The following is a 225198-nucleotide window of genomic DNA, read 5'->3' on the forward strand; positions in this document are numbered from 1 at the left end:
CTTCATCAACGAGATCGCCAACCTCTGCGAGCTGGTCGGCGCCGATGTCCAGGTGGTCGCGAAGGCGATGGGGCTGGACCAGCGGATCGGGTCCAAGTTCCTCCACGCGGGCCCGGGCTTCGGCGGCTCCTGTTTCCCAAAAGACACCGCCGCGCTCATCCAGATGGGCGAGCAGGTCGGCTACGAGCTGGAGATTCCGCGGGCGGTCGCCCGGGTCAACGAGCGGCAGCGGCAGCGGATGGTGGACAAGATCCGCGAGGCGGTCGGCGGGCTGGCCGGCAAGACGATCGGCCTGCTCGGGCTCTCGTTCAAGCCGAACACGAATGACCTACGGGAGGCACCGGCGCTCGCCATCGCCGAGCGGCTGCTCAAGGAGGGGGCCCGCCTCCAGGCCTACGACCCCGCCGCGCTCGATGAAGCCGCGAACACGCTCTCCGGCCTGGTCCCCTGCGCGGACGCCTACGACGCAGCCCAGGACGCGGACGCACTCGTGCTCGTGACCGAGTGGAACCAGTTCCGGAACCTGGACCTGGATCGGATCCGGGCGGCGCTCCGGCAGCCGATCTTCGTGGACCTACGCAACGTCTACGAGCCGGAGGCGATGGCGGCGCGGGGCTTCCGATACGTAGCGGTGGGGCGCCCGACGAAGAAGAAGTGATGCGTGAAGGGTGACAGGGACCAAGGCCGGACGAAGAACCGTGCCGCGTGAGGCGGGACCGGTGACGGGCCCCGGGTCCCCTGTCGCGCGTCCCCTGTCACGTGTCACGTCTTCGGCTTGTACCCCATCCGGTCCAACACCTTGAGGATCTTCGTCTTCAGGCGGTCGTCGGCTTCGCCGAGTGCGACAGCCAGCGGCTCGACGGCGGGCTTGCCGATCTTACGGATGATCTCGGTCGCCGCCTGCCGCAGCTCGTCCTCTTCCGAATTGAGCAGCGGGACCAGCGCCGGCACGGAGACGGCGCCGAGCTTGATCAGCGAGTCGTAGGCCCGTTGCCGCACGTCCCCCACCTCGTCCATCAGCGCCTCGACCAGCGGCCCGACCGCCCGCGGATCCTTGAGCTCGCCCAACTGCTCGGCCGCGTACTTCCGGTTGAGCCAGTGAGTATCCTTCAGATCCAACAGCATCGCGTCCGCCTTCGCAACGTTCGGGTCCTTGGACCGGATCTTCAGTTGCTTGGCGACCCGCTTGCCGCCCTCCTCGACGACCCGGATCGTGGCCCCATCCCCCGGCTTGACCTTCTGGAGGTCCTCCAGGGCCTCCTCGGCGACCTCCAGCAGCACGGTCTTCCCGTCGTAGGCCAGCAGCTCCACCTCGAGCTGCTTGGCTTGGAGATTGACCGCGACGACCTTTTCAGTGACCAGATTGAATCCGTCTTTTTTGACCCCGCCCTTCGGGGCAATCTGGACCAGTTTGATGGGAGCCTCGTCCGCCATGCGACGTCCTCGTTAAGAACTAGGGAAAAAATCCGGAGAAGCGACACCTACGATGTCGGGTCGCGCTTCCAGCCCAGGCTCGCCAGCGCGCCTTCGGCCGTCTCCTGGACCATCTCGTTTTCGTCCTCGAGCAAGGGGACGAGCGCCGCGACGGCCCGCTTGTCGCCGAGCCGCGCGAGCGACTCCGCCGCGTTCCGCCGCACGAGCCAGTCCTCGTCCTGTAGGGCTCCGACCAGCGCGTCGAACCCGCGCGGGTCGCCGATCTTGCCCAGCGCCTCCGCCGCGTGCCGGCGCACCATCCAGTTGTTGCCGAGCAGTCCCTCGATCAGCGCCTCGACCGCGCGCACGTCCCCGATCTTCTTGAGCACGCGCGCCGCGTCCTCCCGCAGCGTGCTGTCGTTCAGCGCCTCGATCAGCCCGGGCACCGCCCGGGAGTCGCCGATCCGCTCCAGCGCCCACACGGCGGCCGAGCGCACCGCGCCGTCCCGGTCCTTCAGGGCCTGAATCAAGGGCTCCACGCCGCGGGGATCCTTGAGCTTGCCCAGAGCGGTCGCGGCCTGTTCCCGCACGGCCCAGTCGTCGTCCGCCAGCGCGTCAATCAGCGGCTCGACCGCGACCGGCCCCATCTGCACGAGCGCGCCGGCGGCCGCTTCGCGGATGACCATGTCTTCATCCGCGAGCAGCTCGATGAGCTTCGGCAGCGCGTCGAGGCCCATCTGGCTGAGGCTGGCCGCGGCGTGATCGCGCAACGCTTCGTTCTCGTCCCGCAGGGCTGAGAGCAACTGGTCAATCCGATCCCCGTGCTCCCGCTGGGCCTGATCCATTTCACTCATTCCCGTCGTCCTGTGCTACCTGCCCCGCTTGCTGCGCGGCTTCCTCCGCCTGCATCGCCAGGGCCTTGAGCTTGTCCACGATGACCCCCGCGTTGTAGGCCACGAGGCCGTCACGGTCCGTCTTCAGCTTCTCGAACAGCGCCAAATGCGGCGCGAGGACCTCGACCTGCTTCACCTTCGCCAGGGCCTCCATCGCGTAGACCCGCAAGGGCCGGATCGGAATCGCGTCCAGATACAGTTGGATCGGCCGGGCGTCACCGATCAAGCCGAGCGACTTGAGCGCGATCTCTTTCACCCCGGTGTCCTTGTCTTTCTTGAGCCGCTCCATCAGCGGCTCGACCGCCCGGAGATCCCCGATCTTCCCGAGCAGATCCGCTGCCGCCTCCCGGACGACCCAGTCGTCGTCCTCCAGGAATTCGATCAGGATCTCCACGCTGGGGCGCCCGATCGCGAGCAGGTCAATGACCGTCGCCATCCGGGCCTCCTCCCGCTGACCGGAGTCCTCCACGTTCCGCAGCGCGTCGAAGGCCTCCTCGATCCGCTGCCGGATCGCCCCCAGCTTCTTGAGCGTGCGGGCCGCGCCCTCGCGGAGCACCGGGTCCCCCATCGCGTCCACCAGCGCGTCGACGGACCGGGGATCCAGGAGATGTTCCAGAAGCTCCGCCGCCAGCAGGCGAGCCCCCACGTCGGGATGCTTGAGCATCGCGCACAGGGGCCCGATGGCGTTCGGCATGACGCCGAGGAGCCCGGTCACGAGCTGGCGTTGCTCCGCCGTCGCCTCCCAGAGCATCTGCGTCAGGGCCTGGGCCGCGGAGTCGTCGAGGATCCCGGCCATCTGTTCGAGCGCGGCCGCCGCGGCCTTCCGGACCGCCGGCTCCTCGTCCTTCAGGAGGCCGACCAGCGCCACCCCGGCGCGCGGATCCTTGATCCGCGCGAGCATGCCGGCGATCTCGACCTTCAGCGCCGGGCTGCCACGGTCCAGCGCCTGGATCAACCCCGCCACGGCCTTGGGTCCGCCGGCTAGACAGGCCGCCGTGGCGCGCATCCGGCGCCAGTCCTCCTCGTGGACCAGCTCCGCGATCAGGGTTTCCAACGATTCCTTCGGCATAACGAAACCTTGGCGAGAGGCACGAGGCTCGCGGCTAGAAGTAATCCCCTCTCGCCTCGCCCCTTGCCGCGCGTGTCTGATTCAGATTCGATGCGGCCTCCATCCCAGGCGCGCCAGCGCCTCTTTCACATGGTAGAGGATGTTCTGGTCCTGCTCGGTCCGCAGCACCTCCACGAGCGCCGGCACCGCCCGCGCGCCGAACGCCGTCAAAGCCGTCGCCGCCTCCGCCCGCACGTAGGTGTTCTTGAGCGCCGCGACTAGCGTGGGAATGGCTGCCTCGTCGCCGATCTGCGCCAGCGCCTTCACCGCCGCCTCCATGGCGAGCATCTCCTGGTCCCACCGGTCGCCGCACCCGTCAATCGGCCGGCTGTCCGGCGGCCGGCTCGCCCCGGCGACGACGGCCAGGAGCGCGGGCACCGCCCGGCGGTCGCCGATCTTGCCCAGAGCCTCCACCGCCGGGGCCCGAAGCCCCGGGTCGCGCATGACCAGGAGCAGAAACTCAACCGCCCGCACGTCGCCGATCTCGCCGAGGGAGCGAACGCTGTCTTCGCGCACTGCCGGATCCCGGTCGTTGAAGAGGACCCGGAGGAGCGGCTCGACCGCCTCCGGGGACTTGAGCTTGCCGAGGGCCTCCACCGCATGGAGCCGGACCAACCATTCCCCGTGCGTCAAGGCCGCAAGCAGCGGCGCGACGGCGGGCGGCCCGATCCGGACGAGCGCCTGGGCGGCCTCCACCCGCACGGCCTTCACCTTGTCGTTCAGCAAGGGCAGGAGCCGCGGCACCGCTCGGGGCTCGCCGATCCGCCCCAAGGCTTGCGCCGTGTGCATCCGCACGATCCAATCGGCGCTACCCAGCGCGATCATCAGGCGATCCGAGACCCGCGCATCCCCGATCCGGGCCAGGATGCAAGCAGCCGACTCTTGGACCGTCAGGTCCGGATCGTCCAGGCAGGCCCCGACCGCCGTCACGGCGGGCTCGCCGATCTCGGTCAGCGCCGTGATCGCTGCCTCGCGCACCGCCCGGTCGGGATCCTTGAGCATGGCCAGCAGCGGGACCACCGCCCGGCGATCGCGGGAGGCACCCAGCGCGAGCGCGGCTTCCTCGCGGATACCCCAGTCCTCGTCCTTGAGGGCGGCAATGTTCTCCAGGACCGGGTCGCCCATGCGGCGTCGCTCGCGTCGTTGGTACCCCTGCGCGGGTCGGCTGGCCGGAAATTCAGGTTACCTGATGAAGCGGCACGGACGCGACCCCCGGCGCGCTCGTCGCCGTCCCGAACCGCGCTGAGAGAAAGGGCAAAGGTACCCTAGCACACACATTTTCCAAGGGTCAACAGGATTCCCGGCGGTCGCGGGGCTGGCGGCGCCCCGCCCGGGAGCGGCGCCCTCGCGGTTGACTAGGACTGGGTCCTAGTGTTAAGTATGAAACCGTCCGTCTCAGCACGCATACGTCCTTTCCCACCCGACGCTCATCACGCTGGAGGAGGTGCCCATGAACCGCATACTCAGGTCGGATAAGGCCGTCAGGAGCAGACTCGTCTTCGCGCTTGCCCTGGTGAGCGCGGTCAGCCCGTGGTTCGACACGCTGGCCGCGGCGCCCGTGGCGGCCTATGAAGTCTGGGCCCTGGATCAGTCGGACACGGCCAAGGAGAGCGGGGGCTTCCTGCACATCTACGACGGTGCCCAACTCGCCGCGAACCCCGCGGCAGCCAAGCCGGCGACAACGATTGACCTCGCCGGCGACGTCAACAAGCTCTGTCAGGACACGACGAAGAAGGCGGTCCGGCGCCCGCACATGATCTTCTTTACGAAGGACCAGTCCCACGCCATCATCTCGTTCCTCAGCGGACAGGTCCTGTTCCTGGATGCGGCGACCCGGAAGCCCGAGGCTTGCCTCTCGCTGGGCAAAAACGTCCACGCGGCATGGCCCACCCCGGACCAGAAGATCGTCATCGCCGCGAACATGGCCGACAAGACGTTCGTCAGGATCTGGACCGATTACGCGGCGCACACATTCCGTTTCGATCCGGAGAAGGACGTGCTCAAGCTGGGGCTGCTGGAGAGCGGCGAGCGGCCGGACACGGCGCCGGTGTGCCCGATCACAGAGTCGTCTAGCAAGTACGCGTTCGTAACCCTCCGGGGCGGCGGGTTATTCGTGGTGGACGTGACCGAGACCCCGATGAAGGTCGTGGCAACGGCCACCAACGTGGACGTGCACCCGGCGGGGTGCGGCGGCGTTCAGGTGGGCGACACGATGTATATCAACTCAGGCGGCGGCTGGCCGGCGGACAAGTTCCCGGCTGCAGCCTCCCTGTCCTACGACGTGTACGCGATCAGCCTTGCGACCCTCCCCAAGTCGGTCGAGGCGCGGCTGATCACCTCGCGCGACACCAAGTTTGCCGACTCGCACGGGATGGCGGCCGTGGGCCGGTACGTCTGGAGCGCGGACCGGGCCGGCAACAATATCGAGATCATTGACAGCCTCACGAACCTGAGCATCGGCGGGATCGAGCTGGCCGGCCCGCTCAGCGACGACCCGGCACCCGACCTGATGGACGTGGCGCCTGACCAGAGCTACGTGTTCGTCACGCTGCGAGGCCCAACCCCGCTGACCGGAAACGACAAGAAGGTGGACAATGCCAAGGGTTCGACGCCCGGCGTCGGGGTCATCCGGGTCGAGCACAGCGGCAAGGGCGGCACGTTCGTGGGGGTCGCGCGGCTCAGCAACCAGAAAGACGGGAAGGAAACGGCCGATCCGCACGGGATCGCAGTGCGGAAGTAACAGCCGCCGCGCAAGAGAGGGACGTCCCCGTGCAGGCGGGGACGCCGGGGCCTTATGTCCCGGGGCGGTCCCCAGCGGGCCCAAACCGCCCTGTCTCGCCGAGCGGTTTGTCCACCCGGAGGCTGTCGGCCCGCGAAGCCTCCAGCTCCTGCTCCTCCTCCGGGGGCGGCTCCCAGCCGAGCTTCTTGAGCGTGTCGTAGGTGATCTTCTTCAGCGACTCGATCGCGTTCAGCCGGCTGGTCGCGAACGAGAGCACGCGCTCCCCCTCGCCTCCCACTTCCGAGGCCTTCGGGTCGTGCAGGAAGGCGACCAGGGGCTCGATCGCGCTGTCGCCGATCAGGACCAGCGACGCGGCGGCCTGCTCGCGCAGGTTCACGTCCTTCAGGAGCATAATGAGATCCGGGATCACGCGCGGGTCGCGGAAATGGCCGAGCGCGGTCGCCGCCGCCTCCTTGATGAAGGCCTCCTCGCTCACGATGCAGCCCGGCGTCGGCGTGCCCTCCTGGCGGATCCCCTTGCCGCGCAGCGCGTCCAGCACCGCCGGCAGCGCCCGGGCGTCCCCGATCATGCCGAGCGACGCGATCGCGTGCCGCTTGACGGCCCCGTCCTTCATCGCCTCGATCAGCGCATCCACCGCCCGTGGGTCGCCGATCATCCCGAGCGCGATCGCCGCGTCCTCCCGCACAGCCCGATCGGGATCCTTGAGCGCGCCGATCAGCGCGTCCACGACCTTCGGCGCCTTCGCCCAGGCCCGCCCGATCTGGTAGTCGGTCGTCATGCCGCCGAGCGCACGCGCCCCGTGGCAGCGCACGACGAAGTCCTTGTCCTTCAGGCATTCGATCAGCGCGTCCACAGACGGCTCGCCGATGGCCACCAGCGCGGTCCCCGCCGTCTCGCGCACGATCTTCGACGAATCGCGGAACAGCTTCACCAAGGCCGGGACGGCCCTGGCATCGCCGATCTTCCCGAGCGCCTCTGCGGCCGCGGCCTTCACCGCTCCGTCCCGGTCCCGGCAGGCGACGATCAGTGCCTCCACCGCCCGCGCGTCCTTGATCTCCCCGCAGGCCTTGGCCGCGTGTTCGCGCACCCGCCAGCGCTCGTCCTTCAGACAGACGAGGAGCCGGTCGAGCCCCGCCGAGCCCAACCCGGCTGCTGCGGCGACGGCCGCGTTCCGGACCTCCATGATCGGGTCGTTGAACAGCTTCACGAGCGCGTCCACCGCCTTGGGGCCGCCGATCCGCCCCAAGCCCGTTGCGACATGGCAGCGGACCGACCAGAACTCGTCTTCGGTCGCGCGCAGGAGCGACTCCAGGGTCGCCGGATCAGCGAGGTCGGCCAGGGCCTTAGCGGCCTCCTCGCGGGTCGCATCGTCCACGTCTTCCAACGCTTCGAGCAACTCGTCCACCGCGTCCGCCATCGGTCACCTCTGGGGTTGGCCCCCGTTCGATGGGGGAGCGAGATTCTCCCGCCAATACTCGCGCTCGCCGCTGTAGGGCTGGGTCCGGCTGCAGCGGACCTTGAGCGTCCGCGTGCCGCGGCCCTCGACGCACTGGTCGAGGGAAGGAGCGAAGTCCAAGACCCCGTCCAGCGTGACCGTGAACGGGAAATCGAACGTGAACGTGCCGAAGCGGTAGGTCCCGGGCTTGAGCTTCACCGCCACGACCTGCGTGGTCCGGTAGGCCTCGGTGCTGGCGGGATCCAAGCTCCAGATCAACGGCGTAATCCCTGGCACATGCCACCAGGTGGGTGGCTCGAGCGCGGTGGCGTCCACTGTGATCTCGTACTGTTTGGTGTAGGGGGACTCGGGCGCGGCGGCGCCAGCGCCGCCCGCAAATCCCGTCAGGATCGCAACGGCCAGCGCCGCCGCGGCGACGCGGCTGATCCCGTCGCCCCCCGCCAGGCCGCGAGGATGTGGAGTCCGGCTACCGCGCACGTCCGTCATGGGCCGAGTCGTATTCCGGAAATTCGGGCGGGGTCGTCACCCGCCGCATGGGTCCGGTGAAAATCTCCTCCACGGATCGGCTCTCCCATTCCGTGTGGGTCTCCAAGCCGAGGGTGCGCATGACCGTCGCGCCGATGTCAATGATCGAGACCGGCTGCCGAATGGTATACCCGGCCTTGATCCCAGCGCCCCACGCGATGAGGGGCAGCCGCGGCGGCTCACCCGTCCCTGCCGACCCGCCAGCCTGGCCCGCACCGTTCGCGCCCGCCGACGCGGAACCCGGCACGCTGAGCGCCGTCGCAAACACGTTCGTCCGTTTCAACAGTCCCAAGTCCTTGTACAGATCGAGGATGGACTGGACCGCCCGGTCCACCGTCCGGAGGGCCTCCCGGTAGGCGGGCGACGTCCAGCCATTCGCCTGCCCGACCCAGGCGGCCTCCGGCAGATGGACCACGAGGAGATGGGGCAACTCCTGGATCGCATGCCCGTACCCCTGCTTGCTCGCCGCCTTGCGGAAGTACTCGCGGATGTACTTCAGCACCGTGCCCGTGTTGCATTCAGGCTTGAGCGAGCCGCACATCTGGTAATCGGTGTAGGGCTCCGGCTTGGCGAGCTGGTAGAGCGACTCGTCCATGTAGAAGATCGCGCTGTCCTTCCCACCGCTCAGGTCCAGATAGTCGAACATCGTCGGCGGGCGCGGATACCCCCGAATGAACTCGAACGTGTTCCACGTGACCCCGTGCTTCTCGACCGGCAGGCCGGTGATGATCGAGGCCATGGTAGGAAGCCGCAAGGGCGGGGTCACGCCGGCGGCGGACCAGGTCACCGAGCCTTCCTTGGCCAGGCGGTTCAGGACCGGCATGGCGCCGCTTTTCAGGGCCTCCTCCCCGACCCCTTCGAAGACGAGGAGGATGACGTACTCCACCGGCTCAGCGGCAGGCTGGGCCTTGGCTGGCGGCGCCGACTTCGGGGACGCGGCCAACCCCGCCCCGGGCAATCCCAGGGCTAGCAGACCGACCGCCAGCGCCAGCACGTCGCGTCCGTGATGCTTTCCGGTACCACCCTTGATCCACATGCTGGCCCTCTCGACTCTTCGCTGGTGGATTCCGCAGATCCCGGCTCAGCACGCCGGAGCTCACGAGCAGCGGTGGTACCTTAGCACGCACCTTTCGGCGAAGGCAAGGCGCCTCTGAAGCCACGGGAACGGGGTGGGCGGCGACCGCCCGAGGCACCCGCGACGCTGCGGGGAGGGCCAGCGGCCTGTCGTTGCACTCGGTGGCCGATTTCGGGTATGAAGGTCGCGCGCCCCCCGCTAGGCGAGAGGCATCCATGCCGTCCGGCAACAATTTTCAGCACGCCCCTTACTCCCGCGCGGACCCGGGCGACCGGGTCTGGTACCGGGAGTTCACGCCTGGCGCCTCGCCGGACTCCGTCGCCTGGCAAGACGCAATGGCGCGCCACGGGCTCGCGCTCGCGCAGGCGGGGGTCCGCACGGTGCTCTTGATGCACGGCACCTTCCTCGGCACGGACCTCTTCGGGGTCCAGCGGCTGGATGAGGCCGGCGGGCTCAAGCGCGGCTACTCCCGTGGCATTCCCGGCGTGGACGCGCTGCTCGCCCTCATGCGGGACGGGACCAACGGCCTGCCGGCTTTCAAGGACGGCCGCAAGCCGCCGCTGCACGACGACGAGGAGACCCGGGCCCAGCTCGACCTTCAGGCCGGCGACGCCGCCAATTTCCCCAAGCGGGCCCTGGACCTGTTGTCGGCTGGCCTCAACCGCGACCTGCGCGGCGCCCCGCCGATCGCCTGCGTGCGCCACCTCTGGTCCTGCGCGCACCACCACCTCGGGCGCGCCCAGGCGGCGATCCAGGTGCTCGCCCGGCTCAGGGCGCTGGCCGCCGAGCACCGGCTCGGCCCAGGCGACCGCGTCCTGGTCCTCGCCCACGGGCACGCGGGCCAGGTGCTCGCGCTCGTCTCCAACCTGCTCGCCCCGGAGGCGGCGCTCGGGCGCGACCATCTCCTTCGCACGCTGAACGCCTACTATGCCGAGATCGGCGCGGAGCCGACGCTGACGGAGCAACTGGAAGCCGTGACCCGCGCCCTGTCCTCCGGCGATCCCCTCGGCGGTGTGGCACTGGACGTGGTGACGTTCGGCACGCCGGTGCGGTACGGGTGGGAGCCCGACACGCTCGGGCGGCTCCTCCACGTCGTGAACCATCGGCCTCTGCGGCTCGACGGCAAGCGCTGGCTCGCGAAAGTGGACCTCCCGCAGATCACGATGGAGATGCCGCTGGTGCTGGGGGGCGACTACCTGCAGCAGCTCGCCGTCGCGGGATCAGATGCCGTGCCGGCGACCCCGCCGGCGCAGGCGGCGAACAAGGCGCTCTGGGAGCTCCTAGAGCCCTACGACGGCTTCGAACGCTGGCTGGAATGTGTGCGGCGGTGCGTCCGCTGTCCCCAGGACGGGCTCTGCCTGCTCGTGGACTACAAGGATACGGTCCTGCCCCCGGCTGGGAAAGCCACGGACGTCGTCTACGGGCACGCCGCCTACACCCGCCTGAACGCCCTGCTCTTCAACATCACGGAGATTGTGCACGCGCTCTACCCGGTCGGCTCGCCGGCCTGAGACCCTATCGGTGTAACGTGCGGGTAATAATGTAGTAGAACCTATCTCAAAATCGGTGTCCGGGCAGGATCGCGTATGCCGTGAGGGGCCTCGGCCATGAACGAAGTGCCGTTTTCCTGGGAAAATGGCCCTTGGAGATCTGAGCTGGCCCCACCGCCTTTCATTGAAACGCGGGTTTTTCGATTTTGAGATAGGTTCTAGCCTGCTTTATTCGTGACTGATGGCCCAGGTCACCCGATCGCAGAGTTCTGCGGGCCATCGGCGCCGATTCCGAGTGCGTGGAGGTCTCTGGACGTGTAACGTGAGGGCTGCACGGGGTCTCCGTCTGGTTGCAGCCCATCAGACCAGTCGTGTCAGGCCGGATCTGCAGACACCGCTCCTGCAAGAGCAGGTGGAGACCGTGTGCGACCCAGCCCCGGACCCTCGGTTACCCAGGCGAGGCGCCCACGGCCAGGGCCAGTTGGCGCCAGGTCAGGCGCCATGGCGCAGGACGAGGCAGGTGCAGGACGAGCCGACGGACCGATCCTTCCACCCAAACGGCCAGCTTGAGTAACCGGTCGCGGAGGGTGGACACCTGCGCCGTGGCGCAGACGGTCCCCTGGGCGCGCCGCCGCAATGCTTGGAGCAGCACGTACGCCGCGGCGGTGAGCAGCACCCGAAATTGGTTGGCCCAGAACCGCGAACAACTCGTGCGGTCCAACGCCAGCCCGTGATGCAGCTCCTTGAGCCGGTTCTCCATGTCGCCGCGCTGACAATAGCGCGCATAGACCGCCGCCGGGTCGTCGGGGAGCTTCGGGACCACAAACCGCGGGTTGCATGTCGGATCCCGTCCCGGCAGCCGCACGACCTCGGCCTTCATGATCACCCGCCAGGGATGGGACCACGACGCAGCGGCATACTGGGTCTCCCCATAGCGGTGTTCGGTCCGGCCGCTGGCCTTCGAGCCCGCCCAGGCTTCGGCCAACAGTTTGCCGGCCCGCCGGTCCAGCCGGGCATTGCCGGCGAGGCCCACCACGTATTCGACCCGCTCCGCCTCCAGGAAGGCCAGCCAGTCGTTCCCGGCGAAGCCGCCGTCCACGCGGACGCGCAGGGCCGCCGTCGGGAACGCGCGGCGCAGGCGGCGGAGCAGCCCGCGCACCAACCCGACCGCGCCCCGCTTCGCCGGGCTGTTCCCCGGGCGCAGCACGATGGCCACCAGATACTGCTCGGCTTCGTCATTGAAGGTCAGCGTGGCTACCAGCGGCAGATAGCACCAGGTGTCATAGTGGCCCTTGAAGAAGGTGAATTCCTGCTGACCGTGCGTCGGGTCGTCCGTGGGATCCAGATCGATCGTGATGCGCTGCGCGCGCCCCTTGAGCCGGCGGCGGTGCTGGGCGATCACGGTGGCGGCCATGGTCCGTCCCATGCGCGCCAAGGCCCACGGGCCGACGGCATTCTCAAAGCGGGACAGGGTCGGCTGCGAGGCCAAGGCGGCCCCGGTGAGTGGGTCTCGGCCCACGGCCAGCTTGTGCAACGGATCGTTCGCTAGCCGCGCGGCATCGTTCCCATCCTCGTACCCACAGGCCAGGCCGAAGATCCGTTGTCGCAGCAGATCCCGCACCGTGTGCCGAATCTTGTCGGGATCCCGGCGGTCGACCAGACACCCGGCGAGCTGATCGGTCAACTGGAGCTGGTCATCCAGCGCCTTCAGCAACACCGCCCCGCCATCGGTGCTGGCCTGCGCCTGATCAAAGCGCGCCACCACCGGCTGCAGTTTGTCGTAGAATTCAAAGGTCACTTGCGGTATACAGTCTGTCGCCATCGAGTTCCCTCCCAACTGTCTGTAGAAGTGCCTGAGCACCGCTCCTATAGCACAGTTTCGAGCCTCGATGACTTTTTTATGGCGCCAGTCGTGAATTTTCCGGGCTAGTAAAATGTGTAGCAACGGTGACAACATGGCGCTGAACATCAGGAACGTGGAAACCGAGAAGCTGGCGGCGGCGCTGGCGTCCCTAACCGGCGAAACAAAGACCGAGGCTGTGACGAAGGCGCTCAAAGAGCGCCTGGAAAAACTGAAGCGCCGTCGGGGCCGCAATAGACTGGCCGACGAGTTGGATGAGATCGCAAAGCATTGCGCCTCCCTGCCCGTGCGCGACCTGCGCAGCGATGACGAGATCATCGGATATGACGAGAAAGGGCTGCCTGCGTGATCGTGATTGATACATCGGCTGTGTTGGCAGTGTTGCGGGATGAGCCGGAACGCCGGATCTTCACGGAAGCCATTGAGCATGCGGAGCGATGCTGCATATCGGCAGTCAGTTTTGTGGAGGCGTCGCTGGTGATCGAAGCGCGCAGCGGCTAAGAAGGACTGAGGTGATTGTTCGCCACGACGCCGCTGGCAAGCGTTTCCACAAAGGGGGTGATGCCGGTAATTTGCCCCGGATTCCGGATCCGTTGTCGCGCGTAGGTAATCGTGAACTGCACGTGCTGCGACACCCACCAAGTCACATCCATTCCCCCCTCGACCTTCTTTTCATGTACGGGGAATCCACGGCCGCGCTCCGACAGTTCGAAATTGAGGCCGACCCGCACCGTCTCCGTAAGGGAGCGGGTCGCGCGTACAAACAGGTCGGTCGCATCCGTGCCCATCCAGTGCCCAAGCGGATAGCCCCGAAACCGCATCCCGCTCACATAGGTGCCATTGTTGTACCAAATATTGGCCAACTCGGGATGCCGGCGCCGCTCAATATCGGTGTCCGCATACTCGACCCGGAAATCGAGCGTATCGCCCCGGAAGACCTGCGGGATATAGGCCCCGACCAAAAAGGCCCCGCGGCTGGGCAGGGGAAACTGCGACCATTTATCCTCCGAGCCCAGCTCCCCATAGAACTGGAACCCAGCCGGAAACGGAACCACGTAGTCCACGTGCGGAATTCGCGCTCGGAAATCAATCAGGCTTTCTTCATTCACATCTTGATCGCCGGGCTGATTCGGGGGATTGGTATAGGCGTCAATGACCGTACGGGGAAACGACTGATTCCGGCCCCGGCCATCAAACTGGGTCAACCGGGTGAGGCCCACTTCCAGCCAGTCAACCGGCAGGTAGCTGATCCGGAGGCCGAAGACTTTCGCACGGGGGAAATCTCGATTCCGCTCCAACTGGGTCAGAAACGTATGGATCCTCCACTCACCGAGTGACTTGAAGACCCAGGGCAGCTTGAAGGGCTCGTCGCTGCCGACCTGGACCATATCCAGCGGGAAGGCATGATCCGACAGCAACAGGGTGCCCCGATACCCCGGCCCCCACCAATTCGACCCGCGCCCCACCTGGACTGCGATGTTGAAGAGCGTGAGCTTGGCATTGAGTTCCTGGAAGTACACGTTCTTGTCGTTGGCGGTCGCGCCGATGCCGAGCGCACGGACATTGCTGATGTACTTGGGGTCCATGCTGACCGCGAGCAGCTCGCCCAGCTCGACCCACCCCCGCAGATCCGATTGCACCTGCTCGCCGTTCGCATAATACTGGCCCATCCGGTTTTCCCGAAGCCGGACCGTCTGCCCGCCACCGACGAAAAACGCGTCCCCCTCGATCTGCACCCGGGCCCCCACCCGGACGACTCCGTTGCGGGCGGAGGTAATCCCGCACCTTTCGTTGCACCTCCACTGGAGTGTCGCTCGGAGAAAGCACCTCGACGGCCAGATCCGGCGTCCCCTGCAGGAACGTCTCCGGCAGTTTCCCCTCCGGCAATCGCTGAGAGGAAAGAAACGCCACGTCCGGAGCTCGTACCCGTTCCGGGTCATGAGGGAGCGCCAACACGAATCCCACGGCGCCGACCAGCACTTCACCGCCACCATACCGTTCCACATGCTCGGCCAGCTTGCGATACAACCGCCCTGTCATCTTGCCGTGGATGCCTCCAGCCGGCGCCATCTCGATCACTGCTCCGTCCACGAGTTCGCGCCGGACATCGCCGTCGCCCATCCGCCAGAGGGCTCGAGCGGTCAGCCGTGTCTTCGTCGCCATCGGCGAGGTCCTCCCTCTGCCAGCCAGCCGTCATGACGACCCCGGAGAACCGGTGGCGCCAACCTGGATGCCCTCCCCCCATCGCGCAAGGCCGAGCACCGTGGCCCCGGCAGGTCGGGAACCGGACCGCGTTTTCTTCCTCCCGTAGGAGCCAGGCCTTAGCCCAGCACAGCCTCTACTGAGAGAACGAGATCGGGGAACGCCTGCGGAGCCAGACGGTGGCCGCGCCGCACGATTCGGCACTCCTGATAGCCTTGCGGGGCGGGACAGCACGAGACCTCGATCGTGTCAGCCGCCAAGTCCACCAGCCAGACCTCGGGCACCCCAGAGCGGGCATACAGCGGGAGCTTGACCTCGCGATCCGAGTCGGCAGAAGTCTCGGCCACCTCCACCACAAGGAGGACCTCCTCGGGGCTAGGGTAGGATTGGGCGTAGAAATCCGGCCGAGGTCCCAACAACGTGAGGTCCGGTTGGGGCTCGGAATGCTCCCCAAGCCGGATGGGGTTCTGGATACTTACGACAGCCCGATCTCCAACCACTTGAGAAAACAACCGATTCAGGCGGTTGACGACCCCGGCGTGCCGACTCCCAATGGGAGCCATCGCGACAAGCTCCCCTTCCAGAAGCTCCACCCGGTCATCCTCGCCCAAAATGCCCGCCTCGGCCATCTTGTGGTACTCGGCCACGGTGAACAACCGCTTCAGCACCTGCCCGGCCATCGCAGTCCTCCTCAGCTATGCTCCCGCTCACGCTACCATAGGAAACCCAGCGGGGCAAGCCTCAGCCTCGGAGCAGACGCGACGACTCGTCGGGGGGAACCGGTGCCCAATGCGTCCACGGCAGCTTCAACCTAAATCCTGCGCCGAGATTGGCATCGGACACGTTTTAGGCCGCAGCTACTGCGTGTGTGTGGCATCTTGACGTGACGGAATGAATGCTACCTCATAGGTAGGGTTCATTCCGATGCCAAAAGGGCCCCGAAGACTGGCAATCGCCTTTGGCTATGCCCACCAGGGGCCCCAGGGAGGTCGCCTGGAAATACGCTCTGCAGAAGATCGAGAGAATCAAGGCCTGAGTACACTTTTCACGCCGGATTTAGGTTCAAATCACCGTTCCGTCCCCCGCACCACGCGCACGCAACCGACGCAACCGAAGGTTCGAGGCAAATAGGCAACCGGCGGACCACCGGCATCAGCACATGCGAGAACACCGCATACATCCCGGCGCCTGAGGTTCTCCCCTTGACACGCAAGGAGGAGGGGGGTTATACGTTTCCCAAATAGTGTTCAACTGTTACCGGAGAGGTTGAACCCATGATGACCGTCAAAACTCTGTCCAAAGGCCAGATCGTCATCCCGGCTCAGTTACGCCGGAAGTACCACATCACGAGGGGCTCGAACCTGCAGATCTTGGAATACGGGGGAATGATTCACATTATTCCTCCGGTCGTTGATCCGATCAAGGCCGCGGCCGGCTGTCTGCCGCGGAAGCCTTCGCTCGCCAAGAAGCTGCTGAAAGAACGGGGCAGGGACTTTGCGTGACCGCACGCCTGATTTTCGACAGCCATGCCCTGCTTCAATTCTTTCAGGCAGAGGCCGGCGCCGAAGCCGTCGAGCGATGGCTCCGAACGGCCCACCGCAAGCGCTGGGCCACCTATCTCTGCGCGATCAACCTCGGCGAGATCATCTATACGACCAAACGACGGTTTGGCGATCAGCGAAAGCTGGAGGTGCTGGGGCACATTCATCGGCTGAATCTGACCATTCTGCCCGTCCCCAACGACCTCATCTGTCAGGCCGCCGAGTTCAAAGCAGAGTTCAGTATCTCGTACGCGGACTGCTTCGTCTTGGCCTGCGCGGTTGAACAATCGGCGGCCATCGTCACGGGAGATCCGGACTTTCAAAAGGTGGCCCATCTGGCCAAAATCCACTGGGTCTAACCCGGTGGTCCCGCACCCGCGTCCATATTGCTACTGAACCTCCCCACGGCTAAAGCCGGGGGGTTCTGGCGCGTGCGCCGGATGTCTGTTCGGCTCTCACCATCGTCGCGGCGGCAACGAGGCTACAGCATCCGAACTCTCCACCCAGCACCGGTTGGCGCCTTCGAGAACGAGCCGCTCTGTCTCCGGCACGGAGGCCGAAGCTGGCGGGCACCGGCCCGCCGTTCGCGGCTTGCACCACCCTGGACACCGCGTTCTCCAGCAGCGGTTCCGCAGCGCACCAGCCCGTGCGAGCTGATTCGGTGTCCAGCACCCAGGTCCCTCCATCCTTGCGGACGTGCAGGCCCAGATAGGCACTATACAGATCCCGTTGCGCACGCACGCCGCACGCGCACTGGTGCCAGCGTTGCGACAACGGTTTCTTCACGACAGCCCCGCAGTGACAGCGTTGCGAGCGCTTCGTGGTCCGGGTCGGGAACTCGATCACCGCGCCGCCAGCCCTTGCAGCCTTGCGGCGCAGACGATCCATGAACATCCCCGGGGCCCGGTCGCGGACGCTCGTGCCGAACTTCCGCTGAAAGGCCTTGTACGACAGTTTTTCCGCCAGAACGGTGCGACCCATGGCGATGATGCGGTGGGCGAGCCGTCCGTGCTCGGCCTTGCGGCAGGCCGCAAGGCGCCGGTGCAAATCCGCGAGCCGGACCCGCAGGCGTAGGTAGCCTTTGGTGAAGACCCAGTGCAGCCGCTCGCCTGGCTTGGGTGTTTTGCTAGTCCCGTCGGCGTGGTAATTGTCCGGATTGGACCGGCGCCGGGAGCGGTCCAGGGCCCGCTGGATTCGCCGAATGGCCTGGTGGAGCGCCGGCACGGAGCCGCACAATGGTTCCAGCACGGCCTCCGTCTCGCCCACCGCCGCGATGGTCGACGGCCCAATATCGATGCTGCATGTCCCCGCACGCACCGGGTGGTTGTCTTTCCACTTTGGCGCGCCGGCCAACACCAACTGCACGGCCCACCGCGTCGTGCCCCGAAGGACGCGCCGCACGATGCGGCAGTACTTCACAGGATGTTGCAGGGCCATGCTCTGCACACCATGCGTGTCCTTCCGATCGAACATGACCGCCAGATGCACCCCGCCCCATTCAACGTGGTCGCCCCGCCACCGGATCGCAGTCGCGTTGGACTTGCCGTCCATCGAGTCCAGCGCTTTCCACTTCGGCTTGAAGCGCGGACGCCCGCCCGTGCGAAACTGGTCGCGCTGAACCGCCTTCCATGCACGTGTCCCGATTTTCTGGGTGGTGTGCGCATCCAGATGCTCACCAATCCAGCAGGCGTTCTTGCACTGGGTGACGTAGGACTGGATGTCGGACTCGGTCAAGCCCACCGCTTTGGTGAGGCGTGAGAACTCGGCTGCACGGGCGTTGCGCTCGGCAGGCGTTGCGCACGGCATGGTCCGCGCGGCGTGCCACGCCTGGGCTTGCTTGAGCCGGTCGAGACGCCGCAGCGCCTCGCCCAGGGCGGCGTTATACAACTGGCGCCCCGCCTCGAAGCGCACGGAGAGCACGCGGTGTTCATGAGGCCCCACCTTCAACGGTAATTCCAGCACGAAGAATGGTCCGGCGTTCCTACCCAGGCTTCTGCTGCTCAATGTCCTGTTTGACCATCTCCAGCGGAGCGCCGCCCACGGTCGAGACGACATAGCTGTTGGTCCAAAGACTCGGCAATCGGGTACGCCACCAGCGAAATTCCTGGCGCAGCAAGCAAGAAGACCTCCCCTTGATCAACTTGACCAGGTGATGGATGCCAAACTGCGGGTCCACCTCGACCAGCAGCTGCACATGGTCGGGCATCACCTCCACCTCCACCTCCAGCACCTCGCTCCCCGTCTCAGCACACACCTGCTGTATAACCCTGAATCCTGCGTGAAAAGTGATGGTTTCACGGCGTGAGTCTCTCAATCTTCTGCAGGGCATACCGCCATGCTGCTTCTCGGGGACCACTCGCAGGCAAGGTCAAGCTTGGCCGGTTGCCCGCTTTGCGCGACTGGGCTGGCATAAGTAGGATCTTGTGGCGCAGTGTCTGGAGGGTGGCGTGCGGTGGTGTCCCCCTTTCCGTGGAAATTTAAAAGGCGTATCCTCCCGGCACTACCACAACCGGCCCTGGGGAAGGCCGAAACCACAGGAGGAAGACGCCGCTGAGCACGCAGGCTCCTCCAGTTCGGAGCACAGGAGAAGCCCGTTTTGGACCGGACCGGTTGACGGAGGCGTTGCGAGCACGGATCCGGGAGGTGATCGTCACGCTGGTGGAGGGCGAGCTGACGGAGACCCGGGCGGCCCTGCCGTCTCCACGCACGGAGGGGCGGCGCGGGGATCGGCACGGGAGCGAGCCGCGGACCATCACGACGGGGTTGGGCGCGGCCACGGTCGAGCGGCCGCGGGGGCGTCGGCGGCAAGACGGCCGGTGGGGCGAAGGGCAGCGTCCCCGGCTGCCGCGGGATGAGCGCCGGGCGCGGGCCGTGGACGCGGCGGGGCTGGGGGCCTCTCGGACCGGCGCGACCCAGCGACGGATCACAGGCGCGCTGGCCCCGTTGCGGCGCGGGGCGCCGCTGTCGAAGCGCGCCATCTCCCGGCTGGTGGGTCGGGTGAAGAGCCTGTGTGAGCAATGGCGCCAGCGACCGCTGGCGGAGGAGCGGTGCGTCGCTCTGGATCTGGACGCCGTGGCGCGGCGCGTGCGCCTGGCGCAGCAGGGCGTGACCGCGTCGGTGTGGGTCGCGCTGGGCGTCCGGGCCGATGGGCAGCAGGGGGGCCTCGACCTGGAGCGGCTCACGAGCGAAGCGACCCCCGCCTGGCAAGGCCTCCTGGAAGGGCTCGCTGCCCGGGGCTGCGCCAGCCGCGGCGGTGTGTGATCGACGGGCACCCCGGCTGGCGCGCGGCGGGGGAGGCGACCTGGCCCGGCGTGGCCGGGCCGCGCGGTCCGGTTCACACGCTGCCGGGTACCCGCCTGGCGGGTGTGGAACGGCCTGCCCCCACGCAGGCCGTCGAGGAGCTCCGCACGGACTCTCACGCGATCGTCTCCGCCGAGAGTCTCCACGCCGCCCGGCACGCGTACCGGGCGTTGCTCAGCACATGGCGCGCGCGAGCGCCCAAGGTGGCCGCAAGCCTCGAGGAAGCCGGCGAGGACCTGCTGACCTGTTCCCGCTTCCCGAGGAGTCAGTGGACGTCGCGGCGGACCACCCACGCGATGGAGCGGTTCCATGGGGAGGTCCGTCGGCGGGTGAAGACGCAAGGGGCGTTGCCCACCGCGCAGGCGGCGGAACTCTTGCTGTTTGGGTTGATCCTGAGCGGGCAGATTCGGAGGCGCCGGATCGATGGCTGGCGCGACCTGGTGCCAGACGCGGCCGAGGAGGCTCCACGAGCCGCCTGAGCGCCGAGGCCAGGGGATGGACCGAGAGGAGATCGTTGATCCTAGGGCAAATGTGTGAGCCATTGTTCAAGCCAGATGCCGGGAGAAGCCAATTTCTACGGAAATCGGGACACAACCGCGCCGCTCACCCCATGGATGAATCCAGGGGCTTGCGCGGCGCAGTTGGTCAGACTCAACGGACCCAATCGACTCAATTGACCCTCCCGCCGCAACGACGCCCCCGCAGTGCCTGACGCAACGATGCCGCACGCGATCTTCCGAAGGTCTCTCATCTCGGAAACGCTTCCCGCACTCCCCCATCGACCGGGATCACCTCTCCAGTGGTCTTTGACGATCGATCGGATGCAAGGAACAGGGCTGCTTCCGCGACGTCCTGAGCAAGGACCCTGACCTTGAGCCAATTTCTGCCGGCACAAAAGTCCTCGAGCTGTTGGACCGGCACGCCATACACCTTCGCCCGGGCCTTCCTGATTTCCTTCGACCAGAGACCGGAACCGTCAAAAACGGCGTCGGGATTGACCATGTTGACCCTCACTCCGATCGCCCCTCCCTCGATCGCGAGAACGCGAGCAAGCTGGGCCTGGGCCGCCTTCGAAGCCGAGCAGGCGCCGAAGCCACCACCCGGAGCCAGGACGCCATTCATCCCCGCCTTCCTGTGAGGGCCCGGACGGGAGCTTGACGGCATTAAGATAGTCATATAAAATGACCAACCAAGAATCAAGGAGAAAGGAGACCGGTTGTGCCGACCTTCAATGTTGCCCAAGCCAAAGCCCGCTTGTCCGAGTTGATCCAGAAGGCCATGCTGGGGGAAGAGGTCATCATCGCCAAGGACCATAAGCCCGTGCTCAAGCTTGTCCCCCTGGAACCCCGGCCCCGACGGCGGCCTGGATCCGCCAAAGGCCAGATCGTGGTCGCGCCCGACTTCGACAAGACGCCGGAGGATTTTCGGGAGTACAGTTGATGCGGTTGCTCCTGGATACCCACGTCTTTCTGTGGTGGGTCGAAGATGCTCCGGAGCTATCCGCCAAGGCGCGGAAGGGGCTCGCGGACCCCGCGCATGAGATCTTCCTGAGCCTGGCGAGCTGCTGGGAGATGGCGATCAAGCTGAGCCTCGGCAAACTCAAGGTGGCTCAGCCGTTGGAACGATTTATTCCGGAGCAACTGGCGGCCAATGGGTTTCGGCAACTCAACATCGAGTTCCGGCATGTTGTACGGGTCGCTCAACTGCCCTTTCACCATCGAGACCCGTTTGACCGCCTACTCGTGGCGCAGGCGCTGGAAGAGGGGGTGACCGTGGTGTCCGCCGATCCCGTGTTCAGAATGTACGGGGTGCGACGCCTCTGGTGAGTTGCAAGTCCCCTCTGAATACCCTGCTTCGCACTCCTCGTCCGACGCAGCGCCGCGATAGACGCTCCCCAAGCGCCGTCATCCCCGGTCCTGCCGCCGTCATCCCCGCGCAAGCGGGGAACCAGGCTCTCCAACAGCCCTGGATTCCCACTTCCGCCCGCCTGCCGAAGCCCTGCGGCGGGCAGGTGGGAATGACGTACGTGTGGCAACCCACGCAATAGAGACGCTATTGTCGTCCTATCCCCGCGTGCAAGTCGGTACCAGCTCGCCGAGCAGATCTAACGCGGCTTTAGCGTCACCCTTGGATGCCAGCGCTTCCAACTCTTCGACCTTCTTCGCCAGAAAGGCCGGATCCGGCAGCCACGTGGATCGCACTCGCAGGATGTTCTCGACTCCGGATGGCTCGACGGCTTCGTCCTTTCCGACCAACTCTTCGTACAGTTTCTCGCCGGCCAGACGCCCGTGAAGACAATCGGGATCTCTTCCTCCGGCACAAAGCCGGACAGTCGGATCAGATTCCGAGCCATATCCAACACCTGGTGATGATTTATTACCAGGAGCGCAAAATACTTGACACCTTTCACTCAGCCGCATAGCGGACCGCAGGGTGGTGGAAGAAGGATGGCCCCACGGCCGGCAGTCGCTGGGTGCGGCGAAGATCCCCACGGACATTGGCCACCAGGTCGTCCGCGTCCTGGGGGGGCCGACGGCCCAGGGCGTTGGTGTTCACGTCCTGGTTCAAATCCTCGTCGGGGTTCAGTGCCGGGCTGGAGGGCGGCAGGAAGAAGAGGCGCAGCCGGTCGCAGGGGCGCTGGAGCCCCTGTTGGGTGACCGTCGCGATAGGCACGGGATGCCTATCCACGATCAGAAAGACGGGATGCTTCACGTGCCGGAGTCAGCGACGGCCGCATGGCAGGCAGATCCGCGCCGGGAACCGCTGCGGAAACCCCATGCAGGACAGCCGCCCACGAGTGGTGAGAGCGGAGAGCCTGTGGCCGCGAACTCGCCGGCCGGGGCCACGGCTCACCGGGGGCTGGCCGCGCTGGCCCCACCTGGGCCCCGCCTGATGATCCGAGCGCAAGCCCATCTCGTCGCCCCACGAGAGCGGGGCCCCCGCGCGCTTGGCTGCTGCCCGCATCCGAGGGGACTCGACGGCCAGCCAGCGCCGCACCGCCTTGGGATCCCGCTCAGAGGCCTGCCGCAGCGGCTGCTGCGGGGGGAAGCCCCAGGCCCGCAGGGAGCGCCCCACGGTCCAGACCGACCCCCGCACTCCGGAGCGGCGCGCCATCAGGTCGCCCACCGCTTCGCGGGTCCACCAGGAGCACGGCAAGGGCCACGGCTCCGGGCAGCAGTGGGGCACGGGGCGCACGAGCTGGGCCGCTGGCCAGCCCTTGAGTCGGCCACCACGCGGCCGGCCCCGGGGCCGCGCCTTCAAGGGATGCCGCCCCCCACGGGCCTGGCGCTTCACCCAGGTGGACCGAGCTTGCCGACTGATGCCGAAGAGCCGACAGACCTCGGCCGTGGCGCGCCCTTGCTGCTTGACGGCGGCGACCGCTTGCTCGCGCAAGACTTCTTGGGCTTCGGGCGACAGGTGCCGCGCATCGCGGACTCGTGCACGCATGCGCAATGGATCACCATCGCCGGTCATAAGTCAAGTATTTCATGCTCTGATTAATCCTGAATCCGGCGTGAAAAGTGCTCGTTCAGAGTTTAAGGCGTTCGATCCGGTGAAGGGCATGCTTCCAGGCGACCTCCCTGGCACCGCTGGCCGGTAACGCCAAACGGGGACGATGGCCAGTTCGGAGAAGCTGAGCCGGCATGAAAAGGATTTGGTTGCGCAATGTCTGCAGCGTGACGTGGCGGAACTCGTCCGGCAGACAGAGTCGGCGAAACCAATTGACGAGATTGTAGGCGAGCAAGAGCACGTGAAAATAGGTCTCGTTGGCAGAGAAGTGACGGCCGGGGATTTTCCCCAGCGCGTAGTCGCCCTTCAGCTGGCGGATGATCAGCTCGATGCCTGCCCGGTCGTTGTAAAAGCGCCAGAGGTTGAGTGGCTGCAACGGGAGATTCGTGACGAGGACCTGGTCGTGGGACTCGCCAAGCTTGAAGAGCGTCAACTGGGCGGTCGGCTCTTCGGGCTGAGGGCGACGGATCACGACGAACCGATAGGGATGGGGCCAGCGGGTCGGCGGGGAGCGAAACTCGGCCACCTCGACGCCTCGACTGGGACTGACGTACCGCAGGCCCGGCAGTTTGCGCTTGATCGGGGCAGTCAGGCGAGCCACGATCACAAACCGCGCCCTCTGTCCTTCCAGCCACTCGATCAGCTTGTGGTCGTAAAACCCTTTGTCCGCGCGGACAATCGTCAGCCGGACCCCGGCCGGGATCTTCGCGAAGCACGCCGCGAGGAGGGCGAGCGTCCCGCTGGCGGTATGCGCATCCCCTGGTCGCAACTCGCCGTGCCAGAAGTCCTTGGTCTGCCCCTCGAAGCAGAGCAAGGGGTGATACGACGGCCGGCCCCGCTTGACCGGGTTGTAGCCGATCCGGGCCTGCTCCTGCTTGCCAGAGCGCACCAGCACGGTGGAATCGATGTCGAAGATCAACCGCGACGGGGACTGCGGTGTGACGGCCATTTGCCGCAAGAAACGGTCGTGCAGTCGGCGCAACCTCGGCAGGGCGACCGGGGCGACCCGGAGCAGGAACCGGCGCAGCGTCGTAGGATTCGGGTAGGCGGGCAAGCCGGTGAGAGACTGGAAGACGCCGTTGTGCTGCAGCAGCTGCGTGGTCTCGATGCGTCCCAACCCGAGGATCATGGGGTACAGAGCCGCCAGAAACATTTCGCCGACACTGTACCGATTGTTGCGCTGGACGAACCGAGTCCCCAACGTCAGCCATCGCTTGAGCCTCAGGCGACTGAAGAAGCGATGGAGGAGGTAGGCGCCACCGAAGTGCGTGAGCGAGCGCGCACCGAAGGCAATCGACAGCTTCCGAGGGCCGCGGGGCATTGTTCCCACATGGACCTCCCAGGGAGCTTTCGGAACAAGACCCCCGCAAGGGTCTCCCCCGCTGTTCGAGTGGGTCGCGTGAAATCATAGAGCATCAAGTGACGCCGGATTCAGGTTAATATCATTTACAGCAAAAATGCTGCCATGGAGGAGGACAAGATGGTTCGGACCCAGGTCCAGTTGACCGAGGCTCAGATGCGAACATTGAAGCGCCTGGCCGCCGACGGGGGGTCTCCGTGGCGGAGCTGATTCGCCAGAGCGTCGAGCTTTTCGCCCGGAGCCGAGGGGCCGTGGACGACCAGACCCAGCGCCAGCGGGCACTCTCCGTCGTGGGCCGGTTTCACTCGGGCCGACAAGACCTCGCCACCGAGTACGATCGCTACCTGAGCGAGGCCTATCAGCCGTGAGCGTCTTCCTGGATACCTCGGCCCTACTCGCGGTTCTGGACGGTGACGACCAGTTCCATCCCAGAGCCCGTGCCGTGCGGATCGACCTGGTCGAACGCGCCGAAGACCTCGTCTGCACCAACTACGTCCTGGTGGAAACGTTCGCCCTCGCCCAACACCGTTTGGGCCTGGACGCGGTCAGGAGCCTGGTGGATGATGTCCTGCCCCTGGTGCGGGTGCACTGGATCGGCGTGGCCGACCATCGGGCAGCCGTGGCAGCCCTCCTCACCGCCGGCCGGCGGCAGCTGAGCCTCGTCGAATGCATCCGCTTCATCGTCATGGGCCAGCTCGACCTCGAGACGGCCTTCGCCTTCCTCGCATGTGGGTGCCGAGCCCGAAATCACCGCCCGGCTCCCGCTGCCGAGGCTCGCTCCGCCTCCCGGGCCGCCCTCACCTGTGCGGCGATCCAGGGATACGTACGGGCGATCCCTTCGCGGAGGCTCACCTTCGCCCTCCAGCCCAGCGACTCGATCCTTGCCTTGATGAAGTTCCGGGCCTGCACGCCGACCGGCCCCAGAACGTACTTCACCTCGAGCCTTTTGGCCGACACCTCGATCACCGTCCGCACCAGATCGGCCACCGTCACCCGCTCGTCGCGGCCCAGGTTCACCAGGCCCTCCAGGTCGGAGGGCATCAAGGTGTAGATCCCCTCCACCAGGTCGTCCACGTAAGTGAACACCCAGATCGCCGGCCCATCGCCCCAGACCTTGATGGTGCCGCCATCCTCGGCCTCGGCCGCCTTGCGGCAGATGGCCGCTGGCGCCTTCTCCCGCCCGCCGGACCAGGTCCCCTCCGGGCCGTAGCAGTTCTCGAAGCGGGCGATGCGCCCCTTCATCCCGGAGCGCCGGCCATAGGCCATGGCCACCCGCTCGGCGTCGAGCTTCTCCCAGCCGTACTTGTTGTCCGGGTCGGCCGGAATCGCGTCGGCCTCGGTCAGGAGGTGGGTGAGAGTAGGAGTCGTCCTGGGCAGTGATGCCGGTGATGAGTGCCCGTCTTGTGCTTGATATACCTGAGACCATGTTCTATCTTACTAAGTAAGATTCAATTCGCTCCACCAGGAGGTGACGGCATGCGAGCCACCAAGACGTGGACCATCTCCCTTCCCCCTAACCTCGTCCGAGCGGCTGAGCGGATGGCCAAGGAAGAACATCGGACCAAGAGTGAACTGGTTCGGGAGGCCCTGCGCCTGTACCTCGATGAACAACGGTGGCGGAAGCTCCAGCGGAAGATCGCCTTGCACGCTCAGGCCCTCGGGATTCGGACGGAGGACGATGTGGACCGCCTCGTCCATGAGGTCCGAAAATAGGGCCTCATGCGCATAGTCCTCGATACGAACGTCTTGATCTCCGCCCTTGCCTTTCCAGGGAGCAAGCCGGATCAACTCCTTTCCCGCATCCGGCGAGGCGAAATGGATCTTTTCATGAGCCTGTTGCACAAACCCCTTGACACCTAGGCAATTCTATGTATACTCTCTTCCCTCGTCATGACCGAAGGGAGGGTGCCATGGGCTATAACTTTCTGCCATGTGATCGTGAGCAACTGTTTCTGATGCCGCCGGCGTTGCAGGATTGGCTGCCGGAGGGCGATCTGGCCTGGTTCATCCTGGATGCGGTGGCCCAGATGGATCTGAGGAAGATCGAGCGGGCGTACCGAGCCGATGGCTGGGGCCAAGCGGCCTACGAGCCGGCCATGATGGTGGCGCTGCTGCTGTATGCCTACTGTCTGGGCGAGCGCTCCAGCCGCCGGATCGAACGGCTGTGCGAGCGGGATGTGGCCTTTCGGGTGCTCGCGGCCAATCAGCGGCCCGATCACACCACGATCGCCCGATTCCGGCAGACCCATGAGGCCGCGTTGGCCGCCCTGTTTACGCAGGTGCTGACGCTGTGTGCGGCGGCGGGGTTGGTGAAGGTCGGGGTGGTGGCCCTGGATGGCACGAAGATCAAGGCCGACGCGGCGCTGGCAGCGAATCGGACCGCCGAGACGATTGCGGCGGAGGTGACGCGGATGCTGACCGAGGCTCAGGCCACCGATGCCGCCGAGGATCGGCTGTACGGACCGGAGCAGCGGGGCGACGAACTGCCGGAGGCGTTGCGGGATCGGCGGAGCCGACTGGCCCGGTTGCAGGCGTGCCAGGCACGGTTGACGCAAGCGGCGGCCGAGGCGACCGCCCAGCAGCAGGCCAAGCTTGAGGCCCGCCAGGCCGAGGAAGCCGCCACCGGGCAGAAGAAGCGGGGCCGCAAGCCGAAGGCGGCCGAAGCGGCAGCGGATGCCACGGCCAAGGCGAACGTGACGGACCCAGAGAGCCGCATCATGAAGACACCGGCCGGGTACGTGCAAGGCTACAATGCCCAAGCGGTCGTGACGGAGGCCCAGATCATCGTCGCGGCCGCCGTCACGCAGGAGGCGAACGATATCCGCCAACTGCATCCGATGCTGACCGAGGCGCAGGAAAATCTGCAGGCCATCGAGCACCCGCAGCCCCTCGGGACCGCCCTGGCGGATGCCGGCTATTGCAGCGAGGCCAACCTGACGGAGGCCGATCCCGCCGGACCTGAGTTGCTGATCGCGCCGAACCAAGATTGGAAACAGCGCCAGGCGCTGCGGGAGCAGCCACCGCCACGCGGCCGCTGTCCGAAGGGGCTGACAGCCCGCGACCGCATGGAGCGCACACTGCTGACGAAGCGCGGACGCCGTCTGTACACGAAGCGCGGCCAGACGGTGGAGCCGGTATTCGGCCAGATCAAGAGCACCCGTGGCTGTGATCGCTTCATGCGCCGGGGCCGCCAAGCCTGTGACGGCGAATGGAAACTGCTCTGCGCGACGCATAATTTGTTGAAGCTCTGGCGGAGCGGGAAGGCGGCCTGGACCGGTCGGCGCAGAGGCAGCGAGCCGCGACGGCTTGGCCGGGGAAGTGGAAAGAAGACGAGGGGATGACCCTTTCGACGGCCACGCTCCCTCGCGGGCTCGGCAGCGAGTGGCCCAGATGGGAGCACAATACAATTTCTGGTGACCAAAGGGTTCAATCATGGGTTTGAGCAACAGGCTCTCATCTCCCCTTTTATCCTGTCCGAGCTGGACCGGGTTCTGCGGCAGAAGTTCCACTTCAGCAAAAAGGAGGCCGACGCTCGCGTCAGGGCCATTCGCACCATGGCCCATCTGGTTGAGCCCGCCGAGCGGATCACCGTGATCGCCGCCAAGGACGACGACAACCGCATCCTCGAATGCGCCCTCGCCGCTCACGCCGAGTTCCTGGTCACCGGAGACAAAGCCCATCTGGTCCCGCTCGGATCTCACGGCACGACCCGAATAGTCACGCCGGCTCAACTCCTTGATCTTCTCGAGGCCCCTTCGTCCTGACCCCGTTGCGTCCATCGCGTCTATCGCGTCTGTTGCGTCATTGCGTTCATTGTGCGGCGATCCACCGATAGGTCCGGGAGCTCAAGACATTTCGGAACTCGGATGTCGGATTGGAGAATAGGGACGCGCAGGTCAATAGACCTCATCATGGGTGCCCATGGTCAACTACAGAATCTCTTCCTCGCCTGACTCTGGATTCTGGACAAAGTCGAAGAGGATACGGTTATCGTAGTCCACCGTGCAAGCCCATGTCCCGGCCAGTTCACCCTTCAATTTATGGCTGCGCAACGTAGGGTGGAAGGGGTCCTCGGCAAGCTGCTGTAGTGTGCGCTCAACCCTCGTCCGCAGATCGGGCTGGCGGTGGACAGCTCGTTTGAAGGCCCGCACGAACGCCGCGCTCCAGATGAGGGACCTCACTCCGCCAGCTCCGCCATCAGATCGGCCACCGTGCCTCGCCGCATCTCGCCTCGTCGGTAGGCCTCACGGGCCTCAGCGATATCTGCAGCCAGTTCAGTACGCCGGTGCTGGATCAAACGCTGACGGATAATCTGCATCAACAACGCCTGATCATCGGGCGGCAGGGCCTCCACCATTTCAATGACCTCCTGGAAGCGCGGCACTCTCGTCGTTTTGCTCATCTCGCTTTCACCTCCTCATCGCGTCTATCGCGTCATTGCGTCTATCGCGTCGGTTGCGTCGATAGCGTCGGTTGCGTCGTAGAGAGGTGCTTGATGAGATTGGAGAGCATCCGGGATGTGTGGTTGATTCCATTCGAACCCGCTCTGAACTCGGACTCGGACTCGGAGAACCCGACAAGTCGCCTCGCTGCAGAACTTGCGGGCCCGTGCCGGTCCCTACACCGTGCCTATAGGAGCCGAACGAACTCCTCCACCTCGTGCTGCGCGTCGCGGATCAACTTCCGTAAAAGACCAGGCTTCAAACTGCGATGGGCAGCTACCGTGAGAGGCTTGCGTCCTGGGTCGTGAGGGTGACGCAACCGCACGTGGCTTCCACGCTGCCGGACGACTTCGTAGCCCAGGCGCTGAAAGGCCCGAATCGTGTCCTGGCCCGAGACGACGGGAAGCTTCGCGCTCACCCAGTCACAACCACGCTGCCGATCAACACTCCGGTCGGGTCGGGGATCTCTTCTCCCTGCGCCCGCGTATCCTCAAGGCATAGCTCGATCGCCTCGCGGATATTCTTCAGCGCCTCCTCGACGGTCTCTCCCTGCGTGTAGCACCCAGGCAGGGACGGGCACGTCACCACATAGCCGCCCGTCTCGTCGGGCTCCAAGATCACCTTGAAGTCGTAGACTTTCATCCCTCACACCTCCGGGTGGCCCCTATTGCGTCGGTTGCGTCGTTGCGACGGGGAGGTGGCCGTCGAAAGCGGCCACGTACGAAGCGGCCCTCTCCTTTCCAGTCGCCCTCTGGTACACCCAAAACGTGTCCTGCTCGAGCCTCCCGCGGAGCCGGCCCCCTTCCAGCCACCTCTCCTCGTCCACCGTGTAGACAAGAACGTCCGCGGGGACCGGCAGGGCCGTCGCATCCCAGGAGATCGACCTCCTCGAACGGCTTCTGGCTGCGCCCGACGATGACCAGCAGATCGAGGTCGCTCCCTGCACCAGCCTCCCCTCTCGCGTACGAGCCGCAATAACCGATTCGGACACCTCAGGCTTGCTCCGGGAAATCGCAGCAGCCCACTCGCGTACGCTGCGCTCGACCTCTCCAGGCGAGCGCCCGCCGAGAACGGGCGAACTCAACGATCTCACGGGCATAGCGAATCGCCTCCTTGCTCTCTAGCTCTCCGTAGTGCTCGTACGGGAGCCTCCGGGTGACTGTTGGGAAATCGCGGAGGAACGGAGGAAGAGTCGAGGACCCGAGCTTTCTCCACCATCTGGCGCGGCGGCTTCGCCGAAGCGGGAAGCTCGACCAGGAGGTTCGCCACCACATGACCCCACGCTTCTTGACCCAGATGGAGACGGCGGGCCTTGACGGCCTTCTCGGCTGCTTGTTGCGCCGCGAAGCACGTCCCCCGGCTCCAGCTCCATGGTGACGAGGATGGTGGGAGTCGGGGCCAAACCGAAGGACGCGGGGTCCTCCCCTTCGAGATGGAGCGCGACGGCTTCCTGCAGGTTCGCCAACGTGTCATCCACCGTCTTCCCCTGGGTCATGACGGCCAGTTCGACACACTCCGCCACGTAATGGCGCTCACCGCGCCGGAGCACCGCTTTGACGGTTCGCTGAAGGGTCATCTCGTTCCGGTATGCTTCCCTCGAGGTGCTCTGCCACAGGCAGCGCCCTGTGGAGGATGGCCGGGAAGAGCCTGTCTGTCTTCTCGGCCTGGAGCCCGCCGCTTCGGTGTCCCCAGTCTACCACACCGCACTGTCCTTCACGAGACCCGAGCGCCGCCGCCCATCCGCTTTTTCAGTCCTTGGCGTTACCCAGGCAATCCTGCTGGCGCAGTTCCCAGCATGAGGCGTCGGCGACAGCGGGCCCCACCAGGGCCTGTACCCGTGGTAGATGAACGCCTCCCGACCGTCCAGGAACCCGCCCTGCAGCAGGGAGCGATAGGCCCCAAACGCAACCGGGCGCACCAGCAGTCTGAGTTGCTCAGAGCGGTGGTCGCAAAGCCAGCGCGACGTCGAATCTGCGCGACGGTCTACATCGCTTGGTCTCTAGCTCTCCGAAGACGGGACCCACCCCCGCGCCCCGTCTCCGTGCTCGCGTTCCAGCCTAGAGTCCGCTCACCGCACGTCGGCGCCTCACAGCGGCCCCTTGACGGCCGACGAGACGGGCCGTATGATTTGTATTATAGTAATACAGTAGGAATTCAAAGGCCAGGGTGAATGCGCTATGGGGACCACTGTCAAAGTCCGCGACAAATACCAGGTCACGATTCCGGAAGAGGTTCGCGCCAAGATCCCCTTGACCATCGGAGAGCGGGTGGAGGTTGAAGCCGAGGGCGGGAAGATCGTGATCCGCCCGATGCTCGAGATTCCAAGAGACCAGGCATGGTTCTGGGCCACGGACTGGCAGGAGCAGATTGCCCGATCCCGAAAGGACCTCGAGAGGGGGAAGGTCAAGGTCTTCAAATCCGTGAAAGAGGCCCGGAAACACTTTGGCGATTGACCTCGTCATCCCTGCATCCGTGCTGCGAACCCTGAACGACCTCCCCAAGGAAGTTCGGTTGAAATTCTGGGAGCCGTTGGAACGGCTCGCTGCCAATCCCTCCCATCCCAGCCTGCGCAACGAGAAGCTGAGGGGCTCGGAGCAGTGGGCCTTCAGCGTGACCATGAACTACCGAGCAACCTACTTCCGAGACAAGACCCGCATCGTCATTACGGCCATAGGAACCCACCAAGATGTCTTGGGCACGTAGTGTGCCTCTCTCCCCGTTGCCTTTCGGTACCCCGGATCTCCAAAGTCTCGCTCTAGCCGCACCCTTGGAGGTACCCGCATCCTTGCGGGCCACCATGTACGCCCTGCGCTTGCGAGGGAAACCCACGCCCTTTCTCCAGCATGCCACCGCCCGCGCTTGGGCAGCGTCCTCTCACCCGGCCACCAGAGAAAGGCGAAGTACCGGTGCAATGCCTCGAAGTCCAGCTCGCCGAACTCCGGCAAGAGCGGTAGGAGTACGTTGCCTCTTCCTCGCCGACCCTGTGCCCCACGATCCGCCGCACCCCTCGACCGCCCGCTCTCGGAAGCCAGCCATCGGCTCCGGTGTCCGTCTGCGACCGGAAGCGGTGGCCGTAGGGGAGCTCCGGCACCCGCTATCGCCGGGAGACCCGGTAGGGCCAGATTCTCCGCCCGGCCCGCCCCGGTGGACCTGCGCCTCCGTCATCCGGCGGACCGCCGCGATGGCTTCGGGACTTGCGGGCCCGTTCGCTTTCACGGCGTCTGTTGCGTCGTCGCATCTATTGCGGGCAGTGGGCGGCGTGGGGGGATCGGGTCAGAGGAGGACCACGTTGCGCTTAGGCCCGGGCACCCCGCGCATGGCGCCCCGGGTGTCGAAGACCAGCGGGGCGTGGCGGACGATGGCGTCGTAGTCGAAGGCCGAGTGCGCCGTGAGGATCAGCGCGCAGGCACAGCCGCGGAGGCGCTCCTCCGTGACCGGGACGGCGTCATAGAGGTGCCCCTCCACCTCGAAGGTCGGGGTGTAGGGGTCCGCGTAGGTCAGCCGCGCGCCCTCCCGTTGCAGCAGCACCATGACCTTGGCCGCCGGGGTCTCCCGCGGATCGGCCACATCGGCCTTGTAGGTGACGCCCAGGACGAAGATGTCGGCCCCGTTCAGGCAGTGCCCTCGCCGGTTCAGCAGCCGCTGGAGCTTGGCGACCACGTAATACGGCATGCTCTCGTTGATCTCGCCGGCCAACTCGATGAAGCGCGTGTGGAGGTCGTATTCCTTGGACTTCCAAGCTAGGTAGTAGGGATCCAGCGGGATGCAGTGGCCGCCGACGCCCGGCCCCGGATAGAAGGGCATGAACCCAAAGTGCTTCGTCGCGGCCGCGTCAATGACTTCATAGACGTTGAGCCCCATGCGGTCGCACAGCAGGGCCAGCTCGTTGACCAGCGCGATGTTCACGGACCGGAAGACGTTCTCGAAGACCTTGGTCAGCTCCGCCACCCGCGGGGAAGAGACGGGGAAGATCTTCACGACGGAGTGCTCGTAGAACGTCTGAGCGTGCAGGAGGCAGGCCGGCGTCACGCCACCCACGAGCTTGAAGGTGTTGTGGGTCTTGAAGGCGCGGTTGCCGGGATCCACCCGCTCCGGCGAGAACGCCACGTAGAGGTCCTGCCCAACCTTGAGCCCGCTTTCCGTCAGCCGTGGCACCAGCACCTCCTCCGTGGTGCCCGGGTAGGTCGTGCTTTCCAGGACGACCAGCATCTGCGGGTGCAGGCAGGTGGCCAGCTCCGTGGCGACCTTGACGATGGCGCTGATATCCGGCTCCTTGTTCCGGGTCAGCGGGGTCGGCACGCAGATCAGGACGACGTCGCAATCCCGAAGCGCCCGGAAGTCCCCCGTGGCCGAGAGCCGCCCCGCCTCGACGGCCTGCCGCAGCTCGGCGGCGTCCACATCCGAGATGTAGTTCTCGCCGCGGTTCACCCGCGCCACCTTCAAAACACTCTAATTTGGACAAGAGTGATTTTGCGACGCAGTGGTTCGAGACGAGGTCTTGTCAATAGGTGTGTAAATGGAATCAGGCGGCGACCTCCTGTTGGGTCACGCTGGTTGATGCCTTCACGCCATCGACAAACTGGACGCCGGCGTAGACCAGGGGCAGCAGCTCCGGCGCATTCAGGCGCCGGAAGTGACCCTCGGCCACTTGGAGCCGTGTCCAGATCAACGCCGTGGCGGACTCGACGCGCTTGTAGCGCTTCCCGGCTGTCGTCCGCAGCCGCACGGCGGCGAACGGGGACTCGACCCCGTGGGTCGTCCGGAGATGCTGCCACTGCGCTCTCGGGAACTGAGAGCACGTGACGAGCCGTGCCCAGTCCGCCGGTCACCGCTCGACGGCCTTCGGGGCCAGCCCCTGGTACCGGCGGCTGAACCGGTCCCGGAGGCGCTCGCACTCGGCCTGCGTCTCGGCGTACGGCATCGCCGTCAGCAAGGCCTTCGCCTCCGCCTGGAGCTTCTTGGGCATGGCGTCCAGCACGTTGAGAATCTTATGGTTCCAGCACCGCTGCTCGGCGGCCGTCGGTTGCTGCTCGGCCAAGGCGGCCCAGATCCTGAGGTGCCCATCGGCCACCGGGCCACGCCAGGGCTTCAGCCCCCGTGCCCGCACACCCGCCAGGCGGGTCCCCGGCAGCACGGCCCCCCACGACTCCTGGGACTCGCGTTGGCCGCTCTCCACCGCGAGGACGACCTTGCGGCCATCAGTCAGCGCGCCGATCAGGACCAGCAGCGCCGCCTGGCTGTCTTCCAGACCGGCTTTCCCGGACAGCCCGTCCGCCCAGACGGTCCACGACCTCCAGGTCATCCAAGCGGCGCTGCTTCCAGGCGTCGTCCTCCTGCTGCCATTGGACCTTGAGCCGCTGGAGGGAAGCCGCCGATAGCGGCGCCCCCTCGCCCAGCAGCCCCCGCAAGGCCAGCTCGAAGTCCCCGTGCGCGAGGCCATGCCGGGACCAGCGGGGCAGGAGCTCGCCCCCCTCCTTCGTCCGCCGCTTGAACAGCGGCAGAATCCGACTGACGAAGCGCTCGGCCCGCCCGCGCACCCGCGGCCGCCGCACCGTGATCGTCCCGCACGTGAGCGCCAGCTTCCGCAGCTGGCCATCCCCATGGCGGGACCCCTCTGGGGCATCGACGGCCGCCCGGCGCTCCGATTTCTTCCGCCCCACCCGCGCAGTGCCTGCCTCCTCCAACAGCGCCTGCAACCACCGCTGGATGTGGCCCCGCGCCCATTCCTCCAGATGGTCCCACCACGCCTGGCTTGACGCAGACTCGGTTCCTGTGTTCTGCTCCTGCATGGCGGTGCCTCCTTTCATGGCCGGACTCGCTCCGGCTGGGTTTCGTCACCCGAAAGGTTGCCACCGCCTGTTTCCTATTTCCACACCTTTTGATCATACCTCGTTCGAGACCCTCGCCTGAGCGATCGCGTCTGGGCGCCTAGTCCAAACTCGACCTTGCCTTCAGTCAGACCGGGGGTTCGGCGGAGCGGCCGAGTTGACAGCCGGCGAAGTCCCGTTTAGACTGGTCTACGACTGGCCTAAACTACGGTGACAACGATAATGAAGACACACACTGTCGGGGCATACGAGGCGAAGACCCGCCTGGCACAACTGCTCGACCGCGTGGCGAAGGGGGAGCGCATCACGATCACGCGCCACGGCGCCCCTCGGGCGGTGCTGGCGCCCGCCGGTGGCGCATCCAAGCGAGCCACCGCCGAGGTCCTCCAGGAACTGCGGCAGTTCCGCCAGAAACACAGACTGGGTCGGGTTGCTCTGCACCAGTTGATCGAGGAGGGGCGCAGATATTGAGCCCCCACGGCGAGGCCGAAGCCGGATTCGTTCTCGACGCCTCGGTCACCGTCGCGTGGTGCTTCGAAGACCAGGGGGCCGGGTACGCCGACCGGATCCTGCAACGGCTAAGCGGCCAGCCGGCTCTCGTCCCGGCCATCTGGCCTCTCGAGGTCACGAACGCCCTCCTGGTGAGCGAGCGCAAACGGCGGCTCCGGCCTGCTGACTCGGCACGGTTTCTCACACTCCTTGGGAGGCTCCCCATCATCATCGAGGGAACCGAGCCGTCTCTGCACGACATGGGGAGCATCCTCTCCCTCGCTCGGGAGCAGGCACTTTCGGCCTACGATGCCGCCTATCTCCACCTTGCTGCGACCTACGGCCTACCCTTGGCGACGCTGGACCAGACGCTGAAACGGGCGGCGAGTGCCTGTGGGGTCTCGTTGGCGTAACCTCCCCGCGGTCTGCCGGTGCGCCCATTGCGTCTATCACGCTCGTCGCGGCCATCGCGTCGGTGCGTCTATTGCGTCGATGGCGTCGTTGCGTCTGTAAGGTTCGACCACATGGGGAGTGCACAGCTCACCTTACCTCCCTGGCAGGCGACGAATCTGATGCCGGTCCGGCTCGACCACGTAGAACGACCGTTTCAACTCTTCCTCTTCGTGTTCCTCCAACAAGCGTTCCAGCTCTCGATGGACTTCCTCACTCGTCCCGGGGCTACCCCGCAGTACGATGACGCCGGGCGTTTTGGGGGGCTTTAGAAAGACGGCTCTTCAGGCTTTCGTGTGGGTTGGATAGAGATCCAATCCTCCACAATGGAAGTAGATCGCGGTCTTGAAGTGCTCGACGTTGCGGAAGCCGCGGGCGGTCTTCTTGACCCACTGGATCGTGGCCTTGACCGCTTCCAGCCCCGCGTTGGTGAGCCGATGCCTCAGATACGTCAACACATTCGGAAGATGGCGCCGGATCAGGTGGGCGACGGCGGCCATTGGGCGCAGCCGACTGTGCGTGGCGCGCCAGAACCAGCGGGCAAAGAAGTTCTGCGCGGCACCGGGGGAGGCATCGTCCCAGAACGGGCGGAAGCGCTCCTTGAGGGTCCAGGCCCGGGCCACCGTCCGCTCACTGCGCTGCAGCGTCCGGAAGGTGGCCTGCTGCTCGGCGGTCATGTCCTTGGGGCGCATGAGCCAGAGGTACTTGGTGCCGGTCAGGCGCGCATCCCCGTCCTGCTTGAGCGTCCGATGCTCGACCCGGCGCACGCGGTCCACGGCGTCATGGAGGTGCTTGGCGATATGGAACTTGTCGAAGACGCTCGTCGTCTCGGCCTCGGGGAGATGGGCGTGGGTGGACTGGACGTAGGGCTCCCACCTGTCCATCGCGATGGCCTCAATCCCCGCGCGCTGCTCGGGCGTCAGCGTCGCCCAGAAGCCATCGAGGCTCTCTTGCTTCCGGTCCTCCGCCAGATCGAGCACGCGGCTGCGGTCCAGATCGGCCACCACCGTCAGGTCGCGATGCCCCTTCGCGATGGCCTTCTCCTCGACACCGAGGTGCGCGACGACGTCCCGGGTGCGACGGCTGAGCCCCCGCGCGACGGCCCGCTCCTTGATCCCCCAGGCCTCATCCCAGGTGATGCGCAGCAGCCCGGCCGCACCTGTGACCGAGCACTCGCGGAGCAGGTCGATGGCCAGGCGTTCGAACCAGGCGGTGAATTGGCTCCCCGGCTCGGCCCAGGGCACCGCGATCTGCTTGACCCCATGGGTCGGACCGCTCACGCGGGGCAGGTCCGCCTGGATCCATGTGGTGAACTGGCAAGGACTCCAGATGCCGCCACCGCCGGCGCTTGCGATCAGAGCCTGGGACCGGCGCCTGGCACTCAGGACAGGGATACGGCCCCGGTCCGGCCTCCACGGTGACGGTCACCGGCTGTCCCTTCACGTCCAGTTCCACGTTGGCCACGGTCCACGGGGCCTGCAGCCCCAGCACAGCTTCAGAGCGTTCAACGTCGCGCATCGCTCGGGTCCTCCTTTCGAGGAACCGAGCATAGCGCAAGAGGGATCCGTGACCCACACAATTTCCTGAAGAGCCAGAAAGACCTTCACGGCGCTCTCACATGGATCTCTTCTGACCACACCATCTCAGCCGCGTGCCAAGCGCAGGCTTTGACATCTTTGATCTCCAGATCGGGATAGTATTTGTGCGCGATCTCCTCGAAAGGAACCCCTTCCTGGATCAAGCCGAGCACCTCCTCCACGGGAATACGGGTGCCAGCCACACAAGGCTTCCCGAAATGCACCTTCGGATCGATGTAAAACTCAGGACTTGACCTTTCGGACAGTGGCCGACGTGGTCCAATCACGGCTCACGCACCGATCAGCCAGTCCACGCCGCGCACTCCCACGTCAGGCCGGCGATTCGGGTGCATGCCGGCCTTCCTTCAGACTCGGAATCATTGACCACGTAGCTTCAACCTTGACCGCCACTGACTGAGGAGTCAAATACTAGCTTGCTCAGATCCTCGGGCTGTCTCGCAGCGGCTCCTAGGCCGCTCGGCAAGAGTGCCCGGTGCCGACGGCTGTGCCGAATCCCTCCGATGAGGCGCTCCTGGCGCGGATCCGCCCGATCAGCCAGGCTCATCCCTTCTGGGGCTATCGGCGGGTGTGGGCCTGGCTGCGGGATCGGGAGCGCCTCCCGGTCAAGACGAAGCGGGGCTCCCGGCTGATGCGGGAGGCCGGCTTGACGGTCAAGCGGGCACGCCACGCGGCGACGCGGACGCCCAGGGCGAAGCCGACGGCCACTCGTCCCCGGCAGGACTGGGGGATCGACAGGACGACGTGCCCGATCCCCACCCTGGGCTGGGTGTACCTGGTCATCGTGCTGGACTGGGACCCCAAGAAGATCGTCGGCTGGGACCTGGCTCTCCGCAGCCGCCGGCAAGAGTGGGAGGCCGCGCTGGCCCAGGCGGTCCAGGCCGCATGCCCGAACGGGGTCCGGGGAGCCGGCTTGAAGCTGGTCTCCGACAACGGGAGCCAGCCCACCGCGACTGACTTCATGGCCGCCATGAGCGTCTTGGGGATCGAGCCGGTCTTCACCAGCGACGACAACCCCAAGGGCCATGCCGAGACGGAGCGCCTGATGCGCACGATCAAGGAAGAGTTGCTCTGGCTGCAGGCGTGCACGAGCCTGGAGCAGGCGCGCGAGGCGATCCGCCATTGGATCACGGTGGAGGACCACGAGCGCGACGTGCCCTCGGCGCTCGGCTACAAGAGCCCGCTGGAATTCGAGGCGATGCTCCGCAGCCAGGAGGCGGCCCAAGCCGCTGCGTAGGATGACTCACTCTCAGCACCATCAAAAGTGTCTTGACAAACGGGGGGCATTACACAGCCGCGCGTCGGCTGCGGAAGCGTCTATAAAAACGGGCTCTTCAGGATCTTCTGTAGGTCCAGAACTGAGAATGTCCCTCGCCCCTGCTTTGCGGGGGACAGGGCTGGGGTGAGGGGGAAATTGGCAGCGCTTGGACGGGTTGGCATAGCAGTCTACCTGCTTGAAAGCACGATGGTCATGCCTATCTTCCGCACCAACCCCTGGTCATTCACTTTCACCCTCTCCATCACCCCTTGCATCTCGAAGAGCAACGGGTAACCGGGCAGAGAAAAAGGAACCACGCCATGGCTTGCCGGTGGAGTTGTGTCATGCTAATATCATCATGTCACATATTTGCAAAGGTGACACATGAAATCATTCAGAACGCATCTGAGTCAAGGCGGCAGAGTCGTCATCCCCGCCGATTACCGCGAGGCACTCGGCCTGAAACCGGGAGATGACGTCATGCTCTTTCTTGAAGAGAACGAAGTCCGGCTGATCACGCCTCACCAGGCCGTCAAACGGGCCCAATCCCTCGTACGCCAGTATGTGCCGCCAGGTCGCACGCTGACAGAAGAACTGCTCAAGGATCGCCGCCAAGAAGTCCGGCTCGGCACGCGCAAACGCACGACGATGTCAGGACGGTCGTGAACGAAACGGTTCTCGATGCCACGGCCGTCCTGGCCCTTCTCAATGACGAACTGGGAGCAGACCTCGTCGCCTCCCTGCTCCAAACGGCCGTCATCAGTACAGTCAACCTCGCTGAAGTCGTGAGCAAACTCGCGGAAGCGGGAATGCCGGAGCCGACCATTCGGACCGTGATCAGCGAGTTAGGGCTTAAGACGGTTCCGTTCGATGAGACTCTGGCATTCCGCGCGGGTCTCCTGCGTCCCTCGACGAGCGAGTACGGTCTCTCGTTGGGGGACCGCGCCTGTCTCGCGTTAGGGCAACACCTCCGGAAGCCCGTGCTCACTGCCGATCGGATGTGGAGGAGCTTAAAGCTTGACGTGGTCGTGCGTCTGATTCGGTAAGGAAACGCCGCTCGGCTTCCTGCCATGGGTCGAGCGAAGGTACAGAGCCCCTCACGCGACCCCATGGCCTTTTATCCCTTCGGTAAAAGCATGCCCAGGGCCCGTGGGGCCGCCGAGACGATACGGCGCGCCTCATCCGGCGTGTGCTCACTGGTCGGCAGCAAACCTTCCTCGCCCGAATCCCGACTGCGAGACACGCGATCGACCAGATCGACGTCTTCCTCCTCCAAGACATCCGGCAATCCAGAGTGCTTCCCATCAGCGGTCAGTTTTCTGAGCGTGTGCGTCCGCTCCAATTCCCACCCTCGTTGCAACAAGGATCCTTCCAAGGCCTTTTCAACAGCCTGCTGCGCATGGAAGCACGCCCCGCGAATGTTGGACCAGACCACCTAGCTGGTAGGAGGAGCCGCCCTCAAAATGGACAGACTGACGGCTCCGTCCCCCGAACGAACGTAGCGTGCGGCTTTCCCGCACTACGCTCTCCCGACCGGGTGCCGGCCCGAGGCCGGACCCCACGAGTGCGGATGAAGTCCCGACGCAAGGCGTACAGCCGCGTGAGCCCCAGATGAGCCCAGAAGACCTGGTCCGGATAGCGCCGCCAAAGTTGATTGCGCCACCGCGTCGCCAGGAACGCACGCAGCCGCCGCGTGATCCAGCGATCCAGCCGGTCAAAGACCCCGGCCACTTGGGCGCGCTTAACGTATTCTCCCCAGCCTCGGACGTACCGATCCAGCCGGGGCACCAACGGGCGCAGGGCCACCCCTGCCGTCCGCCGCGTCACGCGGCGGATCTCGGCCCGGAAGCGGCGGACCCCCTTCGGGGCGAGGGACACGTTGAGATGTCCCTTCCGCTGGATCAGCCGATAGCCCAGGAAGTCGACTCCCTGGTGAAGCGTGACCAGCTTGGTCGTCCTCGGATTGAGCCGCAGCCCCAGGGTTGCCAGGACCGCCGTGGTGCGGTGGAGGGCCTGCCGCGCGGCCCGTGCTTTCCGACTACACAGTCGGAGCTCCTCCGCCTCGCGCACGAACCGGACCCCCTCCGCGTCCCACACCCGGTCCAGCTTGGCCAGGTAGCTGTTGGCCAACCGCGGGCTGATCACGCCGCCTGGCGGCGTCCCGGCCCGGGGCCGTCCCAGCCGGTCGCCGTCCTGGATCAGGGTCTCCAGGAACAGGCGCACCAGCCGCAGGACGCTCCCCTCGGCCACCCGGTCCGCACCGCGTCGATCAACGGCTCGTGCGGAATCTCATCGAAGCACGGCTCGATGTCCACATCCACGCAGGAGATGCAGCCGTCCCGCACGTGCCCGTACAGATCGCGCCGCGCCGGGACCGGACCCCGTCCCGGCCGACACCCCCTGGCTGTGAGGCGAGCACTCCACCTCGACGATCGGCTCCAGCACCTGGCGCACCGCCTGCTGCCCCACCCGATCCCGGACGGCCGGGATCCCCAGGGGCCGATGCCGCCCGTCCGGCTTCGGGATCCACACCCGGCGCACCGGCCGCGGGCGATCGGTCTTCGCTCGCAGCTCGGTGCTGCGCGTCGCCAGGTTGGCCTCCAGGTTTTCTCCGACGGCCTCCACCGTGACGCCATCGACGCCGGGCTCGCCCCGATTGGCGCGGACGGTCGCACCCGCCGCCCGCACCCGCCGCGGGGCCAGCCGTTGGCCCATGAGACTATGGGGCTTCCTCCGCGGTCCTCGTGGCGAGCGTCCCCTCGGCCCATGGCTCTGTCCTTCCCGCTCTGGGACCGGCGGCTTTCCCACAGGAACCTCCCTCGCCTCCAGAACGGTACTCCCTGCCATGGCTCGCGGTCGCTCCCGTTCGGGGACTCCCCTTCGCTCGGGGCCGTTCTCACGACACGTCCTCCCGACTCTGGGAGCCCTGACTGCTCGTAGTGCATCGGCCCGACACTTCGGCGGCGCCTTCTAGCGAGCCTTGCCCCTCCGGCTCTTCGGCCCCGCGGGCCTGCACACCATCGGAGACACCACGAGCCCTCCCCAGGTCAGACGCTCCTCTGTCCCTCCGTGCTGTCCGCACACCCCGTGTCTCGGACCGCGCTCCGCCGGTCTTTCCTTCGCTGTCAGGCTGCCCGCTCGGCTCCGCGCGGTCATGGCCGACCGGTTCGCCCTGGCTCTCGCCTCGGCGACGGCCCGGAGGGTCGCCGCAGGCCCTTCGGATTCCCCCTCGCGGGGGCCCCCCTGCCCTCCGCCCCTCGAGGAGGGACGGCCGCCGGGGCCTGGCCCGGCCTCTTGTCTACGCATCCCCCCTGCGAGGGTGCGGCGGGACTTTCACCCGCAAGAGAAGCGCCCTGCTGGGCGCACAACCCTGATCCGAAAATAATCGCTGATGCCTGCACCAGCTCCAGCGGGTCCTGTCATGGCGATCACCCCCGTCGTCCTCGCTCCACCCGTCCCCCCCGTGGGGGGCGCTCCACAATCGGCGCACAGCCGCTCTTTTGTGCGCTGGGTCGGCGCGAGTCTCTGTGCGGTTCGCCCCTTCCGCTGCGGGCGACGGGAGACCCGCTCGCCACGCCACCCGCTCTGTCTTACGCAGTTCCGCGTGCCAAATATTTTCGGATCAGGGTTAACTTCAGACTCACGGCCGTGGCGTCCACACGGGCGCGGGCATCGGCAGGCCTCTGTCATGTCCCCTCACTACGGATGCGCTTCGCGCCAGTTGCGGCCGACGCCCACGTCCACCTTGAGCGGCACGGAGAGGCCGAGGCGGACGCCCGTCCCGACCATCTCGGTCCGGACGAGCTGCGTGGCCCGCTCCAGCTCGCCCTCCGGGGTCTCGAAGATCAGCTCGTCGTGGACCTGGAGGATCATCCGGGTGCCGGGCAGCTCAGCCTTGAGCCGGCGGTGCACGGCGATCATCGCGACCTTGATCAGGTCCGCCGCCGAGCCCTGGATCGGACTGTTCACCGCCATGCGCTCGCCGACGCTCCGCTGGGTCGGGTCGGAGCTGGCCAGCTCCGGGATCGGGCGCCGCCGGCCGAGGATCGTCGTCACGTAGCCCCGCTGGCGGGCCTCCTCGATCGTCCGGTCGAGGAACGCCTTCACGCCGGCGTAGCGCTCGAAATAGGTGTCAATGTACTGCTTGGCCTCCTGCTGGGAGATGCCCAGGTTCACGGAGAGGCCATAGGGGCTGATGCCGTAGAGGATGCCGAAGACCACGGTCTTCGCTGCGCGCCGCATCTCCCGCGTGATCTGCGCCGGCGGCCGGTTGAAGATCTCCACCGCGGTGGCCATGTGGATGTCCTCGCCCCGCTCGAACACCTGCAGGAGCTTCTCGTCCCGCGACAGGTGCGCGAGGATGCGCGGCTCGATCTGGCTGTAGTCCGCCGCGAGGAGCAAGTGCCCGGGCTCCGCGACGAAGGCCTCGCGGATCCGGAGCCCGTAGTCGCCCTTGACCGGGATGTTCTGGAGATTGGGCTCGGTCGAGGAGAGCCGCCCGGTCGCCGCCACGGTCTGATTGAGCGAGGTGTGCAGCCGGCCGGTCTCGGGGTTGACCAGGGCGGGGAGCGCGTCCACATACGTGGACTTGAGCTTGCTCAGCGTCCGGTAGCCGAGGATCTGGGCCGGCAGCTCGTGCTGGGTCGCAAGCTGCGTCAGGGTCTCTTCGTCCGTCGAGTAGCCCGTCTTCGTCTTCCGAATCGGCTTGAGCTTCAGCTTGTCGAAGAGCACCGTCGCGAGCTGCTTGGGGGAATTGATGTTGAACTCCCCGCCGGCGAGCCGGGCGATCCCCTCCATCATCCGGTCCAGCTCCCGCTCCAGCTCCTTGCTGAGCGCCGCGAGCGCCGCGACGTCCAGCTTGAACCCGTTCTGTTCGATCTCGGCCAGGACAGGGACGAGCGGCAGCTCGACCTCGTCAAAGAGCCGGAGGCTCCCCTGGTCCTGCAGCCTCGCCCTGAGCTCGGGGACCAGGCGGAGCGTGAGGGCGGCGGCTTCGGCCGCCTGCTCCGGCACGACCTGGTCGGCGTCCGGAAACAACTGCGGCGCGGCCGAGCGGGACGCCGCGCCGGCCCGGGCCCCGAGCCGATAGCCCAGGACATCCAGCCCGACCGCCTCCAGCGAGGGGCTCCGCCGGTTGGGGTTGAGCAGGTAGGCGGCGATCATCGTGTCGAACCAGGGCGGGCGCAGCTCGATCGACGCCCGGCGCAGCGCCAGCAGGGTGGGCTTGAGGTCATGCACCGCCTTGATCGGCCGCCCGTCCTGCAGGAGGGCCCTGATCGGCTCGAGCCGCGCCGGCGCGCCCTTTCCGTCGGACAGAGCCGCAAACGCCGCGGCGCCGCTCGGCAGGCTGACCGCGAGCGCCTGCGCCACCGGAAAGCCGGCGTGGTGCCCGGGTCCGCCGGCCAGGACGCAGGCGAGCCCGATGGCCTCGCCCGCCATCGCCTCCTCGGCGAACCGCTGCGCGGCTCGCCGGTCCTGCAGGGTCTCGACCTGCCCGCCCAGGCCCTCCGCAGGACTGGCGGCAGGGTGTACCAGCTTGAGCAGCGAGGAGAACTCCAGCTCTCGCAGGAGCGCGACGAGGGGTTCGGACGGCGGCGGGGAGACACGGAAGCGCTCCGGCTTGAACTCCACCGGACAGTCCACGCGGATCGTCGCGAGCTGCCGGCTCAGGCGCGCCTGCTCCGCCTGCTCCGCGAGCAGTGCACGGGTCCTGGGCGGCGTGACTTCCGCGAGCCGCCGGAGCAGCTCCTCGAGCGTCCCGAACTCCGCGATGAGCTTGACTGCGGTCTTCTCCCCGATCCCCTTCACGCCCGGAATGTTGTCCGTGGCGTCGCCCATCAGCCCCATGATCTCGACCACCCGCGCCGGCTCGACGCCAAACCGCTCGCGGCACTCGGCCTCCCCGAACCACCGATCCTTGACCGGATCGTAGAGGCGCACGGCCGGCGTGATGAGCTGGAACATGTCCTTGTCTCCGGTGACGATGGCGACCTCGAACCCTGCGGCTTCCGCCTTGCGAGCGAGCGTCCCGATGAGGTCGTCCGCCTCATAGCCGGTCGCCCGGACCACCGGCAGCCCCATCGCCTCGACGACCCGGTGGATGTAAGGGATCTGCGCGGCCATCCCTTCGGGCATCTCGGGGCGGTTCGCCTTGTAGGCCTTAAACTCGTCGTGCCGCTGGGTCGGCCCCTTCTCGTCGAAGACCACCGCGAGATACTCCGGCTGGTGCTCTCGCAGGATCTTGAGCAGCATCGTCGTGAAGCCGTACACGGCGTTCGTCTGAACGCCTTGGGAGTTCGAGAGGGCGGGCAGCGCGAAGTAGGCTCGGTAGATGTACGCGCTCCCGTCAATGAGGTATAACGTCGCCATCGCAGCCAACTCGGGCGAGCGGCGAAGGAGGCATCTGCGCGGGGCCGCTCGCCTCGCGCCCCGTGCCCCTCGCCCCCTCACGGATCGGGCTTGACCGTCATCGGCGGCCGGCCGAACTTGGCGCGCAGGGCGTTGATCGCCTTGAGCACGGTCGGCTGGCCGACGAGCTTGCGCTCCAGGGCGCGCTTGCCCGGAAAGTCCAGCAAGGACAGCCCGATCAGGATCGTCAGCACGCCCTGGCCGGGCAGAAACAGCATGGCGAGGCCCGCCAGCAGGAACACGAGGCCGACCACGTTCTTGATGGTCAGCCCCACGAGCCGCAGGACCGGGTGGTGGTTTTCCAGCCAGACGCGCGGGTGCCGCTCGTCGAAATAGTGGGGCGGCAACCGGACGAGGATGAACGGAATCGCGATCAGCGTGCCCACAAAGCCGACCACCGACAGGAGGAACAAGGCCAGCAGGACTTCCTGCGACAGCACGAGGTCAATCACGCCGGCATCCTAGCACCGGGGGTCGGACGGTGACAAGGCGCCGGGCGACCGTCGGTTTACGAGGCCGCGCGGCATCGCTATAATCCGGCCCTGTGAAGCCGCTGGTCCTTACGGGAACGGACCTCACGCTCGCGGGATTCTACGAGGTGGCCCTCGATGGCCGGCCCGTGCGGCTCGATCCCCGGGCGAAGCGGCGCATGGCCCGCGCCCACGCCGTGATCCAGCGGGCCGCCGCCGGGCCCGATCCGGTGTACGGGGTGAACACGGGGTTCGGCAAGCTGGCGGACCAGCGCATCGCCCCGGCCGAGATCGCGGAGCTGCAGCTCAACCTCGTGCGGAGCCACGCCGCCGGGGTCGGCGCGCCGCTCGGGCGCGCGGAGACCCGGGGCATCCTGCTGCTCCGCGCCAACGTGCTGGCGCGCGGCCACAGCGGGGTCCGTCCGGTCGTCGTCGAGACCCTGCTTGCGCTGCTCAACGCCGACGTCCTGCCCGTGATCCCCTCGCGCGGCTCCGTGGGTGCGAGCGGGGATCTGGCGCCGCTCGCGCACCTCGCGCTGGTCCTGGTCGGCGAAGGCGAGGCGCTCGTCGGCGGGCGGCGGTACGCCGGACGCGACGCCCTTGCGCAGATCGGGCTCAAACCCCTAGACTTGCAGGCCAAGGAGGGGCTCTCGCTCGTCAACGGCACCCAGGCCATGCTCGCGCTGGGGCTGTTGGCCCTGCGCCGCTGCGCGCGGCTGGCCGATGTGGCCGATGTGGCCGGTGCCCTGTCGCTGGAGGCGCTCAAGGGGACGCCGGTGGCCTTCGATCCGCGTATCCACCGGCTGCGGCCCTACCCGGGCCACGCGACGGTCGCCGCCCACCTGCGGGCGCTGGTCGCGGGCAGCGAGATCCGCGCGTCGCACCTGCACTGTCCGCGGGTCCAGGACGCCTACAGCCTGCGGTGCATGCCCCAGGTCCACGGGGCCGTCCGTGACGCGCTCGCGCACGTCCGCCAGACGCTGCTCGTCGAGCTGAACAGCGTGACGGACAACCCGCTGGTCTTCCCCGAGAGCGGCGAGGTCCTGTCCGGGGGCAACTTCCACGGGCAGCCGCTGGGCCTCGTCCTCGACTATCTGGCGATCGCCATGACCGAGCTGGCCAGCATCTCCGAGCGGCGGATCGAGCGCCTGACCAACCCCGAGTACGGGGACCTGCCGCCGTTCCTGAGCCCGCACCCGGGCCTGCACTCGGGCTTCATGCTGGCCCAGGTGACCGCGGCGGCGCTCGCCTCCGAAAACAAGGTCCTGTCCCATCCCGCCTCCGTGGACTCGATCCCGACCTCCGGCAACCAGGAGGACCATGTCAGCATGGGGATGGGCGCCGCGCTCAAGCTCGGCCAGATCCTCGACAACGTCGAGTCCATCCTGGCAATCGAGCTGCTCTGCGCCGCGCAGGGCGTGGAGTTTCACCGCCCCCTCCAGCCGGGGGCCGGGAGTCGGCGGGCGATCCGTGCGATCCGCCGGGTGGTCCCACGGCTGGAGCGGGACCGTGCCCTGGCGCCGGACATCGAACGGGTCCGGAGCCTGATCGCGAGCGACACCTTCAGCGAGATCCTCGCAACGTCCCGCTCACCTGCACCGAGGAGCCTGTTATGAGCCGGTTGCCGACCCTGCACCGTCGTCCGCCGTTGAGCCTGCTGACCGCAGCTCTCCTCCTGCTCCTGGCCTGGCCGCGCCCGGGCGTGGCCGCCGAGCCCCTCCCCCCTCCCGAGCCCCCCGCCGGCCGCGGGGACGGCGATCTTCAGATCGAGGTCACCAAGAAGGGGTTGGGAAAGGAGGTCGTGATCAAGCAGGGGGCCAAGGAATGGTTCATGATGATCGAGGTCACCGCGGAGAACACCGTGATCGTCCGGCAGGAGCTTGACAACGGGACCTACCTGGTGGACGAGAGCGAGACGCACGACCGCGCGATGTCGGCCGGCGAGGTGGACGCCGCGATCGAGGCCTTCATCAACGGCGTCAAAAGCCGGGTGACCAAGCGCAAATGAGCGGGCCAGGCCGTTCCATCCGGGCGCCGCGCGGGCCGGCCCTGCACTGCAAGGGCTGGGCGCAGGAGGCCGCGCTGCGCATGCTCATGAACAACCTCGACGACGAGGTCGCCGAGAACCCGCGCGAGCTGATCGTGTACGGCGGCGCGGGCAAGGCCGCGCGCAGTTGGACCGCCTACGAGGCCCTCGTCCGTGAGCTGCGCGCGCTGGAGCACGACCAGACGCTGCTGGTCCAGTCCGGAAAGCCCGTGGGCGTGCTGCGCACGCACGATTTCGCCCCGCGGGTGCTCATCGCGAACTCGAACCTGGTGGGCCATTGGGCGACCTGGGACGAGTTCCGCCGGCTGGAGGCGTTGGGCCTGATCATGTACGGGCAGATGACCGCGGGCTCCTGGATGTACATCGGGACGCAGGGTATCGTGCAGGGCACGTATGAGACCTTCGCCGCCGCCGCCCGGCGTCACTTCGGCGGCGATCTCGCGGGCCGGTTCGTGCTGACCGGCGGGATGGGCGGCATGGGTGGCGCCCAGCCCCTGGCCGCCGCGATGAACGGCGCGGCGATCCTGTGTGTGGAGGTGGACCCGGCGCGGATCGAGCGGCGGCTCAAGACCCGCTACTGCGACCGGATGACGGCCTCGCTTGATGAGGCGCTCACGTGGATCGAAGAAGCCAGGGCCGCGCGCCAGGCGCTTTCGGTCGGGCTGGTTGGCAATTGTGCCGAGGTGCTCCCGGCACTCGTTCGCCGGGGCGTGGTCCCCGATCTCGTGACCGACCAGACCGCCGCCCACGATCCGCTGAACGGCTATATCCCCGCGGGCCTCTCGCTCGCGGACGCCGCGGCCCTCCGCCGGCGGAACCCCGCGGAGTACATCGAGCGCGCGCTCGACGCGATCGCGACCCACGTGCGGGCCATGCTGGACTTCCAGCGCGCGGGCGCGGTGGTCTTCGACTACGGGAACAACATCCGGACCATGGCCGCCCAGCGCGGCGTGGCGGACGCCTACGCCTTTCCGGGCTTCGTCCCCGCCTACATCCGGCCGCTGTTCTGCGAGGGCAAGGGCCCCTTCCGCTGGGTGGCGCTCTCCGGCGAGCCGGGCGACATCGCCGCTACGGACGAGGCGGCCTGCGCCCTGTTTCCCGAGAACGACTCGCTGCAGCGCTGGATCCGGCTCGCGCGCGAGCGGGTGGCGTTCCAGGGCCTCCCGGCGCGGATCTGCTGGCTGGGCTACGGCGAGCGGGCGGCGATGGGGCTCCGGCTGAACGACCTGGTGCGGACCGGCCGCGTGCAGGCTCCGATCGTCATCGGCCGGGACCACCTGGACGCCGGGTCGGTCGCGTCGCCCTACCGGGAGACGGAAGCCATGCGGGATGGGAGCGACGCGATCGCCGACTGGCCGATCCTCAACGCGTTGCTCAACACGGCCTCGGGCGCGAGTTGGGTGTCGTTCCACCACGGCGGGGGCGTGGGAATCGGCTACGCGCTGCACGCCGGCCAGGCCGTCGTCGCCGACGGCACGCCGGAGGCGGCCGCCAAGCTGGAGCGCGTGCTCACGAACGATCCCGCGCTCGGCATCCTCCGCCACGCCGACGCCGGCTACGACGAGGCGATCGCGGCCGCCGCCCGCCATCGCCTCCCGCTGCCCATGCCCCCCAGCGGTAGCGCTTGTCACCTTCCGGATCGGGCGCTATAATCCGCTCACCGCCGCCCCCGACTTTTCCCCATCACCCATGGACCGGAGCGGCCGTGAGCCACCACCCGCGCTTTATCATCTACGCGCACAACGCCACCTACGACAAGCTCCACCAGGTGGCCACGATCGGCCTGACCGCCGCCGCCATGGGCAAGGAGGTCACAGTCGTGCTCCTCTTCTGGACCATCAAGAAACTCGCCGAAGGCCGGCTTGATGAGTACGATTTCCCGGCTGAATACAGCGGGCAGGCTCAGGAGGTCGCCCGGCTCCTCCGGGAAAAGCAGGTGCCGACGATCTCCGAGATGTTTCAGCAAGCCAGACAGGTGGGGCAGTTCCGGCTCGTCGCCTGCAGCGCGGGGCTCGAATACATGGGCGTGGACCCCGAGGTCGTGGCCAAGCACGTGGACGAGGTGATGGGGCTGCCCGCGATCCTCGCCCTCGCCTCCACGGCCGAGACGACCCTGTTCATCTAGCGGTAAAATCTCTACAGGAAGCTGTCCGACTGGGCGCGTGCCAACGGCATCTCCTACAAAACGGCCTGGCTCTGGTGGAAGCCTGGCCATCTGCCTGTTCCGGCGCGTCAGTTGCCGTCGGGCACGATTCTGAACGACGTGCCGGAGCGGAAGGGGACGGGCGCCGTTCTGAACGCCCGGGGGGCATCCGCCGACCAGAAGGCTGACCTGGACCGGCAGGTGGCGCGGCTCGCCGCGTTTGCTGCGGAGAAGAGGATCACGGTCGCCACGGTCGTCGCCGAGATGGGAAGCGGGCTGAACGGTCCTGCAGGGGCCTGCTCTCGGTGCTGCATGCGCCCGGGTACGGGGCCGTCATCGTCGAGCACCGGGACTGGTGGCGCAGTTCGGGTCGGAGTACATCGAAGCTGCGCTTGCCGTCTCCGGGAGGCGGCTTGTTGTGAGGAAGCCGGACGAGGTGAAGGACGATCTCGTACAGGACATGCTCGACGTGCTGACGCGCGCGGCGCCCGGCTCTCCGGCCGCCGCGCCGCCGGGCGGCGGCCGAGAAGGCGATCGAGGCGGCGGTGATTGCCTTGCGGACGAAGCATCCCGCCGGGGGTGGCCGCAAGCTCGCCCGACGGCGGGTGCCCCTGGGCTCTCAGGCCGGGCCGGCTCCCCGCACGGTGACGGCGATCCTGCATCGCCCCCGGCTCATCGAGCCGGCCGAGTCTTCCCAGCATACGGCCTACGTGCGCTTTGAGCAGGCGGTCCCGAATGATCGGTGGCAGATGGACTTCAGGGGGGCCCACGGCCCACGGGGCACTGTCATCCGCTGACCATCCTGGACGATCATTCCCGGTTCAACCTCCTGCTGCACGTCTGTGCCAACGCACAGGGGGCCAGCGAGCCGCTACCGGCCACGCGAACGAACGTTCCCGGAGCGGCTGCCCCCCATCGCATACGGTCCCGAGGAGACCGTGCGCCGGATCCAGGCCGCGGGAGAACTCTCGTATCATGGCCGCACGTTCAGGCTCAGCAAGGCGCTGCGCGGCTCTCCTGTTGCGCTGAGCCCCCTCACGCCCGACGGACGCTTTGCGGTGTTCTTCTGCCATCACCAGGTCGCTGAAGTTGACCTCCGCCATCCAATTGGATGAATGCAATGTGTTACCCATGTTCCCGAACGCCCATTACCCTTGACTCCGGTCCACACATGAAGCAAGGGCGAGGACTCAGGTGACGGAGGAAGCGAAACGGCAAGCGCGACGGTTCGGCATGCGTGAACGAGGCGTCGCTGGCGGGGACCGTGCGCTCAGGCCCAGAGGACGTCACGGCGGACCCACGAACAAACGGGAGGGCCGCCAGGGCCAGAAACGACTGCTCGATCAAACCGAGCAAAGACACGGGCGTTAGCCCAGGACGGCATCCACAGAGCACGCGAGATCCGGGAGGGCCTGCGGCGCAAGCTGGTCGCCGCGCCTGAGGGTACGGCATTCTTGATAGCCGTGGGGGGCAGGCGTTCGGTAGATTTCCACCTGTTCCGTCGAAAGGTCCACCAGCCAGACCTCTACTACCCCAGAGCGCGCATAGAGAGGGAGTTTGACCTCGCGGTCTATGTCAGCCGAGGTCTCAGCGACTTCGATGAGGAGCAGCACATCCGCCGGGCAGGGATGAGCCTCTGCATAGAAATCAGGCCGAGGCTTGAGCAAGGCCAGGTCCGGCTGGAGCTCCGAGTGCTCCCCCAGGCGAATCGGGTTTTGGACACGGACGATAGCGCGATCGCCAACCCGGCGATCAAACCACCGCATCAACCGATCAACGCAGGACGCATGCCGACTCCCAATCGGGCTCATCTCTACGATCTCCCCGTCAAGGAGCTCCACCCGATCGTCTTCGCTCAAAATGCCTGCCTGGGCCATCCGGTAATATTCCTCGACCGTGAACAGCCGTCTGGACAACTGAACCGCCATCGCCGCCCTCCTCTACCGTCTGCCCGCAAGGCTATCATTCGGGGCATGGGTGAGGCAAGCAACGGCCGCTCCAGCCTGCGTCACACACCGATCCACCGACGCAATCGCCGCTGCACGCCATGACCGGCTTCCCTGCAGATACCGCACCACACGCCGTTCCTAAAACCATGGAAAACCATTCCACAGCACGTCACCCGAACGGCGCTGATGACGATTCGCGTGCAGGAATTCCACCTGCACTCGCCGGTAGGATCGCTGCCGGCGCCTTGCCGGACCGTCCGGCAGGTGACCGACAGGATCGAGCCATGCCCGACCAGCGAGGCGCTGCCAGCGCCGCTTCCTTCCTGGCGACCTGCCGCCAGAACGACCAGACGTGCTTGTCCCGATTCCTCACGGGTAGGGAGAAGGCGACCTGGTCGCTCATGCGGCGGTTTGGCCGCTCGGAATACTTCAGAGCCCGCCGCGCGAGGCACAACGCTGCGGCCTGGTGAGTCGAAAGCCCATAACGGCGGGCGAATTTGTGCCGACCGATGACCGAGGTGTAGGCGGGATTGACCTCCAGCACCTCCAGACCCGCATCATGAGCACGGGCCTTGAGGATGGCGAGGATGCGGGCGTAGGACAGCGCCGAGAGCATCCGGCGATAGCGGACACCGTTGCCCTCGAGCTGCGCCTTCTTCCGGGCGAACGCCAGCCGCTCGAAGGCCAGGGGCTTGTGTGTTCCCCGGGCGAATGCCATCACCTGCTTGACGGCTTCGCCGATGCGCGCTTGGGCCTGTTCTCGGCTGCACCCGTACGTGACCAGCGGGATCTTCGCCGTGGCGCACGGATTCCCATGCCGGTCGGTTTCGGTTACAGCCAGATGGTCGTTGTTGAGGTCAAGCCCGATCACACCGAGCCGCCGATCGCTTTGGAGCCTGACGGGCAGGACTCCGGTGGAGATGAATACACGCCAGCCTTTGGCATCACGAACAAAGCGGTAGCTGATCGCCTGTTGCCGGGCGAGCGCCGCCACCACATGCTCAGTCCCATACGGCAGCGTCGCCTCAACGCGCAGGAATTTCTCTCCCCCGTTGGCCGCGATGACAGCGTCCGGCAGACGCAGCCGGAAGGCAAAACGGCCATGGCCCAGGTATTCCGCCACACACCCCTGGCACCCGGCGGTCTCGTCCTTCGATCCCAGGACGAAGAACTGGCTCGCACGGGCACGTCGCCACGCGGTGCGCCATTCATCCAGAGACGCGTAGCCATGCTCCTTCAGATGGAACTGGGCCCGGAACAGCGGCCGGCTGCCAAAACAGATCCGGACCCGGTCATGGGCGTGATCGTCCTCCAGGCGAGCCAAGCGGTGCCGGAGGATGGCCAGGCGGCGCTTCTTCTGATGGATCCGTTTGGCCAGGCACGCGCGCTGCGTAGCATCGGTCTCTTCGCGGTGGCGTCTGTCCAGCGCAGCCAGCCGCTTTTCGGCCGTGTTGATGCGTGTCCGGGCTTCCTGGATCAGTCCCTTGCGGCGTTCCTTGATCGAGGACACCATGCCCTTCAGCGTATGGCAGATCGCATTGAACTGCCGGGCGGTCAGGCCAAAACGCTGGAGATAGGCGGGCTTCAAGGACTCCGGGCTCTCGCCCCGTGCCATAGCGGCAAACAGCGTGCGCTGCACGTGGCCATACAGTTCGGCATAGGCCCCGAGCAGGCTGTCCGCCTTCGGCGGGATGACCAGGCGGGTTTGATACGTGCGTTGAGCTGCCACCTATCCGCCCTCCCTGCAGGCCGCGATCAGGTTCTTGGCCCGATTCTTGGCCGAGCGGCGTCCATACAGACGGGCGCAGAACGAAGTCAGCACCGCGATCATGTCCTGCACCAGGTCGTCCTGAAGCTCAGACTCGTCTACCACCAACACGCGTGCCCCGCGGGCAGTCAGGGCCGCTTCCACGTACTCCGCTCCAAAGCGCATCAACCGGTCCCGGTGTTCCACAATGATGGTTTTGACCCTGGGATCGGCCAGAAGGTGCATCAGCTTCTTTCGATGGCCGTTCAGACCGGAGCCGATTTCAGTGACCGTCCGGCTTACCGACAGCCCTCGGGCATTCGCGTATTCCAGGCAACGGGCCACTTGTCCATCCAGATGGGGGCGCTGATCACTGCTGGAAACACGGGCATCGATCACGGCGATGCCGTTATCTTCTGATGCCTCCTGAACGATGATCGTCCCACTCGGCAACTGTCTGGCGGGGATAGGCAGCTTGCCGAGCCGAAACCAGTTCCAGACCGTGCGGTAGCTGACGCCTTGTTTCTTCGCCCAATCGCTTAATTTCATGCTTCATAGAGCAGCATGTATTTCTATAGTATTCTAGACAACACGAGAACTGTTGCAACCCCTTCCCTAGCTAGTAGGAGGAGCCTCGGTCAAAACGGGCAGAGCGACAGCTCCGTCCCCCAAACGAACGTAGCGTGCGGCTTTCCCGCACACGGCTCTCGGACGAGTGTCACACCGAAGCAGGCACAGGCGGCCCATCCGCGCAGCACGCGGTTCGGCTCGGCGCACACGTCCTCCCAAGGTCCCTGATGGTCCGGACGGAGGATGTCCCGGATGCGTCGCTTGACCCGCTGCACCGCCTTCTTCGCCAGGGCTGCCCCCAGGTACCAGTGGCCGTCTTTCCGATAGGACATCGGGCCAACGGTGTATCCCAGGAACGTGAACGCCTCGCGCCGTCCCTCACAGAAGCGCGTCTTCTGCTCATTCAGCGTCAGCCCCATCGGCTGGAACCACCGCCAGGTCTGCGCCAGGATCTCGGCCGCGCCACGCCGACACAGCACGGCGACCTCATCAGCGTCGTTGATCAGCCACGCCCCATAGCGCCGGTCCAGGCCGGCCTCTCGGAAGGCCTGCAGGTAGCGGTTCATGGACAGGTTGGCCAGCAGCGGCGAGAGCACGCCGCCTTGCGCCACCCCCTTCTGGCCGTCTTTGGAGCACTGGGGTGTCCCGACGACTCCCCAGAGAGGACTTGCACCTGTCAGACACACAGCGCCTTTTCACGGCGCACTGAATACTGTCCGCTAGCGCGATCTCGTGACCCCCACTCGGTCGCAGTATCGGGCGATCTGACACCGGCTGCAGTAGGGCGAGACTGGCTGACAGAGATGTTGGCCGAACGGGACCAGCAGGTCGTTGAAGGTGATCCAGTACCGACGCGGGAGCTTGCGCCGAAGGGCCTCCTCGGTCTGCTCCGGCGTCTTGGTCCGGACATAGCCCCACCGGTTCGTGATCCGGTGCACATGCGTATCCACGCAGATGCCGGGCTTCCCATAGCCGACAGTCACGACGAGATTGGCGGTCTTCCGCCCCACGCCCTTGAGCGTGAGCAGCTCTTCGATCGTGTCCGGGACCCGGCCCCCAGAGGCCGTGAGCAGGCGGCGGCACAGCTCCCGGATCTGCCGGGCCTTCGTCCGGTAAAAGCCGACCGGATAGATGGCCCGCTCCAGGCGGCGCAGTGGAAGCGTGACCATGGCAGCGGGATCCGCCGCGAGGGCGAACAGGCGGCGGCTGGCCTCGGCGGTCGTCTGGTCCTTGGTGCGGAGGCTCAACAGACAGGCGATCAGGATGCGGAAGGGGTCGCGCGACTCTTTGGCCACGACGCCGACCACCGGCTCCTGCCACTGGCACACATCCCGGCGGACGAGGCGGAGGACGGCATGGATGTCCTGGTCGCGCATAGGCGCTCGTCCACGGACAGAAGCGGTGCACCGGGGGCCAGGAGAGCAGGAACGACGGCGGGGGCGATTAGTCCATCTTGTGCTTGGCCAGCCACTTCTGCCGGCGACGCTGGGCCTCGCGCTGCTTGGCCTTCCGCCTCACGCTCGGCTTCTCGTAGAAGCGCCGCCGCTTGAGTTCGCGAAAGAGCCCCTCACCGGCGAGCTTCTTCTTGGCGACCTTGAGGGCCTTTTCGACGTTGTTATTGAAGACCTTAATTTCCATCGTTTCCAGCGCTTTCCTCGTGACTCCGCTTCGATGTGCGCCGTCAAGTAGCGCTGGAGTCTAGCACAGCCCCGTGAGTTTCACAAGCCTCTCCTGGAGCTGCCTCAGTCGGGCCGAAAAGTCTCTTTCAAGTTCTTGATCTTTAATGGATTTTAGGTTCACCTCGGCATTCGCGATCCCCCCCTGAATCGCCGCGATGGCCAGGAAGTGTCCGACCTTCAGATCCGACGCGACGGATGGCTTCACCTTCGGAGCCAGGCCTTGCAGGAGGGTCGCCACCTCGTGGGCCAAGCTGGCTGTCTCCAAGGGCACCTCCGTCGCCACCCGGAGGCTGGTGGCAATCGCATCCGGCCGGCGCGGGTCCGTTTTGGGCAGGCGAGAGGCCTGGACGACCGCGTCGTAGGCCGCGGCGTCCTCCGCAACCAGACGTTGGAGTCGGTCCCGCAGGGAGACGAGCTGTTGTTCCGCACGGGCGAGCGCGTGCCGATCCGCTTCGGAGTCCGGCGCGGACGCCGGGGGCCCGATCCGGCAGGCCATGGCGCCGAGCGCCGCGGCCAGGAGCCGGCCAAGGCGGCGGCACTGCCGCCCCCGGCGTCGGCGTCCCGGCCGACAGCGCCGCGAGGAACGGGCTCAAGGACGAGCCGAGGTCCAGGGGCGGCAGGCCGGGTCGGGACCCGGTCTCCGCGGCTTCCGCCCGCGCCTGGCGGGCGAGCGCCTGCTCCAGCCGCACCTCCAGCACCTGTGACGGATCGAACCCCTCCAGCCTAAGCGCCTGCTCAGCGACCCGGATCAGCGCCCGCTGCGGCACGAGCCCGATGATCTCGCTTCCGGCGATCCGTAGGCCGCGCCGCTCGGCCTCCCGGGTGACGGCTTCAAAGGCCACGTGGATCGGCGTGACCTCGTAGTCGGTCAGGTTCATAGAGACCTGGACCTGGCGGCGGCTCGCCAGCTCCACCCCGATCGCTTTGACGGCGGGGAGTCCGCCGCTCGAAAACCGGACCGTCTTCGCAATCGCATTGGCCACTGCGAGATCGGTCGTTGCCAGGTTCACGTTGTAGGCGATCAGCGGCGGACGCGCCCCGACGACGGTGGCCCCGGCAGTCGGGTGGAGCAGGCGCGGGCCGAAATCGGGCGCCCAGGCCGGCTCCTCGGCGAGGCGGCGGGCTAGCCCCTCCAGCCCGCCTTTCCGGATCACCTCGAGCCCAACCCGCTCGGGATGGGTCGCCGCCCGCTCGTAGAGAAACACCGGAATGCCCAGCTCCCGGCCGATGCGCTCCCCGACCCTTCTGGCCAGTGCGACGCAGTCGTCCATCGTCACCCCGCGGATCGGGACGAACGGCACGACGTCCGTGGCGCCGACGCGCGGATGGCCGCCCTGATGGCGCCGCAAGTCAATCCGCTCGGCGGCGACCCGGGTCGCCCGGAAGGCGGCCTCGGCCACCGCCTCGGGAGGCCCCGCAAAGGTCAGCACGGCGCGGTGATGGTCGGCATCCATCTCCTCGTCCAGCAGCACGACGCCCGCGACGCCGCGAACCGTCTCCACGAGGGCGCTGACCGTCTCCCGATTCCGCCCTTCACTGAAGTTGGGGACGCACTCGACGAGCCGTTCCATGCTGGGGGATCCGTCAGCGGCGCCGTCACCAAGGCTCGGCTGTCTGCCAGCCTGGTCTGGCGTAGACGAGCCGGCCCCGCTTGAGCACCGCCGCGCACAGGTTCATGCCGAAATAGTAGGGAATCTCCCGGTAATCCCGGACATCCATCACGATCAGGTCCGCCTGCTTCCCCGGCTCGATCGAGCCGAGACGTGCCCCCCGACCCAGCGCCCAGGCTCCGTTGATCGTCGCCGCCGTGATCGCCTCCTCCGGGCTCATCCGCATCTGGGCGCAGGCGAGGGCCAGCACCATCTGCATGTTGAGCGTCGGGGAGCTGCCGGGATTGAAGTTCGTGGCCAGCGCGACCGGGACGCCCTCCGCGATCAGCCGGCGGGCCGGCGGAAAGGGCCCTGCTCCCAGATGGAAGGTTGCGCCGGGCAGGAGCGTCGCCACGGTCCCGGTGCCGCGCAGCCGGCGGATGTCCGAGGCCGCGAGGTGCTCGAGATGGTCCACGGAGCGTGCGCCCAATCCGGCCGCCATGACGGCAGCCCCGGAGGGAGCCAGCTGCTCGGCGTGCAGCTTGAGCGGCAGCCCGGCAGCGGCCGCCGCCTTCAGGATTGCCCGGCTCTCATCGAGCGAGAAGTAGCCGCGGTCGCAAAACACGTCGCAGAACTCGGCGAGCCGCGTCCGGGCGACGAGCGGGATCAGGTGGCGGCACCACTGCTCGAGATAGCCGGCACGTCGTCGCTTGGCGCGCGCCGGGACATCATGGGCGAGCAGCGTGGGGACCACCTCGGCAGGCGTCCGGGCGGCGGCCGCGCGGATGGCGCGCAGCAGCTTCAGCTCCTGGGCCAGCTCCAGGCCGTACCCGCTCTTGACCTCGACGGTCGTCGTCCCATGCTCAAGAAAACGATCGAGGACCGCGGCGAGCCGCGCAGCCAGCCTCCGCTCGCTCACGCCGCGGATGCGCCGGGCGCTCGCCTGGATCCCGCCGCCCGCCTGGGCGAGCTCCTCGTACGTGGCCCCGCCGAGGCGCGCGACATACTCGGCCACGCGAGATCCCCAGAACAGCGCGTGCGTGTGGGAATCCACGAAGCCGGGGAGCACCACCCGCCCCTTCACGTCCAGCACGCGGGCCCGCCGCGCCCCCGAGACCCGACGCACGTCCCGTTCGCGCCCGACCGCCTGGATCCGACCGTTTCGGAGCCACACCGCCCCGCGCGCCAGCAGCCCCACGTCGCCCATCCCCCGGCCCGTGCGGGGAGCCGCGGCCCCCCGCATCGACAGGATCTGGCCGCAATTGACCAGCAGCAACGATCCGGTGGCCACGAGGCGGTTTCCCTGTTGGATCACCCGGGCGAGGGAGAGCCCTGCCCCCCGTGGCGGGCCGAAGCGGCCAGCCCGCGCAGCCACAGCTCGAAGTTCAGCAGCACCCAAAGCTGGGGGCCATAGTCTCGGACCCGTTCCTGATGGGCGCGAAACAGCCGCTCGACGACCTCGCGGCGGAGGTACGGGACATAGCGCGGCGTGCCGCTTAACAAGATCTCATGAACCGGCTCCTTCAGCTCGTTCCGGAACCATGCCCCGAGGGGCACCCCGAACCCCATCTTGCCGCGACGCCGAATCTCCTCCGGCAGAAGATCGGCGAAGGCCTTCTTCAGAAGATATTTGAGCTGGTGCCCCCGGAGCTTGTAGGAGCCGGGCAGCGTCGCGACGTACTCGATCAGCGCGGTGTCCAGGAACGGCGACCGGGCCTCCAACCCGTGAGCCATGCTCATCCGATCCATCTTCACGAGGAGATCGTCCGGAAGATAGGTCTTGAAGTTCAGGTAGAGCAGCCGGTTGACCAGGTCCGCGCCCTGGGCACGCGCCAGGTGCTCATCGAAGCTGCGGCGGACATCGTCCCGCGGCCGACCCAGCAGGAGCTGATCGAGCAGGTCGCGGCTGAACAGGGAACACCAGCCGAGATACCGTTCGGGGAGCGGATCGCGGGCGCGGCACAGCAGCCGGTGGGCGCGTCCCAGGAAGCGACCGGCCTTCCAGCGCGGCGGCAAGGCATCTAGGCAGACTCGGGCCGCCGCCACGACCGGCCGCGGCAGGCGTTCGGTCAGGACCGCAGCGAGAAACCGCTCGTAGCCCGCGAACAGCTCGTCCCCACCGTCCCCGTTCAGCGCGACGGTCACATGTTCGCGCGTCAGCTTGCTGAGCAGATAGGTCGGGATGGCCGACGCGTCCCCATAGGGCTGGTCGTAATGCCAGAGCAGCCGCTCGACGAGGTCGAAGGCCTTGGGCTCGACGATGAACTCGGTGTGGTCCGTCTTAAAGCGCCGGGCGACGAGCCGGGCATAGGCGGTCTCGTCAAACCGCTTGTCCCCGGTGAAGCCGATACTGAAGGTCTTCACCGGACGCCCCATCAGCCGGCTCATGAGGCCGACGACGATCGAGGAGTCCACCCCGCCGCTCAAGAAGGCGCCCAGCGGCACGTCGCTGATCAGCCGACGGGCGACCGCCGCTTCGAGCAGACGGCGCACCTCCGCCACGGCTTCCTCCTCCGGCACCACCCGTGCCGCGCCCGCCGCAGGAACCGGCAGGTCCCAATACGGGACCGGCGCGCCGACGCCGGCCCGCGAGACGATCAGAAAGGAAGCGGGCGGCACCTGCCGGATGTGGCGGTAGATCGTCGCGGGCCAGGGGACGTAGCCGAACGTGAAATAGAGCGGGATCGCCTCCGGATCAACGGTGCGATCCACGCCAGGGCAGGCGAAGATTGCCTTCAGCTCGGACGCAAAGATGCAGCGGGCTCCGTCCGTGTAATAGAACAGCGGCTTCTTCCCCGCCCGGTCTCGCGCCAGCAGCAGCCGTTCTCGCGCCTCATCCCAGAGGCCGATCGCGAACATGCCGTCGAGCCGACCGACGAACTCGTCGCCGAACTCCTCGTACGCATGGACGATGACCTCAGAGTCGGTCTTCGAGCGGAACCGATGCCCGAGCGCCTCGAGCTCCGCGCGGAGGGACTGGAAATTGTAGATTTCGCCGTTGAACACGGCCCAGACGCGGCCGTCCTCGTTGGAGAGCGGCTGCCGCGCGGCCGGCGACAGGTCGAGGATGCTGAGCCGCGTATGGCCGAGGAACGCCGCCGTCCCGCCCCTGCGGGTCCGGTAGCTCCCACGATCGTCAGGGCCCCGATGGAGCAGGGTCCCGAGCATGCGCGCTTCGACGTCGGGCGTCGTCTCTTGCCCATCGAAGCTGATCACACCGCAAAGACCGCACATCGGACCGGTTCTCCGTGAAGACAGGTGCCGCGGGGCGCAGGGTAAGCGTAGCAGATTGCGGAAGCCGAGCAAAGGGAAGAAGATAGGCGCGGCCGGTCAAGCGACCGACCCGGCCGGGCGGCGAGCCGGCCCGGATCAGGAGGGATCGGAGTACTCCAACGAGCGGCTCGATCTGTCCTGCGAGCGATGCGTCGGCGTCAGGGCGCAAGCGGCGCAGCCCCTGATCGTACACTGCCAGCCTGTCCCCCCGGACGCCTGCGGTGGAACCGGATTGTCGGTCGGGCCATAGCGGTGCGCCCAGTTCCGGTAGAGGTGCAGCGCCTCGTCGGGCGAGGCCGCGTAGGCGAACCAGAAATACCGATAGCCCGACCGGCCCCGGTGGCGGGCGATCGCGTCCCCCACATCGTCCAGGCTGGCCCCGACCAGATCGGCGGTCGTGCCATTCCTGGACAGGATGAAGGCGCCCGCGCAGCGCTTCGTCACGAAGAGGTGCAGGTATCTCAGGTTGAAGGGTCCAGACATGCTCACCTCCCGGTCAGAATCCCCGTCGAACGGGTGTGCCTGGACAGCGTCCTACCGGTCTGGGTCCGCAACGGTCACCTGCACGATTCGGATCCTCGACAGGGAGGCCAGCAGCATGACGGGATTGGCGATCTCGATGCCAACCGGCACATAGAGCAGCGCGCGTCTGGCTTGGGCGCGGGCCATCAGCCGCCTCACCGCGCTGACATCCGAGAGGGACAGGACGGGCTGGTTCCGGGTCACGGCCACGACCCGCTCCAAGGGGGTTTGGACCAGCAGGCCATCGGGCTGGCCGGTTTCCCGGTTCACCAAGGGCTCGACGCGAATCTCGTCGGCTCCAGCGATGGCTCGAGCGGCAAGATCGGCGGCAACCTCATCCAAGACCAGCGCGCTGCTCGTCATCGCTTCCCTCCCTTGCTTGAGTGACGGGGTCGTTGGCGATCGCGGAGAAGGGCTTGAGCGGCGACGGCCGTAGATCGGGCGGCTGACGGCGTCGGGCGGACCGGGACATCAGACATCGCACCTCCTTGCAGGTCAGGGAGAGGTCGCTCCGTCTGAAGATGCCGCCCTTTTACCAGGGTGCATCCCGGGAGTCAAGCAAAAACACCATATGTGGGATAGCATCATGAGACCGATCAGCTATCTTGTGGATTGCCTGAGACTTTCCTGTTGACCCTGGGGAGGGAAACGTGTGGATAAAAAAGCCGGGGACGCGATCTACGTCCCCGGCTTTTTCTTCGGCGAGACTCGAAGCTATTTGGTTTTCTTGACGAAGGCCTTGTAGATCCGCTTGCTGTCCTGGGTTTCCTCTTCGAGGCCGACCATCTCATGGCCGGTCGTCTGGCACCAGGCCGGCATATCCTTCTTGATCCCTTCGTCGTCCGAAATGACCTCCAGCACCTGACCCGTGGTCAATTCTTTGATCTTCTTGCTCGTCATGATGATCGGCATCGGGCAAAAATACCCGAGCGTGTCGAGCTTCACATCGGCTTGGATCATGGAGTTCCCTAGCTCGTTGCAAGCAGCGAGTCGCAAACAGCCGGAACGAAGATTTCGTGTTCGGCGCCCTGCGACTCGCTATTCACGGGTTGCTAAATAAAGAGATTGACGCTACCCTGCTTGGCCTCGGCCAGGTAGGTCGTCACGCCTGCCAACTGGTCCACGCCGTCAACCAGCGTGTCCTTCGTGATCCCCATGAGCCCCATGGTCGTCGTGCAGGCGATGAACCGGACGCCCAGCTCCTGCGCCGTCTGCATCAGCTCCGGGATGCCCGGCATCCTGTGCTGGCGCATGACCTTCTTCATCATGCTGGTCCCCAGCCCGCCGAAGTGGAACCGGGAGAGCGGCAGGGTCTCCGCACCGCCCCGGTTCAGAAAGCCGAACAGCCGGCGCAACCAGTCCTTGGCGCCGCTGGCGGTGCCTTTCTTCCGGATCACGTTCAGCCCCCAGAACGTGAAGAACATGGTCACCTGCATGCCCATCGCGGCCGCTCCGGTGGCGATAATGAAGGCGGCCATCACCCGATCCATGTCCCCGCTAAGGACCACAATCGTGACCCTGTCGGGCTTCGATTCCCGTAGCTCAGCCAGGGTGGCGGCAGGCTCGAGTTGGGTCGTCGTACTCATGGCCACACCTCAACATATCTCACGCCGGGATGCATCCGCACCCCAGCCCCCTCAGCAGACCCTCAGGTAGTCACTATAGTCAGCCTCCCTTCGTGCTGTCAAGGCAAGTCGGGAGACGGGGACTCGTGACCCGCGGCCCGCATTCGTTCGATGGCACGCGCAGCAAGCTGCGCGACGGGGCGAGCCGACGACTTGACCGAGATCCACATCTGACTAGCATAGTCACACCCGCTTGCCCAAGGAGGACGCGATGAAGAGCGCCGCGGTTTCCAGGCTCAAGGCCTCGCTGAGCGAATACCTCGCGAAAGTGAAGGTGGGCGAGGAAGTGATCGTGACGGAGCGCGGGAAGCCCATCGCCAAGATCGTCCCAATTCGATATGACGAAAGGCAGTTCCCGCCACATCTGCTTGAGCTTGCCCGTGCGGGGCTCGTCCGTCTGGGGGCAGGGAAACTCCCTCCCGGATTCTGGAAGCTCCCGCGGCCGAAGGACCCTGAAGGCAAGGTGTTGCAAGCCCTGCTCGAGGAGAGAGCGGAAGACCGATGAGGAGGAGCAGGCCTTGCGCATCCTCTCGCTCCTCACTGACCAATGGACGGAGATCGAGCCGAGCCGTGAACTGCGAGAGATCGCCTTTCGGATTCTTCGGCTCCATCCGTTGTGGGCTGCACATTCCATGCAACTGGTGGCCGCGTTGGTCTGGGCCGACGGCCGGCCGGCAGGGCATGAACTCGTTTGTCTGGACCAGCGGCTCCGCGATGCGGCGGCCCGCGAGGGGTTCCGGCTCCTGCCGACCCTCTAGCCTCAGCCTTCGAGCTTGCTGTCCCCCAGGAGCCCCATCGCCCGCCGGATCTGCTCGCGCGAGCCCAGCAGGACGATCACGTCGCCCGGCTGCAGGCGCTCCTTCTCGGTCGGGTTGGATTCCGTCACCCCGCCGCGCGTGAGCGCGATCACGGAGGCGCCCGTCCGGGGGCGGATCGAGAGCTGTCCCAGACTCTTGCCCGCGGCCGGCGAGTCCGCTTCGATCCGGCAGGTATCCACCTCGACATCGGTCAGGGTGCCGCCGCGCAGGTGGTGGGCCAGCTCCGGCATTGCGCTACGGCGGAGCAGCGCGTAGCCCTCGCGCCGGATCTGCTCGGCCTTCTGGTGGATGAACTCCGCCGGCAGCCGGTAGGAACGCAGGACGAGCGCGAAGATCTCGATGGAGGTCTCGAACTCCTCGGGCACCACCTCGTCCGCGCCCAACTGATGCAGCTCCTCGATCTCCTTGAGGTAGCGCGTGCGGACAACCACGTGCAGCGTAGGGTTCATGCTCTTGGCGACCTTGACGGCGCGCCGGGTGGAAAACGGGTCGGAAATGGCCAGGACGAGCACGCGGGCATCCTCGACCCGCATGTGGCGGAGGACGTGGGGGTTGGTGGCGTCGCCGTAATAGATCGGGACGCCCGTCTGCCCCTCGCGCCGGACGGTCTCGCCATTCAACTCCAGGACCACGAAGGGAATCTCGGTTTCCAGCAGCACCCTCGCCAGGTTTCGTCCGTTGAGGCCGTACCCCACCACGATCACGTGGTCCTTGATGCGGAGGCGGTGCCAGCCGAGCTGTGCCATGTGCGCGGTCGTCCGGTCCGGGAACCAGCGGCGCAGCCGCTGGATCGCTTCGGTGCGCCGGGCAATCCTCGGCGCCCCCTGCATGAGCAGGGGCGTCACCACCATCGTCAGCACCGACACCACGAGGAACACCTGATAGGACTCCCCGGCCAGCAGCCCGACGGCCTGGCCCTCCTGCGCCAGGATAAAGGCGAACTCGCCGACCTGCGCCAATGCAATGCCCGCCAGCACCGCCGACCGCGGCGGATAGCCGGCGAGGAGGACCGGACCGGCCGCGGTGAGGAACTTCCCCACGAGCACCGCCGCGACCAGCCCGATCACGAGCAGCGGGTGGGCCGCCACGACGCGCACGTCCATCAGCATCCCGACCGAGACGAAGAACAGGCTGTTGAAGCTGTCCCGGAAGGGCAGCACCTCGGCCATCGCCTGGTGGCTGTACTCGGACTCCGAGATGATCAGGCCGGCGATGAACGCGCCCAGTGCGAGCGAGAGCCCGGCCTGGGACGTCAGCCAGGCGATGCCGAGACAGAGGACAATCACCGTGAGGAGGAACAGCTCACGGCTGCGGCTCCGGACGATCTGCTGGAGGATCCTGGGTACCAGCCCTCGGGCGGCCACCACGATCCCGGCCACCACGAAGGCGGACTTGAGCAAGGGCAGGACCAGCGCAGCCAGGGACTCGGCGCCGGCCCGCGCCAGCACGGGCGTCATCAGCATAATCGGCACGACGGCCAGGTCCTGCACGATCAGGATCCCGATCGTCGCCCGGCCGTGTAAGGCGTCGCTCTCCCCCCGCTCGGCCAGGGCCTTGAGCACGATCGCGGTGCTGCTCAAGGACAGGAGGCATCCCCAGAAAAGGGCCTCGCGGACCGCGAAGCCCGCCAGCCAGCCAATCCCCGCGACCAGCAGCAAGGCCCCCACCACCTGAAGCGGCGCAGCGACCAGGAGCAGCCGGCGCGACGCGGCCAGATGCGAGAGCGAGAACTCCACGCCGATCGTGAACAGGAGGAGGACGACCCCGATCTCGGCCATCCGGTGAACTTCCTGGAGGTCGGAGACCAGGTTGAGCCCGTGCGGACCGATCAGCGCGCCCGCCGCCAGAAACCCGGCGATCGAAGGCAGCCGGACCTTCTGGAACAGGAAGACGACGGTGATCGAGACCGCGAAGATCACCAGCAGGTCGGTCAGGAGGTCCCGTTCGGGCATCGGTCGTGCCAGCCCCCGCTCCAGGTGCCGTTCTCCTCCAGTCACCCGGCAGGATACAGGAGGTGCAGGCCCCCGGCAAGACGCCTCGCGCTTGCCCGCACCACTGTGGCGTGGTACCGTGCGCCCGGCACCTGGTGCGGATGACCATGTTGCGGGCCATCATTTTCGACTTTAACGGCGTGATCGCGGACGACGAGACCCCGCATTTCCTCGCCTTCCAGCAGGCGCTGGCCGAAGAAGGGCTCGCCCTCACGCAGGAGGCCTACTACGGGACCTACCTGGGCATGGATGAGCGCAACTGCACGATCGCGCTCCTCGCAGCCGCTACGGGCCGGAGCGACGGCGCGCGAGTGCACCGCATCCTGAACCGGAAGGCCGCGCTGTTCAGGGAGGCGACGGCGAGGTGGAAGCCGCCGCTGTTTCCGGGCGTCGTGGAGTTCGTAAAGCAGGCGGGGAATCGCTACCGGCTGGCGATTGCGTCGGGCGGGAGGAGGGAGCAGATCGAGGCGGCGCTCGAGGGCACGCCGATCGAGAAGGACTTTGCCGTCATCGTCTCGGCGGAGGATACGGTCATCGGCAAGCCGGACCCGGCCATCTATCAGCTCACGCTCAAGCGGCTGAACGACGCGCTGCCGCCCCCCGAGCCGGCGATCCACGCAGCGGAGTGCGTCGTGCTCGAGGATGCGCTGGCGGGCGTCGAGGCGGCCCGAGCCGCCGGGATGCGGGTCGTCGCGCTGGCCACCACCTATCCAGCCGACCGGCTCGGGCGGGCCGACCTCATGCTCCCGGGGCTGGATGGAGCGGTGCTCGAACGGATCGAAGGGCTGTTCCCCTAAAGCCGACTCGCTCCGTTGGTTAGGCGAGCCGGCCGTCAGAATTCCATTGTCAGCATCGTCCAGAGGAAGCTGTTGTTGGCCCCCACGGCGGACGCGAACGTCTGGGTATAGGGGGTTGCCGCCAGCAGCGGAGCAGGCATGCGATCAGGCGGGAGTGCGGGATCCCGCACAGGGGAACGCGGCTGCGGCCGCACTCAGAAGACGGCCCGGCCCCCTCACAAGCTCGGCCTCATCGAGTCAATGACCCGGACGAGGATGTCATCGATGCCGAGAGTCGGGGCGTATCCGATCAGGCGGCGAATCTTCTCGAGCGAGGGCACGCGTCGGGGCATGTCTTCAAAACCCGCTTCATAAGCCTGCTCATAGGGAATCATCACGATCTCCGACTGGCTGTGGGCAAGCGCCTTGACTCGTCGGGCCAGGTCGTAAATCGTAATCTCCTCGTCGCTGCCGATGTTAAAGACTTCGCCGACTGCGCCAGGATGCGCGGACAAGGCGATCAGCGCCTCCACGACATCGCCGACGTAACAAAAACACCGGGCCTGCTGTCCATCGCCGTACACCGTGATCGGCTCGTGCCGGAGGGCCTGGTGCACAAACGAGGGCACCACCATGCCGTATTGGCCCGTCTGCCGGGGTCCAACGGTATTGAACAGCCTGGCCACAATCGTGGGAACTCGTTTCTCCTTCCAGTACGCCAAGGCGAGAAATTCATCGATGGCCTTCGAGCAGGCGTAACTCCACCGCCCGCGCGTCGTGGCGCCCAGCACGAGATCATCATCCTCGGAGAAGGGAACTTTGCTAGCTTTGCCATACACTTCGCTCGTGGACGCGAGCACAACCTTCTTCTTCTTTTTGTTGGCCAGATCCAAGACAACTTCGGTGCCTTTGACATTTGTTTCGATGGTGCGCACGGGGCTCTCGACAATCAGGCGCACGCCCACCGCGGCGGCGAGATGGAACACCACGTCGGCTACATCCACCAGCTCCGACATGATGGCCCGATTCATGACCGTCTCGAGGACATAGGAGAACTTGCCGTTTGTGCGCAGATGCCGGATATTCTCGATCCTGCCGGTGGACAGATCGTCGATGACACACACCTCGTGTCCCCTGGCCAACAGGGCCTCGGCTAGATGTGAGCCGATGAATCCGGCACCACCCGTGATCAGCACCTTCATGCCCCACCCTCTGCGACCTCAACAGGGCCGCCGGGCACTGATCCCCCTGCGGATGAAGCTACTTTCTCTCGATCTGGGGGGTCGCAGCTCCGCTGGGCTCAACAAGCGGAGGGATCGACGTCTCCGGTTGACACGGAACACGGGTCGCCAGTCGGTGCAACCGAGCGATCGGGATGATGTCTGTATACTTGAGGGCGCGGGTGCTGTTCGTTTCGACTTCCACGTAGTAGGAGGCCTCCTTGACTGCCAAGACTTTCCCCTGCGTGTCGGTGTGGTTGGCTGTGGTGAACCGAAAGCACTCCCCTACCTGAAAGGTCGGCCGGGCGTCGAAGCGCGTCATGCCGACCTCATACGTGGTGCACCCAGGCAACGTCAGCAGAAGACCTGCCCAGGCGGGCATCCAGAACATGCGCACTGTCTTGATCATTTCACGCACCAGGCAGTGCAGATGACGCACACCAAGACGGCTCTCCACCAACCGTGTTCCCCACTTACCGGCCGATGACCGCGATGGCCGCCGCGCCCAACATCAGGCTGCCAAGGACGCTAGCCACCGCGGTCCAGAACTGCACCGGGCGCGCTTTCGGCTCGATGTCTTCAGGGACGACGATCGTGTCCCCCGGCCCCACGTCCCTGAGGTTGACATAGGCCGCATCCGTCGAGCCGTTCGCGCGCAGAATATACACTCCTGACTTCTCGGCGTAGCGGGTCATCCCGCCAGCTTGCTCGATGTACTCCTTCACCGCCAGCCCTTCCTGATGCACCACGCTGACGGGATTGCGCACAGCCCCAACGACCGTCACGGTCTGGGGGCGAGGCGGCACCATGATCGCGTCCCCTTCTTCTAGGACGAGATCCTCGGCGCTTCCCTCCAGTTGCGTCAGCGACTCCATCTTGACGACAACCCGGCCGGGTTGAAGGCGGGCGATAAGTTGATCCAAGGCTTGCATCTGCATCTGAAGCGCCGCCTGCTCGGGACTCATCCCCCCGGCCATGGCGCCCTGCGGATTGACGTTCCCGGCTGCCAAGGCCGCGGCTTCGGCGACTAACCGTTGCTTCTGCAACGAGACAAATTTCTCCACTTCGGCCTGCTGCGACCGCTTGACCGACTCTCGCACTAGGATCAACCCTTGAGGGAAGGCCCGGGCAGTGAAGCCCCCGGCCCGCTTGAGGACCGAGGAGAGTCGCTCCCCGTTTGCAACGGCATAGGTCCCGGGCCGCTTGACCTCGCCGGCGACGGTGACGGACCGGGCAGGCCGGGCTTGCGTCGCGACCGTGACATGGTCCAGGCGCTGCAAGGGCAGATTCTCGCCCTCCACGCCTTCGAACAATCGCTTCGGGCTGAACCGGATCACCGTCGTCTCGTAGGTCATCGGGTCGGTCCGAGCCAGCTCGGCCTGATCCAGATAGGAATCCACGAGCATCTGCTCCGGTGTCAGAAGGTCCCGGAGCCGCATGCCCGGTTTGAATTCATACGGGCCGGGGTTTCTCACCGCCCCGTCGAGCGTGACGGCGTTTTCAATCTGGGTCGGGACCGAGCCGAGACGGACAAAATCGCCGTCTTGGATCACCACATCGGCCTCGCGCCCGGCCTCGTGGGCGCGGGAACCAGCCTTGGCCGGGTCGCTGGCGTCGAGCAACCCGCCCAACTCGACATCCAGAATGACTCGCTTTTGCCCGGCCTGGACGCGGAAGACCTGGCATCGCTGGCGATCGGCCGTGGGAGTGAGACCGCCAGCCAAGTCAATCAGCCCCGTCAGCGTCGTGGCACCGCGCAGTTCGTAGATGGCGGGACGCTTGACCGGTCCCCCGATCGCCACAACCGGCCCGATCGGTGGCACGAGCACCGTATCCCCCGATTGAAGCCGAATATCGTGCGTGCGATCTCCATACAAGAAAAACCGATAGAAGTCCAGTGTGGCGATGGGTTTCCCCTCTCGGACCACTTGGATTGACCGAAGCGACCCGGATTTGGCAGGCCCACACGCCGCGTACAAGGCGTGTGAGGCCGTGGCCAATGAACTCACCTCATAGGCCCCGGGACGCACCACTTCGCCTACGACGTAAACCTTGATGGTTCGGAGCCGCGCCATAGAGACGTGCAGCTCGAAGCGCTTGAGCAGGGTGGCCAGCCGAGCCTGGATCACGCGGGTCGCCTGGGAAAAGGTGCTGCCGGCCACCGGAATAGCACCGACATGCGGAATGAACACGGTCCCATCCCGCTCCACCGGCGTGATGTAGCTCCGGTTGAAGGAAGCATCCGGCACATTCCACACGTGGATCGCCAATGTGTCATCGGGCCCAATCACATAGTCAGGCCCAACCGGCGTATCCATGGTTGGGGGAAGACCAGAAAAGGGAACCTCAAAAAAGCTGTACCCGAACTGCTTGAGCTGTCCCGTCACACCCTGGAGGATAAAGAAGCGCGCGAACGCCTCCTCGATGGACAGCGGACCGACCGCTTCCGGCCGGCTCGGGCTGCCACCCCCTGTTGGGGGCTGGGACTGCGTGGTCGGCCCCAAGAGTCCGCCAGGCAATGGCAGGGCGGCGCCCCCTTGTTGCCCTGTTGCTCCCTGCCTGGGCGACGCCGCGGTCTGGCCGGTAGAGGGGCCGCCCCCTTGCTGCTGCTGAAGCAAGGGAGTTCCTCCGGATCCCGCTTGGCCTGTTCCCCCTGGCGGGGGCAACTGGGGCGAGGGAGGCAAGGGCGTGAGCGGCGCTACTGCGGGAGCTGGGCAGGGAGCGTTCGCAGGGATAATGGGCTGGAGGGCCGTGGGATTGGTGATGAGCGGCTGGCCCTGGCCGAAACCAGCCGCCGATCCCCCCACTGGGGGCAAGATAGAAGCCCCGCCTGACGTCTGGGCTAAAAGCGACGGTGGCGCGACCAGGGCGAGCGAGAGCGCCCAGATGAGTCCCTTCTTGAAGACGAGCCTAGAGAGGGGAACCGTGCGTGCGTGCGTGCGTGCGTGCAAATAAGCGACCATGTCTGAGGATCCTTTCGAACGTGGGTGCGCATGAAAGCGTGCCGGGCTTGCTCCGTCAGGTGTCTTATACCTGCATCATGTGGAAAACGAAAGGGCGCAGGCCGTCGCGGGCGGCGACCGACAAGGACGTGCAACAGGGCCGGTCTCGACTGGGAATTGGTGAGGAGCGCGTGCAGGAGAGGAAGAGGGGAGGCCGGGGCTTGGGAACGGCGCGGGAGCCTCTTCGCCAAAGAGGCATCAGGAAGCCGTCGGGACAGCCGCGCCGCGCTGGCGGATGCGAGCAAGATAGTCGAGAAAAAAAGCCAAGAAGATTCCCACGAACAAGGCCAGCACCCCTGCGATCGTCACATTCAGCCGAATGCTGGGCTTGCTCTTCTTCTCAGCAGGCACAGCCGGATCGAGCACCTGGACCGTGGGCGTGTCGCGGGCCTCTTGCAGCTTCGCCTGCTCAAGCTGCGAGGTCAGCAAGGTGTAGAGGGTCTCCTGGACCTTCAGCTCGCGCATGGCCCGCGCATAGTCCAAGGCCAGCGCCGGGACAGTAATCATGGCCGGGTGCAAGCGATCTCCCGGGAGCATCCCTTTGCCCCCTTTCCCAGATTCCAGCAGATGGAGTTGCTTGCGCAGCTCGTCAATGCTGGACCGGACCCGCGCGAGTTCCGGATTGTCCGGCGACAGATAGGTGCTCAGCACTTGAAGCTGGACCTCCTGGGCCATGATCTGTCCCTGGATCGTCGCGGCGGCCTCGATCATCGCCTTTGACTGCGCCTCGACCGCCACCGCCTTATTTTTCGTCTGAAACTCCTTTAACTCCTCCTCTTCCCTCAGCAGGTTGGCCTGTGTCTCGGCCAGGCGCCGCTCGATGAACTTTCGGTGTTGACTGGCCTTGCTCACGTTCAACGTCTGGTTCAACCGATCAAGGTTCGTCACATAGAAGTTGGCGATGTCCGCCGCCCGCTGGGGGTTCGTGTCCTCGACGGTAATTTTGATGACCTTTTCTTTGGTCAGCGTGATCTTGGTATTGCTCTCCAGTTGCTTGCGGGCGTCCTCCATTGTCTTGGCCTTATAGAGCGTTCGGAGATTAAACTGCTCGATCACCGCATCGGCCATGATGCGGGACTTCAGCATGGCAACGAAGATGTCCGTGGGCGTGGCTGGAGCGCCTGGCAGTGAAATCCCCAAGCTCTGTGCCGCTCCGCCAGCTCCGGATGCAGCCAGCAAGGCTCCAAGCCCACCGCTTTCTTTCGAGTCCAAGGACGGCAGCAGCGTGGCGGTGGATTCATACACCTTGGGCATCAGCAAGCTGACGACGAGCGCCGTGACGGTCGAGGCCACAAACAGGCCTCCGATCAGCCACCGGCGCTTCCAGATCACGCGCCAGTAATCAAGGAGATTCACCTCTTCCTCCGGCAGAACCAGCGGTGGAAGGGTGGAATGGGCTGGGGTTGGCTGATTCATCCGATGCGTCAACCCCCTGAAAGAGTTGAGGACAGGCCTCCGGTCGCGTTCACCCGTCCATCGTTACCGACCGATGACCGCGATCGCGGCGGCCCCCAGCATGAGGCTGCCGAGCGAACTGGCGACGGCCTGCCACAGAGCCACGGTTGGAGTCTTGGCTTCGACCTTTTGGGGGACCACGATCGTGTCGCCGGGCTGGATGTCCTTGACGCGCACGTAGGCTCCCTCGGTCGCCCCATTCGCGTGCATGATAAAGATCTCCCGTTGATTCGCCCCCTCCGTGACGCCGCCAGCCTGCCGGAGGTAATCATCAAGAGTGAGGCCCACTCGATGCACCACATTCGTGGGATTCTTGACGGACCCGATCACGCTTACCGTCTGGGGCGGCGTGGGGATCATGATCTTGTCCCGCGCTTCCAATCGGATATCGTCCTCGGTGCCTTCGAGGCTTTCAATGGAATCCAGACGAACGACGACCCGCCCCAACTCGACCCTCGACAACGCGGCTTCAAGCTGTTGGAGGCGGAGGGCAAAGATCTGCTGCTCGGCAATGGGGCCGTAGGACTGCAGCGCGGCCCCCCCGGCCAAGCCCGCCGTGCCGGCGGCCACGCTGGCCGACTGGGCCGCCAATCGCTCCCGTTCGGCCTGAATGAACCGCTCCATTTCCGCCTGCTGCTTCTTCTTGACCGACTCGCGGATCACGACAATCCCCGGTGGGTACGCATTCGCCGTGAAGCCCCCAGCTCGCTTGAGCAAAGAGCTGAGCCGCTCGCCCACCTCGATCGTATAGTACCCGGGACGTTTCACCTCGCCTTCGATGGACACCAGGTTCGGGGGCCGCACCTGACTGGCCACCACAACTTGATCAAGACGCTGAAGAGCGTGGTTGTCCTGCTGGCTGCCGGCAAAGAGGGCCTTGGGACTAAACGGAATGATCCTAGCCTGATAGGTCACCGGGTCGGTCCTGATAATTTCCGCCCGTTCCAGGTAGGCCTCAGCCGTGACCTGGTCGGGGGTCAGCATATCGCCAACCCGCAGACCCGGATGGAACTCATAGGGACCAGGGCTCTTGACCGCGCCGACCAGACTCACCACGTTGGCCACTCGGGTTGGCAACGTGTTGATGCGCACATAGTCACCATCCTGGATCGGAGGGTCCCCCGTCACGGGATCCGGCCGGTGGTTCCCCTTGTCCTGGTTCGCTAACACAGCTCCCAGGTCCACGTCCATCATAAACCGGCCGCGGCCGGGCTCCACGCGAAAAATGTGGCACCGGGATCGATCGGCCGCCGAGGTGAGACCTCCGGCCAGAGCGAGGAGGTCAGATAAGCGGGTACCCGGCTTTAGCTCGTAAATGGCTGACCGCTTGACCGCCCCACTGATCGCGGCCACTGGCCCAATGGGCGGGACCATCACGACATCGCCCGCTTGCAACCGGCGATCATGGCTCCGATCCCCGGCGAGCAAGAATTCATAGAAGTCCAGCTCAGCCAAGACTTTTCCGTCTCGGATGACCTTGACTTGACGCAGGGACCCCGTTTTCGCAGGCCCGCAGGCTGCATAGACCGCATTGGATACGGTGGCCAGGGCGCTGATCTCATAGGCCCCGGGACGGATGACCTCACCGACCACATAGACCTTGATCGTCCGAAGCCGCGCCATCGCTACATGTACCTCAAAGCGTTTGAGCAACCCGCGGAGCCGGGTTTCAATGGCACGCTCGGCCTGGGAAAACGTCAAGCCCCCGACTGGAATCGCCCCCACCTGGGGGATCACCACCATCCCATCCCGTTCGACTGGAACAATATAGCTCCGATTAAAGTTCGGGTCGGGCACGTTCCAGATATGGACAGCCAGGGAATCCTGCGGGCCGATCACATAATCCGGCCCAACCGGCACATCCAGCACTGGCGCGAACCCGGCCGCTTGGACTTCGAAGAACTCGTACCCAAACTGTTTGAGGCGACTCCTCGCACTCTGCAGCACAGAAAACTGCGCGAACGCTTCTTCAATGCTGAACCCCTTGTCGAAAAGCCGCTCTTCTTTCTCTTTCTCTTTCTCGCGAGTGAGCCCCGGCCCTGAGGCCTGGCCCTGAGACAGCCCTTGAGGCGCAAGGGGGTGCTGGCCGCCAGTGAGCATCTCCTCCTGTCTCATCTCCCGGCGTTGCTGCTCCCGCTCACGCCGTTCTTTGTCTTCGCGTTCCTTCTCGATCTTTTCCTGCCGTTCTTCCTTCTCCTGCCGCATCCGCTGCTCCACGGAGGAGGGCAGCAACGTCGAGGTCTCGACCGGCCACAAGTCGTTGATCGAGGTTAGCACCGGTTCCGGCACCCGGCTCGGCGCCTGGGGCGAGGGACAGGGCACCTGGGGCGGCACCAGGGGCTGCAAGGCAGTCGGGCTCGTCATGATCGGCTGACCGGGTACTGGAGCCGCTGCGGCTGGCGGCCCCGCGCCCATCTGAGGAAAGGGAGTTGTCGGTCCCCCCTGCGTTTGCGCCAAGAGCGAGGGAGGAGCCGTCATCAAGAGAACCAGCGACCAGACGAGCCCCTGCCCCCCAGCACACCGAGCCCATATGAATAGCCCCCTCATCCTCATCGAAGCTCTTTTACGCCTGCTCGGTGCAAACGTCAACCAACTTGTCCAGCCCTGCCCCCTCTCGCGCATGTTCTATGCCACGCCTAAAACTCGATGGCGAGATTCGTCCACAAGAGGTGATTGTTCGCCACGACGCCGCTGGCAAACGTTTCCACAAAGGGGGTGATGCCGGTAATTTGCCCCGGATTCCGGATCCGTTGTCGCGCGTAGGTAATCGTGAACTGCACGTGCTGCGACACCCACCAAGTCACATCCATTCCCCCCTCGACCTTCTTTTCATGTACGGGGAATCCACGGCCGCGCTCCGACAGTTCGAAATTGAGGCCGACCCGCACCGTCTCCGTAAGGGAGCGGGTCGCGCGTACAAACAGGTCGGTCGCATCCGTGCCCATCCAGTGCCCAAGCGGATAGCCCCGAAACCGCATCCCGCTCACATAGGTGCCATTGTTGTACCAAATATTGGCCAACTCGGGATGCCGGCGCCGCTCAATATCGGTGTCCGCATACTCGACCCGGAAATCGAGCGTATCGCCCCGGAAGACCTGCGGGATATAGGCCCCGACCAAAAAGGCCCCGCGGCTGGGCAGGGGAAACTGCGACCATTTATCCTCCGAGCCCAGCTCCCCATAGAACTGGAACCCAGCCGGAAACGGAACCACGTAGTCCACGTGCGGAATTCGCGCTCGGAAATCAATCAGGCTTTCTTCATTCACATCTTGATCGCCGGGCTGATTCGGGGGATTGGTATAGGCGTCAATGACCGTACGGGGAAACGACTGATTCCGGCCCCGGCCATCAAACTGGGTCAACCGGGTGAGGCCCACTTCCAGCCAGTCAACCGGCAGGTAGCTGATCCGGAGGCCGAAGACTTTCGCACGGGGGAAATCTCGATTCCGCTCCAACTGGGTCAGAAACGTATGGATCCTCCACTCACCGAGTGACTTGAAGACCCAGGGCAGCTTGAAGGGCTCGTCGCTGCCGACCTGGACCATATCCAGCGGGAAGGCATGATCCGACAGCAACAGGGTGCCCCGATACCCCGGCCCCCACCAATTCGACCCGCGCCCCACCTGGACTGCGATGTTGAAGAGCGTGAGCTTGGCATTGAGTTCCTGGAAGTACACGTTCTTGTCGTTGGCGGTCGCGCCGATGCCGAGCGCACGGACATTGCTGATGTACTTGGGGTCCATGCTGACCGCGAGCAGCTCGCCCAGCTCGACCCACCCCCGCAGATCCGATTGCACCTGCTCGCCGTTCGCATAATACTGGCCCATCCGGTTTTCCCGAAGCCGGACCGTCTGCCCGCCACCGACGAAAAACGCGTCCCCCTCGATCTGCACCCGGGCCCCCACCCGGACGACTCCGTTGCGGGCGGCGGTCGAGGGGGCCGGCACTGCACCGAGGCTGACCAATTCAGGCCGGAACTCCTGCAGCAGGCGATCGAGCAACGGCTCGGCCTGCGCCTCCGTCCCATCCGCGGCCACGTCGCCGGCCCGAATCCGCTCGAGCGCGCGCGCGACGTACTTGGCCGCCAATTTCCGGCTGTACGGCTTGGCCACCACCATCGCGCGATCAATGATGCCCATCGCCGTGAGCCGCTCGATCGCCTCGTAGGCCCAATGGTGCAACGGCAAATTCACCGAGGCCAGCGCGGCTGGTCCGGCGACTAGAACGAACCACACAACGACGATTGCGAGAAGGCCTGCGGACGGTCGCTCCACTATCACCCCCTTTCGCGACAGGCATGGAGGCGGTGAGGGACAGCGCGGCGGCAGGAGTCTCGGCGCGGAGGCGCGGCGGTGGCGAGGGAGTCCACGAGCGGGCAGTGCACCGCGGGACGGGTATCCTCAGCCATCGCACCGGCCGCTCCCCCGGTCCGCTCGAACCGTACGGTCGCAGCGCAAGCCCCATGGCCTTCCAGTCCGCTTCCACCGCCTGCTGCCCCAGGCTGCCTAAGCCGACCAGTCTCCCGGCTACCGCGCCCGTGGACTGCGCCGCGTCCCCGAATGCCGAGCGCGGGCGAGCCCAACGCTCATGGGGACTCTCAGAGCCTGACGGCCGGACCCTTACTGGAAGATCTCCCTGAGCGGGATCACGAGGCCCGGCAGCACCTGCTCCCCCTCCAGCGCATCCTGCTCCCGGAGCAGCCGGGCCGACCCATCGGCGCGGTAGACGGTCACGGTTTGGGCCTCGGGCGCCAAGACCCAGACCAACTGCGCGCCGGCTTCGAGGTAATCCCGCACCTTTCGTTGCACCTCCACTGGATTGTCGCTCGGAGAGAGCACCTCAACGGCCAGATCCGGCGCCCCTTGCAGGAACGTCTCCGGCAGTTTCCCCTCCGGCAATCGCTGAGAGGAAAGAAACGCCACGTCCGGAGCTCATACCCGTTCCGGGTCATGAGGGAGCGCCAACACGAATCCCACGGCGCCGACCAGCACTTCACCGCCACCATACCGTTCCACATGCTCGGCCAGCTTGCGATACAACCGCCCTGTCATCTTGCCGTGGATGCCTCCAGCCGGCGCCATCTCGATCACTGCTCCGTCCACGAGTTCGCGCCGGACATCGCCTTCGCCCATCCGCCAGAGGGCTCGAGCGGTCAGCCGTGTCTTCGTCGCCATCGGCGAGGTCCTCCCTCTGCCAGCCAGCCGTCATGACGACCCCGGAGAACCGGTGGCGCCAACCTGGATGCCCTCCCACCCATCGCCCACGGCCGAGCACCGTGGCCCCGGCAGGTCGGGAACCGGACCGCGTTTTCTTCCTCCCGTAGGAGCCAGGCATTAGCCCAGCACAGCCTCTACCGAGAGAACGAGATCGGGGAACGCCTGCGGAGCCAGACGGTGGCTGCGCCGCACGATTCGGCACTCCTGATAGCCTTGCGGGGCGGGACAGCACGAGACCTCGATCGTGTCAGCCGCCAAGTCCACCAGCCAGACCTCGGGAACCCCAGAGCGGGCATACAGCGGGAGCTTGACCTCGCGATCCGAGTCGGCAGAGGTCTCGGCCACCTCCACCACGAGGAGGACATCCTCGGGGCTAGGGTAGGATTGGGCGTAGAAATCCGGCCGAGGTCTCAACAACGTGAGGTCCGGTTGGGGCTCGGAATGCTCCCCAAGCCGGATGGGGTTCTGGACACTTACGACAGCCCGATCTCCAACCACTTGAGAAAACAACCGATTCAGGCGGTTGACGACCCCGGCGTGCCGACTCCCAATGGGAGCCATCGCGACAATCTCCCCTTCCAGAAGCTCCACCCGGTCATCCTCGCCCAAAATGCCCGCCTCGGTCATCTTGTGGTACTCGGCCACGGTGAACAACCGCTTCAGCACCTGCCCGGCCATCGCAGTCCTCCTCAACTATGCTCCCGCTCACGCTACCATAGGAAACCCAGCGTGGCAAGCATCAGTTGCCGAATGTGTATAAACCAGTATTGGCTTCTCAGCCAGTGGCGGTCAAGGTTGAAGCCACATGGTCATCATTCCGAGTCTGAAGAGATGCCGGAATGCACCCGAATCGCCGCTCTGAAGTGGGATTGCGCTGCTTGGACTGGCCACAGGGGCGTGAAGAGGTCTTGTCAAGAGGTGTGTAAATGGAATCAGGCGGCGACCTCCTGTTGGGTCACTCTGGTTGATGCCTTCACGCCATCGACAAACTGGACGCCCGCGTAGACCAGGGGCAGCAGCTCCGGGGCATTCAGGCGCCGGAAGTGGCCCTCCGCCACCTGGAGCACCTTCCAGATCAGCGCCGTGGCGGAGTCGATCCGCTTGTAGCGCTTGCCCGCCGTGGTCCGCAGCCGCACGGCGGCGAACGGGGACTCGATCATGTTCGTGGTCCGCAAGTGGCGCCAATGCTCACGAGGAAACCGATAGAACGTGACCAGGCGCTCCCAGTCAGCGTGTAAGCGCTCGACGGCCTTCGGGGCTAGCCCTCGATACCGGCGGCTGAACTGGTCCCGGAGGCGCTCGCACTCGGCCTGCGTCTCGGCATACGGCATCGCCTTCAGCAAGGCCTTCGCTTCAGCCTGGTGCGTCTTCGGCATGGCGTCCAGCACGTTGAGAATCTTATGGTTCCAGCACCGCTGCTCGGCGGCCGTCGGCTGCTGCTCGGCCAACGCCGCCCAGATCCCGAGGTGGCCATCGGCCACCGTGCAGCGCCAAGGCTTCAGCCCCCGCGCCCCCAGATCCCGCAGCACCGCCCCCCAGGACTCCTTGGATTCGCGTTGGCCGCTCTCCACCGCCAGGACGACCTTGCGGCCATCTGTGAGTGCCCCCACCAGCACGAGCAGCGCCGCCTTGCTGTCCTCGAGGCCGGCCTTCACGTATAGCCCGTCCGCCCAGACATACACGACTTCCAGGTCGTCGAGGCGCCGCCGTTTCCAGGCCTCGTACTCCTGCTGCCACTGGGCCTTCAGCCGTTGGAGGGAGGCCGCTGACAGCGGCGCCCCCTCACCCAGCAGGCCTCGCAGGGCCAGCTCGAAGTCCCCGTGCGCGAGGCCATGCAAGTACAAGCGGGGCAGGAGCTCGCCCACCTCCTTCGTCCGCCGCTGGAACAGCGGCAGGATCCGACTGACGAAGCGCTCGGCCAGCCCGCGCACCCGCGGCCGCCGCACCGTGATCGTCCCGCAGCTCAAGGCCAGCCGCCGGGGCTTGCCATACCCATTGCGGTACCCCTCTGGAGCATCGACGGCGGCCCGGCGCTCCGATTTCTTCCGCCCCAACCGCGCGGTGACTTCCTCCTCCAACAGCGCCTGCAACCACTGCTGGATGTGGCCCCGCGCCCATTCCTCCAGATGGTCCCACCACTCCTGGCTTGACGACGACGTGGCTCCTGTGTTCTGCTCCTGCATGGCGGTGCCTCCTTTCATGTCATGGCCGGACTCGCTCCGGCCGGGTTGCATGACCCGAAAGGTTGCCACCGCCTTGTTCCTATTTCCACACCTTTTGATCATACCTCGGGCGTGAACCGTGATCAGACCAAGTCGGCCACTGTCCGAAAGGTCCAGTCCTGAGTTTTACACGGGGCCGCCCGGTGGCGGAGCCGGATCCTTCAGACCAGGCGCTGCTGGCGTGCATCCGGGCGATCACCAGCGCCCATCCCTTCTGGGGCGTCCCGGCGCGTGTGGGGCTGGTGCGGGATCGGGAGGGGCTCCCGGTCAATACGAAGCAGGTCTACCGGCTGCTGCGGGAGGCCGGCTTGACCGTGAAGCGGGCGCGTCATTGCGGCGACACGGGCCCCGCGGGCGAAGCCGAGGGCCACGCGCCCCCGGCAGGACTGGGGGGATCGACAGGACGACGTGCCCGATTCCCGCCCTGGGCTGGGCGTCCTTGGTCATCGTGCTGGGCTGGGACACCAAGAAAATCGTCGGTTGGGACCTGGCCCTCCGCCGCCGGCAGGAGTGGGAGGCGGCGCTGGCCCAGGCGGTCCAGGCCGAATTCCCGAACGGGGTCCGGGGGGCTAGGGCTGACGCGGGGCTCCGACAACGGGAGCCAGCCCACCGCCAGCGGGTTCATGGCGGCCATGAGCGTGTTGGGGATCGAGCCGGGCTTTACCAGCTATGACAATCCCGAGGGCAACGCCGAGACGGAGCGGCTGAGGCGCACGATCAAGGAGGAGTTGCTCTGGCTGCGGGCGTTCACGAGCCTGGAGCAAGCGCGCGAGGCGATCCGCCACTGGATCACGGTGGAGGACCACGAGCGCGACGTCCACTCGGCGTTGGGCTACCAGAGCCCGCTCGAATTCGAGGCGGCCCTCCGCAGGCAGGAGGCGGCACAGGCCGCTGCGTAAGATGACTCACTCTCAGCACCATCAAAAGTGTCTTGACAAACGGGGGGCATTACGGGAGCGAGGCATGACGCGCACGCGCCACCAGTCCCTTGCCTCCCAGGCGCATCACCTGACCGCCAAATGACCGACCAGACCGCATCACCGGCTTCCCTGCCGAAACAGCACAACCCGAATCGTCCGGAGCAAGATATGGAGATCCAGGAGCGCGGACATGTTCTTTAAATAAAAAAGATCGTATTGGAGCTTTTCCAGTGCGTCTTCTTCGGACGCCCCATAAGAGTAATTGACCTGCGCCCAACCAGTGATCCCCGGTTTTATAGTATGACGGAAAGAATAGTAGGGAATCTTCTTTTTCAGCTCTTTCACAAATTCCGGTCGCTCCGGTCTCGGGCCGATGAAACTCATCTCGCCTTTGAGTACGTTCCACATTTGTGGAATTTCATCGAGGCGCAGAAGCCGAATCACGCGCCCGACCCTGGTGACACGATCATCCCCCGGCCTTGCCCAGACCGCCCCCGTACCATCTTCTGCGCCATGGCGCATGGATCGAAATTTCAACAGCCAGAACTCCCGCTCGTTTTGACCAACCCGTTTCTGCCTGTACAGCACAGGGAGACCCGATTCAGCAACAATTGTCAGGGCAGTGAGGAGGGAAACCGGAAGGGACAGGACGAGGCCCGAGAGGGCCAGCCCGATATCCAAAACCCTCTTGAGCCTGGCGGCATATACGGTCTTTCTGACACCGCGAAGAGAATTCTGGACAAACCAGGAGTCTCGCACATGGTTGACGGGGAGCTTTCCGGTCAGTTCCTCATACAAAGTCGGCATATCTGAAAGCTCGATCCCGTTCATCTTGCAATCGAGCAGACTCCTGAAGAGCCTCTCGGGCTTCTCGCCGGTTATGGCAAGAACCAGGAGGCCGGCGCGATATCGCTCGGCGATGGCTTGGAGGTCGGAGGTGGTGCCAAGGATGGGAGCCACCCCTCTGCCGGCCCTTCGTTTGGTCAGATCATCGTCCACAAAGCCAACGACCTCGAAGTCCCCAAGTGAACCCAGAACAGAGGCGATCGTGTTTCCGGCCCAGCCCGCCCCTACAATGACGACCCGCACCGGCTTCTTAAATCGAGCGAACGCCCGCTCGAATCCCCAGCGCCAAATATAGGCGGCTGGGATCAGGTAAATGGACAGGAGAACAAGGCGGAGAAACCCGAGATCCGTCACCGGGATCACCACCGAGAGCATGAAGCAGGCGGGCGTCGCACCGGCCACCGCGGCAATGAGACGGGCGCCGACCTTGTTTTTCGGACAGGGAGCCGAAAGCGGAATATAGAGATTGGCCAGGTAAAAGAAAAAGAGATAAACCAAGGCAATCACACCGTGGCCGAGATAGGAAAAGACCCCACTTGGAGAAGGCGGACCTGGGGTGCGCGTCACAATCAACCCCAGGACAACCAAAACACCATCCCCAACGCTCAGAATGAGCTTCTTTTTAGGAACATGTCTAAGAAATCCCCACATTAATGGACCCCATAACTAGGCACCGCCGAGACAGGGACAAAGGAGGTGGGGGAAGGCTACCGCACGGACTCCCACTTCATTTGGTGAGCCAGCAATTTGGGGTGAGACACGATTAGGTGCCAGATGACCGCCTGAAAAGCTTCCGTATGGGGGGTGACAGTGGCGGGATTGACTGTTGGAACGATAACGCAGGCATCGGCCACCTTGGCAGTATAGCCTCCGTCGCGGCCAACGATCCCGAACACTTTCGCACCGACCTGACGGGCGTATTTGATGGCCTCGACTAAATTCGTACTCACTCGCTTCTCGGCGTTTCCTCCTCCAACCGACAGGACGATTATCGCATCGTTGGCGCCAAGCCGACTGCCCCTCAGCCAGTTCGCGTAGGCGGTCTCCCAACCATCATCGTTGATCCGAGCCGTGAGCTCGGAGACGTTGTCCGTGGGGGCATACGCCTCGATCCCCGCGATTTTTCGAAAATCGTTCACCGCATGGGAGGCGTTGCCAGCACTCCCCCCCACCCCGAGAATGAACAGCCGCCCTCCTCGCTCGCGAAGGGATACCAGTCCGTCGATCACGGCGGCAATAGTCTCCACCGAGAGCATGGCGGCGATATCCCGGACTTCTCCAAGGTAACTACTGACGTAAGACACCGTGGGGTTTGGCATTAGAAAGTTCTCCCAGGATTAGGTCAATGGCCTCCATCAAGGTCTCGGCGACATTGTGCGCTTCCACCCCTGCGTTATACGGACGCCTCAGCAAGATGGTCCTGCATCCGGCAAGCTGGCCCGCTTGGATGTCTCTCCAGGAATCGCCGATGAGATACGACCCGGCCAAATCAATGCCCTCGCTCTCAGCGATGGCGAACAGCATCCCGGGCTTGGGTTTTCTACAAACACAGCCATCCATATCGTCATGCGGGCAGACCACGATACGCTCGACCGGCAAATGGTCCAGGATTGTCCTGTTGATCGCTTCGAGAGCGGAAGGGGCGAGAAGGCCTCGGGCAACATCGGGCTGGTTACTGACCACGAAGGTTCGAAGTTTGGCCCGAGAAAGTCGGTGAAGCGCTTCAACGATGCCTGGGCAAAACCGAAACTCCACAGGGGATCTCGGCGAAGCTGGTTTTCCGTTTCGGAACACGACTTCGTTGATCACCCCGTCTCGATCGAGGAACACCGCGCGCGTGCTTTTCCCGGAGAGTCCCAAGGTTAGACCGTTTGAAGCCCCACCGCCGTTCCGGATCGCGCCGAGCGGTAGAGGGCATCGATCATGGTCATGGCGGCGATCCCATCAGCAGGTGTTCCCAGATAGGGCGATCCTTCGGTCACTGCCCCAACAAACTCTTCCCATTCCCGTTGCCAGGAGATATCCGGGCCCTCGAAGAGTTCTTCTTGGACCGATGGGATTCCACCGGAGGGATTCCGAATCACCGTGGTCAATCGCTCCGGGCCGTAGCTTCCCCCCAACCCCTCGATGCTCAGCGATCCTTGCTCCCCAAATAGTTCGAGCGAGAAGAGGTTTTTCCACTGGGTCCAACTCGTGTGCAAGCTAGCGACAACCCCGCTCGCATACCGAAACAGGCCGAAAGCATTGTCCTCCAGCGGCTGAATCGGCCACACAGCCGTTTGCAGAATGGCAAAGGCCTCCGCTGGTAATCCGGCAAACCAGTGCAGGAGATCCGCGATGTGGACACCCTGATCCGTCAGCTCGCCGCCGCCAGCTAGTTCCGGATCGCCACGCCATTCCTTCTCGTAACCGGGGCGCCCCCCATGACCGTATCTCGCACGGATATTAATCATCCGGCCGATCGTACCGCCCGAGCACAGCTCGTGGGCTCGTTTGATGGCGGGATGGTACCGATGATTGAAGCCGACCTTCAGGATACGCTGCGCCTTCCGGGAAGCCTCGGCGAGCTGTCGGGCCTCGGCGAGGTTTTTCCCCGGGGGTTTCTCGACCAACACGTGTTTCCCGGCGGACAAGGCCGCGATGGCGATCTCGGCCGAGTACCCGTTCGGGGTTGACACGACCACAAGGTCCACGTGCTGGTCCTCTACTGCGGCCTTCCAGTGCTCGACCGTCTGGCAAGAGAAGGAGGCAGCCATCTGCTGCCGCCGCTCGGCATTCACCTCGGCTACAACAGCCAGTTGGGTGAGCGGATGCCGGGCGACTTCCCTGGCCCGCCGGGATCCGATGAGCCCACATCCGATGACAGCCACCCTGAGCTTTGACATGATCTATTGCCAGTCCATCCCTCGGTCCCTAGGAACGACTCGCCTCAGCGTGAAGATGTCCGTCTTTTGGAGCTCGTCAAGGTGTTGCGGCCACGCCTCCCAGCCATCGTAGGGCGCGGCGACGAACTTCCCGGTGATCCCTTTTGCTGCATCTGACACGAGAAATGCCGCCGCCCTGGCTCCAACAGAAGCTGGAACTCCACCAGACTCGATCTGGCGCTTTGTATTTTCTAGGAAAGCCCTCCCCGCCCGCTCACCAGCCGCCAACGTCTGCTGATGGAGCCTGGTTATGACAAACCCTGGTGCGACGCAATTGATTTCAACATTCAAAGCCCGCATCTCTTGAGCAACCGTCTCGGTCAGCCGAACAACTGCCACCTTACTACATGCGTAAGCGGTGTAGTTCGGAAAAGGAGAGGCGGCCCCCCCTCCCGAAAACAACACAATCCTCCCTCCCCCACGGGCCTTGAGAATCTGGCAGGCCAGCTTCGTTACCAGGAATGTACCAAACAGGTTAACTCGTATGGCATCGGCCCATTCGCCTGGATCAACGTCCGTCACGGCCCCGATAGGCCCATAAATACCTGCGCAGTGAATGACCCCATCGAGGCCGCCTAAGCGTACGATGGTGGCCTGAAACACAGCATCCATTTGTTCCTGTTGGGTTACATCACCAACTTCAGCCTCGGCACCACGAAACCCCTTTCTCCTGAATCCTTCCAGCGCCTCAATCAGGGGTTCCTTGGTCCTGGCACAAATTAATACTTTTGCGCCAGCCTCCAGGCACGCCTCAGCACAGGCCAGGCCGATGCCCATGCTGCCGCCGGTCACCACAATGCGCTTCCCGGACAGATCCACCTTGCTTTGCATTCCCTCCTCCATCCTTCCCCATTGCTCATCCACGCCCGATCGTGAGCACTGTGAACCCCAATTGCTCCAGATCGGTCCGCCGGGCGTGTAGCATATTCTTGGTATCGAACAGGATCGGGCGAGCCATCTCGGTTTTGATCCGGCCGTAGTCCAGCTCCAGAAAGTCAGGCCACTCCGTCAGCAGGACGCCCAGCTCGGCTCCCTTCAGCACCTCATACGGCGAATCACAGACAGTAAGGCCCGCCGGCAATCGCGCTTCGCTCCAGTCGGCCTTAGGATCGAACGCCCGAACGACCACCCCGTGTCCGAGCAGATCCTCTGCAACCTCCAGCGGGAGGCTCCGTCGCAACGTGCTGGTCCCCGGCTTGTAGGTCATGCCAAGCAGCCCAATCCTTTTTCCTCTCACGGATCCAAGGGCCCGTTCACAGCGTAAACGCACCACCTGCACACGCGATTTGTTGTACCGCCAAATCTCCCCGAAGACCGGCGCGGCCCCGTTGGCCAGGTTCCGGTTCACGCACTCAAGGACCTGCAGGTCACGGCCGAGGGTCCCCCCGGAGAATCCGATTCCCGGAGTCAGATAAGCGTGCTGGCCGATTCGAGGGTCGTGCCGCAGCGCTTCAGCAACCTGAGAAAAATCGGCCCCAGTCGCCTCGCACAGATCGGCCCACTGGTTGCTGAGAGTAATGGATGCTGCCAGAAAAGAATTGATGGCATGCTTGACCATTTCGGCGCTCGGCAGGTTCATCCGAAGACATGCGGCCCCCATGGGCCGAAATAATTTTTCGACTTCGTCACCGGCATTCTTATCATCGGTACCAATCACGACATGCCCAGGGCGTGTATAGCAGGAGATCGCTTTGCCAAGTCTGAGATTTTCCGGCGAATAGACCAACTCGATTGAATCCTGAAACCCTTTGAGGCGGGACCGGAGCTGTCTGGCAGTTCCGACCGGCAACTGGGCGCTAACAACGACGATCGTGCCCGGATCCAGAACCGGGCCCATAAGGTCGGTCATCACTTGGAGGACCGAAATATCTGATGAGTCGTCATCACGGACAGGAGTGTCATAGGCCAAGAACACGAACCGACACCCTCTGAGTGTCTCGACCGAGGTTGAAATCGAGAGGGCGCCCGATGCCAACCCTGAACGGATCGCTTCTTCCAAGCCAGGCTCGTAGACCGGCGGCTGCCCCTGGGTGAGGGCGAAAATCACCTGCTCGTCAAGATCGACACCACGAACCTGATGACCGAGCTTTGCCCAACAGGCAGCAATCGTGCACCCCAAATGCCAGAGCCCGACGACTCCGATGCTGGGTTGGGACAGATGATTCAGAGCCATGCCTATCTCCCTTCAAAGGGAGTGACTCTTGGATGAAAAGCTATGGCTTTTGTGCTGCCGATGTTCGCCACCACCTTGCTGCCTTCGTGCTCCACCATGTAGTGGAGTCTGGGCATTCCCTGGGACTGCATGAACTGTTCCAGTCGCGTGTGACTCTTTGGACAGTACAGCATCAGGAATCCGCCGCCGCCGGCCCCGATGATCTTTCCACCGAGAACTCCGTAGTTCCCCTTGACCTCCTCGTACAGGCGATCCACCACGGACAGGCTGATCTTCGAAGACATGCGTTTCTTGAATTGCCAGTGCTCATCGAGCATGTGCCCCCAGGCGTCGAAATCCTCGCGCTCGATCGCCTCTAGAATCCGATAGCCGAGATCCTTGATCCGATGGAGGCTTTCGGCCACCCGTTGGTGGTTGGGCTGGGCGGACGATTTCATCGCATCGTTTTGATCGGCCAACACCTCCAAGGTATTGCGAAGGTGTCCGGTGTAATAAATATGGGTATTGGCTACGAGCGCGGCGACCGAGCTGCTGCCCAGTTCAACGGAGCGGACTTTCACCCTGCCATCCGTCCCAATTTCCAGCACCGTGAGCCCCCCATAGACGGCCATGTACTGGTCCTGCTTCCCGATCCCTTTTTTCAGGATGTTCAGCTCGATATGACAGGCCTCCTCCGCCAGGGTCTGGAGCGGAACATAATCCCGGCGATAGTGATGCAACGCGGTCAGCAGGCCGACGAGATAGCAGCTCGACGACCCGACTCCGGTCCCGGCCGGCAGATCGGCCATAGAAGAGATCTCGAACTTGTCTTCGATCCCGTGGAACCGGAGGGCTTCGCGAGCCAGCTCGTGGCGCAACTGACTGACGTGATCCACCGTCTCGCTCTGGGAATAGTGCAGGCGGATCTTGCGGTCGACCGTCGGCGGGTTCGTCATGACGTACATGTACTTGTCGATCCCCATCGCAAAGATGAAGCCGCCATACTTTTCGTAGTACGAGGGTAGATCAGTGCCTCCGCCGCCTAGCGTTACCCTAAAAGGGGTTCTGGTCACGATCATACGAGCGTCACCTCCCCGGACTCGATCAGCTCGATCGCCCGTTGATAGCTTTCCGGCGTGTCCACTCCGAGACAGTATCCTGCAATGAGATAACCCCGAAGAGCGCGCCCCTGGGCGAGCAGGAAGGGAAACAGATTCCGTCCGAAGTCGTACACCTGGCCATGAGGAATTTCGTTAACGACCTCCGGCTCCACCAGATACACCCCCGCACTCACCAACGTCGAATCGTGGTCCCCGCCGCCCTCACAGAACTCCAGAATGCGATCGTCCGGCGACAGCCTGACCCGCCCGCCGGCGATACCGGTATGGGGATGGCGGGTCCGGTCGAAGAGCGCGACCGAGACGCAGGCCTTGCCGGCGCGATGGAAGCGAAGAAATTCCTGAAGGTCAAACCACAGGAGATTATCCCCATAGACCACGAGAAACGTCCGCTCCCACTCGCAGGCGAGGTGCCGGACGGCTCCGGCTGTGCCGAGGATCTCCGGCTCGAAGCTGTAACGAACAGCAAGGCCGAAGCGAGTTCCGTCGCCGATCGCGGAGCGGATGTCATCTGGACGGTAGTGCAGGTTGATCCAGACGTGTCGGATGCCCTGACGGGCCAACCATCGGAGGTTTCGTCCCAAGATGGGTTCCCCGCGGAAGGGGAGAAGGGGCTTGGGAAGGCCGCCAGCGACCGGGGCGATGCGGGAGCTCTTCCCGGCAGCCAGCACCAGGGCCTTTAGGTCCCGCACGGAAGCCCTCTCTTCCGGTAATACTCGACAAAGCTGCGGAGCCCCTGATCCAAGCTGATTTTGGGCCGCCAGCCCAGGGCCCTGGCTGCCGAGATATCCGCCAAGGTTTCCTGCGCCTCCCCAGGGAGATCCGGCCTATAGATGGGAGCCAGGGTCGTCCCCATGATCGCGGCCACGCGCTCGTAGATGTCCTTTACCGAGTAATTCTCTCCGCTCCCGAGGTTGAACACGCGCCCGTCCGTCCGCGGGTCCGTGAGGCACATGAGATGAAAGTCGTTCACGTCATCCACATGGATGAAGTCCCGGCGCTTCTCGCCCGTCCCGTAGATCACCGGCCGCTCGCCCCGTAGCAGCTTCAAGATGAAGGCACTCATGACCGGCGGGATAGTCCGCCGATAATCCTGCCTCGGTCCATAGACACAGAAGTATCGGAGCGCGGTTATCCGCAGACCATGAAACCGTTGATAGGCCTGGGCGAAGGCCATGCTCGCCAGCTTGCTAACCGCATAGAAGCTTTGCGGATGGACGTCCTGCTCCGGCGTCGGGAGACGCGTCGCTCCCTCGTAAAGGGCCGAGGACTCGGCATAGATCACTTTTTTCGCCCCAACACGTCGGGCCGCGTCGAACACATTGACGGTCCCCGTCACGTTGATGGAGGCCGTCTCCACGGGATCCTGCTGGCAATCGCTGATACAGTTTTTCGCGGCCAAATGGAACACGACGTCCCCTGGCTGAAGCACCTCATGCAGCTTCGGGGACCGGATGTCCAACTCGTGAAATCGGACTCCCTCCGGGACTTGCTCCCGCACGCCCCAGCTCAGGTTATCCAGGCCGACGACCGTGTAGCCCTCAGCCAGAAGACGCTCTGCCAGGTTGCTTCCGATGAAGCCGGCGACACCAGTGATGACGATCCGCGGTTTCACAGCCGGTACCCTGCGCTCTGCGCATCCCGGTAGAACATTTGGACGGTCTCCAGCGAATACTCCTCCAGGTCCTTGCCGAACGTCTTCATCGCAGCCAAGAGATCCGGGGTCATCGTGATGATGTGGCAGCCGCACTCCTCCGCCTGAATGACGTTCAGCGCCTCTCGCGGGCTGGCCCACAGGATCTCGCATTTCGGCAAGGGCTTGGCGAGTTCCACCGCCTTCTTCACGATCGGCATCGGGTCCACGCCGGCGTTCGCGATGCGGCCGGCGAAAATGGAAATGATCGAAGCCGCCTCTCGCGAAAGACTGTCGAGGACCTGCTTCACCTGGGGAACGGTAAACACGGCCGTCACATTCACTTGCACGCCTGCCGCGGAGAGGCTCCTCACCACCGGCGCGGTCGACACCCCCGCCGTAGTCGTCACCGGGATCTTCACGTACACGTTCGGACCCCAGGACGCGATCTTTCTGGCCTGCCGTTCCATCTCAGGCAGCTCGTCCGCGAAAACCTCGAAGGAGATAGGAAGGTCGGGAATCCGTGCCAGGACTTCTTTGGCAAAGGCCTCGTAGTCGGTGATGCCGGCCTTCTTCATCAAGGTGGGATTCGTCGTAAACCCTTGGACCAGGCTACCATTGCCATACCAGGCCAACATGTCGGCGAGATTGGCCCCATCGGCGAAGATTTTGATTTTCATCGACGACCTCCAGAACGAAGAAAGCTGTGGAATCCAAGAGCGAAGCTCAATGCTTCCAGTACGTGCCGGGCCGTTCGGGAAGGAGGAGACGTTTCCAGAAGCCGAGGGCCCAGGCAACATGCATGCAGGGGAAAGCGAGAAGAAGCCGGGGAAAGAGCGCGAGGGCGCGCCGCTGCCGCGCCAACTTCAGCGACACCGCCCCGTCAAGGAGCACGTACAAGCCCAGCACGCCGCCGAAGAGCTTCAGGATCCGAGCATCGGCCAGCGCCAGAACCGGCAGGAGTCCCAGCACCGCAAGAAACAACGGCGGGACCACCTGGCGCCAGGAGAACAGCCGTTTGTGCTTGAGGAGCGTGCCGGCGCGCGCGCCGCCGTACCGGAAATACTGTTTCCATAAATCGCAGAACGTCTCCCGCGGGGAATAGTAGGCGACGATCTCCTTGTCGAGATAGACCTTGCCGCCCGCCCGCCTGATCCGATAATTGATATCGGAATCCTCGCTGATGACCGGCGCCTCCTCGTCGAACAACCCGACCTTGTCGAATACCTCCCGCCGAAAGCAGCCGAGGTACACCGTGTCCACGAATCCGCTCTTGCGTCCCAGTCGGAACGCGGCATTGCCGACCCCGAAGGGATGCGCCAACGCCAGGCCGATCGCCTCTTGGGTAGGCGTGCTCGCGAGCGGCTTCTGGAGACCTCCGACATTATCCGCTCCTGTCTCCAAAAGCGTGCGGACGCATCGGGACACGTAATCCTTCCCGATCACTGTGCGGGCATCGACCCGGATGATCACGTCACCCTTGGCCGCCCGGATCGCCGCGTTCAACCCCTGCGCCCGCCCCAGGCCAGGGTTCGGGACCACAGACAGCGGAACGCCATTCCCTTTGAAGTTCTCGGCAATCTCCCTCGTGCGATCGGTGCTCATGCCGTCCGCGACGACGATCTCGTACCGATCGCGGGGGTAGTCCTGATCGAGGAGCTGGCCCAGACAGCGGCCCATATGGGTCTCCTCGTTCCTGGCGGCTACGATGATTGACACGTATGGGAGAGGCACGCAGGAAAGAATTCTCTTCGCTGCCCTGATCGCGATGCCCCTTCAGGAGAAAAGATTGAAAAGGAAGCTACCTTCGGACCACGGGGCGGCCTTGCCGCAATTGGTTCATCTTCCACAGCATGGGCCACAGGGACCGCGGCAGGCTTGCGAGCAGACCGCCGACGACATATCCAGCCGCCTTGGAGGGAAACACGGCCAGAAAAGTATGGAGAAATTCACGCCGGCGCCCAGTCAACAGATGGGCAATCGCCAGCTTGCATTTCAAACTCCGGATCGTGCGCTCGGCCGAATAGACGCGACCGTCCACGGAGATCGGGTGGGGAAAGAGCCGCTCGAACATTGCGATCGCGTTGGCTTTGAGCGTCGCCTGGATGTCCATGGTCGTGTTGCTGTCTGGCCTGATTTCCACGACAACCAGGTCTTCGTCTAGATACCCGAACTGATAGCCGGCAAGGGCGATGCGGAGCCAGAGATCCCAATCCTCGGGGTAATAGCGGGTCTCGTTGAATCCGCCCACCTTGTCCAGTACCTCGCGCCGGACCATGACCGTGTTCGGGTTAATGAACGACGTCTTTAATAATTCGGATAGGAGATTGCCACTCCGGCCGCCTCTCGGCTTCCTGAACACCCGCTCAGGCTCGCCGGTATAAAAATGGAGCGCATTGCAATAGCAGACCACATAGTCCGGGTGTGCCTCCAGGAACCCCACTTGTTTCTCGATCTTGCCTGGCAGGTACTGATCGTCGGCATCCAGGAACGTGATGTACTGTCCGCGGGCCTGGGCCAACCCACGGTTGCGGGCCGCTCCTTGGCCCGCGTTTCTCTGGTAGCAATACCTGATGCGAGGATCGTCAAAACCTTTGACCAACTCTGCCGTGCAATCGGTCGACCCATCGTCTACTACAATGACTTCCATGTGAGAATAAGACTGCGCCAGGGCACTCCCAAGTGCGCGCTGAATGAACCGCTCGGCGTTGAAAGCAGGCACGATAATTGAAACGAGGTGCCCAGTGTCCATGCTTTTCATCTATCGCCTAGCTTGAACGTACGCAATATCCGCGAAGGGTCTCATCTCCAGACATTTCAGTCGCATCATGCGATATGTCAGGCGCCCGATCACTGGAACCCGTTTGCACACCGCCTGGTCATAATCGTAAAAGCCGACCTCCACTTCCCGGAACCCAGCTTGCGCAAAGGCCTTTCGGAGGAAACGGGGACTATATGATTCCTCATACCCGTACCGCATGTATCTACCGTTGAGGACTTTCCCGTGCACAGCCCAGACAATGGCTCCAAGCACCGGAAGATGAGGGACGGTGCCAAACCGGATCGAAGCAGTGACTAGCGTTGTCAGAGAAAGGTACGGTACAGTTTGAAAGGTTCTGCCACCCTCTTTGGCCACTCGTGACAATTCGACAAGAGACTCCTCGATTCTGCGCGAATGCTCCAACACGCCGATACCCGCTGACACATCGAAAATTCCGGGTCGGAACGGCAGCTGGTTCATGGAGGCGCACACAAAGTAACCTTTTCTTCCGTTTCGCTCAAACGACACTTTGGCCTTGAGAAGAATATCCAAATCCAGGTCCACACTCACCACGTTGAGCCCGAGCCTGCTCACTTCATAGCAGAGGTACGATGGTCCTCCGCCCACCTCAAGGAACCACTGCCCTGATTCAACCGGCAGCAGATGGTTGTAAATGAACGGCAAGTTCACCCGCCGATAGGCCTCAAGCTCCGCCTCCCAGTTCCAGGCCTTCCAGTGCCGACCCCACTTGTCCTTGCTGACCTGAACATCCTCCCGCTCCAACAGCGCGCGCGTCACGAGGATGGGGACCCCCGCCTTGACCGCATACTTAGCCCCACACCCCTTGCACGCCAAGACCTCCCGTCCGCCGGTCAAGGTGTCCCTACACACCGGGCAGCAAAGGATGTGCAGGAACTCCTCATCCAACATGTCGCTCCTGAATTCCCAGAAGGCTCAACACTTGGCGAACCCGATGGGTAGACAGATGTTCCTGCAACGCTCTTCTGGTCCCTTTTGCCTGAATCTGTCGCCTTTCGTCATCATGCGCGAGGTAGTATTCGATCTTGTCGTGCCATTCTCTGGCATCAAGCGATGCCAGCACGATTTCGTCGTCCGCGAAGTATTTCCGAATCGCGGGAACATCATCACAAATCTGAAAACCCCCGCATGCGGGGATCTTAAACGTACGCTGGTTGACAATATAGTGGGGCTGAGACCCGTCAGGTTCTCTTTCGTGGAAGTTGAGGCAAATCTTCGCAGACGAATAGAGGACGTTCTCCTCTTCAGGAGGCACCGTGATGCGACGCCGATCAACGAGGCGAGCAACTCCAGTGAACCCAGCATGGCGCGACGCCTTACTGATGGCGCGGAGGACCTGGTCACGGGCGGTCCAGCCTGGTCCGAACAGACCGATTCTGTATCTCGCTTTGAGCGGCCGAAGAACGTTCTCCGCGAACCACCGCTTGTGTTTGAGGTTCGCTCCGAGATACACAAGATCATATTGGTATTTCGCCGTAGGTTTGGCCGGGAAGTGCAACGCTGGATTGGCGGCATTGGCTATCACGTGGTACTTCTTGCCGGTTTCCGCTTCAAACTGAGCCATCTGTTCAGACTCTCTTTCCCCGAAATACACATCAGCGATGTCATCATGTTTGAGGATATCCGCCAGGCGACGATCTACAGACGGCACCAATGGCCAGTGGACCCACAGCAGGACTTTGGTTCCCGCCTTACGGAGACGGTGGAGCGCTGGAACCCAGGATTCAGAATCCAAGAGATTAATAGCCGTAAACAAGAGCGTGGGCGTCTGCGCCGCCCTTGTTTCCGCAAGTTCTCCGAGAGATGACACCACGACGAATTCATGGCCGAGCCTCTGGAAGCCTTCACGCCAGGCATCACAGATCCATCGATCTGCGCCGACGCCTCCTGGATGCGGTATGTGGTAAGCAACTCTCATCAACAGTCCCTGACTCGACACGTTCTACACGAGACACATCGCCAAGATTATCCAAAACCTTAAGGAATAGATCGGGAATCCTCCAAAAGCCGTAAAGACTAGATTTGCCACCAGAGCCGTAGCAGCACCCACAAGATAAGGCCCAGCATTACCACCGACCCTGGAATTATCTTTTATACGACGGCTTACACGGTTCATCGCGGTCAGGACAAAGACGAACATCACAGCTGCCAGAAGGAAGCCTCCATGGATAAGGGTATCCATAAATGAGTCAGGGGGAAGCTGCTCACCTCCTACATTAACCGCGTACCTCTCAAAATAGTTCACTCCCATCCCTAGAGGATTGGCCAATGCCAGATGTTGATAGTAACTATATGTAACTAATCGGATATTAATCTCAGGGTCCGTCAGTCTATCAAATCCATTCCTTATCAGTTCGCCTATTTCCATCTCGCCTGGGACCACGCCACTCACCCTTATAACGGCTATTTCCGTGAAGTTAAGCAACCCTGCCTCCCAACTGACGAAGGCCAATAGGACAGCGAGCGCAAGACTTCGTGCACCTATTCTAAATGCCCCTGCATATCCCGCAGACATGGAGCGCGCAACAAGCATTGGTCCAACGAACATAGATGCTATCAGGGCCAACAGGCCAATACGACTTGCTGTCCATAATTCTAAACCAACTATGCTCGTTGCGACGATCATAAGAACCCATTGGCGTTTAGAAGCCTTGGCAATATCAGTCAACCAGAGTGCGTATGCAAAACCGAATGCTTCGGCGAGAGGAAATGCCATAGAGCCGACTCCATAGCTGACTCCCTGGAATCTTCCTAATCTTATATCGGGCTCATTAAGAAGCAGAAGCTGAAGTCGCTCAGGAAGCGCCAAGGCCACGATATACACCACGTATGGAATCGACATGCCCAAGGCTATACTGCGATAAAACTTCCGATCCTCTCTTAACCAGATTAGAAGAACCAAGAAAACCCAGACGTTGAGAAGAAGCTTTAGGAGTAGCCTTATTCCACCTGAATTGAATTCCAGCCCGTATGCAAAACTCCCCCAGGCTGTCCCGAGAAGTACGGCAAACACTACAGCTGCTGCCATCAACACAATGTGGCCGCTGAGTTTTTTCCAGCTTGTCGATGATGCTAGGTGCAGCGTTCCTGCCAGTACAGCGAGGCTGAACACGTACTCGGTCGGCTTGGCGACTCCGATGTCGATCCTGATAAGGAAAAAAACGGTGCCGCCGATGAAAAGGAGCTTACTTAGTCGCTTTAGGTCCTGGCTTTTGTGCATGAGTGAGGATGTTTTATTACGCCCACTACATCCATCCGACGTTTAGGGAGAGCAAAGATCTATACTGATATTATGAAAGCGCCGCGTCCGAATGTGGTAAGACATTCCGATGACACCAATGGATCGCGATTCCGTTGGAGAAAGGAGACGCGGCGTTATGGAGTACATTGCGTTTGACTCCCATAAGCATGACACCCAGGTCTTGGTGGAAGATGGCGAGGGGCGATGGCAGCGCGAGGTGCGCCTGGCTCATGAACGCGGGGCGATTCAGCAGTTCTTAGCCTCATGGACTCCCGGTTCTCCCGTCGCCGTGGAGACGGTCGGGAACTGGTACTGGATCGTCGACGAGATCGAGGCGGCGGGGCTGGTGCCTCGGCTCGTGCATGCGCGGAAAGCCAAGGTCATGATGGGGAGCCTCAACAAGACGGACAAGCTGGATGCCCGTGGGCTCAATCGCCTCCAACGCACGGGTACCTTGCCGGTGGTGTGGATTCCGGGAGCCACGCTCCGGGACCAGCGCGATCTCGCCCGCACGCGGATGGTGCTGGTGCAGCAGCGCAGCCGGTTGAAGACCCGCATCCACGCGACGTTGGCCAAGTATGCCCTGACCGTGTCGTCGGTGAGCGATCTGTTTGGTCGGCAAGGGCGGGCCGTGCTGGCCACCCGCCTCGCGGCGTTGCCGCCTCAGACGGCCTACACGACCGAACGGCTGCTGGGCGCGCTCGATGCGCTCGATGACCAGATTCAGCGGCTTGAGCAGCGGCTCCGCGAGGTCTTCAACCCAGAGCCCTCGATCACCTTGCTCCAAACCATTCCTGGCGTCGGCTTTCTCCTGGCCGTGGTGATCGCGTCTGAGGTCGGGGACATCCACCGCTTTCCTGGCCCTCAGCAACTGGCGGCCTATGCCGGCACGACCCCTCGGGTCTACGCCAGTGGAGGGAAAACGCGCTATGGGCCGTTGCGACCTGATGTGAATCGGTACCTGCGCTGGGCCTTTGTGGAGGCGGCCAATGCCACCTGCCGGGTGCGGAAGGGGCACGCACACCGGCATGTGAGTCGGCTGTATGAGCGGCTTGTCCGCCACAAGGGGCATGCCAAGGCGATCGGTGCGGTCGCCCGGCATCTCGCTGAAGCGACCTACTGGGTGCTGACGAAGCAGATCCCGTACCGTGATCCGGCTGCGCCGGGTGTGACGGCGACGGTTTCGCCAATGGAAGCGTAAGCGCGAGAGTGGGAGCTGAGCGCATCGACGCTCGATATACTGATTGCGACACGCTTCTAGAACAACCTCATGCTGCCTTGACAGCGAAGAGATGAATCGGGCGAAACCGGATCCGAGGGGATGGTGACGGATCAGCGTGGCTTGACACGGCGCTTTCAGAGATGCTCCCCTTGGAGAGTGGACACTTTGGAGAGTGAGTGTTGGAGGCTCATCCCTTCTGGGGCTATCGGCGGGTGTGGGCCTGGCTGCGGTATCGGGAGAGCCTCCCGGTCAATAAGAAGCGGGGCTCCCGGCTGATGCGGGAGGCCGGCTTGACGGTCAAGCGGGCACGCCACGCGGCGACGCGGACGCCCAAGGCCAAGCCCCAGGCCACTCGGCCCCGGCAGTATTGGGGCATCGACATGACGAAGTTCCTGATCCCGGCGCTGGGTTGGGCGTACCTGGTCGTGGTCCTGGACTGGTACACCAAGAAGATCGTCGGCTGGGACCTGGCTCTCCGCAGCCGCCGGCAGGAGTGGGAGGCCGCGCTGGCCCAGGCGGTCCAAGCCGAATTCCCGAACGGGGTCCGGGGAGCCGGGCTGAAGCTGGTCTCCGACAACGGGAGCCAGCCCACCGTGACTGGCTTCATGGCCGCCATGAGCCTGTTGGGAATCGAGCAGGTCTTCACCAGCTACGACAACCCCAAGGGCAATGCCGAGACAGAACGCCTGATGTGGACGATCAAAGAAGAGTTGCTCTGGCTGCAGGAGTTCACGAGCCTGGAGCAGGCGCGCGAGGCGATCCGGCATTGGATCACGGTGGAGTACAACGAGCGCTACGTGCATTCGGCTCTGGGCTATCGGAGCCCGCTGGAGTTCGAAGCCATGCTCGGCGTGCAGGAGGCGGCACAAGCCGCTGCGTAGGATGACCCACTCTCAGCACCATCAAAACTGTCTTGACAAACGGGGGGCATTACAGATCGTAGGACGATAGCCGGCCAGGGCAAGGCCGTGCCTGGCCGGGAACGATTGGACTCGCCATAGGCTTGCCAAGGCCGTTGGGATAGCAGCCTCCTGCAGTCCAACACAAGCACGCCTTGTTGGCGCAACGTATGATGCGTTCATGTCTAGGCGTCCCTAGTGACTTCCTCTCCACACTTCAGCTGAGCCAATGCGAAAATGGTTCGCCCCCTACCAACTGCATACATTAATGCAGAAATCGGGAATGCCACGGGCCTACACAGCAGTTTAAGTGCCTTTCGCAAAACCTCCTTATGCGGGTCCACCCTGGCTTTCACAGGACCGGCGGCGGTTAAAGCCGTAGACGGAATACTTTTGATGATCCCAAATTTCATAAGCGCATTTATCACTTCGAGGGAAAGGGAAACCTCGATCTTCTTAATCATCAGGACATCGAAATGATGCTTCGACAAGAATGCCGAGAGCGTTTTAGTGTTCCAATAAGCAGTATGATAAGGTGCCACATTAACTTGAAACTCCCATGGCCCAAACAGCTTTGAATCTGGTACGCTCAAAGCTATGAAGCCATTTGCGTCAAGTAAGGCTCTTACAACAGACATGAACCGGTCTGGATTTTCCATGTGCTCGAGAACTTCGAAGAACGTCACCATTGTGAAACGCCTTTGCCTATTAGCCATAGTTGCGAAGTCGTATATTGATAAGGGAAACAGATTCTGGAGATTCCACAGACGCTTGGCCTTCGCTATAGCCCTTCTATTAAAATCAATACCCCATACCTCAAAGCCGCTATCCCTCAGTTTCGCCAGGAACGAGCCGTCACCACAACCAATATCCAATACTGTTCCCGCCTTTATAGGCATATGCTTTATTAACGTCTGGTGGCGAGCACCAAGTTTACTTGGCTTAGGACAGGCATCCGAGAAAACTAGGTAGGTATCCTCAAAATACTCTCTTGGCGACTGGTCGAAGGGATACCAGAACTGAAATGAGCAGTTGGGACACTCGTAAAGATCCCATTTTATGTGATGCCGAAGACGCGAAAAGTCTTGCCCCAAATGCCCCGCGTGTTCGCAGACAACACAATTGACCTTCACCTCCATGATTCGTCCTCCTTAGTGATTGCGCGTCACCCGGTCAACCAACGGTTTGGATTTGCGATGGTACGTTACACTCCTGGGCTGGCCGGCTAGAGGTATGATCAAAAGGTGTGGAAATAGGAACAAGGCGGTGGCAACCTTTCGGGTCATGCAACCCGGCCGGAGCGAGTCCGGCCATGACATGAAAGGAGGCACCGCCATGCAGGAGCAGAACACAGGAGCCACGTCGTCGTCAAGCCAGGAGTGGTGGGACCATCTGGAGGAATGGGCGCGGGGCCACATCCAGCAGTGGTTGCAGGCGCTGTTGGAGGAGGAAGTCACCGCGCGGTTGGGGCGGAAGAAATCGGAGCGCCGGGCCGCCGTCGATGCTCCAGAGGGGTACCGCAATGGGTATGGCAAGCCCCGGCGGCTGGCCTTGAGCTGCGGGACGATCACGGTGCGGCGGCCGCGGGTGCGCGGGCTGGCCGAGCGCTTCGTCAGTCGGATCCTGCCGCTGTTCCAGCGGCGGACGAAGGAGGTGGGCGAGCTCCTGCCCCGCTTGTACTTGCATGGCCTCGCGCACGGGGACTTCGAGCTGGCCCTGCGAGGCCTGCTGGGTGAGGGGGCGCCGCTGTCAGCGGCCTCCCTCCAACGGCTGAAGGCCCAGTGGCAGCAGGAGTACGAGGCCTGGAAACGGCGGCGCCTCGACGACCTGGAAGTCGTGTATGTCTGGGCGGACGGGCTATACGTGAAGGCCGGCCTCGAGGACAGCAAGGCGGCGCTGCTCGTGCTGGTGGGGGCACTCACAGATGGCCGCAAGGTCGTCCTGGCGGTGGAGAGCGGCCAACGCGAATCCAAGGAGTCCTGGGGGGCGGTGCTGCGGGATCTGGGGGCGCGGGGGCTGAAGCCTTGGCGCTGCACGGTGGCCGATGGCCACCTCGGGATCTGGGCGGCGTTGGCCGAGCAGCAGCCGACGGCCGCCGAGCAGCGGTGCTGGAACCATAAGATTCTCAACGTGCTGGACGCCATGCCGAAGACGCACCAGGCTGAAGCGAAGGCCTTGCTGAAGGCGATGCCGTATGCCGAGACGCAGGCCGAGTGCGAGCGCCTCCGGGACCAGTTCAGCCGCCGGTATCGAGGGCTAGCCCCGAAGGCCGTCGAGCGCTTACACGCTGACTGGGAGCGCCTGGTCACGTTCTATCGGTTTCCTCGTGAGCATTGGCGCCACTTGCGGACCACGAACATGATCGAGTCCCCGTTCGCCGCCGTGCGGCTGCGGACCACGGCGGGCAAGCGCTACAAGCGGATCGACTCCGCCACGGCGCTGATCTGGAAGGTGCTCCAGGTGGCGGAGGGCCACTTCCGGCGCCTGAATGCCCCGGAGCTGCTGCCCCTGGTCTACGCGGGCGTCCAGTTTGTCGATGGCGTGAAGGCATCAACCAGAGTGACCCAACAGGAGGTCGCCGCCTGATTCCATTTACACACCTCTTGACAAGACCTCGCCGGCTACCTGGAGGGCCCAAACACTGCTTTGAGCACACAAGGATCCTTGCTGAACCAACAGTCTCCGTAGACGCCCATGAAGGTGAAACCAGCCTCGTGCAGCAGGCTGAACGCATCGATGTAATCACGCGAATGCGGTCCCTTTCGAAGAGGCGAGATTTCGACGTAGACGTTATCGATGATCTGCAATGTCTCCCTGGCGCCTTCGAGCACTTCCTTCTCAACGCCTTCGACGTCGATCTTCATGAAATCGACATGGCCGATACCCCGGTTTCGCAGGACATCATCCAGCCGTTGAACCTGTATGCTTTCGATGCCAACCACGGTCTTACCTTGCCGCTCGAGGTACGGTTGGATGGGGAGAATGGAGCTGGCATCCGTATACGAGTAGACCGACATCCTCAGTGTCGTGTTGGCATTCCAAAGGCCGACATCGAATAGTTCGACCCTGTCCTTCCACTGCGCGACGCGTCGGTGAAAGCGTGCATGCTTGGATCGCTGCGGCTCGAAGCAGAGGACCCTGGCCGACGGGAATGACTTCAGGAATGTGATGGTCTTGTCTCCGTCGGCCGAGCCGACGTCGAGAATCACCTCGACAGGTTTCCCCCCCCCGTGCCTCGCGCAACCGATCTATGACGTAATAGATGTCCGTGACCCCGCAGAGCACGTGCTTGATGGGTCGCAGACGGTCCTTCAAGGATCTCACGGAATCGAACCGATACAAGAACTCGAGGATTCGTGGGAGTAGAGACACGACTGACGCTCCTTTGGCCAGCCCAGCGAGCAAGGGCGATGCCGGGCAGCTAGAAAAAGCGCTTATAGGCCCGGTGCATCGCCTGATAGATGTTCGGCCCCAGCCAAGACATGGCATATTGCGCGTAGGCGACCACGTTGACGGGATTCTCACGGATCGCCTGGATGATGGCCCTTCGACCTTCTTGCAGGAAACCCAATCGACACTGCTTTCCACCCATCTTCTGGAGGTAGAAACTTCGTAGCCGCGCGTCCATGGTGGATTGGTACCTGTTAAACACGATGGCCTCTGCTTTCAAGGCTTCGCCGACCCGATCCCCAAGACGGGGTCCCCGATGACTCCTGATGCGCACGACGTTCTCTTCTGTAAAGTCCATGCTGTGCCGTTCCGCCAGGCGCAGGTACAGCTCCCAGTCTTCCGAGGTGCACAGTTCGTCGTTATAGCCGCCAAGGGCGCGGAGCGCCGACACTCTCATCAACGGGTTCGAAGCGGACCCCGTGAAGGCATCGCGTTGCCGCAGCAGGTCGAGCAGAATGCGGCCTCTCAGGACCGGACGGTGGACCGCGAACTCGCGGCCTTCGCTGTCGATCCTGACGAAACCGCCATACACCAGCGCCAGGTCAGAGGGACCAGTCCGAAACACTTCAAGTTGCCGCTCCAGCTTGGCGGGCAGCCATTCATCGTCGTCATCGAGAAATCCGATGTACTCGCCCCGGGCTTCCCGCACTCCGAGGTTCCGTTGCTGCCCGATCGTGAGAGGCGGATGGCGAATGTACCGAATCCGGGAGTCGGCGAACGAGCTGACGAGTTCCTCGGTCCCATCTGTGGAGGAGTTGTCCAGAATGAGCAACTCGAAATCACGAAAAGTCTGGGCTAGGACGCTGCTGATGGCTGGTCCCAGAAACCGCTTGCGGTTAAACGTGGTAATGATCGCTGAAACGACCGGCCGGTCAGACTTTGGCACGGTTCGCGTCCACCATCAGCTTGAGCCCCTGGTCGAGGGAATAGCGGGGCTCCCAGCCCAGTTCTTTCCGGATCTTGGCACTGTCCAGGCAATAGCGGACCTGCTCGCCCGGCCGGTCCGGGTGATAGACGGGCTTGGCTTCGACGCCCAACAGGTCGGCGATCTTCCGGTAGAGGGTGTTCAGCGTCGTTTCGACCCCTGTTCCTATATTAAACACGGGGTTAGGATGATCGTGCGGGACGGTCAGCGCGAGCAGGTTCGCCAGAACCACGTCCTCGATGAACACGTAGTCCCTCGTCTTGTTGCCATCCCCCCACATCTCTGCTTGGTCCCCGTTCGAAAGTTTCCGGATGTAGTCCGCCATGGCGCCGGTGACCTGTCGCGGGCCATAAATGGCGGCATAGCGGAGGATCGTGTAGGGGATCCGGTAGGCCTTGTAATAGAACCGCAGATACTGTTCCAGCGCGTGCTTCGAGACGACGTACGGCGACACAGGGTCGACCGGGCATTCTTCCGTGGCCGGCAGGTGCGGCGTATTGCCGTAGAGAAAGCCGGATGAAGCGAGGACGATCCGCTGTACGCCGATCTCTTTCGCCTTCTGCAGCATGCGCAGCGTCCCTGCGATAATATCAAGGTCACGGAGCGGATTCTCGACCGATTTGGGAACGAGGACATAGAAGGCGAAGTGATAGATGATCTCCGGCCTTTCCCTTTCCATCACCCCCTCGATCTCTTCATCCGCCAGGTTCAGTTTGTAGAAGGTCGCCTGCGGATTGAGGTTCTGCTCGCGTCCGGTCGAGAGATCGTCCACGATCACGACTCTGGCACCCCGCTCCACCAGGGCATCTACGGTATGTGAACCGATAAATCCGGCTCCTCCGGTCACTAAGACCCTTTTTCCCCTTAGGCTGACATTGGCATTCGTGCTCATCTGGGCTCTCCCTTGCTACGATCTTCTCCGAGTCCTATGCCTCTTGAACGACCGACGGGCGGCGTCGAGCTCCGAGAGCCTGCTTGACCTTCGCTGAGCCCGCGAAGCACCCCAGAAAGATGATAATCCCCAGTGGAACCGCAAGCCATACGCCGGGGCTTAGGGTGCGCAGAATGCTGTAGGTTGCCACCCCCGCGACTAACGCGACCGCCACCGATCCGAGTAAGGCCTGCGTGACCGGCTGGATCGGAGTGTACCTGGCTGCGTCTCTGAACAATTGCACCAGGATGATCAGGTGAGTGACCACCGTGGCCCATGCTGCTCCGTAGAGGCTGAATCGCGGGATGAGCACGATGTTTAGGAGCACGTTGACCACCGCACCCAGGGCCAGGCACCAGAACAGGCGCATCTGCCGGTTGAACATGATCAGCGCCTGGTAGGCCGGCGTGTAGAGATACATGAGCACGGCCGTCAAGATCAGAATTCGGAGGGCCAGTGCAGCCGGCTGATAGTCCTTGCCAAAGGCCAGTTCTACGATCCCGTCCGCCGACGCCAAGATCACGCAGGCGAACATTGCTCCGAGCCCGATCATCGCCGTCGCCCACGTGTCCCACCGCCGACGGAACCCGTCATCGACGTTGTGTGACATCGCGGTGAAGGCCGGGAACGTCACTAGCATCAGCAGGCTCATCGGGACCAGTGCGATCCCGTTGAGCTTGCTCGCGGCGTTGTACCAGCCGGTCTCCGTGATGTGCCCCCAGTAGCCCAGCATGACCGAGTCAATGTTCATGTACACGGCGCCCATGCCCCCAGCGAGTGCCAGAGGGAATCCCACGCGGAGCAGCCGCTTCCAGACCTCCCAGCGGATCTCGAAGCGCAGTTCCCTAAGCCGACGACGAGTCGGAATAGCGACGGCGACGAGGGTCAAAACCGTCGCGCCCAGATAGGCCCAACTCAGATGGACTACCGTCCCCTGTATCCACACGAGCGCAGCGACCATGACCAGGAGGAACACAGCTTGTGCAACTCTGACGAGGCATTCGTACTCCATTTTCTGGCGCGCGCGGATGAGCGCGTAGCCGAGATTCAGCAGCTCTCCGAGGAAGAGGGATGCCCCGAGGATGACCATCATGGATCGGATGGTCGTGTCGCTGGTCATCCAGAGCGAGCCGATCGTGATGCCGACCATGCCGACCAGCCCAAGCGCGAGACGCATCAGGAGAATGTCTGGCAGCATTTGCTCGTTCTTTCGATCGACTGAAAACTCTCTGGTTGCGGCCAGAACGAGGCCGGAATCGAAGACGATGCCGAACATAGCGGCGAACGAGAAGGCGAAGGCAAACTTCCCGTATTCCGTCGGCCCGAAGTAGCGGACCACCAGGAAGATCAGAGCTAGCTTCAGGAGTCGGACGACGCTTTCCGCGACACTCGTCCAGACCGTGTTCTTGACGACAATCTGCTTCCAACCGTGATTGCCCAGCAGAAAGGCCTTCAGCCTGACCCAGCCTGTCATCGGCTCCTGCGTCCTGTCGTAACTTCTTCGAACAGCCTGGTGAACCGCTCCGCCATCGTTTCCCAGGAGTTGGCCTTCGCCAGCGCCGAGGCCCGTTCGCCCATTTCCTTTGTTTCCGATTCCGGGATCTCGAGGAACTGCCGCATCCGATCGGCTAGGGCGCCTGGATCATCGGGCGGACAAACTAAACCAAGCTCATGCTCCTTCACCAACCTTCCGAGTTCTGCCACCTGACTAGCGATCACGGGTCGCCCGTACACACAGGCACCCTTCATCAACGGCCCGCTGCCCCCCGTATAGCACCCCGAGTAAGGGAACAACACGGCATCGCTCGCAAAAAAATAGAGCGGTACCTCCTCGTCTTTCACGTATCCGAGCCTGAGCATGACTTTCCCATCGAGTCCTGTCTGCTCCACCATTGCCGTGACCGCCGTTTCGGCATATTCCATCGGATGCCCGGCGATCACCAGCCTGAACTCCTGCTCCCTCAGTCGCCCGGCGGCCTCCACGAGCGTTTCGATGCCCTTGTCCTTCCTCAACATTCCGAAGAACAGGAAGATCGGGCCCTCATATTCGAGACTGAGCTTCTTCCGTGCCTCCCTCTTGCCGACGACTTGCTGCGGCTCACCGCCTCCATCCGGGATCACGGAAATAGGGAACCCTTCGTGGAGCTTGAGCTGTGTCCTCAGCTTGTCTTTGTGCCATTCGCCCAGGGTCGAGATCGCACGGATCTCCTTCCCCAGCGTTGTTCTGAACACCTCGCGCTGCAACACTTTGTAGCATTTCTTGGCAAATGAACCCGGATAGTCTCGAAAGGACCAGTTGGCCGCGCTGACCTCCATGACGACTGGTGGAAGGTACGCACGGTAACGTTTGAGTAGGAGGGAGGCAGTCAGGAACTCGACGTCGGTGAGGTACACCACGTCATACCGCGCCGAGCGGCAGCGAGTAAGAGCCGCCGAGCTGATCCGGTAGCTATTGCGGAAATAGCCCCACCAGTAATACGGGGGACATGTCGTGATGGCCTGATCACAGGCCTCGAAGGCCAGTGTTCCTCCACCCACTTCCACGATCCCGAACGCCGGGGGCTCGCTGAGATACCGTTCAGGATAGGCTTTATTGGTGCAGAGTACGACTGCGTGTCCCATCTTGGCCAGGGCCTGGCAGAGCTTGATTGTGAAAATGCCGTAGTGTCCCATCTTGTCGCAGGTTGGCTGAACCACCAAGATCCGCACGGTCGCTTCTTACGAGACGCCGGCTGCACGGCGCGAATCGTGGCAGAACAGTATTTGCCCCTCGATATCCTCGGTGAGGGGACCGGTCAGGTGTGGCCGTTCGTCTCCATCAAGAATGCTATAGGCTTGCGAATACCCCATGGCTCGCATGGTGTCATACAGATCTCTGACCCTGTACCCGAAGCGTGCGCAATACGCAGACACTTCGAGCACACAGGGCGGCTTCCATTCCTTGAGCATTCCTTGGGCACCCCGCATGACGAGCAGTTCTGCCCCTTCCGTATCCACCTTGACCAGACCGATTCTCCTCGTCCCCATCCTGGCCAGCATCGAATCCAACGTCGTCGTGAGTGCTGTCTTCTCCGCTTCTCCGCTTCTCCGCTTCTCCGCTTCTCCGCTTCTCCGCTTCTCCGCTTCTCCGCTTCTCCGCGTCGCCACGCCCCCCAAGGCGTCCCATGTAGGTACTTGTGGTCTGTCGGTAAAACGGCCGGACCAGCGTGACCCTGTCACCCTCTGAGTCGGATACTGCGTAAGGCAATGGGACAACGTTCCTCAGGCCGTTTCGCCCGATCGTTCGGAGCAACTGCTCGTACGCCGTCCTGTTGGGTTCGCACGCCACCACGACTCCTGCGGCTCCCACTGCTCTCGCCGCAAGACAACTGAAATACCCCCAATTTGCTCCGACATCAACATACGCATCCCCAGGCTTAAGCAACTTGCCTATGAGCGCCGCTGTCATCGAGTCGAACGCCGGTTTCTTGACCATTGAGAACTGCGCCGGGTCTCGCAGATCGAGTTCCATCTCTGCGCGCCACGTGTCACCGGCGACCACCAGCTTGGTCCTGCTGTATTTGGTGGGAAGAAGGCGGAGGAGGATCCGTGCCAGTATCCAATTTCCCTTTACGCGGGGAAGACATTGAACGATGCACCTGCCCACGGACGATTGGTGTTCTGCCCACACACTGACAGGGGCTATTGCCAGGTACCAACTGTTCACCCTGTAGCTCACCCAACACTCTGGTGTTTTGCGCGCGCCACGACCAGGGTATGCCAGCCCATCGCCCGTTCGAACGCCCGGAACAGCGGCCGCGGCATCCACCGGAAATACCAGACCCATTCATATTCGTAGTTGACGTACTTGTCGATCACGTAGGGAAAGATATGGTCCTTTCTCATCTCGAGAATCTCGAAGTCGGCCAGCAGGCGCCGCGCGTCCTCGAACGAGTAATAAAAGGTCACCGGACAGCCCGTCTGGGCCTCCGAATAGGTCCTGACCAGCTCACTCGCCTTCCAGAATTGGCCCTTCCCATACGTCATGAGGATCCACAAAACCTTCCAGGACCATTTCGAATAAAGCATCAGACGAATTTCCGTTTGTGGATGGCAGTAGTGCTTGATTTGCTGGATGACCCGTTCAGGGTGAGGCGTGTGATGGATCACCCCAAAGGAGTAGATCAGATCATAGGCTGCTAGTGGCACGAACGAGGTCAGCTCTTCGGCGTTTCCCTGGTAGAATTGTGCCTTCAGCCCATACACGCGGAACCGCTGCCGGCACACCTCCAAGCTCTCCTCTGAAAGCTCTACAACCGTGAGGTTGGCGCCGGCGCGCGCAAAATTGATCGAGTCCGTTCCAATCCCGCATCCAATCTCGAGGACCTTCTTGCCTTTCCACCGCTCGAACTGGGCGAAACCGGGGATATGCGGCTCGACGAAATATTTCCTGGCCTCGACCTCGTCGAAATACTCTCTGGTCCCGACCGGCTTCGGCGAGTGCCGAATGTTGCACGGCCTGCGGTTCCAAAACGCCCGGACCTTCTCGATAGTGGCCATCAGCAATAGCTCCCCATCGCCACGTACCGGACCCTTTCGGAGAATCTCGACGGATCCAGCACTCGCCAGCAGTCAATGACCGTGAGCGTGTTCTGTTCGATCCACCCCTCATCGACCTTTTTAAACTCCTCCCACGGCGTCACAATTACGCAGACGTTGGCCTTGGCTACACAATCTCTGGCGGTGGAGCCATAGGCGACCCTCTCTCGCAGCACCGCGCGCCCTTCCTCCATCGCCATGGGGTCATAGACGATCACCTTGATGTCCTTCTTCAGCAGTTCTTGGATGAGCCGGAGCGCCGGCGATTCCTCGATCACCGGCGTGTTGGGCTTATAGGCCAGCCCCAACACTCCGACCGTGTCCCCTTCCTTGAGGAATTTCAGCACCCGCCTCACGAGTCCATCCATCTGGAGGTCATTCACCGTGTCGGTCGCCTTGGCGAGGATGGCCTGGCCGCCGTATTTCTCAGCAAAGGCGGCGAAGGCCCGATTATCCCGAGGAAAGCACGGCCCGCCGAAGCTGAGCCCGCCCTTCAGGTAATGCGGAGACACGCGCTTGTCGGCACCCAGGGCGGCGGTGATCGCATCCACATCGGCCCCTGGGATCCGTTCACAGAGGCTTGCCAACGTGTTGGCAAAGCTGATTTTCATCGTCACGTACGAATTCAAGCTGATTTTCGTGATCTCGGCACTAATGATGGACATCCTCGCCATATAAGGCCTGTTCTCACAGGTACGGCGGTAGATCTCTTCAACGATATCACCGGCACGTCGGTCGCTTTCTCCGATCAACACCAGGTCTGGATTGAGCGAGTCGTTGATGACATTACCTAGGGCGATGAATTCGGGGTTGTAGCAGACGCCGAAATCCCGGTTAACCCGGCGACCAGACACCGACTCGATCAGAGGTATGAGCTGGCCCTCGGTGGTGCCTGGTGAGACCGTTGAGGTAACGACGAAGAGATGATAGGGCTTTCGTTGCTCACCGAAGGCTCGGGCCAGATGCCTCAGGGCTTCGCGCAACCGTTCGTCCGAAAAATGGCCGTCTTCCTGGCTCGGGGTCGGCACGATGAGGAAGCTCACGTCTGAGGCGCGGACGGCCTCGGCGTAATCCTGGGTCGCGCGCAGCCTGGCATGCGACGCCGTGATCAACTCCTGCAGGCGCGGCTCCTGAACCGGGGCCCGCCCTGTATTGATGGCATCCACGACCCGGGGGTTGATGTCCACGCCGATCGTCTGGACCCCCCGATACGCGAAGCAGGCTGCAGCACAGGCACCCAATTTCCCCAACCCGATGACCGAAATTCTCATACCGCCACTCCTCCTTGTTCGCAGGGATTAGAACGTATGCTTGCAAGCAATAGGCATCCGCCACCCCGTCCCGAACGCTCGGTCGGTGACTTTGATACCTGGTGCCGCCTGCTTGCGCTTGAATTCTGCCTTTCTGACCAGGTCGGCCACCTGTCTCACAGTGCCTGGGTCGAACCCTGCTGCGACGATGGCCTCGCCAGTCTGGTGCTGCTCGACCATCCGCGCCAATATCTCGTCCAATATCTCGTAGGGTGGGAGGCTGTCCTGGTCCGTCTGGTCGGGTCTGAGCTCGGCTGAAGGAGGCTTGGTGAGGCTGGATTCCGGGATGATCGGTCCTTTGATCCGGTTTAACCATCGCGCGATGCGATAGACCATCGTCTTAGGCACATCTGCGAGGACCGCCAGGCCGCCCGACATGTCGCCATAGATCGTGCAATAGCCGACCGCCAGCTCGGACTTATTGCCGGTTGTGAGCAACAAGGCTCTCCATTCATTCGACAGGGCCATTAAGAGGTTGCCGCGGATCCGGGATTGAATATTCTCTTCGGTCGTACCTTCCCTATGGTTTTGAACCGCAGGAGCCAAGGCTTGCGCATAGGCCTCCATGAGGGTGTGAATGGGAATCGTGATGGTCCGAATCCCAAGATTTTTCGCAAGCACCTGCGCGTCCTCAATGCTGCTGCAGCTCGAATAGGGCGAGGGCATGAGGACGCCGGTCACGTTTTCCGAGGAGAACACCTCTGCCGCAACTGCAGCGGTCAGCGCCGAATCGATCCCACCGGAAAGACCGAGGATCGCTTTCGTGAAGCCACACTTGTACGCATAATCCCGCGTGCCGCACACTAGCGCTGCCCAGATTTCGGCTTCTGGCGGTGGGACGGGGTCCTGGATTGGGCTGGGGAGACGCTCGAGGTCTACGAACACCGTGTCTTCTTCGAAGGCTTTCCCCCTTGCAACCACGCCACCTGATCGATTTATGACGAGGCTTCGGCCATCGAACACGATGTCATCGTTCCCGCCGACCTGGTTCGCATAGAGGATCGGGATTCGGTACCTCTTCGACACATTGCCAAACAGGCGCTCCCGTGTGGCTTGCTTCCCAACGGTAAATGGAGAGGCCGAGAGATTGACTAAGGCGTCACACCCCAGACGGACCAACTGTTCGACGGGATTGAGGCGGTAACGTCTGACCCCGGCCTCCTCCCCGTCATTCCAAAGGTCCTCGCAGATGGTGATCCCGAGGCGATGGTCGTTGATGGCAAGGACCTGTTCTCCCGACCCCGGTTCGAAGTACCGATCTTCGTCGAAGACGTCGTAGGTCGGGAGCAATGTCTTTCTGAATCGCCCTTGCACTTTGCCCCCTTGGAGGAACGCGGCCGAATTAAACAGGGGCCTGCCGAGACCGGACTCATTCCTCTCCGGACTTCCAACGAGGAGTGCACAGGTTGACGAGAGGGCCTCGGCTATGCGTCGAAGTTCCGTTTCACACCGGTTGATGAGGCCCTCGCTGTACAGCAGGTCGCGTGGAGGATATCCGGTGAGAGCCAACTCGGAGGTGACACAGAGAGATGCCCCCCGCGACGCCGCCTCCTGTGCCGCGCGAACGATTTTGTCCGCGTTGCCTTCAACGTCACCGACGGTGAGGTTGAGTTGAAGGAGTGCGAGCTTCACAAGTGACCGGCGTTTAGCTCAGGCTGTTGGCAGCAGTCTTCCGGTTTTGATAAGTTGCTCCCGGATCCAGAAATACGTGAGCTCTAACCCTTTTTCCAATGAAATCTGTGGTTCCCATTTCAGGACTTCTCGCAGTTTTGTGTTATCGCTGTTCCGGCCGCGCACCCCCTGGGGTTTGGAGAGATCATACTTCTTTCTGATTCTCTTTCCCGCAATATTGGCGACAATATCCACCAGTTCGTTAATGCTGATGAGCCGATCCTGTCCGAGATTAAGCGGGTGCCGATAGTCGGATTGCATGAGCCGATAGATGCCTTCTACACAATCATCGATGTAGCAATAGGACCGAGTCTGCTGGCCGTCTCCCCAGACCTCGATCTCGTCTTCCTTCTTTGCCAGGGCGACTTTTCGGCAGATTGCTGCCGGCGATTTTTCCCGTCCCCCGTCGTAGGTACCGAGCGGGCCGAAGATGTTGTGGAAGCGGACCACGCGGGTTTCGAGCCCGTAGTCCTCGTAATAGTGCCGGCATTGCCGCTCCGAAAAGAGCTTCTCCCAGCCATAGCCGTCTTCAGGATCGGCGGGGTACGCGTCCTCTTCCTTGAGGGGAGTCACGTCGGGGGTGTTCTGCTTGTAGCCTGGGTAGATGCAGGCGGAGGAGGTATACAGATACCGCTTGACTCCGTTCAACCTCGCGGCCTCCAGCATGTGAATGTTGATCAGCACATTGTCATGCATGATTTCGGCCTTGTGGGATTCGATGAATCCGATCCCGCCCATATTAGCTGCCAGATTGTAGACGTGATCCATGCCTCGAGTAGCCTGCAAGCAGTTGGGCCACCGACGGAGGTCGAGCAGCTCAAATTCGTCGGCCGGGGTGTCCTCATATTCTGGGGTTTTGATGTCCACACCTCGGACCCAGTACCCTTGCCTTTTGAGGTATTTCACTAGATGATGGCCAATGAACCCGCCCGCGCCCGTCACAAGGACTCGTGTTTTGTTCATCTCCGTCACCTCGTCTCTTTTGAACGATTCACTGCTTCAGCATCTCCCGTAGATATCCTCGAACCGGACGATGTCGTCCTCTCCGAGATACTCGCCGTATTGGGTGGTGTCCCCCTTTCCGTGGAAATTTAAAAGGCGTATCCTCCCGGCACTACCACAACCGGCCCTGGAGAGGGCCGAAACCACAGGAGGAATACGCCTCTGAGCACGCAGGCTCCTCCAGTTCGGAGCACAAGGGAAGCCCGTTTTGGACCGGACCGGTTGACGGAGGCGTTGCGAGCACGGATCCGGGAGGTGATCGTCACGCGGGTGGAGGGCGAGCTGACAGAGACCCTGGCGGCCCTGCCGTCTCCACGCACGGAGGGGCGGCGCGGGGATCGGCACGGGAGCGAGCCGCGGACCATCACGACGGGGTTGGGTGCGGCCCCGGTCGAGCTGCCGCGGGGGCGTCTGCGGCAAGACGGCCGGTGGGTCGAATGGCAGCGTCCCCGGCTGCCGCGGGATGAGCGCCGGGCGCGGGCCGTGGACGCGGCGGGGCTGGGGGCCTCTCGGACGGGCGCGACCCAGCGACGGATCAAAGGCGCGCTGGCCCCGTTGCTGCGCGGGGCACCGCTGTCGAAGCGCGCCCTCTCCCGGCTGGTGGGTCGGATGAAGAGCCTGGTTGAGCCATGGCGCCAGCGACCGCTGACGGCAGCGCGGTGCGTCGCTCTGGATCTGGACGCCGTGGCGCGGCGCGTGCGCCTGGCGCAGCAGGTCGTGACCGCTTCGGTGTTGGTCGCGCTGGGCGTCCGGGCCGATGGGCAGCAGGGGGGCCTTGACCTGGAGCGGCTCACGAGCGAAGCGACCCCCGCCTGGCAAGGCCTCCTGGAAGGGCTCGCTGCCCGGGGGCTGCGCCGGCCGCGGCGGTGTGTGATCGACGGGCACCCCGGCTTGCGCGCGGCGGTGGAGGCGACCTGGCCCGGCGTGGCCGGGCCGCGCGGTCCGGTTCACAAGCTGCGCAATCTGGAACGGCATGCCCCGACGCAGGCCGTCGAGGAGATCCGCACGGACTCTCACGCGATCGTCTCCGCCGAGACCCTCCACGCCGCCCGGCACGCGTCCCGGGCGTTGCTCAGCCAATGGCGCGCGCGAGCGCCCAAGGTGGCCGCAAGCCTCGAGGAAGCCGGCGAGGACCTGCTGACCTGTTCCCGCTTCCCGAGGAGTCAGGGGACGTCGCGGCGGACCACCCACGCGATGGAGCGGTTCCATGGGGAGTTCCGCCGGCGGGTGAAGCCGCAAGGGGCGTGGCCCACCGCGCAGGCGGCGGCGCGGCGGCTGTTTGGGTTGATCCTGAGCGGGCAGATTCGGATGCGCCGGATCGATGGCTGGCGCGACCTGGCAGCGGTGGAGGAGGCTCCGCAGGCCGCCTGAGCGCCGAGGCCAGGGGATGGACCGAGAGGAGATCGTTGATCCTGGGGCAAATGCGGAGGTCATTGCTCAAGCCAGATGCCGGGAGAAGCCAATTTCCACGGAAATCGGGACACGACCTCCAATCACGGCTCACGCACCTGTCAGCCAGTCCACGCCGCGCACTCCCACGTCAGGCCGGCGATTCGGGTGCATGCCGGCCTCCCTTCAGACTCGGAATCATTGACCACGTAGCTTCAACCTTGACCGCCACTGACTGAGGAGTCAAATACTAGCTTGCTCATTTCATTCCAATGTCGGACAGGCTCCTAGCGTGGAGGAACAGGCGAGCCTCGGGCAGATGGGGATCCTTGTAAATATGGTCAATCCGTTTGGTGTTGAAGGTGCTGGCCCGCCGGATCAGGCCATGCACCTCGTACCCTTTGGCCAGGAGCAGCTCGGCCAGGTAGGAGCCGTCCTGGCCGGTGATGCCGGTGATCAAAGCACGTCTATTGCGGGCAGCGTCCATTGCCTCATTGCCTCGTTGCGTCTATCGCGTCTGTTGCGTCGTCGCGTCATTGCGGGCGGCGGGCAGCGTGGAGGGATCGGGTCAGAGGAGGACCACGTTGCGCTTGGGCCCGGGCACCCTGCGCGTGGCGCCCCGGGTGTCAAAGACCAGCGGGGCGTGGCGGACGATGGCGTCGTAGTCGAAGGCCGAGTGCGCCGTGAGGATCAACGCGCAGGCACAGCCGCGCAGGCGCTCCTCCGTGACCGGGACGGCGTCATAGAGGTGCCCCTCCACCTCGAAGGTCGGGGTGTAGGGGTCCGCGTAGGTCAGCCGCGCGCCCTCCCGTTGCAGCAGCGCCATGACCTTGGCCGCCGGGGTCTCCCGCGGATCGGCCACATCGGCCTTGTAGGTGACGCCCAGGACGAAGATGTCGGCCCCGTTCAGGCAGTGCCCTCGCCGGTTCAGCAGCCGCTGGAGCTTGGCGACCACGTAATACGGCATGCTCTCGTTGATCTCGCCGGCCAACTCGATGAAGCGCGTGTGGAGGTCGTATTCCTTAGACTTCCAGGCTAGGTAGTAGGGATCCAGCGGGATGCAGTGGCCGCCGACGCCCGGCCCCGGATAGAAGGGCATGAACCCAAAGTGCTTCGTCGCGGCCGCGTCAATGACTTCATAGACGTTGAGCCCCATGCGGTCGCACAGCAGGGCCAGCTCATTGACCAGCGCGATGTTCACGGACCGGAAGACGTTCTCGAAGACCTTGGTCATCTCCGCCACCCGCGGGGAGGAAACGGGGAAGATCTTCACGATGGAGTGCTCGTAGAACGTCTGAGCGTGCAGGAGGCAGGCCGGCGTCACGCCACCCACCAGCTTGAAGGTGTTGTGGGTCTTGAAGGCGCGGTTGCCGGGATCCACCCGCTCCGGCGAGAACGCCACGTAGAGGTCCTGCCCAACCTTGAGCCCGCTTTCCGTTAGCCGTGGCACCAGCACCTCCTCCGTGGTGCCCGGGTAGGTCGTGCTTTCCAGGACGACCAGCATCTGCGGGTGCAGGCATGTGACCAGCTCCGTGGCGACCTTGACGATGGCGCTGATATCCGGCTCCTTGTTCCGGGTCAGCGGGGTCGGCACGCAGATCAGGACGACGTCGCAATCCCGAAGCGCCCGAAAGTCCCCCGTGGCCGAGAGCCGCCCCGCCTCGACGGCCTGCCGCAGCTCGGCGGCGTCTACATCCGAGATGTAGTTCTCGCCGCGGTTCACCCGCGCCACCTTCTCGGGCACCTCGTCGAGCCCGATCACCTGGAAGCCGGTCTTGGCCTGCAACACCGCGAGCGGGAGGCCCACGTAGCCGAGGCCGACAACCCCCACCACGGCGGAACGGGCTTTGATTTTGCCTAGAAGGGACATAGGCCTTCGTGAGACCTGTGAGCCGGGCCCGCGCGCACACAACGGAGCTTCGCGCTGATCCCGGGGGTGCCTCGCGCGCCGTCAGTCACGGAGACCGCTCACGAGAGGCGATGAGTCGTGTCAGGCTTTGATGTAACTGCTCCAGCAACGGCACGTATTCACTCAATCCCGCAAACACCTTCTGAGCCGTCGTTTCGTCATACGTGTGGCTCGTGAGGTTCCGATCCTCGATCATCGTAATCCAGCGCGGGTCGTCCGCAATCAGCCCGAAGGTGAACGCCTCCCGCAAGCAACCCCTTGGAGACCGGCACTGGATGCCTTCTTCGCGTAGGCACCGCTGGACCGCCTTCCAGGCCAGCTCGAATGTGAATTCGAATCGTTTGCTCGCGGCATCACGGGTCAGCTCGCTCGGTGGCTCTGCTAGGGCTTCCTTCAGCTTTCCTAGCGCTCGGCCAAAGGCGTGAAGGCCCTCCGCGGCTTCCATCACGTCAACAATTCCGCATGCCTCTGAACGGACTCACGGAAAGAAGGCTCGACCCGGTTCAGGTCGACAATCTCGATCTTTCGCAGAGTTGGTAGCCGCTCAATTTCTTCCCTGATTCGCGCGATCACCAGATCGTCCAGCGGCGCCGGCCCTAGAACGCCGACGTCGATATCGGAGGTGACGTCTGAAGAGCCTGTCGCCCAAGACCCGAAGAGGAGGAGGCGATAGGAAGGATCCTCCAGGTGCTTGCGCACCACCTGGACCACCCGGCCAAGCAAGGGGCGGATCTGCTCTTCCCTTATGCGTTCGAGTTCCACCCGCTGATCCATGGTCTGGCAAGGCCCTTGCGTCGATTGAGTCAGCCCCGTCTATTGGGTTCAATCGGGCTGCTTGGTCAGCCAGCGTACGATGGTGTCGATGAACAATTCCAGCGTCGCAAGCCGAGCCGGCAGGGTGTCGTACAGCCGCTCGTGATCAATGGCCCAGTAGACATGGACGAGGAGAGTGCGCAGTCGGGCCAGCTCCATGAGTACCTGCGACAGCTCGTGTGGGAGCACCCCGGCGGCGCCGAGCACCCGGAAGACATCGGCGTAATCCTGGGGCGCGCGGAAGCCCAGCCGCGCGATCAGGTGATTGCCCACATTGATGCACTCCTCGGCCGCCGTCTGCAGGCGGCGCTCCACAATGGCCTGGAGATCCGACGAGGCCAGATAGTGCTCCTTGGTAGCCGACGCTTTCTGCCGAAGCACCCGAACGTCGTCGCTGATGAGGCGAAGCAGTTCCGTCACACGCTGCGTATCGACTTGTTTCGGGGGAGTCATCCGCATGCCTCGCAGGAAGTCCTCGTTCCCCGTCCACCGCAGCCAGGCGATGTCCGGAGCCACCTGAAAGCACGCCTCCGCCACCGGGCCCAGCGCCGCCGGATTCCGACAGACCAGCAGCCGTCCTTCGTGGAGCACGTTCCAGACGACCAGGGCCGGCGCGGTCCGCAGGTTGATCAAGGTGAGTTCGTCGGTGTGCAGGGCGTTGGTGAGGCATCCGTAGAACCGGGCATCCACACGCTCCACCTCCTCGTCGGTGAGTGCCGGGGCCGGGAGGTAGGCCACATCCACGTCGCTCACAGGTGTGGCTTCGCCCCGCGCCATCGATCCGAAGAGCCAGACGGCCGCTAGCCCTTCCAGGGCATCGAGACAGGCCGGGAGCTCATTCAGGCGATCCTGAATGTCGCCCGGAACAAGTTCGAACTTACTGGCCATCATCCCCGCGCAGCGAGGTCAAGGTCCGAGAGAGATTAGATCTCGGCCTTGAGATACCGACCGATCGCGCTCAGATACGCGTCAAAATCCGCGAGATGCACAGATTACGCGGTAGACCTCACGGTCCTCCACGTTCCAGTACAGATGGACCAACAAGTTTCGAAACCGCGCCACCCGACTCATCGCTTCGACTCGAGCTCCATTGCGAGCTGGCCTCATACCAACGCAGTGCATCGGCCGCCAGGGCCTCCGGCGAGATGCACACCGCCAGATCAAGATCACGAAACGGGTCGCCACCGATGAATGAGCCGTGCAGGCAGGCAAAGCTCACTTCGGGATGTGGGCCGAGCAGGTCCGCCAGGCGGCTTTCTAGCAACGCTCTGTCCTGAGAGCCCAGCCGTTGTGGAACTCGCCGTCCCATCCCTCTCCCGCGCCCTCACCCCTCGGAAACGGAAGAGGGTGACGGGCTTGCCGTTAGACGTGGTAGAAAGCCCGGTACCATTCCACGAATCGCGCAATGCCCGTTTCGATCGGGATCGCCGGTGCGAAGCCGACGTCCTGGATGAGATCGTCGACGTCGGCGCAGGTCGCCGGCACGTCGCCCGGCTGGAGCGGCAGGAAGTGCTTCTCCGCGGTGCGTCCCAGCGCCTGCTCGAGCACTTCGATGAACTGGAGCAGGTCCACCGGCTGATGGTTACCGATGTTATACAGACGATAGGGGGCTGCGCTGCGGCCCGGATCGGGGTGCTCGCCTGACCAGGTCGGATCGGGTTTTGGGGGCTTGTCGAGCACCCGCACGACCCCTTCGACGACATCGTCAATGTACGTGAAGTCGCGCTGCATCTTCCCGTGGTTGAACACCTCGATGGGCTTGCCCTCCAGAATCGCCCGCGTGAACAGGAACACCGCCATGTCAGGCCGCCCCCAGGGACCGTAGACCGTAAAGAACCGGAGTCCGGTGGACGGGATCCCGTACAGGTGCGCATAGGTGTGGGCCATCAACTCGTTGGCTTTCTTGGTCGCGGCGTAGAGCGACACGGGATGGTCCACGTTGTCATGCACGGAGAACGGCAGCTTCGTGTTCCCGCCATAGACGGAGCTGGAAGATGCGAAGACGAGATGCCGCACCCCGGCCCGACGGCAGCCTTCCAGCACATGGAGAAACCCGACCACGTTGCTGTCCACGTAGACATGGGGATTCACCAGCGAATATCGCACCCCCGCCTGGGCCGCCATATGAACCACGCGCGAGATGGGATGCTCGGCAAAGAGTCGCTCCATCCCGCTCCGGTCCGCCAGATCGAGCTTGACGAACTGGAACCGGCTGTCCGGTGTGAGCCGGGCCAACCGGGCTTCCTTGAGCGTGACATCGTAGTAATCGTTGAGGTTGTCCACCCCGAGGACGCATTCGCCGCGATCGAGCAGCCGCCGGGCGACGTGGGAGCCGATAAACCCGGCCACGCCGGTCACCAGGACTGGAGCGCTCATCGTGGCCATGGCAGTGGAACGCAGCCTCCGCGCCCGCGTCAGACCGGCACCACATCAGACGCGTCGATCTCAACGGCGGCGGCCTGCCGGATCAGATGCACCGAGATCACCAGCCGGTAGGGCTTCGACTTCCGCAGCAGGATGCCCCGGACGCCCTCCAGCGGCCCGCGGACGACCTCGACGACCATGCCCTCGCGGAGATAGGGATGGGGGTCATACCGCAGGGGGCCCTGCATGAGCACCTTGACCGCGTTGATCTCTTCGTCCGGAATCGGCGCAGGCCCCTGCGTGCTGCCGACGATCTGCACGACACCCGGGACCTTGAGCACCGTCAGTCTATTTTCCAAGGGAAAGTGGGCAAAGCAATAACCCGAAAACAGGGGGGCCTCGATTTTCTTCTTCCGGTCCTTCCACTGACTCAGCCGGATCACGGTCGGGAGGAGCTGCTCGATCCCCAGCGCCACGAGTCGGTCCCGCACCTGCTTTTCGTGTCGCGACCGGGTCCGCAGTGCATACCAGCGGGGGGCAGGGATGGCGTCGGGCAAAGCTCCGCCCTCTCACTTACAGCGACGGTACGGAAACCCCCCGCAGCACCCGCCTGAAAGGCGTCACGGCATTGCGCCCGGACCCCAAAAGGCGTCCTGACGCCTGCGGGGGTTATGGGGTCAAGAGACCGCGCTTGCAGAACCTGGGCAAGAGGGCCCCACGGGGCTGGTTCACCGATCCCAAGGTAGACGCCAACCCAGGGGCAGCACCCGAGAGCAATGCTGTCTCTCCAGCAAGCACACGATTCCACCAAAGAAGAAGAACACCGCCGAAGTAGGGCTCGGATAATTTCGCGACTTCCGCCAGAACTCGACAACGCTGAGCACCTGAATTGGGAAGGGACTCAGCCAACAAAAGAAGAGCTCTTCAGGCTTTTGTGTGGGTTGGATAGAGATCCAATCCTCCACAATGGAAGTAGATCGCGGTCTTGAAGTGCTCGACGTTGCGGAAGCCGCGAGCGGTTTTCTTGACCCATTGGATCGTCGCGTTAACGGCTTCCAACCCCGCGTTGGTGATGCCATGCTGCAGATAGGTGAGCACGTTGGGGAGGTGGCGCCGGATCAGGTGGGCCACCGCCGCGATCGGCCGGAGCCGGCTGTGAGTGGCGCGCCAGAACCAGCGCGCAAAGCACTGCTGGGCGGCACCACAGTAGGTATAGTCCCAGAACTGCCGGAAGCGCTCCTTGAGGGTCCAGGCCCGTGCCACCTTGAGGTCGCTGCGCTGCAAGAGGCGGAACGTGGCCCGCTGCTCGGCCGTCATGTCCTTGGGACGCATGAGCCAGAGGTACTTGGTCCCTGTCAGTCGGTCATCGCCCCTTAGCTTCAGGGCCCGATGCTCTGTGCGGCGGACCCGGTCCACAGCCTCGTGGAGATGTTTGGCCACATGGAACTTGTCGAAGACGAGTGTGGCCTCGGCCCCATCCAGGTGAGCCCGGGTCGACTGGATGGAGGGCTCCCACATATCCATCGCGATGGCCGCAATCCCTTCCCGTTGCTCCGGGGTCAGCGTGCCCCAGAACCCATCCAAGCTCTCCTGCCTGCGGTCCTCAGCCAGGTAGAGGACGCGGCTGCGTTCCAGATCCGCCACCACCGTGAGGTACCGATGCCCCTTGGCAATGGCCTTCTCGTCGACGCCCAGGTGCGCGACGACGTCCCGGGTGCGACGGCGGAGCCCCCGCGCGACGGCTCGTTCCTTGATGCCCCAGGCCTCATCCCAGGTGATCCGCAGCAGCCCGGCCGCCCCTTTCACCGAACACTCCTGGAGCAGCTCAATGGCCAGGCGCTCGAACCAGGCGGTGAACTGACTGCCGGGCTCCGCCCAGGGCACCGCGATCTGCCTGACTCCATGGGTCGGACCGCTCACGCGGGGGAGGTCCGCCTGAATCCACGTCGTGAACTGGCAGGGACTCCAGATGCCGCCACCGGCGACGCCTCCGATCGTAGCCCGGGACCGGCTCCCGACACTCCGGGCCGGGAGAGGGACCCGGCCCCGCCTCCACGGTGACGGTCACCGGCTGCCCCTTCACATCCAGTTCCACGTTGGCCACGGTCCACGGGGCCTGCAGCCCCAGCACGGCTTGAGAGCGTTCGAAGTCACGCATCGCTCGGGTCCTCCTTTCGAGGAGCCGAGCATAGCGCAAGAGGGTTCAGTTACCCACACAATTTCCTGAAGAGCCAAAAGAAGTGGCGCGAAGAAGCTCAGCCACAAATCAAGCAGCACCTCCTGGATACCGGAATAGGAACTGAGAGAGGCGGCATCCATCAACGTCAACATTGCCAGGTAAATCTCAGGGCAACTACGGCTTTCTACCGCAGCCGGTGGGAGAAGGGACGGGGAAGGGGAACGCGCTTGTTAAGATCGGATAATAATTGCACTTGAACCGGACTCCCTGCCAGCCAGCCATCGGCGCAAGACCATGACAACGCGACACGTTGGATAAACTCACCAAGCGTTCAATCGGAAGGCTCCTCCCTCACCTCCTTCCCCAGCCCCGCTTTCGGGTAGCCGTTGTGCCATAGTTCAAGAAAACTGTCAAGACCTTTTTCCAAGACTTGGCTGGCCATGGGCAGCCGTCCCAGGGCAAGTTAGCCACAGCCACAGGCACTCTGTTTCGACGGATCTGGTGACCCTCTAACCCAAGGCCGCGACACAGCCGCTCATGCGTAAGAAAAACCCATAGTGAAGGTCTTGTGAGGGCCCTTCAGGCCAGCCTCACCGCTGGAGGAAGGGCGGCTCACCATGGTCGGCTCGGTAAAGCTGTATCGGATCAAGGGGGTGGGCGGCCGACAGGACCTCGGTCCCGCCATCCGGCCTTGCCCGGTACAGGTCCAGCGCCCGGCTATAGTGATAGCCGCAGCCCTTGGGCGCGAGCAGCTCGCCGAGCGCGGCGGGCGGCTCCCAGTTGGCCGTCAAGAGCGCGGTCCTGGCCGGATTCCGCCGGCTGAACATGAAGGAGAGGTGGTCGGGGTACCAGTCCGCCCCGCCGGTCGCGTAGGACACGAAGAGGCGGGCGCGCGCCGCGGCAGCAAGCTGAGCCAGATAGCCGTTCGTCAAATAGCCGTTCTCGCCGACGTCCAGCCACTTCCCTGGATGGGACAGGCAGGCGTGGGCGGCATAAGTCCGGACCTCGAGCAACTGCTGTTGCGACGCAAAGACGGTCGCGATGGGCCCGTAACGACGCACAAGGTCGTCAATCACCCCCTCCTTGACCGCGGATCGCCCGGCATTCGTCGGCCCGCTGTCCACATGCGCCAGCGTGTTCCGCCCCCGGTCGCTGATCAAATAGCAGTTCCGCGGCATCTCGAGATCGCAGGGGTCCTCGCCGTAGAAGGGCACCGCGACGACCGCCCCGCCCTCGAAGGGCCAGGCTTCGCCGTGGGCCAACTCGGCCACCTGCGTGAATCCCAGCTCGCGGAGCAGCGACAGGTAATCGTAGAACAGCGCCTTCCGGTTCCGCCGGCTCGGCACGATGATCGGCACGTCCTTCGGGAGATGAAACAGGGTCCGCGGATCGACATGGTCGTCGTGGTCATGGGTCAGGAACACGGCGGCCGGCCGCGGCAGCAACGAGGTCCACAACGAGGGCAGGGGCGATTCCGCAAACCAGGGGATCAGCCAGGGATCGAACAGCAGAAAGCGGTCCTGCTGCCGGTAGAGCAGCGCCGCGTGGCCGAGATGGACCACGTCCTGATCGCGCGTCGCCGCCAGCCACTGCGCCCGGATGGAGGAGGTGGCGGTCACCGTCAGGCAGCCGTGCGTGAACAGCAGCTCCAGGAGCCGGGTCAGGTGCCGCTCCAGGTCGCGGCCGGAGGCGGTGGCGACGGTGCGCAGCTCCGAGACCCTGTGCGTGCCGTCCAGGAACCCGACGAAGCGCCCGACGGCCGGGGCGATCGCCCGATCGAACGCAAAGGGGATGATCTGCCTCGTGACCGCGTCGAAGACCCGGAGGCCCGTGTAGGTGATCGTCGCCGACTTCGTCGGGTCGAGGGGATAGTCCCACTGGAACGAGCCATCCGGGCGACGCCCGCAGCGGATGTGGGCACTCAGATGGGGCCGAGACTGGACCAGCTCCGCATAGGCATCCTCGAGCCGCGTCCGCGTGGCGGGGTCGTCGAGCCGGGCGCGCCGGGAGAACACGTCGCTGATGGCCGTCTCCACGCAACTCAGCAGCAACTGGTGGGCCTGGTGCAGGCTTGTGACCACCTCGGGCGCCACGCCGCCCAGAAACGGGAAGGGCCCGGGCACCTCGCCGCTCTCGAGCTGGATCCACGTCCACGGCGCCAGACCGACGTACTGATCGCTGCGCAGGCTTGTCCAGACTTGGCTCATTCCGGGCTCACGACAAGGGCGCCCAGCTCCTTCGCCGAGGGGCGGCCGGCTGCAGCCAGATAGGCATCCACGACGTGTTCAGCGAAGGCCAGTGAACTGGTGAAGGCTGGGGAGACCGCATTGAGTATGTGCAGGGTCTCCTGATCGCGCAGCACCAGGAAGTCCATTACCAGCTCCTTTTTCGACCAGTCCACGAGCTGCGGTCTGATCCCGACCTTCCCGCAGGGCTGGAGATCCTCCGGACTCAACCCGTTCACGAGGGCCCGCGCGTCCCGGAAGAAATACCGGGCGAGGTACTTCCGCGGCTCGGTCAGCGCCACCGCCCTGAATTTCGGGTTCGCGACGAACAGCCGGGCATCGTCGAACAGGATCCGCAGCGACTCGCCGCCGAGCTTGTCCAGGAGGCTGTAGTTCTCCCGTCCGAAGGCCGGGATGGCAGTGGGGCCGACGTAGACATGTCCATCAATATGGCGGGTGAAATGCACCCCAAGGAAGGGATTCCGCAGGTCAGGCACCGGGTAGATATTGCCCCGCACCAGCGGAGCCTTCGCCGGTGCTAATCGCCGATACGTTCCCTTGAACGGAATGAGCCGGTACTGGCGGGCGAGCCCGAATCGGTGCGCGATCGTATCGCTGTACGCGCCGGCGGCGTTAATGAAGCCCCGGAACCGGATCGGCCCACGAGTGGTTTGCGCGGTTCCGGACCCCTGAAGCCCCACAAAACCCGTTCCCGTTAGCAGCCGGACTCTGCCCGTGTCGAGAAGATCGCGTGCGAGACTTCGCAGAATCGCCCGCGGATCCACGATGGCCGTCTCGGCCGAGTACAGCGCGAGGCGATGCGTTCGGGCAAACGGCTCCACGGCATCGAGGCGGCGCTCGTCGATCAGCTCCACCGTCGCGCCGTTGCCCAACGCCGTGTCGTACAGCGTCTGCAAGGCCGGCAGCTCCCCTTCATGCCTGGCAACGACGACCTTCCCGGTCTCGTGCAGCGGCAGCCCCTTGGCCCGGCAATAGGCTTTCATCAGCCGGTTGCCGCGCAGACAGAGCCTGGCTTTCAAACTCCCGGCCGGATAGTAGATGCCGGCGTGCAGCACCCCGCTGTTCCTGCCCGACGCATGCAGCCCGATGTCCTCTTCCTTCTCCAGGATGAGGATGTTCTCAGCTCCGCGCGAGACCAGCTCCCTGGCCAGCGTCAGTCCGATAATGCCGCCGCCGCAGATGAGAATGTCGCCGTCCATGATGCATTCCAGCCCCCGGGTTCTGCCCGGGTGACGTTCCCGGCGAACCTGCCCCGCTCAGCCCTCAGCCCTCGCGACTCAGCCCTGGGACATGGAGGACCTGCACCCGGTTCCCGTCGGGATCGGCCAGGTAGCAGGAATAACTTCCATCCCGGTGGTGTCTCGGGGCGTGGACGACCCGGATGCCCTGCCGCGCCGCCTGCTCGTAGAGCTGATCCACGATCGCCTCGGTTTCCACCAGGAAGCCCAGATGATCCAGGAACTGCCCGCGCTGGCCGGGATAGTCGGCCCGCTCCCCGGCCGGGATCTGATGCAGCGCGAGGTTGTCACTGCCCGAGCTCAGATACAGATTCTCCGCGTCCGGCTGCCACACCACCTGCAGGCCGAACAATCCCTCGTAGAACTCCCGGGACTTGGTCAGATCCGTGACCCGCAGGGCCACATGCCGCAGGCCTTTCATCCCTGGGACCGGCACGTCAACTTCCCCGTGGCTCCCCGATCAGCGTCGCGACATACTGGCGGATCGCCGCGACGAACCCCTCGGCTTCGTCAAGGGCCCGTCGCGCCGTGCCCTCATCGAGATACGAGACCGCTTCGTAATCCCCTGCCTCCCGATCGTCCTTCAGGTTGGCCAGGAACTTCCCCCAACGCCGGTCGAGCTTGCCGGTCTTCACCAGCAGGAGGCCGAAGAGCGTCACCAACCCCCGATGCGTGTCGGCCCGCTGGCCCTCCGTCAAGAGCGCCGCCTGCGCGGCATGGAACGCGGCATAGTAGGCGCGCGAGATCGCGTCGTCCCAGTACCCTTTGCCGTACAGGTCTCGGGCCGCCCGCACCTTCTCCTCCGCCTTGGCCAGGTAGCTCCGGAGGAGTTCGATGTGAGTCCTATCCAAGCGGCACCCCTTCCTCGGCAATCCGCGTCATAAACGGCGTCCGGAGGCCCTGCAGCCGCTCGAACTCCTGCTTCTCGAACACCTTGAGCGAGACCAAGCGCCCGTAGGTCAGGAGCACGTCCAGTACCGCATCGTACAGGGCGTCCAGTAATAGAGGATCCTTCTGATCCACGACCAGGAGCAGATCATAATCGGAGTCGGTCTGGTGCGTGCCTCTGGCGCGCGAGCCAAAGAGGAGGAGCCGCTCGACGCGCGGGCGGATCGGTCCGATCGCCTGAAGAAACGCCAGGAGCACGGCGTCTTGCCCGGCTGGACCAGGCATCCCAACTTCCCTCCTCATCCCCTGACGACAGGCTCTTTGTACGGCAAGGCCAGAACTGCGTCAACGGGAAACTTCCCCGTGCCGGCGGTCTGCCAGGACGTTCGGTAGGCCCGGGCCGTGGAGCCCCGGCGCGGCTGTTGCCGTGCCGGGACGCTGTGGTCGGATCGCTCTCGTTCGCCGTCAGCGGGTTTGAACCACGGAGTGACGATGAGCGCGTTGCAAGCGACCGTCCTCTGTGCCTGCCTCGTCCTCGCCTCCGTCGTTACCGTCCCCGAGCCGAATACCTGACGCGATCTCCTCTGCACGCTGGACGCGCACGGCTCCCGCGCTGGCCGCCGAGCAGCGGTGCTGGAACCAGACGATTCTCAATGTACTGGATGCCATGTTGATGACGGTCATGGTACCACCAGCTTCTCCTTCGCCAGCGGCACACTGTCCAGAAACGTCCGCATGGGCTCTTGCCAGAGCACCAGCGGCCCTGGTGCGGCCGGCGATCGTGGTCCTGCGCGAGCCACGCATCGAGATCCGCTTGCAGCTCCTCCAGCGTCCGGTCGAGCTTCTTGCGGAACGCCACCCGGTAGAACTCGTTGAGCAGGGTCTTGTGGAACCACTCGCCGAGGCCCTTGTCTGCGCGCGTTTGGTCTTCGTCCGCATGTGCTCAATGTCTTCCACTGCCTGGGACCGTTCAGACTCGTGCCGGTCCGGCGCCCCGCAGGACTCGGTCCCCCGATCGGGTAGGACGCAGCTCAACGGGATGCCGGGCTCCTCAAAGAACGGGAGCACCCGATCGTTGAGCAGGTCGGCCGCGGTGAGCGGGGTCTTGCGATCGTCGAGCTTCGCGAAGCTCACCTTGCTGTCGGCGTCAATGACGGGCTGCGGGAAGATGCGGCCCACCCCCTTGAGCGTCCCGACGGAGCAGGTATCCTGCGCCCCACAATAGCCGGGGCATTCGCTCTCGAACTCCCCGGTGGGCCCCCTTGTCGGCCTTGGCCTTCCAGGGCCGCCTCACCCCCGGTCTCGTCGAGCTCCTTGAACCGGTACAAGCTGCCCCGGCTGTCGCCCATGATCTGGCAGGCCTTCGACACATTGCCGAGTGGCTTCGCCAGCTCCAACAACCCCTGCCTGGTCTTGATACTCTTCCGCTCCTTCGTCATGATCCTCGCTCCGTTCTCCCCAGAGGGGAACGGCAAGGACTTTCCCTGACTGTCAGATTGAGATTGTTGCAAAACTCCTCTTTACAGGGCCTTCAAATTCGTGTACGTAGCTGACCCAGATCACCTACACAAGGAGGCGTGGCCTGTTCAAAACAGGCGGCGCGAATGGCTCCTTTTTCGGCGACTGGCTCTATGAGCAGGTTCTGGGGGATCGGCCCCATCTGCTGCGGGACCTCCGCCGCCTCGTCGACTTCGAGTTCGTCAACGAGGCGTGCGCTCCGCTGGATCGTGACGAGACCGGCCGCCCGCCCGACGAGCCAGCGCTCCTGTTCAAGATCGTCTTCCTGCAGTTCCTCTCTAACCTCTCCGACCGGGAGGTGGAGGACGCGGTGACCTACAACCTCCTCGATAAGTGGTTCCTGGGCTTAGCCGCCGATGAACGACCGCCTGATCACCCCGCGCTCTGCCGCTTGCGGGCCCGACTGGGGCCCGAGCGCTTCCAGGCCCTCTTCAACCGCATCGTCGCCGAGGCGCGGCAGCACGGGCTCGTGACCGACGCCCTGCACATCCTCGACAGCATCGACCTGGCGGCCCGGGTGGACTTGTTCCGGCTCACGGACACCTTCCAAGACAGGCAGGACGATCAGACCTCCGTGGACCGGCATTCGCCGGACCCTGATGCGCGCTTCGGCCGCAAGACCCCAACCAAGGGCTTCTCTGGCTAGAAGGTGCATCTCGCGGAGGATGCCCGCAGCGAACTGATGACGGCGGTCCCTGTCACCCCTGGGAACGAGCCCGATGGGGCCCAGTTGCCCATCTTGGTGACGGGGGGCCCCACCGAAGTCGTCGCGGACAAAGGCTACGACTGGCCCCAGCATCATCAGTGGCTGCGCCGGCGGCGGATTCTCTCTGGCATCATTCGGAAACAGCCCGGCCCTGGCCGGCCGCGGCAGAGTCGTCGGCTGCGACCCATCATCGAGCGCAAATGCGCCGAACTGACAGTCCATCACCGGCTCGCCCGCTGTCGGTACTGGGGCTTGGCCAAGACGACGATCCAAGCGATCATGACCGCCTTCGTGGTCAACTGCAAACGGCTCGTGCGCCTCTTGAGTCCCGTCTGGAGTTCGGCATGAGCAGCGGCATCGGATGGCGGAGCAGCCTCCCCCTGCTCCAGCACCGGTGGGCCTCAGGGACACAGGGTTACCTCTCTAGCCTGGGGCCGTAGCACCGACTCTCGACGGGACATGCGTCCGCAAAGGGAGTTTTGCAACAGTCTCAGATTAAATTCGGCTCATGCCGAATTGTTGAATGAAACCCTCCAGGGACGGAATTCGGCCATCCAAGGCGTACAGGCTTGGATAATTTTGAGCTTCATGTCCTCGTTGTCCCGGTAGCCATAGGCCCGACGGATGACGTTGCGGGCCGTCACGTGGCTCGCCTCGCTGGATCCCAGCGAGCCCTGCTTGTCGCAGAAGGCGAGGATGCCCTCCCAGTGACGCTCCACCAGGGTGACGAACTTCCGATAGGCCGGCATCCGCTGCCACGTGAGCTGGGCCTTCCAGGGCTCCCAGAACCGGCGAGCGCCGCCCTTGTCGGGGGAGTCCCACAGGTGACCGAAGGACTCCTTGAGAAGATGCGCCTTGAGCAGTTTGGGGCTGGCCGCGAGGACGGCGTCGAGGGCCTTGCGGGCCTTGCCGCGAACCCGAGCTCGGCGCGTGAGCAGCACGACCTTCTTGCCCGCCAAGGTCTGCGTGAACCGGCCCAGCGCCTTGCGCAGCTCGGCCTTGCGGACGGTGTTGAGGGCCTCGGTGAGATGGCGCCTCACAGGGAACGTGTCGTCGATGATCTGGCCCCCCCGAACCGCGCCCGTGATCTGGGGGCAGCCGTGAGCCCGGATCCTGGTCTCGAAGGCCCGACCCAGGTCGATCCCCGCGTGGGTGATCGTGGCGGCCCGGTCCGTGCCAAACCAGCGCCAACATCGCTGCAGGCTCTTCTCACTCCGGCCCTCCACCACGGGGAGCCTCGCTGGGCCCCGAGGCCCCTCCAGGGCGTTGATCAGGGTCCAGTACCGGTGGCCTTTGCCTACGCTGATCTCGTCCATCCCCAGCACGGGGATCCCCTCCAGCGACCGGGTCTGCTGCGCCCTGCGGAGGGCCGCCGTGTCAAAGGCCTTGACGGGGTCGCGGGGCCACGCCTGGAAGACGGCCACGGCCTTCACGGTCATCCCCTGGCCCAGCTCGGCCACCAAGCCGGCCAAGGCCGTGGTCACCCGGGCCTACGTGGCCAGCCACGGCAAGGCCTCCCCCGTCAGGCCGCAGGTCGGGCCGTGCACTCGGGACTCCCAGCACGTCAGCACGGTGACGGGCTCCCACCAGATCACGTGGTGGGCCGTGCGTTCCCGAGTCCCGCACCGCCCTGGTCGTCCATTGCCCGCAGCCGCGACCGCGAAACCGGCTCCGATCTGTCCTGGTCAGCCGCAGCACCACCTGGCTTCGCGTGCCGACCCAGCCTTGCTCGATGGCCGTGATTCGGAACCCTGGAATCCCCAACCGTTCGGTGAGACAATGGGGTGCATTGGGCATCTGCGCGATCCTCCCTGGCCTCCGATTTTCCCGATCGAAGGGCAGAGCGTACCTCGTCTCAGGTGCCCTTTGCTCTTGCATGGTTGGACAAAGGCCCGTTCAACATTCCGTCAAGAGCCTTAAATTCTAGCATCTACAAACACTCGATTGTTGTACTTAGTCCATCGACTTAGCCCGGGCCAGAAACCCGAACTCCTTTTCTGCTCTTGATGTACCCAGCCTACATCTTGGTTGCCCATCCGGCAGATTCATTGGTCGAGGTCTGAGCTTCGGGGGGTGAGGCTGGGACAGTTCGAGGTTGGAGGTTCGAGGCAGAAGCCCGTTCGACGTTCGATGCTTACTACCGGGCGCCCGGGCTATGAATTGACTATGGTCACTGACTATAGTACGATTAGTCAATTACGAGAGGTTGTGCATGGCTGAAACCGTGAGCATCTCTACTTTTAAGGCGACCTGCCTCGCGCTGCTTGCCAAGGTGAAACGCACCGGCCGGCCTATTCTTGTCACTCGTAAAGGGGAGGTCATCGCCCAAATTCTGCCTCCCCCGCCGCCTCAGAAGCCCCCCTCCTGGCTAGGCTCGTTTCAGCCGACCGGCAAGATCCTCGGCGATCTCCTCTCCCCCGCCGTTGGCGCCACGGAGTGGGAAGTCCTGCGGTCGTGAACCTGTTGCTGGACACCCACACCCACACCCACATCTTTCTCTGGAGCCTCATTGAGCCCGGTCGCTTGCGCTCGCAGGTTAGGTCCGAACTGGAGGATCCGGCCAACCAGCTCTGGATTTCCCCACTGACCACATGGGAAGTGCTGATCTTGGCCGACAAAGGCCGCGTGCGCCTCGAACCGACCGCCGCCGAGTGGCTCCGCCAGGTCTTTCGTACCATCCCGTTTCGTGAAGCCCCCGTGACCCATGAAATTGCCTTTCAAAGCCGTTCGGTGTCTCTCCCACATGATGACCCTGTGGACCGTTTCCTCGCTGCCACTGCCCTCGTCAACGACCGGACCCTCGTCACGGCCGACGAGCGCCTCTTGCACGCACGGGGTTTCTCGACTCTCGCCAACCGGTAGCTCTGGTTCGACAGAGACGATGGGCTCTAGGAGCCTGTCCGAGACTGAACGGAGAGCCGTTCCTAAAACCATGGAAAACCATTCCACAGCACGTCACCCGAACGGCGCTGATGACGATTCGCGTGCAGGAATTCCACCTGCACTCGCCGGTAGGATCGCTGCCGGCGCCTTGCCGGACCGTCCGGCAGGTGACCGACAGGATCGAGCCATGCCCGACCAGCGAGGCGCTGCCAGCGCCGCTTCCTTCCTGGCGACCTGCCGCCAGAACGACCAGACGTGCTTGTCCCGATTCCTCACGGGTAGGGAGAAGGCGACCTGGTCGCTCATGCGGCGGTTTGGCCGCTCGGAATACTTCAGAGCCCGCCGCGCGAGGCACAACGCTGCGGCCTGGTGAGTCGAAAGCCCATAACGGCGGGCGAATTTGTGCCGACCGATGACCGAGGTGTAGGCGGGATTGACCTCCAGCACCTCCAGACCCGCATCATGAGCACGGGCCTTGAGGATGGCGAGGATGCGGGCGTAGGACAGCGCCGAGAGCATCCGGCGATAGCGGACACCGTTGCCCTCGAGCTGCGCCTTCTTCCGGGCGAACGCCAGCCGCTCGAAGGCCAGGGGCTTGTGTGTTCCCCGGGCGAATGCCATCACCTGCTTGACGGCTTCGCCGATGCGCGCTTGGGCCTGTTCTCGGCTGCACCCGTACGTGACCAGCGGGATCTTCGCCGTGGCGCACGGATTCCCATGCCGGTCGGTTTCGGTTACAGCCAGATGGTCGTTGTTGAGGTCAAGCCCGATCACACCGAGCCGCCGATCGCTTTGGAGCCTGACGGGCAGGACTCCGGTGGAGATGAATACACGCCAGCCTTTGGCATCACGAACAAAGCGGTAGCTGATCGCCTGTTGCCGGGCGAGCGCCGCCACCACATGCTCAGTCCCATACGGCAGCGTCGCCTCAACGCGCAGGAATTTCTCTCCCCCGTTGGCCGCGATGACAGCGTCCGGCAGACGCAGCCGGAAGGCAAAACGGCCATGGCCCAGGTATTCCGCCACACACCCCTGGCACCCGGCGGTCTCGTCCTTCGATCCCAGGACGAAGAACTGGCTCGCACGGGCACGTCGCCACGCGGTGCGCCATTCATCCAGAGACGCGTAGCCATGCTCCTTCAGATGGAACTGGGCCCGGAACAGCGGCCGGCTGCCAAAACAGATCCGGACCCGGTCATGGGCGTGATCGTCCTCCAGGCGAGCCAAGCGGTGCCGGAGGATGGCCAGGCGGCGCTTCTTCTGATGGATCCGTTTGGCCAGGCACGCGCGCTGCGTAGCATCGGTCTCTTCGCGGTGGCGTCTGTCCAGCGCAGCCAGCCGCTTTTCGGCCGTGTTGATGCGTGTCCGGGCTTCCTGGATCAGTCCCTTGCGGCGTTCCTTGATCGAGGACACCATGCCCTTCAGCGTATGGCAGATCGCATTGAACTGCCGGGCGGTCAGGCCAAAACGCTGGAGATAGGCGGGCTTCAAGGACTCCGGGCTCTCGCCCCGTGCCATAGCGGCAAACAGCGTGCGCTGCACGTGGCCATACAGTTCGGCATAGGCCCCGAGCAGGCTGTCCGCCTTCGGCGGGATGACCAGGCGGGTTTGATACGTGCGTTGAGCTGCCACCTATCCGCCCTCCCTGCAGGCCGCGATCAGGTTCTTGGCCCGATTCTTGGCCGAGCGGCGTCCATACAGACGGGCGCAGAACGAAGTCAGCACCGCGATCATGTCCTGCACCAGGTCGTCCTGAAGCTCAGACTCGTCTACCACCAACACGCGTGCCCCGCGGGCAGTCAGGGCCGCTTCCACGTACTCCGCTCCAAAGCGCATCAACCGGTCCCGGTGTTCCACAATGATGGTTTTGACCCTGGGATCGGCCAGAAGGTGCATCAGCTTCTTTCGATGGCCGTTCAGACCGGAGCCGATTTCAGTGACCGTCCGGCTTACCGACAGCCCTCGGGCATTCGCGTATTCCAGGCAACGGGCCACTTGTCCATCCAGATGGGGGCGCTGATCACTGCTGGAAACACGGGCATAGATCACGGCGATGCCGTTATCTTCTGATGCCTCCTGAACGATGATCGTCCCACTCGGCAACTGTCTGGCGGGGATAGGCAGCTTGCCGAGCCGAAACCAGTTCCAGACCGTGCGGTAGCTGACGCCTTGTTTCTTCGCCCAATCGCTTAATTTCATGCTTCATAGAGCAGCATGTATTTCTATAGTATTCTAGACAACACGAGAACTGTTGCAACCCTATGGGCTTGAGGACTGGTCCCGTTGTGTGCCGTTGCGGACTGATCGGTCCATAGGGTCTCCCGCTATCTCTTGGCTGCTCCGCTTCGCCTTCCGGCTGCCGCCCCGCGTCCGCAGCCCTCACCGGGGGCTCGGCGGCGGCACTGGGCTGGGGGGCTGCGGCAGCCGGCCCCAGCGCCGCGGAGCCCCTGCAGGCGCCTCGCGAGCGACCTGCTGCAGCGTGGTCTCGGCCTGCGCCTCCTTGTTCCAGGACGGCCTTGGCGGCCCGAATCGTCTGCAGCCGGTGCTCCCGGCGCACCAGCTCCGCCGGCAGCTTATCGCCGCATCGGCCGGGCCTGTAGACGGCCTCATCCGGAACATCCGCCTCCTCGGCCCGCTGGAACAACGTCGCGACCTCCGCCTGCAACCGGGCCTCCTCGGTCCCCAGCCGGCCGTTGCTCCTGGCCTTGTGCATCGAGGCATGGGCCTTGACCTTGGTGCCATCCAGGGCAATGTGCCCAGCTTCACCAAGCCCGCCTGCTGGCAGATCTCCAGGACCTGGGACACACAGGTCGGCCAGGGGCGGACAGATGCGGCTTGCGGAAGTCGCTGAGGGGGCGGAAGTCCGGCCGCTCGTTCGCCGCCAGCACCCGCAACGTCACATCCTCTTCCAGTTCCCGGGCAATCTGCCGCGAGGCCGGAATGCCACGGCGTAGGCATCCAGCAGCCCCGTTACCAGCCTGCGGGGATGAGAAGGCACCGAGCTGCGGGCCACCCCACCAGCGGTCTTTAGCACCGGGGTAAGGTCCAGTTCGGCCACAGGGTCGGCCACGAAGGAAGCCAGATGGTCCTCGGGCGGCCACTCATGGGCAGCAACCACCCTCGTCGGGCTCGTAGGGGCGAACCGTGCGGGTCGTCATCGCAGGGCTTCCTCTCGCTGTCTGAGGGGATTATGCCTGTACACCAGTCAGAGGCTCCCGACCAAGCCATTTCTCGAGTCAATGTCGGACAGGCTCCTAGCGAGTTGTTGGGGGATAGCCATCAAGCTGAGCCTCGGCACACGCAAGGTGGGTCAGCCGTTGGAACGATTTATTCCGGAGCAATTGGCGACCAATGGGGTTCGGCAACGCCCTATCGAGTTCCGGCATGTCGTACGGCTCGCACGGTTGCCCGTTCATCATCGAGACCCATTTGATCGCCTGCTCGTGGTAGAGGCGCAGGAAGCGAGGGTGACTGGGGGCCGCCGATCCCGTCGTTGGGATGGAGGCCGCTGCCATCAGCGTCGCCCGCGCCGGCGCGACCGTTTGCCCGTGGCCGACGCCCTACTCGCCAACCAACCCTCGGCACCCTGGGTCGCCCGCCACGCCCCGCCGAGCGTGCGCGCGCAGACCACCGCTTCCTCTTCACTCCCCAGCGTATAGGCGTCCGGCTCGCGGTCCGGGCAGTCCCGTGCCCCGGTCAAGTAGCCGGGCACGTGCCGGTTCGCCCGGATGGCGCGTTGCAGGCGCGCCCGGGCACCAGGACTATCTCCGTCGCGCCGGAACGTCCACAAAGCCCACCCATATTCCCAGAGCGCGGTTCCCTCGTCCGCGAACTGCGCCAGCAGCGTCCCGGCTTCCTCATCCCGTCCCGCCGCCAACAGGCCCCCCAGCAGCAAGTAGCGGACGCCCTGGTTGTCGTTGGGGTTGAGGCGCAGGAGCTCCCGATAATGAGCGAGCGCCTCCTCGCGACGCCCCAACGCTTCCAGACACTGCGCGAGCCCGAACCGCGCCCGCATGTAAGGTCTCGTGCCGATCAGGCCCCAGAATCGCCCGGCCTCCTCCGCGAACACCCGGGGTCCCAACGCCCGTTCACCGGCGGCGACTCCCTGGGCATACAGCTCACAGGCCTGGGTAAGGTCGGTGGTCTGCTCGGCCAGCAGCACGTAGGCGTCCGCGCAGTCGGGCGAGAGTTCCAAAGCCTTGCGAGCCAGTTGCCTCCGCCGTCGCCCCTGCGCCTCCACGGCGCGATAGACGAGATCCTGGGCCCGCTCCAACGGCGTGGCCGCCGTAGACGGGATGGCATCCAGATCGCCGACGAAGCGGCGCTGGAGCATCTCGTCCACCGCCTCCCGAGTGTCGAACTCACCGCGCCCGACCGCGCGTTCCATTTCCAACAGGACGCGCTCCATGATCCGCCGATCCGGCAGGCCCGGGCGGGGATAGGCCGGCGGCGCATCAAGCGGTTCGAGCAAGGAAGGAATCGCCAACTGGACGGTGAGCGTCCCCTCGCCGGTCGTCACGGACCGCGTCCAGCGGCCTTGGTCCATCTCCTCCTCCGTGGTCTCGGCCAGCGCCCGCAGGATCGCCTCGAGCGTCGAGAGCGTCGCCCGGTCCGGCCGCCGGACGAGCCCCCCGGCTCCGAACTGCACGGCCAAGGGGTAGGCCAGCTCCCCTGCCACGGGCAGCGCGTGATCCTCCCACAGATCCGCGTCGCCGAACGGCAAGTCCCACAGGGGACCGTAGAGCACCGACCAACCGGCCCCATCGGGCAGATCGCCCGGTCCCCTCGCCTCGCTGAGAGTCTGGTACGCTTCAGGGGACTGGTAGAACCCCAAGCCGAAGGTTTCGCCGCCTGCGCCGAGGACGGTGCAATACTGAAGATCTGGGCTGACAGGGGGCGCTTCCACCCGAATGAGATCGGCATCCGTCAGATACTGCCACGGCGCGGCCCGATAAAAGCGATCTGCCGCATCGGCGAACGTCCGCATCCGCTCAATGGTCACCCCGGGAGCCTCAAGCGCCGAGGGCACCGATGGCTTGCCGGCCATCCCCTGGTCAAGCCAGGCCAAGACCTGGCGGACAGCAGGCAAGTCCGGCACAATCCCCAGCGCAAGCTCCGGATCCCCGAGGGCGTTGAGGAGCTGGGTGCCGAGCCCCAGGTCGGACACTTCAAGCCGGGCCGGCCGGCAGCCGGCCAACCGGGACTTGAGGCCGAATTCGAGGAGCGCCTCCAGCGCCAACGACCAATCGGGTCTGCTCGGTTCCTTGGCGCTCTTGAAGTGCGCAAGCCCCGTGCGGAGGCTGACCCAGAACCCCGCCCAGAGCCGATGGGGTGGCCGACCGGGTTGATCCTCCACCCACGCGGGCAGCCGAACCAGCCCCCCCTGCCAACATTCGTCGGCTCGTCGCGGAAGCCGCTTGAATCGCTCCATGACCAGTGAGGATACCGTGTCCATTGGCTCCGTTCCTCCTCTGCTCGACGCAGGCGCGGCGCGCCCCCTTCCCTTTCCCGGGGCAGCGCCACCAGGCATCGTGCCGCAGCCTTTTACCCCCCCCGCCCGCACATTCCGGCAATAGCCTCCGTTTGTCAAGCCTCCTGAGGCGCCGGACCCGGCCTGTGATTTGCCCTGTGCCTTGTGCTACGATTCGATCCCGTGCAGCCACCCTCATGAGAACCAAGGCGGACGTCATGCACGGTCTCGACCGAACCGGCTCTTCGTTGCTTGTGCGGCTCCTGCTCATCCTTGCTCCGTTCACCGCCCTGGCGGCATCGCTGCCCCCCGAACTCGTCGGACGCGACGGCGCCCCCATGGTGCTGGTGCCCGCCGGCCCCTTCCCGATGGGCGTGCCGCCCGGCGACCGGGACGGCGGGCGCGATGAGTATCCCCGGCATGTGGTGGATCTCGACGCCTTCTACATTGACCAGTACGAAGTGACGAACGGCCGCTACCTGGAGTTCGTGCGCGCGACCGGGCACCGGCCCCCGCAGCACCCGAGCAATCCCAGCCGGAACCTCTGGCCGGGCGGGCTGATGCCGGAGTCCGTCGCCGACCGGCCGGTCATCAACGTGGACTGGTACGACGCGGACGCCTACTGCCGCTGGGCCGGCAAGCGCCTGCCGACCGAGGCCGAGTGGGAGAAGGCCGCGCGGGGCACGGACGACCGGCGATTCCCCTGGGGGAACGTCGAGCCGACCGACAAGCACCTCAACTATAACCAGCGCTGGCAGGGCGAAAAGACGCTCATGCCCGTCGGCAGCTACCCGGCAGGCCGGAGCCCCTACGGCGTCTACGACATGGCGGGCAACGTCTGGGAATGGGTCGCCGACTGGTACGATCCGCTCTACTACGAGAAGAGCCCGCCGAAGAACCCCAAGGGCCCCGCGACCGGCACGCACAAGGTGCAGCGCAGCTCGGGCTGGCAGGTCGAGACCCCGCTGGTCCGCATCTTCACCCGGGTCAAGAGCGATCCGCTGAACCGGAACGAATCCACCGGCTTCCGCTGCGCCAAAGACGCCTACGAAAGAGCCCCGCCCTTCCGAGCGGCTTTTCAGATCGGTGCCACCTGCTTCACAAACCTCATAGCCTGCGGTACAGTAGGGGCCGTATGGAATCTCTCACCACACGACCGGCGTGGCTCGATGAAATGGTCGCCTCGCTCGCTCAACGGCTCGGCCCCGATTTGGTCGCCGTGGTCCTATTCGGCTCTCGTGCCAGAGGGGAGGCCCGCGAGGACAGCGACTGGGACCTCTTAGTCATCGCTCGCCACCTGCTCGACGGCCCCTTCGAGCGTGGACGCCAACTCCGGTCATGGCTCTCCTCAGCTCACCGGGCAAAGGTCGCCTTGCTGGCCAAAACGCCGGATGAATTCGAAGCGGACGTCCCAAGCCTCTGGCTCGATATTGCCCTTGACGGAGTTCTGCTGTATGACCCGCTTGGCTACGCCGCTGACCGATTCGAGCGACTCCGACGCTTGATTGACCGGAAAGGCCTCGTCCGTGAATCCAGGGGCCACGATCTGGTTTGGCAATGGCGGAACTTTCCTGGCTTCGCCTGGTCCTTGACCTGGGAGCAGGCGAGATGACCAAGGACCAGGCGGCGTTCCGCTTGCGGATGGCCACAGGGTTCTTGCGGGAGGCGCAACAAGACGTGGCTCTCGAACGTTGGCGATCCGCTGTCGACAATGCTCAACTGGCGGCCGAACATGGCGTGAAGGCTGTGCTTGCGTTGACAGGACCAGTCGGCCGGACCCATGCCCCCACGGTTCCGCTCCGTGAGGCGCTTGACCGGAAGGTCTTTCCTTCTGCCTTGGACGAGCATCTCCGTCGCCTGATCGAACTTGCGGAAATGCTTGGACATGACGTGCACGTTCAGACCGATTACGGGGACGAAGCGACCGGACGCACGCCATGGGAGCTGTTTAGCAAGAGTGATGCGCTCGGGGCCGTTTCGGAAGCGCAACAGATCGTGCAGTTGGCACGGCAGATCATCGAGGCCACCTCCTAGGAGCCTGTCCGACATTGACGCAAGAAACAGATTGTCAGGGGCCTCCGACTCGTGTATAAGCAGATTCGCCTAGCTACACGGCGGGAGACTCTGCCAAGACCACGCTGATATTATGCCCCCCATGAGCCTAACAACCTGTGGCTGTTGCCGCCATCGCCGCGAGACTGGCAGCCGGAGGACCACCTGGTGTACTTCGTCTCGGATCTGGTGGACGAATTGGACCTCCGGCCTATCCTGCAGATCTACGCCGGGGTGAGCCCGAGGATTGTGCCCTATCACCCTTGAATGCTCGCAAAGTTCGGCTCTCCGCCTATACCGTGAACACTCCAGCCTCGTGCCAGATTGACCGGGAACTGGAAGAGGAGGTGGTGTTTCGCGTGCTGGAGGCAATCAGAGCCCGGACTTTCGGCCCCCCTCAGCGACTTCCGGAAGCCGCATCTGGCGGCCCTGGCTGACCTGTTTGTCCAGGTGCTGACGCGGTGCCAGCGGGCGGGGTTGGTCAGGCTGGGCCACATCGCCCTGGATTGGCACCAAGGTCAAGGCCCAGGCCTCGACACACAAGGCGATGAGTGACGGCCGGATGGGGACCGAGGAGGTCTGGTTGCAGGCCGAGGCCACGCTCCGCCAGCAGGCCGAGGCGGCCGATGCGCAGGATGATGCGGCCTATGGGCCGGATCGTCGGGGGGATGAGTGGCCGGCCGCGTTGGCTCGCCGGGAGCAACGGCTCCAGACGATTCGGGCGGCCAAGGTGGTACTGGAACAGGAAGCGCAGGCCGAGGCCACGCTGCGCCAGGGCGCCCGCCAGAAGGCCGTGGGTGCCCCGCCGCGCCGGGGTCGGCCGCCGCATCTGCCTAGCCCCGCCCCAGAAGGCCCAGCGCAACTTCACTGATCCGGACAGTCGGATCATGCCTGCGCCAGATGCCAAGGGGAGTGTCGTCCAAGTCGACCACTGTCAGGTGGCGGTGGACGCCCACGTGCAGATCATCGTGGCCGCCGACCTCGTTCTCTCAGTTCACTATCGGACAGGCTCCGAGGGCGTTGAGGAGCTGGGTGCCGAGCCCCGGGTCGGACACTTCAAGCCGGGCCGGCCGGCAGCCGGCCAACCGGGACTTGAGGCCGAATTCGAGGAGCGCCTCCAGCGCCAACGACCAATCGGGTCTGCTCGGTTCCTTGGCGCTCTTGAAGTGCGCAAGCCCCGTGCGGAGGCTGACCCAGAACCCCGCCCAGAGCCGATGGGGTGGCCGACCGGGTTGATCCTCCACCCACGCGGGCAGCCGAACCAGCCCCCCCTGCCAACATTCGTCGGCTCGTCGCGGAAGCCGCTTGAATCGCTCCATGACCAGTGAGGATACCGTGTCCATTGGCTCCGTTCCTCCTCTGCTCGACGCAGGCGCGGCGCGCCCCCTTCCCTTTCCCGGGGCAGCGCCACCAGGCATCGTGCCGCAGCCTTTTACCCCCCCCGCCCGCACATTCCGGCAATAGCCTCCGTTTGTCAAGCCTCCTGAGGCGCCGGACCCGGCCTGTGATTTGCCCTGTGCCTTGTGCTACGATTCGATCCCGTGCAGCCACCCTCATGAGAACCAAGGCGGACGTCATGCACGGTCTCGACCGAACCGGCTCTTCGTTGCTTGTGCGGCTCCTGCTCATCCTTGCTCCGTTCACCGCCCTGGCGGCATCGCTGCCCCCCGAACTCGTCGGACGCGACGGCGCCCCCATGGTGCTGGTGCCCGCCGGCCCCTTCCCGATGGGCGTGCCGCCCGGCGACCGGGACGGCGGGCGCGATGAGTATCCCCGGCATGTGGTGGATCTCGACGCCTTCTACATTGACCAGTACGAAGTGACGAACGGCCGCTACCTGGAGTTCGTGCGCGCGACCGGGCACCGGCCCCCGCAGCACCCGAGCAATCCCAGCCGGAACCTCTGGCCGGGCGGGCTGATGCCGGAGTCCGTCGCCGACCGGCCGGTCATCAACGTGGACTGGTACGACGCGGACGCCTACTGCCGCTGGGCCGGCAAGCGCCTGCCGACCGAGGCCGAGTGGGAGAAGGCCGCGCGGGGCACGGACGACCGGCGATTCCCCTGGGGGAACGTCGAGCCGACCGACAAGCACCTCAACTATAACCAGCGCTGGCAGGGCGAAAAGACGCTCATGCCCGTCGGCAGCTACCCGGCAGGCCGGAGCCCCTACGGCGTCTACGACATGGCGGGCAACGTCTGGGAATGGGTCGCCGACTGGTACGATCCGCTCTACTACGAGAAGAGCCCGCCGAAGAACCCCAAGGGCCCCGCGACCGGCACGCACAAGGTGCAGCGCAGCTCGGGCTGGCAGGTCGAGACCCCGCTGGTCCGCATCTTCACCCGGGTCAAGAGCGATCCGCTGAACCGGAACGAATCCACCGGCTTCCGCTGCGCGATGGACGCGCCCGCCAAGTAGGGGCACCATGGCCGAGCGACCCGGATTCGCCGACCTCCGCGTCGCGGCGTTCGAGAGCCGGATGGCGGTGGAGATGGCTGGCCTTATCCGCCGACACGGCGGCGAGCCCTTCGTCGCGCCCGCCCTGCGGGAGGTCCCGCTCGAGGACAACGTCGAGGCGCTCCGATTCGGCGAGCAGCTCCTGGCGGGCCAGTGCGACCTGCTGATCCTGCTCACCGGGGTGGGCGCGCGGGCGCTCGTCGCGCTGCTCGAGACCCGTCACCCGCCGGAGGCCGTCTGGGCCGCGCTCGCTCGGACGACCCTGGTCGCGCGGGGCCCCAAGCCGGTCGCCGCCCTGCGCGAGTGGGGGTTGGCGCCCGCCGTCACCGTGCCTGAGCCGAACACCTGGCGCGACCTCCTGCGCGCGCTGGACGCGCACGGCTCGCTCGTCGGCCGCCGGGTAGCGGTCCAAGAATACGGGATGACGAATCCCGAGCTGCTCGCGGGCCTGGTCGCGCGCGGCGCGCTGGTCACCCGCGTGCCCGTCTATCGCTGGGCCCTCCCGGAGGACACCGGCCCACTCCGGCAACTCCTGGCCCAGATCCTCGACGGCCGGATGGACGTACTGCTCGTCACCAACGCGGCGCAGGTGGAGCAGGTGATGCGGCTGCTGGAACAGGAGGGACGGGCGGAGGCGTTTCAAGCTGCGCTCCGGCGGATGGTCGTCGGCTCGATCGGCGCGATCGCCAGCGAGGCGCTCCGGAGCCACGGCTTGCCGGTGGACCTGGAGCCCAGCCACCCCCGGATGGGCGTGCTGGTCAAGGAAGCCGCCGAGCGGGCCCATGAGCAGTTGCGGAGGAAGCGCGCGGTGCCGTAAGAGACGGGTTGAACCAGGCATGCGGCTGGCCCCGTCACCCTGCCGCTTACAAGACGGCGGGGCCGGACGGACCTGGCCAGAAATTGAAATCCAAGACCGTCTTCAGGGTGAAGGGACACGCAGGCGGGAAATGCGTTTCCGGCAGGCCGGTTTCGAGCGCGGCCTGCTTGACGGCCCACCGATAGCAGGAATCCAGGATCGTCTCAGGAAAAGAGACCAGACTCGGGCTATCGGCCAAGACGCTCTCAATGCCAATCCGCTGTTCGGTTACGGTGGCTCGCCAGCTTGGAGAGCGATGCGAGGGCTGGCATTCCCATTTAAGCAAATGAAGCAATAGGATCCGGAGCCGGTTCCGAATCTCCCGCCTCTCGCTCACCCCCATGCTCTCCACCTCTTCGGCGAGATGGGCCAGATCGAGCGCCTCCGTGCGGCCAGCTCGGAGCGAGGCGGCCTGCTCTTGCGTCCACGCGTAAAAGTCGCGCTGATACTTCCCGCTCACGACCAGCCTCTCCACCGGCACAGCATAGAGCCCAACCTTATCACAGCACAGCCACCGAGACAACCGTCACCGTTCTGACTCACCCGTTATAGTTCCCCGTGCTTCGTTCTGAGTGTTGCGCTCTCCGTTCCCCGTTCCAGGCTGGCGGTTGCCGCTGGCGTCCCGCGCGCAGCGGAAGCCCAGCCAGTTCATCTTGGTGGTCGGGTCTGCGCCGTTGCGCTGGGCGGCGCGGACGGTCGGCGTACTGTCAATCCAGCCACCGCCGCGGAAGGCCTTTTGGGTTCCCTGCGCCGGCCCCTTCGGATTCCGGTCCGGGGCCTTCTTGTAGTACTCGCGATCGTACCAGTCCGCGACCCACTCCGCGACATTGCCGGACATCTGAAAGACGCCGTAGGGGCTCACGGCGTTCTCGTACTTGTTCACCGAGATGATCGGCGGATAGAGCAGGAGTCGCTCGGGGCGATCCCGCACCGGGCCGGAGAGCCCCGTCCGCCCGAAGTTCGCGCGGGAGAGGCCCGCCGGTTGGTTCCCCCAGGGGTAGATTCGGCCGTCCTCGCCGCGCGCCGCTTTCTCCCACTCGGCCTCGGTCGGCAGACGCTTGCCGGCCCAGCGGCAGTAGGCGTCCGCGTCGTACCAGGTCACGTGCATGACTGGATGGGTCGCCATCGCCTCCTGAAAGTTCCCGCCGTCGTAGCGCCAGTCCACGAGCGGCGGCCGGCCGGTCGCGAGCGCGAACCGCAGGAACTGGACGGTCGTGACCTCGTACTTGTCAATCTCAAAGGCATCGAGATAGACCCGCCGCTGCGGCATCTCGGAGGGATAGGCCAGCCGGTCCACCCGCTTATCGCTGCCCATCAGGAACCAGCCCGCGGGCACGAGGACCATGTCGTCGAAGGCCGGCAGCTTCGCCCGCTCGGCCGCGAGCTGCTTCCCTTCCGGCGTCCACTCCACCGTGATGTCGGCGACATCTGCGCCCCACACCAGCGCCGCGCCCGCAACGAGGGCGACGCCGACCAGGCCCATCACCACCGCGTTCACGTTGCTCCGCATTTCGCTTGTCTCCCCCCAGTCATTCTTGCGTCCATCCGCCCGGCCCTCACAACTGTCCCTTTACATCGGTCCCGGCCCCGGCGCCACCGGTTGCCGGCTCGGCCCGCGCTTCGGAGCCTGGCCGCCGGGACGGTCAAACTCCTCGAGCGGCCGGAAGTTCACCGGCAATTCGAACAGGAAGTCGGACACGGGTCTCAGCTTGACGTGCTTATACTCCACCTGCCAACTCCCGTCCTTCCGGGCGAGCCGCAACGGAAACCGGATGTCCGTCGCCAGCCATTGGTAGTACACCACGGGCGCGCCGCCGCCCGCCCGCTGGACCGTCACCTCGTAGAGCGTCGTCGGATGGCCGTCCAGCGTCTCCGTGCCGATTTCCTCGCGGGACACCTCCCCGTCCAGCCGCTCGCTCACCTTGGGGGCCTGCTCCGGATCGTAGGGAAGGGTCTTGAAGTGCCGCATCCGGGACAGGAGCAGCCAGATGACCTGCTTGTCCTTGCGGACGATGGTCACGTTGACCGGACCCAGATCGTGGTGTTCGAGCCGCCACCGGTCGTCCCGGTAGTAGATGTTGGCCTTGCGGCTGTGGCCGTTGATCGTCGTGATCTGGTCGGCGGTAAACTCTAGCGCCCAGCCGTCCGCGGCGCCGAGCAGCCCTGCGGCGACCAACACCGCGACGAGCCGCGTCCTGCACAGAGCCACGCTCATGGATCAGCTCGTGGGTTTGGCCTTGATCGCCTCGACCTCGAGCTTGATGAAGACCTCGTCGCCGACCACCAGCCCGCCGTTGTCGAGCGTCTTGCTCCAACTCATACCGAACTCTTTGCGGTTGAGCTTGCCCTGGGCCGTAAAGCCGGCCCGGACGTTCCCCCAAGGGTCCTTCGCCACGCCGTTGAAGCGCCCGACCAGCGTGATCTCCTTGGTGACCCCGAGCAACGTCAGATCGCCGACGGCGGTGTATTCGTTGTCCCCGCCGGTCGCCTGGTAGCGCTTCAGGCGATAGGCCATCGTCGGATACTTCTCGACGTGGAAGAAGTCGGGGCTGCGCAGGTGCTGATCGCGCTTCGGATGGTTGGTGTTCACCGAAGCCGTCCGGATCGTGGCCTCGATCGTCTTCACCGTCTTGCCCTCGGGGTCCATCTCGATGGAGCCGGTATAGTCCGTGAAGCGGCCTGTCGTCTTCGAGACCACCATGTGCGCCACACTGAACTCGATCGTCGTGTGCTCGGGATCCACATCGTAGCGGGCCATCTCCGCGCGGGCCGCCGGCGCCGGCAGGACCAGCCCCCAGAGCCCGGCCCAGAGGAGCGCCGCCCGCATGAACCCCCAGGTCATGCCACTCCCCTCCGCCGTTTTCCCCCGCACGCTGCTCCCTGCTCGACCCGATTGCGTGCCTACTCAGCCTACCGGGAGGGTGCCCGCGCGGTCAAGGGCATGGCACGGGCCCACCCCCTGTGCGATAATGGGTGCGTAAACAACCCGCGACTGAAGTCGCAGGCTTTATTCTCAGCAAGCAGCATGGCCACCTACTGGAACATCAGGCGTGTTTACAGCCGCCCTGGACGGGACGGCGGTCCCGCCCATCCGGGCAAGGTTTCGACTGGCGTTCACGTCGGCGTGCGCCCGGAGACCACACTGTTCGCACACGAAACGATGCTTGACGCGCTTGCCGATCTTGCCACAGCAGGAGCAGGTCTGGCTCGTGTAAGCCGGCTCGACGTACTCGATAACGATACCGGCCGCCTTCGCCTTGTACTCGATAAAGCGCTGAAGCTGCCGGAAGGCCCAGCGGTGGAGCCTTGCCCGCACGCGCTTTCCTGCCTTGATGCGGCTGCGAATGTGCGTCAAGTCCTCCATCACGATCTTCGCCACACCTGCCTCGATCGCGGCCTGGACGATCTTCTTACTCGTTTCGTGGTTGATCTGCTTGACGCGCCGCGCTTCGTTGCCGGAGACCTGCCGCAGCTTCTGCTTGGCGCTGCGGCTGCCATTGGACTGAAGACGCCGGCGCAGGGCAAGGTATCGATCGCGCTGGTCGCGCAGGTGCTCGCCGCCAAAGACCTGGCCCAGGCTCGTGGCGGCGAGATTGCGTTCTCCGACATCCACGCCCATCACGGGGCCGGATGCCACAGGTGTCACGTCGCCGGATTCAACGACGAGGTTGAAGAACCAGCGCCCCTGGCGACAGACCAGTTCCGCCTCTTTGGGAGCGCCAGATTCGAGAAGGCGACGCTGGTGTTCGCCCAACCGCAATGGGACGGCGAGACGACCCGAGAGGGTGTTGAGCGAGACCATCTCGCCTGTGAGGCGGTAGGTTCGCTTGTCGAAATGGACGCTCGCCCGGTCGAAGCGGATGTCCGGAACGGCTTCGTCCTTCTTGATCCGCCCCCGTGCTTTCAGGGATTTGTACGCCTTGCAGACCGAAAAAATGGCGTTGCAGCACATCTGCGCACCAAGCGGGGTCGATTCGCGCAGCATCGCGTACGCGCGCTGATGCAACGCCACTCGGTTCCACACACGGTGCTCGCGCACGATGGGAACGAGCCGGTTACACGCATCGACATACGCCGAGCGCAAAGCAGCCAAACGGGCCATCTGATCCGGCGACACATCGAGTGCGATCGACGCCGTGCGCATCATCGGTTATCGCCTCTTGGTGACATGCTCGCAGCGCTCAACGTCGTGGCGGATGGTTTCGGCGCTAACATTGCCCGCCGTGCCAATGTCGTACGACGGCGACCACAGGTGGCCGCCCCACAGCCGTTTCTTCAACATCGGAAAGCGCTGGAACAAGCGCCGTGCCGTGACGCCCTTGAGCACCTTGACGGCATCGGCCACAGCGATGGCGGGTGGGATGCTGACGAACACGTGGATGTGATCCGGCTGAATCTCCTTGGAGATCACAGACCACCCTCGTTCCGCGCAAATCATATCCAACATCGCCCCTGTTTTCTCGGCCACTATTCCGGTCAGCACATCCCGCCGATACTTGGGACACCAGATCACATGGTAAGCGGTTTGGTAAACGCAATTGCGATTGGTGACAATGTCGACCATGTGTTTTCTGATCCATCACATGGTGTGCATTGCGCAACCGCAATTCCTCCCGCGACTGAAGTCGCGGGCTTCCTTGCGGAGGTCCTATGAAGGCGCTCGTGAAAGCGGAGCCGGCTCCCGGCCTGGTCCTCCGGGATCTGCCGGAGCCGACCCCCGGCCCCGGGGAGGCGGTGGTGCGCGTCAAGGCCACCTCTCTCTGCGGCACCGACGCGCATATCTACCGGTGGGACGACTGGGCGCGCGGGCGAATCCGCCCGCCCCGCGTCATCGGCCACGAGCTGTGCGGGGAGGTCGTCGCGGTCGGCCCGGGCGCCTCCGCGATCGCGGTCGGCGACTATGTCGCCGCCGAGTCCCACCTGACCTGCGGGACCTGCTACCAATGCCGCACCGGCCAGGCCCACGTCTGCCGGCGCTACGAGATCCTCGGGGTGGACCGGGACGGTTCCCACGCGGACTACGTGCGGTTGCCCGAGCGCGTCCTCTGGAAGACGTCCCGGGACATTCCCCCGGAGCTGGCCTGCGTCCAGGAGCCGCTCGGGAACGCCGTGGACGCCGCGTTGGCCGAGGATCTGGCCGGCCAGTCGGTGCTCATCACCGGGTGCGGCCCGACTGGGCTGTTCGCCGCCGCCGTCGCCCGCGTGGCCGGCGCGGCGCTCATCATCGCCACCGACATCAGCGACTATCGGCTCGACCTGGCCAAGCGGCTCGGCGTGGACCACGCCCTCAACGCGAAGACCGACCCGCCGGACAAGATTGCAGCGGTGATCCAGGAGGTCACCGACGGCGAGGGGGTGGACGCGGCGCTGGAGATGTCCGGCGACCCCGGGGCCCTCCACCAGGCCTTCCGGGCGGTCAAGAACGGCGGCCGCGTGACGCTGTTCGGAATCTCCGCCGGGCCGGTCTGCTTCGACCTGCCGAATGAGATCATCTTCAAGGGCATCCGGGTGTACGGCGTCACCGGGCGGCGGCTGTTTAACACCTGGTACCGTCTGGCGGGCCTGTTCAAGGCCGGCTTGAACATCCGGCCCGTGGTCACGCACACCCTGCCGCTGGAGGACTTCGCCCGGGGGTTCGAGCTAGTCGCGTCGGGCCAGTGCGGGAAGGTGGTCTTGCTGCCGTAGCGAACCGCCCCTAGCAGGCCGCCAATCGCCCCCCTCCGCGCTATTCGCGGCTCCCTCTTCGCTATCCGCTGGATGGGCGATCCAGGACCTCCCGGACCTTCCGCAGCAGCCCGTCGGGCGAGAAGGGTTTGGGGAGAAAGGCGGTGCCCTCGTCCAGCACGCCTTGGTGCACGATGGCGTTGTCCGTGTACCCGGACATGTACAGCACCTTCGTCTCCGGCCGCCGGAGGATGACCTGCCCCGCCAGCACCCGCCCGCTCATCTGCGGCATCACGACGTCGGTCACCAGCAGGTGAATGGGACCCGGGTGCCGGTCGCTGACGGCCAGCGCCTCGGCCCCGTGCCGCGCCTCCAGCACCCGGTACCCGGCTCCCTCCAGCGCCTCGCGGGCCAGCCGGCGGACCGCCTCCTCGTCCTCGACCAGCAGGATGGTCTCGGTACCCCGCGCCGGGGTCCCTTCCGACCGCGGCGCCAGCCGCGGGGTCTCCAGGATGTCCACCACGCGCGGGAAATAGATCTTGAACGTGGTGCCGCGCCCCAGTTCGCTGTACACCCAGATGGTGCCGCGGCTCTGCTTGACGATGCCGTAGACGGTGGCCAGGCCCAAGCCCGTCCCCTTGCCCTGCTCCTTGGTCGTGAAGAAGGGCTCGAAAATCCGCTCCTTGGTCTCCGCGTCCATCCCGTGACCCGTATCGGTGACCGCCAGCATCACGTAGGGACCCGGATGCACGCCGAGATGCCGGCTGGTATAGGCCTGGTCGAGCTGGACGTTGGCGGTCTCGATAGTCAGCCGGCCGCCGTCGGGCATCGCGTCGCGGGCGTTGATCGCCAGGTTCATGACGATCTGCTCGATCTGGCTCGGGTCGGCCTTGATCAGCCCCAGCCCCTCGCCGAGGCTCGTGACGAGATCAATGTGCTCGCCGAGCAGGCGCCGAAGCATCGAGTCCATGGCCGCCACGGTCTCGTTGATGTTCAGCACCCTCGGCTCGAGCATTTGCCGGCGGCTGAAGGCCAGCAGTTGCTGGGTCAGGGCGGTCGCCCGCTCGCTCGCCTCCTTGATCTCCCGGGCATATCGGCGCAGGGTCTCGTCGTAGCTGAGACGCTGCAGCAACAGGTCGCTGTATCCGTGGATGACCGTCAGGAGGTTGTTGAAATCGTGGGCCACCCCGCCCGCGAGGCGGCCAACGGCCTCCATCTTCTGCGAATGGCGCAACTGGGCCTCGCTCCGGCGGAGCGCGTCGTCCGCCCGCTTCCGGCTGACGACGCTGGCGAAGAGCTCCCCCACCAACCGGAGCTGCACCTGGTCCGCATGGGGCCAGACCCGCGGCGCCCGGACAGCCTCGAACCCGACAAAGCCAACGAGCGCCTGGTTGGCGATCATCGGCACGACGAGCAGGGAGGAAATCCCCTGGGTTGCGAGCCAGTCGCGCTCGGCGGCGGCCTCCGGCGGCAGGTCGTCGGCGGACCGCACGTGGATCGTCTCCGCCCGTTCCAGCTTCTGCTTCCACCACCGGAACGTGTCGCCGAAACGCTGCCGGAGCGCCTCGCGCCCTGGGCCGATCCCGTCCGCGCACCATTCGGCCACCGCCTGGACCCGCGCCCCGTCCTCGTCCAGCAGGCACGCATAGGCCCGTTCGAGATTGAGATAATCCCCGAGCGCACGCAGCGCGCGGGCCAGGCCTTGCTCAAGCTCGTCGGCCGGCAGGCTCACGAAGTCCGCCGAGATCGTCGCAAGCAGCCGCTCCATCTGCAGCCGGTGCTGCAACGACTCCTCGGCCTGTTTCCGTTCGATGAATTGGCCGATCTGGCTGCCGATCGCATCCAGCATCTCCAGCAGGGCTTCGTCCGGCGGTTGGATCTTGTGGCTGAAGAACTCGAGGACGCCGAGCGTGGTTTTCCCCAGCTTGATGGGAAAGCCGAAGGCGCCGTGCAAGTGTTCCTGCTCTGCGGCGGCGACGCGGGGAAAGTTGCCGTCGCGGAGCACGTCCGGGATCCAGGCCGGCTGCTCGCTGGCCCAGACGCGGCCCGGCAGCCCGATGCCGGGCGCAAAGGTCCGCTCTCGGGTCACCCGGGCAAACCCGGCGACGGCGGCGGCCGGCTTGTGCCAGACGTCCGCGCAGCGCAGCACGTTGGCGCGGCGGTCCACGACCCAGAAGGCCCCGACCGCCCAGCCCAGGCTTTCGCAGACCGCCCGCAGAATCTGGCCGCTCGCCTCGTTCACCGACGGGGAGGCGGCGAGCACGTGGGCGACCGCGTACTGGGCGGCCAACCGCCGCTCGGCCTGCTTGCGTTCCGAGATGTCGCGGAACACCAGGACGACGCCGGTCAGCCGGCCTGCCTCGTCCCGCACCGGCGCCCCGCTGTCGTCAATCGGTCGCTCGGTGCCGTCCTTGGCGATCAGCACCGTGTGGTTCGCCAGCCCGACGACGACCCCCTCGCGCAGCACCCGGGTGACCGGGTTCTCGACAGCCCGATGCGTCGTCTCGTTGACGATCACGAAGACCTCGTCCAGCGGCCGCCCCTGGGCCGACGCTCCGGTCCATCCGGTCAATCCCTCCGCCACGCGATTCATGAAGGCGACCCGCCCCTGCGCATCGGTCACAATGACCGCATCGCCGATGCTGGCGAGGATGGCGGCGAGCCACTCGCCGCGCTCCTGGGCCGTGGCCCACTCCGCTCGCAGCCGGCCGGTCATCCAGAACAGGAGGCCGAGCAGCGGCCCCCAGACGATCATGCCCGCTAGCCCGACCTTCCAGAGGACCGCATAGATCGGCGCCAGGATATCCCGCCGCTCCATCCGCACCAGAAGCCCCCAGCGGAGCCCGGAGCGTCCCTGAGGGCCACCGGTTTGCGCATAGCCCGTGATGACCGGGACCTGGCGGCGGGCATGCCGCTCCTCGACATAGCCCGAATGGCCCGACTCGACGAGCCGGGCCGAGGGCAGCCCGAGGGCCTTCAGGTTCACACGGTCCTTGGGCCGCCCTTCGGAGTCAATGAACGCGACGCCCTCGGCCGACAGGAACTGATAGGCGACGGTGCCGAAGAAACCCTCGCGTTCCTGGAGCCTCCGGATGGACTCGGTCACCGCCTCTTCGAGCTGTGGCAGCCCGACGCGCGTCGTGACGGCACCGCGGAACTCCCCCGCCGGGCCGCGGATCGCCTCGGTCACGGTGATCGAGTCCGCGCCTTCGCCACCGCCGACCACGTCCACATCAGTCACTCGGGTCGCGCCGCCCATCCGGGCGGCCTCGAACCAGTCGCTGCGGCTCAGGTCCTGCCCGACCAGCGCGGGATCGGTGGAGGCGACCAGGCGGCCCCGGGCGTCCGTCACGCCCAGCCAGCGATAGGCGCGATCACGCTCCTTCATCCAGGTCAGGTAGGCGGTGAGGAAGGCCGGATCCTGCAGCTTGTCCCGGAAGGCCCGGGCCATCATCCGGGCGTCGCCAGCCCGCTCGAAGACGATCCGATCCACCTTGTCGGCCAGGTCGGCGGCCGCCAGGGCCAGGCTCTCCCCGGCCGTCGCCACCAGCCGGGCTTCAATGTACGCGAGCGCGACCGCCCCGATGCCCAATGCCAGGACGGTCATCCCGATGATGAGCCACGGGAGGCGATGGTACGCGCGGTGGAGTTCCGAGCGACCATGGGCGTGGGGACGGGATGGACGGCGCGAGCGAAGCGGCACGGGCACGCATGGTACAGCGGTCCCGGCGGCTTGTCAAACACGGCCGGCGGCGCGAGTCCGACCGCAGAGGCCCTGACGGCGGCGGGACGAATGTATTAGAATTGGCGCATGGCATACGGCTCACTCAAGCCGGTCGTCGAGGCGCAGCTCGCGGAGATCCGGGCGGCCGGGCTCTACAAGACCGAGCGCCAGCTCCTGGGGCCGCAGGGCTCCGAGATCCGCGTCGCACAGCCCCACGGACCAGACGAGGTGCTCAACCTCTGCGCCAACAACTACCTAGGGCTGGCCAACCATCCCGACGTGGTCCAGGCGGCGGCGGAGGGGCTCAAGCAGCACGGCTACGGCATGGCCTCCGTGCGGTTCATCTGCGGCACGCAGGACCTGCACAAGCGGCTCGAGCAGGCGTTGACCACCTTTCTCGGCACCGGCGACACGATCCTCTACGGCTCCTGCTTCGACGCGAACACCGGGCTCTTCGAGACGCTGCTCGACGAGCGGGACGCGGTGATCAGCGACGCGCTGAACCACGCCAGCCTCATCGACGGCATCCGCCTCTGCAAGGCCAAGCGATTCCGCTACGCCCATGCTGACATGGGCGACCTAGAGGCCGCGCTGAAGGAGGCCGCCGGGTGCCGGCTCCGCCTCATCGCCACCGACGGGGTCTTCTCGATGGACGGGGACCTGGCCAGGCTGGATGCGATCGTGGAGCTGGCCGAGCGCTACGACGCCGCGGTGGTCGTGGACGACAGCCACGCCACAGGCGTGCTGGGGAAGTCCGGCCGCGGCACGCCCGACCACTTCGGCGTGGCCGACCGGGTGGACCTGATCACGAGCACGTTGGGGAAAGCCCTGGGGGGAGCGGCCGGCGGGTTCACGTCGGGTCGGGCGGAGATCATCGAGCTGTTGCGCCAGCGGTCGCGGCCGTATCTCTTTTCCAACGCATTGCCCCCGCCGGTCGCGGCCGCCGCGCTCCAGGCCCTGAAGCTGGTGGCGCAGGGCGACGCCCTCCGCGCGACGCTGGCCGAGAACAGCGCATTCTTCCGGAGCCAGCTCGCCGCCCTCGGCTTCACCCTCATCCCCGGCAAGCATCCGATCATCCCGATCATGCTCGGCGATGCGGCGCTGGCCGCCCGCATGGCAGACCGGCTCCTCCAGGAAGGCGTGTACGTGATCGGCTTCAGCTACCCCGTCGTGCCCAAAGGCCAGGCGCGCATCCGCGTGCAGATGTCGGCCGCGCATACCCGCCCGCAGCTCGAGCGCGCGGTGGCCGCCTTCGCGAAGGTGGGCCGGGAGCTGGGCGTGATCACCTAGGGCGCTTGTCCAGCCAGACCCGGACCGAATAGGCCAGGCACACCCCTCATTCCCGGATCATCTTCGCGCGCCGCTCCAGGTAGGCGCTCCGGACCGCCCCGTAGAGGTCCACGGTCACCTTTTCCATGCCCTCGAACGTCTTGTCAATGTTGATCGAGCGCTCGTTGACCATGTACCCGGCGCGAATGCCCATCTGCGAGAAGGTAATCGTGTCGGTGTTGGTGACCGCCTGCGGCCAACTGTCGACGGTGACGAACGGAAACACCAGGAGGTTGAAGGGGTCTAGGAAGAGGTCTACGACGTACCCGGCACCGTCCCGGAGGGTAAAGGAGCCGAGAAACGGGATCACGAGGTAGGGACCCGGCTTGACGTGGTAGACACCCAAGGTCTGGCCGAAGTCCTCGTCAGGTGTCTTCAGCTCGAACACCTCGCCCGCAAAGTCGAAGAAGCCCGCGATACCGAAGGAGGAATTGATCACGAAACGGCCCAGCTCGATCCCCGCCCCCTCGACCTTGCCCTGGAACAGGTTGTTGAGCAGGCGCGGCACAAAGCGGATGTTGTGAAAGGCGTTTTGAATCCCGAACTCCAGCGGATCCCACACGATCTTGTCGTAGATCTCCGCGACCGGCTTCAGGACGTACTCGTCCAATTTCCGGTTGAACGTGAACATGGCCTGGTTGAAGGGCTCCCATGGATCAGAGACCTCAACCGCCGCAGCGCCAGCTTCGCCTTCCCTGGCAAAGGGATCGACGAACTCCTCTTCCGCGGCCGGCTGGTCGGCGGGCGGGGGCGGGGCTCCGCCTGTGGCCAGCCTCCGACTGATGTTCTCGGAGGCTGCCGGGGGTGGGTCGTTCCCAGCCGCTGCGGGAGCCGGGGCCTGGGCGAGGGGCGCCGGGGATTCGGAGGCGGGCGGGCCGGCACTCTCCGCGCCCGTGGGGGCAGGAGTCGGCTCGACGGCCACCAGGAACGCAAACGGAGAGACCGGCGGCTCCGGCGCACCGACCAGCAGATCCGAAAGCCAGGTGGAGGACTGCCGCTCCGGCCCCAATTCGTCCAGGCTGGCGCAACCGCCTGTCGCGCAGACGAGCGCCGCGCTCGCCAGCCATCTGCTCACACCCCACATGCCTGGCTCCCGTCGTCTCACCTCGAACCTCCCGGCCTCTCATCGGTGCACGGATCACGGCGATCGCCTCCTTCGACGCCGACCGCCCGAGCGACTTCAGGTCGGCGCACTTTACCAGAATCCTCGTAGAGCAGCCAACAGGGAAGATGCACCAGGCAGGCGGGATCCCGCCAACGAGGCGGGCGCCCGTGCCGGGGACGGCACGGGCGCGGCAGGCAGTCACGAGCCGGTATGCTGCTTCAGGATCGGCGACTGCGTGATCTTGGGGTTGTCCGGTGCCAGCTCGGCCGCCTTCTTGAAGGAAGCCTTGGCGTCCTCGTGCTTGCCCTGCTTGTCCAGGGCCAGGGCCAGGTTGAAGTGCGCGACGGCCAAGTTGGCATCAGCCTTGATCGCGTCGCGGAAGTGCTTCTCGGCCACGTCCCAGTGCCCCTGCTCGAAGTGGCCGACTCCTTCGTCGTTCTGCATCCGGCCGGCCGAGCCCGCCGGCGCCATCAGGGCCGTCGTCGCGCCCTGCTCGGTCGCCTCCTGTTTCGCCTCCTGCGTGGTCTCGGGTTTGCCTTCCTTCTTCGCTTCGCCGGTCGGCTTGCTCTGTTCGCAGGCTGTCAGGGTCAGCAGACAGGTCAAGAGAACCCCGACGGATAGCGCCACATGCTTCATGGTTGTGCCTCCTTTCGGTTCTCGATCCACTCCTCACCAAGCCGTTCCGAGACAACCGCGCAGCTGCGGCGGGGCCGCGCCGCGCACGTCTCCGCTTACTCTAACGGTCCCGTCCCGCCGAAATCAATGCGCCAGGTTACCGCGCGACCTCTTCCACGAAGCGCGTGAGCCGTTGGAAGTACGCCGCGCCGCCGACTTGGTAGAGATCGTTGTGGCCGGCGCCCCGGACCAGATACCAGGCCTTGGGCTCCGGCGCAGCGGCGAAGACCTGCTGGCCCAGGTCCGGCGGAATGAGGTCATCCCGGTCGCCGTGCACGACCAGGATCGGCACGGTGACGGCCCGCAGGCGGCTGATCAAGTCGAACCGCGCCTCCAGCAGCAGATGGACGGGGAGCCCGTAGTAATGCGTCTTGGCAACCGACGCGACGGAGGGGAAGGCCGATTCCAGGATGAGGCCGGCCGACCGCCGGCGGACGGCTAGGTCCCCGGCCACGGCGGCCCCCAAGGAGCGCCCGAACAGCACGAGACGGCTCGGAGCCACCTGCCTGACCTGCTCGAGATAGCGCGCGGCGGCCTCCGCGTCCCGGTAGAGCCCCTCCTCGGACGGCATGCCCCCGCTCCGCCCGTAGCCGCGATAGTCGAAGAGCAAGACCGAGAGCCCCGCCTGGTAGAGAAGGGCGAGGTTGTCGAGCCGGTGAATGATATTGCCCGCGTTGCCGTGGCACCAGAGCAGGGTCGCCCGGGCGCCCGGCGCCTCGACGTACCACCCGAACAGCCTGGGCCCGTCGGCGGCGTCGAACCACACCTCCTCGAGCGGCAGCCGGGAGATGCGGGCCCAGTCCCGCTCGATCCAGGGAGCCGGATGATAGACGAAGAGGCGATCGAGAAAGGACGACACCGCGCGGCGCTCCCGACCGACAGTTCCGTCAAAAGAAGGCCTGAAGATAAATCACCGCCTGCGAGTCATCATAGCGCCGATGGTATTCGACGCGCAGGGCCAGGTTCTGCTGCAGCGTATACCGGGTCCCGACGAACCAGCGGAAGTCGTCCGACCGCTCGCCGAGGGGATACCGGAGGTAGGTCGTAGAGACCAGGAGCTTCCACCGGTCCGACAGGGTCGCCAGCATGCCCACAGTCCCGCCGCCGCCGATCCGGTGATTGTCCCGGTAGGCGTGGCTGTAGTTCGCATCCGCCTCCGCGAAGGCGAAATAGACCTCCCGCCGCCAGAGCTGGCTCTCCGCCGCCGCGCCGAGCCCGCCGTTGACGTTCGCGTTCCCGCAGGAGCGGCAGGTGGGCCGGGTGACCGTTTCCCAGCCGCCGCTGACCTTCCAGGAGGGAGCCTGGAAGAGCTGGTCCATCGGGGAAAGGGACACGATGTTCGCCACCGTCAGTTTCTCCAGCCGATACTGGTTACGCTGGCTATAGTGGCGGACGCTCGCGGCCAGCACCTCGATCTGGGCGTCGCGCGGGTAGCCGGGCTCGGGGTCCAGCAGGTCATGATAGCCCACCCTGAGGCTCAGGTCCTGGAACAAGTCCCCGTTCCGCCAGCCGAGCCCCAGACCGGCCCGGGAGGTCTTATGGCCCTGCTCGGGCGGCTCGGTGAACGGTTTGACCGAAAACGCGGGCGAGGCGATCTGGAGCCCGCTGCGCGCGAGCAGGACGTCCCGGTTCCGCGCCTTGTACATAGCGGCGCGGGACTCGTCCGTGACGCTCCGGTACCGCAGGACATCGGAGGCCAGGTCCAGCAGGAAGGCCTGTCGCTCCACCGGGAGCCGGGCGAAATCCTCGGAGCGCGCCGCGGCCGGTTCCTTCACGAGGCGTCCCAGCCAGGGCCGTTCCTCTGGGGAGAGCGTCTCGCGCTTGCGCTGGATCTGCGTGCTGCGCGCCGGCCGGTACACCACCTCGCTGACCAGCCCAGGCTGCTGGACCAGAACCCGGATCGTATCGGCCGGCATGGTCCAGAAAGCGAACTGGTCCACAAGATGCCAGTCCGGATTGGCATACTCCAGCAGCCAGAGGATCTGATAGGAGCAGTTCTCCTTGAAAAAGTAGTAGTCCACATATACATTGACCAGCTCCCAGGCGTGCATGAGCATGCGGCGGCGCTGATCCTCCGTGAGGTTCAGCCGGTATTCCCAGATGTCGCGGTTCTCGATGTCCCGATATTCCTGTACCTTCACATAGTAGGGAAGGGTGGAAAAGAAGCCCTTAAATCTCCCAAAGATGCCGTTCACGGCGTAGATCAGCCCCATGTCGCCCGGCGCATCGGCGGCGAAGTTGATTGTGTAGGCCAGGAGTCGCGTCTGCTCGGTCTGCCCCTGCTGATCAATGCGCAGGAACGTGTGGCCGAACATCGACGCAGGATTGTTCAGGTACGCGGACGGGAAGATCATGCTGACGCCCTGCGGATTCAACTCGCTCAGCCACGCCTCAAACCGCTCGCACGCAGCAGGCGGCAAGCGGCGGTCGTCGAAGGACAGTTTGGCCTTCAGCCAGTGGTACCGGGCAATGAACGCACATTGCGCCGGCTGCTGCACGCGACCCACCGGCTCCGCCGAGAAGAACCGCGCGAGCGTGGCCTCCAGCTCGGCGCGCGGATCGGTCTTGCCGGTCGCGGCCAGGAAAAACCCCGGATCGTCCACTTCGCTCGTCACGCCGCCGGTCAAGTTGGGGCGATAGTGGAGCAGAATGTGCCAGTCGCGCTCCTCGGCAAGCCGCTTCTCAGCGGCCTGACGGATCAATTCCTCCAGATACTCCTTCGGCCCCCCGGCGGCCGCGGGAGCCGCCGCCAGGAGCAGGAATGCCAGCATGAGACCTGATGGCTTGACCAGGCTGCAACGAAGCACGGGCGAGGATAGCACAGGAGCGGATGATCGTCGCGAGAGAAGCGGGCGCTCCCGGCCAGCCCTGGCTGGCCGGGAGCCTGGCAAATCACGCCGCTGGCTAGCGCTGCACCGAGACTTCGGCCAGAACCGGATGGGCGGCCATGGCCTCGTTCAAGGCCCTGATCATCGCCGCTGCGGAGGTCTGGCCCGCGGCCGTCAGGTGCGCGTACCGCTCCTGGGCTAGCGCAAAGAAAGCTGGCCGTCGTTCCGCCGGCACCCCCAGCAGGTCCGCCAAGGAGGCGAGGTGCTCCCCGCCGCCCCGCGCCATGTCTGCCGCCAGGCTCTCGAAATTCAGGGAGGCAAACACGTTCGCCTTGTGCTCAGTCCACACCTTGCGATTGTTCTGGCAGCCCCAGCTCCCGGTCGTGATCCCGCCGGCTTGCAGGGGGATCATGGGGTTATTCGTCGTGGAGATCAGGAGATGATGCCCGACCGAGTCGGTGTCCTTGCTATCCTTCCAGACCTCCTTTCCAAGCCCGCACCCAGGACCAGTGTCCGCGGTGCCCGCCCAAACCGTCACCGCCTGAAGGCCGGCGAACAAGAGGACCGCGTGGATGGCCGCAAGTTTTCTGATCATGAAAGACACCTCCTTCTTGCATGTGTTGACCGGAACCTCGCGCCCGCGTACATCATGGAGCGCCGAGCGTGAACGAGTATACCAGAGCGCAGGCAAAGCGAAAAAAAGTCAGCAACCACGTCTGTAGCATGGCGGAATCCCCCCGAAAGTCGGGCATGACCCCCCAAAGCAGAAGTGGGCAGCTCGAGGGCGGCTGGCAATCAGTCTGGCTGGTGGGTCGTCTAGGGAGCTGAGGGTTACTTCCGCACCTCGTACTCGACCGTCGCTTCGGCCCAATCGGCAGGATCCAGCAAGGCGAGGGCGCGCCTGAGGTCCAGGAGCAGGGCGGTCTGCGACGGCTCGTACTCTTTGAAGACCGCTTCCGACACCTGCCCCTTGAGCAGCGAGATGGGCTGCCGGGTGGCGATCACCTTGATCTTCTCCACGGTTCTCTTGGCGCCGGGGAGCAGCCAGGTCCGCAGCTTGACGCGTTGCTTGGTGAGCGCCTCCGAGGGGAAGACGTACTCGATCCCCGCGCGCAAGCGGGTCTCCGGTTCGTACCGGTTGGGCGCCAGCACCCAGATGTGTTCGTCCTGCGTGACGTTGAAGAGATACAGATAGGCATCCTCTGTGGCCCTGATCCGGATCATGGCCTCGTCGCCGTCGTGAAACACGTCGTGATTCAAGGTCACCGTGACGCCGAACGTCCCGCGGTGCTCGGCCGCAATCTCTCGGACCTTGGCCCTGATGCGAGTCCGATACAGCATCCCCTCGCCATCCTGCAGGGCCACCGGACCGCGGCTGAGGATCTTGTCCTCCATGATGACGCCGCGGGAAATGGAGTGGACGATGTCGTCCGCCAACTGGAAATTGCGGACGACGGAGGAGCTCCGCACGAACGTCCCGACCGCCTGCTCGATGGCGGCGCGCCGCGCGGCGTCCAGGGAGTCGCGCTGGACATCATCCAGCGTCGCGTGCTGCCCCCAGGCGACCGTCCCCTCGGCCTCCACCCAGGTCTCCTGCGGAGGGGAACCGGCAGCAACGGCTAGACTGCCCATGAAGATGAACCCTGCCACCAGCCAGACGCAGACACGCTTGCCCCTCACTCGCATGGGCTCCCTCCCTCCCCTCGTCACGCATCCCCGCGACAGACCGAATGGCCACCGAGCGGGGTCACCGCCAACTCATTCTTTTCTTGACAAAAAACGTGGTTCCGCCTACGATCCCACCCCTAACGCTATCCTATAACAGCGCCACCCCTAAGTCATTAGCTCAACCAACCGGGAGCCCCCTGGCGTCCGGAGCCGTTGAGGAGGGCTCCATGAGCGCCCCTGCCACCGGTCGGTTCCCCCTCAGCCGGCGGTCCGTCCGGCTCCTCGCTCTGACTCTGCTTTCCCCGTTAGCATCCGGTTGCATGGAGGGGTTCTCGCCGGTGACGCTCGTCCACGGCGACCCGGCGGTGCAGGTCACGGTCAGGACCGATCCTCCCGGAGCCAAGATCGTCATTGACGGGAAGGAAATCGGCACCTCCCCCGTCAGCTTCAGGGATCCCTCCGGCCCGCAAAAGACGTTCACCGTCGAAATCAAGAAGGAGGGATACGAACCGGTCACCCGGGTCATGACGCGCACCTGGGACTCCGCGCGTCTGACCTACCGCTTGGATCCGGTCTACTTTTACACGCTGACGCCTCTTCCCGGAACGCAAGAAGCCCTCACGGCTTCCAAGAAAGGCGGCGCCAAGCCGGCCGTGCCCCCGGCCTCCATGAAAGTCAGCGATGTGGACGATGTCCCGAAGCCGCGACCGGGAGTCAAGGGACGGGATGCGGTGGCCTTGGTGATCGGCATCTCCCAGTACCGGGATGAGTCCATCCCGCAAGTCCGGTACGCGCGGCGAGACGCCGAGATCATGGCGGCGTACCTCGAATCCGTCGCCGGCGTCAGCCGCTCGAAGATGAAGGTGCTGCTCGACGAGGGGGCCACGTCCAGCGATCTGGCGGCTTACGTGGAAGAGTGGCTGCCGCGCCAGGTCAAGCCGGACACCACGGTCTTCGTCTACTACGCCGGCCACGGCATGCCCAACCTCTCCAACGGCAAGGCCTTTCTCGTGCCCTATGACGGCCATCCCGATTTCACCAGCAAGCTCTATCCGTTGGATCGGCTCTACGAAAAGCTGGACAGCCTGCCGTCCAAGCAGGTCGTCGTCATGCTCGACTCCTGTTTCTCGGGCGCCACCGGGCGGTCGGTGCTCCCCTCAGGCGCCAGGCCGATGGGATTGGTCATGGACATGGGGGCCACGGTGAAGAAGGCCGTGGTCCTGTCGGCCGCCTCCGGGACACAGATCAGCTCGGACTATGACGATCAAGGACACGGGCTCTTCACCTATTTCCTGCTCAAGGGGCTCCGGGGCGAGGCCGATACGGATGGGAACGGCACGATCCAGGTCGAGGAGCTGTACGACTTCGTCAGGGACCAGGTCACGAAGGTCGCCTCGGAGAAACTCAATCGCGACCAGACGCCGTTGATCCTCCCCACCCCTGATTCCCTGGGGCCGAAGGGCAAGATCCAGATCACGCGGGCGGCGCAATAACCAGGCTTGGAGGCAGTGGCAGCATCGGCAACGGGCAACAGAAGGAGGACGTTATGGGACGGAGTCTCGGGACGGTATCCAGGGCCGCGGGCCTGGTTCTGGCGATGGCGCTAGCCGGCTGCACCATGCGGATCGGCGACTTCACGGTGGGCAGCTCGAAGAACATCAGCCAGTTATCGCAGAAAGGCGACGCGGTGACAGGCGAGGATTGCTCGACCAGCATCCTCTTCATTCCGGTCGGGGGCGCCACGGTGCCGAACTTCAAGACGGCCATGGACCGGGCGCTGGAGCGCGCGAAGGGGGACGTGATCGCCGATGTCGTGCTCTGGGAAAGCAACGTCGTTACCCTCCTGTTCAACCAACACTGCTTCAAGGTCGAAGGCAAGGTGGCCAGAGGAGAATTCGGCAAGAAAATGTAGGGCGCGGAGCAACCGCCGTCGGGCAAGCGCTCAGGCTCTCAGACCAGGAAAAAGGGGGACCAGATGAACGTGTCAGCAGATCGCATGCTCCTCGGGCTCGCGCTCAGCATGACGCTGTTGTTCTTGCCAGCCTGCACGACCCGGCTCGGCGACTTCACCGTCTTGAGCACGAAAAATGTGGACGTGACGGGCCTCAAGCCCGGCGATCGGTACGAAGGCGAAGACTGCATCAACCTGGTCTTCGGGATGATTCCGACGGGCCAACCCAACTGGAAGAGTGCGATGGACCAGGCCCTGGAAAAGGGGAAGGGCGACGTCATGGTGGACATCGTCCTGACCATGAAGAGCTGGAACATCCCCTATATCTGGGGCCAGCAGTGCATCGTGATGGAAGGCACTGTCTCCCAGACAGCCTCCTATAAACGCTAGCCGGGGCGCTCGTCCCACGGCTGTCTCCCGAGCCTTACCGGGGAGCCACCAACCGTGATGGCTCCCCGGTCCTTTTCGCTGACAGCCTGCCATCCCTTCTAGGCAATCGCTAGCTCTCGCGCAGCTCGGAGCCGGCGCGCCTTGTTCGCGGGGGAACTAAACGGGCGGGCACGAATGCTTGACTGATTGGCGCCCCTCTTCTAAGCTGCATGGACAACAGTAGGAAGGACGACTGCCATGCCCACAGCTATTCGCTTCACCTACCAAGACTATCTCCAGCTCCCGGAAGACCGGCGGTATGAGATCATCGAGGGAGACCTTTTTATGGTGCCGGCCCCCGTGCCTTACCATCAGCAGGTATCCCGCAACCTGGGATACTGCCTCCACGGATTTGTATCGGATCGGGGCCTTGGAGAGGTCTTCTATGCCCCCTGCGACCTCCTGCTCTCCGAGACCGACGTGGTCCAGCCCGACCTGTTTTACATCTCCGAAGCCCAGCGTTCGATCATTACGGACAAGAACATCCAAGGCGCTCCCGAGCTGGTCATCGAAATCCTTTCCCCGGCGACCGCGGAGCGGGATCGCGGAGTTAAGCAGAAACTCTATGCTCGCGCCGGGGTTGCGGAATACTGGCTGGTGGACACGGACGCGAAAACGATTGAAGTGCTCGCGCTGCGCGAGGGCCAGTATCATCGGGCTGGCTTGTACGCTCGGCAGGACGTGCTCGTCTCCCCGCTGCTTCCCGGGCTGACCATCCCCCTGACCAAGATTTTCTGATTCCGCCTGCTCGGCCACTATCCCTATCATGGGCAAGTTCATTCCGGCCGGGCGCCCAGTGGAATCAGCACCGGTGTCATCGTTCCGCCTTCGATCGTCACGAGCCCGATCCCCCGCGGGAGCCGGAACCGCCGCGGGCCGGCCGAGCCGGGGTTGAACAGCAGGGTCGCGCCGAACCATTCGATCTTCGGCTGGTGCGTGTGGCCAAACACGCAGAGGTCGGGCCGCTCGCGCTCCAGGAAGGCGCGCCCGTCCTTGGTCAGCTTCCCGCCTTCATAGAGGATGTGCCGGATCGCGACCCGGCGGCCGGCCAGCTCGATGATCGTCTCGTCGGCACAGCCGCTCTCCTCGTACCCGTCCACGTTGCCCGAGACCGCCGTGACCGGTGCGATCCGCTCCAGCTCTCGCAGCACGGACAGCTTCCCGATATCGCCGGCGTGGACGATATGGGCCACGCCAGTGAAGTGCCGCAGGATGGCCCGATCGAAGAGCCCGTGCGTATCCGCGATGACCCCGATGCGCATGGCCGCGCCTCACAGCCCAGCTCTGGCAGCGTCCCAATCCATGGCGAAGGGCCGCGCGGCCTGGCGAGGCAGCGTCGCCGCCTCGGCCTTCAAACGCTCGGCCCGCGCCGCGCTCATCGGGTGCGTCGAGAGTAGCTCCACCTGGAGCCGATCGTGCTCCGACAGCCGCTCGAAGAACCGGATCAGCCCGTCGGGCGGAATCCGCGCCCGGTGCAGCAGGCGTAGGCCCTCCACATCCGCCTCCGCCTCCTGCTCCCGTCCGAACTTCAGCGTCAGCAGCTCGACGCCCAACCGCTTCGCCAGCCCCACGAGGCCGGCCTGATCCCCGGTCAAGATCGTCACGACGGCCACGAGGCCGAGCGTCTTGACGATCCGCTCCAGCCCGTGCCGAAAGAGCACATGGCTCAGCTCGTGGCTCAGCACCCCCGCCACCTCCTCCGGGCTCTCGGCCCGCTTGAGCAATCCGGTGAAGACGACGACGTAGCCGCCGGGCAGCGCGAACGCGTTGACGGTCTCGCTCCGGACGATCGTCACCTGGAAGGTATAGGGGTTGTCCGGGATCGCCTCGGTCAGCCGGTGCAGGATCTCCCGCACGGCCGCGACCGAGGGTCCCTCCCGGATCACGGTCTGCCCGGCGAGGAACTCTTGCTGCGCCGCCTCGCCGATCGGCCGTTCCCATTCGACGGGCACGCGGGCCACGGCCAGCCGGACCCAGGCGTCGAAGCTCAGCCACAGGCCCAGGACGGCGCCGAGGACCGCGGCCAGCGACACGATGAGGACGGTCCGGCGCCTGGTCCGGGCGCGGCGCACCTGCGCCGCTGTGTGCTCGAGCCGGGCCGTCACCTCCGGCGGAGCGGCGCCGCGCAGAGCTGCGATCACCGCCGGGTCCTTGATGTAGAGAGTGCGGGCAGGCCCGTCCGTCGTCCACTTCACGACGAGGTGATCGTGATCGAAGCCGCCGGCCTCGATCGCGAGCCCGTCAAAGGGGATGGCATGGAGCGGCGCGCCGGGCAGATCGAGAGCCAGCCCCCTGGAAGAGACGCTGACGCGGCAGGCCACGCCGGTCGCCGGCAGGTCGGGGCCGAAGCAGAGGGCGTTGGGCGGGGCGCTCATCGCCTATTCGGAGACCGGGATGAACTGCCGGATCCACGCCCCGAACCCGCTGGGATTGCGGCTCTGGATATAGACGACGCCGGGGCCGCGGAAGCGACAGACGAATCCCTCCCCGGACGTGAAGCTCGCGATCCACCCGGCCGCGGCCTTCTCGATCGCGTAGGACGTGGTCGCGGTCCAGGCGACCAAGTGGCTGTTGTCCACGATGTATTCCTCATCCGGCTTCAGGTCCACCCGATGGACCGCGCCGAAGCTGTTGAGGATCAGCGTCCCGCTTCCGCCGATCTTCAGGATGAAGAACCCCTCGCCACCCAGCAGGCCACGGGCGAGGCTCTGCATTCGGCTTTCGATCGTGACTCCCTCAGCCCCCGCCAGGAAGCCGTCCTTCTGGACCAAATAGTCCGTGACGCCGTCCAGCTCCAGGAGCACGATGTCGCCCGGCACGGTCGGGGCGAGCAGCGCCTCGCCCGCCCCACGAGTCGCGCGGAGGGTCTGGAAGAAGAACTTTTCGCCCGACAGCATCTTGCGCGAAAGTGCCCCGAGCAGGCCGCCCTCCAGTTTGCTCTCCACGTCAATCGTGGGGGAGCAGGCGACCATCGCCCCGGACTCGGCTTTCACGCTTTCCCCCGCCGCCAGGTCCACCCGCACCATCGGAAAGGCCCCGGGATACAAGATTTCGCTCTTCATGCCGTTCTGGCTCCTTCTGCTCGATTCATGAACCTACGGGACCACCGTGTGTCGTCCGTCGTTCCTCGTCGCGACAGGCACACGTCCCCGACCACGCAGATCAGCCGGCCGCCGGGCACGAGCAGGTCATAGCCCAGCTTCCGGACCCGATCCAGCTCCCTCAGAAACTCCTCGTAGTCCTTGACGAGACCGAGCTGGCCGTTCGTCCGCCGGCTCACCGCCAACCCGATCCCCATGTTATTCGACCACCCACCCGTACACCCGATGGGTCGGCGCCGGCCCTTCCTCGCGATACGCCATCCGGATCCGGCCCAGCACGTCCTTCGGCAGCTCGTTCCGCTTCGCGTGGACGTCCACCCCGAACAGCCGAGCCGCGTTCAGCCCGAAAATCCGTTCCTTTACCTCGCGGGTCAGCGGCGGGTAGCCCTTGCGCGCGATCAACTCGTCCGGGATCTGGAACCGCCGGAAGGCCTCGATCTGCCACTGCGGGGTCCCGTACCAGATCGAGTCGGTCCCCCACAGCACGTGATCTGCGCCGAAGGCCACGAGGACCTCCCCCAGAAGATGCGCGCACAGGAGGGGCGAGGCCGTCACCAGTTGCGCGAAGGTCGAGCCCAGCTCCATGTAGATGTTGGTGAGGCCCGGCTTCGCCCGCTTCATCCGGCAGAACTCGCTGGTCCAGGGAATGTCGCCCGTGCGCGCGAACTCCGCCTCGAGCCCGGCCAGGCCGCGGAAGCCTGAGTGATAGACCAGAAACTGAATGTCCGGGAAATCCTTGGCCGCCTGGATCAGGTCGCGCGGATGGTTGTACTCCGGCACCGGCCCCAGGGGGAGTCCCTTATGCACGCAGATCCGCGGCACCTTGAGCGCCCGCGCCTGCTCCAACATCGGGTAGGCGATCCGCTCATCGTCCATCCACCAGCCGTGCGCGAACCCCTTGGGCGGCGAGCCCGTGTAGCACTTCCAGGCGTCCACCTTGAGCGTCCCTGCCTGCAGCTCCATGAACTCCAGATCGGCCCGCCCGAGTTGGGGCGTCGCCAGGCCGTGCGCCAGCATGCGCTGCGAGCCCGCCACGCGGTTGATCTCGTCGCGGATGTGGGCCATCTCCTTAGGCGGGACGACCGCCTCCTGGGGGTAGGGCCCCGGCGGCGTGCTGATCAACCCGATCGCGGTCTCGCTCTCCAGAAACACCTCCCGGATAAAGGTCTCCCAGGAGAGGTCCGCCAGGGTCCCGCGGTCGGCCTTGAGCGTCGGGGTCATCCCCGCTTCGCGCGCGCGGCGACGGAGCGCCAGCAGGCCCTCCTTCGTCACGGCCCCCGGGCGGCCCGCCTCGGTGTTCTGGGGGTCGTAGCCGGCGCTGACGTAGTGCGTCTGCACGTCGAAGATAAAGACGGGCGGCCCCTGCCGCTCGGCGAAGGCCGCCGCCTCCACCAGCTCCACGTCCAGGACATCGAAGAACCGCCCGAACACGGTGTTCATCGCCAGCAGGGCCGCCGCCATCCCGCCGGTCGTCTTGAGGAACTCGCGGCGGCTGACGCCCAGCCGCCGGCCCGCCTCGCCCGCCAGCCGCTCGGTCAGCCACTCGACCGTGGCCTGTGCAGCCGTTTGCCGCGTCGGCACGAACTCGCCGTTGGAGACGGGCCGGGTGGGGATCGGTCCGGCAAAGATCGTGCCCGGTTGAATCGGGCTTGGACGACGCATGCTCATGGCGGGGCTCCTCCGCAGGACCAGCTCGGCTGATCTTCGGGAAACGGGACCGGCAATGTCAAGCCAGGCCCTGGGCGGCCGCCGCCCCCGATTGAAGCCGGCCCGGTGGCGCGGCCCGACGATACCGGGGCTCCACCTACGGTATTGGTACGAGTTGACAAGGCCGAGCCGGTGGGCGCATGGTAAGCGGCGTCGTGACAGAGGGAGGACCCGCCATGTCCCCGGGCAGTCGACGGTGGCAGATCGGGCTCCAGACAACGGGGCACCTCCTGGGTGGCCTTCTCGGGTCTGCTACGGCCTGGGAAGGCTTTTTTGCTTCATGAAAGGAGTGACGGCCATGAAGACCTCTATTGTCGCGATCAGCCTCTCCATCGCTGTCGTGTTCCTCGCCTCGCTTGCGCTCGCCAATCCGGCGATGCTGCCCAAGCACCCGGGCTATCCGATGAGCAACGCCGTGAGCCCGGTCACCGGCCAGCCATTAGCCAACGATCCGGGCCAAACCAACGCGACTGGGGAGAAGGCCGCCTTGGAAGCGGCGGCGGCCGAGGACGTTCACGTGACGCAGCAATTGACGAATCCCGATGACCGGCGGATCCTCGAGAAGCCGGGCGCCGGCATCCTCCCGAAGGTGCAGGGGCCACAGATCAAGATCGAGCCGCCGGTCAAGGAAGCGACCCGGATGAAATAACCTCGGGGGGCACGGCGGCGTCCAGCCGCGCGCGCTGCTCGCGCAGGAGCGTCTGGGCCTCTGGGACGCTCACGGCCGTGAAGGCGACCGTGTCGCCCGGCGCAAGCTGGGCCGCGAGCGGAAGATCCGCCGAGATCACGACCGCGATCACGGGATAGCCGCCGGTCGTCTGCCGGTCGGCCATGAGCAGGATGGGTTGGCCGTTGGCCGGCACCTGCAGCGCCCCCATCGGAGTCGCCTCCGAGATGATTTCGGCAGGCCCCACGTGGGCAAGCGCGGGACCGAGGAGCCGGTAGCCCATCCGGTCACACTGCGGCGACAGGACGTACCGGGACCCCCTCAGCGTCTCGATCGTTTCCGGCGGAAATCCGTCCGCCTGGGGTCCCAAGACGACCCGGAGGGTCGGCGCGGCGGTATACCGCGGCCGCACGGCCGGCGGCACCGTGCGGCCGGCCAGACGCGCGGCGTCGGCGCCCGGCGGTCCGCTGCGGAGGTCGTCACCCGCCCGGAGAGCCCGGCCCGCCAGGCCGCCGGTTCCGCTCCGTGGGTGCGTCGAGCGGCTACCCAGTACGATCGGGACATCGAGCCCGCCCGCGACGCCGAGATAGGCGCGGGCGCCGGCACGCCGCGCGCCGAACGCGAGCCGCGAGCCAGCGCGGGCCGCCACGGCGGTCCAGAGCGGCACGGGCTGGCCGTCGAGCGTCGGCGAGAGGTCGGCACCGGTCACGGCGAAGACCGCCCCGGCGGCAAACTCCAGCACCGGCCCCGACATGGTGATTTCCAGCGCCGCCGCCCCGTCCGGGTTGCCGACCAGCCGGTTCGCGAGCCGGAGTGCGAGCGGATCCATGGCCCCGCCGATCGGCATCCCGAACCGCTGGTAGCCGGGTCGTCCCAGGTCCTGCACCGTTGTGAACAGGCCGGGCTTCAGGATACGGACCCGCGCGCGACCGGGCTCGTCGCGCGTCTTCCGTCTCATGCCTACGGTTCGCATCCTGGGCTGAGGAGCCGCACGCCGGCCTGCTCCAGCGCCTCCCGGAGGCGCGCCGCCAGCCGGTCGGCCCCGGGCGTGTCGCCATGCACGCAGATCGTCTCGGCGCGCAAGCGGACCTCCGGGCCGTCCACGCTCGGCAGCACACCCTCGCGGACCAGCCGCAGGACACGCTCGACCACGGCCTCTTCCTCATGAAGGAGCGCCCCGTCTCGACCGCGCGGCACGAGCGTGCCGTCCGCCCGGTAGGCCCGGTCCGCAAAGGCCTCCGCCACCGCCCGCATCCCTTGCCTCCGCGCCGCGTCAATCAGCGCCGAGCCCGCGAGCCCGAAGAGCGCGAGCCGGACGTCCACGGCCGCCACCCCGCGGACGATCGCCGCGGCGAGCGCGCCGTCCCGCGCCGCCATGGTATAGAGCGCGCCGTGGGGCTTGACGTGGGCCAGCGCGACGCCTTCCTCCGCTGCGACCGCGGCCAGCGCGCGAACCTGCGCGGCGACGAGTTGCTCGATGTCCTCGGGCGTCACGGGCAGCTCGCGGCGGCCGAGGCCTTCCGGGTCGGGCAGGCCTGGATGCGCACCGACCGCCACGCCGCGGGCCCGGGCCGCGCGGATCAGCCGTCGCATGAGCGCCGGGGTCCCCGCGTGCACGCCGCAGGCGAGGCTCACCGAGGTGACGGACTCCAGCACGCGCGCCTCGATCGCCACGCGCCCGGGCTCGTCGGATTCGCCGACGTCGCAGTTGAGATCAACCCGCATGGGAGACCCCACGGCTAGGGGCGAGGAGCGCAGCGAGGCGGCCATACGCCGCGCGGTCGATGGGCACGAACCGCACCCGGTCGCCGGGCGCCAGCAGGAAGGACGGGGTCCGCGCCGGATCGTACAGTCGCAGGGGCGTCCGCCCGATCAGGCGCCAGCCGCCGGGGCTCTCCAGCGGATAGATGCCGGTCTGCTCGCCGGCGATGCCTACCGACCCCGCCGGCACGCACGCCCGCGGCTCGGCCAGCCGCGGGGCCGCGAGCTTCGCGGGCACGCGACCGAGGTAGGGAAATCCCGGCATGAACCCCAACATGTAGACCCGATACTCAACCGAGCTGTGCAAGGCCGCGGCCTCAGCCGGCGTCAGCCCGGCGGCCGCGGCGAGCGCGGCGAGATCGGGCCCGGCCTCGCCTCCATACAGCACGGGGATCTCGATCCGCCGGCGCCCGAGGCGCGGGCCGCGGGGTGGCCGGGCGGCGAGCGCGCGCAGCCGCTTCAGCAGGGCGCCTCCGCGGACGACCAGTGGATCCACGTACACGGTCGCGGACCGGTAGGCCGGCACGACCTCCTGGACGCCGGGCCACCGCGCCGTCTCCACCGCCCGCGCGAACCGCAAGACCCGGTCGTTGATCGCCGGCGCGATCCGGTCCCCGAACTCCACGGTGACCGCCGCGTCGCCGGCCCAGCGGAGCCGGGGATATCGGAGCTGGTCCGTGGTCGGTGGTCGGTGGTTCATGTCACGCGACGACATAGCGCAGGGCCAGCAGGCCGGCGAACAGGTGGATGAGCCAGTGGGCCTGCTGGGGCTGCCCGGTCGCGAGCTTCAGCCGCGAGTAGGAGACGAGCCCGAAGGTGATGCCGTCGGTGATGCTGAGCGAGAACGGCATCAGGATGATCGTGAGGAACGCCGAGATCGCCTCGGTCGGATCGGTCCAGGGCACCCGCGCGACGCCCCGCAGCATCAGGCTGCCGACCACGATCAGGGCCGGCGCGAGCGCGATCGGGTAGTTCGCATAGAGCCCCATGAGGAGCGTGGCGAACGCGCTGGCCAGGCAGGTGGCCGCGAGCACCGCGCTGAAATCCATCCCGGTCGTGGCGAGCACGGTTGGCTGGACCAAGAGGATGTAACAGAGCGTCAGGAAGGTCGTGGCGCTGGCGACCACCTCGGTCCGGATCGTGGTGCCGTTCGCCTTGAGCTGGAAGTGCCGCTCCAGCGCCTCGCCCGGATGTCGGAGCCACGCCCCCCCGCATCGCCCAGAGCCTTCGTCACCGCGCCTCGCCCCGGGGCCCCGCCCCGTCCAGCACCTCGCGCACCCGGCGCACCAGCACGTCCGGGGTAAAGGGTTTCTGGAGGAACGCCGTGCCGGGATCCAGGATGCCGTGATGCACGACCGAGTTCTCGGCGTAGCCGGACATGTACAGCACCTTGACGTCGGGGCGGGCCGCGAGAAGCTGGGCGGCCACCTCGCGCCCGCTCATCTGGGGCATGACCACGTCGGTCAGCAGCAGGTGGACCGGCCCCGGATGGCGCGAGCTGAGCACCAGTGCCTCGATCCCATGGCGCGCCTCCAGCACCGTGTACCCCTGGAGCTCCAGCGTGTCCCGCACCAGCATCCTCACGCCGGGCTCGTCCTCGACCAGCAGGATCGTCTCGTTGCCGCGGGGCAGGCCGGGATCGGCCAGCGCCGCCGGCTCGGGCTCAACGGCCTCGTCCACCCGCGGGAGGTAGATCTTGAACGTGCTGCCCTTGCCGGGCTCGCTGTATACGAAGATGTAGCCGCCGCTCTGCCGGACGATGCCGTAGACGGTGGAGAGCCCCAGCCCCGTCCCTTTGCCGAGCCCTTTCGTGGTGAAGAACGGCTCGAAGACCCGGGCCTTCGTCTCCTCGTCCATGCCCTGCCCGGTGTCGCTCACCGCCAGCAGCACGTACCGGCCCGGCGCGACCACCTGCCCGTGCCGGAAGGAGTCGTCGATGTCGACGTTCGCGGTCTCGATCGTCAGCTTCCCGCCCTGGGGCATCGCATCCCGCGCGTTCACCGCCAGGTTCATGATGACCTGCTCGAGCTGGCTCCGGTCCGCCCGGACGTGGCCGAGGGCCGGCGCGAGCGCCGTGCTGAGGTCAATGTCCTCGCCCAGCAGCCGCTGGACCATCGAGCTCATGCCGCTCACCACGGCATTCAGGTCGAGGACCGACGGGATCAGGACCTGGCGGCGGCTGAAGGCCAGCAGTTGCTGGGTCAGGGCGGCCGCGCGGTCCCCGGCCTGCTTGATCTCCTCGACATCCGGGCGCAGCGGATCGTTCACGGCCAGACGGCTGAGCAGGAGGTGGCTGTAGCCGTTGATGATGGTCAGCAGGTTGTTGAAGTCGTGCGCCACCCCGCCGGCCAGCTTGCCCACCGCCTCCATCTTCTGCGCCTGCAGGAGCTGCGCTTCCAGCTCTTTCCGCTCATTGATCATGAGCAGCACCCCGCAGAGCTTGACGGGGCGCCCCCGCTCCACGATCACCGTGGCGAGGTCCCGCACCCAGACGACCCGGCCGTCGGCGGTGAGCATCCGGTACTCCAGCTCGTGATTGCGCCGTTCCCGGACCGCCTTCGTGCAGAACGAGATGACCTGGTCGTAGTCGTCCGGATGGATCACATCCCGCCACGTCAGGTCCGCGAGAAAGCGCGCGGGGGGATACCCGAGGAGACGCTCCGCCTGCGGGCTCACGAACGTGAACCGAAAGGTCTCGGCGTCCGCCTCCCAGACGATCCCGTCGAGCGAGTCCACCAGTTCCTGGTAGCGGCGCTGGGACTCCTTCAGCCGCGCCTCCGCCTCCCGGTGGAGCCACTGGCCCAGCGCGAGCGACGCCACGTTGGCAAGGGCCACCGCGAAGAGCTGGTCCTCCGGCGTCCAGCGCCGGGGCGGCCCCACGTGCTGGTGACAGAGGACCCCCTCCACCCGGCCGGCCACGTAGATCGGGACATCCATCAGGGAAGTGACGCCCAGCCGCGCCAGGTATCCGGCGGACAGCTCGGACGTCCGGGCGTCCTCCCGCGCGTCATCGGCCGCGATGACGTCGCTCGCGGCGAGCGCCATGAAATAGCGGGGCGAGTCGGCCACCAGCCACTCGACGCCCGCTGAGTGGCGGCCGGGGCCGGCCTCGTAGAGGTCCAAGCAGCGGATCTTCGTGCGGGACTCGTCGTAGCGCCAGAGGCTGACGCGCGCGACGCCGAGCGTGCGGGCGGCCGCCTCGGTCAGGTGTCGGGCGGTGACTCCGAAGTCAGCGGACTGCAGCGTGTCGCTGCGAACGAGCGTCGTCAGGGCGGACAACTGTCGGAGGACCGGCTCATCCGTCACGGCAGGTCCTTCTGTGCGGGACGGTGCGCGATCGCGGTAGACCGCCCGGTCCCAAACGGCCCTCATCCTAGTCTTTTCACGACAAAATCTACAAGTACGGACTTGTATCTAAGACCGGGCAGACGCGTCCGTCGAGCACCTGCATCGAGCGCAGCCGGCCGGCAGGGCAGACGCGGCGCTCAGCACGGGCGGCGATGCAGGCGTTCGATCTCGTTGGTGAGCTCCTGCTTCTCCTGCTGGAACGACCGTTCCAGCCCATACCGCTGCATCGCGTCCCGGAGGCTGGCGCCGCGGTCCTGCTCCCACTGACGGTCCGGCCGCGCGCCCTGTCCGGACGGGGCGGGCGCCAGGGAGCCTGCCGCCCAGACGCTGCCGCCGACCAGCAGCCCCAGCAGGAATCCGACGATGAGGTTGCGCATGGTGGGCCCTCCTTTGACAAGGCGGCGCCGGCGCCGCCGGCCGATCCGTCACCGCGGGCGACGATCGCCTGTAGGCCGCCTTGACACCGCCGCCAGAAAATCCGGCATGGCGCTCCAGATATAGTCAATCACGGAGAGCGCGTAGGCCTGCGAGGCCGCAAGGTCGCGCTGCCAGTGCGGGACCGCCTCGTGCACGTCGAGCACCGGCTCCTCCCGCTGATAGCAGACCTGGTTGAACAAGGGTGCGTCCCGGCCGAAGTGCCGTCGGACGAACTCCCGGTGGTCGTGCCCCATCGCCACCGCGAGGTCCGCGGCGTCGAGCAGCTCCCGCGTGAGCCGTCGCGGGGCGTGGCCGACCGGGTCGGCCCCCAGCGCCCGCAGCCGGTCCAGAATCAAGGGGTGCACCGGTTGCGGCTGCGCCTCGGTGCCCGCCGAGCCGACCACATAGCCGTCTGCCGGCCCGACCAGGGCTTTGAGCGCATATTCCGCGACCACGCTCCGGAAGACGTTGCCCGTGCAGATGAACAGGATGGATGGCACCGGACCGACCCGTTTGCGATCCATGCTAGCACAGCCGGACGCCTCCGGCGACCTGCCGCCTTGCCGGCCCGCCGTCGCTGCCCTATCCTACCCTATGAGACGCCGCAGCCCAGGGACGGCCATGCTGGTCGAAGCGGGAGGACTCCGGAGCAGAAAGGTGATCGTGGCGGGGGCGGGGCTCGCGGGGCTTGCCGCCGCCCTGGCCCTCCAGGACCAGGGCGCGCGGGTCACGGTGTTGGAGGCGCGGGACCGCGTCGGCGGCCGCGTCTGGACGCTGCGCGAGGGGTTCCTGGAGGGGCAGCACGGGGAAGCCGGCGGCGACCTCATCGAAGACAACCAGGACGCCATCCGAGCTCTGACGGCGAAGCTGGGGCTCGAGCTGGCCCCCATCCTGCCCCGCGGCTTCGGTTTCGTCCGGCAGGGACCAGCCGGGTGCCCCCCGAAGCTCCTGTCGCCGGGCGGCGGCTTCTGGGAGAGGCTTCGGGTGAGGCTCGAACCGCTCGTCCGCGCCTATCTGTTGGCCGAGCAGCGGTGGGACAGCGAGATCGCGCGGGCGCTCGCGCGGTGGTCGGTCGTGGACTGGCTTGCTCACACGCACGCGGACGAGGAGACGTGCGCGATCGTCCGGGGCCTGCGCGGCTTCTTCCTGGCCGACCCCGAGGAGCTGGCGTTGTTGGCGTTGGTGGATCACCTCGCCGACGAGCCGCCGGGGTGCGGCCGGCTGTACCGGATCGCCGGCGGCAACGACCGGCTCGCCGCCGCCCTGGCGGCGAAGCTCGACGAGCCCGTGCGGGTACGAACGACGGTGCGAGCCGTCAGGCAGGCAGCGGGGGCGGTCTGCGTGACCGTCCGCGCCGGGGATGGGAGCGAGGCCCAGTTGGCCGCCGACTACCTGATCGTTGCGTTGCCGGCCACGACGGTGCGCGGCTTGGCCTTCGACCCGCCTCTCCCGCCACGCCAACTCGAAGCCCTCACCCGGCTTCGGTACGGGCCCGCCACGAAGACCCTCCTGCAGTTCCCTAGACGGTTCTGGCGCGTCCGCGGCCGGCCGCGGGCCTTCGGCAGCGACCTCCCGATTGGAGCGGTGTGGGACGCGAACGAGGAGCAGCGGGGACGCGCGGGCCTCCTCGCGCTGTTCGCCGGCGGATCCGCCAGCGCCGAGACCAAGCGGCTCCTGGCCGAGGGCGGCGTCGCCGCGCTCACCGCACATCTGGACTGGCTGGGCTCGCGCGGCGTGCCGGTCCTAGCTTCCCGGGTCATCTCCTGGGAGGATGATCCCTGGGCGCAGGGCGGCTACGCCTATTTCGATCCGGGCTACGACCCCGCGCTGCGGGCCTGGCTCGCCCGAGCCCACGGCCGGGTGCTGTTCGCGGGCGAGCACACCAGCTTCCGGTGGCAGGGCTATATGAACGGCGCCATCGAGAGCGGGCTCCGGGCCGCGGCGGAGGTCGGCGCGCTGACCTGGCGGCCAGGCCGCGGCGGCGCGCGCGGCGGACCCGCCGCTCCGGGCTTGGGCGACTGACCATCGGCCGAGCGGACGAGGTGCCCTCTGGCGACCATCACCGTCACCCGCACCGGCCAGGAGACGTTCCGCGTCGAAGTGACCGAGGGCGCGAGCCGCACGTGCCACGAGGTCACCGCCACGAGCGCCGACGTGGCTCGCTACGGCGGCGGCACGTCCGCCGAGCCCCTGATCCGGGCGTCTTTCGAGTTCCTGCTCGAACGCGAGCCCCAAGAATCTATCCTGCGCCGGTTCGCGCTCCCAGTCATCGAGCGCTACTTTCCCGAGTATCCGGCGGAAATCCGCAGGCGGCTGGGGTAGCGGTCGCTCCACAAGCCGTTTCCCCGCTTTCCAGGATTTGCTTGCCTTCCGTCGGGGAACTCCGTATTCTGGGAGCTTCCGGGGGAGTCCCGAGGCCTGGTCGCGCGGCCGGTCGGGGCGAAGGGGGGGCGGGGTCCACCCCTTCTCAGGTTTCTTGCCTCAGCAGAGGAGGTTCCTATGTGGAAGAAAGACAAGATGGACGTGAAGGGCCCGGCGGACTCTCCGGAGAACGGCAGCCCGGAGCCGGCCCCGACCCCGGCGAACGGGGGCCCAGAGGGCGACCAGGACGTCATCGCCTTCGTTGGCAAGGGCGTGGAATTCAAAGGCACCATTACCTATAACGGCACCGTGCGCATTGACGGGTTCCTCGATGGAGAGATCCACACCGAGGGGATCCTCCTGGTCGGGGAGGAAGCCGTGATCACCGCCAAGGTGAGCGCGGGGACGGTGGTGAGCAAGGGGAAGATCACCGGGGACATCATGGCCAAGGAGAAGGTCAAGCTGCTCGCCCCGGCGGTCCTGAACGGCTCGGTGAAGACCCCGGTGCTCTCCATGGAAGAGGGGGTCTTGTTCAACGGAAGCTGCGAGATGGCGCGGGCCGACGTCCACGAATTGCCGCGCGATCCGGTCATTCGCCCGGTGACGCCCGGCGCGGGCGGGATGAAGCGCGTCGCCGGGGGCCAGGGTCCCGCAGGAGCGGTTCGCGATCCCCGCTTCGACGGCTAGAGGGAAGGGGCTGGGCCGCGCGGCTCAGTCAGGCGCCGGCCGCGAACCCCGCTCGTCCGACCTCAGCCGAGGGAGGGTTCCATGTGGGAGTTTAACGGCAAGAAGAAGCTCAACCTCGAGCACGAAGAGAACTTCACCTTCCTGGGACGGGGGGTGGACTTCAAGGGCGTTGTCAACTTCGACGGCACCGTCCGGATTGACGGCCGCCTCGAAGGGGAGATTCACACCAAGGGGACGCTCATCGTCGGGGAGCATGCCGTGATCAAGGGAATCATCACCGCTGGAACGCTGATCACCGGCGGGAAGATCCGCGGGAACGTCACGGCGCTGGAGAAGGTCCAGCTCCTCAAGCCGGCGGTGCTGGTCGGCGACGTCCGCACCCCCTCGATCTCCATCGAGGACGGCGCGCATTTCCACGGCGCCTGCGACATGGGGGCCGACAAGTGGGAGGAAGAGGCGCGTCAGGAGCTCGAGAACGTCCACAACCTCTCCGCCCACCGAGGCAAGGTCCGAGCGCAAGACTTCCAGCCATGACACGACCCACGGTCCTTCTTGGCATGAGCGGCGGCGTGGACAGCTCCGTCGCCGCCATGCTGCTCGTCGAGCAGGGATACCGGGTTCAGGGCGTCACCCTCCAGGTCTGGGAGCACGAGGATCCCGACACCGCCCCCTCGAAGCGCTGGCAGGAGCGCGGGTGCTGCAAGGTCGGCCTGGCCCGGTACGTGGCGCAGCGCCTGGCCATTCCGCACGAGGTGGTGGACGCGCGCGCCGCCTTCCGCACGGCGGTCATTGACGACTTTCTGGCCGGCTACCAGGCGGGGCTCACGCCCAATCCCTGTGTCCGGTGCAACGAGCGGGTCAAGATCCGCGCCCTCGCCCAGTTGGCCGAGGAGCGCGGCCTTGACTTCGTCGCCACGGGCCACTATGCCCGTGTGGTGCCGGGCGACCCACCGACCCTCCGCTGCGCACGGGACACGCGCAAGGACCAGACCTATTTCCTGTACCGGCTCGCCCCCGGGTGGCTGGCCCGGCTGCGCTTCCCGGTCGGCGAGCTGCTCAAGGCGGAGGTTTGGGAGCGCGCCGAGGCGCTGGGCCTGCCCGCCGACGAGCTGAAGGAGAGCCAGGAGATCTGTTTCGTGTCGCAGGGGGACTACCGCGTCTTCATCGAGCGGGAGGCGCCGCAGGCCAGGAGACCGGGACCGTTTGTGGATCAGGAGGGCCGCATCCTGGGACAGCACCCCGGCATCGCGTTCTTCACGCCCGGCCAGCGGCGCGGCCTCGGCGTCGCTGCCGGCCAGCGCCTCTACGTCCAGCGGGTAATTCCGGAGAGCGCGACGGTCGTCCTGGGCCCCGAGGAACATCTCTACCGGACCGACTGCCAGGTGGCGGACCTCAACCTGCTCGACCCGGCGCTCGCCGCGCAGCCCGCGCGCGCGCACGTAAAGATCCGCTACGCCAGCCCGGCCGCGCCCGCCACCCTGGTTCCCAACGTAGCCGACGGGACGATTACCGTGCGCTTCGATCAGCCGCAGCGCGCGCTCAGCCCCGGGCAGTCAGCCGTCTTCTACGAGGGCGACCGCGTCCTCGGCGGCGGGATCATCCAGTAACGCCGCTCGCCGGTCCCGGCGAGCGCCGGCAGGACAGCCTCGCGCCTGCATGCCGAACCGCGCCGACCGCTACGAACCCCAGCCGCGGTCCCCGTCGTCCCGCCGCGCGCCCGAGCGGCCCGCGGTCGCTGACGTGCTCGTGCCGCGACGAGTCCCCGGCCCCTTCACCTACGCGGTGCCCGCGGGGCTCCGTGCACGCCTCGTCGTCGGCAGCCTCGTGCTGGTCCCCTTTGGACCGGCCACGATCGCCGGCGTGGTCGTCGCGCTCGACCCGCCGGTCCAGACTCCGCGTCCCAGGCCGTTGCGGGAGATCCACGCGCTCCTCGACCGCTCGCCGGCCGAGCCGGCCCTGCCCGGACCGCTCCTGGCGCTGACCCGCGACGTCGCCATGGAATATTTGGCCCCCTGGGGGCAATGTCTCCGGGTCCTGCTGCCGAGGTCCGCCGCCCGACCCATGCTCGATCGCTACCGCCTCACCAGTCAGGGGCGCCTGGCCCTCGACCGCGGCATCCGCCTCTCGACCAGCGCCAAAACCCTCCTGGCCACACTCGCGGCCGCGCCGCAGCCGCTCGACCGGGAGGCCTTGCGACATGCGCTACCCGGTTCCCTCGCCCGCACGCTCACCGCCGTGACGCGCCGGGGGCTCATCGAGGTCCTCTCCGAGGCCGACGCGGCACGGATTCCCCCCACGACCGGCGGCCCGGGGCGGCGCCAGCCCCCTTCACCCGCCACGACCTCGGTTGGAGTGGCCTGGTGGCCCGCCTTGCTCGCGGCCCTCGCCGAGCGCCGCCCCGCTGTCTTCCTCCTCCAAGGGGCTGCGCCCGACCGCTGGGCCACGCTCTTCGATGCGGCGCAGGCTGCGCTCAGCCACGGCCGGCACGCGCTCGTCATCGCGCCTGAGCAGGCGGCTGCGGCAGCCATCGCGGCCCAAGCCGCTGCCCGCTGGCCCGACCGCGTCGTCCTGTTCCACGGCGGGCTCTCCGACGCGCTCCGTGCTCAAACGTGGTGGCGCATCCGGGACGGCGCCGCCAGCCTCGTGATCGGCACCCGGTCGGCCGTCTTCGCGCCCTTGCCGCGCCTCGGACTGATCTGGGTGGACGACGAGGACGATCTATCGCTCAAGGAAGAGCAGGAGCCGCGCTATCACGCGCGAGAGGTCGCCCGGCTACGCACCCAGCGGGAGGGCGCGGCCCTCATCATCAGCTCGGCCCATCCCCTGCTGGAGACCAGCCAGACCCTCCCGGCCTCCGCCACCGCGGCCCTGCCGGCTGCAGGCCCAGCCGCGCGGCCAGCGATCCACCTCGTGGATCTCCGCCGGCTCCCTTCGGGGACCCTGCTCTCGGAGCCCCTGCTCGACGGCCTTCGGACGGCCCTGGACGCGAAGACCGGCGCGATCCTGTTCCTCAATCGCAAGGGGTTTGCGCCCGCGCTCCTCTGCCGGGCCTGCGGCGCGGCGCCGCGCTGCCGCCGGTGCAGCGTGACCCTGACGTTCTATCGCACCGCAGGCCGGCTCGCCTGCCACTATTGCGGGGCGACCCTCCCGGTCCCGGACACCTGTCCGGACTGTCTCGCCCCGCGCCTGGAGCCCATCGGGCTCGGAACCGAGCGCCTGGAGGCCGAGCTGCGCCGCACGTTTCCCGACGCCCGCATCGCGAGGCTCGATCGGGCCAGCGTGCGAACGCCCACCCAGGCAGAGACCATCCGCCACCACCTGGCTTCGGGAGCCGTGGACATCCTGATCGGCACTCGAATGTTGTTCCAGGGGCCGCCGCTGCCGCGTGTCGGGTTCGTCGGACTTCCGCACGCCGACTCTGGCCTCCACCTCCCGGATTTCCGGGCCGCCGAGCGGCTCTACCACACCCTGCTCGACGCCGTGGCCCTCGCGCGGCCGGCCGCCCTGGGCGGCCGGCTGGTCCTCCAGACCTATCTGCCGACCCAGCCGGCGGTCGCCGCGCTGCTGGCCGACGACCCCAGCCGGTTTGTCGAGCCCGAGCTGGCCGCGCGCCGGGCGCTGGGCTATCCGCCCTTCACCCGTCTGATCGCCCTCCGCGTCACCGGACCTGACCAGGCGCAGGCTCAGGAAGCCGCGCGCCGCTGGGTCGCGTTCCTGGCGAACCAGGGCCCGCGCCGGATCGAGGCGCTGGGCCCGGTGCCCGCGCCCGTAGCCGTGGTCCGGGGACGCCATCGCTGGCACATCCTGGTCAGATCGGAAGACCGCGACGCGGTGCACCAGGCCGTCGCGGCGACGCTCGAGCCGATGCGGCGCACCGTCTCGCGCTCGGTGCGGTTGGACGTAGACGTGGATCCGGTGGAGATGGGGTAGCGGGGCGCGCTACCGCCGCGGACGGCGCAGGCCCGCACCCGGCGGCGGGTCGGCCGGCGGCCCCGGTTCGCCCCCAGGAGACACGGGACCATCCGGCGCCTCGCCGCCGACCTGGCGGGCGACCCTCCGGAAGATGCCGGAGGAGAAACTCAGCCAGAAGATCGCCGCGAAGCCACCCGCGAGCACCGATCTGGCGATCTCGCCCATCTGCTCGGTCGTGGGCTCAGCGGTGAGCGCGCGGAGTTGGACCATCGTCGCGATCGGCCAGGCCAAGCTCTCCAGCCCGAGCAGCAGCGTGGCCCAGGCCCAGACGAGGCCGATGGTGGCCCCGCGCCAGACCAACAGAGCGGCGACGCCGACTGCAACCGCGGCAGTCACCGACGCAGGGGGCTGCCCCGCCATCAACCAGAACCCGACGGTCACCACCAGGCTGCCGAGGACGGCGTTCAGCTTCGGCGTCCAGACCATCATCGCCTCGTTGACGGACCGGGGGCAGTGTGCCGGCTTCCGGCCGCCCTGTCAATCCCGCGCCAGCTTGCACAGCCGTCGCCCATCCGCTATGGTCACGGTGAGGAGACATGCCCGACCTCATCGTCTTCACCGACCTGGACGGCACCCTGCTTGACGCAGCCACCTACACCTTCGACGCCGCCCAGGAAGCCCTCGACGCGCTCCGCGCCCGCGCGGTGCCGCTGATCCTCGTCTCGAGCAAGACGCGGGCAGAGACGGAACCCCTCCGGCATCGCCTCGGGCTGGCCGATCCCTTCGTCGTCGAGAACGGCGGCGCGGTCTTCATCCCCACGGGATACTTTCCCTTCCCGGTCCCCTGGGCTGAGGTGCGCGGCACTTTCCAGGTGATCGAGCTCGGAACGCCCTACGCTCGCCTGCGCGCCGCCCTCAAGGAGATCGGGCAGGCCCTCGGCTGCCAGCTCCGCGGGTTCGGAGACCTGTCGCTGGACGAGATCGCCGCCGTGACGGGCCTGCCGAGCCACGAGGCCGGCCTGGCCAAACAGCGCGAGTACGACGAGCCCTTCCTGTTCGAGGGGCCGCCGGCGCTGGCCGACGCGGTCCGGGGCCTGGCCGAGGCGCGAGGGCTTCGCTGCACGAAGGGAGGACGCTTCTATCATCTCATGGGAGCGAGCGACAAGGGAAAGGCCTGCCGGGCCCTGATTGACTGCTACTGGCAGGTGGCCGCCGGCCAGGGACAACCCCTCGTGACCGTCGCCCTCGGCGACAGCGTGAACGACCTCGCGATGCTCGCGCTCGTGGATCGCCCGGTCCTCGTCCGCAGGCCGGACGGCGGTCATGCCGGGGACATCCAGCTCCCCGGCGTGATGCGGACCACCGGCATCGGGCCGGCTGGCTGGAGCGAGGCCATCTTGGACCTCCTCAAGGCCGTCTAACCCCGAGGAGGATCGGGCCATGGAAACCAAGTCCGGCTACCTCTGTGAGCTAGAAGCCCAACTCAAGGAATGGAGCGTGAAGATCGGGCAATGGGCCGACCGTGCCTGGCACGACCTCAAGACCGCCTCCGACGCCGCCCGCCGCACGTTCAAATGAGCGGCACGACTCAGACCGGAGCCGACCCCCTGGAGCCTCACGGCGGGGCCGGCGCCGTCAGGCCCGACGACGCAACGGGCGCGCCCGTCGTCCCAGTCACGGCCAGGCGAAGAACCGCAGCCACAGATAGGCCGCGCTGATGGCCACCGACCCGAGCATCACGGGGAAGCCCAGGGCGACGAACCGCCAGAAGCTGATCACGTAGCCGGCGCGGCGCGCGAGATCCACGATAACCACGTTCGCCGTCGCCCCGATCAGCGTGCCGTTGCCGCCGAGGCAGGCGCCCAGCGCCAGCGCCCACCAGAGCGGAAGGATGTCCGGCTGGTGCACCAGCGCGGCGTACTCGGTGACGTCGGGATGGAGCGACCGCGCCAGGTCCACGATCAGCGGGTTCATGGCGGCCACATAGGGGATGTTGTCCACGACGGCCGAGAGAATCGCGGACCCCAGCAGCACACTGAACATCGTGCCGGCCTGGTTGCCCCGCGTGAACAGGACCAGCTCGTCCGCCAGGTACCGGATCGCCCCGACCTTGACCAGTCCGCCGACGAGGATGAAGAGCCCGATGAAGAAGAAAATCGTCTTCCACTCGATCTCGGTCAGGTAGTCCAGCTCCTCCCCCTGCTCCCCACCCCCGTGGCCGTGGCCGACCAGCATGAACAGGCTCGCGCCCAGCAACGCGACCGTAGCGGGCTCCAGGTGGACGAGCCCATGCATGCAGAAGCCGACCGTCGTGAGGACGAGGAGCCAGACACACTGGACGAGGAGTCGCCGGTCCCGGATCACCTCCCGCTCGCGGAGCGCGAGCACCGCCTCCCGGAGCTGCGGCGCGACCGTCAGCGAGCGGCCGGCGACGAGCCAGAGGGCGCCGAGGAACGCGGCCATGATGAGCAGGACGACGGGGCCCAGCATAACCAGAAACTCCACGTAACTCAGCTCGGCCTTGCTCGCGATCATGATGTTGGGCGGGTCCCCGACCAGGGTGGCCGTCCCGCCGATGTTCGAGGCCAGAGCTTCGCTGACGAGGAAGGAGACTGGGTTCAGCTCCAGCCGCCGGCAGATCTCCAGCGTCACCGGGGCCATGAGCAGGACGGTCGTCACGTTGTCCAGCAGGGCCGAGAGCCCCGCGGTGATGAGGGCCAGGAGCATGAGCATCCGGAAGGGTCTGACCTTCGCCCGCTTGGCCGCCCAGATGGCGAGCACCTCGAACAGCCCGGTCTTCCGCGTGATGTTCACGATGACCATCATCCCGATCAGCAGGAAGATGACGTTGTAGTCCACCCCGTAGTCCTGGGAATAGAAGGCCTCCTCCTGCGTCACCACGCCGAGGCTGATCATGAGCACCGCACCGAACAGCGCGACGATGGTCTTGTGGATCCGCTCGGTGACGATCGCCAGGTACGACGCCCCGAAGATCAGCAGCGCTAGCGTCACGTCGTTCATCCGATCTCCTCACGGTTCGCGGCCACACACCCAGGGAGGCGTCCGCCCGCGCACCGGTCCAGGCATGGCACAGTGGGCCCCCTTGCGCAAGGGGTCTCGCACGCGCACCGGTGGAATCAGGACCGGGCCTTGGAGTCCGCGGCGGACGCTAGAGTCGGCCCGCCGAACCCGGCAAACACGCGGCCGTAGGCCTTGCCCACGGCCGTGCGCTCGATGAGGAACACGAGCAGGGCGGTCAGCAGAATGCTGAACAGGACCACCGCATAGGTGACATCCCGCATGAGCTCGCCCCCCGGGACGCCCGCCTGCAACGGGATCGCGGACAGGACGACGGCCGCTAGGCCCTTGGGGGCCATGGCCGCCATGAGCGACGCGTCGGCCGCCGGCGTGGCCCGCTGGATGGACAATCGGACGACCGGCAGCCGCAGCAGGGAGATCGCGAGCGTCAGCGCCCCGGCGATCGAGACCACGAGCACGTCCGTCAGCCGCACGGAGAGGCCCACGTAGACGAAGAAGAAGGTCTTCAGCAGGAACGCGACCTCGGCGAAGAAGACCCGCTCCGTCTCGTTGAAGGTGAGCGGCACCAGCGGCGTGAGCTGCTTCAGCCGGGGCAGCTCGACCGACTCGATGTTGCCGAGCGTGACGCCAAAGGCCAGCGCCGCGATGTACCCGCTGAAGCCGAGCTGCTCCGTCAGCCCGAACACGACGAAGAGAAACGCCGGCGTCGTGAACACCGCGTGCTGCAGGTTGCGCACCTTGTGCAGCAGCATGGACCAGAAGAAGCCGCTGGCGACGCCCAAGATCGAAGCCAGGATGAAGGAGGACAGGATCTCCCCGATCATCAGGCCGACCCGCAGCTCGCCGAGCTTGTACAGCTCGACCAGCGCGATCGTCACGACGATGCTGAGGACATCGCTCACGGCGGATTCGAGAAACAGGATCGTCCGGCTCTCGTCCTGGATGTCGAGCTGCTTGACCAGCGGGATCACGACGGCCGGCGAGGTGGACCCGACGATCGCGCCGAGCGCAAACGCGGCCACGGGGTCCAGGCCGGTGAGCGCGAGCGCGCAGGCGCCCACCGCGGCGGTCGTCACCGCGAAGCTGGCCAGCGTCAGCGCGAGCGTGCCGCGGACCGCCTGCCGGAGCACCGAGAGGCTGAGCCCGATCCCCTCCTCGAACAGGAGGATGATCAGCGTGATGGTCGTGAAGACCGGCCCGACCGCGCCGAAATCCTCGGGCTCGACGAGGTCGAGGACGGGGCCGAGCAGCAGCCCGATGACGATCAGCCAGAGCACGTCGGGCAGCCGGGTGTGCTCGAACACCGCGGTGAACAGGTGGGCGAGGAAGACCAGCAGGCCGATGGCGGTGATCGTGAGGGCGACGTCCATGCGTCCTCAGCGCTCGCGGCCCCGCTCCCCCGCGGAGAGGTCCGCCGGGCAGAGGTCACGGGCCGCCTCGTCCGCCTGGGCGACGCGGATCGCCGGAGGCACGTCGTCCTCAGGTAGGTACGGCTTGGGGATCGTCGTCCGGTTGCCGTCCCGGAGCTGCGTGTCGTGCGGCGACATGATCTCGACCCCCGCCTCGTTGAACTTGTCCTGGATGCACTGGTGCAGCTCGGAGTAGATCTCCGCCATCCGGTTGGGCTGGTCGGTGTAAGCGTTGATCTCGTAGCTCACGTAGAAGTCGTTCAGGGCGGTTTGCGGCACGAAGGGCGTGGGCTCGGCCTTGATGTGCTCAGTCTCCCGGGCTGCGGCCATCAGCAGCTCGTGGACCTTCCGCCAGCGGGCGTCGTAGCCGATCGTCACGCTCGTGTGCAGGATCAGCCCGGGCTTGCCCGCCGACGCGCTGTAGTTGACCAGGTGACTTCCCAGGACCATCGAGTTGGGGATCGTGATGACGACGTTCTTGATCGTGCGCACGCGGGTGACGAGCAGCGTCTTCTCCACGACATCCCCGCAGGTGTCCGCGATCGTGACGCGGTCCCCCGGCCTGAAGGGCCGCATGGCGAGCCGCTCGAGGCGGTCCATGACGGCCCGGGCGCGGGCTTCCGGCCCGAGCGGGCCGAGCTTGTCATACACGCGGAACAGTTCCTTCTTGTCGAACAGGACCGGCGCGTCGGCCGCCGGCGGGTTGGCCGGCGCGGGGCCTTCCGCCCCCGACAACCCAGCGCCCGGCGCCAGGAGCCATAGGCACAGCCCCGTACAGAGTATTCCCGTGCGCATCGGCGTCCCCCTCCGGGTGACTCGTACCTGGTCGCGGCCCCGAGCCAGGCGGTCCCGCCCGGCTCCCCGATTATAATGGCCCTGTCGAGCCCGCACCAGCCCCGAGGCGCTGCCTGTGCCGGTGGGGCGACCAACCTCTCCTGTCTTCGCTTGACATTTCCGCCCGCAACCCAGTAGACACGTCAGGCCGTTCCGTAGAACCCACCAAGGACGCGCACCGTTGTCGCTGGACCGCCGCAGGGGCTATGCCGAGACCTGAGCCGCTCGTGGGGCCGCTCGCCTGGCTGGTCCTCACGCTCGTGGCCGGTCCAGCCCTCGCCGAATCGCCCGACACCTCCTCGGCCTGGCACTACGGGGCCTATCTGGACCTCGCCTACGCGGTGGACTTCAATTTTCCCGAGAACCACAAGTGGCGCAGCAAGACGACGACGCCCCGCGTCAACGAGTTCACCCCCAACATGGTCATGGGCTACGTGCGCAAGGATGTCTCGCCCGATGCCCGCTGGGGGATGGAATTCGGCGTCATGGGGGGCTCCGATACCGACGGCTTCGTCCCCGCGCCGATCCCGGGACGGCGAGCCCCGGTGGGCAGCGCCGACGCCCTCCGGCACTTCTCGCGCACCAACGTCTCCTACCTCGCGCCGGTCGGGAACGGGCTGACGCTCACCGCAGGCCTCATGAACAGCTACATCGGCTACGAGAGCCTCTTCGCCCGGGATAACCCGACCTACACGCGGGCCTACATGTCGGACAACTCGCCGTACCTGGTCTTCGGGGTCGCCGCGACCTATCCGGTCAGCGACCGCCTCTCGCTGGGGCTCTATGTGATCAACGGCTACGTCTACCTGAACCGGATCAATGACCAGCCGCGGTACGGGACCCAGGTCCAGTGGAAGGTCACCGAGCGGCTGACCGTCACCAACAACCTCTTCTATGGCCCGGAGCAGGCGAACACCACCCTGAAATACTGGCGCGCATTCACGAACAATATTGTGGAGTGGCGCACCGACCGGCTGGCCCTCGGCGCCGCCTACGATTTCGGGACCGAGAAGGCGGCCAACCTCCCGACCAGCCCCCAGGTCTTCTGGACCACAGGCGCCCTGTTCGGGCGCTGGCACGTCGCCGGGCCTTGGAGCGTCACGCTCCGGCCGGAGTTCTATTGGGACCGTTACGGCTGGATCACTGGGGCCGAGCAGTTCATCCGAGCGATCACGACGACGCTGGAATACCGGCTGGCCGTTGCGCGCCAGACCGCCGTCATGCGGCTGGAATATCGGTACGATGAGTCCACCGGCAGGCAGGGCGGATTCTTCACGCAGGGTACCCTCTCGCCGGGCCGACCCCAGCTCACGACGGACCAGCAGCTCCTGCTGTTCTCCGTCATCTGGTCCTATGATTCCTGACCCGGAGCGGCGCCGGCGCTGAGATTCCAGTAGAACCCCGCAACCCTTCTGCCGTAAGATGCGACCCGAAGCCCGGTGGGAACACCAGACCCGGGGCGTCTGACCTGACCGAACGAGGAGTCATCCCATGCGTCTTCGCGGCCTCATCATCCTTAGCGTGCTGTGCGCGACCGTTCCCGGGCCATTCGCCTTCGGCGCAGCCGATCTGCGCGGCCAGCTCACCGTGGCCGGTCACGGGCCGGAGCAGGAGGTCCTCCAGTCGCTCGCCCGGGCCTTCGAAAAGGCCCATCCCGGGACCGCCGTCGAGATCAAGTGGAGCCGGTACCTCAAGACGCTCGAGCTGCTCCGCAAAGGCGAGGCTGACATCGCCGTGACCGGGCATGAAGAGCCCGAGTTCACCGCCACGCAGATCGCCTGGGACGGCATCGCGATCATCGTCAACGCCGCGAATCCCGTCCGCGAGGTCACGCTCCAGCAGGTGGCCGACCTCTTCACGGGCAAGATCAGGACCTGGGCGGAGCTGCAGGGCAGCGAGAAGGGAGTCGAGCTGATCCGACGGCCCGCCGACCGGAACCTCAACGCGGGGCTGGAGCAGTCCCTGGGCATCGTCGGCAAGTTGGCAAATCAGGGCAAGGAGATCCGCTCAGACCAGGACGCCTCGCGCGAGGTCGGAGGCGGATTCAACGCGGTGAGCTATCTCTCGCTGGGGTTCGCGCAGCACTCCATCACGTTCGGGACCCCGATCGCCATCCTGACCGTGGACAAGGAGGAGCCGGCCGAGCACACGGTCCGGGACGGCCGGTACAAGATCCGGCGGCCCGTCCTCCTGCTCAGCCGGAAAGAGTCGAATCCGCTGGTCGAGGCCTTCCTGGCGTTCTGCCTGTCCCCCGAAGGCCAGAAGATCGTGGACGAGCAGTATATTCCTTTAAAGCGGTAGCGGACATGCGCCTGGCACGGACCGCGCCGAGCGGCGGGCCGCGCACAGCTTCCCGTTATGAGACGCCGGGCTCCTTGCGGATGAGCCTCCGGCCTTCGACCTCGGTGGCCGCGACGAAGTGGGCAATCGTCTGCCGGATCGTCTCGTTCAACAGCTCTTCGACCTCGCGCGCCTCGAAGTCGCCGATCCACTGGGAACGGCGCCCACTCAGGTCGAGGCGGAGACGGCTGCCGTCCGCAGCGTTCAGCACCTCGACGGCCAGGTCCACCTCGATCAGGACGGTGGTGCCGAAGACCCCGCTCTCGGCGGTGGCGACGCACTGGCGCAAGAGCCCGGACACCTTGATGTCGGGGCCTCCCTCGAGCGGCTCGATGCCCGGCTTGTCCAGCCAGGCCCGCCAGCCCAGCCGGCGCTTCAGCTCGTCAACGAAGACCTCGGCCACGTCTTGGCCCAGGTCTTCCCCGTTGACGATGAGGCGCGTGTTCTCGCCGAGCAGAGGGGCGAGCGACCCCACCTGGATCTTGTCCAGCCGCTCGATCGTGAACGGCGCCACGGCCACTTTCAGCCCGTTGGGGCTGGGAATCGGCGGCCGCGCTCCCGGCACGACCACCCGGACATCCACGACGATGTCGTGCCGGGGCTCCGCGCAGCCGCCGACCGGCAGGAGCAGGGCGAGGAGGAGCAGCGCAGCCAGCCAGGCCTGCCGACGGGACGCGCTCTTCATTGTGGGGCAACGGGCCATCACTCGGTGGGCAGCAGGCCCCGGCTTTCGGGAAGGGCCAGGTCGGTGCGGTTGAAGCCGAACACCAGGAACAGGGTGTACTGGTTGTTGAACGTCGTCCCCTGGTACCAGGGACTGGTGGTGATGTATTGCCCGGTCTCGGCCCGATGCACGTCGAGCGCCAGCCGGACCATGGCCTTCTGGTGGACGTTCTTGTAGAGGGCCAGCTCCGGCAGCGAGAAGGGGAGGAGGACGCTCTGCACCGGCGGCATGCCCATGAACGAGATCCCCTGGTCGGTTCCGAAGGCCTGGATGACGACCCGGATGCGATAGGTGGCGTCCTCGGGCTTTCTCGGGAGCCGGTACCCGAGGCGAGCGAGGCGGTCTTCGACCAGCTTCTGGACGAGCCCTTCGTCCCCCGTGATGGCGGCGGTCTCGACCCGCACGGTGGCCCCGTCGGGCAACGGCAGGGACAGTGGGACGAGGCTGCGCTCCAGCGCCTGGGTCAGCAGGAGCTGCTCGATGCCCGTCCGCGGCGTCTTGCTCACATCGTGCGAGAGCGAGCAGCCGGCCAGGACCGCGCCAACCAGCGCCCAGGCCACCAGGGCGGCCGGTGACGCGGACCCCGTCTCGCGCGGCCGGGCCCGGCCGGCTACCCTTGCGCCCGCGCCTCCGCTCATGCGCCCTCGCTCTTCAGGAACACGGCGCCGAGCGGCGGCAGGGTGAGGGGGAGCGAATAGAGCCGTCCGTGGAGCGGGAGCGGCGCCGCCTCCACCCCGCCCAGGTTCCCCAGGCCGCTCCCGCCGTACTCGCGCGCATCACTGTTGAGGATCTCCCGCCAGTAGCCGCCGCGCGGGGTGCCGACCCGATAGTTCAGGCGCGGAACAGGGGTGAAGTTGCAGGCCACCAGGATCACGTCGCCCGTGGACCGCCCCTTCCGCAGCAGGGTCACCACGCTCGCCTCCGCGTCGGTACAGTCAATCCACTCGAAGCCGGCCGGGTCGCAGTCCAGCTCGTGCAGCGCGGGCTCGCCTCGGTAGGTCCGGTTCAGGTCCGCTACCCAGCGCTGGAGCGCGGCGTGCGGCGGCTGCTCGAGCAGATCCCAGTCCACGCTCCCGTCGTGCGCCCACTCGCGCCACTGGCCGATCTCGCCACCCATGAACAGGAGCTTCTTGCCCGGCTGCGCGAACATGTAGGCGAACAGCAGCCGCAGGTTGGCGAACTTCTGCCAGTCGTCGCCGGGCATCCGGCCGAGCAGCGAGCCCTTGCCGTACACGACCTCGTCGTGCGAGAGGGGCAGGACGAAATTCTCGTGGAAGGCGTAGAGCATCCGGAACGTTAGGTTGTTGTGATGATACTTCCGGTAGATGGGGTCCCGACTCATGTACTCGAGGGTGTCGTGCATCCAGCCCATGTCCCACTTGAGGCCGAACCCCAGTCCGCCCACGTAGGTCGGCCGCGACACCATCGGCCAGGCCGTGGACTCTTCCGCGACCGTCTGGACATCCGGATAGTGCCGGTAGACCTCCTCGTTGAACCGGCGGAGGAACGCGATCGCCGGCAGGTTCTCCCGCCCGCCGTACTCGTTCGGGATCCATTCGCCCTCCTGGCGCGAGTAGTCCAGGTACAGCATCGAGGCCACCGCGTCCACCCGCAGCCCGTCCGCATGGTACTGGTCGAGCCAGAACAGGGCGCTGCTCAAGAGGAAGCTCCGCACCTCGTTCCGCCCGTAGTTGAAGACGAAGGTGTGCCAATCGGGATGGAACCCCTGCCGCGGGTCCGCGTGCTCGTAGAGGTGGGTGCCGTCGAAAAAGCCGAGGCCGTGCTCGTCCGTCGGGAAGTGCGAGGGGACCCAGTCGAGGATCACCCCGATCCCGTGTTGGTGCAGGACGTCAATCAGGTACATCAGATCCTGCGGCGTCCCGAAGCACCCCGACGGCGCGAAATAGCCGGTGGTCTGATAGCCCCAGGAGCCGAAGAAGGGATGGTCCATGACCGGCAGGAACTCCACGTGCGTGAACCCCGCCTTCGTCACGTAGTCCGCCAGCGCCGGCGCCAGCTCCCGGTAGCCGAGCGACCGGTGGCCCTCCTGGGCCACTCGCCGCCAGGACCCCAGGTGCACCTCGTAAATGGACATCGGCGCGGTGAGGCTGTTGCGGCTCCGCCGGGTCGCCATCCAGTCCTGGTCGGACCAGGCATAGTCCAGGTCCCAGACGATCGAGGCCGTCTTGGGCGGGATCTCGTTGAAGATCGAGAACGGGTCGGCCTTGGCCACCCGGTAGCCGTTGAACCGGGACCGGATGTGGTACTTATACAGCGCGCCCTTGCCCACGCCGGGCAGGAATCCCTCCCAAATCCCCGAGCGGCCCCGCGGCTGCAGGGGGTCGCGCGCCGGATCCCAGTCGTTGAAGGAGCCGATCACGCTCACCTGCTCGGCGTCGGGCGCCCAGACGGCGAAGTACGTTCCCTGCACCCCGCGCTCCGAGATGAGATGCGCGCCCAGCTTCTCGTAGAGCCGGACGTGCGTGCCTTCGTTGAACAGATGCAGGTCGTCGCTCGTGAGCAATGTCACCGCGGAGGCCGGCGCGCCTCGTTCGCGTCTGGTCATGCCCGGATCTCCTCCCGATCCACGCCCAAGAGCCGCACCAGGGCCCGCAGGGGGATCTCGACCCAGTCGGGCCGGTTGTTCAGCTCGTACGCCAGCTCGTACACCGCCTTCTCCATCAAAAATGCATCCAGCCACGCCTGGAGCTCCCGGCGGGAGCCCGGCAAAAAGGGCGCCGCGCCGGCCGCTTCGAGGTAGCCTCGCAAGAACGCCGCACTCGCCCACCGACACCACCAGTCCGCCCAGGCCGCCGTCGCTGCGGCCCCGGCCGGCGTCGCCTCCCGGTCGCGCCAGTCGCGCAGCGCGACGGAGGCGGCATAGTCGAGCGAGCGGAGCAGGCCGGCCACGTCCACGAGCGGGCAGCGCTTCCGCCGCCGCTCGGCCAGCGGCCGCGCCGGCTCCCCTTCGAAGTCAATCAGGACGAAGTCGGTCCCCGTCCACAGCACCTGCCCGAGGTGATAGTCCCCGTGGCACCGCAGGCGCGTGATCGTCGCGCCCGGTTCCCGGACCACGCCGAACGCCGCGCCTGCCGCCGGCTCGCGCTGGAGCACGAGCCGCGCAGACGCCCGCGCGGGCGCCGGCAGGTCGGCGAGCCGCGCCCGCAGCAGCCGGAAGGTCCGGTCGGCCAACTCGACCATGGCCTGAAACAGCGCCAGCCGGTCGCCCTCCGACAGCAGCTCGGGGGCAAAGGCCGGATCCCCCAGCTCCGAGGCGAGCGCGCGATGCAGCTCAGCCGTCCGGTGGCCCAGCAAGCCCACCGCGTCCCGGGAGATCCCCAGCAGCTCCCGGGCGAGTGGCGCATCTGGCTGGTCGAGCGTGGCCAGCAGGGGCCCGCGGGAAAGAGGCAGCAGGTCGGCGGGCTGCCCGCGCACCCGCTCGAAGTACCCGCGCAGGGCCTGCAGGATCCAGCCCCAGGCCTCCGCTTCGTGGGGGACGAACTCCTGGAGCAGCGCCACCGTCGCCGGCTCGGCGCCAAGGCGCCGGTACTCCAGCGCCCCGGCCAGCGCCGGCACATGGGCGAATCCCCGCTCCGTCAGGAACCGTCCGATCTCGAGCTCCGGGCTCACGCCCTCGCCCAGCTTGCGGATGAGCTTGAGGATCAGCCGCTCCCCGTAGCGCACCGAGCTGTTGCTCTGCTCGCCCGAGAACGGCTCCGGCTTGAGGCGACGCCGGTCCGGGCCGGCGAGCCTGGCGAACGCGCGGGTGGGCACCCCGACGACCTCGCCCGCGGCACCGCCAGGCGGCGCCGCCCCCCCCACGGCCTCCAGCAAGGCGCGCGCGATCTCCTCCTCCCAGAGCGCGTCGTAGAGCACCGCATTGCCTGGCAGCGCCGCCAGCACCGCCGTCGCCAGGTGGTGCCGCACCCGCGCGGCGGCCGAGCCGCGCGCCCGCGCCGCGGGCAGCACGTAGCGCTCCGCCTCGCCGTCGGTGTAGGCGACCTCGATCACGAAGAGCCACGCCTCCACCCGCCTGGTCGGCAACGCCACCCGGTCCGCGATCCGGACCTCCCGGACCGTCCGCGCCTTGCCCCCGAACCAGCGGCGGGTCAGCAGGCCGGCAGGCAGGGCCGTCGTGAGCGCCGCTTCGAGCTCGCCGGCCCCTGCGGGCGTCTTCCTGTCGGTTGTCGTCGGATTGGCCATGCCGCCGCGCGCCGCTCCCCGCCTAGAGAAAGTACTCGAAGTCCCGCTCCGTCCGGAGCCGGCGGCGCAGGCGGAAGAGATGCGCCGGGAGGCTCCCCGGCACCAGCTCCACGTAGTTCCGCGGAGCGCTCCACAGAAAGCGCGTTCCGCTCAGCAGGTCCTCCATGAGATAGGGCTCCCGCTCGTCGAGCCCTAGCTCGCGCAGGGGCAGCTCCACCCAGCCCCCCTGCCGATGGTGCGGATCCAGGTTGACGAGGACGACGATGACGTTCGCCAGGTCCTCCGTCCGCTTGCTGTAGGCCAGGATGGCCTCGTTCTCGATCGGGTGGAACCGCAGGCTCCAATCGTACTGCAGGGCGGGGTTCTCCCGCCGGATGCGGTTCACCCGCGCGATCAGCTCGCGGAGGCTGTCCGGCCGCGCGAGGTCCCACTGCCGGAGCTGGTACTTCTCCGAGTCCAGGTATTCCTCGCTGCCCGGCTCGCGCGCGCGGGCCTCGCACAGCTCGAAGGCCGGCCCGTAGATCCCATAGCTCGCGCCGAGCGTCGCAGCGAGGATGAGCCGCACCATGAACGCCGGGCGACCGCCGACCTGGAGGTACTCGGGCAGGATGTCCGGCGTGTTGGGCCAGAGGTTGGGCCGGAAATATTCGCGTGCCTCCGACTGCGTCAGCTCCGTGAAGTACTCGATCAGCTCGCGCTTCGTGTTGCGCCAGGCGAAGTATGTATAGGACTGATTGAAACCCACCTTGGCCAGGTGGCGCTGGACCGTGGGCCGCGTGAAGGCCTCCGACAGGAACAGCACGTCGGGATGCTCCCGCGTGATCTGGGCGATGAGCCATTCCCAGAAGCGCAGGGGCTTCGTGTGGGGGTTGTCCACCCGGAAGAGGCGCACCCCCTGTTCGATCCAGAACCGGACGACGCCCCGCAGCTCCTCCCAGAGGTCCCGCCAGGCCTCGCATTCGAAGTCCAGCGGATAGATATCCTGATAGCGCTTGGGCGGGTTTTCCGCGTACTGCACGGTCCCGTCTGGCCGCTGGCGGAACCACTCGGGATGCTCCTTCACGTAGGGGTGGTCCGGCGAGCATTGGAACGCCAGGTCCAGCGCGATCTCGAGGCCGTGGCGCCGGGCCTGCGCGACGAGCCGGCGGAAGTCCTCCAGCGTACCGAGTGCCGGATGGACGGCCCGGTGGCCACCCGCCTCCGACCCGATGGCCCAGGGGCTGCCCGGATCCTCCGGCCCCGCGCCCGGCCGGTTGTTGGGCCCCCTGCGTTCGGTGCGCCCGATCGGATGGATGGGTGGCAGGTACAGCACGTCGAAGCCCATGGCCGCGACGTACGGCAGCCGCGCCTCGCAGTCCCGGAACGTCCCGTGCCGGCCCGGCGTCGCGGCGCAAGACCGCGGGAACAGCTCGTACCAGGCGCTGAACCGGGCCTGCGCGCGGTCCACCACCACGCTCAGTTCCTTCTCGTAGGCCGTCGCGAACCGCCGGTCGGCATGCCGGTCCATCAGCGCGCCCAGCTCCTCGCTCAGCGCCAGCCGCAGGCCCGCCTCCTCGGATCCCGTTCCGGCGCCGAGCGCCTCCGCCCAGCCCCGCAGCCGCTCGGCCGCATCACCCTCCCCATCGCCGGCCGCGCGCCGGGCGGCCTCCTCGAGCAGCCGCGCGCCGAGCAGCAGCTCCACCGCAAGCGCCTGGCCAGCCTGCGCTCTTTTGACCAGGTCCCGCCGCCAGGTCTTGAACCGATCCACCCAGGCCAGGAGCGTGTAGCGGTAGCGCCCCAGCACCGTGACGGCAAAGGAGCCCCGCCAGCGGTCGTTGCCCACCGGCGTCAGGGGCGTCTCCACCCACGCCGACGCCCCCTCGCGGCGGTAGCGCAGGACCGCCGCGAGCTCGTCGTGGCTGTCGGCGAAGATGTCCGCCTCGACCACGACGGTCTCCCCGACCGTCCGCTTGATGGGAACCCGCCCGCAGTCCAGCTCGGGGCTGACGCCGATGATGATGACCCGTTGCCGGCCCTCACGCACGTCCATCGTCGCTGTGCCGCTGCGCCTCTGCACAACCTCCACCCCACTCTCCAGATAGCAGAGGGACGCACGCTTGCGCAAGCCAGCCTGTCCCGGGTCCGCGCCGGCGGCTTGCCCAACCGCGCCTGGTTGCGCTACGGTGAGGCAGGCTGCAGAGACAACGGGGAGGTGCGATGGCCCAGCGTGCGCAGCGACCCTTCACCTTCATCGAGTGCAGCGAGCTCCGGGAGCTGCTGGGCCGACAGGCTTGGGACGAGCGCGAGCTGGCCGAGGTCCTGGAGGAAGCGCCGCTGGACTCGGTGTACTATCACACGCACAGCTATGTGCTCCGACACAGCCACCTCGCCATGGCCTACCCGAACGACTTCGCGGACTGGGTCGCGACCCAGGTCCGGGACCGGGCGCTCGCCGAACGGCTGGCCGCGGTGGATCCCTTCGACATGAGCGGGCTCGAGGCGCTCCGCGAGGAGCTGATCTCGATCATTGACGACCACCTGTCCCGCATGGCCGTCGTGCCGCGGGTCATGTTCGGGGAGCCGTTCCACTTCAAGCAGTCCCGGATTCTCGAGGTGCCCACGGCCCGCGACGTCTGGACGCTCCAGGACTTCCGCGACGCGATCGCCGACATCGAGGCGAGCGCGCTCTACTACCACATGTTCGAGGTGCGGGTCCGGCTGGGCCGCCCGGACAACGACTTCTCCCTCTGGGTCCGGGAGGGACTGGGGGTGCCGGAGCTGGCGGATCAGATCCGGAACATCAATCCCTACCTCGGCAGCCTGGAGCGGCTCCGATCCAGGCTGCTGGAGTTGTGCGATGAGTTTCTGGCCCGGCCCCAGGCCGGCGCCTGACACGAGGAGTAGCCATGCCGACGCGCGACGGGCTCTGGTACAAGGACGCGGTCTTCTACGAGCTCCACGTCAAGGCCTTCTATGACGGCAACGCCGACGGCATTGGCGACTTCCGCGGGCTCACCGAGAAGCTCGACTACCTCGCGTGGCTGGGCGTGGACTGCTTGTGGCTGCTGCCTTTCTTCCCCTCGCCGCTCCGGGACGATGGCTACGACATCGCCGCCTACGACAACGTCGCCCCCGCGTACGGCACGCTCCAGGACTTCCGGACGTTCCTCGAGCAGGCGCACCGTCGCGGCATCCGCGTGATCGCGGACCTGGTCCTCAACCACACCTCCGACCAGCATCCCTGGTTCCAGGAGGCACGCTCCTCCCCACAGTCGCCCAAGCGCGACTACTACGTCTGGAGCGACACGGACCGGCGCTACGCCAAGGCCCGCATCATCTTCATTGACACCGAGAAGTCCAACTGGACCTGGGACCCCGTGGCCCAGGCCTACTACTGGCACCGGTTCTTCAGCCACCAGCCCGACCTCAACTACGACACCCCCGAGGTCCGGCGGGCCATGCTGGACATCATGACGTTCTGGCTGGACCAGGGACTCGACGGGTTCCGCTGCGACGCCGTGCCCTACCTGTTCGAGCGGGAGGGGACGATCTGCGAGAATCTCCCGGAGACCCACGCGTACCTCAAAGAGGTCCGCCGGCGGCTAGACGCGGGCTACCCCGGCCGCATCCTGCTCGCCGAGGCCAACCAATGGCCCGCCGACGTGCGGCCCTATTTCGGGGAGGGCGACGAGGTCCACATGGCCTTCCACTTTCCGCTCATGCCCCGGCTCTTCATGGCGGTCCGCAGCGGGGACCGGCAGCCGATCGTGGACATCTTCACGCACACGCCGCCGATCCCGCCGGCCTGCCAGTGGTGCCTGTTCCTCCGGAACCACGACGAGCTGACGCTGGAGATGTGCACGGGCGAAGAGCGGGACTTCATGTACTACGCCTACGCGCGGGACCCCGGGGCACGCCGCAACATCGGCATCGCGCGCCGGCTGGCTCCGCTGCTGGAGAACGACCGGCGGAAGATCGAGCTCCTGACCAGCCTGCTGTTCACGCTGCCGGGCAGCCCGATCCTCTACTACGGGGACGAGATTGGCATGGGGGACAACATCCACCTCGGCGACCGGAACGGCGTCCGCACCCCCATGCAGTGGTCTGGGGACCGGAACGCGGGGTTCTCGCAGGCGGACCCTGCGCAGCTCTACCTGCCGCTGATCAGCGATCCCGTGTTCGGGTACCAGGCGCGCAACGTGGAGGCCCAGATCCAGGCGCCGCACTCGCTCCTCAACTGGACCCGCGGGTTGATCGCCGCCCGCAAGCGGCACCTGGCGTTTGGGCGCGGCTCGATCGAGTTCCTCCGCCCGGCCAACGAACGGATCCTGGCCTTCTTGCGCGCGCACGAGGACGAGGTGGTCCTGCTCGTGCACAACCTGGCAGGCTCGGCCGAGCCTGTGGAGCTGGACCTGCGGCGCTTCCGCGGCGCCGTGCCGGTCGAGCTGCTCGGCGGGTCACGGTTTCCGCCGATCACGGACCGCCCCTACGTCCTGAGCCTGGCGCCCTACGGTTACCTGTGGTTCCTGCTCCGCCCGGGAGGGCCGGCCCCGAAGGGGTACGGCATCGAAGGCTCGGTGCTCTGAGGCGAGAGGCCCCCGCATGACCACCGACCTGGACGAGTACCGGAGCGTCGCGCCGAAGGGGACGGTGGAGTTCCTCCGGCGGCTGGGTGAGCTCGTCAAGGGACGGTCCGTCACCCACGTGAGCGCGACCCGGTACGGCGCAGGCTCGGCCGAGGTGCTCCGCCGGCTCGTCCCGATGGCCCAGGCGCTTGGGGTGGAAACCCGTTGGGAGGTCATCACGGGCGTCCAGGAGTTCTTCGCCGTGACGCGGCGCCTGGCCAATGCGCTGCAGGGGCAAGAGGAGACGCCCACCGACGAGATGGTGCAGACCTATCTGGAGGTGACCCGACGCAACGCGCGGGCGCTCGCGCTGGAGGCCGATCTGGTCATGGTCCACGACCATGAGCCGGCCGCGCTGGTCGAGCACCGGGCGCAGGGGAAATGGGTCTGGCGCTGTCACACCGGCATCGTCCAGCCCCAGCGGCGGGCCTGGAGCTTCCTCCGGCGGTTCCTCGTCAAATACGACGCGGCCGTCTTTTCGCTTCCCCAGCACGCGCAGCGGCTGCCGATCCCGCAGTTCCTCGTGTACCCGGCGATCGATCCCCTCAGCGACAAGAACCGGGAGCTGACGCGGCAGGAGGTGGCCCGCGCCCTGGAGGCGCTCGGCATCCCGAAGGACAAGCCGATCCTGCTGCAGGTCTCCCGCTACGACCGGTTCAAGGATCCGGTCGGGGTCATCCGGGCCTACCGGCTCGTCAAGAAGCACCAGGACTGCCGGCTCGTGCTGGCCGGCGGCGGCGTCGCGCACGACCCGGAGGGCGAGGCCGTCCTGGCGCAGTGCCAGGAGGCGGCCGGCCGCGACCCGGACGTGCATCTCCTCCAGTTGCCGCCCGAGGCCGATCTGGAGATCAATGCGCTCCAGCGCGCAGCCACGATCGTGCTCCAGAAATCCATCAAGGGCGGGTTCGGGCTCACAGTGGCCGAGGCGATGTGGAAGGGCAAGCCGGTGATCGGCGAGACCGCCGACGGGCTCGCTGTTCAGATCCTCGAGGACGCGACCGGCTATATCGTGCATTCCGTCGAAGGGGCGGCCTTCCGGATCCGCCACCTCCTCAGCAACCCCACAGTCATGGCCCGGATGGGCGCCGCGGCCCGCGAGCACGTCCGGCGAAACTTCCTCATCACCCGGCAGCTCGCGGACTACCTGACGCTGCTCAAGCTGCTGGCGACGTGAGCGCCGATCGGCTACAGGGACTCGCGCCCGCAGAGGAGTGGCTGTCCGAGGACACCCGCGAGCGGCTCGGCGCGCTCGGCACCACGGAGCTGCTCGTGGGGATCGCCACCCACAACGACGCCGGGACCGTGGCCGGCCTCGTCGAGGCGGTCACGACCGGCCTCGCCAAGGCCTATCCCGACGCACGCGCGGTCCTCGTCAACTCCGACGGCGGCTCGCAGGACGACACCCCCCGGCTGGTCGAGGAAACGGCCGGACCGCGCGTCCCGGTGCTGCGGGTCCGCCATACCCCCTCCTCCCTCCAGTCCCGGGTCCTGCCGTATCACGGGGTCCCGGGCCGCGAGCAGGCGTGGCGGACCATCTTCGCGATTGCCGCAGCGCTCGGCGCGCGCGCCTGTCTGGTCGTGGACGGCGACCTGCGCGCCCTCGCGCCCGACTGGATTGGCGCGCTGCTGAGACCGGTTCTCGAGGAGCCCCTCGATCTCGTCGTCCCGCTGTACCGCCGCCACAAGTACGAGGGTAGCCTCACGTCCAGCCTGCTCTACCCGCTGACGCGCGCGCTCTACGGCCGGCGCGTGCGCCCAGCCGTCGGCGGCGCCTTCGGGTTCTCGGGCCGGTTCCTCCGCGCCGCGCTCGCGAAGGACCTCTGGGAGCAGGACGTGGCGCGGGCGGGACTGGACCTCTGGCTGACCACGATGGCGGCAGCCGAAGGGTTCGCCCTCGGCCACGTCCCCCTCGGCGCGAAGGCGCATGCCGCGAAGGGGGTCGAGCCGGACCTGTCCGCCACCGTCGTGCAGGTGGTCGGGACCGTCTTCCGGCTCATGGAGGACTACGACGCCGTCTGGCCGGGGATCGGCGGCTCTGCGCCCGTCCCCTGCTTCGGCGCCGCTCCCGAGATCAGCCGCGAGGCGCCCCCGGTCAACGTCAGGCGCCTGGTCGGCGCGTTCCGGCAGGGGCTCCGGGACCTGCTGCCGGTCTGGGAGATCATCCTGGCGGCCGACACGCTCGCGGCGCTCCTTCCCCTCGGCGGGCTGGAGCCCGACGAGTTCCGGTTTCCCATCGACCTCTGGGTCCAGGTCGTCTACGACTTCGCGCTGGCCTCTCACCACCGGGCGCTCCACCGGGAGCACCTGCTCAAGTCGCTCACGCCGCTCTACCTGGGACAGACGGCCTCGCTCCTGCTCGAGACCGACGCATACGGGGTGGCCGCCCTCGAGCCGCGGCTCGAGGCCCTCTGCCTCCGGTTCGAGGCGCTCAAGCCATACCTGATCGAGCGCTGGCGATGACCTGTCCGAGCGCCGCCCAGGCGGTCGACTTCTCAGAAAGGAATGTCTGAGCAAGCTAGTATTTGCGGTCAAGGTTGAAGCTACGTGGTCAATGATTCCGAGTCTGAAGGGAGGCCGGCATGCACCCGAATCGCCGGCCTGACGTGGGAGTGCGCGGCGTGGACTGGTTGACAGGTGCGTGAGCCGTGATTGGACCACGTCGGCCACTGTCCGAAAGGTCAAGTCCTGAGTTTTACAGTCAACGCCTGAGCGTTTTGCTCTCGACGCTGAGTCAATTTGCTCAACGTTTTGAGCAAATTGTCGGCCTGTTCACCCCTGCCATCTTACAGGTGCCAGAGGTAGTCAGCCGCCTGGTCGCGCAGGCGGCCGCCTAGCCGGTGCTTGAGGAGCTCCCTGGCGAAGTCCCGCGCCCCCAGACCGAACGCGAGCGCCGCTGCGAGCACGACCCCGCCGAACGCGATGCCGAAGCCCACGACGACGAGGTTCTGGGCGAGGCCGCGCTGCTCCAGGCCACCACGATCGCCGCGAGCTGGATGCCCCAGCGGGCGAGCAGGGCGACCAGCCGGGCGGGTGGGAGCCCTGCCTCTCAGGTGCGTCGCGGGGAGCACGCTTCTCGTTGACTGATTCCAGCGCCAGGCCGCCGGGCCGGATGTTATCTTTCAGCCTTGTATTTTCTCATCGTATTGAGTAAATTATCTCAAAACATTGAGTAAATCGTCAGCCATGTATACCCGCCCCTACCGAGCCGTGCTCGCCCGCCGGCTGGCCGAGCGCCGCCGCTTCATCCAGGTAGTGGCCGGCCCGCGCCAGGTCGGCAAGACAACGCTGGTGCACCAGGTGGCCGAGGCCTCCGGGCTCGTGTGCCGCTACGCGAGCGCCGACGAGCCGACGCTGCGGAGCGGCGAGTGGATTGCGCAACAGTGGGAGGCGGCACGGCTGGCGGCGCGGGATGCGGGTCAGCGCGGAGCCCTGCTCATACTCGACGAGGTCCAGAAAGTCCCCGGCTGGTCCGAGGCGGTGAAGCGCCTGTGGGACGCCGACACGGCCGCGGGCGTGCCGCTCAAAGTCATTCTGCTCGGCTCGGCGCCGCTCCTCATCCAGCGGGGGCTCACTGAGAGCCTCACCGGCCGCTTTGAGCTGCTGCACCTGCCGCACTGGTCCTACACCGAAATGCGCGAGGCGTTCGGCTGGGGGCTCGATCACTTCCTTTTCTATGGCGGCTATCCGGGCGCAGCCCCGCTTGTGAAGGAGCCGGAGCGCTGGGCGCGCTATGTCAAGGATTCGCTGATCGAGACCACCATCTCGCGCGACGTGCTGCTGCTGACGCGCGTGGACAAGCCCGCGCTCCTGCGGCGGCTGTTCGAGCTGGGCTGCGCCTACTCGGGGCAGGTCTTGTCCTACCAGAAAATGCTCGGCCAACTGCAGGAGGCCGGCAACACGACCACGCTCGCCCATTACCTAGACCTTCTCGCCGCAGCGGGGATGGTGACCGGCCTCCAGAAATTCGCCGGCGGGACGGCTCGCCAGCGCGGCTCCAGCCCCAAGCTGCAGGTCCTCAACACCGCCCTCCTGGGCGCGCAGTCTGGCCTGACGTTGGAGCAGGCGCGCACCGATGCGGCGCTCTGGGGCAGGGTGGTGGAGTCGGCGGTCGGCGCACACCTAGCCAACGCCGCGGCAGCCGGCACCTGCGAGCTGTTCTACTGGCGAGACCGCAATCGCGAGGTGGATTTTGTCGTCCGCGCCGGTCGAGCTGTAACGGCCATCGAGGTGAAAAGCGGCCGCGCACGGGAGACGCTGCCCGGCATGGAGGCGTTCGTCGCTTGGTGCAAGCCCGCGCGCACGCTGCTGGTCGGCGGCGACGGGATCGCAGTGGAGGACTTTCTATCCAAGCCAGTCGAGCATTGGGTCAAGGCCCACTCCTGAGCGACCGGTCAGCGGTAGAGGTACCTGAGGTCGTCCGTCGCCTGGTTGCGGGGGCGGGCTGGAGCCCGACGAGTTCCGGTTTCCCATCGACCTCTGGGGCCAGGTCGTCTACGACTTCGCGCTGGCCTCTCACCACCGGGCGCTCCACCGGGAGCACCTGCTCAAGTCGCTCACGCCGCTCTACCTGGGACAGACGGCCTCGCTCCTGCTCGAGACCGACGCATACGGGGTGGCCGCCCTCGAGCCGCGGCTCGAGGCCCTCTGCCTCCGGTTCGAGGCGCTCAAGCCATACCTGATCGAGCGCTGGCGATGACCTGTCCGAGCCCTTTGGGGAGGCCCCCCATGGCTGAGCTGGACGAGACGCCCAAGGGCCGGATCCGCGTCGGCACCTCAGGCTTCGCCTACCGGGACTGGAAGGGGCCCTTCTACCCGCCCCGCCTGCCCGACGCCCAGAGGCTCGGCTACTACGCCACGCGCTTCGACGCGGTGGAGATCAACGCCACCTACTACGCGATTCCGGGTCCGCGCAGCATGGAAGGCCTGCTCCGCAAGGTCGGCGACCGCTTCGAGTTCGTCGTCAAGGCGCACCAGGACCTGACGCACCAGCGCGCGCAGGCGCGCGACACCCTGCCGCGGTTCCTGGAGTCCCTCGCGCCGCTCGCCGCCGCCCGGCAGCTCGGCTGCGTGCTGGCCCAGTTTCCCTTCTCGTTCCCCAACATGCCGGCGAACCGCGACTTCACCCGCTTCCTGGTCGCGGGCCTCGCACCCCACCGGGTCGTCGTCGAGTTCCGCCACCGGTCCTGGGTGACCGACGAGACGATGGCGTGGCTCCGCGAGATCGGCGCGGGGTACTGCTGCGTGGACGAGCCGCGCCTCCCAAATCTCCCGCCGCCCCGCGCGGAGGCGACCGCGGACGTGGGCTATGTGCGCTTCCACGGCCGGAACCAGGCGCGGTGGTGGCGGCACGAGAAGGCGGAGGAGCGCTACGACTACACCTATTCCGCCGAGGAGCTCGCCGCGTGGGTGCCGAAGATCGAGCACCTGGCGGAGCGGACCCTCCGGGTCTACGTCTTCTTCAACAACCACGTCCGGGGGCAGGCCCCGGCGAACGCCGCCGCGCTGAAAGCGCAGCTCGGCCTCGGCTGATCGGGCCCGTCGCTCACGACCGGCCCGCGCGTGGCTCAGCAGGCCGACCGGCCGCGCCTCGGCTCCGCGAGGACGACCCGATCCAGGCGGAGGGCCTCGCTCACGGACCAGGCCTGGAACGGGCAGCCGCGCGGGCGGTGGGGCGGGTCCCCGTCGGCGATTTCGGAGAGGTGCCCGAGGCCGGCCTCATCGAGGTGGGCCAGCAGCGGCGCGAGAAACCGCGTCCGGGCCTCCTGTTTGGCCTTCCGCGTCCCGCCCCGCACGCGCACCCAGGCCTCGACGAAGGGGCCGAGCAGCCAGGGCCAAGCGGTGCCTTGATGGTAGGCCTCGTCCCGTTCCCGCACCCCGCCCTCGTAGCGGGGCCGGTAGCCCGGCTCGTCGGGCGCGAGCGTGCGCAGGCCCATCGGGGTCCACAGCCGCTGCTCGACCAAGTCCACGACCCGCCGCGCCGGCTCGCCCTCCAGCAAGGCGAACGGGAGGCCGCCGACGGCGAAGATCTGGTTGGGGCGGCAGCGGGCATCCAGCGCACCGGGACAGTGGCCTGCATCCACGACGTCGTAGAGCCCGCCCCCGGTCCGGTTCCAGAAGCGAGTCCGGAACGAAGCCAGCCCCCGCTCGTGCAGGCGCCGCCACTTGGCGGCGCGCCCGCCGGCGATCCGCAGGGCGTTCAGCCAGAGCGCCTGCACCTCGACCGGCTTCCCGATCCGCGGCGTGACCACCCAATCCCCGACTTTCGCGTCCATCCAGGTGAGCTGCACGCCCGGCGTGCCGGCCGCGAGCAGGCCGTCCGCATCCAGCCGAATCTCGTACCGGGTGCCCTTGGCGTAGCCCGAGATGATCGCCTCGATCGCCCCGTGCAGCGCCTTCCGCTCGGCCAGAGGCACCGGCCGCCCCGCCGCGGCGCTGGCCTCCAGGTAGTCGTGGACTGCGACAACGTACCAGAGCGCGGCGTCCACCGAATTGAACTCCGGCGCTTCACCGTGGTCAGGAAACCGGTTCGGCAACATGCCGTCGGAAACCGAGCCGGCCCACTCGACCAGGATGTCGCGGGCGTCGTCGAGGCGCCCCGTCGCCAGGCAGAGCCCCCGGAGCGCGATGAACGTGTCCCGCCCCCAGTCGGTGAACCAGGGATAGCCCGCCACCACGGTCTTGCCCGCACCCCGGCGGACGATATAGGCGTCGGCCGCGCGCGCCAGCCGTGAGCAAAACCGCTTGCGCCGCGCGCCCTCGGCCGCGCGGAGTGCCGCGAAGCAGGCGTCGGCCGGCACGAGGTCGGGCAGCGCCACTCCGGCGGGCGGCTCCGCGGCCAGCAGCCAGACCGCCTGGCTGCGCGACAGATCCCAGTCGAAGACGCCGGGCGCGGCCAAGTCCTCGATGCAGTCCAGCCCCCGCGCACGCTCCTCGTGATAGAGAAAATTGCGATACCAGTCCGGCTGATGCCGATACCGTCCGTTGGTCGAGACCAGCACGCCCGGCAGGCCGGGATAGCAGCGCCAGAGCAGGACGCCATCGCGGGACTCCGGCTCGAACCGGAAGACCGGATTCTCGCGGTGGAGCGCGTGGTGGTCCCGCCCGGAGAGAAACGGCCGGACGTGGAGCGCCACCCCCTTCCGCGGGGCGCCCAGCCGCCAGGCGAGCGTGACCATCGGCACGCCGTGCGGGACGAACAGCTCCTGCACGAGCTCGGTCCCGTCTTCCAGACGGAAGCGCCAGCGCGGCCAAGGCTCGGGCTCGAACGCCGCGATCCGGCCGGTGCCGTCGGGATGGATCACGTCCGGCGCGTAGGCCTGCGAAGAGAGCGCGAAGCGGCCGGCCGGGGTCTCGACCCAGGCCTCACAGCCGTTCACCAAGAGGACCCGGCCGGTCGGCGGCGTCGTGGCAGTGAGGAGCAGCGCGTGGTAGCGTCGCGTACGGACGCCGCCCACGGTGCCCGAGGCGAACCCACCCAGGCCGTCCGCCTCCAGCCACTCGGCCGTTCGATCCACGGCCCCTCCTCCGTCGGTCCGCCGCAGCGCGTTTCAGCCACAGCAGGGACCCGTTACGCTGGCCAGTGCAATGCACGGGAGCGCGCCGGGGCCCCTGCAACGGGTATCCCGCACGATCCGGGGGCCGATTCTACACCCGTTGCCGGAACAATGCCCGAGCGCAACCCCTGAATGCTCCTCGGCAAGCCCCATCCACGCCTTGATCCCCCGGAAGCCACCGACTGGCGCAAGCCCACCGGATGGCGCTACCCTTCACAATCGGCTAAGATTTCGGGCTGGCAGGGGCGGCGGCGCAGGGGCAAGCGGTCACCCGAGCGGTGTTTTCCAGAGGTGGTCCATGGACAAGCGTGCAGCCATGCGCTTTCCGGTCGAGCTTCCCTTTTCGTTCTCAGGCACCGGCGTCGCCGGGGGCGGACTGGTCTCGGGACTCTCGGCGCACGGCTGCACAGTCGTCAGCGATGACCTGCTCCAGCCCGGCACCGCGCTGGTCCTGAGCATCCAGTTGCCCGACCAGGTGGTCCCGCTCAAGGTAGACCTCGCCGAGGTCCGTTGGGCGGCGGGCCGGGAAGGCGGGCTGGAATTCCGGCGCCTGCGGCTCGAGGAGCGGACCCGCCTCCAGCGCTTCCTCGGGGCCTTGCAGAAGAAGGCCCAAGGCCCCGGCTACCGGCAGACTGGGTAAGCGGGCACCACGACGCCCCGGGCGAGCAGCTCATCGGTCGAAGAGGTGGCGAGATGACCGGCGTGCTGCGCTCCATCGTGCTGCTGGCGGGCCTGCTGGCCGGGTCCGGAGCGAGTCTGGTGGAAGCCCAACCCCAGATCTGGGAGTTCACTCCCGGGCCGCGGATGATCCGGCTCCTCGAGCGGATCGCCCAGGAACATGAGGCACGGGCGCAGGCGCTCGGGTTGACGGAGCAGCAGCGGCAGGCGCTCGCCGGATTGCTGCGCGAATGCAAGTAAGGAGATGGGGCTGAAGCAGGCGGTCCTGACAGGCAGGTTCCAGGAGCTGGCGGACCGCCGCCGGTACGGCCTGCTCCAGGATACCCGCGAGTACCGCACGGCGAACACCCTGACGGGCGGCACCGAGACGGATAAGCTGACCCTCTTCATCGAGACCCTGGCCAACGCTGCGCGCCGTCCTCACCAAGGAGCAGCGCGCCCGGCTGCGGAACCTCTGGCGTCCCGCGCTGACGCTTCAGGTGCCGCAGGGGCTGACGACGGCGATCGCCCTGATATCGCTGGAGGGCGTCGGGCGGCTGTACCACGGCTGGCGCGAGGAGCTCCGCCTGACGGAGGCGCAGGCGCAGGCTCTGCGGAGCCTCCTGGAGGAGGCGCGCGCCGCGCTGTTGCGCATGGGCACGGTCGTGGACATCAACCGCGTCGAGGGCGACGACCTGGCTCTGACGCCGGATGTGAACCCCGAGCAGCTCCGGGAGAAGATGACGAAGACCGGCGACCTGGAGGCACAGGTCTTCGCCAAGCTCTTCGAACTATCGGAGCGGGCGGAAGGGATTCTAACGGCCGAGCAGCGGACGGTGCTCCAGAAGCTGAAGCGTCGGCAGGGTATCCAGGCGATGCGGGACGAGGCGCACGGCCGCCACGCACCGGGCCATCCCCCCACAGCACAGGGGCCGACACGTTTCGACTTCTTCCTCGATCAGATCGGCGCGCTTCGGCTGTCGGAGGCCCAGGTCGGCCAGCTCGTCGCCCTGAAAGATGAAACCCAGAAGGCCATGCTGCTCGACCAGGCGAGGCTCAAGGGGCTCGAGCTGGACCTGCTCGCCCAGGTGCACCGGCTGGACAGGCAGACCGACCTCTCCCTGGACCAGCTTGCCCCGACGGTCCAGGCGCTCGAAGCGCTGCGGACCAGGATCACGGAGACCCGGCTGCAGGCCTACCACAAGGCGCGGCAGATTCTCACCCCGGAGCAGCGCTCGCGGGTGCCTCCGGCGGAGACGCTCCTGGACGGCTTAAGAGAGAGTAAGAGGCCGCCGCTAGCGGGATTGGCTCTTTCGTGCGGTCAGCGCGCTCAGCAGCGCGCGCTTGGCTTGGTCGTCCGACGGATCGAGCCGCAGCGCAGTTCCCAGCTGCTCGATCGCCTGCTCCACATCCCCCTTGTCCAGGAGCGCCAGGCCGAGCTGGCGATGCGCCTGGCTGAGCAGCCGCTTGGCCTGGACGTCGTCCGGCCTGAGCCGCAGCCCAGACTGGAGGGCCTCGATCGCTTCCCGCCAGGCGCCCTTCTGGCTCAGGGCCTGCCCCAATTGCACGTGGGCTTCGGCATACTTGGGATCGGTGGGACGGAGACTGATGGTCTCCCGGTAGGCGTCGATCGCCCCGTCCAGGTCCCCCTGCTGCGCGAGCGCGACACCGAGGCTGTAGTGCGCCAGCGCGTCAGTCGGGTGCTGCCGGATCGTGTCCCGCCAGGCCGCGATCGCCTGCTCTAGGTTTCCCGTCGTTCGGAGGGCCGTCCCGAGGTGTTTGCGGGCCGCCGCGCGCGCCGGGTTCAGCTTGATGGCCTTGCGCCAGGCTGTGATCGCGCCGTCGAAGTCGCCCTTCTGGCCGAGGGTATAGGCGAGGTTGAAATAGGCGTCCGCGTACTCAGGATCGTTCGGTTTCAGGCGGATCACCTCGCGGTAGGCGGCGATCTCCCCCTCGAGGTCGCCCTTGTGCCCGAGGGCGATGCCTAGGTTCAGGTGCGCCGCTGCGTCATGGGGCTTGAGGCGGATGACCTCCCGCCAAGCCGCGATCTCGCCCTCGATGTCGCCCTTCTCGCCGAGCGCGATCCCGAGTCCGTAGTAGGGGAGCGCGTCAGTGGGATGGAGCCGGATCGCCTCCCGCCAGGCGGCGATCACGCGGTCGAGGTCGCCCTTCTTGCGCAGCGCCAGCCCGAGGTTCGTGCGCGCTGCGGCGTCGTCCGGCCTTAAGCGGCTAGCCGTGCGCCAGGCTTCGATCGCCCCCTCCAGATCGCCCTTCTGGCTCAGCGCGCTCGCCAGATTGAAGTAGGCCTCGGCGTAGGAGGCGTCCTCCGGCCTCAGGCGAGTGGCTTCCCGGTACGCGCTGATGGAGCCGTCCAGGTCCCCTCGGCGGCCGAGCGCATAGCCGAGGTCGGAATGGACCTCGGCGTTCTCCGGCTGAAGCCGCGCCGCCGCTTCAAACTCGCTGATGGCCTGATCCAACTCACCCCGATTGAGCAGGCTCCGGCCCGCATCGAGATGAGCTTGGGCCAGGTTCGGGAAAAAGTCGCTCGCGCCGGCCGGGGCGGCCCAGAGCCAGACGGCCGCACAGGCAGCCACGGCCCCCACAAGGAAGAGCTTGGACCACACGGGAGCGACCATGATGCGTCCTCCCGAGAGGGTGGAACAGGGCTCCTATTCTAAACCTCCGCCCCGGCAAATGCGAGGGGGCGGAAAGCCGTCATTTTCGGCTCCCCGGTTTGCCCTCAGCCCCCCGGTGCGGATAGGCGCGGTCGGTCATCACCGCGAACTCGATCGTCTCCTTCACCGCCTGCTTCACCTTGGGCACGATCTCGCGATTGACGGTCCGGTCGTCCAGCGTGGCGCGGAGCGCGTTCCGGATGCCGTAGTCCGCCGTGTATTCGATCGCTTCCTTGGCCTCTTGTCGTATCACATCAAGGAAGAGCCCCCCAAGGATCAGCAGGACCACCGAAAACACGAGCGCCCAGGGAATCGCCGCCACGAGGTTCTCCGAGAAGATCCGGCCATACGACTTGTCGCCCATCGCCCGCCTCCTGGTTGGGGTTGTTCCCGTGCAAGCGACCCTAGTCCTTTTCACGTGGCCTGTCAAATGGAGCGGCCGGACCGGCCGGCAGGGCGCTCTCATCCGCCGGCAGGCCGGGCGGCTGACTCTCGGGCCACGTCAGCCGGCCAGCCGCCGCCGAGCGCCTTGTAGAGCTGGACGATCGAAACCAGATAGAGCCGGTGGGTGCCGATGAGGGCCAACTCCGCCTCGAACAGATCCCGCTGGGCGACGAGCACATCCAGGTAATTGGCGAGCCCGCCTTTGTAGCGCAGGTTCGCCAGATGCAGCGCCGACCGGAGGGCCGCGACCTGGTCGGCCTGCGCCTTCCGCTGATCCCGGGCGGTGCTGACGGCGACCAGGGCATCCTCGACCTCCCGGAAGGCGGTCAGGATCGTCTGCTCGTACTGGGCCGTCGCTTGCTTGGCCTGGGCTTCGACGGCTTGCTGGTTGAACCCGAGGATCGTGGCGTTCAGGAGCGGGGCGGTCAACCCCGGCCCCACGACGCCGAAGGCCGTCTGATCGTTCACCAACTTGGACAGGAACGGGCTGGCCACGCCGAGCGCACCCGTCAGCGAGATCGTCGGAAACCGCTGCGCCTTCGCCACGCCGATGCGGGCGGTCGCGGCGGCGAGTTGGGCTTCCGCCTGCACGATGTCGGGCCGGCGCTGCAGGAGCTGGGACGGCAGGCCGGGCGGCACTTCCGGCGGCATCACCTGCTCCGTGAGGGGCCGCCCGCGCGGGATCGGTTGCGGATTGCGTCCCAGCAGGACGCTGAGGCGGTTTTCGGTCTGAACCCGCTGCCGCTCCAGCTCGGCGATCCGCGCCGCGGCGTTGGCGCGCTGTGCATCGAACTGGTCCGCATCCAGCTTGGCGATCACGCCCTGGCGCAGCCGGGCCTGCGCGATCCGGACCGACTCTTCCCACGCGCCCAGCGTGCGCTTGGCGGTGTCGAGCTGCATGTCGAACTGGAGCAGGTCGAAGTAGGCCTGGGCCACGTCGCTGACGAGCTGCAGGATCACGGCCCGCTTGGCCTCCTCCCGGGCAAGGAGGTCATCGCGCGCGGCCTCGTTGGCGCGGCGAATCCGGCCCCAGAAGTCGAGCTCCCACGAGAGCTGTCCGTAGCCGTAATAGTTGAAGATGCTCGGGAAGCCAGGGAAGAGGAAGTTGGCCTTGCGGCCGAAGCTCGGAGCGTTGCCCAGCACGGTCGCTTGCGGGGCGAAGTCCATCCTGGCCGAGTAGAGGCGCGCCTCGTACTCCTCGACGGCCGCGGTGGCCCGCTTCAGGTCCTTATTCTCCGCAAGCGCGATCCGGATCAGCTTCTGCAGCTCGGGATCCCGAAGCAGCTCCCACCATGCCAGGTTGGCGATGGATTCCCCCTCCATCTCCGGCGGGACGTTCCGGAACGCGTCGGGTGTCGCCGTCGCGGGCCGTTCGTAGTCCGGCCCCATGGCGCACCCGGCGACGAGCAGGAGCGAGAGCAGGAACCGACGCGGGCGTCGCATCGTCACGCCTCCTCCCGCGCCCCCACCGGCTCGGGTTCCTCGACGGGCCCGACTGGCTCGGGCCGACCGGCTGGCGGCGCCGGTTGGCCCGGGATCATCCTTCTCACGACCACGTAGAAGAGTGGGACGAAGAAGATCGCCAGGAACGTGGCCGCGAGCATCCCGCCAAAGACGCCGGTCCCGATAGACTGCCGGCTCGCCGCGCCGGCCCCCGCGGCGAACACGAGCGGGATGACCCCTCCGATGAACGCCATCGAGGTCATGACGATGGGCCGAAACCGGAGGCGGGCCGCTTCCACAGCGGCCTGCATCAGCGGTTGCCCGGTCAGGTACCGGTGATTGGCGAATTCCACGATCAGGATCGCGTTCTTGGCCGCGAGGCCGATCAGAGTCACCAACCCGATCTGGACGTAGATGTCGTTGGTCATCCCGCGGAGCCAGACCGCGCTGAGCGCGCCGAACGCGCCGAACGGCACGGCGAGGATCACCGCAAACGGCACCGCCCAGCTCTCGAACTGCGCGGCAAGCACGAGGAAGACCATGAGCAGGCCGAAGCCGAACGCGAAGACGGACTTGCTGCCGGCCCTGATCTCCTGGTACGAGATCCCGCTCCAGTCGAGGGCGTAGCCCTGGGGGACGAGAACCTCTCGGGCGGCGCGCTCCAGGGCCGCCAGGGCCTGACCCGAGCTGTACCCCGGCGCGGCGGCGCCGAGCACGAGCACCGTGTTGTACCCGTTGAAGTGCGTGACCGGATCCGGTCCACTCCGGAATTCGGTCGTGACGACGGTGTCGAGCGGAATCATCGAGGTCCCTTGCGCCCCCCGCGCCCGCACGTAGATCTTCCTGATGTCCTCGGGCCTGGCGCGGTAGTGCGGTTCCGAGTCCGTGAACACGCGGTAGACTCGGCCGAACTTGACGAAGTCGTTCACGTAATAGTTGCCCCAGAAGGCCTGCAAGGTGTCGAAGACCTCCGAGATCGGCACCCCGAGCGCCTTGGCGCGCTCCCGATTGATCTCGGCGTAGAGCCGGGGGGAGCTGACGCGGAAGGTCGTCCCGATCGCGCCGATGGCCGGATCCTGCCGGGCCTTCGCCAGGAACTGTTGCGCGACCGCCTCGAACGTCCGGAAATCGCCGCCGCTCGGGTCCTGAATCTGCACCGAGAACCCGCCGGTCGCGCCGAGGCCGCGGATGGAGGGGGCGTTGAACGCCAGGATCAGCGCCTCGGGGATCTTCGCAAACTCGCCGAACGCCCGGCCGATGAGCGTCTTGACGTGCCCGTCGGGACCTGGGCGCGTATCCCAGTGATTGAGCGGCGTGAAGATCGTCGCCGCGTTCCCGCCCCGCGTGCCGAAGACGAAGTTCTGGCCGATCATCGCATCGGTGCTGTGGATCGCCGGGACCCCGAGATAGAACCGCTCCAGCTTCGCGACCACTTCCCGGGTGCGCTGTTTCGACGCGCCGTCCGGAAGCTGGACGACCGTGATGAAGTAGCCCTGATCCTCATCGGGCAGGAACCCCTGCGGCAGCACCCGGATCAGCCCGAAGGAGACGGCGACGAGCACCGCGAAGACCGCGAGGGAGAGCCCCGCCCGGCCGAGCACCCGCCCGACGCCCCCGAGGTACCGGTCGCGCGTCCAGTCGAAGACCCGGTTGAACGCCGCGAAGAAGCGGTTCGGGGCGTCCTGCTGGCCGGGCTTGAACAGCACGGCGGCCAGCGCGGGGCTCAGCGTGAGCGCGACCAGGCCGGAGATGACGACCGAGATGGCGATCGTGATCGCGAACTGCTGGTAGAGCTGGCCGGTGATGCCGCCTAGGAAGCCGACCGGCACGAAGACCGCGCAGAGGACCAGCACGATCGCGATGACCGGCGCCTTCACTTCAGCCATAGCCTGTTTTGCCGCCTCCCGGGCGGAGCAGCACTCCTCGCGCATGTGCCGGGCGACGTTCTCGACGACCACGATCGCGTCGTCCACGACAATCCCGATCGCGAGCACCAGTCCGAACAGCGTCAGCGTGTTGATCGAAAAGCCGAGCGCCGCCATCCCGGCGAAGGCCCCGATCAGGGAGACCGGCACCGCGACGGCCGGGATGATCGTGGCGCGCCAGGACTGCAGGAAGAGGTAGACGACCAGGATGACCAGGACCAAGGCCTCGAACAACGTCTTGACGACCTCCTTGATCGAGACCTCGATGAACCGCGTCGTGTCGTAGGGGATATCGTAGTGCACGCCTGGCGGGAAGATCGTGCTCAGCGCCGCCATCTCGGCGCGGATCCGCTGGGCCGTCTCGAGCGCGTTCGCACCGGGCGCCAGGAACGTGATCAGGAAGGTGGTCGGCCGCCCCTTGAACCGCCCCTCCAGATCATAGGACTGCGGGCCCAGATCCACCCGCGCGATGTCCTTCAGCCGGACCATCGAGCCGTCGGGCAGGGCCCGCACGATCAGTTCCTCGAACTCGGCGACCTCGCTGAGCCGGCCGCGCGTGATCACCGGGATCGTCAGCTCGGTCCCGGGCGGCGCGGGCTCCCGGCCCACCATGCCGGCGGGGAAGTCCCGGTTTTGCTCCCGAATCGTCGCGATGACGTCAGTCGGGGTGAGGCTGAGCTGCGCCATGCGGACGGGATCCATGATGATCCGCATGCTGTAGTCCTGCCCGCCGAAGACGAGCGCATCCCCCACGCCCTTCAGCCGCCGGATGTTGTCGAGGACGCGCAGGATGGCGAAGTTGGACAGGAAGAACTGATCGTAGCGCGGGTCCTGCGACTCGATCGTGATGACCAGGAGCAGGTCGGGCGACGTCTTCTTGATCGAGATGCCTCGCCGGATCACCTCCTGCGGGATCTGCGGCTCGGCGAGCTGGACCCGGTTTTGCGTCTGCACCTGCGCGATGTCCACGTCCGTCCCGATCTCGAACGAGAGCTTGATCGTCACGTGCCCGTCGTTGGTGCTCGTGGAGTCGTAGTAGAGCAGGTTATCAATGCCCGGAAGCTGGAGCTCGATCGGGCGCGCGACGGATTCCGCCGCCACCTCCGCACTCGCGCCGGGATAGTCGGCGTCAATCTGCACGATGGGCGGCGCGATGTTCGGGAACTGCGCGATCGGGAGGGTGACCATCGCGACCAGGCCCATGACCACGACGATCAGCGAGAGGACAGCCGAAAAGATCGGCCGCTCGATGAAGAAATTGACGTTCACGGCGCCGGCTCCTTCCCCGCGTCAGGCTGCCCCGGGGCCGGGGCAGGGGATGGTGCCGGGCCCGTGGCGGGCGCCGGCGCCGGCCCGGGCTCGTCCGCCGGAACCGGCCGCACCGGTTTCCCCGGCACCACCCGTTGAACCCCGTCCACGATCACGCGCTCGCCGGGTCGGAGGCCCTCCTCGATCAGCCACTGGGTGCCCTGCCAGCTCGTCGCCTTGACCGCGCGGGGCTGTGCGAGGTTCCCCTCGTCCACGACGAACACCACCGAGCCATTCGGGCCCTGCTGGACGGCGCGCTGCGGGATCAGGATCGCATCGGTCTTCTTGGCGCCTCGGAACCGGACCGTGACGAACTGCCCCGGCAGCAGGATCCGGTCGGGATTTGGGAAGGTGACGCGGACCGGCCGGGAGCCGGTTTCGGTCTGGAGCGCCGGGTCCAGCAAATCCAGCACCCCCTCGTGCCGATAGACGGACCCGTCCAGGAACTTGAGCGTGGCGCGCAGCTCGCGCAGCCCCGGGTGCTGGATGCGCTTCGCTTCGATGTCGCGGCGCCGCTTCAGCAGGAAGCTCTCGGGCGCGTTCACGATCACGTACATCGGGTCCACCTGATGGATCAGGGTGAGCAGGTCGGTCTGAGCGGAGACCAGCCGGCCCTCGTACACGCGCGTCCGCTCGATCAAGCCGTCAATCGGCGCGGTGATCAGCGTGTTGCTCAGATCGAATTCGGCCTTGACCAGATCGGCCTTGGCGCCATCAAGCGCCGCCTTCGCCGCCAACTCCTCCGCGATGGCGTCGTCCACGTCCTTCTGCGCGACGGCTTGTTCGGCGAGGAGCGGCTTCACGCGCGCCAGGTCCTGCCGGGCCTGCACCAATCGCGCCTCGGCCTGGGCCACCTTGGCCTTCGCGCTGAGCATCGCCGCCCGGAACGGGACCGGGTCGATCAGATAGAGCTTGTCGCCCTTCTTGACGTCCGCGCCTTCCCGGAAGTACCGCGCCTTCAGGATGCCCGTGACCTGGGAGCGGATCTCCACCGGTCGCGACGATTCGGCCGTGCCGATAAACTCCGGCTCGTCCGGAACCGTCTGAGGGACGACCGTGATGATCCCCACCTGCGGAGCCGGCGGCGCGCCCGGCGTGGACGCCGCCTCCTGCCGGCACGCCGGGAGCGCCCCCAGCAGCAGGCCCAGCAGCAGGCCAGCCCCGCCCGCCCATCGCCGGGCCGGCGCCTCCATCCGGTCCTTCGTTCTCCGCATCACGCCCTCCCGCGTCCCCGCGACGTCGAGCCCCGCATCCGATCCCCGCGCGCCGTCCGACGCCGGTACTCCGTTCCCGTAATCTCGTGCACGATCGCGTTGATCAGGCACCCCGAGCCCCGCAGCGCGGCGCCCGCGCGCGCCAACGCCCGGAGCAGCACCTGCCCATCCGCATCCACAAACGTCACATCCGACAGGTCCACGACGATGGGACCGGCCCCAGCGGCGCGCGCCGCCCGCCAGCACCGATCCAGTTCCGCGACCCAGGGCCCGGCCAGCCGGCCCTCGAGCGCGAACTCCGTGGCTCGGCCGCGCGGCCTAACCGTGATCTTCAACATGGTGGCAACCCCTTGCGTCGCTCCCACACCCGGGCGCGGCTCAGCCGGCCCGGCGTTGTTCCTGCCCCGCCGCCGTCCACCCCGCAACTTGGGGCATGCGCTCGCCCAGCCACCGGGCGAGCACGCCGTCGAGCGACCACCGGCCTCCGCCGCTGATCACGAGCGCGGCGCTCATGCCAATCACGAGCAGGTGGTACTCGAACCCCTCGCCTGGCTGCTGGCCGAACCAATTCATGAAGAACCCGTTGGGCCAGTGGACGGTCCAGATCGCCCCCACCATGATGACCGCCAGGCTGGCGGCGGTGAACCGGGTCAGGAAGCCGAGGGCCAGGCCGAGGCTCCCGAAGGACTCCGCGATGATCACGAGGAACGCGACCAGCCATGGCAGGCCCAGCTTCTGGGTGAAGAAACCCATGGTGCCGTCAAAGCCAAAGCCCCCGTACCAACCCAGGAGCTTCTGCGCGCCATGAGGAAACATCACCAGGGCCAGCACCAGACGGAGCACCAACGGCGCCCAACGGTCATCGGTCTCGAAGAACCTGTTCATGTGCATGGGAACCCCTCCTTTCCGCGGCACGCATCATCTGCGTCATCTCCTCGGCCGCGTCACTCACATGGTCGTGAACGTGCCCGTCCGCAGCTCCTGCAGGGTCTGCTCGATCTCCGCCTGTGTGTTCATCACGAACGGGCCATACCGTGCGATGGGCTCGTGCAGCGGTTTTCCGGAAACCAACAGCAAGCGGGCAGGGCGCTCACCGGTGACGATTCTCACCTCATCGCCGTCATGATGCAACACGACGAGTTTGGGGCGCGACACCCCAGTTCGGTGTGTTTGTTCCTCTCCGGTCAATTGTGCCTCTCCCTCGAACACATAGGCAAATGCCACGTGTCCCCGTTCGATCGGCTGACTGAACGAGGCATAAGCAGGGAGGGAGACGTCCAGGTAGGTGGGAGTGGCGGCGATCCCGGTCACCGGACCGCTGACCCCGTTGATGGTCCCTGTGATCACCCGAATCTTGACTCCGCCTGCTTGGGTGATTTCCGGGATTTCGGCCGCCCGGACCTCCTGGTAGCGCGGCGGGGTCATCTTCAGCTTCGCCGGCAGGTTGACCCAGAGTTGGAATCCGGCGATCCCTTCCGGGCGAACCTGCGGCATTTCCTCGTGCATGATCCCGCGTCCGGCGGTCATCCATTGCACGTCCCCGGCCCCGATGCGCCCGGAGTGGCCGAGGGTGTCCCGGTGCCGCACCTCTCCCTTGAGCACGTAGGTCACGGTCTCGATGCCCCGATGGGGATGCAACGGGAACCCGGCCCGATAGTCTCGGGGATCGCTGGACTCGAAGTGATCCAACAACAGAAAGGGATCGAGGTGGTCCAACGTCCGAGTCCCAATACTTCGCTTAAGCCGCACGCCCGCGCCTTCCCTCACCGGTTCCGGCTCGATGATCGTTTCGATACGACGAGGGAACGCCTTCATGGCAGCCTCCTTGCCCCTTCGCTCGCGCCGCGCGTGACGGCGGCGGTCTTTCGCCCATAGGTGCGGACCTTGATCGGCACCCATCGGTCTGCCGCAAGCACGGCGAGCAGCAGCACGACCGGGACCACCAAAGCTAGGCACACCGCCAGCCAGGACATGACGTCAGTTCCGTTCTTGCGATTGCAAAGCGACCGCCCCCACGCCCGCTCTGAGGGCACCCGACACGGATCTCCGGCGGTTGTCCAGAATGACCGGATCAATGACCTCGCCGCACCGCGGACAGCCCGCGCCGGCCAGCGCATCCGCCCACCCTTCACCATCGGGCTCTCGTCTGTCGCGGCGATCATTGCCATCGCCCGGTCACCTCCGCCTTTCAATCGGGCGCTCTCGCTCATGGGTCTCTCCCGCCACGCGATCGAGCTGTCGCGATCAAGGACGTTCCCTCCGCCTTTTGCTTTCGACAACGGAGGTAGGCAATCACCGTTCCAGAGAATCTTGCGCTTCGGGATAAGCACCCAACTCAGCGAAAAAACAGAAAGCGTTCCTTGACCGATCTCACAGATCGGCAAAGATATGGAATGAAGTGACGAGCGCTTCCTTGCCGGGATCTCGGCGGATGCCGATATGTCGGCACGAGTAGGCGACCGGCGGACGGTGCAGGCCGGTCTCGTATTCTGACGGTGCCTGACCCCACGGTGAGCAGTTCAAGGATGTGCCCGTTGAGGTCGCGGACGTAGACGCCCCGCCACCGCCGCGATGATTGATATCCAGGCTTTCCAACGCATTCGGCTCGCTCCCGTATGGAATGCCTCCGGCCTGGATGCGGCCGAACATCGCGTCGAACTCCGCTTCGCTGACCTTGAACGCGTAGTGATGGACGTTGAACCGGCCGACATGTCGTCGAAATCGAGCGTCAGGGTCTCATTCACGCGCACGGGTGCGAAATACCCGCCTGCGCGCTCATCGAATGGCAGTCCGAAAATCCGCGCAAACCATCTGGCCGACGCAACCTTGTCATGGGCCGGCACCACCGTGTGATTTAACGTGATCACCACGATTCGCCCTCTGCCTATAATGAGCGGAATGACCTCGCCAGCACCGCTTGGCGCTCTCCCACGGGCGCCTTTACAGGACGTGCGACTCCCGCGGCATCACCGGTCGGGATCAGAACCTCTGGACATGACATGAGGGTCCATCAGGCCTGCCTCGATCGCGCCGGGGACCCGCAGCATTGTCACGTTATCCACGATTTCCAGGGTTGTAATGGAGAGGGTGTCCGACGCGAGGGCGAGGGGCAACGCCGCACCCGGCGGCATCCCGGCTCGCACCAGGGGAGGCAACGTCATGAGATAGCCGGAGGCGAAGGCCAATCCGACCGCGAGCGCGACGGTTTCCCAATTGCCCCAGCCCAACGTGGTGCCGATGACCATCCCGAGCACTTCACCGATCGCGCAACCGGTGAGGCAATGGGCTGTTGCGGACAAGGCTATTTGGTTCAACGAGGTCGTCACATGCGCCCTTCGATAGTTCTGATTCCTGTGGACCCGAGCGATGGCAATGACTGTTCCACAAGCGACCAGGAACAGGGGGGCGTCGAGATCATGCAATGCAAACGAGGAAATGATGGAGCGAGGCGGAGTCGCCGAGGGAACGGAGCGCGTTGGTGACGAGAGGGACGCGCCGAGGGACCGGCACGGTGCCGAAATGTCGGCGTGCCAAGAAAAAATGGATAGGCCGCTACCGCTTCCGGGCCGGAACGCCCACGACCTGAGGTGCGGTTCTGCGAACGTCTGTCGTTCAATCGCCGATGCCGTCTGTCGAGCAGGAAACTCCGGCGGGCGAGAGATCCCGGAGCCGGGCGCAGCCGCAGGCGCAACTTCCGAACGTCCGCCACTGGGTCGGTTGACTGGTACTGCTCCGACCGCTCACTCGCTAGACCAGCCTATGCCGTATCGCTCAAAGAAGGCCGTGAGGGAGGGCAGCCCGTTGGTGAGGAGCACGATGCCAAACACCACGAGAATCATTCCACTCACAACCGAGACCGGACCGAGATACTCCCGGACCTTCTTATAACAGAAAAGGAAACGGTCCACTCCCAGGGCAACGACAAACATGGGCAGGCCCAGTCCCAGCGAGTAGTACCACAGCAACGTCACGCCGTCCCAGATTGTTTCGGTTGTCCCGGCATACATGAGCACCATACCCAGCACCGGACCCACGCAAGGAGTCCAGCCGGCAGCGAACGCCGCCCCGATGAGGACGGAGCCAACATAGCCTGCGGGACGGCGATGGAACCGTACCAGCCTCTCGCGGGTGAGAAACGTGGGCTTCACAATCCCCATCAGATACAGCCCGAAGAGGACGATCAGGGCTCCGCCGATTCTCCGAATGAGGTCTTGATAACCAGCCAGAAACTGACCCAGTGCACTTGCCGATGCCCCGAACGCGACGAACACGCCGGAGAATCCGGCGATGAACAGCAGCGCGTTGAGGATAATTGAGCTTCTGACCCGGTATCGCTCGCCTGCTCCCGTGAGCTGGTCGAGGGACAGTCCTGTAAGGTACAGGACATATGATGGCACCAGCGGGAGGACACACGGAGACGCGAAGGACACGAGCCCCGCCAGAAACGCCGCCAGTAACGATGCCTCGGGAACCATCTTTACCCCTTCACCCTCGCCAGGAACTCCAGGAACTTTGGATTGTGGAGCACCCCGGCGCCTCGATGAACCAGGACGATCGTCCCCTTGGCGTCCAACAGAACGATCGTCGGCGTGGCCGTCACCTTGAAAGCCTGTGCGACATCGTTGTCGATGTCAAAGGCGGTCGGGTAGGTAAACGACTCCGGATGCGCCTGGACATACCGCTCGATGTTGCCACGCAGGTCCGAAAATCCGATCGAGATCATTCGTAGTTGGGGTGGCCGGTCCTTCGCATAGAAACGCCCCAGGACCGGCAATTCCTTCTGGCAAACCGGGCACCAGGAAGCCCAGAACACCAGCAGGGTCGGCCGGCCCTTGAGCGTCTCCCCGTTATAGGTCTCGCCAGAGAAGGTCACCAGCTCAAACGCGGGCGCCGGCGCTCCTGACAGAGCCGTCACTGCCTCTCCAGCGATTCCTGGCGACCCTGACAGGCCACACTCGACGAGCGCCAGGAGCAGCACACGTGTCCAACGCCGACGCATCTCCCACCTCCTCGACTACGGCTTGATCGGGTTACGGTTTGATGTAGATGTAGCCCTGCTGCTGGAGATCCGCGATCCGCTTCACCGCGACCGGATGCAGCGTGGCGACGAATCCCTTCACGAGATTGTCCAGCGTCTTGTTGTAGAGCTTCATCGAGACCTGGCACATCTCGGCATGCACGCCCTTGCTCATGGCTTGCTCGAACCGTTTCTTCAGCTCCGGGTCCACCGTGTCGTTCTCGAAGAGCTCGAGCGCCGGCCCGTGCACGATCAGCTCGACATCAATATTCTCCGGACCACCCTCCGCGTCGATGTGCTTGTTGATGAGCGCCAGGGCATACTTTGCGACCTCCGGGTCTTTCCCATCGACGTGGTACAGCACCTTGACTTTGTCCTTCTTGGCGCTCTCTGCAGCCCGCACCGGGTCCAGCCCGGTGAACAGCATCGTCAAGGCCGCGACCGCCACTGCGACGAGCGACATGCAGATTGTTGCTGAGCGCTTGATCATGGCATCCTCCCCTGGGTGAGGTGTGAACCGTCGCACACAGCACCAACTCATGCTCGCAACGTACACGTGTGGGATGGAGGGCGGGTAGAGGACAGCTCCCCGGCTGACGAAACAATTCTGCCCCTAGTCAGTAGGGGTGAATGCCCCTATGGGGCTAGGGTTTGGAAAGGCGCTGGGTATAGTAGACCGCGGCCTGGGCGCGGCGGGTGATGCCGAGCTTGTGGAAAATGTTGGTGAGATAGTTCCCGACTGTCTTGTCACTCAGGTTGAGCGCGACGGCGATCTCTTTGTTGGTCTTGCCTTCGGCCACCAGCGCCAGGACCCGTTGCTCCTGTGCCGAGAGAGGGTCTCGCCTCTCTTCCAGAGGCGAACTGGAGAGCGCCTTCACGCGCCCCAGGACGCGCTGGGTGACCGCAGGGTCCAGGATCGATTGCCCGTTCGCAACCGTCCGCATCGCACGGACCAGATCATCACTGCTGACTTCCTTCAGCAGAAAACCGTCGGCTCCAGCCAGAATCGTCGCCAGCACAGCGTCATCATCGGCATACGAGGTCAGAAAGAGGACTCGCGTTTGCGGTCGTGCCGTCCGGATCTCGCGACAGGCCTCCACCCCGCTGCCGTCGGGCAGCCGCACGTCCATCAAGATCACGTCGGGCTTCACACGAGCCGCTTCGGTTACAGCCGCGATCCTGGTTCCGGCTTCGCCGACGACCTGAAAGCCACCGGCCTCGGTGAATAAGGTCTTCAAGCCAAGTCGGAGGACTTCGTGGTCGTCCACCAACAGGATACGAATGGGCTTCGATTCAGGTGGAGGCATGGGCTGGCTCTCGCGGCAGATCGCAGATAATTCGTGTCCCCCTGCCGGGCTCGGACACCACGCTGAGACTGCCACCGAGCTTCCGGGCTCGAGCTTCCATGTTCTTGAGCCCATGTCCGGTCGGTTGCCTGGCCGCGGGTTCAAACCCTATGCCGTCGTCTTCGACGGCGAAGCGGACATGGCCGTCGCGCAGTTCGAGCAACACCTTGCCGGCCTGGGCTCGAGCGTGGCGGACGCTGTTGCTCATCGCTTCCCGCGCGATGGCCACAAGATGGTTTGCCTGCTCCGCCGTCACCAAGGCCGCAGCCGCGGGGTCCACGGTTAGTTGAAATCGTGTTTGGATCGGGCTGTCCATGCTTCGCACCAGCGCGGCCAGGGCGGCTTCGAGCTCTTGGCCGTTCCTGATCGGCGCTTCCAATCCGACCAAATACCCGCGAAGATCGCGAATGACCGTCTGCAGATCCTTCACAGCGGCTTCCAATCGTCCGGCTGTTTCCTGTGGAGCGACCTCTGCCTGCCTCTGGCATCGTTCGAGGCCCAAGGCGATCGCGTAGAGCGCCTGGATCGCTCCGTCATGCAGATCCTCGGCCATGCGCTGCCGTTCGTCTAGGGCCTCCTTAAGCCGGTGTTCGCTCCGGCGCAGCGTTTCCTCGGCCTGCCTGGTCTGAGCCAAAGAGTGTTTCAGATCGGCGACGATGCGCAGGTAGCCTTGGCCGAGGTAGCCTAACATCAGAAGGCAGGCGGCGAGGCGTAAGGTGTGCCAGAACCACCAGCGCGTGTCCCACATGACCGAGTACATGAACACCAGTTCGGCCAACGCGAAGAGGAGGGCAAGACAGGCGAACAAGTAATCTTCTGACCGGTCAGTGCGAGCGTAGTCCGCCAGCAGCCGCCAGGCCGCGGCGAAAAACAGCAGAGAGGCCAGGCTTTGGGGAGCCACCGCCGTCGGGGTGAACTCGCCGCTCCTGATCATCTCAGGGACTTGCGCGGGTGTCGCCAGCACCCAGATCCCGAACCCGACGGTGCCGGTCGCGGTGAGCCACGGGAGCCACGACCTGCGTGGAGCGGCCTGTTCCGAATCGGAGCGCCAGACCGAGGCGAATCCGACGCCGCCGACGAGGCTGGCCATATTTCGCAGCAGCACGAATCCGTTTCCAGGCTCGGCAATCGCGTGACAGATAGCCAAGAGTCCCATGCCCAAAAGACCGGAACCCAGCGCCTCATACTTCCCGCCCTGCAGGTACTCCGAGCGCTGGAACAGTACGCCTGCCATCCCGATCGACGCGAGCCCGCCCAAGGCCTCCATGGTCGAGTGGAGCGGAAGGTGTTGCCAGCGCCAGTCCGGCCACAATCCTTGCAGAACCGGCCCGGCAAGGAGGCTCACGGCTGTGCCTACGCCCAGGAGCACATAGGACGGAACCGATCGGCCGATCATAGCCATCAGGACCTCAGCGGGCCGGGAGGGTGGGGCGGACGATGCCAAGCTTCTGCATGCGGGACTGGAGCGTCGTCCGCTTCATGCCCAGCCGGGCGGCGGCGCCCTGCGGCCCGCCAATGACCCAATTGGATTCATGAAGCGCGCGCAGGATGTGCTCGCGCTCGGCGGCCTCGAGCGTGCCCACCCGAGCGTCCGGGGCGGCCGGCGCCGGCTCGGTCAAGGGCACATACAGCTCCGGCCCCTCGGACAGGATCACCGCGCGTTCGATGAGGTTCTCGAGCTCGCGGACGTTGCCCGGCCACGCATAGCGCGTGAGCGCGCGCATGGTCTCGGCGGGAATGCGCTCGATCCGTTTGTCCATCCGGCGGGCGAATTTCTGCGCGAAGTAGCGCACCAGCATCGGAATATCCTCCCGGCGGTCCCGCAAGGGCGGCACGGTGATCGGAAACACGTTCAGCCGATAGTAGAGGTCGCTGCGGAACTGCCTCTCGGCGACCATTTGCGCCAGGTCTCGGTTGGTCGCTGCCACCAGGCGGACGTTCACCCGGATCGTCTTCGTGCCGCCGAGCCGCTCGAATTCCTGCTCCTGGAGCACCCGCAGCAGCTTGGACTGCAGCTCGAGGGGAATGTCGCCGACCTCGTCCAGAAACAGCGTGCCGCCGTCGGCCAGCTCGAACCGGCCGACCTTCTGCGCGATCGCACCGGTGAAGGCCCCCCGCTCGTGACCGAACAGCTCGCTCTCCAGCAGGCCCGTCGGAATGGCCGCACAGTTCATCTTGACGAAGGTCCGCTCCCGGCGGGCACTCAGGTTGTGGATCGCCCGGGCCAGCAGCTCCTTGCCCGTGCCGGTTTCGCCGAGGATCAGCACGGTCGAGTCCGTCGGCGCGACGACCGCGACCTGTTTGAGCACCCGCCGGAGCGCGGGGCTGTCGCCGATGATCTCCTCGAAGTTGTACTGGGTCCGGATCTCGTCCTCGAGGTAGAGCTTCTCCTTGGCGAGCCGTTCCTTGAGCGCGCTGACCTCCTGGTGCGCCAGCGCGTTCTCCACCGCGATCGCGACCTGGGTGGCGACCTGGACCAGCAGGTCCACGTCCTCTGGGGAGAAGGCGGCCGGCGCCCGGCTCGCCAGGTTCAGGGTCCCCAGGGCACGGTCATGCGACAGGAGCGGGATACAGGTCACGGATTTGACTCCTTCGGCGAGCAGCAGCCTGACAATCTCTGAAGAAAAAGTCTCCAGATCCTTCTCGTGAAATATCGCGGGCTTTCTTGTGCGAAAGGCGACGCCCGCAGGGGAACCATCCACAGGCCCCACGAGCCCTTCCTGGATCAGGCCTTTGCTGTCCGGGAAATCCAGCGCATAGAGCCGGAACCGATCGCGCGGCGGCTCATACAACGCGAGGCTGGTGTATTCGTGGCGCATCACCTCGCGCAGGTACTTGCTGACGGCCTCGAACACCGCCCGCAGGTCGAGATGCGACACGACGGCATTGTTGACCTCGAGGAGCAGCCGGAGCCGGTCCCGCTCCTTGGTGAGTTGCCGTTGGGCCGATTGCGCGCGCTCGTAATTCAGGACATTGTCCACCGCGAGCGCGACCTGGGCAGCGACCCGCTGGAGGAACGTCACGTCGGCGTCGCCATAGGCCCCCTTCTGCAGGCTCCCGAATCCCATCGCGCCCAACCGCCGCACGGGCGTCGTCAGGGGGACAAAGCAGAGCGACTGGATCCCGTCTTCCCGCGCGAGCCGGGTCATCGTAGGCCAGCGCCCCTCTTCGGCAAGATCCGAAATGAGCACCGGCTGCTGCGTTTGCCACACCACACCAGCCGGCGAATCGTCCACCGGCGCTTCGTGGCCACCCACAATGTCGGCCGGTACGTTCGCCTGCAGGGTGTGCAACCGCATCACGTGGCGCTCCGGCTCGTATAAGGACAGGCCCACGAAATTCACCTGCACGACGCGCGGAAGCCGCTGAGCGAGATCTCGGAACAGCTCGTGGAGGTCGTGGTGCGCCGCGATGGCCTCGGCCACTTCGAGCAAGGCGCAGTATCGGGCGACTTCCGATTCGGCACAGGGCTGGCTCTGCGGTTCCGTCATGGCCGTAGTATCGCCTGGGCACCCGTCACCCTGCAACCTGGGTCCGGCCCGCGCCCCGCCGCTAGCGAGCTCGCTGAGGCCGCCGGACGATGCGGCAAGAGCCGCTCGGGGAGGAGCCTGCGCGGGTCAGTGGGTGGCGGGTGGATAGGCGGGTGGCCACTCGCGGATGCGCGCCTCGGCTTCGGCGAGTTGGGCGGGCGTGAGGCGGTTTCGGGCCGCCTCCATCGAGTGCAGGGCATCCCTATCGCCGTGCCGGACCGCCAGGGCGAACCACGTATAGGCCGCGAGGGCGTCCGAGGCGACGCCCTCGCCTTTCAGGTACGTGAGCCCGAGGTTGTGCTGCGACTTCGCATCGCCGGCCTGCGCCGCGTGCCGGAAATGGTCCAGGGCTTCGGCGTAGTCCCCATGCCGGTACGCGCGGCTCCCGAGTTGGTAGTGCCACAGCGCGCAGCCCGGCAGCGCCGACGTCAAGGATAAGGCCATGACCAGCAGACCGGTCGGACGAATCGCGGCGCGACGCATGTGAGTCCCTCTCATGGGCGATCAGGGGCGGCGGCGCGCGGCGCGGAGGCCGGCCAGCAGGGCCTCCGCCCGCGCCAGCTCCTCCGGCGAGATGGCGGCTCGCCCGAAGCGCGCGCGGCAGTACAGCTCGGTGAGCGGCTCGACGAAGGCGCCGGCCGCGGCCCATTGACGGCGCACCGCTCGCGCGAACTCCAGGGGGGTCGCGCCGGGCGGCTTGCGGAGGCCGCGGCCTTCCAGGAGCCGCAACATCCGAACGTAGAGCCGCACGAGGGGCGTCTGCTCGGGCGCCTCAGACGTAGCACGGCGCCCGGCCCTCGACAGGGCCCGTCGCCGCCACGCCACGAACAAGCCCAGCACGGCCAACCCGACCCCGAGAGCGACCCACGGCATCCGGCCGGAGGCCGGCCTCCAGCGAACCGCCTCACGCCAGGCTTGCGCCGCCGTCCTGACCTGATCCGCCAGCCAGGCGGACAGGCGCCCGGTCGCCTGCTCGCCGCGCTCGCGCAACCCGTGCGCGATCATCGCCTGGTCGCGGAAGCTGTACTGGACGACGAACCGATCCCACTTGAGCCGCAGCGAGTCCACCCACCGGCCGACGAGCGCCGCAAACGGGCCCGCGGGAGCTGCGCCCACGCTCGGCGTCGGGTCGAAGGTGACCCAGCCGGAGCGCGGGAAGTAGACTTCCACCCACGCATGGGCGTCCCGCTGCCGGACCGCGTAGTACCGGCCGAAGTCGTTCCACTCGCCGGACAGAAACCCGGTGACCAGCCGCGCCGGAATCCCGAGCGTCCGGAGCATCAGCACCATGGCTGTCGCGTAATGCTCGCAGTAGCCGCTCTTGCGGACGAACAGGAAATCCTCCAGCGGCCGCGCCGACACCTCCGTCCCCGTGTCCAGCGTGTAGCGGTACGTGACGCGCAGGAACCGCTCGACGGCGCGCACCTTCCCCAAGACCGTTTTGGCCTGGCCACTCACCTCGGCCGCCAGCTCGGCCACCCGCGGGCTCATCGGGGGGCGCTGCAGGAACCGGTCCGCGATGGATCGCGGATAGGCCAGCACGGCGGCGGTCCGGTCCTCCTCCGCGATCCGGTCCGGGATCGAGAAGGCGCGGTACTGGAAGCGCACCGAGGCCGGGTACGGGAGGTGCAGGCTGCCCATGCCGTCGCCCTGCAGGGCCAGGAAGCCGCCCTCGACGGTGTCGACGAAGGGGGCGGCGAACAGGACCGTCGTGTCCAGCACCTCCATCAGGATTTCCTGGCGGAGCCCGGGGAGGCCCAGGGGCTGCCCCCGATGGGGTCCGTCGGGGACCTGCAGCCGCGCGGCCGGCGCCAGGAAGGCCCCGCTGGCGGATCGCTCCAGCAGGTGCCGCGGGTTCAGGCTGTTGATCCAGGCGCGCCCGTTGTACACGTCGAAGGCGGAGCCGCGAAAATACAGCCGCTCCTCGACCGGGACCTGGTGATCGGGCAGGATCACCCGCATGACGATCGTCTCATCTTGCTTGACCGAGCCGATCTCGCCGAGGTCCACCGTGCCCGAAAAGCCCGTCGTCCTGATGGCGTCCACGCGCCGCTTCTCGAAGAAGCCCGCGCCCACCCGGGGCGTGACGAAGAAGATCGCGAGCGTCAACGCCAGGGCGCCGGCGGCGAGGCCGTTGGTGGCCCAGAAGAACTCCTGCGTCAGCGGGCTCCGCACCGGCCCACGGCGACCCGCCTCGGCGGCCTGCGTCGCCGCGCCGTCTCCTCCCTCCTCGGGCTCGCGCCACCCGGCCTCGCCGGTCAGATGGAACAGCAGGAGCGTCCAGACCGCGGCCAGCAGGTACAGGACGAATACGGCCCCGTACCACAGCTCGACGGTGAGCGCGGCGCAGGCCAGGAGCTGGAGAAAGCTGATGGCGTGGAGATGCGTGCAGTCGGCGCGCTCCCGCAGCGTGAGCAGCTTGCTCACCATCAGGACGACCAGCAGGTGCACGCCGGCCGTGAGGAGGTCCCGGGAGATCCAGACGAGATCCACCACCAGCGCCGCGCAGGCCGCGAGCAGCAGCCGATTCCAGATCTGGCGGGACCATCGGAGCGGCCCCCAGTCCGGCATCCAGCCCGCGGCGCGCGCGGCGCTGAGCGCGAGCGCGCCCACCCCGAGCGCGCTCAAGACCGGCGGAAGCTGGCCCATCAGCAACAAGCCCGTGAAGGCCGTGGCGCTCAAGAGCAGCGAGCTGAAGCGGAAGGCGACCTGGAGCGTCACCGCGCGTCTCCCGGCCGGACGATCCGGCCCACCCCGCGACAGGCCTGTTCCAGCCGCGGGTCCACCCAGGGCAGGATGAGGATCGCCAGCTCGCCCGAGGCGCCGCGGGCCCCGAGGTCGCGCCAGCCCGTGGGGAGCTCCTGACGTGGTCCCGCGACCGTCGGCTGGCACAGGGCGAGGACCCGCAGAATGCGATGAAGGTGCGCCGAGCCGGCGCCGAAGGGCACCTCGTCCGATCCGACCAGGAGCCGGAGGCTGTAGCCGCGCTCCTCGAACGAGGCGGCCAGCGAGGCCATAAGCGACACCGCGCGCTCGAACGCCTCGGCGACCGCGGCCGGTACCGACGGCTCCGCTGTCCCGCCTGCCGGCCACGCCGTGGGCAGGGCGAGCGTCACGCGGCGCAGGTCCTCGAGCTCGGTCTCCCGGATCGTCAAGCGGGCCCGCCGCGCCGAAGTCTTCCAGTGGATCCGGCGGGAATCGTCCCCCGGCTCGTAGTCCCGCAGATTGGAGAGCCCTGCTCCCGGGCCTCGCTGCGGGAGACTCTGCTCGTCCCCCGCGGCCGGCAGCTCCCGAGCCAGCCGGTCGGGCAGCGGGACGATCTCCGGATAGACCGCAATCTCCGTCGCCAGCGGCCGTGTCGCCGTCTTCCGGAACAACCCGAACGGGAACCGCGTCTGCAGCCTCACCCCCTCGATCCGATAGAGCCCGCGCCGCGGGAACAGGATCGGGTAGGTCTGCAGGGAGAAGCCGCCCGGCGGGAGATACGCCACGTGAATGCCCCGATCCACGGCCACGCCTCCGACGACGTCCTGCACCTGAAGCGAAAAGGTCGGGAAGCGAGGTTTCTTATTTGCGACGGACAGTGAGGCCGTCGCCGGGCGGTTGGCGTAGACATGCTCCGGCAGGCGCCGCCGCACCATGAGGCCCCGCAGGCACCGCTCGGAGAGCAGACCGGACACCACGATCAAGCTCAACATCATCGCCAGCAACAGATAGAGGAGATTGTTCCCGGTATTGATCGCCGCGACGCCC

219 protein-coding genes and 15 pseudogenes (2 of these 234 cut by a window edge) are annotated in these 225198 nt (G+C 65.9%); 72 read left to right on the forward strand and 162 right to left on the reverse strand.

From position 1 onward, the window contains the following. On the forward strand, positions 1 to 658 hold the 3' portion of the coding sequence (locus ACWHYQ_RS06465) for a UDP-glucose dehydrogenase family protein (protein ID WP_447974901.1). The gene continues 656 nt to the left of window position 1, outside the view; the window shows 658 of its 1314 coding nt (coding positions 657–1314); its start codon lies off the left edge, out of view; its stop codon occupies positions 656 to 658. 104 nt (positions 659 to 762) lie between these two features. On the opposite strand, the gene ACWHYQ_RS06470 is transcribed toward ACWHYQ_RS06465, so the two are convergent. From ACWHYQ_RS06470 to ACWHYQ_RS06485, 4 genes are all read right to left on the reverse strand, one after another. Beyond that, on the reverse strand, positions 763 to 1434 hold the full coding sequence (locus tag ACWHYQ_RS06470) for a HEAT repeat domain-containing protein (RefSeq protein ID WP_447974902.1): 672 nt from the start codon (positions 1432 to 1434) through the stop codon (positions 763 to 765). A 47-nt stretch (positions 1435 to 1481) separates the two neighbouring features. Then, entirely contained in the window at positions 1482 to 2267 is a 786-nt protein-coding gene (locus ACWHYQ_RS06475) for a HEAT repeat domain-containing protein (protein WP_447974903.1), read from the reverse strand. Further along, entirely contained in the window at positions 2260 to 3375 is a 1116-nt protein-coding gene (locus tag ACWHYQ_RS06480; RefSeq protein WP_447974904.1) for a HEAT repeat domain-containing protein, read from the reverse strand. The genes ACWHYQ_RS06475 and ACWHYQ_RS06480 overlap by 8 nt, the downstream gene beginning before the upstream one ends. A gap of 81 nt (positions 3376 to 3456) precedes the next feature. Continuing rightward, on the reverse strand, positions 3457 to 4539 hold the full coding sequence (locus ACWHYQ_RS06485; protein WP_447974905.1) for a HEAT repeat domain-containing protein: 1083 nt from the start codon (positions 4537 to 4539) through the stop codon (positions 3457 to 3459). Between the two features lie 325 nt (positions 4540 to 4864). Between ACWHYQ_RS06485 and ACWHYQ_RS06490 the strand changes: the two genes are divergently transcribed. Next, positions 4865 to 6154: a hypothetical protein gene (locus tag ACWHYQ_RS06490; protein WP_447974906.1), complete on the forward strand. Its 1290-nt coding sequence runs from the start codon at positions 4865 to 4867 to the stop codon at positions 6152 to 6154. A 52-nt stretch (positions 6155 to 6206) separates the two neighbouring features. Here ACWHYQ_RS06490 and ACWHYQ_RS06495 read toward each other — a convergent pair whose 3' ends face one another. Genes ACWHYQ_RS06495 through ACWHYQ_RS06505 form a run of 3 tightly spaced genes read right to left on the reverse strand, consistent with a single transcriptional unit; the run spans position 6207 to position 9171 of the window. Next, positions 6207 to 7571: a HEAT repeat domain-containing protein gene (locus tag ACWHYQ_RS06495; RefSeq protein ID WP_447974907.1), complete on the reverse strand. Its 1365-nt coding sequence runs from the start codon at positions 7569 to 7571 to the stop codon at positions 6207 to 6209. A 3-nt stretch (positions 7572 to 7574) separates the two neighbouring features. After that, positions 7575 to 8096: a hypothetical protein gene (locus tag ACWHYQ_RS06500; RefSeq protein ID WP_447974908.1), complete on the reverse strand. Its 522-nt coding sequence runs from the start codon at positions 8094 to 8096 to the stop codon at positions 7575 to 7577. Next, positions 8077 to 9171: an alkaline phosphatase family protein gene (locus ACWHYQ_RS06505; RefSeq protein WP_447974909.1), complete on the reverse strand. Its 1095-nt coding sequence runs from the start codon at positions 9169 to 9171 to the stop codon at positions 8077 to 8079. Before ACWHYQ_RS06505 ends, ACWHYQ_RS06500 begins: the two co-directional genes overlap by 20 nt. Before the next feature lie 254 nt (positions 9172 to 9425). On the opposite strand from ACWHYQ_RS06505, the gene ACWHYQ_RS06510 reads away from it, so the two are divergent. After that, positions 9426 to 10721: a hypothetical protein gene (locus ACWHYQ_RS06510; RefSeq protein WP_447974910.1), complete on the forward strand. Its 1296-nt coding sequence runs from the start codon at positions 9426 to 9428 to the stop codon at positions 10719 to 10721. A 427-nt stretch (positions 10722 to 11148) separates the two neighbouring features. Here ACWHYQ_RS06510 and ACWHYQ_RS06515 read toward each other — a convergent pair whose 3' ends face one another. Further along, positions 11149 to 12522, reverse strand: a complete 1374-nt coding sequence (locus ACWHYQ_RS06515; protein WP_447972836.1) for an IS1380 family transposase — start codon at positions 12520 to 12522, stop codon at positions 11149 to 11151. A 133-nt stretch (positions 12523 to 12655) separates the two neighbouring features. Between ACWHYQ_RS06515 and ACWHYQ_RS06520 the strand changes: the two genes are divergently transcribed. Both ACWHYQ_RS06520 and ACWHYQ_RS06525 read left to right on the forward strand, forming a co-directional pair. Further along, the gene (locus ACWHYQ_RS06520) at positions 12656 to 12910 is read left to right on the forward strand and encodes a type II toxin-antitoxin system VapB family antitoxin (protein ID WP_447974911.1); all 255 of its coding nucleotides are present in this window, start codon (positions 12656 to 12658) and stop codon (positions 12908 to 12910) included. Then, the gene (locus ACWHYQ_RS06525; protein ID WP_447974912.1) at positions 12907 to 13062 is read left to right on the forward strand and encodes a type II toxin-antitoxin system VapC family toxin; all 156 of its coding nucleotides are present in this window, start codon (positions 12907 to 12909) and stop codon (positions 13060 to 13062) included. The genes ACWHYQ_RS06520 and ACWHYQ_RS06525 overlap by 4 nt, the downstream gene beginning before the upstream one ends. Here the strand turns inward: ACWHYQ_RS06525 and ACWHYQ_RS06530 are convergent. The 3 genes and pseudogenes from ACWHYQ_RS06530 to ACWHYQ_RS06540 form a co-directional block, all read right to left on the reverse strand. After that, complete coding sequence (locus ACWHYQ_RS06530; protein WP_447974913.1) at positions 13059 to 14309, reverse strand: capsule assembly Wzi family protein; 1251 nt, start codon at positions 14307 to 14309, stop codon at positions 13059 to 13061. The genes ACWHYQ_RS06525 and ACWHYQ_RS06530 overlap by 4 nt on opposite strands. Positions 14310 to 14337: 28 nt before the next feature. Beyond that, positions 14338 to 14724 (reverse strand): annotated as a pseudogene (locus tag ACWHYQ_RS06535) (Uma2 family endonuclease); the annotation flags it as partial. Between the two features lie 158 nt (positions 14725 to 14882). Beyond that, positions 14883 to 15443: a Uma2 family endonuclease gene (locus ACWHYQ_RS06540; RefSeq protein WP_447974914.1), complete on the reverse strand. Its 561-nt coding sequence runs from the start codon at positions 15441 to 15443 to the stop codon at positions 14883 to 14885. Positions 15444 to 16037: 594 nt separating this feature from the next. On the opposite strand from ACWHYQ_RS06540, the gene ACWHYQ_RS06545 reads away from it, so the two are divergent. Next, complete coding sequence (locus ACWHYQ_RS06545) at positions 16038 to 16265, forward strand: AbrB/MazE/SpoVT family DNA-binding domain-containing protein (protein WP_447974915.1); 228 nt, start codon at positions 16038 to 16040, stop codon at positions 16263 to 16265. Then, positions 16262 to 16663: a PIN domain-containing protein gene (locus tag ACWHYQ_RS06550; protein WP_447974916.1), complete on the forward strand. Its 402-nt coding sequence runs from the start codon at positions 16262 to 16264 to the stop codon at positions 16661 to 16663. Before ACWHYQ_RS06545 ends, ACWHYQ_RS06550 begins: the two co-directional genes overlap by 4 nt. 49 nt (positions 16664 to 16712) lie before the next feature. Here the strand turns inward: ACWHYQ_RS06550 and ACWHYQ_RS06555 are convergent, their stop codons facing one another. Both ACWHYQ_RS06555 and tnpA (ACWHYQ_RS06560) read right to left on the reverse strand, forming a co-directional pair. Continuing rightward, positions 16713 to 18224 carry a zinc ribbon domain-containing protein gene (locus ACWHYQ_RS06555; RefSeq protein WP_447974917.1) on the reverse strand — a complete coding sequence of 504 codons (1512 nt, stop codon included), beginning with the start codon at positions 18222 to 18224 and terminating at the stop codon, positions 16713 to 16715. Positions 18225 to 18285: 61 nt separating this feature from the next. Then, positions 18286 to 18570 (reverse strand): annotated as a pseudogene (gene tnpA / locus ACWHYQ_RS06560) (IS200/IS605 family transposase); the annotation flags it as partial. 392 nt (positions 18571 to 18962) lie between these two features. Here tnpA (ACWHYQ_RS06560) and ACWHYQ_RS06565 point away from each other — a divergent pair. Continuing rightward, positions 18963 to 20083, forward strand: a pseudogene (locus ACWHYQ_RS06565) (IS256 family transposase). A gap of 268 nt (positions 20084 to 20351) precedes the next feature. On the opposite strand, the gene ACWHYQ_RS06570 reads toward ACWHYQ_RS06565, so the two are convergent. Next, positions 20352 to 20726, reverse strand: coding sequence for an SDR family oxidoreductase (locus ACWHYQ_RS06570; RefSeq protein ID WP_447974918.1), 375 nt, complete (start codon positions 20724 to 20726; stop codon positions 20352 to 20354). 96 nt (positions 20727 to 20822) lie between these two features. On the opposite strand from ACWHYQ_RS06570, the gene ACWHYQ_RS06575 reads away from it, so the two are divergent. Continuing rightward, entirely contained in the window at positions 20823 to 21044 is a 222-nt protein-coding gene (locus tag ACWHYQ_RS06575; protein ID WP_447974919.1) for a type II toxin-antitoxin system Phd/YefM family antitoxin, read from the forward strand. Next, on the forward strand, positions 21044 to 21430 hold the full coding sequence (locus ACWHYQ_RS06580) for a type II toxin-antitoxin system VapC family toxin (RefSeq protein WP_447974920.1): 387 nt from the start codon (positions 21044 to 21046) through the stop codon (positions 21428 to 21430). The genes ACWHYQ_RS06575 and ACWHYQ_RS06580 overlap by 1 nt, the downstream gene beginning before the upstream one ends. 580 nt (positions 21431 to 22010) lie before the next feature. Here ACWHYQ_RS06580 and ACWHYQ_RS06585 read toward each other — a convergent pair. The 3 genes from ACWHYQ_RS06585 to ACWHYQ_RS06595 all read right to left on the reverse strand — a co-directional run bounded on the left by ACWHYQ_RS06585 (position 22011) and on the right by ACWHYQ_RS06595 (position 24435). After that, positions 22011 to 22316: a transposase gene (locus ACWHYQ_RS06585; RefSeq protein WP_447974921.1), complete on the reverse strand. Its 306-nt coding sequence runs from the start codon at positions 22314 to 22316 to the stop codon at positions 22011 to 22013. 9 nt (positions 22317 to 22325) lie between these two features. Beyond that, a complete protein-coding gene (locus ACWHYQ_RS06590; RefSeq protein WP_447974922.1) occupies positions 22326 to 23051 on the reverse strand; it encodes a winged helix-turn-helix domain-containing protein in 726 nt (241 codons plus the stop codon). Between the two features lie 82 nt (positions 23052 to 23133). Beyond that, the gene (locus ACWHYQ_RS06595) at positions 23134 to 24435 is read right to left on the reverse strand and encodes an IS1380 family transposase (protein ID WP_447975534.1); all 1302 of its coding nucleotides are present in this window, start codon (positions 24433 to 24435) and stop codon (positions 23134 to 23136) included. A 236-nt stretch (positions 24436 to 24671) separates the two neighbouring features. Here ACWHYQ_RS06595 and ACWHYQ_RS06600 point away from each other — a divergent pair, with 236 nt between their 5' ends. Next, positions 24672 to 24842, forward strand: coding sequence for a hypothetical protein (locus tag ACWHYQ_RS06600; protein ID WP_447974923.1), 171 nt, complete (start codon positions 24672 to 24674; stop codon positions 24840 to 24842). A gap of 23 nt (positions 24843 to 24865) precedes the next feature. On the opposite strand, the gene ACWHYQ_RS06605 is transcribed toward ACWHYQ_RS06600, so the two are convergent. Together ACWHYQ_RS06605 and ACWHYQ_RS06610 are read right to left on the reverse strand one after the other, a co-directional pair. Beyond that, positions 24866 to 25225, reverse strand: coding sequence for a hypothetical protein (locus tag ACWHYQ_RS06605; protein WP_447974924.1), 360 nt, complete (start codon positions 25223 to 25225; stop codon positions 24866 to 24868). Further along, positions 25222 to 25851, reverse strand: coding sequence for an NAD-dependent epimerase/dehydratase family protein (locus ACWHYQ_RS06610; RefSeq protein WP_447975535.1), 630 nt, complete (start codon positions 25849 to 25851; stop codon positions 25222 to 25224). The genes ACWHYQ_RS06605 and ACWHYQ_RS06610 overlap by 4 nt, the downstream gene beginning before the upstream one ends. 99 nt (positions 25852 to 25950) lie before the next feature. Between ACWHYQ_RS06610 and ACWHYQ_RS06615 the strand changes: the two genes are divergently transcribed. The 3 genes from ACWHYQ_RS06615 to ACWHYQ_RS06625 all read left to right on the forward strand — a co-directional run bounded on the left by ACWHYQ_RS06615 (position 25951) and on the right by ACWHYQ_RS06625 (position 28238). Further along, a complete protein-coding gene (locus ACWHYQ_RS06615) occupies positions 25951 to 26187 on the forward strand; it encodes a CopG family ribbon-helix-helix protein (protein ID WP_447974925.1) in 237 nt (78 codons plus the stop codon). Between the two features lie 197 nt (positions 26188 to 26384). Continuing rightward, positions 26385 to 27815, forward strand: a complete 1431-nt coding sequence (locus ACWHYQ_RS06620; RefSeq protein ID WP_447973275.1) for an IS1182 family transposase — start codon at positions 26385 to 26387, stop codon at positions 27813 to 27815. A 72-nt stretch (positions 27816 to 27887) separates the two neighbouring features. Next, positions 27888 to 28238 carry a PIN domain-containing protein gene (locus ACWHYQ_RS06625; RefSeq protein WP_447974926.1) on the forward strand — a complete coding sequence of 117 codons (351 nt, stop codon included), beginning with the start codon at positions 27888 to 27890 and terminating at the stop codon, positions 28236 to 28238. A gap of 165 nt (positions 28239 to 28403) precedes the next feature. On the opposite strand, the gene ACWHYQ_RS06630 is transcribed toward ACWHYQ_RS06625, so the two are convergent. From ACWHYQ_RS06630 to ACWHYQ_RS06655, 6 genes and pseudogenes are all read right to left on the reverse strand, one after another. Beyond that, positions 28404 to 28655 carry a type II toxin-antitoxin system RelE/ParE family toxin gene (locus ACWHYQ_RS06630; protein WP_447974927.1) on the reverse strand — a complete coding sequence of 84 codons (252 nt, stop codon included), beginning with the start codon at positions 28653 to 28655 and terminating at the stop codon, positions 28404 to 28406. Beyond that, positions 28652 to 28876: a hypothetical protein gene (locus ACWHYQ_RS06635; RefSeq protein WP_447974928.1), complete on the reverse strand. Its 225-nt coding sequence runs from the start codon at positions 28874 to 28876 to the stop codon at positions 28652 to 28654. The genes ACWHYQ_RS06630 and ACWHYQ_RS06635 overlap by 4 nt, the downstream gene beginning before the upstream one ends. A gap of 227 nt (positions 28877 to 29103) precedes the next feature. Continuing rightward, positions 29104 to 29334, reverse strand: coding sequence for a type II toxin-antitoxin system HicA family toxin (locus ACWHYQ_RS06640; RefSeq protein WP_447974929.1), 231 nt, complete (start codon positions 29332 to 29334; stop codon positions 29104 to 29106). After that, positions 29331 to 29558 carry a type II toxin-antitoxin system HicB family antitoxin gene (locus tag ACWHYQ_RS06645; protein ID WP_447974930.1) on the reverse strand — a complete coding sequence of 76 codons (228 nt, stop codon included), beginning with the start codon at positions 29556 to 29558 and terminating at the stop codon, positions 29331 to 29333. Before ACWHYQ_RS06645 ends, ACWHYQ_RS06640 begins: the two co-directional genes overlap by 4 nt. Further along, entirely contained in the window at positions 29555 to 29899 is a 345-nt protein-coding gene (locus tag ACWHYQ_RS06650; RefSeq protein ID WP_447975536.1) for a nucleotidyltransferase domain-containing protein, read from the reverse strand. The genes ACWHYQ_RS06645 and ACWHYQ_RS06650 overlap by 4 nt, the downstream gene beginning before the upstream one ends. Before the next feature lie 9 nt (positions 29900 to 29908). Then, positions 29909 to 30266 (reverse strand): annotated as a pseudogene (locus tag ACWHYQ_RS06655) (HEPN domain-containing protein); the annotation flags it as partial. Between the two features lie 827 nt (positions 30267 to 31093). Between ACWHYQ_RS06655 and ACWHYQ_RS06660 the strand changes: the two are divergent. Continuing rightward, complete coding sequence (locus tag ACWHYQ_RS06660) at positions 31094 to 31369, forward strand: AbrB/MazE/SpoVT family DNA-binding domain-containing protein (RefSeq protein ID WP_447974931.1); 276 nt, start codon at positions 31094 to 31096, stop codon at positions 31367 to 31369. Next, positions 31359 to 31619, forward strand: a complete 261-nt coding sequence (locus tag ACWHYQ_RS06665; RefSeq protein ID WP_447974932.1) for a hypothetical protein — start codon at positions 31359 to 31361, stop codon at positions 31617 to 31619. Before ACWHYQ_RS06660 ends, ACWHYQ_RS06665 begins: the two co-directional genes overlap by 11 nt. Positions 31620 to 32189: 570 nt before the next feature. Here ACWHYQ_RS06665 and ACWHYQ_RS06670 read toward each other — a convergent pair. Further along, complete coding sequence (locus tag ACWHYQ_RS06670; RefSeq protein WP_447974933.1) at positions 32190 to 33344, reverse strand: nucleotide sugar dehydrogenase; 1155 nt, start codon at positions 33342 to 33344, stop codon at positions 32190 to 32192. 94 nt (positions 33345 to 33438) lie between these two features. Then, positions 33439 to 34705: pseudogene (locus ACWHYQ_RS06675) on the reverse strand (IS256 family transposase). 261 nt (positions 34706 to 34966) lie between these two features. On the opposite strand from ACWHYQ_RS06675, the gene ACWHYQ_RS06680 reads away from it, so the two are divergent. Continuing rightward, positions 34967 to 35215 carry a type II toxin-antitoxin system Phd/YefM family antitoxin gene (locus ACWHYQ_RS06680; protein ID WP_447974934.1) on the forward strand — a complete coding sequence of 83 codons (249 nt, stop codon included), beginning with the start codon at positions 34967 to 34969 and terminating at the stop codon, positions 35213 to 35215. After that, the gene (locus ACWHYQ_RS06685) at positions 35212 to 35646 is read left to right on the forward strand and encodes a type II toxin-antitoxin system VapC family toxin (RefSeq protein WP_447974935.1); all 435 of its coding nucleotides are present in this window, start codon (positions 35212 to 35214) and stop codon (positions 35644 to 35646) included. The genes ACWHYQ_RS06680 and ACWHYQ_RS06685 overlap by 4 nt, the downstream gene beginning before the upstream one ends. A 321-nt stretch (positions 35647 to 35967) precedes the next feature. Here the strand turns inward: ACWHYQ_RS06685 and ACWHYQ_RS06690 are convergent, their stop codons facing one another. Next, positions 35968 to 37077, reverse strand: a complete 1110-nt coding sequence (locus ACWHYQ_RS06690) for an ISL3 family transposase (protein ID WP_447975537.1) — start codon at positions 37075 to 37077, stop codon at positions 35968 to 35970. A gap of 209 nt (positions 37078 to 37286) precedes the next feature. Continuing rightward, the gene (locus ACWHYQ_RS06695) at positions 37287 to 37547 is read right to left on the reverse strand and encodes a DUF433 domain-containing protein (RefSeq protein WP_447974936.1); all 261 of its coding nucleotides are present in this window, start codon (positions 37545 to 37547) and stop codon (positions 37287 to 37289) included. Between the two features lie 206 nt (positions 37548 to 37753). On the opposite strand from ACWHYQ_RS06695, the gene ACWHYQ_RS06700 reads away from it, so the two are divergent. From ACWHYQ_RS06700 to ACWHYQ_RS06710, 3 genes are all read left to right on the forward strand, one after another. Continuing rightward, positions 37754 to 38515, forward strand: a complete 762-nt coding sequence (locus tag ACWHYQ_RS06700; RefSeq protein ID WP_447974937.1) for a transposase — start codon at positions 37754 to 37756, stop codon at positions 38513 to 38515. Positions 38516 to 38920: 405 nt separating this feature from the next. Further along, complete coding sequence (locus ACWHYQ_RS06705; protein ID WP_447974938.1) at positions 38921 to 39202, forward strand: AbrB/MazE/SpoVT family DNA-binding domain-containing protein; 282 nt, start codon at positions 38921 to 38923, stop codon at positions 39200 to 39202. Beyond that, positions 39199 to 39582 carry a type II toxin-antitoxin system VapC family toxin gene (locus tag ACWHYQ_RS06710; protein WP_447974939.1) on the forward strand — a complete coding sequence of 128 codons (384 nt, stop codon included), beginning with the start codon at positions 39199 to 39201 and terminating at the stop codon, positions 39580 to 39582. Before ACWHYQ_RS06705 ends, ACWHYQ_RS06710 begins: the two co-directional genes overlap by 4 nt. Positions 39583 to 39653: 71 nt before the next feature. Here the strand turns inward: ACWHYQ_RS06710 and ACWHYQ_RS06715 are convergent, their stop codons facing one another. From ACWHYQ_RS06715 to ACWHYQ_RS06735, 5 genes are all read right to left on the reverse strand, one after another. After that, complete coding sequence (locus tag ACWHYQ_RS06715) at positions 39654 to 39971, reverse strand: HEPN domain-containing protein (protein ID WP_447974940.1); 318 nt, start codon at positions 39969 to 39971, stop codon at positions 39654 to 39656. 23 nt (positions 39972 to 39994) lie between these two features. After that, positions 39995 to 40786 carry a group II intron maturase-specific domain-containing protein gene (locus ACWHYQ_RS06720; RefSeq protein ID WP_447973707.1) on the reverse strand — a complete coding sequence of 264 codons (792 nt, stop codon included), beginning with the start codon at positions 40784 to 40786 and terminating at the stop codon, positions 39995 to 39997. 39 nt (positions 40787 to 40825) lie between these two features. Then, positions 40826 to 41251: a hypothetical protein gene (locus tag ACWHYQ_RS06725; protein ID WP_447973708.1), complete on the reverse strand. Its 426-nt coding sequence runs from the start codon at positions 41249 to 41251 to the stop codon at positions 40826 to 40828. 984 nt (positions 41252 to 42235) lie between these two features. Continuing rightward, on the reverse strand, positions 42236 to 44905 hold the full coding sequence (gene polA, locus ACWHYQ_RS06730; protein ID WP_447974941.1) for a DNA polymerase I: 2670 nt from the start codon (positions 44903 to 44905) through the stop codon (positions 42236 to 42238). A gap of 77 nt (positions 44906 to 44982) precedes the next feature. Further along, entirely contained in the window at positions 44983 to 45396 is a 414-nt protein-coding gene (locus tag ACWHYQ_RS06735; RefSeq protein WP_447974942.1) for a PGPGW domain-containing protein, read from the reverse strand. A gap of 92 nt (positions 45397 to 45488) precedes the next feature. Here ACWHYQ_RS06735 and hutH point away from each other — a divergent pair, with 92 nt between their 5' ends. From hutH to ACWHYQ_RS06765, 6 genes and pseudogenes are all read left to right on the forward strand, one after another. Then, positions 45489 to 47030 carry a histidine ammonia-lyase gene (gene hutH / locus ACWHYQ_RS06740; protein WP_447974943.1) on the forward strand — a complete coding sequence of 514 codons (1542 nt, stop codon included), beginning with the start codon at positions 45489 to 45491 and terminating at the stop codon, positions 47028 to 47030. Continuing rightward, positions 47027 to 47422, forward strand: a complete 396-nt coding sequence (locus ACWHYQ_RS06745; RefSeq protein WP_447974944.1) for a hypothetical protein — start codon at positions 47027 to 47029, stop codon at positions 47420 to 47422. The genes hutH and ACWHYQ_RS06745 overlap by 4 nt, the downstream gene beginning before the upstream one ends. Beyond that, positions 47419 to 49113, forward strand: coding sequence for a urocanate hydratase (hutU, locus tag ACWHYQ_RS06750; protein WP_447974945.1), 1695 nt, complete (start codon positions 47419 to 47421; stop codon positions 49111 to 49113). The genes ACWHYQ_RS06745 and hutU overlap by 4 nt, the downstream gene beginning before the upstream one ends. A gap of 53 nt (positions 49114 to 49166) precedes the next feature. Beyond that, the gene (locus ACWHYQ_RS06755; protein ID WP_447974946.1) at positions 49167 to 49586 is read left to right on the forward strand and encodes a hypothetical protein; all 420 of its coding nucleotides are present in this window, start codon (positions 49167 to 49169) and stop codon (positions 49584 to 49586) included. 21 nt (positions 49587 to 49607) lie between these two features. Continuing rightward, positions 49608 to 50153 (forward strand): annotated as a pseudogene (locus tag ACWHYQ_RS06760) (IS607 family transposase). After that, positions 50150 to 50401: a hypothetical protein gene (locus tag ACWHYQ_RS06765; protein ID WP_447974947.1), complete on the forward strand. Its 252-nt coding sequence runs from the start codon at positions 50150 to 50152 to the stop codon at positions 50399 to 50401. Before ACWHYQ_RS06760 ends, ACWHYQ_RS06765 begins: the two are co-directional and overlap by 4 nt. Before the next feature lie 570 nt (positions 50402 to 50971). Here ACWHYQ_RS06765 and ACWHYQ_RS06770 read toward each other — a convergent pair. The 14 genes and pseudogenes from ACWHYQ_RS06770 to ACWHYQ_RS06835 all read right to left on the reverse strand — a co-directional run bounded on the left by ACWHYQ_RS06770 (position 50972) and on the right by ACWHYQ_RS06835 (position 62519). Next, complete coding sequence (locus ACWHYQ_RS06770; RefSeq protein WP_447974948.1) at positions 50972 to 51532, reverse strand: Uma2 family endonuclease; 561 nt, start codon at positions 51530 to 51532, stop codon at positions 50972 to 50974. Positions 51533 to 51722: 190 nt separating this feature from the next. After that, positions 51723 to 53282 carry an IS200/IS605 family accessory protein TnpB-related protein gene (locus tag ACWHYQ_RS06775; protein WP_447972730.1) on the reverse strand — a complete coding sequence of 520 codons (1560 nt, stop codon included), beginning with the start codon at positions 53280 to 53282 and terminating at the stop codon, positions 51723 to 51725. After that, positions 53283 to 53849, reverse strand: a complete 567-nt coding sequence (locus tag ACWHYQ_RS06780) for an IS607 family transposase (RefSeq protein ID WP_447972162.1) — start codon at positions 53847 to 53849, stop codon at positions 53283 to 53285. 89 nt (positions 53850 to 53938) lie between these two features. Then, positions 53939 to 54481 (reverse strand): reverse transcriptase domain-containing protein, encoded by a 543-nt coding sequence (locus ACWHYQ_RS06785; protein ID WP_447974949.1) that lies wholly within the window; start codon positions 54479 to 54481, stop codon positions 53939 to 53941. A gap of 108 nt (positions 54482 to 54589) precedes the next feature. Beyond that, entirely contained in the window at positions 54590 to 55246 is a 657-nt protein-coding gene (locus tag ACWHYQ_RS06790; RefSeq protein WP_447974950.1) for an endonuclease III domain-containing protein, read from the reverse strand. A gap of 67 nt (positions 55247 to 55313) precedes the next feature. Then, positions 55314 to 55508, reverse strand: a complete 195-nt coding sequence (gene rpsU, locus ACWHYQ_RS06795) for a 30S ribosomal protein S21 (RefSeq protein ID WP_447974951.1) — start codon at positions 55506 to 55508, stop codon at positions 55314 to 55316. A 60-nt stretch (positions 55509 to 55568) separates the two neighbouring features. Continuing rightward, a complete protein-coding gene (locus tag ACWHYQ_RS06800; RefSeq protein ID WP_447975538.1) occupies positions 55569 to 56045 on the reverse strand; it encodes a cyclodeaminase/cyclohydrolase family protein in 477 nt (158 codons plus the stop codon). Positions 56046 to 56229: 184 nt separating this feature from the next. Next, positions 56230 to 57120, reverse strand: a pseudogene (gene ftcD, locus ACWHYQ_RS06805) (glutamate formimidoyltransferase); the annotation flags it as partial. A 25-nt stretch (positions 57121 to 57145) separates the two neighbouring features. Further along, complete coding sequence (gene hutI / locus ACWHYQ_RS06810) at positions 57146 to 58429, reverse strand: imidazolonepropionase (protein WP_447974952.1); 1284 nt, start codon at positions 58427 to 58429, stop codon at positions 57146 to 57148. 20 nt (positions 58430 to 58449) lie between these two features. Further along, positions 58450 to 60372: an asparagine synthase (glutamine-hydrolyzing) gene (gene asnB, locus ACWHYQ_RS06815; protein WP_447974953.1), complete on the reverse strand. Its 1923-nt coding sequence runs from the start codon at positions 60370 to 60372 to the stop codon at positions 58450 to 58452. A gap of 135 nt (positions 60373 to 60507) precedes the next feature. Continuing rightward, on the reverse strand, positions 60508 to 60894 hold the full coding sequence (locus ACWHYQ_RS06820; protein WP_447974954.1) for a hypothetical protein: 387 nt from the start codon (positions 60892 to 60894) through the stop codon (positions 60508 to 60510). 51 nt (positions 60895 to 60945) lie between these two features. Next, positions 60946 to 61296 (reverse strand): hypothetical protein, encoded by a 351-nt coding sequence (locus ACWHYQ_RS06825; RefSeq protein WP_447974955.1) that lies wholly within the window; start codon positions 61294 to 61296, stop codon positions 60946 to 60948. Positions 61297 to 61647: 351 nt separating this feature from the next. Beyond that, positions 61648 to 61893 (reverse strand): sulfurtransferase TusA family protein, encoded by a 246-nt coding sequence (locus tag ACWHYQ_RS06830; protein ID WP_447974956.1) that lies wholly within the window; start codon positions 61891 to 61893, stop codon positions 61648 to 61650. A gap of 92 nt (positions 61894 to 61985) precedes the next feature. Next, positions 61986 to 62519, reverse strand: a complete 534-nt coding sequence (locus ACWHYQ_RS06835; protein WP_447974957.1) for a DsrE/DsrF/DrsH-like family protein — start codon at positions 62517 to 62519, stop codon at positions 61986 to 61988. A 250-nt stretch (positions 62520 to 62769) separates the two neighbouring features. Between ACWHYQ_RS06835 and ACWHYQ_RS06840 the strand changes: the two genes are divergently transcribed. Beyond that, positions 62770 to 63063, forward strand: a complete 294-nt coding sequence (locus ACWHYQ_RS06840; protein WP_447974958.1) for a type II toxin-antitoxin system Phd/YefM family antitoxin — start codon at positions 62770 to 62772, stop codon at positions 63061 to 63063. A gap of 13 nt (positions 63064 to 63076) precedes the next feature. Continuing rightward, positions 63077 to 63316 (forward strand): hypothetical protein, encoded by a 240-nt coding sequence (locus ACWHYQ_RS06845; RefSeq protein ID WP_447974959.1) that lies wholly within the window; start codon positions 63077 to 63079, stop codon positions 63314 to 63316. Positions 63317 to 63318: 2 nt separating this feature from the next. Here ACWHYQ_RS06845 and ACWHYQ_RS06850 read toward each other — a convergent pair whose 3' ends face one another. Then, complete coding sequence (locus ACWHYQ_RS06850) at positions 63319 to 65328, reverse strand: cation:proton antiporter domain-containing protein (RefSeq protein ID WP_447974960.1); 2010 nt, start codon at positions 65326 to 65328, stop codon at positions 63319 to 63321. A gap of 146 nt (positions 65329 to 65474) precedes the next feature. Here ACWHYQ_RS06850 and ACWHYQ_RS06855 point away from each other — a divergent pair, with 146 nt between their 5' ends. Further along, complete coding sequence (locus ACWHYQ_RS06855; protein ID WP_447974961.1) at positions 65475 to 66164, forward strand: HAD family hydrolase; 690 nt, start codon at positions 65475 to 65477, stop codon at positions 66162 to 66164. Between the two features lie 215 nt (positions 66165 to 66379). Here ACWHYQ_RS06855 and ACWHYQ_RS06860 read toward each other — a convergent pair whose 3' ends face one another. From ACWHYQ_RS06860 to ACWHYQ_RS06900, 9 genes and pseudogenes are all read right to left on the reverse strand, one after another. Beyond that, positions 66380 to 67345: a GDP-mannose 4,6-dehydratase gene (locus ACWHYQ_RS06860; protein WP_447974962.1), complete on the reverse strand. Its 966-nt coding sequence runs from the start codon at positions 67343 to 67345 to the stop codon at positions 66380 to 66382. A 58-nt stretch (positions 67346 to 67403) separates the two neighbouring features. Continuing rightward, positions 67404 to 67772 (reverse strand): hypothetical protein, encoded by a 369-nt coding sequence (locus ACWHYQ_RS06865; protein ID WP_447974963.1) that lies wholly within the window; start codon positions 67770 to 67772, stop codon positions 67404 to 67406. A gap of 64 nt (positions 67773 to 67836) precedes the next feature. Next, on the reverse strand, positions 67837 to 69867 hold the full coding sequence (locus ACWHYQ_RS06870; protein ID WP_447974964.1) for an SLBB domain-containing protein: 2031 nt from the start codon (positions 69865 to 69867) through the stop codon (positions 67837 to 67839). Positions 69868 to 70563: 696 nt separating this feature from the next. Next, positions 70564 to 71721 carry a GumC family protein gene (locus ACWHYQ_RS06875; RefSeq protein WP_447974965.1) on the reverse strand — a complete coding sequence of 386 codons (1158 nt, stop codon included), beginning with the start codon at positions 71719 to 71721 and terminating at the stop codon, positions 70564 to 70566. Positions 71722 to 71844: 123 nt separating this feature from the next. Continuing rightward, positions 71845 to 74184, reverse strand: coding sequence for an SLBB domain-containing protein (locus tag ACWHYQ_RS06880; protein ID WP_447974966.1), 2340 nt, complete (start codon positions 74182 to 74184; stop codon positions 71845 to 71847). Between the two features lie 272 nt (positions 74185 to 74456). After that, positions 74457 to 76094 carry a capsule assembly Wzi family protein gene (locus ACWHYQ_RS06885; RefSeq protein ID WP_447974967.1) on the reverse strand — a complete coding sequence of 546 codons (1638 nt, stop codon included), beginning with the start codon at positions 76092 to 76094 and terminating at the stop codon, positions 74457 to 74459. 345 nt (positions 76095 to 76439) lie between these two features. Continuing rightward, positions 76440 to 76994, reverse strand: a pseudogene (locus ACWHYQ_RS06890) (Uma2 family endonuclease). 159 nt (positions 76995 to 77153) lie between these two features. Further along, complete coding sequence (locus ACWHYQ_RS06895; protein ID WP_447974968.1) at positions 77154 to 77714, reverse strand: Uma2 family endonuclease; 561 nt, start codon at positions 77712 to 77714, stop codon at positions 77154 to 77156. A gap of 254 nt (positions 77715 to 77968) precedes the next feature. After that, complete coding sequence (locus ACWHYQ_RS06900) at positions 77969 to 79219, reverse strand: IS256 family transposase (RefSeq protein WP_447974462.1); 1251 nt, start codon at positions 79217 to 79219, stop codon at positions 77969 to 77971. Positions 79220 to 79401: 182 nt separating this feature from the next. On the opposite strand from ACWHYQ_RS06900, the pseudogene ACWHYQ_RS06905 reads away from it, so the two are divergent. After that, a pseudogene (locus ACWHYQ_RS06905) lies at positions 79402 to 79575 on the forward strand (IS3 family transposase); the annotation flags it as partial. 306 nt (positions 79576 to 79881) lie between these two features. Beyond that, entirely contained in the window at positions 79882 to 80157 is a 276-nt protein-coding gene (locus ACWHYQ_RS06910; protein WP_447975539.1) for an integrase core domain-containing protein, read from the forward strand. 138 nt (positions 80158 to 80295) lie between these two features. On the opposite strand, the gene ACWHYQ_RS06915 is transcribed toward ACWHYQ_RS06910, so the two are convergent. From ACWHYQ_RS06915 to ACWHYQ_RS06985, 15 genes are all read right to left on the reverse strand, one after another. Further along, the gene (locus ACWHYQ_RS06915) at positions 80296 to 81675 is read right to left on the reverse strand and encodes an exopolysaccharide biosynthesis polyprenyl glycosylphosphotransferase (RefSeq protein ID WP_447974969.1); all 1380 of its coding nucleotides are present in this window, start codon (positions 81673 to 81675) and stop codon (positions 80296 to 80298) included. Positions 81676 to 81731: 56 nt separating this feature from the next. Continuing rightward, positions 81732 to 82343 carry an SIS domain-containing protein gene (locus ACWHYQ_RS06920; RefSeq protein ID WP_447974970.1) on the reverse strand — a complete coding sequence of 204 codons (612 nt, stop codon included), beginning with the start codon at positions 82341 to 82343 and terminating at the stop codon, positions 81732 to 81734. Further along, the gene (locus tag ACWHYQ_RS06925; RefSeq protein ID WP_447974971.1) at positions 82312 to 82854 is read right to left on the reverse strand and encodes a D-glycero-alpha-D-manno-heptose-1,7-bisphosphate 7-phosphatase; all 543 of its coding nucleotides are present in this window, start codon (positions 82852 to 82854) and stop codon (positions 82312 to 82314) included. Before ACWHYQ_RS06925 ends, ACWHYQ_RS06920 begins: the two co-directional genes overlap by 32 nt. 32 nt (positions 82855 to 82886) lie before the next feature. Next, complete coding sequence (locus tag ACWHYQ_RS06930; RefSeq protein ID WP_447974972.1) at positions 82887 to 83909, reverse strand: Gfo/Idh/MocA family protein; 1023 nt, start codon at positions 83907 to 83909, stop codon at positions 82887 to 82889. A 3-nt stretch (positions 83910 to 83912) separates the two neighbouring features. Next, on the reverse strand, positions 83913 to 84779 hold the full coding sequence (locus ACWHYQ_RS06935; protein ID WP_447974973.1) for an SDR family NAD(P)-dependent oxidoreductase: 867 nt from the start codon (positions 84777 to 84779) through the stop codon (positions 83913 to 83915). 25 nt (positions 84780 to 84804) lie between these two features. Further along, positions 84805 to 86121, reverse strand: coding sequence for a UDP-glucose dehydrogenase family protein (locus ACWHYQ_RS06940; protein WP_447974974.1), 1317 nt, complete (start codon positions 86119 to 86121; stop codon positions 84805 to 84807). A gap of 2 nt (positions 86122 to 86123) precedes the next feature. Continuing rightward, positions 86124 to 87179: a GHMP family kinase ATP-binding protein gene (locus ACWHYQ_RS06945; protein ID WP_447974975.1), complete on the reverse strand. Its 1056-nt coding sequence runs from the start codon at positions 87177 to 87179 to the stop codon at positions 86124 to 86126. Beyond that, complete coding sequence (locus ACWHYQ_RS06950; RefSeq protein ID WP_447974976.1) at positions 87176 to 87910, reverse strand: nucleotidyltransferase family protein; 735 nt, start codon at positions 87908 to 87910, stop codon at positions 87176 to 87178. Before ACWHYQ_RS06950 ends, ACWHYQ_RS06945 begins: the two co-directional genes overlap by 4 nt. Next, positions 87898 to 88833, reverse strand: coding sequence for an NAD-dependent epimerase/dehydratase family protein (locus ACWHYQ_RS06955; protein ID WP_447974977.1), 936 nt, complete (start codon positions 88831 to 88833; stop codon positions 87898 to 87900). Before ACWHYQ_RS06955 ends, ACWHYQ_RS06950 begins: the two co-directional genes overlap by 13 nt. Continuing rightward, a complete protein-coding gene (locus tag ACWHYQ_RS06960; RefSeq protein ID WP_447974978.1) occupies positions 88830 to 89531 on the reverse strand; it encodes a transaldolase in 702 nt (233 codons plus the stop codon). The genes ACWHYQ_RS06955 and ACWHYQ_RS06960 overlap by 4 nt, the downstream gene beginning before the upstream one ends. A gap of 46 nt (positions 89532 to 89577) precedes the next feature. After that, positions 89578 to 90585, reverse strand: a complete 1008-nt coding sequence (locus ACWHYQ_RS06965; RefSeq protein ID WP_447974979.1) for a glycosyltransferase family 2 protein — start codon at positions 90583 to 90585, stop codon at positions 89578 to 89580. Positions 90586 to 90652: 67 nt separating this feature from the next. Then, positions 90653 to 91612 (reverse strand): glycosyltransferase family 2 protein, encoded by a 960-nt coding sequence (locus ACWHYQ_RS06970; RefSeq protein ID WP_447974980.1) that lies wholly within the window; start codon positions 91610 to 91612, stop codon positions 90653 to 90655. Beyond that, complete coding sequence (locus tag ACWHYQ_RS06975; protein WP_447974981.1) at positions 91613 to 92542, reverse strand: methyltransferase domain-containing protein; 930 nt, start codon at positions 92540 to 92542, stop codon at positions 91613 to 91615. Beyond that, positions 92532 to 93569, reverse strand: a complete 1038-nt coding sequence (locus tag ACWHYQ_RS06980; RefSeq protein WP_447974982.1) for a CgeB family protein — start codon at positions 93567 to 93569, stop codon at positions 92532 to 92534. Before ACWHYQ_RS06980 ends, ACWHYQ_RS06975 begins: the two co-directional genes overlap by 11 nt. A 24-nt stretch (positions 93570 to 93593) precedes the next feature. Continuing rightward, on the reverse strand, positions 93594 to 94871 hold the full coding sequence (locus ACWHYQ_RS06985) for a hypothetical protein (RefSeq protein WP_447974983.1): 1278 nt from the start codon (positions 94869 to 94871) through the stop codon (positions 93594 to 93596). A gap of 157 nt (positions 94872 to 95028) precedes the next feature. On the opposite strand from ACWHYQ_RS06985, the gene ACWHYQ_RS06990 reads away from it, so the two are divergent. Continuing rightward, on the forward strand, positions 95029 to 96093 hold the full coding sequence (locus ACWHYQ_RS06990; RefSeq protein ID WP_447974984.1) for an IS110 family transposase: 1065 nt from the start codon (positions 95029 to 95031) through the stop codon (positions 96091 to 96093). 200 nt (positions 96094 to 96293) lie between these two features. Beyond that, a complete protein-coding gene (locus tag ACWHYQ_RS06995) occupies positions 96294 to 96995 on the forward strand; it encodes an IS3 family transposase (protein ID WP_447974985.1) in 702 nt (233 codons plus the stop codon). A 203-nt stretch (positions 96996 to 97198) separates the two neighbouring features. Here the strand turns inward: ACWHYQ_RS06995 and ACWHYQ_RS07000 are convergent, their stop codons facing one another. Beyond that, complete coding sequence (locus ACWHYQ_RS07000; RefSeq protein ID WP_447974986.1) at positions 97199 to 98152, reverse strand: class I SAM-dependent methyltransferase; 954 nt, start codon at positions 98150 to 98152, stop codon at positions 97199 to 97201. A gap of 196 nt (positions 98153 to 98348) precedes the next feature. Here ACWHYQ_RS07000 and ACWHYQ_RS07005 point away from each other — a divergent pair, with 196 nt between their 5' ends. Further along, the gene (locus ACWHYQ_RS07005; RefSeq protein ID WP_447974462.1) at positions 98349 to 99599 is read left to right on the forward strand and encodes an IS256 family transposase; all 1251 of its coding nucleotides are present in this window, start codon (positions 98349 to 98351) and stop codon (positions 99597 to 99599) included. Positions 99600 to 99634: 35 nt separating this feature from the next. Here the strand turns inward: ACWHYQ_RS07005 and ACWHYQ_RS07010 are convergent, their stop codons facing one another. From ACWHYQ_RS07010 to ACWHYQ_RS07060, 11 genes and pseudogenes are all read right to left on the reverse strand, one after another. Continuing rightward, entirely contained in the window at positions 99635 to 100222 is a 588-nt protein-coding gene (locus ACWHYQ_RS07010) for an FkbM family methyltransferase (protein ID WP_447974987.1), read from the reverse strand. 212 nt (positions 100223 to 100434) lie between these two features. Beyond that, positions 100435 to 101349, reverse strand: coding sequence for a glycosyltransferase family 2 protein (locus ACWHYQ_RS07015; protein ID WP_447974988.1), 915 nt, complete (start codon positions 101347 to 101349; stop codon positions 100435 to 100437). Beyond that, positions 101336 to 102280 (reverse strand): NAD-dependent epimerase/dehydratase family protein, encoded by a 945-nt coding sequence (locus ACWHYQ_RS07020; RefSeq protein WP_447974989.1) that lies wholly within the window; start codon positions 102278 to 102280, stop codon positions 101336 to 101338. Before ACWHYQ_RS07020 ends, ACWHYQ_RS07015 begins: the two co-directional genes overlap by 14 nt. A 34-nt stretch (positions 102281 to 102314) precedes the next feature. Next, positions 102315 to 103793: a flippase gene (locus ACWHYQ_RS07025; protein ID WP_447974990.1), complete on the reverse strand. Its 1479-nt coding sequence runs from the start codon at positions 103791 to 103793 to the stop codon at positions 102315 to 102317. Continuing rightward, positions 103790 to 105028, reverse strand: a complete 1239-nt coding sequence (locus tag ACWHYQ_RS07030; protein ID WP_447974991.1) for a glycosyltransferase family 4 protein — start codon at positions 105026 to 105028, stop codon at positions 103790 to 103792. The genes ACWHYQ_RS07025 and ACWHYQ_RS07030 overlap by 4 nt, the downstream gene beginning before the upstream one ends. Positions 105029 to 105037: 9 nt before the next feature. Then, on the reverse strand, positions 105038 to 105466 hold the full coding sequence (locus tag ACWHYQ_RS07035) for an FkbM family methyltransferase (RefSeq protein WP_447974992.1): 429 nt from the start codon (positions 105464 to 105466) through the stop codon (positions 105038 to 105040). A gap of 28 nt (positions 105467 to 105494) precedes the next feature. Further along, positions 105495 to 106145: pseudogene (locus ACWHYQ_RS07040) on the reverse strand (FkbM family methyltransferase); the annotation flags it as partial. Beyond that, positions 106034 to 106858 (reverse strand): class I SAM-dependent methyltransferase, encoded by an 825-nt coding sequence (locus tag ACWHYQ_RS07045; RefSeq protein ID WP_447974993.1) that lies wholly within the window; start codon positions 106856 to 106858, stop codon positions 106034 to 106036. The gene ACWHYQ_RS07045 and the pseudogene ACWHYQ_RS07040, both read right to left, overlap by 112 nt. Then, the gene (locus ACWHYQ_RS07050; RefSeq protein ID WP_447974994.1) at positions 106858 to 108168 is read right to left on the reverse strand and encodes a UDP-glucose dehydrogenase family protein; all 1311 of its coding nucleotides are present in this window, start codon (positions 108166 to 108168) and stop codon (positions 106858 to 106860) included. Before ACWHYQ_RS07050 ends, ACWHYQ_RS07045 begins: the two co-directional genes overlap by 1 nt. Positions 108169 to 108195: 27 nt before the next feature. Beyond that, positions 108196 to 109839 (reverse strand): NAD+ synthase, encoded by a 1644-nt coding sequence (locus tag ACWHYQ_RS07055; protein WP_447974995.1) that lies wholly within the window; start codon positions 109837 to 109839, stop codon positions 108196 to 108198. An 18-nt stretch (positions 109840 to 109857) separates the two neighbouring features. Continuing rightward, positions 109858 to 110841, reverse strand: coding sequence for an NAD-dependent epimerase/dehydratase family protein (locus ACWHYQ_RS07060; protein ID WP_447975540.1), 984 nt, complete (start codon positions 110839 to 110841; stop codon positions 109858 to 109860). 273 nt (positions 110842 to 111114) lie between these two features. Here ACWHYQ_RS07060 and ACWHYQ_RS07065 point away from each other — a divergent pair, with 273 nt between their 5' ends. Next, the gene (locus tag ACWHYQ_RS07065) at positions 111115 to 112251 is read left to right on the forward strand and encodes an IS256 family transposase (RefSeq protein WP_447974996.1); all 1137 of its coding nucleotides are present in this window, start codon (positions 111115 to 111117) and stop codon (positions 112249 to 112251) included. A 292-nt stretch (positions 112252 to 112543) separates the two neighbouring features. On the opposite strand, the pseudogene ACWHYQ_RS07070 reads toward ACWHYQ_RS07065, so the two are convergent. The 15 genes and pseudogenes from ACWHYQ_RS07070 to ACWHYQ_RS07140 form a co-directional block, all read right to left on the reverse strand. After that, positions 112544 to 112756, reverse strand: a pseudogene (locus ACWHYQ_RS07070) (GDP-mannose 4,6-dehydratase); the annotation flags it as partial. An 81-nt stretch (positions 112757 to 112837) separates the two neighbouring features. Then, positions 112838 to 114139, reverse strand: a complete 1302-nt coding sequence (locus ACWHYQ_RS07075; protein WP_447974997.1) for a nucleotide sugar dehydrogenase — start codon at positions 114137 to 114139, stop codon at positions 112838 to 112840. Positions 114140 to 114224: 85 nt separating this feature from the next. Next, complete coding sequence (locus ACWHYQ_RS07080) at positions 114225 to 114623, reverse strand: nucleotidyltransferase substrate binding protein (RefSeq protein ID WP_447975541.1); 399 nt, start codon at positions 114621 to 114623, stop codon at positions 114225 to 114227. Further along, the gene (locus tag ACWHYQ_RS07085; protein ID WP_447974998.1) at positions 114623 to 114940 is read right to left on the reverse strand and encodes a nucleotidyltransferase family protein; all 318 of its coding nucleotides are present in this window, start codon (positions 114938 to 114940) and stop codon (positions 114623 to 114625) included. The genes ACWHYQ_RS07080 and ACWHYQ_RS07085 overlap by 1 nt, the downstream gene beginning before the upstream one ends. A 60-nt stretch (positions 114941 to 115000) precedes the next feature. Continuing rightward, positions 115001 to 115879 carry a type VII toxin-antitoxin system HepT family RNase toxin gene (gene hepT, locus ACWHYQ_RS07090; protein WP_447974999.1) on the reverse strand — a complete coding sequence of 293 codons (879 nt, stop codon included), beginning with the start codon at positions 115877 to 115879 and terminating at the stop codon, positions 115001 to 115003. Positions 115880 to 115960: 81 nt separating this feature from the next. Continuing rightward, on the reverse strand, positions 115961 to 116113 hold the full coding sequence (locus ACWHYQ_RS07095) for a HepT-like ribonuclease domain-containing protein (protein ID WP_447975000.1): 153 nt from the start codon (positions 116111 to 116113) through the stop codon (positions 115961 to 115963). 240 nt (positions 116114 to 116353) lie between these two features. Beyond that, positions 116354 to 117367 carry an NAD-dependent epimerase gene (locus ACWHYQ_RS07100; protein ID WP_447975001.1) on the reverse strand — a complete coding sequence of 338 codons (1014 nt, stop codon included), beginning with the start codon at positions 117365 to 117367 and terminating at the stop codon, positions 116354 to 116356. Positions 117368 to 117405: 38 nt separating this feature from the next. Continuing rightward, positions 117406 to 117912, reverse strand: a complete 507-nt coding sequence (locus tag ACWHYQ_RS07105; RefSeq protein ID WP_447975002.1) for a UpxY family transcription antiterminator — start codon at positions 117910 to 117912, stop codon at positions 117406 to 117408. A gap of 367 nt (positions 117913 to 118279) precedes the next feature. Next, positions 118280 to 119350 (reverse strand): ISL3 family transposase, encoded by a 1071-nt coding sequence (locus tag ACWHYQ_RS07110; RefSeq protein WP_447975542.1) that lies wholly within the window; start codon positions 119348 to 119350, stop codon positions 118280 to 118282. Between the two features lie 774 nt (positions 119351 to 120124). Further along, a complete protein-coding gene (locus tag ACWHYQ_RS07115) occupies positions 120125 to 121741 on the reverse strand; it encodes an MBL fold metallo-hydrolase (RefSeq protein WP_447975003.1) in 1617 nt (538 codons plus the stop codon). After that, positions 121738 to 122979, reverse strand: coding sequence for an L-2-hydroxyglutarate oxidase (gene lhgO / locus ACWHYQ_RS07120; protein ID WP_447975004.1), 1242 nt, complete (start codon positions 122977 to 122979; stop codon positions 121738 to 121740). The genes ACWHYQ_RS07115 and lhgO overlap by 4 nt, the downstream gene beginning before the upstream one ends. Positions 122980 to 123043: 64 nt before the next feature. After that, positions 123044 to 123454, reverse strand: coding sequence for a VOC family protein (locus ACWHYQ_RS07125; RefSeq protein WP_447975005.1), 411 nt, complete (start codon positions 123452 to 123454; stop codon positions 123044 to 123046). A 1-nt stretch (position 123455) separates the two neighbouring features. Continuing rightward, positions 123456 to 123869 carry a HEPN domain-containing protein gene (locus ACWHYQ_RS07130; RefSeq protein WP_447975006.1) on the reverse strand — a complete coding sequence of 138 codons (414 nt, stop codon included), beginning with the start codon at positions 123867 to 123869 and terminating at the stop codon, positions 123456 to 123458. Further along, on the reverse strand, positions 123862 to 124191 hold the full coding sequence (locus tag ACWHYQ_RS07135) for a nucleotidyltransferase domain-containing protein (protein ID WP_447975007.1): 330 nt from the start codon (positions 124189 to 124191) through the stop codon (positions 123862 to 123864). The genes ACWHYQ_RS07130 and ACWHYQ_RS07135 overlap by 8 nt, the downstream gene beginning before the upstream one ends. Positions 124192 to 124642: 451 nt before the next feature. Next, positions 124643 to 125303 (reverse strand): annotated as a pseudogene (locus ACWHYQ_RS07140) (hypothetical protein); the annotation flags it as partial. On the opposite strand from ACWHYQ_RS07140, the gene ACWHYQ_RS07145 reads away from it, so the two are divergent. From ACWHYQ_RS07145 to ACWHYQ_RS07155, 3 genes are all read left to right on the forward strand, one after another. Beyond that, entirely contained in the window at positions 125221 to 125394 is a 174-nt protein-coding gene (locus tag ACWHYQ_RS07145) for a hypothetical protein (RefSeq protein ID WP_447975623.1), read from the forward strand. The pseudogene ACWHYQ_RS07140 and the gene ACWHYQ_RS07145 overlap by 83 nt on opposite strands. A gap of 232 nt (positions 125395 to 125626) precedes the next feature. Beyond that, positions 125627 to 126070, forward strand: a complete 444-nt coding sequence (locus tag ACWHYQ_RS07150) for a transposase (protein ID WP_447975543.1) — start codon at positions 125627 to 125629, stop codon at positions 126068 to 126070. Positions 126071 to 126073: 3 nt separating this feature from the next. Beyond that, a complete protein-coding gene (locus ACWHYQ_RS07155) occupies positions 126074 to 126478 on the forward strand; it encodes a transposase (protein ID WP_447975008.1) in 405 nt (134 codons plus the stop codon). A 158-nt stretch (positions 126479 to 126636) separates the two neighbouring features. Here ACWHYQ_RS07155 and ACWHYQ_RS07160 read toward each other — a convergent pair whose 3' ends face one another. After that, positions 126637 to 127614: an ISL3 family transposase gene (locus ACWHYQ_RS07160; RefSeq protein WP_447973355.1), complete on the reverse strand. Its 978-nt coding sequence runs from the start codon at positions 127612 to 127614 to the stop codon at positions 126637 to 126639. A gap of 728 nt (positions 127615 to 128342) precedes the next feature. Between ACWHYQ_RS07160 and ACWHYQ_RS07165 the strand changes: the two genes are divergently transcribed. Then, positions 128343 to 128588, forward strand: coding sequence for a type II toxin-antitoxin system Phd/YefM family antitoxin (locus ACWHYQ_RS07165; protein ID WP_447975009.1), 246 nt, complete (start codon positions 128343 to 128345; stop codon positions 128586 to 128588). Next, positions 128585 to 128992 (forward strand): type II toxin-antitoxin system VapC family toxin, encoded by a 408-nt coding sequence (locus ACWHYQ_RS07170; RefSeq protein ID WP_447975010.1) that lies wholly within the window; start codon positions 128585 to 128587, stop codon positions 128990 to 128992. The genes ACWHYQ_RS07165 and ACWHYQ_RS07170 overlap by 4 nt, the downstream gene beginning before the upstream one ends. A gap of 93 nt (positions 128993 to 129085) precedes the next feature. Here ACWHYQ_RS07170 and ACWHYQ_RS07175 read toward each other — a convergent pair whose 3' ends face one another. The 3 genes from ACWHYQ_RS07175 to ACWHYQ_RS07185 form a co-directional block, all read right to left on the reverse strand. Further along, positions 129086 to 130645: an IS200/IS605 family accessory protein TnpB-related protein gene (locus ACWHYQ_RS07175; RefSeq protein WP_447972730.1), complete on the reverse strand. Its 1560-nt coding sequence runs from the start codon at positions 130643 to 130645 to the stop codon at positions 129086 to 129088. Continuing rightward, positions 130646 to 131212: an IS607 family transposase gene (locus tag ACWHYQ_RS07180; protein ID WP_447972731.1), complete on the reverse strand. Its 567-nt coding sequence runs from the start codon at positions 131210 to 131212 to the stop codon at positions 130646 to 130648. A gap of 1315 nt (positions 131213 to 132527) precedes the next feature. Then, the gene (locus ACWHYQ_RS07185) at positions 132528 to 134468 is read right to left on the reverse strand and encodes a DUF7309 domain-containing protein (RefSeq protein ID WP_447975011.1); all 1941 of its coding nucleotides are present in this window, start codon (positions 134466 to 134468) and stop codon (positions 132528 to 132530) included. 212 nt (positions 134469 to 134680) lie between these two features. On the opposite strand from ACWHYQ_RS07185, the gene ACWHYQ_RS07190 reads away from it, so the two are divergent. From ACWHYQ_RS07190 to ACWHYQ_RS07205, 4 genes are all read left to right on the forward strand, one after another. Further along, positions 134681 to 135766: a formylglycine-generating enzyme family protein gene (locus tag ACWHYQ_RS07190; RefSeq protein ID WP_447975012.1), complete on the forward strand. Its 1086-nt coding sequence runs from the start codon at positions 134681 to 134683 to the stop codon at positions 135764 to 135766. Next, complete coding sequence (locus ACWHYQ_RS07195) at positions 135658 to 136095, forward strand: nucleotidyltransferase domain-containing protein (RefSeq protein ID WP_447975013.1); 438 nt, start codon at positions 135658 to 135660, stop codon at positions 136093 to 136095. The genes ACWHYQ_RS07190 and ACWHYQ_RS07195 overlap by 109 nt, the downstream gene beginning before the upstream one ends. After that, positions 136092 to 136517: a HEPN domain-containing protein gene (locus ACWHYQ_RS07200; RefSeq protein WP_447975014.1), complete on the forward strand. Its 426-nt coding sequence runs from the start codon at positions 136092 to 136094 to the stop codon at positions 136515 to 136517. The genes ACWHYQ_RS07195 and ACWHYQ_RS07200 overlap by 4 nt, the downstream gene beginning before the upstream one ends. Before the next feature lie 565 nt (positions 136518 to 137082). Then, on the forward strand, positions 137083 to 137406 hold the full coding sequence (locus tag ACWHYQ_RS07205) for a hypothetical protein (RefSeq protein ID WP_447975015.1): 324 nt from the start codon (positions 137083 to 137085) through the stop codon (positions 137404 to 137406). 118 nt (positions 137407 to 137524) lie between these two features. Here the strand turns inward: ACWHYQ_RS07205 and ACWHYQ_RS07210 are convergent, their stop codons facing one another. Continuing rightward, a complete protein-coding gene (locus ACWHYQ_RS07210) occupies positions 137525 to 137878 on the reverse strand; it encodes a hypothetical protein (RefSeq protein WP_447975016.1) in 354 nt (117 codons plus the stop codon). 212 nt (positions 137879 to 138090) lie between these two features. Between ACWHYQ_RS07210 and ACWHYQ_RS07215 the strand changes: the two genes are divergently transcribed. Together ACWHYQ_RS07215 and ACWHYQ_RS07220 are read left to right on the forward strand one after the other, a co-directional pair. Beyond that, positions 138091 to 138951, forward strand: a complete 861-nt coding sequence (locus ACWHYQ_RS07215) for a formylglycine-generating enzyme family protein (protein WP_447975017.1) — start codon at positions 138091 to 138093, stop codon at positions 138949 to 138951. A gap of 7 nt (positions 138952 to 138958) precedes the next feature. Then, entirely contained in the window at positions 138959 to 139807 is an 849-nt protein-coding gene (locus tag ACWHYQ_RS07220) for a uroporphyrinogen-III synthase (RefSeq protein WP_447975018.1), read from the forward strand. Between the two features lie 46 nt (positions 139808 to 139853). Here ACWHYQ_RS07220 and ACWHYQ_RS07225 read toward each other — a convergent pair whose 3' ends face one another. The 6 genes from ACWHYQ_RS07225 to tnpA (ACWHYQ_RS07250) all read right to left on the reverse strand — a co-directional run bounded on the left by ACWHYQ_RS07225 (position 139854) and on the right by tnpA (ACWHYQ_RS07250) (position 144410). Next, positions 139854 to 140306 carry a DUF29 domain-containing protein gene (locus tag ACWHYQ_RS07225; protein ID WP_447975019.1) on the reverse strand — a complete coding sequence of 151 codons (453 nt, stop codon included), beginning with the start codon at positions 140304 to 140306 and terminating at the stop codon, positions 139854 to 139856. A 66-nt stretch (positions 140307 to 140372) separates the two neighbouring features. After that, the gene (locus ACWHYQ_RS07230) at positions 140373 to 141356 is read right to left on the reverse strand and encodes a formylglycine-generating enzyme family protein (protein WP_447975020.1); all 984 of its coding nucleotides are present in this window, start codon (positions 141354 to 141356) and stop codon (positions 140373 to 140375) included. Positions 141357 to 141416: 60 nt separating this feature from the next. Then, positions 141417 to 142061, reverse strand: coding sequence for a hypothetical protein (locus ACWHYQ_RS07235; RefSeq protein WP_447975021.1), 645 nt, complete (start codon positions 142059 to 142061; stop codon positions 141417 to 141419). Positions 142062 to 142064: 3 nt separating this feature from the next. Then, positions 142065 to 142688 carry a YceI family protein gene (locus ACWHYQ_RS07240; RefSeq protein ID WP_447975022.1) on the reverse strand — a complete coding sequence of 208 codons (624 nt, stop codon included), beginning with the start codon at positions 142686 to 142688 and terminating at the stop codon, positions 142065 to 142067. Between the two features lie 171 nt (positions 142689 to 142859). After that, a complete protein-coding gene (locus ACWHYQ_RS07245) occupies positions 142860 to 143993 on the reverse strand; it encodes an RNA-guided endonuclease InsQ/TnpB family protein (RefSeq protein WP_447975023.1) in 1134 nt (377 codons plus the stop codon). 3 nt (positions 143994 to 143996) lie between these two features. Next, on the reverse strand, positions 143997 to 144410 hold the full coding sequence (gene tnpA / locus ACWHYQ_RS07250; protein ID WP_447975024.1) for an IS200/IS605 family transposase: 414 nt from the start codon (positions 144408 to 144410) through the stop codon (positions 143997 to 143999). An 86-nt stretch (positions 144411 to 144496) separates the two neighbouring features. Here tnpA (ACWHYQ_RS07250) and tdh point away from each other — a divergent pair, with 86 nt between their 5' ends. Further along, positions 144497 to 145531: an L-threonine 3-dehydrogenase gene (tdh, locus tag ACWHYQ_RS07255; RefSeq protein WP_447975025.1), complete on the forward strand. Its 1035-nt coding sequence runs from the start codon at positions 144497 to 144499 to the stop codon at positions 145529 to 145531. A 61-nt stretch (positions 145532 to 145592) separates the two neighbouring features. On the opposite strand, the gene ACWHYQ_RS07260 is transcribed toward tdh, so the two are convergent. Continuing rightward, a complete protein-coding gene (locus ACWHYQ_RS07260) occupies positions 145593 to 149117 on the reverse strand; it encodes a GAF domain-containing protein (protein ID WP_447975026.1) in 3525 nt (1174 codons plus the stop codon). Between the two features lie 204 nt (positions 149118 to 149321). On the opposite strand from ACWHYQ_RS07260, the gene kbl reads away from it, so the two are divergent. Then, positions 149322 to 150524: a glycine C-acetyltransferase gene (kbl, locus tag ACWHYQ_RS07265; RefSeq protein WP_447975027.1), complete on the forward strand. Its 1203-nt coding sequence runs from the start codon at positions 149322 to 149324 to the stop codon at positions 150522 to 150524. A gap of 46 nt (positions 150525 to 150570) precedes the next feature. Here the strand turns inward: kbl and ACWHYQ_RS07270 are convergent, their stop codons facing one another. The 6 genes from ACWHYQ_RS07270 to ACWHYQ_RS07295 form a co-directional block, all read right to left on the reverse strand. Next, positions 150571 to 151647 carry an MlaA family lipoprotein gene (locus ACWHYQ_RS07270; RefSeq protein ID WP_447975028.1) on the reverse strand — a complete coding sequence of 359 codons (1077 nt, stop codon included), beginning with the start codon at positions 151645 to 151647 and terminating at the stop codon, positions 150571 to 150573. Between the two features lie 219 nt (positions 151648 to 151866). Further along, positions 151867 to 152304 carry a tetratricopeptide repeat protein gene (locus tag ACWHYQ_RS07275; RefSeq protein ID WP_447975029.1) on the reverse strand — a complete coding sequence of 146 codons (438 nt, stop codon included), beginning with the start codon at positions 152302 to 152304 and terminating at the stop codon, positions 151867 to 151869. A 136-nt stretch (positions 152305 to 152440) separates the two neighbouring features. Beyond that, positions 152441 to 153202 (reverse strand): alpha/beta hydrolase, encoded by a 762-nt coding sequence (locus ACWHYQ_RS07280; protein WP_447975030.1) that lies wholly within the window; start codon positions 153200 to 153202, stop codon positions 152441 to 152443. Between the two features lie 28 nt (positions 153203 to 153230). After that, complete coding sequence (locus tag ACWHYQ_RS07285; RefSeq protein ID WP_447975031.1) at positions 153231 to 155114, reverse strand: Lnb N-terminal periplasmic domain-containing protein; 1884 nt, start codon at positions 155112 to 155114, stop codon at positions 153231 to 153233. A 133-nt stretch (positions 155115 to 155247) separates the two neighbouring features. Further along, positions 155248 to 155766, reverse strand: coding sequence for a DUF3015 family protein (locus ACWHYQ_RS07290; protein WP_447975032.1), 519 nt, complete (start codon positions 155764 to 155766; stop codon positions 155248 to 155250). 236 nt (positions 155767 to 156002) lie between these two features. After that, positions 156003 to 156857 carry a DUF4384 domain-containing protein gene (locus ACWHYQ_RS07295; RefSeq protein WP_447975033.1) on the reverse strand — a complete coding sequence of 285 codons (855 nt, stop codon included), beginning with the start codon at positions 156855 to 156857 and terminating at the stop codon, positions 156003 to 156005. A 209-nt stretch (positions 156858 to 157066) separates the two neighbouring features. On the opposite strand from ACWHYQ_RS07295, the gene ACWHYQ_RS07300 reads away from it, so the two are divergent. The 4 genes from ACWHYQ_RS07300 to ACWHYQ_RS07315 all read left to right on the forward strand — a co-directional run bounded on the left by ACWHYQ_RS07300 (position 157067) and on the right by ACWHYQ_RS07315 (position 159957). Continuing rightward, entirely contained in the window at positions 157067 to 158332 is a 1266-nt protein-coding gene (locus ACWHYQ_RS07300) for a caspase family protein (protein ID WP_447975034.1), read from the forward strand. A 53-nt stretch (positions 158333 to 158385) separates the two neighbouring features. Beyond that, complete coding sequence (locus ACWHYQ_RS07305; RefSeq protein ID WP_447975035.1) at positions 158386 to 158751, forward strand: hypothetical protein; 366 nt, start codon at positions 158386 to 158388, stop codon at positions 158749 to 158751. Positions 158752 to 158814: 63 nt separating this feature from the next. Next, positions 158815 to 159180 carry a hypothetical protein gene (locus ACWHYQ_RS07310; RefSeq protein ID WP_447975036.1) on the forward strand — a complete coding sequence of 122 codons (366 nt, stop codon included), beginning with the start codon at positions 158815 to 158817 and terminating at the stop codon, positions 159178 to 159180. 237 nt (positions 159181 to 159417) lie between these two features. Further along, positions 159418 to 159957, forward strand: coding sequence for a Uma2 family endonuclease (locus ACWHYQ_RS07315; protein WP_447975037.1), 540 nt, complete (start codon positions 159418 to 159420; stop codon positions 159955 to 159957). A 38-nt stretch (positions 159958 to 159995) separates the two neighbouring features. Here the strand turns inward: ACWHYQ_RS07315 and ACWHYQ_RS07320 are convergent, their stop codons facing one another. The 5 genes and pseudogenes from ACWHYQ_RS07320 to ACWHYQ_RS07340 all read right to left on the reverse strand — a co-directional run bounded on the left by ACWHYQ_RS07320 (position 159996) and on the right by ACWHYQ_RS07340 (position 163988). Beyond that, positions 159996 to 160481, reverse strand: coding sequence for a metallophosphoesterase family protein (locus ACWHYQ_RS07320; RefSeq protein ID WP_447975038.1), 486 nt, complete (start codon positions 160479 to 160481; stop codon positions 159996 to 159998). 9 nt (positions 160482 to 160490) lie between these two features. Next, positions 160491 to 161594 carry a M48 family metallopeptidase gene (locus tag ACWHYQ_RS07325; RefSeq protein ID WP_447975039.1) on the reverse strand — a complete coding sequence of 368 codons (1104 nt, stop codon included), beginning with the start codon at positions 161592 to 161594 and terminating at the stop codon, positions 160491 to 160493. A gap of 3 nt (positions 161595 to 161597) precedes the next feature. Next, positions 161598 to 162281 carry a TIGR00266 family protein gene (locus tag ACWHYQ_RS07330; RefSeq protein WP_447975040.1) on the reverse strand — a complete coding sequence of 228 codons (684 nt, stop codon included), beginning with the start codon at positions 162279 to 162281 and terminating at the stop codon, positions 161598 to 161600. A gap of 36 nt (positions 162282 to 162317) precedes the next feature. Continuing rightward, positions 162318 to 162487, reverse strand: a pseudogene (locus ACWHYQ_RS07335) (site-specific DNA-methyltransferase); the annotation flags it as partial. 31 nt (positions 162488 to 162518) lie between these two features. Then, positions 162519 to 163988, reverse strand: a complete 1470-nt coding sequence (locus ACWHYQ_RS07340) for an amidohydrolase family protein (protein WP_447975041.1) — start codon at positions 163986 to 163988, stop codon at positions 162519 to 162521. 337 nt (positions 163989 to 164325) lie between these two features. On the opposite strand from ACWHYQ_RS07340, the gene ACWHYQ_RS07345 reads away from it, so the two are divergent. Further along, the gene (locus tag ACWHYQ_RS07345) at positions 164326 to 164676 is read left to right on the forward strand and encodes a hypothetical protein (protein ID WP_447975042.1); all 351 of its coding nucleotides are present in this window, start codon (positions 164326 to 164328) and stop codon (positions 164674 to 164676) included. Here ACWHYQ_RS07345 and ACWHYQ_RS07350 read toward each other — a convergent pair. The 7 genes and pseudogenes from ACWHYQ_RS07350 to ACWHYQ_RS07380 form a co-directional block, all read right to left on the reverse strand. After that, positions 164651 to 165652, reverse strand: coding sequence for a 5-oxoprolinase subunit C family protein (locus ACWHYQ_RS07350; protein ID WP_447975043.1), 1002 nt, complete (start codon positions 165650 to 165652; stop codon positions 164651 to 164653). The two genes, ACWHYQ_RS07345 and ACWHYQ_RS07350, sit on opposite strands and share 26 nt — an antisense overlap. Positions 165653 to 165654: 2 nt before the next feature. Beyond that, positions 165655 to 166419 (reverse strand): LamB/YcsF family protein, encoded by a 765-nt coding sequence (locus ACWHYQ_RS07355; RefSeq protein ID WP_447975044.1) that lies wholly within the window; start codon positions 166417 to 166419, stop codon positions 165655 to 165657. Then, the gene (gene pxpB / locus ACWHYQ_RS07360; protein WP_447975045.1) at positions 166409 to 167155 is read right to left on the reverse strand and encodes a 5-oxoprolinase subunit PxpB; all 747 of its coding nucleotides are present in this window, start codon (positions 167153 to 167155) and stop codon (positions 166409 to 166411) included. The genes ACWHYQ_RS07355 and pxpB overlap by 11 nt, the downstream gene beginning before the upstream one ends. Positions 167156 to 167399: 244 nt before the next feature. Then, positions 167400 to 167633, reverse strand: a pseudogene (locus ACWHYQ_RS07365) (NCS2 family permease); the annotation flags it as partial. Positions 167634 to 167685: 52 nt separating this feature from the next. Beyond that, on the reverse strand, positions 167686 to 169761 hold the full coding sequence (locus ACWHYQ_RS07370) for an ATP-binding protein (protein WP_447975046.1): 2076 nt from the start codon (positions 169759 to 169761) through the stop codon (positions 167686 to 167688). Positions 169762 to 169940: 179 nt separating this feature from the next. Beyond that, a complete protein-coding gene (locus ACWHYQ_RS07375; RefSeq protein ID WP_447975047.1) occupies positions 169941 to 170180 on the reverse strand; it encodes a hypothetical protein in 240 nt (79 codons plus the stop codon). 48 nt (positions 170181 to 170228) lie between these two features. Next, entirely contained in the window at positions 170229 to 170744 is a 516-nt protein-coding gene (locus ACWHYQ_RS07380) for an arsenate-mycothiol transferase ArsC (protein WP_447975048.1), read from the reverse strand. A 97-nt stretch (positions 170745 to 170841) separates the two neighbouring features. Here ACWHYQ_RS07380 and ACWHYQ_RS07385 point away from each other — a divergent pair, with 97 nt between their 5' ends. The 6 genes from ACWHYQ_RS07385 to priA all read left to right on the forward strand — a co-directional run bounded on the left by ACWHYQ_RS07385 (position 170842) and on the right by priA (position 177198). Continuing rightward, a complete protein-coding gene (locus ACWHYQ_RS07385) occupies positions 170842 to 172242 on the forward strand; it encodes a flavin monoamine oxidase family protein (protein WP_447975049.1) in 1401 nt (466 codons plus the stop codon). Between the two features lie 78 nt (positions 172243 to 172320). Further along, positions 172321 to 172542, forward strand: coding sequence for a hypothetical protein (locus ACWHYQ_RS07390; protein WP_447975050.1), 222 nt, complete (start codon positions 172321 to 172323; stop codon positions 172540 to 172542). A gap of 177 nt (positions 172543 to 172719) precedes the next feature. Then, positions 172720 to 173268, forward strand: coding sequence for a bactofilin family protein (locus ACWHYQ_RS07395; protein ID WP_447975051.1), 549 nt, complete (start codon positions 172720 to 172722; stop codon positions 173266 to 173268). A gap of 81 nt (positions 173269 to 173349) precedes the next feature. Further along, positions 173350 to 173802, forward strand: a complete 453-nt coding sequence (locus ACWHYQ_RS07400) for a bactofilin family protein (RefSeq protein WP_447975052.1) — start codon at positions 173350 to 173352, stop codon at positions 173800 to 173802. Further along, complete coding sequence (gene mnmA, locus ACWHYQ_RS07405) at positions 173799 to 174875, forward strand: tRNA 2-thiouridine(34) synthase MnmA (RefSeq protein WP_447975053.1); 1077 nt, start codon at positions 173799 to 173801, stop codon at positions 174873 to 174875. The genes ACWHYQ_RS07400 and mnmA overlap by 4 nt, the downstream gene beginning before the upstream one ends. A 49-nt stretch (positions 174876 to 174924) precedes the next feature. Continuing rightward, a complete protein-coding gene (gene priA, locus ACWHYQ_RS07410; protein WP_447975054.1) occupies positions 174925 to 177198 on the forward strand; it encodes a replication restart helicase PriA in 2274 nt (757 codons plus the stop codon). A gap of 9 nt (positions 177199 to 177207) precedes the next feature. Here the strand turns inward: priA and ACWHYQ_RS07415 are convergent, their stop codons facing one another. Then, the gene (locus ACWHYQ_RS07415; RefSeq protein WP_447975055.1) at positions 177208 to 177669 is read right to left on the reverse strand and encodes a hypothetical protein; all 462 of its coding nucleotides are present in this window, start codon (positions 177667 to 177669) and stop codon (positions 177208 to 177210) included. A gap of 107 nt (positions 177670 to 177776) precedes the next feature. Here ACWHYQ_RS07415 and ACWHYQ_RS07420 point away from each other — a divergent pair, with 107 nt between their 5' ends. Together ACWHYQ_RS07420 and ACWHYQ_RS07425 are read left to right on the forward strand one after the other, a co-directional pair. Next, positions 177777 to 178601 (forward strand): HAD-IIB family hydrolase, encoded by an 825-nt coding sequence (locus ACWHYQ_RS07420; protein WP_447975056.1) that lies wholly within the window; start codon positions 177777 to 177779, stop codon positions 178599 to 178601. A gap of 19 nt (positions 178602 to 178620) precedes the next feature. Beyond that, positions 178621 to 178758, forward strand: coding sequence for a hypothetical protein (locus tag ACWHYQ_RS07425; RefSeq protein WP_447975057.1), 138 nt, complete (start codon positions 178621 to 178623; stop codon positions 178756 to 178758). Positions 178759 to 178854: 96 nt separating this feature from the next. Here ACWHYQ_RS07425 and ACWHYQ_RS07430 read toward each other — a convergent pair whose 3' ends face one another. The 3 genes from ACWHYQ_RS07430 to ACWHYQ_RS07440 form a co-directional block, all read right to left on the reverse strand. Continuing rightward, positions 178855 to 180201: an SLC13 family permease gene (locus tag ACWHYQ_RS07430; protein WP_447975058.1), complete on the reverse strand. Its 1347-nt coding sequence runs from the start codon at positions 180199 to 180201 to the stop codon at positions 178855 to 178857. 116 nt (positions 180202 to 180317) lie between these two features. Further along, complete coding sequence (locus ACWHYQ_RS07435) at positions 180318 to 181589, reverse strand: cation:proton antiporter (protein WP_447975059.1); 1272 nt, start codon at positions 181587 to 181589, stop codon at positions 180318 to 180320. 6 nt (positions 181590 to 181595) lie between these two features. Next, positions 181596 to 182423 carry a mechanosensitive ion channel family protein gene (locus ACWHYQ_RS07440; RefSeq protein WP_447975060.1) on the reverse strand — a complete coding sequence of 276 codons (828 nt, stop codon included), beginning with the start codon at positions 182421 to 182423 and terminating at the stop codon, positions 181596 to 181598. Positions 182424 to 182668: 245 nt separating this feature from the next. Here ACWHYQ_RS07440 and ACWHYQ_RS07445 point away from each other — a divergent pair, with 245 nt between their 5' ends. Next, positions 182669 to 183826 (forward strand): outer membrane beta-barrel protein, encoded by a 1158-nt coding sequence (locus ACWHYQ_RS07445; RefSeq protein WP_447975061.1) that lies wholly within the window; start codon positions 182669 to 182671, stop codon positions 183824 to 183826. A gap of 127 nt (positions 183827 to 183953) precedes the next feature. After that, complete coding sequence (locus ACWHYQ_RS07450) at positions 183954 to 184763, forward strand: substrate-binding domain-containing protein (RefSeq protein WP_447975062.1); 810 nt, start codon at positions 183954 to 183956, stop codon at positions 184761 to 184763. A gap of 55 nt (positions 184764 to 184818) precedes the next feature. Here ACWHYQ_RS07450 and ACWHYQ_RS07455 read toward each other — a convergent pair whose 3' ends face one another. The 5 genes from ACWHYQ_RS07455 to ACWHYQ_RS07475 are packed head-to-tail and all read right to left on the reverse strand — an operon-like array spanning position 184819 to position 191758. Continuing rightward, the gene (locus tag ACWHYQ_RS07455; RefSeq protein ID WP_447975063.1) at positions 184819 to 185487 is read right to left on the reverse strand and encodes a hypothetical protein; all 669 of its coding nucleotides are present in this window, start codon (positions 185485 to 185487) and stop codon (positions 184819 to 184821) included. 17 nt (positions 185488 to 185504) lie between these two features. Continuing rightward, the gene (locus tag ACWHYQ_RS07460) at positions 185505 to 186164 is read right to left on the reverse strand and encodes a hypothetical protein (RefSeq protein ID WP_447975064.1); all 660 of its coding nucleotides are present in this window, start codon (positions 186162 to 186164) and stop codon (positions 185505 to 185507) included. Then, on the reverse strand, positions 186161 to 188092 hold the full coding sequence (gene glgB / locus ACWHYQ_RS07465; protein WP_447975065.1) for a 1,4-alpha-glucan branching protein GlgB: 1932 nt from the start codon (positions 188090 to 188092) through the stop codon (positions 186161 to 186163). The genes ACWHYQ_RS07460 and glgB overlap by 4 nt, the downstream gene beginning before the upstream one ends. Beyond that, positions 188089 to 189729 (reverse strand): putative maltokinase, encoded by a 1641-nt coding sequence (locus ACWHYQ_RS07470; RefSeq protein WP_447975066.1) that lies wholly within the window; start codon positions 189727 to 189729, stop codon positions 188089 to 188091. The genes glgB and ACWHYQ_RS07470 overlap by 4 nt, the downstream gene beginning before the upstream one ends. Before the next feature lie 22 nt (positions 189730 to 189751). Continuing rightward, the gene (locus ACWHYQ_RS07475) at positions 189752 to 191758 is read right to left on the reverse strand and encodes an alpha-1,4-glucan--maltose-1-phosphate maltosyltransferase (RefSeq protein ID WP_447975544.1); all 2007 of its coding nucleotides are present in this window, start codon (positions 191756 to 191758) and stop codon (positions 189752 to 189754) included. A gap of 167 nt (positions 191759 to 191925) precedes the next feature. Here ACWHYQ_RS07475 and ACWHYQ_RS07480 point away from each other — a divergent pair, with 167 nt between their 5' ends. The 4 genes from ACWHYQ_RS07480 to ACWHYQ_RS07495 are packed head-to-tail and all read left to right on the forward strand — an operon-like array spanning position 191926 to position 196793. Then, positions 191926 to 192600 carry a DUF5752 family protein gene (locus ACWHYQ_RS07480; RefSeq protein WP_447975067.1) on the forward strand — a complete coding sequence of 225 codons (675 nt, stop codon included), beginning with the start codon at positions 191926 to 191928 and terminating at the stop codon, positions 192598 to 192600. A 14-nt stretch (positions 192601 to 192614) separates the two neighbouring features. Further along, the gene (gene treS / locus ACWHYQ_RS07485; RefSeq protein WP_447975068.1) at positions 192615 to 194294 is read left to right on the forward strand and encodes a maltose alpha-D-glucosyltransferase; all 1680 of its coding nucleotides are present in this window, start codon (positions 192615 to 192617) and stop codon (positions 194292 to 194294) included. Between the two features lie 16 nt (positions 194295 to 194310). After that, complete coding sequence (locus tag ACWHYQ_RS07490; protein ID WP_447975069.1) at positions 194311 to 195507, forward strand: glycosyltransferase; 1197 nt, start codon at positions 194311 to 194313, stop codon at positions 195505 to 195507. Beyond that, positions 195504 to 196793, forward strand: coding sequence for a glycosyltransferase (locus tag ACWHYQ_RS07495; RefSeq protein ID WP_447975070.1), 1290 nt, complete (start codon positions 195504 to 195506; stop codon positions 196791 to 196793). Before ACWHYQ_RS07490 ends, ACWHYQ_RS07495 begins: the two co-directional genes overlap by 4 nt. Before the next feature lie 323 nt (positions 196794 to 197116). On the opposite strand, the gene ACWHYQ_RS07500 is transcribed toward ACWHYQ_RS07495, so the two are convergent. Continuing rightward, positions 197117 to 197401, reverse strand: a complete 285-nt coding sequence (locus ACWHYQ_RS07500; protein ID WP_447975071.1) for a hypothetical protein — start codon at positions 197399 to 197401, stop codon at positions 197117 to 197119. Positions 197402 to 197516: 115 nt separating this feature from the next. Between ACWHYQ_RS07500 and ACWHYQ_RS07505 the strand changes: the two genes are divergently transcribed. Both ACWHYQ_RS07505 and ACWHYQ_RS07510 read left to right on the forward strand, forming a co-directional pair. After that, on the forward strand, positions 197517 to 198716 hold the full coding sequence (locus ACWHYQ_RS07505) for an ATP-binding protein (protein ID WP_447975072.1): 1200 nt from the start codon (positions 197517 to 197519) through the stop codon (positions 198714 to 198716). A 342-nt stretch (positions 198717 to 199058) separates the two neighbouring features. After that, positions 199059 to 199862 carry a DUF72 domain-containing protein gene (locus ACWHYQ_RS07510; protein ID WP_447975073.1) on the forward strand — a complete coding sequence of 268 codons (804 nt, stop codon included), beginning with the start codon at positions 199059 to 199061 and terminating at the stop codon, positions 199860 to 199862. Positions 199863 to 199897: 35 nt separating this feature from the next. Here the strand turns inward: ACWHYQ_RS07510 and ACWHYQ_RS07515 are convergent, their stop codons facing one another. Further along, the gene (locus ACWHYQ_RS07515; RefSeq protein ID WP_447975074.1) at positions 199898 to 201847 is read right to left on the reverse strand and encodes an amylo-alpha-1,6-glucosidase; all 1950 of its coding nucleotides are present in this window, start codon (positions 201845 to 201847) and stop codon (positions 199898 to 199900) included. Positions 201848 to 202184: 337 nt separating this feature from the next. Between ACWHYQ_RS07515 and ACWHYQ_RS07520 the strand changes: the two genes are divergently transcribed. Beyond that, entirely contained in the window at positions 202185 to 202526 is a 342-nt protein-coding gene (locus ACWHYQ_RS07520) for a PilZ domain-containing protein (RefSeq protein ID WP_447975075.1), read from the forward strand. Between the two features lie 53 nt (positions 202527 to 202579). Next, positions 202580 to 202804, forward strand: a complete 225-nt coding sequence (locus ACWHYQ_RS07525) for a hypothetical protein (RefSeq protein WP_447975076.1) — start codon at positions 202580 to 202582, stop codon at positions 202802 to 202804. 554 nt (positions 202805 to 203358) lie between these two features. Here ACWHYQ_RS07525 and ACWHYQ_RS07530 read toward each other — a convergent pair. The 21 genes and pseudogenes from ACWHYQ_RS07530 to ACWHYQ_RS07630 all read right to left on the reverse strand — a co-directional run. Then, positions 203359 to 203745: a hypothetical protein gene (locus ACWHYQ_RS07530; RefSeq protein ID WP_447975077.1), complete on the reverse strand. Its 387-nt coding sequence runs from the start codon at positions 203743 to 203745 to the stop codon at positions 203359 to 203361. A gap of 93 nt (positions 203746 to 203838) precedes the next feature. Continuing rightward, positions 203839 to 205179 carry a tetratricopeptide repeat protein gene (locus tag ACWHYQ_RS07535; RefSeq protein ID WP_447975078.1) on the reverse strand — a complete coding sequence of 447 codons (1341 nt, stop codon included), beginning with the start codon at positions 205177 to 205179 and terminating at the stop codon, positions 203839 to 203841. A gap of 79 nt (positions 205180 to 205258) precedes the next feature. Next, the gene (locus tag ACWHYQ_RS07540) at positions 205259 to 205582 is read right to left on the reverse strand and encodes a hypothetical protein (RefSeq protein ID WP_447975079.1); all 324 of its coding nucleotides are present in this window, start codon (positions 205580 to 205582) and stop codon (positions 205259 to 205261) included. A gap of 98 nt (positions 205583 to 205680) precedes the next feature. After that, the gene (locus tag ACWHYQ_RS07545; RefSeq protein WP_447975080.1) at positions 205681 to 207105 is read right to left on the reverse strand and encodes an efflux transporter outer membrane subunit; all 1425 of its coding nucleotides are present in this window, start codon (positions 207103 to 207105) and stop codon (positions 205681 to 205683) included. Between the two features lie 2 nt (positions 207106 to 207107). Continuing rightward, positions 207108 to 210299 carry a multidrug efflux RND transporter permease subunit gene (locus ACWHYQ_RS07550; protein WP_447975081.1) on the reverse strand — a complete coding sequence of 1064 codons (3192 nt, stop codon included), beginning with the start codon at positions 210297 to 210299 and terminating at the stop codon, positions 207108 to 207110. Then, positions 210296 to 211552: an efflux RND transporter periplasmic adaptor subunit gene (locus tag ACWHYQ_RS07555; RefSeq protein ID WP_447975082.1), complete on the reverse strand. Its 1257-nt coding sequence runs from the start codon at positions 211550 to 211552 to the stop codon at positions 210296 to 210298. Before ACWHYQ_RS07555 ends, ACWHYQ_RS07550 begins: the two co-directional genes overlap by 4 nt. Further along, on the reverse strand, positions 211552 to 211890 hold the full coding sequence (locus ACWHYQ_RS07560; RefSeq protein ID WP_447975083.1) for a hypothetical protein: 339 nt from the start codon (positions 211888 to 211890) through the stop codon (positions 211552 to 211554). Before ACWHYQ_RS07560 ends, ACWHYQ_RS07555 begins: the two co-directional genes overlap by 1 nt. 40 nt (positions 211891 to 211930) lie before the next feature. Then, positions 211931 to 212437 carry a DoxX family protein gene (locus ACWHYQ_RS07565; protein ID WP_447975545.1) on the reverse strand — a complete coding sequence of 169 codons (507 nt, stop codon included), beginning with the start codon at positions 212435 to 212437 and terminating at the stop codon, positions 211931 to 211933. A 63-nt stretch (positions 212438 to 212500) separates the two neighbouring features. Further along, positions 212501 to 213367: a pirin family protein gene (locus ACWHYQ_RS07570; RefSeq protein ID WP_447975084.1), complete on the reverse strand. Its 867-nt coding sequence runs from the start codon at positions 213365 to 213367 to the stop codon at positions 212501 to 212503. Next, the gene (locus tag ACWHYQ_RS07575) at positions 213364 to 213525 is read right to left on the reverse strand and encodes a hypothetical protein (RefSeq protein ID WP_447975085.1); all 162 of its coding nucleotides are present in this window, start codon (positions 213523 to 213525) and stop codon (positions 213364 to 213366) included. Before ACWHYQ_RS07575 ends, ACWHYQ_RS07570 begins: the two co-directional genes overlap by 4 nt. A 536-nt stretch (positions 213526 to 214061) precedes the next feature. Then, a pseudogene (locus tag ACWHYQ_RS07580) lies at positions 214062 to 214422 on the reverse strand (VOC family protein); the annotation flags it as partial. A 96-nt stretch (positions 214423 to 214518) separates the two neighbouring features. Continuing rightward, positions 214519 to 214878: a DUF4396 domain-containing protein gene (locus ACWHYQ_RS07585; protein ID WP_447975086.1), complete on the reverse strand. Its 360-nt coding sequence runs from the start codon at positions 214876 to 214878 to the stop codon at positions 214519 to 214521. 414 nt (positions 214879 to 215292) lie between these two features. Then, the gene (locus tag ACWHYQ_RS07590) at positions 215293 to 216027 is read right to left on the reverse strand and encodes a cytochrome c biogenesis CcdA family protein (RefSeq protein WP_447975087.1); all 735 of its coding nucleotides are present in this window, start codon (positions 216025 to 216027) and stop codon (positions 215293 to 215295) included. Between the two features lie 2 nt (positions 216028 to 216029). Beyond that, entirely contained in the window at positions 216030 to 216467 is a 438-nt protein-coding gene (locus ACWHYQ_RS07595; protein ID WP_447975088.1) for a TlpA family protein disulfide reductase, read from the reverse strand. A 115-nt stretch (positions 216468 to 216582) separates the two neighbouring features. Beyond that, positions 216583 to 217059 carry a DsrE family protein gene (locus ACWHYQ_RS07600; protein ID WP_447975089.1) on the reverse strand — a complete coding sequence of 159 codons (477 nt, stop codon included), beginning with the start codon at positions 217057 to 217059 and terminating at the stop codon, positions 216583 to 216585. A gap of 154 nt (positions 217060 to 217213) precedes the next feature. Then, complete coding sequence (locus tag ACWHYQ_RS07605) at positions 217214 to 217876, reverse strand: response regulator (protein WP_447975090.1); 663 nt, start codon at positions 217874 to 217876, stop codon at positions 217214 to 217216. Next, positions 217863 to 219317, reverse strand: a complete 1455-nt coding sequence (locus ACWHYQ_RS07610) for a sensor histidine kinase (RefSeq protein WP_447975091.1) — start codon at positions 219315 to 219317, stop codon at positions 217863 to 217865. Before ACWHYQ_RS07610 ends, ACWHYQ_RS07605 begins: the two co-directional genes overlap by 14 nt. A 7-nt stretch (positions 219318 to 219324) precedes the next feature. After that, positions 219325 to 221406, reverse strand: a complete 2082-nt coding sequence (locus ACWHYQ_RS07615) for a sigma 54-interacting transcriptional regulator (protein ID WP_447975092.1) — start codon at positions 221404 to 221406, stop codon at positions 219325 to 219327. 126 nt (positions 221407 to 221532) lie between these two features. Further along, positions 221533 to 221928, reverse strand: coding sequence for a hypothetical protein (locus ACWHYQ_RS07620; RefSeq protein WP_447975093.1), 396 nt, complete (start codon positions 221926 to 221928; stop codon positions 221533 to 221535). A 21-nt stretch (positions 221929 to 221949) separates the two neighbouring features. Continuing rightward, positions 221950 to 224166 carry a transglutaminase TgpA family protein gene (locus tag ACWHYQ_RS07625; protein WP_447975094.1) on the reverse strand — a complete coding sequence of 739 codons (2217 nt, stop codon included), beginning with the start codon at positions 224164 to 224166 and terminating at the stop codon, positions 221950 to 221952. Further along, positions 224163 to 225198, reverse strand: partial view of a DUF58 domain-containing protein gene (locus ACWHYQ_RS07630; RefSeq protein ID WP_447975095.1) — the 3' portion only. Its footprint extends 101 nt past the window's final position; the window shows 1036 of its 1137 coding nt (coding positions 102–1137); its start codon lies off the right edge, out of view; its stop codon occupies positions 224163 to 224165. Before ACWHYQ_RS07630 ends, ACWHYQ_RS07625 begins: the two co-directional genes overlap by 4 nt.

This window comes from Nitrospira sp. Kam-Ns4a, assembly GCF_965152595.1.

Bases quoted from the DNA above. Each gene is read 5' to 3' on its own strand.
- ACWHYQ_RS07305 (WP_447975035.1), top strand. From the start codon at position 158,386: ATGGGACGGAGTCTCGGGACGGTATCCAGGGCCGCGGGCCTGGTTCTG.
- ACWHYQ_RS06725 (WP_447973708.1), bottom strand. From the start codon at position 41,251: ATGGGCCAACGGCTGGCCCCGCGGCGGGTGCGGGCGGCGGGTGCGACC.
- ACWHYQ_RS07400 (WP_447975052.1), top strand. From the start codon at position 173,350: ATGTGGGAGTTTAACGGCAAGAAGAAGCTCAACCTCGAGCACGAAGAG.
- hutU (WP_447974945.1), top strand. From the start codon at position 47,419: ATGAGCGGGCCAGGCCGTTCCATCCGGGCGCCGCGCGGGCCGGCCCTG.
- ACWHYQ_RS07425 (WP_447975057.1), top strand. From the start codon at position 178,621: ATGGAAACCAAGTCCGGCTACCTCTGTGAGCTAGAAGCCCAACTCAAG.
- ACWHYQ_RS06645 (WP_447974930.1), bottom strand. From the start codon at position 29,558: ATGAAAGTCTACGACTTCAAGGTGATCTTGGAGCCCGACGAGACGGGC.
- ACWHYQ_RS06485 (WP_447974905.1), bottom strand. From the start codon at position 4,539: ATGGGCGACCCGGTCCTGGAGAACATTGCCGCCCTCAAGGACGAGGAC.
- ACWHYQ_RS06930 (WP_447974972.1), bottom strand. From the start codon at position 83,909: ATGTCAAAGCTCAGGGTGGCTGTCATCGGATGTGGGCTCATCGGATCC.
- ACWHYQ_RS07325 (WP_447975039.1), bottom strand. From the start codon at position 161,594: ATGAGCGCCCCGCCCAACGCCCTCTGCTTCGGCCCCGACCTGCCGGCG.
- ACWHYQ_RS07355 (WP_447975044.1), bottom strand. From the start codon at position 166,419: ATGCGGGTTGATCTCAACTGCGACGTCGGCGAATCCGACGAGCCCGGG.
- ACWHYQ_RS06895 (WP_447974968.1), bottom strand. From the start codon at position 77,714: ATGGCCGGGCAGGTGCTGAAGCGGTTGTTCACCGTGGCCGAGTACCAC.
- glgB (WP_447975065.1), bottom strand. From the start codon at position 188,092: ATGACCAGACGCGAACGAGGCGCGCCGGCCTCCGCGGTGACATTGCTC.
- ACWHYQ_RS07470 (WP_447975066.1), bottom strand. From the start codon at position 189,729: ATGGCCAATCCGACGACAACCGACAGGAAGACGCCCGCAGGGGCCGGC.
- ACWHYQ_RS06680 (WP_447974934.1), top strand. From the start codon at position 34,967: ATGAAGACACACACTGTCGGGGCATACGAGGCGAAGACCCGCCTGGCA.
- ACWHYQ_RS07345 (WP_447975042.1), top strand. From the start codon at position 164,326: ATGAAGACCTCTATTGTCGCGATCAGCCTCTCCATCGCTGTCGTGTTC.
- ACWHYQ_RS07480 (WP_447975067.1), top strand. From the start codon at position 191,926: ATGGCCCAGCGTGCGCAGCGACCCTTCACCTTCATCGAGTGCAGCGAG.
- ACWHYQ_RS06865 (WP_447974963.1), bottom strand. From the start codon at position 67,772: ATGATCAAGACAGTGCGCATGTTCTGGATGCCCGCCTGGGCAGGTCTT.
- ACWHYQ_RS07505 (WP_447975072.1), top strand. From the start codon at position 197,517: ATGTATACCCGCCCCTACCGAGCCGTGCTCGCCCGCCGGCTGGCCGAG.
- ACWHYQ_RS07285 (WP_447975031.1), bottom strand. From the start codon at position 155,114: ATGCTGGCATTCCTGCTCCTGGCGGCGGCTCCCGCGGCCGCCGGGGGG.
- ACWHYQ_RS07045 (WP_447974993.1), bottom strand. From the start codon at position 106,858: ATGGCCACTATCGAGAAGGTCCGGGCGTTTTGGAACCGCAGGCCGTGC.
- ACWHYQ_RS06515 (WP_447972836.1), bottom strand. From the start codon at position 12,522: ATGGCGACAGACTGTATACCGCAAGTGACCTTTGAATTCTACGACAAA.
- ACWHYQ_RS07575 (WP_447975085.1), bottom strand. From the start codon at position 213,525: ATGTCCTGGCTGGCGGTGTGCCTAGCTTTGGTGGTCCCGGTCGTGCTG.
- ACWHYQ_RS07180 (WP_447972731.1), bottom strand. From the start codon at position 131,212: ATGAAATTAAGCGATTGGGCGAAGAAACAAGGCGTCAGCTACCGCACG.
- ACWHYQ_RS07025 (WP_447974990.1), bottom strand. From the start codon at position 103,793: ATGACAGGCTGGGTCAGGCTGAAGGCCTTTCTGCTGGGCAATCACGGT.
- ACWHYQ_RS07455 (WP_447975063.1), bottom strand. From the start codon at position 185,487: ATGAAGAGCGCGTCCCGTCGGCAGGCCTGGCTGGCTGCGCTGCTCCTC.
- ACWHYQ_RS07000 (WP_447974986.1), bottom strand. From the start codon at position 98,152: ATGGAGGTGAAGGTCAATTGTGTTGTCTGCGAACACGCGGGGCATTTG.
- ACWHYQ_RS06825 (WP_447974955.1), bottom strand. From the start codon at position 61,296: ATGACGAGCAGCGCGCTGGTCTTGGATGAGGTTGCCGCCGATCTTGCC.
- ACWHYQ_RS07420 (WP_447975056.1), top strand. From the start codon at position 177,777: ATGCCCGACCTCATCGTCTTCACCGACCTGGACGGCACCCTGCTTGAC.
- lhgO (WP_447975004.1), bottom strand. From the start codon at position 122,979: ATGGACGGCGACATTCTCATCTGCGGCGGCGGCATTATCGGACTGACG.
- ACWHYQ_RS07220 (WP_447975018.1), top strand. From the start codon at position 138,959: ATGGCCGAGCGACCCGGATTCGCCGACCTCCGCGTCGCGGCGTTCGAG.
- ACWHYQ_RS07545 (WP_447975080.1), bottom strand. From the start codon at position 207,105: ATGCGACGCCCGCGTCGGTTCCTGCTCTCGCTCCTGCTCGTCGCCGGG.
- ACWHYQ_RS06615 (WP_447974925.1), top strand. From the start codon at position 25,951: ATGCGAGCCACCAAGACGTGGACCATCTCCCTTCCCCCTAACCTCGTC.
- ACWHYQ_RS07200 (WP_447975014.1), top strand. From the start codon at position 136,092: ATGACCAAGGACCAGGCGGCGTTCCGCTTGCGGATGGCCACAGGGTTC.
- ACWHYQ_RS07445 (WP_447975061.1), top strand. From the start codon at position 182,669: ATGCCGAGACCTGAGCCGCTCGTGGGGCCGCTCGCCTGGCTGGTCCTC.
- ACWHYQ_RS07215 (WP_447975017.1), top strand. From the start codon at position 138,091: ATGAGAACCAAGGCGGACGTCATGCACGGTCTCGACCGAACCGGCTCT.
- ACWHYQ_RS07510 (WP_447975073.1), top strand. From the start codon at position 199,059: ATGGCTGAGCTGGACGAGACGCCCAAGGGCCGGATCCGCGTCGGCACC.
- ACWHYQ_RS06595 (WP_447975534.1), bottom strand. From the start codon at position 24,435: ATGCCCCGCGGCCCTCGGAAGCTGTCGATTGCCTTCGGTGCGCGCTCG.
- ACWHYQ_RS07295 (WP_447975033.1), bottom strand. From the start codon at position 156,857: ATGCGAGTGAGGGGCAAGCGTGTCTGCGTCTGGCTGGTGGCAGGGTTC.
- ACWHYQ_RS07525 (WP_447975076.1), top strand. From the start codon at position 202,580: ATGACCGGCGTGCTGCGCTCCATCGTGCTGCTGGCGGGCCTGCTGGCC.
- ACWHYQ_RS06985 (WP_447974983.1), bottom strand. From the start codon at position 94,871: ATGCACAAAAGCCAGGACCTAAAGCGACTAAGTAAGCTCCTTTTCATC.
- ACWHYQ_RS06780 (WP_447972162.1), bottom strand. From the start codon at position 53,849: ATGAAATTAAGCGATTGGGCGAAGAAACAAGGCGTCAGCTACCGCACG.
- ACWHYQ_RS06970 (WP_447974980.1), bottom strand. From the start codon at position 91,612: ATGAAAAGCATGGACACTGGGCACCTCGTTTCAATTATCGTGCCTGCT.
- pxpB (WP_447975045.1), bottom strand. From the start codon at position 167,155: ATGAACCACCGACCACCGACCACGGACCAGCTCCGATATCCCCGGCTC.
- ACWHYQ_RS06490 (WP_447974906.1), top strand. From the start codon at position 4,865: ATGAACCGCATACTCAGGTCGGATAAGGCCGTCAGGAGCAGACTCGTC.
- mnmA (WP_447975053.1), top strand. From the start codon at position 173,799: ATGACACGACCCACGGTCCTTCTTGGCATGAGCGGCGGCGTGGACAGC.
- ACWHYQ_RS07415 (WP_447975055.1), bottom strand. From the start codon at position 177,669: ATGATGGTCTGGACGCCGAAGCTGAACGCCGTCCTCGGCAGCCTGGTG.
- ACWHYQ_RS06545 (WP_447974915.1), top strand. From the start codon at position 16,038: ATGATGACCGTCAAAACTCTGTCCAAAGGCCAGATCGTCATCCCGGCT.
- ACWHYQ_RS07560 (WP_447975083.1), bottom strand. From the start codon at position 211,890: ATGTTGAAGATCACGGTTAGGCCGCGCGGCCGAGCCACGGAGTTCGCG.
- ACWHYQ_RS06770 (WP_447974948.1), bottom strand. From the start codon at position 51,532: ATGGCGGTTCAGTTGTCCAGACGGCTGTTCACGGTCGAGGAATATTAC.
- ACWHYQ_RS07270 (WP_447975028.1), bottom strand. From the start codon at position 151,647: ATGTGGGGTGTGAGCAGATGGCTGGCGAGCGCGGCGCTCGTCTGCGCG.
- ACWHYQ_RS06830 (WP_447974956.1), bottom strand. From the start codon at position 61,893: ATGATCCAAGCCGATGTGAAGCTCGACACGCTCGGGTATTTTTGCCCG.
- ACWHYQ_RS06945 (WP_447974975.1), bottom strand. From the start codon at position 87,179: ATGATCGTGACCAGAACCCCTTTTAGGGTAACGCTAGGCGGCGGAGGC.
- tdh (WP_447975025.1), top strand. From the start codon at position 144,497: ATGAAGGCGCTCGTGAAAGCGGAGCCGGCTCCCGGCCTGGTCCTCCGG.
- ACWHYQ_RS07620 (WP_447975093.1), bottom strand. From the start codon at position 221,928: ATGCGTCGCGCCGCGATTCGTCCGACCGGTCTGCTGGTCATGGCCTTA.
- ACWHYQ_RS07020 (WP_447974989.1), bottom strand. From the start codon at position 102,280: ATGAGCACGAATGCCAATGTCAGCCTAAGGGGAAAAAGGGTCTTAGTG.
- ACWHYQ_RS06570 (WP_447974918.1), bottom strand. From the start codon at position 20,726: ATGAATGGCGTCCTGGCTCCGGGTGGTGGCTTCGGCGCCTGCTCGGCT.
- ACWHYQ_RS07440 (WP_447975060.1), bottom strand. From the start codon at position 182,423: ATGCGCACGGGAATACTCTGTACGGGGCTGTGCCTATGGCTCCTGGCG.
- ACWHYQ_RS07190 (WP_447975012.1), top strand. From the start codon at position 134,681: ATGAGAACCAAGGCGGACGTCATGCACGGTCTCGACCGAACCGGCTCT.
- ACWHYQ_RS07290 (WP_447975032.1), bottom strand. From the start codon at position 155,766: ATGATCAGAAAACTTGCGGCCATCCACGCGGTCCTCTTGTTCGCCGGC.
- kbl (WP_447975027.1), top strand. From the start codon at position 149,322: ATGGCATACGGCTCACTCAAGCCGGTCGTCGAGGCGCAGCTCGCGGAG.
- ACWHYQ_RS07615 (WP_447975092.1), bottom strand. From the start codon at position 221,406: ATGACGGAACCGCAGAGCCAGCCCTGTGCCGAATCGGAAGTCGCCCGA.
- ACWHYQ_RS06620 (WP_447973275.1), top strand. From the start codon at position 26,385: ATGGGCTATAACTTTCTGCCATGTGATCGTGAGCAACTGTTTCTGATG.
- ACWHYQ_RS06975 (WP_447974981.1), bottom strand. From the start codon at position 92,542: ATGTTGGATGAGGAGTTCCTGCACATCCTTTGCTGCCCGGTGTGTAGG.
- ACWHYQ_RS07435 (WP_447975059.1), bottom strand. From the start codon at position 181,589: ATGGACGTCGCCCTCACGATCACCGCCATCGGCCTGCTGGTCTTCCTC.
- ACWHYQ_RS07230 (WP_447975020.1), bottom strand. From the start codon at position 141,356: ATGCGGAGCAACGTGAACGCGGTGGTGATGGGCCTGGTCGGCGTCGCC.
- ACWHYQ_RS07340 (WP_447975041.1), bottom strand. From the start codon at position 163,988: ATGAGCATGCGTCGTCCAAGCCCGATTCAACCGGGCACGATCTTTGCC.
- asnB (WP_447974953.1), bottom strand. From the start codon at position 60,372: ATGTGCGGTCTTTGCGGTGTGATCAGCTTCGATGGGCAAGAGACGACG.
- ACWHYQ_RS06960 (WP_447974978.1), bottom strand. From the start codon at position 89,531: ATGAAAATCAAAATCTTCGCCGATGGGGCCAATCTCGCCGACATGTTG.
- ACWHYQ_RS07475 (WP_447975544.1), bottom strand. From the start codon at position 191,758: ATGGACGTGCGTGAGGGCCGGCAACGGGTCATCATCATCGGCGTCAGC.
- ACWHYQ_RS07310 (WP_447975036.1), top strand. From the start codon at position 158,815: ATGAACGTGTCAGCAGATCGCATGCTCCTCGGGCTCGCGCTCAGCATG.
- ACWHYQ_RS06470 (WP_447974902.1), bottom strand. From the start codon at position 1,434: ATGGCGGACGAGGCTCCCATCAAACTGGTCCAGATTGCCCCGAAGGGC.
- ACWHYQ_RS06920 (WP_447974970.1), bottom strand. From the start codon at position 82,343: ATGCCAAACCCCACGGTGTCTTACGTCAGTAGTTACCTTGGAGAAGTC.
- ACWHYQ_RS07260 (WP_447975026.1), bottom strand. From the start codon at position 149,117: ATGACCGTCCTGGCATTGGGCATCGGGGCGGTCGCGCTCGCGTACATT.
- ACWHYQ_RS07275 (WP_447975029.1), bottom strand. From the start codon at position 152,304: ATGAAGCATGTGGCGCTATCCGTCGGGGTTCTCTTGACCTGTCTGCTG.
- ACWHYQ_RS07115 (WP_447975003.1), bottom strand. From the start codon at position 121,741: ATGAGCCAAGTCTGGACAAGCCTGCGCAGCGATCAGTACGTCGGTCTG.
- ACWHYQ_RS06880 (WP_447974966.1), bottom strand. From the start codon at position 74,184: ATGACGAGCCCGACTGCCTTGCAGCCCCTGGTGCCGCCCCAGGTGCCC.
- ACWHYQ_RS07380 (WP_447975048.1), bottom strand. From the start codon at position 170,744: ATGGATCGCAAACGGGTCGGTCCGGTGCCATCCATCCTGTTCATCTGC.
- ACWHYQ_RS06495 (WP_447974907.1), bottom strand. From the start codon at position 7,571: ATGGCGGACGCGGTGGACGAGTTGCTCGAAGCGTTGGAAGACGTGGAC.
- ACWHYQ_RS06820 (WP_447974954.1), bottom strand. From the start codon at position 60,894: ATGTCTGGACCCTTCAACCTGAGATACCTGCACCTCTTCGTGACGAAG.
- ACWHYQ_RS06745 (WP_447974944.1), top strand. From the start codon at position 47,027: ATGAGCCGGTTGCCGACCCTGCACCGTCGTCCGCCGTTGAGCCTGCTG.
- ACWHYQ_RS06500 (WP_447974908.1), bottom strand. From the start codon at position 8,096: ATGACGGACGTGCGCGGTAGCCGGACTCCACATCCTCGCGGCCTGGCG.
- ACWHYQ_RS06910 (WP_447975539.1), top strand. From the start codon at position 79,882: ATGGCGGCCATGAGCGTGTTGGGGATCGAGCCGGGCTTTACCAGCTAT.
- ACWHYQ_RS07385 (WP_447975049.1), top strand. From the start codon at position 170,842: ATGCTGGTCGAAGCGGGAGGACTCCGGAGCAGAAAGGTGATCGTGGCG.
- ACWHYQ_RS06850 (WP_447974960.1), bottom strand. From the start codon at position 65,328: ATGCCCGAACGGGACCTCCTGACCGACCTGCTGGTGATCTTCGCGGTC.
- ACWHYQ_RS06660 (WP_447974931.1), top strand. From the start codon at position 31,094: ATGGGGACCACTGTCAAAGTCCGCGACAAATACCAGGTCACGATTCCG.
- ACWHYQ_RS06505 (WP_447974909.1), bottom strand. From the start codon at position 9,171: ATGTGGATCAAGGGTGGTACCGGAAAGCATCACGGACGCGACGTGCTG.
- ACWHYQ_RS07100 (WP_447975001.1), bottom strand. From the start codon at position 117,367: ATGAGCGCTCCAGTCCTGGTGACCGGCGTGGCCGGGTTTATCGGCTCC.
- ACWHYQ_RS07080 (WP_447975541.1), bottom strand. From the start codon at position 114,623: ATGGAAGCCGCGGAGGGCCTTCACGCCTTTGGCCGAGCGCTAGGAAAG.
- treS (WP_447975068.1), top strand. From the start codon at position 192,615: ATGCCGACGCGCGACGGGCTCTGGTACAAGGACGCGGTCTTCTACGAG.
- ACWHYQ_RS07395 (WP_447975051.1), top strand. From the start codon at position 172,720: ATGTGGAAGAAAGACAAGATGGACGTGAAGGGCCCGGCGGACTCTCCG.
- ACWHYQ_RS07570 (WP_447975084.1), bottom strand. From the start codon at position 213,367: ATGAAGGCGTTCCCTCGTCGTATCGAAACGATCATCGAGCCGGAACCG.
- ACWHYQ_RS07375 (WP_447975047.1), bottom strand. From the start codon at position 170,180: ATGCGCAACCTCATCGTCGGATTCCTGCTGGGGCTGCTGGTCGGCGGC.
- ACWHYQ_RS06480 (WP_447974904.1), bottom strand. From the start codon at position 3,375: ATGCCGAAGGAATCGTTGGAAACCCTGATCGCGGAGCTGGTCCACGAG.
- ACWHYQ_RS07450 (WP_447975062.1), top strand. From the start codon at position 183,954: ATGCGTCTTCGCGGCCTCATCATCCTTAGCGTGCTGTGCGCGACCGTT.
- ACWHYQ_RS06635 (WP_447974928.1), bottom strand. From the start codon at position 28,876: ATGAGCAAAACGACGAGAGTGCCGCGCTTCCAGGAGGTCATTGAAATG.
- ACWHYQ_RS06840 (WP_447974958.1), top strand. From the start codon at position 62,770: ATGAAGAGCGCCGCGGTTTCCAGGCTCAAGGCCTCGCTGAGCGAATAC.
- ACWHYQ_RS07520 (WP_447975075.1), top strand. From the start codon at position 202,185: ATGGACAAGCGTGCAGCCATGCGCTTTCCGGTCGAGCTTCCCTTTTCG.
- ACWHYQ_RS07135 (WP_447975007.1), bottom strand. From the start codon at position 124,191: ATGCCTGGTCCAGCCGGGCAAGACGCCGTGCTCCTGGCGTTTCTTCAG.
- polA (WP_447974941.1), bottom strand. From the start codon at position 44,905: ATGGCGACGTTATACCTCATTGACGGGAGCGCGTACATCTACCGAGCC.
- ACWHYQ_RS07590 (WP_447975087.1), bottom strand. From the start codon at position 216,027: ATGGTTCCCGAGGCATCGTTACTGGCGGCGTTTCTGGCGGGGCTCGTG.
- ACWHYQ_RS07460 (WP_447975064.1), bottom strand. From the start codon at position 186,164: ATGAGCGGAGGCGCGGGCGCAAGGGTAGCCGGCCGGGCCCGGCCGCGC.
- ACWHYQ_RS07095 (WP_447975000.1), bottom strand. From the start codon at position 116,113: ATGCACTGCGTTGGTATGAGGCCAGCTCGCAATGGAGCTCGAGTCGAA.
- ACWHYQ_RS06935 (WP_447974973.1), bottom strand. From the start codon at position 84,779: ATGCAAAGCAAGGTGGATCTGTCCGGGAAGCGCATTGTGGTGACCGGC.
- ACWHYQ_RS06800 (WP_447975538.1), bottom strand. From the start codon at position 56,045: ATGGCCTGCCGGATCGGGCCCCCGGCGTCCGCGCCGGACTCCGAAGCG.
- ACWHYQ_RS06915 (WP_447974969.1), bottom strand. From the start codon at position 81,675: ATGTGGGGATTTCTTAGACATGTTCCTAAAAAGAAGCTCATTCTGAGC.
- ACWHYQ_RS07005 (WP_447974462.1), top strand. From the start codon at position 98,349: ATGCAGGAGCAGAACACAGGAGCCACGTCGTCGTCAAGCCAGGAGTGG.
- ACWHYQ_RS06855 (WP_447974961.1), top strand. From the start codon at position 65,475: ATGTTGCGGGCCATCATTTTCGACTTTAACGGCGTGATCGCGGACGAC.
- ACWHYQ_RS07540 (WP_447975079.1), bottom strand. From the start codon at position 205,582: ATGGGCGACAAGTCGTATGGCCGGATCTTCTCGGAGAACCTCGTGGCG.
- ACWHYQ_RS06990 (WP_447974984.1), top strand. From the start codon at position 95,029: ATGGAGTACATTGCGTTTGACTCCCATAAGCATGACACCCAGGTCTTG.
- ACWHYQ_RS06860 (WP_447974962.1), bottom strand. From the start codon at position 67,345: ATGAAGGTGCTGATCACGGGTGGTGCCGGATTCATCGGCTCACATCTA.
- ACWHYQ_RS07165 (WP_447975009.1), top strand. From the start codon at position 128,343: ATGGCTGAAACCGTGAGCATCTCTACTTTTAAGGCGACCTGCCTCGCG.
- priA (WP_447975054.1), top strand. From the start codon at position 174,925: ATGCCGAACCGCGCCGACCGCTACGAACCCCAGCCGCGGTCCCCGTCG.
- ACWHYQ_RS06900 (WP_447974462.1), bottom strand. From the start codon at position 79,219: ATGCAGGAGCAGAACACAGGAGCCACGTCGTCGTCAAGCCAGGAGTGG.
- ACWHYQ_RS07430 (WP_447975058.1), bottom strand. From the start codon at position 180,201: ATGAACGACGTGACGCTAGCGCTGCTGATCTTCGGGGCGTCGTACCTG.
- tnpA (WP_447975024.1), bottom strand. From the start codon at position 144,410: ATGGTCGACATTGTCACCAATCGCAATTGCGTTTACCAAACCGCTTAC.
- ACWHYQ_RS07490 (WP_447975069.1), top strand. From the start codon at position 194,311: ATGACCACCGACCTGGACGAGTACCGGAGCGTCGCGCCGAAGGGGACG.
- ACWHYQ_RS06520 (WP_447974911.1), top strand. From the start codon at position 12,656: ATGGCGCTGAACATCAGGAACGTGGAAACCGAGAAGCTGGCGGCGGCG.
- ACWHYQ_RS06510 (WP_447974910.1), top strand. From the start codon at position 9,426: ATGCCGTCCGGCAACAATTTTCAGCACGCCCCTTACTCCCGCGCGGAC.
- ACWHYQ_RS07060 (WP_447975540.1), bottom strand. From the start codon at position 110,841: ATGAACAAAACACGAGTCCTTGTGACGGGCGCGGGCGGGTTCATTGGC.
- ACWHYQ_RS07050 (WP_447974994.1), bottom strand. From the start codon at position 108,168: ATGAGAATTTCGGTCATCGGGTTGGGGAAATTGGGTGCCTGTGCTGCA.
- ACWHYQ_RS06790 (WP_447974950.1), bottom strand. From the start codon at position 55,246: ATGCGCGACCAGGACATCCATGCCGTCCTCCGCCTCGTCCGCCGGGAT.
- ACWHYQ_RS07555 (WP_447975082.1), bottom strand. From the start codon at position 211,552: ATGCGGAGAACGAAGGACCGGATGGAGGCGCCGGCCCGGCGATGGGCG.
- ACWHYQ_RS07315 (WP_447975037.1), top strand. From the start codon at position 159,418: ATGCCCACAGCTATTCGCTTCACCTACCAAGACTATCTCCAGCTCCCG.
- ACWHYQ_RS06705 (WP_447974938.1), top strand. From the start codon at position 38,921: ATGAAATCATTCAGAACGCATCTGAGTCAAGGCGGCAGAGTCGTCATC.
- ACWHYQ_RS07565 (WP_447975545.1), bottom strand. From the start codon at position 212,437: ATGAACAGGTTCTTCGAGACCGATGACCGTTGGGCGCCGTTGGTGCTC.
- ACWHYQ_RS06835 (WP_447974957.1), bottom strand. From the start codon at position 62,519: ATGAGTACGACGACCCAACTCGAGCCTGCCGCCACCCTGGCTGAGCTA.
- ACWHYQ_RS07235 (WP_447975021.1), bottom strand. From the start codon at position 142,061: ATGAGCGTGGCTCTGTGCAGGACGCGGCTCGTCGCGGTGTTGGTCGCC.
- ACWHYQ_RS07610 (WP_447975091.1), bottom strand. From the start codon at position 219,317: ATGGCTATGATCGGCCGATCGGTTCCGTCCTATGTGCTCCTGGGCGTA.
- ACWHYQ_RS07600 (WP_447975089.1), bottom strand. From the start codon at position 217,059: ATGATCAAGCGCTCAGCAACAATCTGCATGTCGCTCGTCGCAGTGGCG.
- ACWHYQ_RS06940 (WP_447974974.1), bottom strand. From the start codon at position 86,121: ATGGCTCTGAATCATCTGTCCCAACCCAGCATCGGAGTCGTCGGGCTC.
- rpsU (WP_447974951.1), bottom strand. From the start codon at position 55,508: ATGGAAATTAAGGTCTTCAATAACAACGTCGAAAAGGCCCTCAAGGTC.
- ACWHYQ_RS07350 (WP_447975043.1), bottom strand. From the start codon at position 165,652: ATGAGACGGAAGACGCGCGACGAGCCCGGTCGCGCGCGGGTCCGTATC.
- hepT (WP_447974999.1), bottom strand. From the start codon at position 115,879: ATGGCCAGTAAGTTCGAACTTGTTCCGGGCGACATTCAGGATCGCCTG.
- ACWHYQ_RS06980 (WP_447974982.1), bottom strand. From the start codon at position 93,569: ATGAGAGTTGCTTACCACATACCGCATCCAGGAGGCGTCGGCGCAGAT.
- ACWHYQ_RS07300 (WP_447975034.1), top strand. From the start codon at position 157,067: ATGAGCGCCCCTGCCACCGGTCGGTTCCCCCTCAGCCGGCGGTCCGTC.
- ACWHYQ_RS07185 (WP_447975011.1), bottom strand. From the start codon at position 134,468: ATGGACACGGTATCCTCACTGGTCATGGAGCGATTCAAGCGGCTTCCG.
- ACWHYQ_RS06475 (WP_447974903.1), bottom strand. From the start codon at position 2,267: ATGAGTGAAATGGATCAGGCCCAGCGGGAGCACGGGGATCGGATTGAC.
- ACWHYQ_RS07210 (WP_447975016.1), bottom strand. From the start codon at position 137,878: ATGGACACGGTATCCTCACTGGTCATGGAGCGATTCAAGCGGCTTCCG.
- ACWHYQ_RS07205 (WP_447975015.1), top strand. From the start codon at position 137,083: ATGAGTGACGGCCGGATGGGGACCGAGGAGGTCTGGTTGCAGGCCGAG.
- ACWHYQ_RS07075 (WP_447974997.1), bottom strand. From the start codon at position 114,139: ATGTCCCTTCTAGGCAAAATCAAAGCCCGTTCCGCCGTGGTGGGGGTT.
- ACWHYQ_RS07535 (WP_447975078.1), bottom strand. From the start codon at position 205,179: ATGGTCGCTCCCGTGTGGTCCAAGCTCTTCCTTGTGGGGGCCGTGGCT.
- ACWHYQ_RS07195 (WP_447975013.1), top strand. From the start codon at position 135,658: ATGGTCGCCTCGCTCGCTCAACGGCTCGGCCCCGATTTGGTCGCCGTG.
- ACWHYQ_RS07330 (WP_447975040.1), bottom strand. From the start codon at position 162,281: ATGAAGAGCGAAATCTTGTATCCCGGGGCCTTTCCGATGGTGCGGGTG.
- ACWHYQ_RS06580 (WP_447974920.1), top strand. From the start codon at position 21,044: ATGCGGTTGCTCCTGGATACCCACGTCTTTCTGTGGTGGGTCGAAGAT.
- ACWHYQ_RS07240 (WP_447975022.1), bottom strand. From the start codon at position 142,688: ATGACCTGGGGGTTCATGCGGGCGGCGCTCCTCTGGGCCGGGCTCTGG.
- ACWHYQ_RS07605 (WP_447975090.1), bottom strand. From the start codon at position 217,876: ATGCCTCCACCTGAATCGAAGCCCATTCGTATCCTGTTGGTGGACGAC.
- ACWHYQ_RS06540 (WP_447974914.1), bottom strand. From the start codon at position 15,443: ATGGCCGGGCAGGTGCTGAAGCGGTTGTTCACCGTGGCCGAGTACCAC.
- ACWHYQ_RS07245 (WP_447975023.1), bottom strand. From the start codon at position 143,993: ATGATGCGCACGGCGTCGATCGCACTCGATGTGTCGCCGGATCAGATG.
- ACWHYQ_RS06590 (WP_447974922.1), bottom strand. From the start codon at position 23,051: ATGCGTGCACGAGTCCGCGATGCGCGGCACCTGTCGCCCGAAGCCCAA.
- ACWHYQ_RS07320 (WP_447975038.1), bottom strand. From the start codon at position 160,481: ATGCGCATCGGGGTCATCGCGGATACGCACGGGCTCTTCGATCGGGCC.